Origin of the sequence: Bradyrhizobium sp. CCBAU 53351 (assembly GCF_015291745.1) — a bacterium.
Lineage (GTDB): Bacteria > Pseudomonadota > Alphaproteobacteria > Rhizobiales > Xanthobacteraceae > Bradyrhizobium.
In genome coordinates this window covers 957,501-1,184,467 of sequence record NZ_CP030059.1, presented here as the reverse complement: position 1 = coordinate 1,184,467, position 226,967 = coordinate 957,501, and the positions used below count along the sequence as shown (strand labels likewise).

At 64.8% G+C, this 226,967-nt stretch carries 216 protein-coding genes, 1 tRNA gene and 4 pseudogenes (2 of these 221 cut by a window edge); 92 read left to right on the top strand and 129 right to left on the bottom strand.

Annotated elements, in window-relative coordinates:
• On the top strand, positions 1–1,255 hold the 3' portion of the coding sequence (mutL, locus tag XH83_RS05655) for a DNA mismatch repair endonuclease MutL (protein ID WP_194406062.1). It extends 560 nt beyond the left edge of the window; the window shows 1,255 of its 1,815 coding nt (coding positions 561–1,815); the start codon falls outside the window, past its left edge; its stop codon occupies positions 1,253–1,255.
• Between the two features lie 73 nt (positions 1,256–1,328).
• Here the strand turns inward: mutL and rsmD are convergent, their stop codons facing one another.
• Together rsmD and XH83_RS05645 are read right to left on the bottom strand one after the other, a co-directional pair.
• The gene (rsmD, locus tag XH83_RS05650; RefSeq protein ID WP_194406061.1) at positions 1,329–1,886 is read right to left on the bottom strand and encodes a 16S rRNA (guanine(966)-N(2))-methyltransferase RsmD; all 558 of its coding nucleotides are present in this window, start codon (positions 1,884–1,886) and stop codon (positions 1,329–1,331) included.
• A gap of 1 nt (position 1,887) precedes the next feature.
• On the bottom strand, positions 1,888–4,002 hold the full coding sequence (locus XH83_RS05645) for a pseudouridine synthase (RefSeq protein WP_194406060.1): 2,115 nt from the start codon (positions 4,000–4,002) through the stop codon (positions 1,888–1,890).
• 121 nt (positions 4,003–4,123) lie between these two features.
• On the opposite strand from XH83_RS05645, the gene XH83_RS05640 reads away from it, so the two are divergent.
• Positions 4,124–4,582, top strand: coding sequence for a nucleoside deaminase (locus XH83_RS05640; RefSeq protein WP_194406059.1), 459 nt, complete (start codon positions 4,124–4,126; stop codon positions 4,580–4,582).
• Here the strand turns inward: XH83_RS05640 and XH83_RS05635 are convergent.
• The 3 genes from XH83_RS05635 to XH83_RS05625 all read right to left on the bottom strand — a co-directional run bounded on the left by XH83_RS05635 (position 4,579) and on the right by XH83_RS05625 (position 7,421).
• Entirely contained in the window at positions 4,579–5,484 is a 906-nt protein-coding gene (locus tag XH83_RS05635; protein WP_194406058.1) for an alpha/beta fold hydrolase, read from the bottom strand. The two genes, XH83_RS05640 and XH83_RS05635, sit on opposite strands and share 4 nt — an antisense overlap.
• A gap of 219 nt (positions 5,485–5,703) precedes the next feature.
• Positions 5,704–6,987 carry a phosphoribosylamine--glycine ligase gene (gene purD / locus XH83_RS05630; protein ID WP_194406057.1) on the bottom strand — a complete coding sequence of 428 codons (1,284 nt, stop codon included), beginning with the start codon at positions 6,985–6,987 and terminating at the stop codon, positions 5,704–5,706.
• Between the two features lie 158 nt (positions 6,988–7,145).
• Positions 7,146–7,421 carry a hypothetical protein gene (locus XH83_RS05625; RefSeq protein WP_194406056.1) on the bottom strand — a complete coding sequence of 92 codons (276 nt, stop codon included), beginning with the start codon at positions 7,419–7,421 and terminating at the stop codon, positions 7,146–7,148.
• A 166-nt stretch (positions 7,422–7,587) separates the two neighbouring features.
• Between XH83_RS05625 and XH83_RS05620 the strand changes: the two genes are divergently transcribed.
• Positions 7,588–9,510 (top strand): P-loop NTPase fold protein, encoded by a 1,923-nt coding sequence (locus XH83_RS05620; protein WP_194406055.1) that lies wholly within the window; start codon positions 7,588–7,590, stop codon positions 9,508–9,510.
• A gap of 217 nt (positions 9,511–9,727) precedes the next feature.
• Here the strand turns inward: XH83_RS05620 and XH83_RS05615 are convergent, their stop codons facing one another.
• The 6 genes from XH83_RS05615 to XH83_RS05590 form a co-directional block, all read right to left on the bottom strand.
• A complete protein-coding gene (locus tag XH83_RS05615) occupies positions 9,728–10,798 on the bottom strand; it encodes a PIN domain-containing protein (protein WP_194406054.1) in 1,071 nt (356 codons plus the stop codon).
• Between the two features lie 59 nt (positions 10,799–10,857).
• Positions 10,858–11,421 carry a PIN domain-containing protein gene (locus XH83_RS05610; RefSeq protein WP_194406053.1) on the bottom strand — a complete coding sequence of 188 codons (564 nt, stop codon included), beginning with the start codon at positions 11,419–11,421 and terminating at the stop codon, positions 10,858–10,860.
• On the bottom strand, positions 11,408–12,187 hold the full coding sequence (locus tag XH83_RS05605; protein WP_194406052.1) for a hypothetical protein: 780 nt from the start codon (positions 12,185–12,187) through the stop codon (positions 11,408–11,410). Before XH83_RS05605 ends, XH83_RS05610 begins: the two co-directional genes overlap by 14 nt.
• Positions 12,188–12,414: 227 nt before the next feature.
• Positions 12,415–12,717, bottom strand: a complete 303-nt coding sequence (locus tag XH83_RS05600; protein WP_194406051.1) for a transcriptional regulator — start codon at positions 12,715–12,717, stop codon at positions 12,415–12,417.
• A 4-nt stretch (positions 12,718–12,721) separates the two neighbouring features.
• Complete coding sequence (locus XH83_RS05595; protein ID WP_194406050.1) at positions 12,722–13,276, bottom strand: hypothetical protein; 555 nt, start codon at positions 13,274–13,276, stop codon at positions 12,722–12,724.
• Positions 13,273–14,283, bottom strand: coding sequence for an alpha/beta hydrolase (locus XH83_RS05590; protein WP_194406049.1), 1,011 nt, complete (start codon positions 14,281–14,283; stop codon positions 13,273–13,275). The genes XH83_RS05595 and XH83_RS05590 overlap by 4 nt, the downstream gene beginning before the upstream one ends.
• Before the next feature lie 139 nt (positions 14,284–14,422).
• Between XH83_RS05590 and xseA the strand changes: the two genes are divergently transcribed.
• Positions 14,423–16,045: an exodeoxyribonuclease VII large subunit gene (xseA, locus tag XH83_RS05585; RefSeq protein WP_194406048.1), complete on the top strand. Its 1,623-nt coding sequence runs from the start codon at positions 14,423–14,425 to the stop codon at positions 16,043–16,045.
• A gap of 66 nt (positions 16,046–16,111) precedes the next feature.
• Here xseA and XH83_RS05580 read toward each other — a convergent pair whose 3' ends face one another.
• Positions 16,112–16,258, bottom strand: coding sequence for a hypothetical protein (locus tag XH83_RS05580; protein ID WP_194406047.1), 147 nt, complete (start codon positions 16,256–16,258; stop codon positions 16,112–16,114).
• 261 nt (positions 16,259–16,519) lie between these two features.
• Positions 16,520–17,341: a dienelactone hydrolase family protein gene (locus XH83_RS05575; RefSeq protein ID WP_194406046.1), complete on the bottom strand. Its 822-nt coding sequence runs from the start codon at positions 17,339–17,341 to the stop codon at positions 16,520–16,522.
• Positions 17,342–17,536: 195 nt separating this feature from the next.
• Between XH83_RS05575 and XH83_RS05570 the strand changes: the two genes are divergently transcribed.
• Positions 17,537–17,767, top strand: a complete 231-nt coding sequence (locus tag XH83_RS05570; protein ID WP_194406045.1) for a DUF2093 domain-containing protein — start codon at positions 17,537–17,539, stop codon at positions 17,765–17,767.
• 22 nt (positions 17,768–17,789) lie between these two features.
• Here the strand turns inward: XH83_RS05570 and XH83_RS05565 are convergent, their stop codons facing one another.
• The 8 genes from XH83_RS05565 to XH83_RS05530 form a co-directional block, all read right to left on the bottom strand.
• A complete protein-coding gene (locus XH83_RS05565; RefSeq protein WP_194406044.1) occupies positions 17,790–18,101 on the bottom strand; it encodes a hypothetical protein in 312 nt (103 codons plus the stop codon).
• Between the two features lie 1,038 nt (positions 18,102–19,139).
• Entirely contained in the window at positions 19,140–19,475 is a 336-nt protein-coding gene (locus XH83_RS05560; RefSeq protein WP_194406043.1) for a GYD domain-containing protein, read from the bottom strand.
• A gap of 327 nt (positions 19,476–19,802) precedes the next feature.
• The gene (gene lpxK / locus XH83_RS05555) at positions 19,803–20,819 is read right to left on the bottom strand and encodes a tetraacyldisaccharide 4'-kinase (RefSeq protein ID WP_194406042.1); all 1,017 of its coding nucleotides are present in this window, start codon (positions 20,817–20,819) and stop codon (positions 19,803–19,805) included.
• The gene (locus tag XH83_RS05550) at positions 20,812–22,158 is read right to left on the bottom strand and encodes a 3-deoxy-D-manno-octulosonic acid transferase (RefSeq protein ID WP_194406041.1); all 1,347 of its coding nucleotides are present in this window, start codon (positions 22,156–22,158) and stop codon (positions 20,812–20,814) included. The genes lpxK and XH83_RS05550 overlap by 8 nt, the downstream gene beginning before the upstream one ends.
• Positions 22,121–22,834: a lysophospholipid acyltransferase family protein gene (locus XH83_RS05545; RefSeq protein WP_194406040.1), complete on the bottom strand. Its 714-nt coding sequence runs from the start codon at positions 22,832–22,834 to the stop codon at positions 22,121–22,123. The genes XH83_RS05550 and XH83_RS05545 overlap by 38 nt, the downstream gene beginning before the upstream one ends.
• Positions 22,831–23,073, bottom strand: coding sequence for a DUF4170 domain-containing protein (locus tag XH83_RS05540; protein WP_194406039.1), 243 nt, complete (start codon positions 23,071–23,073; stop codon positions 22,831–22,833). The genes XH83_RS05545 and XH83_RS05540 overlap by 4 nt, the downstream gene beginning before the upstream one ends.
• Positions 23,074–23,135: 62 nt before the next feature.
• A complete protein-coding gene (locus XH83_RS05535; RefSeq protein ID WP_194406038.1) occupies positions 23,136–23,945 on the bottom strand; it encodes a 3'(2'),5'-bisphosphate nucleotidase CysQ in 810 nt (269 codons plus the stop codon).
• Positions 23,932–25,320, bottom strand: a complete 1,389-nt coding sequence (locus XH83_RS05530) for a TldD/PmbA family protein (RefSeq protein ID WP_194406037.1) — start codon at positions 25,318–25,320, stop codon at positions 23,932–23,934. The genes XH83_RS05535 and XH83_RS05530 overlap by 14 nt, the downstream gene beginning before the upstream one ends.
• Positions 25,321–25,585: 265 nt before the next feature.
• Between XH83_RS05530 and XH83_RS05525 the strand changes: the two genes are divergently transcribed.
• Positions 25,586–26,104, top strand: coding sequence for a DUF6101 family protein (locus tag XH83_RS05525; protein ID WP_194406036.1), 519 nt, complete (start codon positions 25,586–25,588; stop codon positions 26,102–26,104).
• Positions 26,105–26,215: 111 nt separating this feature from the next.
• On the opposite strand, the gene ubiA is transcribed toward XH83_RS05525, so the two are convergent.
• On the bottom strand, positions 26,216–27,154 hold the full coding sequence (gene ubiA, locus XH83_RS05520; RefSeq protein ID WP_194406035.1) for a 4-hydroxybenzoate octaprenyltransferase: 939 nt from the start codon (positions 27,152–27,154) through the stop codon (positions 26,216–26,218).
• Positions 27,151–27,813, bottom strand: coding sequence for a hypothetical protein (locus XH83_RS05515; RefSeq protein ID WP_194406034.1), 663 nt, complete (start codon positions 27,811–27,813; stop codon positions 27,151–27,153). Before XH83_RS05515 ends, ubiA begins: the two co-directional genes overlap by 4 nt.
• Positions 27,814–28,024: 211 nt before the next feature.
• Here XH83_RS05515 and XH83_RS05510 point away from each other — a divergent pair, with 211 nt between their 5' ends.
• The 6 genes from XH83_RS05510 to XH83_RS05485 all read left to right on the top strand — a co-directional run bounded on the left by XH83_RS05510 (position 28,025) and on the right by XH83_RS05485 (position 33,991).
• Complete coding sequence (locus tag XH83_RS05510; protein ID WP_194406033.1) at positions 28,025–28,795, top strand: 16S rRNA (uracil(1498)-N(3))-methyltransferase; 771 nt, start codon at positions 28,025–28,027, stop codon at positions 28,793–28,795.
• A 121-nt stretch (positions 28,796–28,916) separates the two neighbouring features.
• On the top strand, positions 28,917–30,068 hold the full coding sequence (locus XH83_RS05505; protein ID WP_194406032.1) for an ATP phosphoribosyltransferase regulatory subunit: 1,152 nt from the start codon (positions 28,917–28,919) through the stop codon (positions 30,066–30,068).
• Between the two features lie 3 nt (positions 30,069–30,071).
• Positions 30,072–31,049, top strand: a complete 978-nt coding sequence (gene hisG / locus XH83_RS05500; protein ID WP_194406031.1) for an ATP phosphoribosyltransferase — start codon at positions 30,072–30,074, stop codon at positions 31,047–31,049.
• Positions 31,050–31,148: 99 nt separating this feature from the next.
• Complete coding sequence (locus tag XH83_RS05495; RefSeq protein WP_194406030.1) at positions 31,149–32,195, top strand: glycosyltransferase family 2 protein; 1,047 nt, start codon at positions 31,149–31,151, stop codon at positions 32,193–32,195.
• The gene (locus XH83_RS05490) at positions 32,192–33,037 is read left to right on the top strand and encodes a ChbG/HpnK family deacetylase (protein WP_194406029.1); all 846 of its coding nucleotides are present in this window, start codon (positions 32,192–32,194) and stop codon (positions 33,035–33,037) included. Before XH83_RS05495 ends, XH83_RS05490 begins: the two co-directional genes overlap by 4 nt.
• A 126-nt stretch (positions 33,038–33,163) precedes the next feature.
• Positions 33,164–33,991: a DUF2076 domain-containing protein gene (locus tag XH83_RS05485; protein WP_194406028.1), complete on the top strand. Its 828-nt coding sequence runs from the start codon at positions 33,164–33,166 to the stop codon at positions 33,989–33,991.
• A gap of 72 nt (positions 33,992–34,063) precedes the next feature.
• Here the strand turns inward: XH83_RS05485 and XH83_RS05480 are convergent, their stop codons facing one another.
• Positions 34,064–34,891, bottom strand: coding sequence for a L,D-transpeptidase (locus XH83_RS05480; protein WP_194406027.1), 828 nt, complete (start codon positions 34,889–34,891; stop codon positions 34,064–34,066).
• A gap of 315 nt (positions 34,892–35,206) precedes the next feature.
• Here XH83_RS05480 and XH83_RS05475 point away from each other — a divergent pair, with 315 nt between their 5' ends.
• Positions 35,207–35,992, top strand: a complete 786-nt coding sequence (locus XH83_RS05475; protein ID WP_194406026.1) for a protein phosphatase CheZ — start codon at positions 35,207–35,209, stop codon at positions 35,990–35,992.
• Between the two features lie 189 nt (positions 35,993–36,181).
• Here XH83_RS05475 and XH83_RS05470 read toward each other — a convergent pair whose 3' ends face one another.
• Entirely contained in the window at positions 36,182–36,703 is a 522-nt protein-coding gene (locus XH83_RS05470; RefSeq protein WP_063197393.1) for a hypothetical protein, read from the bottom strand.
• A gap of 316 nt (positions 36,704–37,019) precedes the next feature.
• Between XH83_RS05470 and groES the strand changes: the two genes are divergently transcribed.
• The 3 genes from groES (at position 37,020) to XH83_RS05455 (ending at position 40,473) form a co-directional block, all read left to right on the top strand.
• Complete coding sequence (gene groES / locus XH83_RS05465) at positions 37,020–37,316, top strand: co-chaperone GroES (protein ID WP_097657489.1); 297 nt, start codon at positions 37,020–37,022, stop codon at positions 37,314–37,316.
• A gap of 117 nt (positions 37,317–37,433) precedes the next feature.
• Positions 37,434–39,065, top strand: coding sequence for a chaperonin GroEL (gene groL / locus XH83_RS05460; RefSeq protein ID WP_194406025.1), 1,632 nt, complete (start codon positions 37,434–37,436; stop codon positions 39,063–39,065).
• A gap of 196 nt (positions 39,066–39,261) precedes the next feature.
• Positions 39,262–40,473, top strand: coding sequence for a hypothetical protein (locus XH83_RS05455; RefSeq protein WP_194406024.1), 1,212 nt, complete (start codon positions 39,262–39,264; stop codon positions 40,471–40,473).
• 129 nt (positions 40,474–40,602) lie between these two features.
• Here XH83_RS05455 and XH83_RS05450 read toward each other — a convergent pair whose 3' ends face one another.
• On the bottom strand, positions 40,603–41,001 hold the full coding sequence (locus tag XH83_RS05450) for an META domain-containing protein (protein WP_194406023.1): 399 nt from the start codon (positions 40,999–41,001) through the stop codon (positions 40,603–40,605).
• A 131-nt stretch (positions 41,002–41,132) separates the two neighbouring features.
• The gene (locus XH83_RS05445) at positions 41,133–42,797 is read right to left on the bottom strand and encodes an L-lactate permease (RefSeq protein ID WP_194406022.1); all 1,665 of its coding nucleotides are present in this window, start codon (positions 42,795–42,797) and stop codon (positions 41,133–41,135) included.
• Positions 42,798–43,111: 314 nt separating this feature from the next.
• On the opposite strand from XH83_RS05445, the gene XH83_RS05440 reads away from it, so the two are divergent.
• Positions 43,112–44,869, top strand: coding sequence for an ABC transporter ATP-binding protein/permease (locus tag XH83_RS05440; protein WP_194406021.1), 1,758 nt, complete (start codon positions 43,112–43,114; stop codon positions 44,867–44,869).
• Between the two features lie 70 nt (positions 44,870–44,939).
• On the opposite strand, the gene XH83_RS05435 is transcribed toward XH83_RS05440, so the two are convergent.
• From XH83_RS05435 to XH83_RS05415, 5 genes are all read right to left on the bottom strand, one after another.
• A complete protein-coding gene (locus XH83_RS05435) occupies positions 44,940–45,956 on the bottom strand; it encodes a TorF family putative porin (RefSeq protein ID WP_194406020.1) in 1,017 nt (338 codons plus the stop codon).
• Between the two features lie 342 nt (positions 45,957–46,298).
• Positions 46,299–46,847: a hypothetical protein gene (locus tag XH83_RS05430; RefSeq protein WP_194406019.1), complete on the bottom strand. Its 549-nt coding sequence runs from the start codon at positions 46,845–46,847 to the stop codon at positions 46,299–46,301.
• The gene (gene glcF / locus XH83_RS05425) at positions 46,844–48,166 is read right to left on the bottom strand and encodes a glycolate oxidase subunit GlcF (protein WP_194406018.1); all 1,323 of its coding nucleotides are present in this window, start codon (positions 48,164–48,166) and stop codon (positions 46,844–46,846) included. The genes XH83_RS05430 and glcF overlap by 4 nt, the downstream gene beginning before the upstream one ends.
• Positions 48,163–49,401, bottom strand: a complete 1,239-nt coding sequence (locus XH83_RS05420; RefSeq protein WP_194406017.1) for an FAD-binding protein — start codon at positions 49,399–49,401, stop codon at positions 48,163–48,165. The genes glcF and XH83_RS05420 overlap by 4 nt, the downstream gene beginning before the upstream one ends.
• Positions 49,402–49,459: 58 nt before the next feature.
• A complete protein-coding gene (locus XH83_RS05415; protein WP_194406016.1) occupies positions 49,460–50,953 on the bottom strand; it encodes an FAD-linked oxidase C-terminal domain-containing protein in 1,494 nt (497 codons plus the stop codon).
• Positions 50,954–51,220: 267 nt separating this feature from the next.
• On the opposite strand from XH83_RS05415, the gene cycA reads away from it, so the two are divergent.
• Positions 51,221–51,616, top strand: coding sequence for a cytochrome c-550 CycA (gene cycA, locus XH83_RS05410; RefSeq protein ID WP_194406015.1), 396 nt, complete (start codon positions 51,221–51,223; stop codon positions 51,614–51,616).
• A 201-nt stretch (positions 51,617–51,817) separates the two neighbouring features.
• Here cycA and XH83_RS05405 read toward each other — a convergent pair whose 3' ends face one another.
• Entirely contained in the window at positions 51,818–52,774 is a 957-nt protein-coding gene (locus XH83_RS05405) for an alpha/beta fold hydrolase (protein ID WP_194406014.1), read from the bottom strand.
• 332 nt (positions 52,775–53,106) lie between these two features.
• On the opposite strand from XH83_RS05405, the gene XH83_RS05400 reads away from it, so the two are divergent.
• Entirely contained in the window at positions 53,107–53,289 is a 183-nt protein-coding gene (locus XH83_RS05400; protein ID WP_194406013.1) for a hypothetical protein, read from the top strand.
• 37 nt (positions 53,290–53,326) lie between these two features.
• Here the strand turns inward: XH83_RS05400 and XH83_RS05395 are convergent, their stop codons facing one another.
• The 3 genes from XH83_RS05395 to ykgO form a co-directional block, all read right to left on the bottom strand.
• On the bottom strand, positions 53,327–53,587 hold the full coding sequence (locus XH83_RS05395; protein WP_194406012.1) for a hypothetical protein: 261 nt from the start codon (positions 53,585–53,587) through the stop codon (positions 53,327–53,329).
• A gap of 125 nt (positions 53,588–53,712) precedes the next feature.
• Entirely contained in the window at positions 53,713–54,345 is a 633-nt protein-coding gene (locus XH83_RS05390; protein WP_194406011.1) for a tetratricopeptide repeat protein, read from the bottom strand.
• A 119-nt stretch (positions 54,346–54,464) separates the two neighbouring features.
• Positions 54,465–54,590 (bottom strand): type B 50S ribosomal protein L36, encoded by a 126-nt coding sequence (ykgO, locus tag XH83_RS05385; protein WP_006611362.1) that lies wholly within the window; start codon positions 54,588–54,590, stop codon positions 54,465–54,467.
• Between the two features lie 340 nt (positions 54,591–54,930).
• Here ykgO and XH83_RS05380 point away from each other — a divergent pair, with 340 nt between their 5' ends.
• Positions 54,931–55,815, top strand: coding sequence for an amidohydrolase family protein (locus tag XH83_RS05380; RefSeq protein ID WP_063197425.1), 885 nt, complete (start codon positions 54,931–54,933; stop codon positions 55,813–55,815).
• A gap of 198 nt (positions 55,816–56,013) precedes the next feature.
• On the opposite strand, the gene XH83_RS05375 is transcribed toward XH83_RS05380, so the two are convergent.
• Positions 56,014–56,748: an SDR family NAD(P)-dependent oxidoreductase gene (locus XH83_RS05375; protein ID WP_194406010.1), complete on the bottom strand. Its 735-nt coding sequence runs from the start codon at positions 56,746–56,748 to the stop codon at positions 56,014–56,016.
• 87 nt (positions 56,749–56,835) lie between these two features.
• Here XH83_RS05375 and XH83_RS05370 point away from each other — a divergent pair, with 87 nt between their 5' ends.
• A complete protein-coding gene (locus XH83_RS05370) occupies positions 56,836–57,261 on the top strand; it encodes a helix-turn-helix domain-containing protein (RefSeq protein ID WP_194406009.1) in 426 nt (141 codons plus the stop codon).
• A 10-nt stretch (positions 57,262–57,271) separates the two neighbouring features.
• Here XH83_RS05370 and XH83_RS05365 read toward each other — a convergent pair whose 3' ends face one another.
• Positions 57,272–57,619: a MerR family transcriptional regulator gene (locus XH83_RS05365; RefSeq protein ID WP_194406008.1), complete on the bottom strand. Its 348-nt coding sequence runs from the start codon at positions 57,617–57,619 to the stop codon at positions 57,272–57,274.
• Between the two features lie 84 nt (positions 57,620–57,703).
• Between XH83_RS05365 and XH83_RS05360 the strand changes: the two genes are divergently transcribed.
• From XH83_RS05360 to XH83_RS05345, 4 genes are all read left to right on the top strand, one after another.
• Positions 57,704–58,714 (top strand): NAD(P)-dependent alcohol dehydrogenase, encoded by a 1,011-nt coding sequence (locus XH83_RS05360; protein ID WP_194406007.1) that lies wholly within the window; start codon positions 57,704–57,706, stop codon positions 58,712–58,714.
• Between the two features lie 67 nt (positions 58,715–58,781).
• Positions 58,782–59,513 (top strand): haloacid dehalogenase type II, encoded by a 732-nt coding sequence (locus tag XH83_RS05355; RefSeq protein WP_194406006.1) that lies wholly within the window; start codon positions 58,782–58,784, stop codon positions 59,511–59,513.
• 27 nt (positions 59,514–59,540) lie between these two features.
• Positions 59,541–60,008: a YbaK/EbsC family protein gene (locus XH83_RS05350; protein ID WP_194406005.1), complete on the top strand. Its 468-nt coding sequence runs from the start codon at positions 59,541–59,543 to the stop codon at positions 60,006–60,008.
• Positions 60,009–60,064: 56 nt separating this feature from the next.
• Positions 60,065–60,895 carry an adenylate/guanylate cyclase domain-containing protein gene (locus tag XH83_RS05345; protein ID WP_194408176.1) on the top strand — a complete coding sequence of 277 codons (831 nt, stop codon included), beginning with the start codon at positions 60,065–60,067 and terminating at the stop codon, positions 60,893–60,895.
• 77 nt (positions 60,896–60,972) lie between these two features.
• Here XH83_RS05345 and XH83_RS05340 read toward each other — a convergent pair whose 3' ends face one another.
• Positions 60,973–61,329 carry a hypothetical protein gene (locus tag XH83_RS05340; RefSeq protein WP_194406004.1) on the bottom strand — a complete coding sequence of 119 codons (357 nt, stop codon included), beginning with the start codon at positions 61,327–61,329 and terminating at the stop codon, positions 60,973–60,975.
• A gap of 341 nt (positions 61,330–61,670) precedes the next feature.
• Positions 61,671–62,656, bottom strand: a pseudogene (locus XH83_RS05335) (tripartite tricarboxylate transporter substrate binding protein).
• Between the two features lie 144 nt (positions 62,657–62,800).
• Between XH83_RS05335 and XH83_RS05330 the strand changes: the two are divergent.
• Positions 62,801–63,058, top strand: a complete 258-nt coding sequence (locus tag XH83_RS05330; protein ID WP_194406003.1) for a hypothetical protein — start codon at positions 62,801–62,803, stop codon at positions 63,056–63,058.
• Here XH83_RS05330 and XH83_RS05325 read toward each other — a convergent pair.
• Entirely contained in the window at positions 63,036–63,983 is a 948-nt protein-coding gene (locus XH83_RS05325) for a LysR family transcriptional regulator (RefSeq protein WP_194406002.1), read from the bottom strand. The genes XH83_RS05330 and XH83_RS05325 overlap by 23 nt on opposite strands.
• Before the next feature lie 120 nt (positions 63,984–64,103).
• Here XH83_RS05325 and XH83_RS05320 point away from each other — a divergent pair, with 120 nt between their 5' ends.
• The 3 genes from XH83_RS05320 (at position 64,104) to wrbA (ending at position 66,325) form a co-directional block, all read left to right on the top strand.
• Entirely contained in the window at positions 64,104–64,856 is a 753-nt protein-coding gene (locus XH83_RS05320; protein WP_194406001.1) for an SDR family NAD(P)-dependent oxidoreductase, read from the top strand.
• Between the two features lie 37 nt (positions 64,857–64,893).
• Complete coding sequence (locus XH83_RS05315) at positions 64,894–65,592, top strand: pirin family protein (protein WP_194406000.1); 699 nt, start codon at positions 64,894–64,896, stop codon at positions 65,590–65,592.
• A 133-nt stretch (positions 65,593–65,725) separates the two neighbouring features.
• Positions 65,726–66,325 carry an NAD(P)H:quinone oxidoreductase gene (wrbA, locus tag XH83_RS05310; RefSeq protein ID WP_194405999.1) on the top strand — a complete coding sequence of 200 codons (600 nt, stop codon included), beginning with the start codon at positions 65,726–65,728 and terminating at the stop codon, positions 66,323–66,325.
• Between the two features lie 83 nt (positions 66,326–66,408).
• Here the strand turns inward: wrbA and XH83_RS05305 are convergent, their stop codons facing one another.
• From XH83_RS05305 to XH83_RS05295, 3 genes are all read right to left on the bottom strand, one after another.
• A complete protein-coding gene (locus XH83_RS05305; RefSeq protein ID WP_194405998.1) occupies positions 66,409–67,554 on the bottom strand; it encodes a GNAT family N-acetyltransferase in 1,146 nt (381 codons plus the stop codon).
• Positions 67,555–67,655: 101 nt separating this feature from the next.
• Positions 67,656–69,008 carry an O-antigen ligase gene (locus tag XH83_RS05300; protein ID WP_194405997.1) on the bottom strand — a complete coding sequence of 451 codons (1,353 nt, stop codon included), beginning with the start codon at positions 69,006–69,008 and terminating at the stop codon, positions 67,656–67,658.
• A gap of 3 nt (positions 69,009–69,011) precedes the next feature.
• Positions 69,012–70,112, bottom strand: coding sequence for a glycosyltransferase (locus XH83_RS05295; RefSeq protein WP_194405996.1), 1,101 nt, complete (start codon positions 70,110–70,112; stop codon positions 69,012–69,014).
• 244 nt (positions 70,113–70,356) lie between these two features.
• On the opposite strand from XH83_RS05295, the gene XH83_RS05290 reads away from it, so the two are divergent.
• Entirely contained in the window at positions 70,357–71,349 is a 993-nt protein-coding gene (locus tag XH83_RS05290) for a glycosyltransferase (protein ID WP_194405995.1), read from the top strand.
• A 3-nt stretch (positions 71,350–71,352) separates the two neighbouring features.
• On the opposite strand, the gene XH83_RS05285 is transcribed toward XH83_RS05290, so the two are convergent.
• Together XH83_RS05285 and XH83_RS05280 are read right to left on the bottom strand one after the other, a co-directional pair.
• Positions 71,353–72,381 (bottom strand): glycosyltransferase family 2 protein, encoded by a 1,029-nt coding sequence (locus tag XH83_RS05285; protein ID WP_194405994.1) that lies wholly within the window; start codon positions 72,379–72,381, stop codon positions 71,353–71,355.
• A 6-nt stretch (positions 72,382–72,387) separates the two neighbouring features.
• Entirely contained in the window at positions 72,388–72,612 is a 225-nt protein-coding gene (locus tag XH83_RS05280; RefSeq protein ID WP_194405993.1) for a hypothetical protein, read from the bottom strand.
• Between the two features lie 163 nt (positions 72,613–72,775).
• Here XH83_RS05280 and XH83_RS05275 point away from each other — a divergent pair, with 163 nt between their 5' ends.
• The 4 genes from XH83_RS05275 (at position 72,776) to galE (ending at position 78,050) form a co-directional block, all read left to right on the top strand.
• Positions 72,776–73,576, top strand: a complete 801-nt coding sequence (locus tag XH83_RS05275) for a methyltransferase (protein ID WP_194405992.1) — start codon at positions 72,776–72,778, stop codon at positions 73,574–73,576.
• Between the two features lie 291 nt (positions 73,577–73,867).
• On the top strand, positions 73,868–76,240 hold the full coding sequence (locus XH83_RS05270; RefSeq protein ID WP_194405991.1) for an exopolysaccharide transport family protein: 2,373 nt from the start codon (positions 73,868–73,870) through the stop codon (positions 76,238–76,240).
• Positions 76,233–77,036, top strand: a complete 804-nt coding sequence (locus XH83_RS05265) for a WecB/TagA/CpsF family glycosyltransferase (protein ID WP_194405990.1) — start codon at positions 76,233–76,235, stop codon at positions 77,034–77,036. Before XH83_RS05270 ends, XH83_RS05265 begins: the two co-directional genes overlap by 8 nt.
• 21 nt (positions 77,037–77,057) lie before the next feature.
• Positions 77,058–78,050 (top strand): UDP-glucose 4-epimerase GalE, encoded by a 993-nt coding sequence (gene galE, locus XH83_RS05260; protein ID WP_194405989.1) that lies wholly within the window; start codon positions 77,058–77,060, stop codon positions 78,048–78,050.
• 22 nt (positions 78,051–78,072) lie between these two features.
• On the opposite strand, the gene XH83_RS05255 is transcribed toward galE, so the two are convergent.
• Positions 78,073–82,185 carry a GAF domain-containing protein gene (locus tag XH83_RS05255; RefSeq protein ID WP_194405988.1) on the bottom strand — a complete coding sequence of 1,371 codons (4,113 nt, stop codon included), beginning with the start codon at positions 82,183–82,185 and terminating at the stop codon, positions 78,073–78,075.
• A 297-nt stretch (positions 82,186–82,482) separates the two neighbouring features.
• Here XH83_RS05255 and XH83_RS05250 point away from each other — a divergent pair, with 297 nt between their 5' ends.
• From XH83_RS05250 to XH83_RS05240, 3 genes are read left to right on the top strand one after another with little or no spacing between them, the layout of a single operon-like run.
• Positions 82,483–83,535, top strand: a complete 1,053-nt coding sequence (locus XH83_RS05250; protein ID WP_194405987.1) for an Ldh family oxidoreductase — start codon at positions 82,483–82,485, stop codon at positions 83,533–83,535.
• 19 nt (positions 83,536–83,554) lie between these two features.
• Positions 83,555–84,922, top strand: coding sequence for an LLM class flavin-dependent oxidoreductase (locus XH83_RS05245; RefSeq protein WP_194405986.1), 1,368 nt, complete (start codon positions 83,555–83,557; stop codon positions 84,920–84,922).
• A 15-nt stretch (positions 84,923–84,937) separates the two neighbouring features.
• Positions 84,938–85,723, top strand: coding sequence for a fumarylacetoacetate hydrolase family protein (locus XH83_RS05240; protein ID WP_194405985.1), 786 nt, complete (start codon positions 84,938–84,940; stop codon positions 85,721–85,723).
• Positions 85,724–85,835: 112 nt separating this feature from the next.
• Here XH83_RS05240 and XH83_RS05235 read toward each other — a convergent pair whose 3' ends face one another.
• Positions 85,836–86,291: an Lrp/AsnC family transcriptional regulator gene (locus XH83_RS05235; RefSeq protein ID WP_194405984.1), complete on the bottom strand. Its 456-nt coding sequence runs from the start codon at positions 86,289–86,291 to the stop codon at positions 85,836–85,838.
• Between the two features lie 153 nt (positions 86,292–86,444).
• Here XH83_RS05235 and XH83_RS05230 point away from each other — a divergent pair, with 153 nt between their 5' ends.
• Positions 86,445–89,894, top strand: coding sequence for an indolepyruvate ferredoxin oxidoreductase family protein (locus XH83_RS05230; protein WP_194405983.1), 3,450 nt, complete (start codon positions 86,445–86,447; stop codon positions 89,892–89,894).
• 45 nt (positions 89,895–89,939) lie between these two features.
• Here XH83_RS05230 and XH83_RS05225 read toward each other — a convergent pair whose 3' ends face one another.
• On the bottom strand, positions 89,940–90,953 hold the full coding sequence (locus XH83_RS05225) for a DUF3616 domain-containing protein (RefSeq protein WP_194405982.1): 1,014 nt from the start codon (positions 90,951–90,953) through the stop codon (positions 89,940–89,942).
• Between the two features lie 363 nt (positions 90,954–91,316).
• Positions 91,317–92,228, bottom strand: coding sequence for a LysR family transcriptional regulator (locus tag XH83_RS05220; RefSeq protein ID WP_194405981.1), 912 nt, complete (start codon positions 92,226–92,228; stop codon positions 91,317–91,319).
• Positions 92,229–92,360: 132 nt separating this feature from the next.
• On the opposite strand from XH83_RS05220, the gene XH83_RS05215 reads away from it, so the two are divergent.
• Genes XH83_RS05215 through XH83_RS05205 form a run of 3 tightly spaced genes read left to right on the top strand, consistent with a single transcriptional unit; the run spans position 92,361 to position 95,627 of the window.
• A complete protein-coding gene (locus XH83_RS05215; RefSeq protein WP_194405980.1) occupies positions 92,361–93,512 on the top strand; it encodes an HlyD family secretion protein in 1,152 nt (383 codons plus the stop codon).
• A 4-nt stretch (positions 93,513–93,516) separates the two neighbouring features.
• The gene (locus XH83_RS05210; protein ID WP_194405979.1) at positions 93,517–95,136 is read left to right on the top strand and encodes an MDR family MFS transporter; all 1,620 of its coding nucleotides are present in this window, start codon (positions 93,517–93,519) and stop codon (positions 95,134–95,136) included.
• A gap of 29 nt (positions 95,137–95,165) precedes the next feature.
• A complete protein-coding gene (locus tag XH83_RS05205; RefSeq protein WP_194405978.1) occupies positions 95,166–95,627 on the top strand; it encodes a carboxymuconolactone decarboxylase family protein in 462 nt (153 codons plus the stop codon).
• A 125-nt stretch (positions 95,628–95,752) separates the two neighbouring features.
• Here XH83_RS05205 and XH83_RS05200 read toward each other — a convergent pair whose 3' ends face one another.
• The 6 genes from XH83_RS05200 to XH83_RS05175 form a co-directional block, all read right to left on the bottom strand.
• Positions 95,753–96,613 carry a D-amino-acid transaminase gene (locus tag XH83_RS05200; protein WP_194405977.1) on the bottom strand — a complete coding sequence of 287 codons (861 nt, stop codon included), beginning with the start codon at positions 96,611–96,613 and terminating at the stop codon, positions 95,753–95,755.
• Between the two features lie 204 nt (positions 96,614–96,817).
• Complete coding sequence (locus XH83_RS05195) at positions 96,818–97,549, bottom strand: amino acid ABC transporter ATP-binding protein (RefSeq protein ID WP_135166113.1); 732 nt, start codon at positions 97,547–97,549, stop codon at positions 96,818–96,820.
• 12 nt (positions 97,550–97,561) lie between these two features.
• Positions 97,562–98,254 (bottom strand): amino acid ABC transporter permease, encoded by a 693-nt coding sequence (locus XH83_RS05190; protein WP_194405976.1) that lies wholly within the window; start codon positions 98,252–98,254, stop codon positions 97,562–97,564.
• 3 nt (positions 98,255–98,257) lie between these two features.
• Positions 98,258–98,989, bottom strand: coding sequence for an amino acid ABC transporter permease (locus XH83_RS05185; protein ID WP_194405975.1), 732 nt, complete (start codon positions 98,987–98,989; stop codon positions 98,258–98,260).
• Positions 98,990–99,103: 114 nt separating this feature from the next.
• Entirely contained in the window at positions 99,104–99,955 is an 852-nt protein-coding gene (locus XH83_RS05180) for an amino acid ABC transporter substrate-binding protein (protein WP_194408175.1), read from the bottom strand.
• A 97-nt stretch (positions 99,956–100,052) separates the two neighbouring features.
• Positions 100,053–101,027, bottom strand: a complete 975-nt coding sequence (locus XH83_RS05175; RefSeq protein ID WP_194408174.1) for a LysR family transcriptional regulator — start codon at positions 101,025–101,027, stop codon at positions 100,053–100,055.
• 424 nt (positions 101,028–101,451) lie between these two features.
• Here XH83_RS05175 and XH83_RS05170 point away from each other — a divergent pair, with 424 nt between their 5' ends.
• Positions 101,452–102,717: a D-amino acid dehydrogenase gene (locus XH83_RS05170; protein ID WP_194405974.1), complete on the top strand. Its 1,266-nt coding sequence runs from the start codon at positions 101,452–101,454 to the stop codon at positions 102,715–102,717.
• Between the two features lie 191 nt (positions 102,718–102,908).
• Positions 102,909–104,492, top strand: coding sequence for an amidohydrolase family protein (locus tag XH83_RS05165; RefSeq protein WP_194405973.1), 1,584 nt, complete (start codon positions 102,909–102,911; stop codon positions 104,490–104,492).
• A 304-nt stretch (positions 104,493–104,796) separates the two neighbouring features.
• On the opposite strand, the pseudogene XH83_RS05155 reads toward XH83_RS05165, so the two are convergent.
• From XH83_RS05155 to XH83_RS05145, 3 genes and pseudogenes are all read right to left on the bottom strand, one after another.
• Positions 104,797–104,907: pseudogene (locus XH83_RS05155) on the bottom strand (amino acid ABC transporter permease); the annotation flags it as partial.
• Positions 104,908–105,017: 110 nt separating this feature from the next.
• Positions 105,018–105,929: an amino acid ABC transporter substrate-binding protein gene (locus tag XH83_RS05150; protein WP_194405972.1), complete on the bottom strand. Its 912-nt coding sequence runs from the start codon at positions 105,927–105,929 to the stop codon at positions 105,018–105,020.
• Positions 105,930–106,033: 104 nt separating this feature from the next.
• A complete protein-coding gene (locus XH83_RS05145; RefSeq protein WP_194405971.1) occupies positions 106,034–107,428 on the bottom strand; it encodes a M20 family metallopeptidase in 1,395 nt (464 codons plus the stop codon).
• 322 nt (positions 107,429–107,750) lie between these two features.
• Between XH83_RS05145 and XH83_RS05140 the strand changes: the two genes are divergently transcribed.
• Positions 107,751–109,127: an LLM class flavin-dependent oxidoreductase gene (locus XH83_RS05140; RefSeq protein ID WP_194405970.1), complete on the top strand. Its 1,377-nt coding sequence runs from the start codon at positions 107,751–107,753 to the stop codon at positions 109,125–109,127.
• An 85-nt stretch (positions 109,128–109,212) separates the two neighbouring features.
• Here XH83_RS05140 and XH83_RS05135 read toward each other — a convergent pair whose 3' ends face one another.
• The 4 genes from XH83_RS05135 to XH83_RS05120 all read right to left on the bottom strand — a co-directional run bounded on the left by XH83_RS05135 (position 109,213) and on the right by XH83_RS05120 (position 114,553).
• Complete coding sequence (locus tag XH83_RS05135) at positions 109,213–110,874, bottom strand: thiamine pyrophosphate-binding protein (protein ID WP_194405969.1); 1,662 nt, start codon at positions 110,872–110,874, stop codon at positions 109,213–109,215.
• Between the two features lie 297 nt (positions 110,875–111,171).
• Positions 111,172–111,672 carry a GFA family protein gene (locus tag XH83_RS05130; protein WP_194405968.1) on the bottom strand — a complete coding sequence of 167 codons (501 nt, stop codon included), beginning with the start codon at positions 111,670–111,672 and terminating at the stop codon, positions 111,172–111,174.
• A gap of 145 nt (positions 111,673–111,817) precedes the next feature.
• Positions 111,818–112,945 carry an alkene reductase gene (locus XH83_RS05125; protein WP_194405967.1) on the bottom strand — a complete coding sequence of 376 codons (1,128 nt, stop codon included), beginning with the start codon at positions 112,943–112,945 and terminating at the stop codon, positions 111,818–111,820.
• A gap of 111 nt (positions 112,946–113,056) precedes the next feature.
• A complete protein-coding gene (locus XH83_RS05120; RefSeq protein ID WP_194405966.1) occupies positions 113,057–114,553 on the bottom strand; it encodes an aldehyde dehydrogenase family protein in 1,497 nt (498 codons plus the stop codon).
• Between the two features lie 182 nt (positions 114,554–114,735).
• On the opposite strand from XH83_RS05120, the gene XH83_RS05115 reads away from it, so the two are divergent.
• Positions 114,736–115,581: an SDR family NAD(P)-dependent oxidoreductase gene (locus XH83_RS05115; RefSeq protein WP_194405965.1), complete on the top strand. Its 846-nt coding sequence runs from the start codon at positions 114,736–114,738 to the stop codon at positions 115,579–115,581.
• Between the two features lie 36 nt (positions 115,582–115,617).
• Here XH83_RS05115 and XH83_RS05110 read toward each other — a convergent pair whose 3' ends face one another.
• The 3 genes from XH83_RS05110 to XH83_RS05100 form a co-directional block, all read right to left on the bottom strand.
• Positions 115,618–115,824, bottom strand: coding sequence for a hypothetical protein (locus XH83_RS05110; protein ID WP_028134265.1), 207 nt, complete (start codon positions 115,822–115,824; stop codon positions 115,618–115,620).
• A gap of 143 nt (positions 115,825–115,967) precedes the next feature.
• Positions 115,968–116,243 (bottom strand): YiaA/YiaB family inner membrane protein, encoded by a 276-nt coding sequence (locus tag XH83_RS05105; protein WP_063197515.1) that lies wholly within the window; start codon positions 116,241–116,243, stop codon positions 115,968–115,970.
• A 40-nt stretch (positions 116,244–116,283) separates the two neighbouring features.
• On the bottom strand, positions 116,284–116,979 hold the full coding sequence (locus XH83_RS05100) for a PspA/IM30 family protein (RefSeq protein ID WP_194405964.1): 696 nt from the start codon (positions 116,977–116,979) through the stop codon (positions 116,284–116,286).
• 102 nt (positions 116,980–117,081) lie between these two features.
• Here XH83_RS05100 and XH83_RS05095 point away from each other — a divergent pair, with 102 nt between their 5' ends.
• Positions 117,082–117,690, top strand: a complete 609-nt coding sequence (locus tag XH83_RS05095) for a TetR/AcrR family transcriptional regulator (protein WP_194405963.1) — start codon at positions 117,082–117,084, stop codon at positions 117,688–117,690.
• 64 nt (positions 117,691–117,754) lie between these two features.
• Here XH83_RS05095 and XH83_RS05090 read toward each other — a convergent pair whose 3' ends face one another.
• On the bottom strand, positions 117,755–118,432 hold the full coding sequence (locus tag XH83_RS05090) for a peroxiredoxin-like family protein (RefSeq protein WP_194405962.1): 678 nt from the start codon (positions 118,430–118,432) through the stop codon (positions 117,755–117,757).
• 98 nt (positions 118,433–118,530) lie between these two features.
• On the opposite strand from XH83_RS05090, the gene XH83_RS05085 reads away from it, so the two are divergent.
• Positions 118,531–119,412 (top strand): LysR family transcriptional regulator, encoded by an 882-nt coding sequence (locus XH83_RS05085; RefSeq protein ID WP_194405961.1) that lies wholly within the window; start codon positions 118,531–118,533, stop codon positions 119,410–119,412.
• A 39-nt stretch (positions 119,413–119,451) separates the two neighbouring features.
• Here the strand turns inward: XH83_RS05085 and XH83_RS05080 are convergent, their stop codons facing one another.
• Positions 119,452–120,795 carry a glycoside hydrolase family 3 protein gene (locus XH83_RS05080; protein WP_194405960.1) on the bottom strand — a complete coding sequence of 448 codons (1,344 nt, stop codon included), beginning with the start codon at positions 120,793–120,795 and terminating at the stop codon, positions 119,452–119,454.
• Positions 120,796–120,984: 189 nt separating this feature from the next.
• On the opposite strand from XH83_RS05080, the gene XH83_RS05075 reads away from it, so the two are divergent.
• Genes XH83_RS05075 through XH83_RS05065 form a run of 3 tightly spaced genes read left to right on the top strand, consistent with a single transcriptional unit; the run spans position 120,985 to position 124,787 of the window.
• Positions 120,985–122,487: a DUF4173 domain-containing protein gene (locus XH83_RS05075; RefSeq protein ID WP_194405959.1), complete on the top strand. Its 1,503-nt coding sequence runs from the start codon at positions 120,985–120,987 to the stop codon at positions 122,485–122,487.
• 12 nt (positions 122,488–122,499) lie between these two features.
• Entirely contained in the window at positions 122,500–123,204 is a 705-nt protein-coding gene (locus XH83_RS05070; RefSeq protein ID WP_194405958.1) for a response regulator, read from the top strand.
• Entirely contained in the window at positions 123,201–124,787 is a 1,587-nt protein-coding gene (locus XH83_RS05065; protein ID WP_194405957.1) for an ATP-binding protein, read from the top strand. Before XH83_RS05070 ends, XH83_RS05065 begins: the two co-directional genes overlap by 4 nt.
• On the opposite strand, the gene XH83_RS05060 is transcribed toward XH83_RS05065, so the two are convergent.
• On the bottom strand, positions 124,784–124,924 hold the full coding sequence (locus XH83_RS05060; protein ID WP_164718835.1) for a hypothetical protein: 141 nt from the start codon (positions 124,922–124,924) through the stop codon (positions 124,784–124,786). The genes XH83_RS05065 and XH83_RS05060 overlap by 4 nt on opposite strands.
• Before the next feature lie 81 nt (positions 124,925–125,005).
• Here XH83_RS05060 and XH83_RS05055 point away from each other — a divergent pair, with 81 nt between their 5' ends.
• Positions 125,006–125,575: an alpha-ketoglutarate-dependent dioxygenase AlkB gene (locus XH83_RS05055; protein WP_194405956.1), complete on the top strand. Its 570-nt coding sequence runs from the start codon at positions 125,006–125,008 to the stop codon at positions 125,573–125,575.
• A 60-nt stretch (positions 125,576–125,635) separates the two neighbouring features.
• Here the strand turns inward: XH83_RS05055 and XH83_RS05050 are convergent, their stop codons facing one another.
• Positions 125,636–127,786: a methyl-accepting chemotaxis protein gene (locus tag XH83_RS05050; RefSeq protein ID WP_194405955.1), complete on the bottom strand. Its 2,151-nt coding sequence runs from the start codon at positions 127,784–127,786 to the stop codon at positions 125,636–125,638.
• Positions 127,787–127,788: 2 nt separating this feature from the next.
• Positions 127,789–128,115 (bottom strand): hypothetical protein, encoded by a 327-nt coding sequence (locus XH83_RS05045; protein WP_194405954.1) that lies wholly within the window; start codon positions 128,113–128,115, stop codon positions 127,789–127,791.
• A gap of 412 nt (positions 128,116–128,527) precedes the next feature.
• Here XH83_RS05045 and XH83_RS05040 point away from each other — a divergent pair, with 412 nt between their 5' ends.
• Together XH83_RS05040 and XH83_RS05035 are read left to right on the top strand one after the other, a co-directional pair.
• Positions 128,528–129,457: an alpha/beta hydrolase gene (locus XH83_RS05040; protein WP_194405953.1), complete on the top strand. Its 930-nt coding sequence runs from the start codon at positions 128,528–128,530 to the stop codon at positions 129,455–129,457.
• A gap of 202 nt (positions 129,458–129,659) precedes the next feature.
• Positions 129,660–130,883, top strand: coding sequence for an ABC transporter substrate-binding protein (locus XH83_RS05035; protein WP_194408173.1), 1,224 nt, complete (start codon positions 129,660–129,662; stop codon positions 130,881–130,883).
• Positions 130,884–130,922: 39 nt separating this feature from the next.
• Here the strand turns inward: XH83_RS05035 and XH83_RS05030 are convergent, their stop codons facing one another.
• Positions 130,923–132,482 (bottom strand): adenylate/guanylate cyclase domain-containing protein, encoded by a 1,560-nt coding sequence (locus XH83_RS05030; RefSeq protein WP_194405952.1) that lies wholly within the window; start codon positions 132,480–132,482, stop codon positions 130,923–130,925.
• A 188-nt stretch (positions 132,483–132,670) separates the two neighbouring features.
• Between XH83_RS05030 and XH83_RS05025 the strand changes: the two genes are divergently transcribed.
• Complete coding sequence (locus XH83_RS05025) at positions 132,671–133,762, top strand: enolase C-terminal domain-like protein (RefSeq protein WP_194405951.1); 1,092 nt, start codon at positions 132,671–132,673, stop codon at positions 133,760–133,762.
• Between the two features lie 9 nt (positions 133,763–133,771).
• Here the strand turns inward: XH83_RS05025 and XH83_RS05020 are convergent, their stop codons facing one another.
• Positions 133,772–134,194: a RidA family protein gene (locus tag XH83_RS05020; protein WP_194405950.1), complete on the bottom strand. Its 423-nt coding sequence runs from the start codon at positions 134,192–134,194 to the stop codon at positions 133,772–133,774.
• A gap of 38 nt (positions 134,195–134,232) precedes the next feature.
• Between XH83_RS05020 and XH83_RS05015 the strand changes: the two genes are divergently transcribed.
• Both XH83_RS05015 and XH83_RS05010 read left to right on the top strand, forming a co-directional pair.
• Complete coding sequence (locus tag XH83_RS05015; RefSeq protein WP_194405949.1) at positions 134,233–134,397, top strand: hypothetical protein; 165 nt, start codon at positions 134,233–134,235, stop codon at positions 134,395–134,397.
• Positions 134,394–134,858 carry an NUDIX hydrolase gene (locus tag XH83_RS05010; RefSeq protein ID WP_194405948.1) on the top strand — a complete coding sequence of 155 codons (465 nt, stop codon included), beginning with the start codon at positions 134,394–134,396 and terminating at the stop codon, positions 134,856–134,858. The genes XH83_RS05015 and XH83_RS05010 overlap by 4 nt, the downstream gene beginning before the upstream one ends.
• 12 nt (positions 134,859–134,870) lie before the next feature.
• Here the strand turns inward: XH83_RS05010 and XH83_RS05005 are convergent, their stop codons facing one another.
• From XH83_RS05005 to cpdR, 4 genes are all read right to left on the bottom strand, one after another.
• A complete protein-coding gene (locus tag XH83_RS05005) occupies positions 134,871–135,116 on the bottom strand; it encodes a hypothetical protein (protein WP_194408172.1) in 246 nt (81 codons plus the stop codon).
• Between the two features lie 5 nt (positions 135,117–135,121).
• Positions 135,122–135,595, bottom strand: a complete 474-nt coding sequence (locus XH83_RS05000) for an L-2-amino-thiazoline-4-carboxylic acid hydrolase (protein WP_194405947.1) — start codon at positions 135,593–135,595, stop codon at positions 135,122–135,124.
• A 184-nt stretch (positions 135,596–135,779) separates the two neighbouring features.
• Positions 135,780–135,854 (bottom strand) — tRNA-Val (locus tag XH83_RS04995).
• A 75-nt stretch (positions 135,855–135,929) separates the two neighbouring features.
• The gene (gene cpdR / locus XH83_RS04990) at positions 135,930–136,289 is read right to left on the bottom strand and encodes a cell cycle two-component system response regulator CpdR (protein WP_007597092.1); all 360 of its coding nucleotides are present in this window, start codon (positions 136,287–136,289) and stop codon (positions 135,930–135,932) included.
• Between the two features lie 333 nt (positions 136,290–136,622).
• On the opposite strand from cpdR, the gene XH83_RS04985 reads away from it, so the two are divergent.
• Positions 136,623–137,513, top strand: coding sequence for an N-formylglutamate amidohydrolase (locus XH83_RS04985; protein WP_194405946.1), 891 nt, complete (start codon positions 136,623–136,625; stop codon positions 137,511–137,513).
• Between the two features lie 285 nt (positions 137,514–137,798).
• Here XH83_RS04985 and XH83_RS04980 read toward each other — a convergent pair whose 3' ends face one another.
• Positions 137,799–138,011 (bottom strand): hypothetical protein, encoded by a 213-nt coding sequence (locus tag XH83_RS04980; RefSeq protein WP_194405945.1) that lies wholly within the window; start codon positions 138,009–138,011, stop codon positions 137,799–137,801.
• A 26-nt stretch (positions 138,012–138,037) separates the two neighbouring features.
• Here XH83_RS04980 and hisN point away from each other — a divergent pair, with 26 nt between their 5' ends.
• Both hisN and XH83_RS04970 read left to right on the top strand, forming a co-directional pair.
• On the top strand, positions 138,038–138,820 hold the full coding sequence (hisN, locus tag XH83_RS04975) for a histidinol-phosphatase (RefSeq protein ID WP_194405944.1): 783 nt from the start codon (positions 138,038–138,040) through the stop codon (positions 138,818–138,820).
• A gap of 22 nt (positions 138,821–138,842) precedes the next feature.
• Positions 138,843–139,808 (top strand): tripartite tricarboxylate transporter substrate binding protein, encoded by a 966-nt coding sequence (locus tag XH83_RS04970; RefSeq protein ID WP_194405943.1) that lies wholly within the window; start codon positions 138,843–138,845, stop codon positions 139,806–139,808.
• Positions 139,809–139,824: 16 nt separating this feature from the next.
• Here the strand turns inward: XH83_RS04970 and XH83_RS04965 are convergent, their stop codons facing one another.
• Entirely contained in the window at positions 139,825–140,715 is an 891-nt protein-coding gene (locus tag XH83_RS04965; protein WP_194405942.1) for a LysR substrate-binding domain-containing protein, read from the bottom strand.
• Positions 140,716–140,804: 89 nt separating this feature from the next.
• On the opposite strand from XH83_RS04965, the gene XH83_RS04960 reads away from it, so the two are divergent.
• Entirely contained in the window at positions 140,805–141,557 is a 753-nt protein-coding gene (locus XH83_RS04960) for a sulfite exporter TauE/SafE family protein (RefSeq protein ID WP_194405941.1), read from the top strand.
• 2 nt (positions 141,558–141,559) lie between these two features.
• Here the strand turns inward: XH83_RS04960 and XH83_RS04955 are convergent, their stop codons facing one another.
• Positions 141,560–141,970 (bottom strand): GFA family protein, encoded by a 411-nt coding sequence (locus XH83_RS04955; protein WP_194405940.1) that lies wholly within the window; start codon positions 141,968–141,970, stop codon positions 141,560–141,562.
• Positions 141,971–142,027: 57 nt separating this feature from the next.
• The gene (locus tag XH83_RS04950; RefSeq protein ID WP_194405939.1) at positions 142,028–142,660 is read right to left on the bottom strand and encodes a LysE family translocator; all 633 of its coding nucleotides are present in this window, start codon (positions 142,658–142,660) and stop codon (positions 142,028–142,030) included.
• Between the two features lie 213 nt (positions 142,661–142,873).
• Between XH83_RS04950 and XH83_RS04945 the strand changes: the two genes are divergently transcribed.
• Positions 142,874–144,670, top strand: a complete 1,797-nt coding sequence (locus XH83_RS04945) for an adenylate/guanylate cyclase domain-containing protein (protein ID WP_194405938.1) — start codon at positions 142,874–142,876, stop codon at positions 144,668–144,670.
• A 194-nt stretch (positions 144,671–144,864) separates the two neighbouring features.
• On the top strand, positions 144,865–147,639 hold the full coding sequence (locus XH83_RS04940; protein ID WP_194405937.1) for a di-heme-cytochrome C peroxidase: 2,775 nt from the start codon (positions 144,865–144,867) through the stop codon (positions 147,637–147,639).
• 135 nt (positions 147,640–147,774) lie between these two features.
• Here XH83_RS04940 and XH83_RS04935 read toward each other — a convergent pair whose 3' ends face one another.
• Positions 147,775–148,722 (bottom strand): alpha/beta hydrolase, encoded by a 948-nt coding sequence (locus XH83_RS04935; protein WP_194408171.1) that lies wholly within the window; start codon positions 148,720–148,722, stop codon positions 147,775–147,777.
• A gap of 205 nt (positions 148,723–148,927) precedes the next feature.
• Between XH83_RS04935 and XH83_RS04930 the strand changes: the two genes are divergently transcribed.
• Together XH83_RS04930 and XH83_RS04925 are read left to right on the top strand one after the other, a co-directional pair.
• Positions 148,928–149,395, top strand: coding sequence for an Hsp20 family protein (locus XH83_RS04930; RefSeq protein ID WP_194405936.1), 468 nt, complete (start codon positions 148,928–148,930; stop codon positions 149,393–149,395).
• 152 nt (positions 149,396–149,547) lie between these two features.
• Positions 149,548–150,318 (top strand): alpha/beta fold hydrolase, encoded by a 771-nt coding sequence (locus tag XH83_RS04925; RefSeq protein ID WP_194405935.1) that lies wholly within the window; start codon positions 149,548–149,550, stop codon positions 150,316–150,318.
• Positions 150,319–150,566: 248 nt separating this feature from the next.
• Here XH83_RS04925 and XH83_RS04920 read toward each other — a convergent pair whose 3' ends face one another.
• Positions 150,567–151,340, bottom strand: coding sequence for a hypothetical protein (locus XH83_RS04920; protein WP_194405934.1), 774 nt, complete (start codon positions 151,338–151,340; stop codon positions 150,567–150,569).
• 492 nt (positions 151,341–151,832) lie between these two features.
• On the opposite strand from XH83_RS04920, the gene gltB reads away from it, so the two are divergent.
• Both gltB and XH83_RS04910 read left to right on the top strand, forming a co-directional pair.
• Entirely contained in the window at positions 151,833–156,566 is a 4,734-nt protein-coding gene (gene gltB / locus XH83_RS04915; RefSeq protein ID WP_194405933.1) for a glutamate synthase large subunit, read from the top strand.
• A 142-nt stretch (positions 156,567–156,708) separates the two neighbouring features.
• Complete coding sequence (locus XH83_RS04910) at positions 156,709–158,160, top strand: glutamate synthase subunit beta (protein ID WP_194405932.1); 1,452 nt, start codon at positions 156,709–156,711, stop codon at positions 158,158–158,160.
• Between the two features lie 168 nt (positions 158,161–158,328).
• Here XH83_RS04910 and XH83_RS04905 read toward each other — a convergent pair whose 3' ends face one another.
• A complete protein-coding gene (locus XH83_RS04905; protein WP_194405931.1) occupies positions 158,329–160,086 on the bottom strand; it encodes an outer membrane beta-barrel protein in 1,758 nt (585 codons plus the stop codon).
• A gap of 193 nt (positions 160,087–160,279) precedes the next feature.
• On the opposite strand from XH83_RS04905, the gene XH83_RS04900 reads away from it, so the two are divergent.
• A complete protein-coding gene (locus XH83_RS04900; RefSeq protein WP_194405930.1) occupies positions 160,280–161,287 on the top strand; it encodes an SIS domain-containing protein in 1,008 nt (335 codons plus the stop codon).
• 167 nt (positions 161,288–161,454) lie between these two features.
• Here XH83_RS04900 and XH83_RS04895 read toward each other — a convergent pair whose 3' ends face one another.
• On the bottom strand, positions 161,455–162,006 hold the full coding sequence (locus tag XH83_RS04895) for a carboxymuconolactone decarboxylase family protein (RefSeq protein ID WP_194405929.1): 552 nt from the start codon (positions 162,004–162,006) through the stop codon (positions 161,455–161,457).
• 73 nt (positions 162,007–162,079) lie between these two features.
• Between XH83_RS04895 and XH83_RS04890 the strand changes: the two genes are divergently transcribed.
• The gene (locus tag XH83_RS04890) at positions 162,080–162,406 is read left to right on the top strand and encodes a helix-turn-helix domain-containing protein (RefSeq protein WP_194405928.1); all 327 of its coding nucleotides are present in this window, start codon (positions 162,080–162,082) and stop codon (positions 162,404–162,406) included.
• Between the two features lie 35 nt (positions 162,407–162,441).
• On the opposite strand, the gene XH83_RS04885 is transcribed toward XH83_RS04890, so the two are convergent.
• The 4 genes from XH83_RS04885 to hemH form a co-directional block, all read right to left on the bottom strand.
• On the bottom strand, positions 162,442–162,885 hold the full coding sequence (locus XH83_RS04885) for an NfeD family protein (protein WP_194405927.1): 444 nt from the start codon (positions 162,883–162,885) through the stop codon (positions 162,442–162,444).
• A 52-nt stretch (positions 162,886–162,937) separates the two neighbouring features.
• Positions 162,938–163,942, bottom strand: coding sequence for an SPFH domain-containing protein (locus XH83_RS04880; RefSeq protein ID WP_194405926.1), 1,005 nt, complete (start codon positions 163,940–163,942; stop codon positions 162,938–162,940).
• Between the two features lie 239 nt (positions 163,943–164,181).
• Positions 164,182–165,156 carry an ABC transporter substrate-binding protein gene (locus XH83_RS04875; RefSeq protein ID WP_194405925.1) on the bottom strand — a complete coding sequence of 325 codons (975 nt, stop codon included), beginning with the start codon at positions 165,154–165,156 and terminating at the stop codon, positions 164,182–164,184.
• 4 nt (positions 165,157–165,160) lie between these two features.
• Positions 165,161–166,198, bottom strand: a complete 1,038-nt coding sequence (gene hemH, locus XH83_RS04870) for a ferrochelatase (protein ID WP_194405924.1) — start codon at positions 166,196–166,198, stop codon at positions 165,161–165,163.
• A gap of 82 nt (positions 166,199–166,280) precedes the next feature.
• Between hemH and XH83_RS04865 the strand changes: the two genes are divergently transcribed.
• On the top strand, positions 166,281–166,679 hold the full coding sequence (locus tag XH83_RS04865) for an MAPEG family protein (protein ID WP_194405923.1): 399 nt from the start codon (positions 166,281–166,283) through the stop codon (positions 166,677–166,679).
• A gap of 162 nt (positions 166,680–166,841) precedes the next feature.
• Here XH83_RS04865 and XH83_RS04860 read toward each other — a convergent pair whose 3' ends face one another.
• From XH83_RS04860 to XH83_RS04850, 3 genes are read right to left on the bottom strand one after another with little or no spacing between them, the layout of a single operon-like run.
• Positions 166,842–167,951 (bottom strand): nickel/cobalt transporter, encoded by a 1,110-nt coding sequence (locus XH83_RS04860; RefSeq protein WP_194405922.1) that lies wholly within the window; start codon positions 167,949–167,951, stop codon positions 166,842–166,844.
• Positions 167,948–168,586, bottom strand: coding sequence for a DUF1007 family protein (locus XH83_RS04855; RefSeq protein WP_194405921.1), 639 nt, complete (start codon positions 168,584–168,586; stop codon positions 167,948–167,950). Before XH83_RS04855 ends, XH83_RS04860 begins: the two co-directional genes overlap by 4 nt.
• On the bottom strand, positions 168,586–170,667 hold the full coding sequence (locus XH83_RS04850) for a M3 family metallopeptidase (RefSeq protein ID WP_194405920.1): 2,082 nt from the start codon (positions 170,665–170,667) through the stop codon (positions 168,586–168,588). Before XH83_RS04850 ends, XH83_RS04855 begins: the two co-directional genes overlap by 1 nt.
• 139 nt (positions 170,668–170,806) lie before the next feature.
• Here XH83_RS04850 and XH83_RS04845 point away from each other — a divergent pair, with 139 nt between their 5' ends.
• From XH83_RS04845 to XH83_RS04825, 5 genes are all read left to right on the top strand, one after another.
• Complete coding sequence (locus XH83_RS04845) at positions 170,807–171,061, top strand: hypothetical protein (protein WP_106949259.1); 255 nt, start codon at positions 170,807–170,809, stop codon at positions 171,059–171,061.
• A 672-nt stretch (positions 171,062–171,733) separates the two neighbouring features.
• Positions 171,734–172,876 carry a type III PLP-dependent enzyme gene (locus XH83_RS04840; RefSeq protein ID WP_194405919.1) on the top strand — a complete coding sequence of 381 codons (1,143 nt, stop codon included), beginning with the start codon at positions 171,734–171,736 and terminating at the stop codon, positions 172,874–172,876.
• Positions 172,877–173,008: 132 nt separating this feature from the next.
• Positions 173,009–173,596 (top strand): GNAT family N-acetyltransferase, encoded by a 588-nt coding sequence (locus XH83_RS04835; protein WP_194405918.1) that lies wholly within the window; start codon positions 173,009–173,011, stop codon positions 173,594–173,596.
• Between the two features lie 144 nt (positions 173,597–173,740).
• Complete coding sequence (locus tag XH83_RS04830) at positions 173,741–174,130, top strand: RidA family protein (RefSeq protein ID WP_194405917.1); 390 nt, start codon at positions 173,741–173,743, stop codon at positions 174,128–174,130.
• Between the two features lie 86 nt (positions 174,131–174,216).
• The gene (locus XH83_RS04825) at positions 174,217–175,659 is read left to right on the top strand and encodes a homospermidine synthase (RefSeq protein ID WP_194405916.1); all 1,443 of its coding nucleotides are present in this window, start codon (positions 174,217–174,219) and stop codon (positions 175,657–175,659) included.
• Between the two features lie 234 nt (positions 175,660–175,893).
• Here the strand turns inward: XH83_RS04825 and XH83_RS04820 are convergent, their stop codons facing one another.
• From XH83_RS04820 to XH83_RS04765, 12 genes are all read right to left on the bottom strand, one after another.
• Positions 175,894–177,078: a cytochrome P450 gene (locus XH83_RS04820; RefSeq protein ID WP_194405915.1), complete on the bottom strand. Its 1,185-nt coding sequence runs from the start codon at positions 177,076–177,078 to the stop codon at positions 175,894–175,896.
• Between the two features lie 128 nt (positions 177,079–177,206).
• On the bottom strand, positions 177,207–177,539 hold the full coding sequence (locus XH83_RS04815; RefSeq protein ID WP_194408170.1) for a hypothetical protein: 333 nt from the start codon (positions 177,537–177,539) through the stop codon (positions 177,207–177,209).
• A gap of 101 nt (positions 177,540–177,640) precedes the next feature.
• A complete protein-coding gene (locus XH83_RS04810; protein ID WP_194405914.1) occupies positions 177,641–178,357 on the bottom strand; it encodes an MgtC/SapB family protein in 717 nt (238 codons plus the stop codon).
• Between the two features lie 30 nt (positions 178,358–178,387).
• Entirely contained in the window at positions 178,388–179,407 is a 1,020-nt protein-coding gene (locus XH83_RS04805; RefSeq protein WP_194405913.1) for a WD40 repeat domain-containing protein, read from the bottom strand.
• The gene (locus XH83_RS04800; RefSeq protein WP_194405912.1) at positions 179,407–180,459 is read right to left on the bottom strand and encodes a GTP-binding protein; all 1,053 of its coding nucleotides are present in this window, start codon (positions 180,457–180,459) and stop codon (positions 179,407–179,409) included. Before XH83_RS04800 ends, XH83_RS04805 begins: the two co-directional genes overlap by 1 nt.
• Before the next feature lie 53 nt (positions 180,460–180,512).
• Positions 180,513–181,376 carry a metal ABC transporter solute-binding protein, Zn/Mn family gene (locus XH83_RS04795; protein ID WP_194408169.1) on the bottom strand — a complete coding sequence of 288 codons (864 nt, stop codon included), beginning with the start codon at positions 181,374–181,376 and terminating at the stop codon, positions 180,513–180,515.
• Positions 181,377–181,378: 2 nt separating this feature from the next.
• Positions 181,379–182,248: a metal ABC transporter permease gene (locus tag XH83_RS04790; RefSeq protein WP_194405911.1), complete on the bottom strand. Its 870-nt coding sequence runs from the start codon at positions 182,246–182,248 to the stop codon at positions 181,379–181,381.
• A 6-nt stretch (positions 182,249–182,254) separates the two neighbouring features.
• Positions 182,255–183,010 (bottom strand): metal ABC transporter ATP-binding protein, encoded by a 756-nt coding sequence (locus tag XH83_RS04785; protein WP_194405910.1) that lies wholly within the window; start codon positions 183,008–183,010, stop codon positions 182,255–182,257.
• Positions 183,011–183,012: 2 nt separating this feature from the next.
• On the bottom strand, positions 183,013–183,261 hold the full coding sequence (locus XH83_RS04780; RefSeq protein ID WP_194405909.1) for a hypothetical protein: 249 nt from the start codon (positions 183,259–183,261) through the stop codon (positions 183,013–183,015).
• Positions 183,262–183,303: 42 nt separating this feature from the next.
• Positions 183,304–183,804: a hypothetical protein gene (locus tag XH83_RS04775; RefSeq protein WP_194405908.1), complete on the bottom strand. Its 501-nt coding sequence runs from the start codon at positions 183,802–183,804 to the stop codon at positions 183,304–183,306.
• The gene (locus XH83_RS04770; protein ID WP_194405907.1) at positions 183,801–184,412 is read right to left on the bottom strand and encodes a permease; all 612 of its coding nucleotides are present in this window, start codon (positions 184,410–184,412) and stop codon (positions 183,801–183,803) included. Before XH83_RS04770 ends, XH83_RS04775 begins: the two co-directional genes overlap by 4 nt.
• Before the next feature lie 187 nt (positions 184,413–184,599).
• Positions 184,600–185,196, bottom strand: a complete 597-nt coding sequence (locus XH83_RS04765) for a superoxide dismutase (protein ID WP_014491764.1) — start codon at positions 185,194–185,196, stop codon at positions 184,600–184,602.
• A 244-nt stretch (positions 185,197–185,440) separates the two neighbouring features.
• On the opposite strand from XH83_RS04765, the gene XH83_RS04760 reads away from it, so the two are divergent.
• From XH83_RS04760 to XH83_RS04750, 3 genes are all read left to right on the top strand, one after another.
• Positions 185,441–185,968, top strand: coding sequence for a GNAT family N-acetyltransferase (locus XH83_RS04760; protein ID WP_194405906.1), 528 nt, complete (start codon positions 185,441–185,443; stop codon positions 185,966–185,968).
• Positions 185,969–186,048: 80 nt separating this feature from the next.
• Positions 186,049–187,434 (top strand): MATE family efflux transporter, encoded by a 1,386-nt coding sequence (locus XH83_RS04755; RefSeq protein ID WP_194405905.1) that lies wholly within the window; start codon positions 186,049–186,051, stop codon positions 187,432–187,434.
• A gap of 108 nt (positions 187,435–187,542) precedes the next feature.
• Positions 187,543–187,977, top strand: a complete 435-nt coding sequence (locus XH83_RS04750; protein WP_194405904.1) for a DUF2147 domain-containing protein — start codon at positions 187,543–187,545, stop codon at positions 187,975–187,977.
• A gap of 137 nt (positions 187,978–188,114) precedes the next feature.
• Here XH83_RS04750 and XH83_RS04745 read toward each other — a convergent pair whose 3' ends face one another.
• Positions 188,115–189,260 (bottom strand): DUF3095 domain-containing protein, encoded by a 1,146-nt coding sequence (locus XH83_RS04745; RefSeq protein ID WP_194405903.1) that lies wholly within the window; start codon positions 189,258–189,260, stop codon positions 188,115–188,117.
• Positions 189,261–189,470: 210 nt separating this feature from the next.
• Between XH83_RS04745 and XH83_RS04740 the strand changes: the two genes are divergently transcribed.
• Positions 189,471–189,869, top strand: a complete 399-nt coding sequence (locus tag XH83_RS04740) for a hypothetical protein (RefSeq protein ID WP_194408168.1) — start codon at positions 189,471–189,473, stop codon at positions 189,867–189,869.
• Between the two features lie 3 nt (positions 189,870–189,872).
• Here XH83_RS04740 and XH83_RS04735 read toward each other — a convergent pair whose 3' ends face one another.
• From XH83_RS04735 to XH83_RS04715, 5 genes are all read right to left on the bottom strand, one after another.
• The gene (locus XH83_RS04735) at positions 189,873–190,088 is read right to left on the bottom strand and encodes a hypothetical protein (protein ID WP_194405902.1); all 216 of its coding nucleotides are present in this window, start codon (positions 190,086–190,088) and stop codon (positions 189,873–189,875) included.
• Between the two features lie 126 nt (positions 190,089–190,214).
• Positions 190,215–190,937: an SDR family NAD(P)-dependent oxidoreductase gene (locus XH83_RS04730; RefSeq protein ID WP_194405901.1), complete on the bottom strand. Its 723-nt coding sequence runs from the start codon at positions 190,935–190,937 to the stop codon at positions 190,215–190,217.
• On the bottom strand, positions 190,930–192,312 hold the full coding sequence (locus XH83_RS04725; protein WP_194405900.1) for a class I adenylate-forming enzyme family protein: 1,383 nt from the start codon (positions 192,310–192,312) through the stop codon (positions 190,930–190,932). Before XH83_RS04725 ends, XH83_RS04730 begins: the two co-directional genes overlap by 8 nt.
• Positions 192,299–192,544, bottom strand: a complete 246-nt coding sequence (locus XH83_RS04720; RefSeq protein ID WP_194405899.1) for an acyl carrier protein — start codon at positions 192,542–192,544, stop codon at positions 192,299–192,301. Before XH83_RS04720 ends, XH83_RS04725 begins: the two co-directional genes overlap by 14 nt.
• A gap of 141 nt (positions 192,545–192,685) precedes the next feature.
• Positions 192,686–194,500 (bottom strand): long-chain-acyl-CoA synthetase, encoded by a 1,815-nt coding sequence (locus XH83_RS04715; protein ID WP_194405898.1) that lies wholly within the window; start codon positions 194,498–194,500, stop codon positions 192,686–192,688.
• 228 nt (positions 194,501–194,728) lie between these two features.
• Between XH83_RS04715 and XH83_RS04710 the strand changes: the two are divergent.
• Positions 194,729–195,739: pseudogene (locus tag XH83_RS04710) on the top strand (Bug family tripartite tricarboxylate transporter substrate binding protein).
• A 17-nt stretch (positions 195,740–195,756) separates the two neighbouring features.
• Here the strand turns inward: XH83_RS04710 and XH83_RS04705 are convergent.
• From XH83_RS04705 to XH83_RS04675, 7 genes are all read right to left on the bottom strand, one after another.
• A complete protein-coding gene (locus XH83_RS04705) occupies positions 195,757–196,245 on the bottom strand; it encodes a hypothetical protein (RefSeq protein WP_194405897.1) in 489 nt (162 codons plus the stop codon).
• A gap of 144 nt (positions 196,246–196,389) precedes the next feature.
• Positions 196,390–196,662: a DUF3551 domain-containing protein gene (locus tag XH83_RS04700; protein ID WP_194405896.1), complete on the bottom strand. Its 273-nt coding sequence runs from the start codon at positions 196,660–196,662 to the stop codon at positions 196,390–196,392.
• A 32-nt stretch (positions 196,663–196,694) separates the two neighbouring features.
• Complete coding sequence (locus tag XH83_RS04695; RefSeq protein ID WP_194405895.1) at positions 196,695–196,973, bottom strand: DUF3551 domain-containing protein; 279 nt, start codon at positions 196,971–196,973, stop codon at positions 196,695–196,697.
• Between the two features lie 128 nt (positions 196,974–197,101).
• Positions 197,102–198,979 carry a molecular chaperone HtpG gene (gene htpG, locus XH83_RS04690; RefSeq protein ID WP_194405894.1) on the bottom strand — a complete coding sequence of 626 codons (1,878 nt, stop codon included), beginning with the start codon at positions 198,977–198,979 and terminating at the stop codon, positions 197,102–197,104.
• A 122-nt stretch (positions 198,980–199,101) separates the two neighbouring features.
• The gene (locus XH83_RS04685) at positions 199,102–199,554 is read right to left on the bottom strand and encodes a hypothetical protein (RefSeq protein WP_194405893.1); all 453 of its coding nucleotides are present in this window, start codon (positions 199,552–199,554) and stop codon (positions 199,102–199,104) included.
• A 279-nt stretch (positions 199,555–199,833) separates the two neighbouring features.
• The gene (locus XH83_RS04680) at positions 199,834–200,448 is read right to left on the bottom strand and encodes a nuclear transport factor 2 family protein (RefSeq protein ID WP_194405892.1); all 615 of its coding nucleotides are present in this window, start codon (positions 200,446–200,448) and stop codon (positions 199,834–199,836) included.
• 136 nt (positions 200,449–200,584) lie between these two features.
• Entirely contained in the window at positions 200,585–201,391 is an 807-nt protein-coding gene (locus XH83_RS04675; RefSeq protein WP_026201627.1) for a response regulator, read from the bottom strand.
• A gap of 207 nt (positions 201,392–201,598) precedes the next feature.
• Here XH83_RS04675 and XH83_RS04670 point away from each other — a divergent pair, with 207 nt between their 5' ends.
• Together XH83_RS04670 and XH83_RS04665 are read left to right on the top strand one after the other, a co-directional pair.
• The gene (locus tag XH83_RS04670) at positions 201,599–201,832 is read left to right on the top strand and encodes a NepR family anti-sigma factor (RefSeq protein ID WP_164937475.1); all 234 of its coding nucleotides are present in this window, start codon (positions 201,599–201,601) and stop codon (positions 201,830–201,832) included.
• On the top strand, positions 201,832–202,380 hold the full coding sequence (locus tag XH83_RS04665) for a sigma-70 family RNA polymerase sigma factor (RefSeq protein ID WP_011090521.1): 549 nt from the start codon (positions 201,832–201,834) through the stop codon (positions 202,378–202,380). Before XH83_RS04670 ends, XH83_RS04665 begins: the two co-directional genes overlap by 1 nt.
• An 89-nt stretch (positions 202,381–202,469) precedes the next feature.
• Here XH83_RS04665 and XH83_RS04660 read toward each other — a convergent pair whose 3' ends face one another.
• The 8 genes from XH83_RS04660 to XH83_RS04625 form a co-directional block, all read right to left on the bottom strand.
• Complete coding sequence (locus tag XH83_RS04660; RefSeq protein ID WP_194405891.1) at positions 202,470–203,171, bottom strand: nitroreductase; 702 nt, start codon at positions 203,169–203,171, stop codon at positions 202,470–202,472.
• A gap of 68 nt (positions 203,172–203,239) precedes the next feature.
• Positions 203,240–204,484 (bottom strand): acyl-CoA dehydrogenase, encoded by a 1,245-nt coding sequence (locus XH83_RS04655; protein ID WP_194405890.1) that lies wholly within the window; start codon positions 204,482–204,484, stop codon positions 203,240–203,242.
• A 138-nt stretch (positions 204,485–204,622) separates the two neighbouring features.
• Positions 204,623–205,867, bottom strand: a complete 1,245-nt coding sequence (locus XH83_RS04650) for an acyl-CoA dehydrogenase (protein WP_194405889.1) — start codon at positions 205,865–205,867, stop codon at positions 204,623–204,625.
• Between the two features lie 140 nt (positions 205,868–206,007).
• Positions 206,008–207,135 carry an acyl-CoA dehydrogenase family protein gene (locus XH83_RS04645; RefSeq protein WP_194405888.1) on the bottom strand — a complete coding sequence of 376 codons (1,128 nt, stop codon included), beginning with the start codon at positions 207,133–207,135 and terminating at the stop codon, positions 206,008–206,010.
• Positions 207,136–207,236: 101 nt separating this feature from the next.
• Positions 207,237–209,108, bottom strand: a complete 1,872-nt coding sequence (locus XH83_RS04640) for an AMP-binding protein (RefSeq protein ID WP_194405887.1) — start codon at positions 209,106–209,108, stop codon at positions 207,237–207,239.
• A gap of 43 nt (positions 209,109–209,151) precedes the next feature.
• On the bottom strand, positions 209,152–209,958 hold the full coding sequence (locus XH83_RS04635; RefSeq protein WP_194405886.1) for an enoyl-CoA hydratase/isomerase family protein: 807 nt from the start codon (positions 209,956–209,958) through the stop codon (positions 209,152–209,154).
• A 186-nt stretch (positions 209,959–210,144) separates the two neighbouring features.
• Positions 210,145–210,903 (bottom strand): SDR family NAD(P)-dependent oxidoreductase, encoded by a 759-nt coding sequence (locus tag XH83_RS04630; RefSeq protein WP_128954145.1) that lies wholly within the window; start codon positions 210,901–210,903, stop codon positions 210,145–210,147.
• A gap of 54 nt (positions 210,904–210,957) precedes the next feature.
• Positions 210,958–211,560 carry a TetR family transcriptional regulator gene (locus XH83_RS04625; protein ID WP_246776483.1) on the bottom strand — a complete coding sequence of 201 codons (603 nt, stop codon included), beginning with the start codon at positions 211,558–211,560 and terminating at the stop codon, positions 210,958–210,960.
• Between the two features lie 210 nt (positions 211,561–211,770).
• On the opposite strand from XH83_RS04625, the gene XH83_RS04620 reads away from it, so the two are divergent.
• Both XH83_RS04620 and XH83_RS04615 read left to right on the top strand, forming a co-directional pair.
• Positions 211,771–212,943: an acetyl-CoA C-acetyltransferase gene (locus XH83_RS04620; RefSeq protein WP_194405884.1), complete on the top strand. Its 1,173-nt coding sequence runs from the start codon at positions 211,771–211,773 to the stop codon at positions 212,941–212,943.
• Between the two features lie 189 nt (positions 212,944–213,132).
• On the top strand, positions 213,133–214,677 hold the full coding sequence (locus XH83_RS04615) for an acyl-CoA synthetase (protein ID WP_194405883.1): 1,545 nt from the start codon (positions 213,133–213,135) through the stop codon (positions 214,675–214,677).
• Between the two features lie 143 nt (positions 214,678–214,820).
• On the opposite strand, the gene XH83_RS04610 is transcribed toward XH83_RS04615, so the two are convergent.
• Entirely contained in the window at positions 214,821–215,363 is a 543-nt protein-coding gene (locus XH83_RS04610; RefSeq protein ID WP_194405882.1) for a methylated-DNA--[protein]-cysteine S-methyltransferase, read from the bottom strand.
• Between the two features lie 137 nt (positions 215,364–215,500).
• Here XH83_RS04610 and XH83_RS04605 point away from each other — a divergent pair, with 137 nt between their 5' ends.
• Together XH83_RS04605 and XH83_RS04600 are read left to right on the top strand one after the other, a co-directional pair.
• On the top strand, positions 215,501–216,319 hold the full coding sequence (locus tag XH83_RS04605) for an alpha/beta fold hydrolase (protein WP_194405881.1): 819 nt from the start codon (positions 215,501–215,503) through the stop codon (positions 216,317–216,319).
• A 2-nt stretch (positions 216,320–216,321) separates the two neighbouring features.
• Positions 216,322–217,134, top strand: coding sequence for an alpha/beta fold hydrolase (locus XH83_RS04600; RefSeq protein WP_194405880.1), 813 nt, complete (start codon positions 216,322–216,324; stop codon positions 217,132–217,134).
• Between the two features lie 67 nt (positions 217,135–217,201).
• Here XH83_RS04600 and XH83_RS04595 read toward each other — a convergent pair whose 3' ends face one another.
• Complete coding sequence (locus XH83_RS04595) at positions 217,202–217,657, bottom strand: carboxymuconolactone decarboxylase family protein (protein WP_194405879.1); 456 nt, start codon at positions 217,655–217,657, stop codon at positions 217,202–217,204.
• A 99-nt stretch (positions 217,658–217,756) separates the two neighbouring features.
• Between XH83_RS04595 and XH83_RS04590 the strand changes: the two genes are divergently transcribed.
• The 4 genes from XH83_RS04590 to XH83_RS04575 all read left to right on the top strand — a co-directional run bounded on the left by XH83_RS04590 (position 217,757) and on the right by XH83_RS04575 (position 221,832).
• Positions 217,757–218,614: a sigma-70 family RNA polymerase sigma factor gene (locus XH83_RS04590; protein WP_194405878.1), complete on the top strand. Its 858-nt coding sequence runs from the start codon at positions 217,757–217,759 to the stop codon at positions 218,612–218,614.
• Between the two features lie 183 nt (positions 218,615–218,797).
• Entirely contained in the window at positions 218,798–219,472 is a 675-nt protein-coding gene (locus XH83_RS04585; protein ID WP_194405877.1) for a GntR family transcriptional regulator, read from the top strand.
• 83 nt (positions 219,473–219,555) lie between these two features.
• Positions 219,556–220,356 carry a phytanoyl-CoA dioxygenase family protein gene (locus tag XH83_RS04580; protein ID WP_063197681.1) on the top strand — a complete coding sequence of 267 codons (801 nt, stop codon included), beginning with the start codon at positions 219,556–219,558 and terminating at the stop codon, positions 220,354–220,356.
• A gap of 162 nt (positions 220,357–220,518) precedes the next feature.
• Positions 220,519–221,832 (top strand): NAD(P)H-dependent oxidoreductase, encoded by a 1,314-nt coding sequence (locus tag XH83_RS04575; protein WP_194405876.1) that lies wholly within the window; start codon positions 220,519–220,521, stop codon positions 221,830–221,832.
• Between the two features lie 127 nt (positions 221,833–221,959).
• Here the strand turns inward: XH83_RS04575 and XH83_RS04570 are convergent, their stop codons facing one another.
• Complete coding sequence (locus tag XH83_RS04570; protein WP_194405875.1) at positions 221,960–223,045, bottom strand: SDR family oxidoreductase; 1,086 nt, start codon at positions 223,043–223,045, stop codon at positions 221,960–221,962.
• Positions 223,046–223,328: 283 nt separating this feature from the next.
• Between XH83_RS04570 and XH83_RS04565 the strand changes: the two genes are divergently transcribed.
• Positions 223,329–224,420 carry a TRAP transporter substrate-binding protein gene (locus XH83_RS04565; protein ID WP_194405874.1) on the top strand — a complete coding sequence of 364 codons (1,092 nt, stop codon included), beginning with the start codon at positions 223,329–223,331 and terminating at the stop codon, positions 224,418–224,420.
• A gap of 315 nt (positions 224,421–224,735) precedes the next feature.
• Positions 224,736–225,827: a TRAP transporter substrate-binding protein gene (locus XH83_RS04560; RefSeq protein WP_194405873.1), complete on the top strand. Its 1,092-nt coding sequence runs from the start codon at positions 224,736–224,738 to the stop codon at positions 225,825–225,827.
• Positions 225,828–226,063: 236 nt separating this feature from the next.
• On the opposite strand, the gene XH83_RS04555 is transcribed toward XH83_RS04560, so the two are convergent.
• Complete coding sequence (locus XH83_RS04555) at positions 226,064–226,660, bottom strand: hypothetical protein (protein WP_194405872.1); 597 nt, start codon at positions 226,658–226,660, stop codon at positions 226,064–226,066.
• Positions 226,661–226,773: 113 nt separating this feature from the next.
• Between XH83_RS04555 and XH83_RS40350 the strand changes: the two are divergent.
• Positions 226,774–226,967, top strand: a pseudogene (locus tag XH83_RS40350) (DUF2199 domain-containing protein); its annotated part runs 237 nt beyond the window's last position; the annotation flags it as partial.

Genomic DNA, 226,967 nt, shown 5'->3' with positions numbered 1-226,967 from the left:
GGCGGGCGAGGAGCGCGCCCCGGTGACCTGGGCCGCGGCGCTGCCCGGCGCCGCCGGACGGCTGACGCGGCTCGGCGACATCCTGGGCGCGGAGTTCCGCAGCCATGCCTTCGAGGTCCATGCCGAGCGCGACGGCGTCGTCGTCGCCGGCTATGCCGCGGCACCGGCGCTGACCAAGGCCAACGCGCTCGGGCAATATCTCTTTGTCAACGGCCGCCCCGTGCGCGACAAGCTGATCTTAGGGGCGGTGCGCGGGGCCTATGCCGACTATCTGCCGCGCGACCGCCATCCGGTGCTGGCGCTGTTCGTCACGCTCGACCCGCGCGAGGTGGATGCCAACGTGCATCCGGCCAAGACCGAGGTGCGCTTCCGCAATGCCGGACTCGTCCGCGCACTGATCGTGCACGGGCTGAAGGAAGGTCTCGCGCGCGAGGGACGTCGCACCGCCGCCAACAGCGGCGAGAGCGCGCTGTCTTCGTTCCGGCCCGCCTTCACGCCACAGCGTCCGGCGAGCTGGGACTGGCGCGCCTCGCCCTCCGCTCCGGTGGCACCGATGCCGTCATTCGAAGGCGCCGCCGCGCCCGCCTTTGCCGAGCGGGCGCAGGCCGCTTTCGACGTCGGGGCGCCCAGCGCGGACGTGCGGATCGAGACGCAGCCGGCGAGCGACCTCGTCGACCGCCCGCTCGGCGCGGCGCGCACGCAGATCCACGAGACCTACATCGTCTCGCAGACCCGCGACGGCCTGATCATCGTCGACCAGCATGCCGCGCATGAGCGCATTGTCTATGAGCGGCTGAAGGCCTCGCTGGCCGCGAACGGCGTGCAACGGCAGATCCTCTTGATCCCCGAGATCGTCGAGATGGACGAGGCGACGGTCGAGCGCCTCCTGGAGCGCAGCGAGGAGCTCGCCTCGTTCGGCCTCGCCATCGAATCCTTTGGCCCCGGCGCTGTCGCGGTGCGCGAGACGCCCTCGCTGCTTGGCAAGACCAACGCGGGCGGATTGCTGCGCGATCTCTCCGAGCACATGGCCGAATGGGACGAGGCGCTTCCTCTCGAACGCCGCCTGATGCACGTCGCTGCGACCATGGCCTGCCACGGCTCGGTGCGCGCCGGCCGAAGGCTGCGTCCGGAGGAGATGAACGCCCTGCTCCGCGAGATGGAGGACACGCCGAACTCCGGCCAGTGCAATCACGGCCGGCCGACTTACGTTGAGCTGAAGCTGAGCGATGTGGAGAAGCTGTTCGGGCGACGGTGAATTCGCAGGGCGGGTTAGCGGAGCGTAACCCGCCTCTTCTGCATTTGCCGAGACGATGGCGGATTACGCTTCGCTAATCCGCCCTGCGCAAAAACACGAATTCCGTGTCGTCATACGCCCGCCGCTCCAATTCCTCAAAGCCGTCCGGTGTCGCGAACTGCGCGGCCTTGGCCTCCTCGACCACCAGCAGCGCCCCCGGCGTCAGCCAGCCGCCATCGCGCAAGGATGCCAGCGCCTTCTCCGCAAAGCCCTTGCCGTAGGGCGGATCGAGAAACACCAGCGAGAACGGCTCGACGGGATGCGCAGGCCCGAGATCGGTCGCGTCGCGGCGATAGACTTTTGTGACGCCACCTAAGCCGAGTGACTCGACGTTGTTGCGCAGCAGCGCACGCGCCTCCGCGCCATTGTCGACGAACAGCGTGAACTTCGCCCCGCGCGACGAAGCCTCGATGCCGAGCGCGCCGGTGCCGGCGAACAGATCGAGCACGCGCGCGTCCTCGATCGGATCGTCATAGGCATGCACGAGGATGTTGAACACGGACTCGCGCAACCGGTCCGCCGTGGGGCGGATGTCGCGCGAGGACGGTGAGGCCAGATTACGCCCCTTCAAACGACCGCCGACGACGCGCAAGCTAGTCCTCCCGCGGCGTCAGGTCGCGCTTGCCGTGATAGCCGCGCTTGGGACGGCGCGGCGGGCCGTAGCCGCTCGCCTCTTCCTCGTTGCGCTCGCGCGCCTCTTCGCTGCCAGTGCGCTGCACCAGCACGCGGCGGCCCTTGCGGTCGTTGATCACGGCGCGCTTGCTGACGGGCTTCTTCTCGCTCGGTGCGTCATCGACGCGTGCGGATTTCGAGGGCACGTCGAACTGCGCACCCGACTTCTCGATCACCTTGTCGCCGAGTTGCTCGCGCAGCACGCGCGAACGGATCTCCTCGACCTGGCCTTCGGGCACCTCGCCGAGCTGGAACGGTCCGTAGGAGACGCGGATCAGCCGGTTCACCTCGAGGCCGAGATGGGCGCAGACGTTGCGCACCTCGCGGTTCTTGCCTTCGCGGATCGCGAACACCAGCCAGACATTGGCGCCCTGATCGCGCTCCAGTGTCGCTTCGATCGGACCGTACTTGACGCCCTCGACCTCGATGCCGTTCTTGAGCTCGTCGAGCTGGGCCTGGGTGACGTCGCCATGGGCGCGAACGCGGTAGCGGCGCAGCCAGCCGGTATCCGGCAATTCGAGCGTGCGCGCGAGCCCGCCGTCATTGGTGAGCAGCAGGAGGCCTTCGGTGTTGAAGTCGAGCCGGCCGACGCTGATCAGCCGCGGCAGGCCTTCCGGCAGATTGTCGAACACGGTCGGACGCCCCTCGGGATCGTCATGCGTGGTCATCAGTCCGCGAGGCTTGTGATACAGAAACAGCCGCGTGCGCTCGCGCTCCGGCAACGGCTTGCCGTCGACCAGGACGACGTCGTTCTTGGTGATGTCGAGCGCAGGCGAGTTGATGACGCGGCCATTGACCGTGACGCGGCCCTGCGTGACCATTTCCTCGGCGTCGCGGCGCGACGCGAGGCCTGCGCGTGCCAGCGCCTTGGCGATGCGTTCGCCGGCTTTCTTCGGCTTCGGCTCTTCGTCCCGGCGCGGCCGCCGGTCGAAATCACGATCGCGTTCGCGATAGGCACCGCGGCCGCCGAAGGCCGGACGTTTCTCGAAGATCCTGCTCTCGTCCTCGTTTTCGCGGCGCGGGCGATCGCCGAAACGGCCTTCGCTGCGCGGATGCTCGTGCCAATCGGAACGGCCTTCCGACCGCTCGCGCGGACGATTGAATTTCGGCCGGTCACCACCGCGCCCGCCGCGGTCGCCGTCGCCATCACGTCGGGGCCGATCGAATTTTGGACGATCCTCGCGCGGCCGGTCGAATTTGGGCCGCTCGCGGAACGGGCGATCGCCCGACGCGCGATCGTCGCGCGAACGCGAGAACCGCGGACGATCATCGCCGCCGCCTTGCCGATCGTCGCGCTTCTGCCAGGGCTTGTCCTGGCCGCGATCACGGTCGCCGAAATCCTTGCGCGGACCCTTGCCAAAATCCTTGCGCGGCGGCCGGTCGCCGCGCGGAGCCGCGTCACGCTTCTGCCAGGGCTTGGAATCGCTGCGCTCGCCGCGATCCCGCGGACCGCCACCGCGATCACCCCCGCGCGAAAATTTCCGCTCACCGTCGAACGGGCGCTCCGGACGGTCGCCACGCGGCGCATAGGGCTTCTTGTCGCCGAACTTCCTGTCGCTCGAGCGGCCGGCCGGACGGGCATCGTCGCGGTCCCGGCGCGGCGGACGGTCGTCACGGCCATAGGACGGACGATCGCCACGCGGCTTGAAGGGCCGCTTCTCGCCATCGCGCGAGGAGCGATCGGAAAACGGACGGTCGCCGCGCGGCTTGAAGCTGCGCTCGCCGCGGGCTTCACTGCCGCGATCGTCGCGCTTGAAGCGCGGACGGTCGGAAAAATCGCGGCGCGGGGCATCGCCCTCCTCGCGGCGGCGGAACGGACGGTTCTCGCGATCCCCGCGCGGTGGACGGCTGTCGCGATCGCCACGGGGCGGGCGGCTGTCGCGGTCGCCCCTGCCCTCGCTCTTTCCCGCGCTCTTGCCCTCGAAACCGCGCTTGGCGAACTTCTTCTCGGGGCCGCGCGCCTTGCCGCTGCGGCCGCCTTTGGGCGGGCCTCGCCGGCCGCGGGAATCGTTGTCTTTGTCGCTGTCGCGAGGCATGGATAATCTCACTCGAGGGGGTGGCCGTTGAGCATTGTGCGCGCTCGTTCCGAGCCGCATGCTCAGGCAATTTCGGTTAAGCACTTCTGCTGAAGGCGCAGCTACTAGCAGGTTTCTGGCGATGATACGAGGCTTGAAAGCCCCCTCTTTCATGGATTTGGCGCTCAAAACGGCCGAAAGTGCCGGAAAGGCGGGCGAAGTTCCTGTTGGATGCGTCGTGGTCCGCAATGACGAGGTCATCGCCACCGCGGCGAACCGGACGCTGACCGATTACGACCCGACGGCTCATGCCGAGATCGTGGCGCTGCGCGAGGCCGCGAAAAAGATCGGCAGCGAGCGCCTCGTCGACTGCGACCTCTACGTGACGCTGGAGCCCTGCACCATGTGTGCGGGCGCGATCTCGTTTGCAAGGGTCAGGCGGCTCTATTACGGCGCCGCCGACCCCAAGGGCGGCGCGGTCGAATCCGGCGTGCGGTTCTTTGCATCCCCGACCTGCCACCACGCGCCGGACGTCTATTCCGGCGTCGGCGAGAGCGAGGCGGCGCGGCTGCTCAAGGAGTTTTTTCGGGAGCGGCGCTAATCCCCCACAAAGAACTCCCGCAGCGCCCTCGCCGTCACGTCCGGATTCTCCTCGGTGAGGAAGTGCCCGGACTCCACCGGCATGCCCTCCACATTCGTCGCCCATTGCCGCCATGTATCCAGCGGCGTCGCGGCGGCCTGGGCCACGCCGGCATTGCCCCACAGCGCCAGCATCGGAATGGTGATCTTCTTGCCGGCCTCGAAATCGGCCTTGTCGAGGTCGTAGTCGAAATAGGCGCCGGCGCGGTAATCCTCGCACATCGCATGGATGCGGGCGGGATCGCGGAACGGGGCCAGGTAATGCTCGAGCGCGCGCGGGTCGATCGCGTCCAGCGTCTTCGACCTGGTCTGGCTCGCCATCTTGAAGCGCAGGAAGAACTCGCCCTGCCCTGAGATCAGCGTCTCCGGCAGCGGATAGGGCTGCGCCAGGAAGGTCCAGTGATAGATCTTCAGCGCATAGGCGCGGTTCATCCGCTCCCAGTAATTATAGGTCGGCAGGATATCGAGCACGGCAAGCTTCGACAGCCGGCCGGGGTGGTCGAGCGCCAGCCGATACGAGACACGGCCGCCGCGGTCGTGGCCGGCGAGCGCGAAGTGGACGTGGCCGAGCCGCTCCATCACTTCCACCATCGCCTTCGCCATCGCGCGCTTGCTGTAGGGGATGTGCAGCGCATCGCTCTCGGGCATGTCGGACCAGCCGTAGCCCGGCAGGTCGGCGATGATCAGCGTGAAGGCCTCGGCAAGCTCGGGCGCCACCTGGTGCCACATCACGTTAGTCTCGGAGAAGCCGTGCAGGAGCAACAGCGGCGGGCCGTTGCCGCCGACGCGGGCGAAGATGCGGCCGAACGAGGTATCGATCCATTCGGAGGCAAAACCCGGATAGAGGTCGGCGAGATCGGACATCTTGTTGCATCCTTGGTTGGTCAGTCCTGGAGGTCGTCCCGACAAACAAAAAGTCGAAAACAACCCCATGCACAGTAGCGGTATTATCTGCGGGGTGCCTAACCCCAACAGCTGATTGCACATTCTGGAATGCCGATGTGGCGGCGCGGTGACAACAACGCGCGATTCCGGCCTTGGCGCGCCGTCCGGGATCGCGAGCTCGGGCCTGTCGGCGGCGTCTCAGCCCTTGGCCTTCTCCGCCTCCACCGCCTGCCAGCCGATGTCGCGGCGGCAGAAGCCTTCCGGCCATTTGATGCGGTCGACGGCCTGGTAGGCGCGGGCCTGCGCTTCGGTCACGGTCGCACCCAACGCGCAGACATTGAGCACGCGGCCGCCATTGGCCAGGATCGCCCCGTCCTTGGCCACCGTCCCCGCGTGGAAGATCTCGACATTGTCGACCTTGGCTGCGTCATCGAGCCCCTCGATGCGCGTGCCCTTCTGGTAGTCGCCGGGATAGCCTTGTGCCGCCATCACCACGGTGATCGCGGCTTCCTTGTGCCAGCGCAGATCGAAATTCTTCAGCTGGCCATCACAGGAGGCCAGCAGCGCCGGCACGATGTCGCTCATCATGCGCAGCATCAGCACCTGGCACTCGGGGTCGCCGAAGCGGACGTTGAACTCGAACAGCTTTGGCCCCTGCGTCGTCAGCATGATGCCGGCATAGAGGATGCCGCGGAACGGCGTGCCGCGCTGCTTCATGCCCGCGACCGTCGGCAGGATGATCTTGGCCATGATGGCGTCGTGGACGGCAGGCGTCACCAGCGGCGTCGGCGAATAGGCGCCCATGCCGCCGGTGTTCGGGCCGACGTCGTGGTCGAACACGCGCTTGTGGTCCTGCGCGGAGGCCAGCGGAATCGCGGTCTCGCCGTCGCACAGCGCGAAGAAGCTGATCTCGCGGCCGGGCAGAAACTCCTCGATCACGACCTCCGCGCCGGCCTCGCCAAAGGCGCCCTCGAACATCATGGCGATGGCGTCCTCCGCCTCGCGCACGGTCTTGGCGACGACCACGCCCTTGCCGGCGGCAAGCCCGTCGGCCTTCACCACGATCGGCGCGCCCTGGCTGGTGACGTAGTCTCGCGCGTCCTTGGCGTTGGTGAACCGCTTGTAGGCGCCTGTGGGAATGCCGAACTCGGTGCACAGCGCCTTGGTGAACCCCTTGGAGCTTTCGAGCTGGGCCGGAATTTTGTTCGGCCCGAACGCCTTGATACCGGCCGCCGTGAGGTCGTCGACGATGCCGGCCGCCAGCGGCGTCTCCGGCCCGACCACCACCAGCTCGACCTTGTTCTGCCTGCAGAAATCGATCACCGCCGCATGGTCGGCCACATCGAGCGCCACGCATTCGGCCTCCTGCGCGATGCCGGCATTGCCGGGCGCGCACCAGAATTTGGTCACCAGGGGGGAGGCTGCGATCTTCCACGCCAGAGCATGTTCGCGGCCGCCGGAACCGAGGAGGAGAATGTGCATCGAGGGCTCGGGATGAGGGGTTTTGCTGGGGCCGGACGTCGCACGAATCGGGGTGGGTGTGAAGGGGTGCGACATCCGATTCCCCCGTCATTCCGGGGCGCGGCGAAGCCGCAAGCCATCCCGCGAGAGGCAGCCGTTCACCGAGCCCCCTTGGGAGCCTAGATATCGGTCTGCTCCTTAATCTCGGGGTGTGGCGCACCGTTATCGCGAAGAACTTTCGCCAGCTTCATGAATAGGTTGGGATGCCCGCGCTTACTAGAGGCATCCGGACTGACCGTCGTATGGAAGCCTGGGACATTCTTCGCAGTTACGTGAATATGGCCCTGATCCGGATCCCACCAAACACCGACCTCCATATAAACCGACTTACCTGGCTTGCTTATTTCCGGCATCGTTCCCTCCTGCATGGCGTCAGGATCATAGCCATTCGCCACGAACGTCTCATCTCGAAACTACTACCGATTGACGATTTGTCGAACCACACCGGCCGCACCTTGATGCGGTCATAGCCACCCTCGCCCAACGCCGCGAACAGGCATCGCCTGAGTCAGAAGAGAGAGGAAGCTAGAAGTGAGTACGCAAGGACCGAACGAGCACGTAGTGAATTATCTTCGCTACTACTGCGAGCCTGCCAACAAATTTGATTTCGCGGTTCTTATTACCGGGCCGTGGGGCGCCGGAAAAACGACACTCGTAAAGCGATTCATTGATGAAGCGAAAGATCAAGCCCAAAAAGAAGACCGGCCGTTTCGACCTTTGCGTGTTTCCCTATATGGGATGACCTCAACCCAAGAAGTAGATGATGAACTTTTTCGACAGCTTCACCCAGTACTCTCTTCCAAAACGATGAAGATCGGCTGGAACATTGTGAAAGGAAGCCTCAAGGCAGGACTAAAGATAGATCTAGACGGCAAAGACGAACTGAAAGTGGATTCATCAATTCCCGACATTGATCTTTCAAAATACCTAAAAACCCCCTCTGACGCTCTTCTAGTTTTCGACGATCTAGAACGATGTTCGATGCCCATTTCGGATGTTCTCGGCTACATAAACAGCTTTGTTGAACACAACTCTTTCAAGACGATTATAATTGCAAATGAGGCTGAGCTGTATGCGCGCGAAAAGCTCCACTCGCAAAACAAGAGCGATCAAGAGACCGAGAGCCAAATTGAAACGAACATTGGCGCAAAGAGCTACACGCTAATCAAAGAGAAATTGATCGGTCAGACACTCGAAGTCAGATCCTCGGCTGAAGAAGCGCTGAAATCTTTCCTCGTAGACATTCGGCACGAGCGCGCCAAATCGCTTCTGCAAACTCAATTGGACGCCGCGTTAGATATTCACATCAGATCGAACACCAACAACTTACGCCTGCTGAAGCATGCATTATGGGACTACGAGAGATTGGCAGGATGCTTGAGCGAAGAACACTGGTCGAACAATCATGCAATGGAAGCGCTATTCAAGGTAGTCCTCATGCTCGCCATCGAAGTCCGAGCAGGTCGCATCAGCAGAGATGAGTTTCCCTCGTTGGCTGTCAGCGAGGTCGTCCGCCTGATGAGGGAGCGCGACTCGAAGGACACTAGCGTCGCTGGGAGAATTGCTACGCAGTACCCCATGACTGGAGTAAGCAAGTCCCCCCTGAACTTGAAACAACTGGAAACTATGCTGTTTGAGGGCTGGCTCGATCAAGCCGACGCACGCAGATCGATCGACAACAGTCGATACTTCACGTCCAAAAGCGAACCACCATGGCTCACGGCATGGAAGGGATGGGAGGTCACAGACGAGCAGTACTTGGAGGCGATCTCAAAGATCGAAAACCAATTCCGGGAAAAAAAATTTGGCAACAACGATGAGATGCTCCACATCTTTGGTCTTCGACTTTTCTTCAGCGAGATACATGCAATCAGTCTTCCAAAAAGCATCATCGTAGAAGAGTGCAAGAACTGTCTGGATGACCTCATGAAGGCCGAATTAATCGAAGAAAGGAACCTACGCGACCTACTCAAATCAGGCAGCGTCTATTGCTTCGATCATCAAGTAACCTTGGCCGACACTCCGGAATTTCGAACGATTTTTGCGCGCTACGAACAGCTCGTTGAACAGGTGAAAGCCAAGCGCCTACCTGTACATGGCGAGGCATTATTGGAGAAGATGAAAGTTGACCCCTCTTCATTCCTCCAGCTCATTACCGCAAATAATGTACAAGCTGCGATCTATTGGGATACTCCAATCTTAGCAGCCATCCCGGCTAAGAAGTTTGTTGATGCATTGCTGAGCCTGTCGCCCGATGCTCAGGGCACGGTCTTCTCGGCACTTAAATTTCGTTATGAAACAGGCTTGCTTAGAAATAAATTGGAGCCGGAGTGCGACTGGCTGAATGCCGTGGCGGCGGAATTAATGTTAGCGGCTGAGAATTCGCCTCCTTTGTCTCGGTTCCGAATAAGGCAACGCGCGTCACAGAACCTTGCACCGTTTCTGCGATCAACAGATGAGGAAGAAGAGGCAGAAGAGAGTTGATCTCGCCTGGCCGGCTCGAGCCGTCAGTTTGCGGCGCCACGATCAGCCATTACAGCTATTACGGTGACAGTGCACTAATTTCCAAGCCGGCGCAGTTGATGCCAGTTAGTGCATTGTCGCCGTAATTACCAGCTTGGAAGTGTCATTGATGGTGCGGGCTCATGCCGCCGATGGTAGCAGAACGCGGCCGAACAGCTATTTAGCGTTCCTCGTCGCTTTAATACCGATGGCGATGGGCGTTTTTAATCACATCAACGTCGCCCGCCTCAACCTCAATATCGGAACTGACATAAACCGACTCGATTTCGGTGTCGTTCGGTTTTGCTGTGTCGAAACGAACAACGACGACTGGGTACAAGTATAAGATTACGGGCTCGGTCTCATAAAGCGTGTAACTGGGGTCGTAGTCCTCGAACCCGGATCGTCTGCTGACTTCGACGGTGAATTCGATATTAAGGCAGATTTCGACTTCAATCTCGCATTCAAAGGCGTTCTGCTCTTTCGAGATTACGTTTAAATGGATGATGCTAAAATCCGTCACGTCCCTGACTATTCCGGATGCGTCATCAATATCGTCCATCCAGTACAACTTTGTAATTTTGACCTTACTACCCATGAGTTCGTCTGACAGGCTCAACGCAAGATGTTCACTTTCAGCAAGAAACTTCAGCAGATCGTCATGGACCTGCTTTGTAACTGTCGCCATTGAGATTACGTCAGCAAGCCGCTCGACGTGGAGCAAGTCACTGCCTTCGCCACAAGCGGCCTTCATGTCTGGATCGCCGGAAATTACGTAGATCTTCTGATGACGGTCCGCTCTCCATTTGCGCAGAGATATTAGAACGACCGCGTCGGGGAATTCTGATTTTTTCCCACCGCTAAATGGTGGCGTCTGTGCAAAGTAATCGTCGAACAGTTTTTCGAGGTCAGCTTGCAGTGGAATCTCGCGCGCTTTGACATCTTCGAGGAACTTCTCGAACAACGCCTCCAATGCGGCTGCGGCGCTTGGCGAGTTGATTGCTTCTGTCGCTACCGAGCCCCCTAATTGGCCGAGTATGACTTCGTGCTTTTTTACAGATTTTGCCGCGTTATCCAGCGCCTCCTGTTGCTTTCTTGCCACCTCCTTTTTTGTAATGCTCGTTGTCAAAACGCGCAGATGCCCTGCCTTGACAAGCTCCTTGAGCCGAGAGAACGCAACGGAATTCCAGTCAAACTTTTCCCGAACAAAGGTTTCCGTGTCGATAAAGATAATATCGGTGTCGAGCTGTGCTTCGCCGCTATCGGTCATGCGTCTCGGTCTCGATTGTCGTGCTGGCTTTGCTTAAACACTTTGTTGAAGCGACCGCGTCAGCCTTCATCGCTAGACGTGGCTTCTACGTCGGCGTCGGGCTCCAGCAAGAAGTCGAGCTGATCTTTTTCAGGCGGCAGTGGCAGGGCCGCCAATCGAATGACCTTGATCTTAGCTTGCTCGCCGAGAGCCACGACGTCGTCATCGTCCGAATAGATTTCAGTCGCGCCGTGGACCTTGGCTATGGCGACGATCTGACGATCAAACTTCACCTTTTGCCATGGTGCCGTTGATTTCCCTTTCTTGTTGCCACCAGCGAGGGCCGCGCGTGACATCGCCGACGCCTCCAGCGCGGCGCGCGTGTCGAAAGGCTCGATGCTGAACACGGCGTGTTTCTGCAGCTCCTCGACGATCTGCAGCGACGCGGCGGCTCCCGCCTTCACGAGAGCCTCGCTGAGCGCTGGCGCCGGGATGATGATTCGCGCCTTCGCCTTGCTCAACCGATGCACCAAGTATTCGATGCGCTCCTTTGCGCGTTCTACAGCCTTGCCGTCGCGACCACCCGGTACGGGGGTCCCTGGCCGGAGAAGCAGCAGCAGATTGGTGGAGTCAATGACCACCATTCTTGTTGCTCCCCGGTCCCTTCCGTCCTGCGACCAGCTCGTTGTAAGCGTCGTCACCCCATTCCGTTGGGATGTCGCGAAGTGTCGCGAGGGCATCGGTCAATGAGCTGTCCTGAAGCGCCTCGAAGCTCTCGATGCGGAAATGTTCGAGCGTCCACTCGCCATCGCCATCGCGCACCCAGCGGCCCTTTCCGAAGAGCCTCACAGGTTCGAAGAGCTTTGCCCCGAGCTGCTTTGCGACGGCGCGCGTGGTCTCGCAGCCGCTGATCTGCCTGCCTTCGGACTGCAACGTGACGTGGATGGTCGCATCCCTGCCGCGAATCCCGGTGACAAAACCGTCAATCGAGCCTTGCTGACGAACGATGAACTTTTCTTCCGTCTGATCGCGGCCGGGAAAGCGGATGACGACCGCGCCACGCGGCGCTGCATCGCGCAGGACTCCGACAGCGTTGTCCGCCCGGAGGAGCGTGTTCAATGCGTTGAAAGCCCGCTGGGCTTCAACGCTCGCGTCTCCAGCTCGCACCGCGACGACCCGGTCGTGAACCTTGGGTGCGGCCTCTCGATCAACGCGCGCATTTAGGACGGTGCTGCCCTTGGTGAGGCCGCGAAAGTGTACGCCATCGCGCTCACCGAGAAGCGCCGCCAACTGCTCCATGTATTGAGCGAGGCGCGCCATCGGAATCGTCGCTGGGGTGTAGGCGTCGATTTTGAACCGATAATGCTCGGTGCCATCGATTCGACTTTTGCGCTTGCGGGGCATCGCCATCGGGAGAACTCAGGATTTCGGCCGGAGGACCTGTAGGACTCCAGTAAAGCAGAGCGACCCTAACAATACTACCAACGCGGGCACCGACTTTGGTCGGCGCCAGGGGTAACCAGGTTTTCTCGTTGGGCGGTGTAACCCCTCTCTACGTCACGCCCGGGGGCAAGAGGGGCTTGCCGGGGATCGCGTGCCACTCGCTATGCCCTCTCCCCTTGCGGGAGAATGGGGTTCTATGTAGCCTGCCTCCCCGCAATAATCTCCTGCAACGTCGCCACATGCCGCGCGAACGCCCCGCGCCCTGCCGCCGTCGCCGTCACCGTCGTCTGCGGCTTCTTGCCCACGAACGCTTTCTCCACCGAAACGTACCCCGCCTTCGCCAGCGTCTCGATATGCGCCCCTAAATTGCCGTCGGTCGCGCCGGTCAGCTTCTTCAGCCGCGCGAATTCCAGGCCCGTGCCCACCGGCAGCGCATTCAGCGCCGCCATGATCTTCAGGCGCAGCGGCTGGTGGATGATGTCGTCGAGCTCGGCCATCGCGCTAGATCCGCCGCATCCAGACGCCGCCGAGGATCAGGCCGCCGCCGTTGACGAAGGCCATCCAGAGCGGGAAGGCTTCACCGATGTAGAAGAAGCCGATCAGGGTCAGCGCGGAAATGCCGAGGCCGATCGCCAGGAAGGCATGGCCGAACCACAGGCCCGCCATCGTATAGAACAGCATGAAATAGAGCGGCCAGAACGTGCCGAGCTGGCGCGGGCCGAAATGGCCGATCACGTCAGTGCAGAGGTAGCCGAAGGCGAAGAACAGCGCGAGCACCAGGAGCATCCTGATGCCGGCCGCGCTGCCGTTGGGATGTTGCGGCGGATTGAGCACACGCAGCACGACGAGACCGCCGACGCCCACGACATCGGTGGCGACCCAGGCGTAGCCCGCATAGGCCGGCCACAGCCAGGTGACGAGATTGGCCGCGAACACCAGCACGCCCCACCACACCGCAGCCAGGCTCGCAAGCTCGTAGAGCTGCGATTGCTTCAGGCGCTGGACGATGTCGTCGATATCGGCCAGCGCCGCGGACGCCTCCTTGCTGTCGATCATGACTGGCCTGCTCCGCGCGTTGCGACGTCCTCGGCGATGACGGAGATCGCCTTGGGATTGGTGACGATGCCCATGTGGTTGATGCCGTCGATGATCTTGACGTCGACCGACGGCTTCACCGCGTGCACGGCTTCCGCGTATTTGTCCGAGATCATCATCTCGTCCTCGGCGCCGCCAAAGATCGTGATCGGGCGCGTCGTCAAGGGAAGATCTATGCGATAGCCGCGCGTTGAGAAATTGCGGGTCAGGCGATCGGAATAGATCGAGGTGAGATATTTCGCCGAGGTCGCCGGCACCGCCAGCGCCAGCACCGGAAGCTGCGCGCAGCAGTCGATGCCGAGCTTGCGCAGCGCGCTCAGGCCGAAGAAGCGCGGGACGTTGAAATTGGCCCAGCCGCCCGCATTGGGCCGGTTGGTCGGTGCGTCATAGCCGAGATAGGGCGCGAGCAGCACGGTGCGCACGAACATGTCCTGCATGATCGGGGTCGCGGCGACGCGCAGCGAGAAGCCGGCGCCGGCGGAATGGCCGACCAAAGTGAGCGGCAGATCCGGCGCGGTCTTGCGAACTTCCGCGACGAAATCGACGAGATCGTCCTCGAGCTGGCCGACATAGCCGATATCGCCGCGAGTGCCGGAGCCGCCATGGCCGCGGATGTCGAGCGCCCAGGTCTCCACCCCATGCGCTGACATCGCGTGGGTCAGCGCGTGGTTGACGGTGCCGCTGGAGCCGGAGGAGCCATGGATGAAGATCGCGCCGCGGCCTGCCGCAGCGCCGATCGGTGCGTAATGGCGATAACCGATCCAGGTGCCGTCGCGTGCCTGGAAGCGCTCGAGTTGCGGCAGCGTGGACCAGTCGATGCCCTTGGTCGATTCCGAGACCGAGCGCATCTCGGGCGGCCGCTGCAGCGGGGTTGCGATCATCGCGGTCAGGATCAGCGCCACGCCGCCGACCGCACACAGGGCCCATTTCACGCCGCTCAAAACGCCGCGCAGCAATCGCATTGCCATGACGCAAACTCCCAATGGATCAAAATCAATAGAGAACTCTATATTACAGAGTACTCTTCCGATCAAGCCCGGGATTGGCGCCGCGCGGTGAAAATCCTTAAACGTGGGTCTGACCCCAAAATGCCGAATCGTTTGCCCGATGCCGCCCGCGGAACAACTGAACAACGCCTTCGAATTCACGGTGTCCGAGCTCTCGCAGTCCCTGAAGCGGACGGTGGAGGACACCTATGGCCATGTCCGGGTCCGCGGCGAGATCTCGGGGTTTCGCGGGGCGCACTCCTCCGGCCATTGCTATTTCGCGCTCAAGGACGAGAGCGCCAAGATCGAGGCGGTGATCTGGAAGGGCGTGCACGGCCGCATGCGCTTCAAGCCCCAGGAGGGGCTGGAGGTGATCGCCACCGGCAAGCTCACGACCTATCCGGGCTCCTCGAAATACCAGATCGTGATCGAGGCGCTGGAGCCGGCCGGCATCGGCGCGCTGATGGCGCTGATGGAGGAGCGCAAGAAGAAGCTCGCCGCCGAAGGCCTGTTCGACGAGGCGCGCAAGCAGCTGCTGCCGTGGCTGCCAGAGGTGATCGGCGTGGTGACCTCGCCGACCGGCGCCGTCATCCGCGACATCCTGCATCGGCTGGAGGACCGCTTCCCCCGCCGCGTGCTGGTGTGGCCGGTGAAGGTGCAGGGCGAAGGCTCGGCCGAGCAGATCGCGGCCGCGATCCGCGGCTTCAACGCGCTGCCGGAAGGCGGCAGGATTCCGCGGCCCGATGTGTTGATCGTCGCGCGCGGCGGCGGCTCGCTGGAAGATCTCTGGTCGTTCAACGAGGAGATCGTGGTCCGCGCGGCGGCCGAGAGCATGATCCCGCTGATCTCGGCGGTGGGACACGAGACCGACATCACGCTGATCGACTTCGTCGCCGACAAGCGCGCGCCGACGCCGACGGCGGCGGCCGAGATGGCGGTGCCGGTGCGCAGCGATCTCTTCGTCGAGGTCGCCGATCTCGGGCGCCGCACCCGCGCCTATTGGATGCGCGCGCAGGAAAGCCGCCGCAGCGAGTTGCGCGCCGCCGCGCGCGCGCTGCCGGCGGCCGGCGATCTGCTCGCCATTCCCCGGCAACGGCTGGATTCGGCGGGCGCCTCCCTGCCCCGCTGCCTCAAGGCCAACACGCACGCGCATTTCCGCAGGTTTACCGCCGCCAGCTCGAAGCTGACGCTGCGCGTGCTGCACGGCCAGATCTCGCAGGCCGACCATCGCCTGACCGTGTGCGGCGAGCGGCTCGGCCTCTCCGCGCGCTCGCTGCTACGGCGGCGGCGCGACCGCTTTGCGGGGCTCGAGGTTCGCCTGCGCGCGTCAAAGCTCTCCAATGCGCAGGCGCAGCGCAACGCGATTGCGCGCCAGCGCGAGCGCACGCATCGCCTCAGCGAGCGCGCCGGGCGCGCGCTTCTCACGCTGCTGCAGCGGCTGGAGGCCCGCATCGAGAACAGCGGCAAGCTGCTGTCGGCCTTGTCCTACCGCAGCGTGCTTGCGCGCGGCTTCGCACTGGTGCGGGACGAGGCGGGTCATCCGCTGCATGCGGCCGATAGCGTCGGGCCGAACGCGCGGCTGGAGATCGAGTTCGCGGATGGACGAGTCGCGGCGACCGCGGATGCGGATCGACCGGTGCCGACGGCAAAGCGCGCGCCGGCGCCAGCGAAGCCGGCCGCGGCGGACGCAAAGCCTGCGCCGAAGCGCGTGGCCAAGCCGGTGGATCAGGGCAGCCTGTTCTGAGGCGATGACCGTTTTACGCTCAGTGTCATTCGCCACCAATAGCGGCGCGCGTGGACACGGCGAGCCCTAGCGGCAGGACAATCCCGCGTCGATCGTGGTCCAGAAGCCGCAATGCTCCGGTGCGCGCTGGGGGGCGCCGGCGTGGGCCTCGTACAGGAAGATCGCGACGGTGAAGGCGACGAGTGCGGAGAAGAGCGTGATGCGGTTGCGCATGGGACTTTCGTTTAATCGACATCGTGGTCGAACTAAGGCGCCGTCACACGCTGAAACCGCTGGCACGCGCGATCCGTAGATTCCCGGTCGGCCATTTTCCGTGCAGGGCGGTGGTCGATGCGGGGCTGTCCGCTCGACGTTGTTCCTCGGGCGGCCCCGCTTCACGTGGGCCGTAGCCCGGATGGAGCGCAGCGCAATCCGGGGATCGTGCCCCACGTTGCACTGTCCCGGATTTCGCTGCGCTCCATCCGGGCTACGAGATTACCGCGCCAGCCACTCCGCGACCTCTTTCTGCGATTCCGCGCGCGCCTGCGCGTTGGTGCCGAGATGGCCGCGCTCGGGCGCGCCTGCATCGTTGCTGCCAGCTGCGTGCAGCGGCGTGTTGGCGCGGTCGAAATCGTGATAGGCGCCGGGATAGACCACGATGCGCGCGAGCGCGCTACGGCCATGCGCGCCCTCCACCATCTGGCGGCAGGCGGGCGGCGACGAGACGTCGTCATCGGCGCCGATCAGCACCAGGGTGGGCACGCGCGTGCTCCAGCCGAGGCCGGCCGATATCCGGCAATCCGGATAGAACGCGACGGCAGCACGGAAATCCGGACCGAGATCCCGCGCGGCACTCTGCGGACGCACGGCCCAGAGCAGCGCGCTCGCGCCATTGGCCCAGCCCATCAGGCTGACGCGGTCGCGCGCCACCCAGCTCTGCTGCATCAGCCAGGCCCGGCTCGCCGCGATGTCGGCGACGCGCTCGCGCCGCGCCTTAACGTGCATCTCCTTGACGCGGCATTGCGGCCCGAGCTCGCGCGAGCCGTAGCTGTCGGGCCACAGCACGGCGTTGCCGGCCCTGAGCAGGCGCTCGGCCCAGTCGCGATAGCGCGGCAGGATGGAATCGGAATGGCCGCCGAGCCCGCCGCAGCCGTGCAGCGCGATCACGGTCGGAAACGGGCCTGCTCCCTCGGGCTTGTAGAGCTGCGCATGGAGGACGCCCGACGCCAGCGGAATCTCGACTGCTAGCGGTGCCGGCGCGGCATGCACGGCCGACATCACGAGCATCACGAACAGGGCGGTCAGTGGAAGGCGCATCGGACTCTGCCGTGGAAAGCTGCCGGAACCAGCGATCCTTTGCGCCAGAACTATCATGCGGAATCGGCGGCAAAACATCACAAACCGGTGGGTTTACCGGGCGGACAAGCCGCCCTATCTATGCTACATCCCGGCCAACACATCGTGCCCTCCAGGGGTTTCCTCGAGGGCGGCCTTCCACGGAGACTTTCGACCGTGCTGAACAAGTTCGGCCCCTCGGGCCATGGCGAAGCGCAGGTGCAATATCTCGACGGCGATTTCCGCGTGATCTCGCCGGGGACCTTCGTGCGCTGCGCCATCACCGACGCGCGGATTCCGCTCGACGAGCTGAAGTACTGGAGCGTCGACCTGCAGGAGGCCTACGCCACGCCTGCCGCCGTGCTGCAGCGACATTTTCCCGGCGCGCCGAGACCGCAGGAATCGTGATCCCGTCGTCAATCTCGTTCGCCTATTGCGGCTGGGGTGCATCGCCGCCCATGCAAGTCTTGATCGCGCTCTTCCTGGATTCACCGACGATCTTCTGATCGATCGCCTGCTTCAGGCAGTCGACGCGCGCCTGCGCCAGGCAGAGCTGCAGCTGGTCGCGCTTGTCCTGCCCTTTCAGGCTCGCCGTCGTGGCAAGGCACGTCACGCGCTTGGTCGCGGGAACCGGCACGGTGGCGGTCGGAGCGGCGGCAGGTGGTGCGGATGTCTGAGCAAGGGCGGGCAACACCGGCAGACACATGAGGCTGGCGGTAAGAAGCGCGGACCGCAATTTCATCTGACCTCTCCTTGGACGCAGCTCTATCGATAAGAGCCTGGCCATGAATGCCGGCTGAATGGCGGCGTGCGGCAACCAGGTCGACACGAGCATCGATAAGGGTGTGTCAATTGCGACGATATGCGCGCGCGTGATTTGCCAGCCTCACCGCCGATGATCTCCGCCACGCCGCTCCGCGTTGCATCGAACAGTGCGCGCACTCAGTGGTTAGTCATTTCGCGCTGTGGTTGGATTCTTCGTTGCGATTCGGCGCCCTTAAGTTGTTCGACGAAGTCTTGGTGAAACAGAGGGCTGCTATAGTTGCATGTTAGGTAACTGGCCCTGCTCCTTTTATCACGCAGACAATCAAGCCAACCAACCGACCATTGAGCTTTGGAATTGGCGCAGTCTGTGAACGGGCTCATATCGAAGCGTCATCTGGACGGCTACGTTCACCAAGAAAATTCGCGGCGGAATATCAAGCCAAACGATGGGGATGATCATGCCCGCCATATTAGAGTTGCTCTATCGTGAATATTGTCGCGCCCGTCTTGCTGAAATGCGGAAACAGCTTCTGATCGCGACTGAACGCGCTCAGGCTCCGGACGCGGATCATCATCCTGCAGATCGGGGGGACGATGACAAGATGGACATACATCGCAAACCCGATTACCGCGCGCCGCACTGAAGCGGCCCGACGACGTGCAACCTCTCCCGCGTAGCAATGACCAAGCAATTGGCAACAGTTTGGGAGCCTGCAATGAATACACCCGAATACTATACTGTCATGGTGGCCTGCCTCTCGTGCCTGACCATTATCGGAATGATGGCCGCTGGGGCGTGGTGAGCATAACTGACTGCTGAAGCACGATCGCCGCGGAGAACCGCGGCCGCTGGCAAGCACGTTCAATCCGACCCATGGCACCGGACGCAGCACGCATCGTATTACATCGTCCGTCGATGGACGCCAGACCTTCGGCTTGCAGACGTGATTGATCCCTTGATGTGAGCGTTGCCGCCGCCTGCGACGCCTGCGGCGGCTTCGCTCGAGATCCGGAGTCAGCCTCCGGGCGGAGTATATGAAGCACGCAGCTTCGCCGCGTTCTGGCGGACCTGCTTGATCTCGTCCTGCGTGAACAACCGGGTCAGCTTCACGTTCTGCAGGGTGCCTGCCGTAACGGTCAGTCCGGAAATGGCCGGAGCCACGCCCGGATCAGGCACATCGAAAATCACCAGAACGCCTGGGCCGTCGGCCGCAACGCTGTACATCGAAATCAGCTTTCCGCCGGCGGCTTCAATGAGCTTCCTGGCGGCCTCCTGGCGATTGGTCGTGGGATTTTCCAAGATAGCGTTGAGCGCGCGTGGTGTGTATTGTCCGGTGAGGCAAAAATGCATGGCATGTTCTCCTCTGAACTCTTAGCAATACCTCTTCATGCCGTTCCGAGCTGGTCGTTACGGCCGTCGCACCTGAAATGATGAAGATACATGCCCGCCGTGGGCATAAACGCCGCCGATAATTTCCGGGAGTTCGGCACGTCCCGGTGACGGCTCTCATGAAAGGCTACATCAACTCCCGGACGTGCGGAAGAGACTTTGTCGCCCGCGACATGACAGCTCGGTTCACACATCGCATCGCGCCAATTCATTCGCCATCACACGTTGCGTTCGCGCAGGAAAGCGCGAGGCGCAATCTTCGCGGAATAGCCTTGCCTCCCTACGAGATCATCGCCTGCCGAATCTTCGCTCGCGCGCCTTGTAGAGCTGGTCGCCGATCAACTGGCGCAGCGCGTCGGGATCGTCGAACTCGAGATGGACGGCGAACGGCACGATGTCGTCAGGCACGCCCTCTCTGCCGCGCAGGCGTGCGAGATCTTTTTCCGTCGTCACCAGCGTGAGCTGCTCGCGCAGGGCCTCCGCCGCGAGGGCTGCGATCTCCTCGCGCGAGAACATGTGGTGATCGGCGAAGGCGCGCGTGCGCGCGACGTCGATGCCGCCAGCGCGAAGGGTACGGAAGAAGCGTTCGGGATCACCGATGCCGGCGAAGGCGAACACCTTCCGGCCGAGCAGTTGCGCGAGCGAGCCCGCATCCGGCTTCAACCGTGCGCGCAGCTCGGGCTTGTTGCGCTTGGCGAGCTCAGCGGCGACATCGTTGGCGGCGCGGCCGTCGCCGATCAGCACCAGCGCGTCGGTGCGCGCAAGCTGGGCCTGCAGCGGCGCGCGCAACGGGCCTGCCGGGAACACCTGGCCGTTGCCGAGGCCGCGCTCGCTGTCGATCACGATCAGCGAAGCATCCTTGAGCAGGCGCGGGTTCTGGAAGCCGTCGTCCATCAGGATGACGGTGGCGCCTTGCGACTTCGCCAGCGCAACACCGTCGACGCGGTCGCGCGCGACCACGACCGGGACGTCGCGCGCCATCATCAAGGGCTCGTCGCCGACATCGGCGGCGGTGTGACGGTCGCGGCCGACCATGACGGGGCCTTTCAGGCGCCCGCCATAGCCGCGGCTGAGCACCACAGGCGTTTCGCCGAGCCCGCGCAACAGCTTCGTCAGCGCCAGCACGGTCGGCGTCTTGCCGGCGCCGCCGACATGGTAATTGCCGACGCAGATCACGGGGATGCCGGCATCCTTGCCCTCGCGCAGCATGCGCCGTTCGGTGATCGCGCCGTAGAGCGCGCCGAGCGGCCATAACGCATAGGACGGAAGAGAACGTGGCCGGTACCAGAAGGCCGGCTCACGCATTGGCGGCCCCCATCTCGATGCGCAATTGCAGCAGATAGGGCTCGAGCGCCGTCATGGTGCGATCCAGTGCGCCGCCGAGCCGCTCGACCACGCCGGTGCCGGCGCGCTGCATTGTCTCGCGCAAAGCGGGATCGGCCAGCAGCTGGCCGAGCTGCTTGACCAGCGCTTCCTGATTATCGGCCTGCCGCGCCGCGCCGCTCGCATCGAGCGCCTCGAACACATCGGTGAAATTGAAGACGTGCGGACCATGGACGATGGCGGCGCCGAGCTTGATCGCCTCGATCGGATTCTGTCCGCCGTGGCGGATCAGCGACCCGCCCATGAACACGATCGGCGAGAGGCGGTAGAACAGGCCGAGCTCGCCCATGGTGTCGGCGACATAGATGTCGGTGGTCGCGCCCGGCAGTTCTTCGCGCGAGCGCAGCGCCGGCGTCAGGCCGGAGGCCGTGATCAGGCCAGCGATCGAGGAGCCGCGATCGGGATGCCGCGGCACGATCACCGTGAGGAGCTGCGGGAAGAAGCCGACGAGGCTGCGATGCGCGGCGACCAGCATCTCGTCCTCGCCCGGATGGGTCGAGGCCGCGATGATAATCGGCCGCCCGCGCGTCATCGCCATCAGCCGCTCGAGCTTGGCGAGATCGGCCGGCGGCGCCGGCACGTCGAGCTTGAGATTCCCTGTCGTGGCGACGTCGCGGCCGCCGAGCGCGGCGAAGCGCTCGGCATCGATCTTCGACTGCGCCAGGCAGATGTCGAACCGCGACAGCAGCGCCGAGATGGTGCCGTGCATGCGCCGCCAGCGCGGGAAGGAGCGCGGCGACATCCGTCCGTTGATCAGCACCATCGGCACGCGGCGCGCGGCGCCCGCCAGGATCAGGTTCGGCCACAGATCGGATTCGATGAACAGCGCCAGCGACGGCTTCCAGTGATCGAGGAAGCGCGCGACATAACGCGGAGAATCATACGGCACGTATTGATGGATGACGTCGGGCGGAAAGCGCTTGGCGACCACCGCGGCCGAGGTGACGGTGCCCGAGGTGAGCAGGATGCGCAGATTGAGATCGCGCAAACGCTCGATCAGCGCCGCCGCGGCCAGCACCTCGCCGACGCTGGCACCGTGGATCCAGACCAGCGGGCCGTGCGGCCGCACGTCCCGCGACAGACCGCGCCGCTCGCCGACGCGCGCGGGATCTTCCTTGCCCTGCTTCAGCCGCCGCTTGATCAGCGCGGGCGCAAGCGGCACCAGGCCGGAGGCCAGGCGCCGGTACATCCGCAGCGTGATCGGCAACGCAATGGGCAGCGATTTAGGCATCTTGAGGCCCCGGACGGCCGAGTTGCGCATAGGCGCGCCGGGTCGCCTCGTTCAAGGTCTCTTCCAGCTCCAGCCGCAGCGCTTCCATCGTGGCGGCATCCGCATCCGGTGGCACGTGGATTTCCTTGATGCCGACCAGGACGCCCCGCCCGAACGGCAGATTGATGGTGGTGCGGTCCCAGTTCTTCAGCCGGATGAAGCGGCTGGTCGCCATCGCGAAAGGCATGATCGGCCGCCCGGATTCCCGTGCCAGCATGATGATGCCGAGTCCCGCCACGCGCGCGCGCTTGGGGACATCGGCGGTCAGCGCGACATTACAACCGTCCTGCAGCGTCCGCACCATTTCCTTGAAGGCGCCGACGCCGCCTTTGCGGTGGAAGGCGCTGCCATGATCGCCGGAACCGCGGATCAGGCCGATGCCGAGCCGCTCCACCGCGATGGCGTTGAACTCGCCGTCGCGATGCCGGGAGATCAGGACCTTGGCCCGGTAGGAGTGCTTGTTCTTGATGAAGGGCGTGAGGAAATGCTGGCCGTGCCAGAACGCGAAGATCGCCGGGATCTGCGGCTCGACGATGTCATAGACATCGGGCGGATCGAACGTGAACTTGTTGGTGCGCCAGACCAGACGCAGATATTCGGCCGCCAGAAATCCGACGGCACGCTGAAACCAGCTGCTTCGCAGCGTATTGCGAAGCAGTTTTTTCAACGTGCCGGTTCTTGATTGGGGTCGAGCAGCCGATGGAGATGGACGATGAAATAGCGCATCTGCGCATTGTCGACCGTGCTCTGCGCCTTGGCCCGCCAGGCGGCGTGGGCGGTCGCATAATTCGGGTAGAGGCCGACGATCTCGACGTCGTCGAGATTCTTGAAGACGTTCTGCTCGAGATCGACGAGCTCGCCGCCGATGACGAGGTGGAGCAGTTGTTGCTGGGCACTATCTGGCATGAGTTCTGTTCCTAGCGGGCGGCCCGGCAAAGCAGTGTTCGACGAGCACGACGACGGGCGCTTCAGGCCAAGGGGCGATCTCGAAAATGCGCGACAATGCCCGCATGACGATCGCGCCCCGCTGCCACCAGCACCCCGTGCGCCACTTCCCGGCGGTTATAGAGGATGGGTTCTCCGGAGAGGTCGCTCATCCTACCATCGGCTTCCTGCACGATCAAATCGGCCGCCGCAAGGTCCCAATCATGGCTGTTGCCGCCCGCAAAAGCCGCATCCAGCGCGCCATGGGCGACCCGGCACAGGCGCAGCGCCAGCGAGCCGATTCGCGGATGCAGCTGGATGTCGCCGAGCGAGGGCTTCAGGCGCTCGACCAGGGGTTTCGGCCCGGCGACGCGGGCGAAGTCCAGCTCGGCTCCGCCCGTCGCCCGCACCGGGACGTCGTTGAGCGTCGTGCCGCGTCCGCGCGCGGCGAAGAAGAACTCGCCGCTCACAGGCGCGAACACTGCACCGAGCACGGGCGTTGCATCCTCGACCAGCGCGACGCTGACGCACCAATCGTCATGGCCGTTGAGGTAGTTGCGCGTGCCGTCGATGGGATCGACGATCCAGGTCAGCCGCCGCGACAGCCGGGCTGCGTCGTCGGCGCTCTCCTCCGAGAGCCAGCCATAATCCGGCGTCGCACTGCGCAAGCGCGTTTCGAGGAGATCGTTGACGGCGATGTCGGCTTCCGACACCGGCGAGGATGCGCCCTTGATCCACTTCTTCAGCTCGGTGCGGAACATCGACTGCGCCAGTGCGCCCGCTTCCCGCACCGTGTCCTGCAGCAGCGCGGCATCGCGGGTCAGGATCGTGTCGTTCGCGTCAGCGTCCGCCAAGCGTCAAGCCCTCGATGCGCACCGTCGGCGCATTGATGCCGTAGCGGAATTCGAGATTGTTCGCCGGCTGCATCGACTTGAAGATCTCGAACAGATGGCCGGCGATCGTCACCTCGCTGACGGGATAGGTGATCTCGCCATTCTCGATCCAGAAGCCGGAGGCGCCGCGGCTGTAATCGCCGGTGACGCCGTTGACGCCCGAGCCGATCAGATCGGTGACGTAGAAGCCCTGCTTGATGTCTGAGATCAATTCGGCCGGCGTCGGCGTGCCGGGTTCGAGATGCAGATTGTAGGGGCCCGGCGAGGGCGAGGAGGAGACGCCGCGATGGGCATGACCGGTGGTGGAAAGGCCGAGCTCGCGCGCGGTGGCGCAGTCGAGCAGCCAGGTCGTCAGCACGCCCTCGTCGATCAGCGCGATCTTCTTCACGGCGACGCCTTCGGCGTCGAAGGTCTGCGAGCGCAGGCCGCGCTTGCGCAGGGGATCGTCGATGATGCGGATGTTCTTGGCAAACAGCTGCTGGCCGAGCTTGTCCTTCAGGAAGCTGGTCTTGCGCGCGATCGAGGCGCCGTTGATGGCACCGACGACATGGCCGACCAGCGAGCCGGCAACGCGCGGATCGAACACCACGGGCACCTTGCAGGTCTCGACCTTGCGCGGGTTGGAGCGCGCCACCGTACGCTCGCCGGCGGAACGGCCGACGACCTCCGGTGACAAGAGGTCGGCGGCATGCGGCGCCGAGGTGAAGTCGTAGTCGCGCTCCATGCCGGTGCCATCGCCCGAGATGGCGGTGGCGGAGATGCCCTGGCTGGAGCGCAAGTAGGAGCCGTGGAAACCGGTCGAGGTGACCAGCACCATGCCGCCCATCCCGGCGGAGGCCGAAGCGCCGCCGGATTTCGTGACGCCCTTCACGGCGAGCGCGGCGGCTTCGGCCGTAAGCGCGCGGCGCTCGAGCTCGCTGGTCGCGGGAATGTCGGGATCGAGCAGGTCGAGATCGGGGAAGTCGCGCGCGAGCAGCGCGGGATCGGCGAGGCCGACATATTTGTCGTCGGGCGCCACGCGCGCCATCGCGACCGCGCGTTCGGCAAGCTTGGTGACGGCATCGCCGCTGACGTCGTTGGTCGAGACCACCGCCTGGCGCTGGCCGACCAGCACACGCAGGCCGACATCGTCGCCCTCGGAGCGCTCGGATTCCTCGACGCGTCCGTCGCGCACCTCGACGCCCTGCGAGACGCCGCGCACGGCGACCGCATCGGCCGCGTCTGCGCCCGCGCGCCTGGCCGCCTCGACCAGCCGCTGCGCGAGATCGGAGAGCGCGGACTGGTCGAACAGGTCGCGATTGGCTGTGGTCGAGCTTGCGGATGGTGAAGAGTTCACGAACGAAATCCTGTTGGGGCGGGGGTTCGGGACCGGAACCCACAGATGTGCCCTGATCGCGCGGACTTCAAGCATTTTCAGCCCGCCAAAAGCTCAGATTCGCACCATCGGCGCAACGTCTCGTCAATCATGCGTGCCAAGGTCTTGTCAATCATGAGGAGCAGTGACGGTGGGTTAACCAGCCTTTTTAAGCGGTTTCGGAGGGGCGCACGCTAAGGTCCTCGCATCGACCGGGAACATAATCCCGGCGGGGAGAACGAAAGCCGTGAGGCGTCAAACAGCAACATGCGGGGTCGCTCCCGCCGGGTCGAGCCGCTCTCTGCGGCTCGACCCTCTTTCCCTCCCGGTCCGCTTCGATGCGCACGATCCGCGCGCCGACGGATACACGAGGCAGATCGAGCTTCATCGCGAACGTGTCGTGCTGCGCCGTGCCGTCCGCGGCATGCAGATGGCGATCAACGTCCGCGTCAGCGACTTCACCGGCGTCGCGCTGCGCGGCAATGACGAGGCGCAGGCCCTCGTCCTCGTGCATCGCGATCCCTCGTTGTCCGTGCCGCTGCTGGTCGGGGCCGATGGCGACGAGCTCAATGAAGCCTGGGCGATCTGGAGCGAGATCTTCGCGCTGCCGCAGCTCGACGAAGGCGCGCGCAAGCCCGCCGCCCGCCGCCGCCGCGCCAATGCGATCCGCGCCCGCCGTCCGAAATTCCTGATGCGCCGCCGCGTCGCGATGGCGCGCGAGCTCACCGTTCATCGCGAAGAACGCGAGATCATCGCGCGGAATTGAGCGGCAGTCACAATTGCCGCAGGGCGGGTTAGCCGTAGCGTAACCCGCCTCTTTGCGTTCTACTCGGACAGAATTTGGCGGATTGCGCTTCGCTGATCCGCCCTGCGCATCCTACGAGAGCTGTGCCCGCATCGCCGCGTCCGCGAGCAATCCCGCGAACAGCAGCAGGCCCGCATATTTGTTCGACTTGAACAGCCGCAGGCACAATTCGGGATCGTCGATCCGCAAGCGCATGATCTGCCACGCCAGATGCGCAGCGAAGGCGGTGAGCCCGAGCCAGGCCGGCCAGCGCGCATCGCCCGAGGCCAGCGCGATGCCGATCAGCATCACCGCGACGCCATAGAACAGGATCAGCGCCTGATGCGTATGGGCGCCGAACAGGCGCGCGGTGGATTTGACACCGATCAGCGCGTCGTCCTCGGCGTCCTGATGCGCATAGATCGTGTCGTAGCCGATCACCCAGGCGATCGAACCGGCATAGAGCACCAGCGCAGTGACGTCGATGCGTCCGAAGGTGACGGCGAAGCCCATCAGCGCGCCCCAGGAGAAGGCGAGCCCGAGAAAGACCTGCGGCCACCACGTGACGCGCTTCATGAAGGGATAGATGGCGACGACCAGGAGCGAGGCGATGCCGGTCATGACGGCAAAGTGGTTGAACTGCAGCAGCACGACCAACCCGACCAGCGCCAGAGCGACCAGGAAGGCCAGCGCCTGCGTCACGGTGATCTGCCCCGCAGGCAGCGGCCGCGAGCGGGTGCGCTCGACCTTGTCGTCGAGATCGCGGTCGGTGATGTCGTTCCAGGCGCAGCCCGCCCCGCGCATCGCGAAGGCACCGATGAAGAACAGGACGATGGTCAGCGGCAGGCCGCGGACGTCATGCGCCATGCCGCTCGCGAGCGCTGCCGACCACCAGCACGGCATCAGCAGCAGCCAAGAGCCGATCGGACGATCGAAGCGGGACAAGCGGAGGTAAGGCCGCGCCCATTGCGGCGCGCGTGTATCGACCCAGTTGCCGGTGGAATCGGCAACGCGGGCGGATGTGTCGCTCATCGGGTGAGGACGTTGCCGTTGAGTGTGTCGAAGGTGCTACCGCCCTTCTTGCCGGCATTGGCCTCAGGCGCCGAGCCAGAGCCCAGCACCTCGCTCAGCGACGGGCCTGCGGGGCGCGCCTGCTGCTGCTGCATCTGCGTCGCGACGTTGCAGACCTTGGTCGCCATGGCCTCGGTGTTCTTGTGGCCGTCCTTCATCTGCGCGCCGACCTGCGGCGGGATTCCGCATTTGGCGGCGTGCGTGTCGATGTACTTGATCATCTTCGACTCGGCCTGGCTGAAATTGCGGATCAGCTTGCAGGCCTCGTCAGGCGGCGCGTGACGGTCGCTCGCGGCCTTGATCAGCTTGCCGCGCTTCTCGGCCTCTTCGCGCAGGGGCATGAACGCCTTCATGCAGTCCTCGCCGGGACCGGCCTGCGTCGGCGGCGCCGCGCTGAAAGCACCAGCGCCACCGATCGGGGCGGCGCCGTTCACGGGAAATGACGATTGCGGAGCCGCACCGACCGACGCGGTCGGCGCCGCACCGTTCACCGGCGGAAACGCCGAACTGGCGGGAGCCTGATTGGGCAGCGGCGCCGGGAACGCGCTTTGCGCGTAAGCACCTGAGGCAACCATGGTGACCATGGCCGCAGCGATCGGAACCATCAAACGACGGATCATCAAGAAATTCTCTCCGGCAGGAGCTGACGGGGTCCGGCGTCTTCCCAATAGAAGCGCAACCAGCGTGCTCGCGATTTTACGATTCCCGCCGGCGCTTAACAACCCGCCGAATAGGGCAAGAGCGCGGCGCGCCGACGCAGCGGTTCGGCAATATTTACCCCCGGAAGGGCTGCTTTCGGTTAATAACGGCGCCAAATCGGACTTTTGAACGATGCCCGCCCACGATTTTCGTGCTCCCCGCCTGTTCGTCGACGCCTCCCTTGCCCAGGACGCCAGGGTCGCGCTCGACCGCGACCAGAGCAATTATCTCGGTAACGTGCTGCGGCTCGCCGCCGGGGCCGAGGTTTTGGCCTTCAACGGCCGCGACGGCGAGTGGCAGGCCGCCATTGAAGGCCGCAAGCGGCCGGACGGCCTCGTCATCCTCCAGCAGACCCGGCCGCAGGACCGGCTTGCCGACCTCGCCTACGTCTTCGCCCCGCTGAAGCATGCCCGGCTCGACTACATGGTCCAAAAGGCCATCGAGATGGGCGCCGCCGCCCTGCAGCCGGTGCTGACCCGGTTCACCCAGGCCTCGCGGGTCAATACCGAGAGGATGCGGGCCAATGTCGTCGAGGCGGCCGAGCAGTGCGGTATCTTGAGCATCGCCACCGTCGCCGAACCGGTCGCTTTGGAGCGCTTTTTGAGCCAGCGCCCGGCCGACCGGCTGCTGATCTTCTGCGATGAGGCCGCGGAAGTCGAAAACCCGGTCCAGAGCCTGCAGGCCGCCCGCGAGGCCGGCCAGGGGATCGACGTCCTGATCGGCCCCGAAGGGGGCTTCGCCGAGGAAGAGCGGGCCCTCCTGCTGCGGCAGCCCAAGATCCTCCGGCTGGCCCTGGGTCCCCGGATCATGCGGGCCGACACGGCCGCCGTGGCGGCGCTGGCGCTGGTCCAGGCGGTGCTGGGCGATTGGGGCGGCCGGACCACCGAAGCCAAGTCCAGCTGATTCCCCGTTAAGCGATTGATCCTTTGGAGGTCGAAACCGCGCATCGGCCATGCTAAGGGCTGCGCAATTCTTGTCCTTCCCCTTGCCCTGCCCGGTTCCACCGGGATGATGGACCCCTGTTATGACCGCGACTGCCACCTCAAATGCTGCCGGCTCCGCCGCCTGGGCGGATACGCTGCTCTTGTCGTTCGCGCAGGCCGGCTATGTCAGGGCCGAGCCGGCGATCCTGCAGCCGGCCGAGCCGTTCCTCGACCTCTCCGGCGAGGACATCCGCAAGAGCCTGTACCTGACCACGGACCTCACGGGCGAGGAGCTGTGCCTGCGCCCGGACCTGACCATTCCGGTCGCCCGCGACTACCTCGCCTCCAGCCGCGCCGGCCAGCCGGCCGGTTTCAGCTATCTCGGCCCGGTGTTTCGTTACCGCAGCGGCCAGGCCAGCGAATTCCTGCAGGCCGGCATCGAATCGTTCGGCCGCCAGGACCGCGCCGCGGCCGATGCCGAGACGCTGGCCCTGGCGCTGGAGGCGACCGCGGCCTTCGGCGTCCGCGACGTCGAGATCCGCACCGGCGACGTGGCGCTGTTCAACGCACTGCTCGACGCGCTCGACCTCTACCCGGTCTGGCGCCGCCGCCTGGTCAAGGATTTCAACCGCAAGATCAGCCTGGAGCAGGATCTGGAGCGGCTGGCGGCCGCGACCACCGCGACCCGCAGCGAATATGAGGGCGTGCTCGCAGCCCTCGCCGGCTCCGACCGCAAGGCCGCGCTCGCCTTCGTGACCGACCTGATGTCGATCGCGGGCACCACCAATGTCGGCGGCCGCACCACCGCCGAGATCGCCGATCGCTTCCTCGAGCAATCGACGCTGAAGGGCGGCGCGCTGTCGCGCGAAGCGATCACCGTGCTCAAGCGCTTCCTGTCGATATCGGGCAGCCCCGACGATTCCATCGCCGCGCTGCGCGCGCTCACCAATGATGCCAAGCTCGACCTTGCCGCGGCCATCGACCAGTTCGAAAGCCGGGTCGGCTTCATGGCCGCGCGCGGCATCGACGTGAAGCAGGCGCGCTTCTCGACCGCGTTCGGACGCGGCCTCGACTATTACACCGGCTTCGAATTCGAGCTGCATCACCGCGGCAACGGCGCCGAGCCGCTGGTCGCCGGCGGCCGCTATGACGGGCTGATGACCCAGCTCGGATCGTCTGAACCCATTCCCGCGGTCGGCTTCTCGGTCTGGGTGGATGCGCTGACCAGGATCGGCCGCAAGGTGGGAGCTTAAGTCATGAGCGCGCCATTCGTTCTGGCCGTTCCCTCCAAGGGCCGCCTGCAGGAGAACACCGAAGCCTTCTTTGCCCGCGCGGGCCTGAAGCTGTCGAAGGCCGGCGGCGCGCGCGACTACCGCGGCACCATCGCCGGCCTCGACAATGTCGAGGTCGCCTATCTCTCGGCGAGCGAGATCGCATCGCAAGTGTCGCGGGGCGTCGCGCATCTCGGCGTCACCGGCGAAGACCTGGTGCGCGAGAACATCGCCGATGCCGACAACCGCGTGTCGCTGATCGACGGGCTCGGCTTCGGCTATGCCGACGTCGTCGTCGCGGTGCCGCAGGCCTGGATCGACGTCCGCACCATGGCCGATCTCGACGACGTCACCACCGGCTTCCGCGAGCAGCATCACATGCGGATGCGGGTCGCGACCAAGTTCGTCAATCTCACCCGGGCGTTCTTCCAGACCCACGGCATCACCGATTACCGCATCGTCGAAAGCGCAGGCGCGACCGAAGGCGCACCTGCGGCCGGCAGCGCCGAGCTGATCGTCGACATCACGACGACCGGCGCGACGCTTGCCGCCAACGGCCTGCGGGTGCTCGACGACGGTATGATCCTGCGCAGCCAGGCCAATCTCGTGGCGTCGAAGGACGCGGACTGGTCGCCGCAGGCCCGCGAGACGGCGCGCGTGATCCTCGATCACATCGCGGCACGGGCGCGGGCCAACAAATACCGCGAGGTCCGCACCCGCTTCCGGCAATGCGACGCCGCCCTGCTCGGCGAGGCCCACAGCCGGTTCGGCGTCGAGGCCCCGTTCGGCGGACCGACCTCGTCAGGCATGCTGACGTTGCACTGCCCACCGGGGCAGCTCTATGCACTGGCGAGCTTCCTGCGCGAGCATGGCGCCGAGACCGTCTCGGTGGTCTCGCTCGATTACGTGTTCGACCGCGAGAACCCGCTGTTCGCAAAGCTCGAAGCGTTCCTGCGGCGGTGAGCCCAGGTCCGCTCGGCTTTTTCGTTCAGCTTTGCGACAGCAAACGGCAGCTACCATATGCTGTTGAGATGACTTAGACCGCCTCTGGAACCTCGACCGATGACGCTGGGCTCTGACGTATCAGGCATGACGACCAATGCGGCCAGCGCCGCCGCGAAGGGACTGTCGATCGTCGTCCCCGTCTTCAACGAGGCGGCCGGCCTCGGCGCCCTGCATCAGCGCGTCTGCGATCTCGCAAGAGTTTTGCGGGAGCGCTACCGGCTGTCTTGCGAGATCGTCTATGTCGACGACGGCAGCAAGGATGCGACGCTGGCCATCGCACGCAGCCTGCCGGCAGATGCGATCGACGTCCAGGTGGTGTCGCTCTCGCGCAATTTCGGCAAGGAGGCGGCGTTGATGGCCGGCCTCGACCACGCCCGGCTCGGCGCCGTCATGTTCATGGACGGTGACGGCCAGCATCCGCCGGCCCTGATCGAACAGCTGGTGCGGCACTGGATCGAAGACGGCTATGACGTCGTCTACACCGCCAAGGCGCATCGCGACAACGAGACCTTCCTGCGCCGCGTCGCCGTGCACGGCTTCTATGCGCTGATCAATTGGGGCGCACGCCAGAAGATTCCCGAGGACGCCGGCGATTTCCGCCTGCTCTCCCCGCGCGCGGTCGCAGCCCTCAGGCAATTGCCCGAGCGCAACCGCTTCTTCAAAGGCCTCGCCAGCTGGATCGGATTCCGCCAGATCCGCGTCGATTACGAGCCCGCGGCGCGCTCCCATGGCGTCACCACCTTCAACGCCGCAAGCCTGCTCGGCCTGTCGATCGAGGGCCTGACCTCGTTTTCGGTGGCGCCCCTGCGCTTCGCCAGCCTGCTCGGCGTCATCCTCGCCGGAGGCGCCTTCCTGTTCGGCCTGTCGATCCTCTGGGAGGTGCTCACGACCGGCAAGCAGGTGCCCGGCTATCCCTCGCTCGTGATCGGCCTGATGACGATCGGCGGCGTGCAGCTCATCATGATCGGCATCGTCGGCGAATATATCGGCAAGATCCTCTCCGAGCTGAAGGCGCGCCCGATCTACTTCGTCGCCGAGCACAGCGAGAAGCGCTTCGAAACCGACAAGGCTGACGACGCCGCGAAGAGGACGGCGGCCGAATGAGCGAGGCCGCGGACCTGCGGCGGATCTGGCTCTGCGCCGACGATTACGGCATCAGCCCGGGCGTCAACCGCGCCATCCGCGACCTGATCGAACGCGGCCGCCTCAACGCCACCTCGGTGATGATGGTGGGCCCGGCGATCGAACGCAGCGAGATCGAAGCGCTCCAGGCGTCCGCGGCAGCGAGCCCGCGCTGCGCGATCGGATTGCACGTGACGCTGTCGGCGCCGTTCCGCCCCCTCACCATACATTTCCGTCCGCTCGACGGCGACATGTTCATGCCGTTTCCGAAGCTGCTGCGCGCGGGCGTCTTGCGGCGGCTCGATCGCGAATTCTTCCGCAACGAGGTGAAGGCGCAGCTCGCCGCCTTCACGGAGGCGTTCGGCCGCGCGCCCGATTTCGTCGACGGCCACCAGCATGTGCAGCTTTATCCGCAGGTGCGCGACGGCTTCGTCGATGCTGTCGTAGATGGCGCGCCGAACGCCTGGGTGCGCCAGGGCGGCCGCGACCTGCCGCTCAAGCAGCGGCTGGCCTCTCCCAAGGCCCTGGTGCTCGATGTGCTCAGCACGCAATTCCGCCGCCGCGCCGGCAGCGCCGGTCTGAGCTTCAATCCCGGCTTCGCCGGCGCCTATGACTTCGCGCGGGCGACCGATTTCGGCGAGCTGATGCGGCAGTTCCTGGAAGGTCTGCCGGATGGCGGCCTCGTGATGTGCCATCCCGGCTTCGTCGACGACGTCCTCGCCGGACTCGATCCGATGACGGATGTCCGCGAACGCGAGCAGGCCTATCTCGCGAGCGACGCCTTCCCGCGTCTGCTGGCGGACAGTGGCGCCACGCTGAGGTGACAAAGGCGGACAGCAAGCCGCAGAGGCAGCTTGTCGCATACCGAAATTTAATCCGGCCGGCACTGTTGGGGCCACAATGGAACCCTACATCTGCCTCGCGCTTGTTTTGCGCGAGGGAGATTGATCATGACGCCGCAGGAACGCCAGCTCGTCGACGACCTGTTCGACCGGCTTTCGAAACTGGAAAATGCACCGCGCGATCCCGACGCGATCGCCGCGATCTCCGACGGGCTGCGCAAGGCGCCCGGCGCGGTCTATGCGCTGGTCCAGACCACGTTGTTGCAGGACGAGGCGTTGAAGCGCGCCCATAACCGCATCCAGGAGCTGGAGGCGGCCCATGCACCCGAGCAGGCACAGTCCGGCGGCTTCCTCGACACCATGCGTGACACGCTGTTCGGCGGAGGCCCCTCGCGCGGCTCGGTTCCGAACGTGCCGCCGCGTGAGCAGCGGCCTGTCTGGAACACCGGCGGAGCAATGCAGCAGGGCCAGCCGGGTTACGGCGCACCGCCGCCTTATGGACAGGCCTACGGCCAAGGTCCGGGCCAGGGTTATGGCGCTCCGCCCGTCGGCGGTGGCGGCGGCTCGTTCCTCGGCACGGCGGCGGCGGCCGCGGCCGGCGTCGTCGGCGGCTCGCTGTTGCTCTCCAGCATCCGCGGCATGATGGGCGGATCGCACCAGCAAGGTTTCGGCGATAGCGCTGCGCTCGGTGACCGCGGCGCTGGTGGAAGCCCCTGGGGCGGCAGCGACCAGTCCGGCGGCTCGCTCGCGCGCGATGCCGGTCTCGACGACATCGGCTCGAACCGCGAGTCCCGCCAGGGCTTCTTCGACCAGGCGTCGAACGATCGGAGCAATGACAACAACGATCAGAACTACGACAACGGCGACGGCAATATGGACATGGCCGACGACAGCGATTTCGGCGGCGACGACGATGGCGGCAGCGATTACGCGTAAGTCGCGGTTCTTTTAAAAAACAACGGCCGCTGATGAGGCGGCCGTTTTCATTTCGAGCGTCTTACTCAGGGTTCACATCACCACGACCTTGGTGCCGACATTGACACGGCCATAGAGGTCGATGACGTCCTCGTTGCGCATGCGGATGCAGCCGGAGGAAACGTTGGTGCCGATGGTCCAGGGCTCGTTGGAGCCGTGGATGCGATAGAGCGTCGAGCCCAGATACATCGCGCGGGCGCCGAGCGGGTTCTCGGGGCCGCCTTCCATGTGCCGGGGCAAATCGGGGCGACGGGCGATCATCTCCGCCGGCGGCGTCCAGTCCGGCCATTCGCGCTTGGCCGTGATCGACTTCACGCCTGACCAGGTGAAACCGGGGCGCCCGACACCGATGCCGTAGCGCATCGCCCGGCCGTTACCCTCGACGAGATAGAGGAACTTGTTCGGGGTATCGACCACGATCGTGCCGGGAGTTTCCTTGCCGCTATAGTCAACGAGTTGTTTCTCGAATTTCGGATCGAACTGACGCTGCCGCGGATCGACCGCATCCTGCTGCAGTCCGCCTTGCTGATATCCGCCTTGCTGATATCCGCCCTGCATCTGCAGCTCGCCCATCGGCGGCAGACGGCGCTGATCGTAATAACCCGGCTGCTGCTGATACACCGGCCGCTCGGGCGCGTAGGCCGGACCGCGGCCGGGACCATCACCGAACAGGAACTCGATGAAGCCGCCGCCCATGTTGGCATTGGAGGCGACGCGCACCGGTGCCGGCGGCACCTGCGGCGCATAGAGCACCGCGGGCGGATCGTTCGGCACGGTGTTGTCGAAGGCGCTGGCGTCGTTCGCGCCGGCAATGAAGGTGCAAGCGCTGGCGAGCAGCGCGACAGGCATTTTCTTGAACATCGACGTACTCTGTACTGTTTCGTCTAGATCACATGCGTCGTGGAAGGCGCCTGGCTGATCCGCCGCCGCGACGTGGTCAATAAAAAGCAAAAGCCGTTTTGTTTGGTAAACGGAACGCGGGTTTGGATTCACCACGTCGTCAGGCGCACGGCAATTTGGCGATCAGCGTTTATTTTCGATGAACGCGGCGCGGCCATGGTTAATCGCTTCTTTGCACGGCGTCGCGCGAGCCCGCACAACAGTTCCTGCTGTGAACTTCGTGTTAAATCGCTTCTGCCTACAAAGACGCGTGAGTGAGGTGGGGGGAGTATCCTGATGGCTGTTCACCGCAAACGTTTTCGCGTTGAGGATATCGCTGGTGGCGAGATGCCGATTTTGGACGTAACTGAAGAGGCAATCCCGATGCATAGCGAGATCATGGCCGAGCTACGTGCGATCCGCGCCCAGATGGCGAAGGGCGTCGTAGCGGCACCGCTGTCCGGCAGCGCGGCCATGGCGGCGATCGATGCCTCCACCGCCCACGAGCTTTCCGAAGCCCGCACCATGCTCGAAACCTATCGGGCGCAGATCGAACAGTGCGAGAAGCTGAAGGTCGAGCTCGACCTCATTCACGACGCCATCGATCGCACCAAACGCGAGATCGCGACGCTGCACGGCAAGAGCTTCGACGGCGGCGAGATGGCCAAGGTCAATGGCGAGCTCGGCGCGGTGGTCGGCGGTACCGAGCAGGCGACCCAGCAGATCCTCGAAGCCGCGGAATCGATCGACCAGGCCGCCAGCGCGATGTCCAAAGTGGATTCGATCGACCAGCAGAAGCGGCTCGCCGACGACATCCAGGAACGCGTCATCTCGATCTTCGAAGCCTGCAACTTCCAGGACCTGACCGGCCAGCGCATCAGCAAGGTCATGACCACGATGAAGTTCATCGAGCAGCATATCAATGCGATGATGGACATCTGGGGCGGCGTCGACGCCATCAAGTCGCATGTGCCGGCCCCAGTCGACAATCGCACCGAGGACGAAAAGCTCCTCAACGGTCCGAAGCTCTCCGGCGACGTCGGCCACGCCTCGCAGGACGACATCGACGCGCTGTTCGACTGAGCGGACGGGATACGGAAAAGCGAAACGCCGGCCCTGGGGGCTGGCGTTTTTGCTTTTGGATCCACCATCTCCGCTGTCATCGTCCGCGAAGGCGGACGATCCAGTATTCCAGAGACAGCAATGATTGAGCCGAGAGGCCGCGGCGCACTGGATGCCCCGCCTGCGCGGGGCATGACGGCGGAGCGAGTGCTACGCCCTCGGCGCGCAGCGGACGTAGACCATGTTGCCGTAGCGGGTGGCGGCGTCCTTGTCGATGAAGCGGGTGATCAGGACGCGGCCGTCGAAGGAGACGATTTCGCGGTCCTGCTCGCCGGGGGTCGGGCCCGCCGGTCCGATGTAGTTCTTGCCGCTCGGCGAGCCCTTCAGCCGCAGCTCCTGCGGCGTCGCCTGGTCGGCCAGATGCATAATCACGCCGCCGGAGGAACCGGCGGTGATCACGTAAGGGTTCTTGCACTGGGCCCGGGCGGCCGCCTCGGTGCGGGCGCGGTCGGCCGGGTTCTGGAACGAGGCCAGGCCCCAGCGGCCCACGATCTCGTCGGCGCGAATGGTCGCAGGCATTTCGGGAGCAACGCCCGGCTCGGCGTCGGGCGGCGGCGAGGACGACGAGAAGGACGGCAGGCTCATGCCGCCGCCGCAGGCGCCCAGCAGCAGCGCCAGACAAGAGGCGGCCGCCAGATTGGCAACCGTGCGCGCGTGAGCTGAACTGATCATGGCATTCCCCCGGACAAAACCATGGCCGCACCCCTCCCGCAGCCAAGCGCAAAAAAGCTGCCGGAGCAATGACGTCCTTTGATACGTCTGTGCCCCGAACAAGTTTCCAATGCCAACATCCTATATCCGCCTCAACAACCGCTTAACCACCTTTGCTTGACAGGATCGCGGCCAAGCCATATTTCCGGGCCCACTATTAGCACTCGGAAAGCCCGATTGCTAAGCGCGCCGTTCGATCCTCGGGATAGGGGCCGGACGGAAGTGCCGCCCCACCCACTTCCACACCTTCCGAAGCGAGCCTCCAAAGGGAAACGTCATGGCTAAATCCAAATTTCGTCCGCTGCATGACCGTGTCGTGGTCAAACGTATCGACGCCGAGGAAAAGACCAAGGGCGGCATCATCATTCCCGACACCGCCAAGGAAAAGCCGTCCCAGGGCGAAATCGTCGCCGTCGGCCCCGGCGGCCGTGACGAGGCCGGCAAGCTGGTCCCCATCGACCTCAAGGTCGGCGACCGCGTGCTGTTCGGCAAGTGGTCGGGCACCGAGGTCAAGATCGACAACGAAGACCTCCTGATCATGAAGGAGTCGGACATCATGGGCGTTCTGGCCTAAGGCCATCCGCCTGAACAGCCGCTGAATGTGATGCCCGGATCCAGGCGGTCCGGGCATCCATCATTCCGCCCGACAGCACAAAACAAGACACATCACGAAACACGAGGGACTGCAGACATGGCTGCCAAAGACGTCAAGTTTTCCGGAGACGCACGCGATCGCATGCTGCGCGGCGTCGACATTCTCGCCAACGCCGTCAAGGTGACGCTCGGCCCGAAGGGCCGCAACGTCGTCATCGAGAAATCGTTCGGCGCTCCCCGCATCACCAAGGACGGCGTCACCGTCGCCAAGGAGATCGAGCTCGAGGACAAGTTCGAGAACATGGGCGCCCAGATGGTGCGTGAGGTCGCCTCCAAGACCAACGACCTCGCCGGCGACGGCACCACCACCGCGACCGTGCTGGCCCAGGCCATCGTGCGCGAGGGCGCCAAGGCGGTTGCTGCCGGCATGAATCCGATGGACCTCAAGCGCGGCATCGACAGCGCCGTGGCAGCCGTCATCAAGGACATCGAGAAGCGCGCCAAGCCGGTCGCCGCCTCCTCCGAGGTCGCCCAGGTCGGCACCATCTCGGCCAATGGCGATGCCGCCATCGGCAAGATGATCGCCCAGGCGATGCAGAAGGTCGGCAACGAGGGCGTCATCACCGTCGAAGAGAACAAGTCGCTCGACACCGAAGTCGACATCGTCGAGGGCATGAAGTTCGACCGCGGCTATCTCAGCCCCTACTTCGTCACCAACCCCGAGAAGATGACCGCCGAGCTCGAGGACGCCTACATCCTCCTGCACGAGAAGAAGCTCTCGGGCCTGCAGGCCATGCTGCCGGTGCTGGAAGCCGTGGTGCAGTCGGGCAAGCCGCTCGTCATCATCGCCGAGGACGTCGAGGGCGAGGCGCTGGCCACCCTGGTCGTCAACCGGCTCCGTGGCGGCCTGAAGGTGGCCGCGGTGAAGGCGCCGGGCTTCGGCGATCGCCGCAAGGCCATGCTCGAGGATCTCGCGATCCTCACCGGCGGCCAGCTCATCTCCGAAGACCTCGGCATGAAGCTCGAGAACGTCACGGTCAAGATGCTGGGCCGCGCCGGCAAGGTCGTGATCGACAAGGAGAACACCACGATCGTCAAGGGTGCCGGCAAGAAGCCGGAGATCGAGGCCCGCGTCGGCCAGATCAAGGCCCAGATCGAGGAGACCACCTCGGACTACGACCGCGAGAAGCTCCAGGAGCGCCTCGCCAAGCTCGCGGGCGGCGTCGCGGTGATCCGCGTCGGCGGCGCGACCGAGATCGAGGTCAAGGAGAAGAAGGACCGCGTCGAGGACGCGCTCAACGCCACCCGGGCCGCGGTGCAGGAAGGCATCGTCCCCGGCGGCGGCGTCGCGCTGCTCCGCGCCAAGAAGGCGGTCGGCCGTCTTAGCAACGCCAATGCCGACGTCCAGGCCGGCATCAACATCGTGCTGAAAGCGCTGGAAGCTCCGATCCGCCAGATCTCCGAGAACGCCGGCGTGGAAGGCTCGATCGTGGTCGGCAAGATCCTGGAGAACAAGTCGGAGACCTTCGGCTTCGACGCCCAGAACGAGGACTATGTCGACATGGTCGAGAAGGGCATCATCGACCCCGCCAAGGTGGTGCGCACCGCGCTGCAGGACGCCGCCTCGATCGCCGGCCTGCTGGTGACCACCGAGGCCATGGTCGCCGAGTCGCCGAAGAAGGAAGCCGCGCCCGCCATGCCCGCTGGCGGCGGTATGGGCGGCTTCTGAGGCCGACTTCACCTGACACGATTGCGAAGGCCGCCTCCGGGCGGCCTTCTTTTTGGGAACGATGGGTACCGCTTTCCAATTCAATCCACGGCCAAAAACCACTACGGTGGCGCCGATTCTATTGTTTGAGCATGATCTTTTCGGAAAAACGCTTCTCACTTTTCCGGATCATGCTCGTTGCTCGAGGATGTCGTCGATGCGCGCGCTTCTGGTTTGTTCGACAGCCCTGTTGGCAGTTCTGCTGGCAGTTTCACCGGAGGTCGCCTCCGCCCAGATGAAGCTGTCGCCCAAGGCCACGGCGCCCGGTGGCGTGGAGACGCGCTATTTCACCTCGATCGACGGGTTGATGGACGGCAATGCCGACGTGATCCTGAAGGAGACGCGCCAGGGCAAGACGGTCACGGCGGCGGTACTCGACGTCTGTTACCCCATCGCGAAGAATTCCGACCGCAAGGACCGCTTCGTCGTCAATCTTCAGGTCGCGGGCCAGAACCTGACCGGCACCACGCAGAGTGTCGGTGAGAAGGCCCCCGTCAGCGTCAAGCTGCTGCGCAAGCAGAGCGGCGACACCTTCGAGTTTCGCGGCCAGATCAGCATCGGCCAAGTGGTGACCGAGGTCACCTCGCCCGATAATTCCGATCTCAGCGAGAAGGAATTTCAGGACAATCAGACCTCCGACGACGGCATCACGCCGCAGCCGAAGGATTTCACCGACGTCTCGCCGGAGGCGATTGCGGTCAAGGTCAAGCTCGACGCTGCAACCGACTTCCTGAAGAGCCTGAAGGGCCAGGACGTCGAGGTGACGCTGGCGAGCCTCAATGTCGGCTGCGATGCGCTGCGCGCAGGCGAGCAGACCATCAACATGTCGGTCGATCCCGAGCGCGCCGGCGCGCTGCTGGCGAAGTTCAAGGCGACGCCAGGCGTCACCGCCGCTGGCTGGACCGCCGGGATGACCGAGATGGACCGCACGATCCGCTTTCCCGCGGCCGAGTGGCGCGAGGGGGACAAGATCAACCGCAACAAGCTCGCGAGCACTGTTGCGAACGTCCTGAGCCGGACGCTCGCGGCAAAGCCGGTCTCGCAAAGCTTCAACCCCGCCACCGGCAAGCTCAAGCTGGTGTTCAAGCGGCCGAACCAGGATTTTCCCGCGCTCGAGCTGACCGACACGATCGAGGTCGCAGGCCTTGTCTCGCCGGACAAGCCGGGCACCACCGACAAGCTCATGCTCTGGATCGGCAGCCCCGCGACGACGACCGCCGACGAGAGCAGCGGGTCTAAGCTCAATCTCTCCGACGACGCCTCGGTGGACGAGGAAGGCGAGCAGCCCGACGACAACGGTTCGATCGAGGCGCTCGCCAAGGAGCTCAGGGGCCAGCGCTGGGACGCCGACAAGTCGGTGTGGAAGTGATACAACACGCACACCACCCTTGGTCATCGCCCGCGAAGGCGGGCGATCCAGTACTCCGAGATGGTTGTGATTGGATCGATGGGGCTGCGGCGTACTGGATTCCCCGCCTGCGCGGGGAATGACAGATCCCTAATTCCCCGTCGTCCTGAAGCGCAGCGACTTCGGGCCGATCAGCGTCAGCACGTCGCCCTGGCGCTTCCAGGTCTCGACGCTGGAGAGCGCCGCGACGAGCTCGTCGTCTGCCTGGGCTCTCGCCGGCGGGCAGGAGCGATCCTGGATCTGCCCGGGCACGAAGATCACGGTGTTGCCGGCGACCGAGAACTGGCCCTTGCCGCCCTTGCACCAGAGCTCCAGCAAGACCTCGCCATGGTCGCCGATCTCGATGTTCGGAATCCGCTTGGAGCCTGCTTGCGGCAACGCTTCCAGCGTCATCTCGGTGCCGAACGGAAAACCGTCCTCGGCACGCGCGAGCGTGGACATCGCGAGCATTGCAACCGCCGCACACACCATCTGCTTGAGCGAAACCATGAGACCTCTCGTCCGACCCGATTTGCGGCACCTTCTATAAGACGGCGGCCCCATTGAGAAGGTTCGCCCGCACGCAAAAATCCCCGCGGGGGCGAACCTCGCGGGGATTTGTCGAAGCCGGACGTGGCCCGTTACTTCAGGACCAGCGCCGTGAACGGATAGACATAGGCCTGCAACGTCACGAGCACACCGACGAGGCAGGCCAGCACGATCGAGTGCCAGAACACGAAACGCAGGATCGTGCCCTCGTGGCCGTACCAGTTGGTGGCGGTGGAGGCGACCACGATCGACTGCGCGTCGATCATCTTGCCCATGACGCCGCCGGACGAGTTCGCCGCCGCCATCAGCACCGGCGACAGGCCGAGCTGCTCGGAGGTGATCTTCTGCAGGTTTCCGAACAGCACGTTGGACGCCGTGTCCGATCCCGTCAGCGCGACGCCGAGCCAGCCGAGCAGCGTGCCGAAGAAGGGATAGAGCACGCCGGTTGCGGCGAACGCCAGACCCAGCGTCGCATCGACGCCGGAGAGCCGCGTCAAGGTGCCGATCGCGAGCATCGCGGAGATCGTGATCAGCGAGATCGCGCACAGGCGGATGGTGCGGCCGTATTCCGTCAAGAGCCGGCCGGGACCGACGCCCATCAGGACACCGGAGATGATCGCCGCGATCAGCATGCCGGTGCCGGTGAACGACAGATAGGTGAAGCCGAACACCGCGCTCTCTTTGGTCGGCCCCGGCGCCACCGGCGGCATCTTGTTGATCATCTGATGCAGCTCGGGCACGGGGTAGTTCCAGACGAAGATCGAGTTCGCCCAGGTCTTGAAGGCGCCGTTGCCCCAGATCAGCATCACGATGCAGACGATGATCCACGGCAGCAGCGCGCTGAACAGCTCGCTCTGCGTCAGGGGCGTCTTGTCGAGCGGCTTCGCCGCCGCCATGGTGGCCGCCGATTCATCGCGGCCGCGGAGCGCCGGCGACAGCCAGAGCTGCCTGGGCTGCCAGACCTTCAGGAACAGGATCAACGCGCCCATCGAGATCAGCGACGCGCCGATGTCGACGATCCAGGGATTGATGTAGTTGGAGATCACGAATTGCGGGACCGCGAACGAGATGCCCGTGACCAGGATCGCCGGCCACACGTCCTTCATGCCCTTCCAGCCCGCGAAGGCCCACACCACCCAGAACGGCACGATCAGCGAGAAGAAAGGCAATTGCCGGCCGACCATCGCGCCGAGAATGTAGGGATCGAGCCCGGTGACCGAGGCGAGACCCTGGATCGGCGTGCCCAGCGCGCCATAGGCGACCGGCGCGGTGTTCGCGATCAGGGACAGACCCGAGGCCGCCAGCGGCGAGAAGCCGAGGCCGATCAGAACGGCGCCGGTGATCGCGACCGGCGTGCCGAAGCCCGAGGCGCCCTCGAAGAACGCGCCGAAGGAGAATGCGATCAGCAGCAATTGCAGCCGCCGGTCCTCGGTGACGCCGCCGATGGCGCGCTTGAGCAATTCGAAGCGTCCCGTGCTCACCGTCACCTGGTAAAGGAAGATGACGTTGAGCACGATCCAGCCGATGGGGAAGAAGCCGGTGACGATGCCCAGCACCGAGGCCCGGATCGACATGTTGGCCGGCATGGTGAAGACGAAGATCGTGATCAGATTGGCCACGATCACGGCGATGATCGCCGCGATATGCGCCTGGACGCGGCCGCTCGCGATCAGGACCAGCAGCGTGACGACCGGCACCGCTGCCGCAATCGTCGACAGCACCGGGCTGTGCAAGGGATCATAGATTTGATTCCACATGGTCTTCCTCCCCCACGCATGTTTGCGGCAGGCGGCCCGCGTGGAGAGCCGAACCTGCTTGACGCTGAAGCGATAACCCCCGAGCTGGACGCGAATTCCTCGCGACTGTGGCGGTTCCCATCCGCTCACAAGGTCGCGAAATCCCGGAGCACCCCTACTCCGCGCCGTCGAGCACCATGCTAGGGTTGCCGGGTGCGACAAGACAACGCAAATTGCAGACCTTGCGACTTTAGTCTAAGCGCGCCGCTTTTCGCCATGGCTTCAAGTCCTTGGCTCCGGGCACTTGTCCACATTCCCCCGAGGAGACCCGCTCTGTGAAGAACATCAGCGCCACGCTCGCGATCGTCTGGCGAATCGCCGTCCCTTACTTCCGGTCGGAGGACAAATGGGCCGGCCGCGGCCTGCTCGCCGTCGTCGTCGCCATGGAGCTGGTCCTGGTCGCGATCAACGTGCTGCTCAATCAATGGCAGAACCGGTTCTACAGCGCGCTGCAAGCCTACGACCTGCCCGAGTTCATCAAGGAGGTCTGGATCTTCCTCGGCCTTGCCTTCACCTTCGTCGCGCTCGCCGTCTACAAGCTCTATTTGAACCAGTGGCTGCAGATCCGCTGGCGGCAATGGCTGACGCAACATTATCTCGGCGAATGGCTGGACGGCGCCACCCATTACCGCATGCAGCTCAAGGGCGACGCCGCCGACAATCCGGACCAGCGCATCACCGAGGACGTCAAGACCTTCGTCGAGCAGACGCTGACCATCGGCCTTGGCCTTCTGTCCTCGGTCGTGACGCTGGCCTCCTTCGTCGTCATCCTCTGGGGCCTGTCCTACAAAGCCCCCTTGTACATTTACGGCACCGATATCGTCGTCCCCGGTTTTCTGGTCTGGGCCGCAGTGGCTTATGCGATCGCCGGTACCGCGCTGACGCACTGGATCGGCGCCCCGCTCATCAATCTGAACTTCGAGCAGCAGCGCTTCGAGGCCGATTTCCGCTTCAACCTGATCCGCGTCCGTGAGAACTCCGAACAGATCGCCCTTCTGAAAGGCGAGAACGCCGAGCGCGGGCGTCTGCTGCAGCGCTTCGGCTTCGTCATCGGCAATTGGTACGACATCATGAGCCGGACCAAGCGCCTGACCGCCTTCACGGCCAGCTACAGCCAGGCTGCCACGTTATTTCCCTATGTCATGGTGGCGCCCGCCTATTTCGCCAAGCGCATCCAGCTCGGCGACATGATACAGACCGGCTCGGCGTTCGGCAGCGTGCTGGACGCGCTGTCCTTCTTCGTCACCGCCTATCGCTCGCTCGCCGAGTGGCGTTCCGTGATTGCCCGCCTCGACGGCTTCGAGATGTCGGTCAGTTCGGCAGCCCACGGCGCGGCGCTTGAGCCGACCATCGACGTCGCGCCATCGCAGGGCAAGGCGATCGCGCTTGAGCAATTGCTGGTCAAGCTGCCGAACGGCACGCCTCTGGTCGCAGCCGACGGCTTCACGATCCAGCCTTCGGAGCGGGTGCTGGTGACCGGCCCCTCCGGTTCCGGCAAGTCGACACTGTTCCGGGCCATGGCCGGCATCTGGCCGTTCGGCACCGGAGCGATCGCCATTCCTGAGAAGGCAAAGCTGATGATGCTGCCGCAGCGGCCGTATTTCCCGATTGGCCCGCTCGGCGACGCCGTCATCTACCCGGCCGGGCACGGCTCCATCCCGCCCGAGAATATCCGCGACGCCCTGGTTGCGGTCGGCATGCCCCGACTGGCGGAGCGGCTCGACGAGGACGGTCACTGGAACAGGACATTGTCGCTCGGCGAGCAGCAACGCCTTGGGCTCGCCCGCGCGCTGCTGCATGGGCCGGACTATCTCTTCCTCGACGAGGCGACCGCCTCGCTGGACGAGCCGTCCGAGGACCGGCTCTATCGGCTGCTGACGGAGAAACTGCCACAGGCCACCATCGTCTCGATCGGCCACCGCTCGACGCTGGACGCCTTCCATACCCGCAAGGTGGCGTTGGTGCAGGACGACGAGATCCACGTCCTCGGCAAGGCCGGCGAGCCGGCCCGGGAGCCGAGCGCGGCGCGGTAAGCACCCGCTCTCAAAAACAGAAGGGCGGCAGATTGCTCTGCCGCCCTGGTAGATGGTCTCGGGACGAAACTTACTTCAGGTTCGTCATCGCCGTCAGGTCGAAAGACAGCTTGGCAATGCCGGTCGCACCGCACCACTTGGAGCCGACGCCCGACGGATTGATGCTGCTGAAGCTGCCGCTGAAGGTGGCGGTGTTGTCGCTGGTGAAGGCGTTGCAGTTCGCCTTCGAAAGATCGGTGTCGGAGTAGCGAAGATCCAGCGTCGCGACCTTGTAGGTGAAGCCGACGCCGATGTTCCAGGTGTTGTAGTCGGCGTATTTGATGCCGTTCGGGAACGGACCGCCACCCAGCGGGCTGGCGATGCCGGTGCCGTAGAAGGAATCGGAGGTACCGAACCACTGACGGCCGAATTCACCCGACACGTACATGCCGACGCCGCTCGCGCCGAAGGTCGTGCTCGGCGCGGTCCACTTGGCGGTGACCGAGGTGTAGTTGCCCCAAGCGCCGGTGTTGAGGAAGTTCGGCGAATAGTACTCGTTGAGGCCGACACTCCAGTTGTCGTTGATGGTGTAATTCACCTTGCCGTAGACTTCGAAGAAGCTGACGTCCTTCTTCATGACGTTGCCGTTCACCAGGGCGTTGGTGGCGCACTCTGCGCTGAGCGCGTTGCCAGCGGTGTCGACGGGCGCGCCGTAATAGCAGGTCCCACCCGGATACAGGTAACCCCAGACGCCGATATCGAAGGCGAAGGCGCCGAAGGTCGGGCGGATACCGCCGTAGATGTCGATCTCGGCCGCGGCGCGGTTCGGGAAGGAGATGCTCTCACCGGCCACGCCGATATAGAGCTGGAAGTCCTTGGTGACGTTGTAGCGCGGCTCGAAATAGGCAGCGACCGACGGCTTGTGGTTCGACTGGGTGATACCGCGGAAGACGTAGTCGTTCATGATCGCGGCGCCGAAGGCGACATCCCACGGATCGAAAGCAACCACCGGCGGGGCCTTCTTGGCCTTCACCGCCATGTCTGCCGCGAAAGCCGAACCCGTCGTCACCATTGCCAGCGCCGTTGCCAACAAAGCTACTTTCTTCATTTCGATCCCCATCACCAGTTCTTACCCAGTCGGATCCCGGAAGCCCCCCGGGGCGAACGACCCGCGCAAAATCGCGTTACCGCGACAATTTGGATTGAGGGATGTGGGCCGTGAAGCAAAAATCACGGGCATCTGCCGACTTTTTGGGCGTTTTGGCGATTCCACGAAAGGTTGTCGGGCTGTGTGTCTTCTCGATCACATTATATGCCTTCCAAAATGCACGGAGGGACCGTGCAAGTACGGGGAAGGCAGCCAGCCGTGGCAGCCGGGCTACGAATCAGCCACGCAACGGAAAGGGCGACTTCCGGGGGTAACCCGTGGCGATGCAAAAAGGCCGCAGCGTCACCGCAGCGGCCCTCCCGTTGGCGATCGGCGTCGCTGACTGGGACCTAGCTCTGCCCCTCTGCCGGCGCCGCTTCCGCAGAAGACGAAGGCATCGCCCAACTTGTCTCGGCTGCCGGCTCGGGAGCGGGAGCCGGAGCAGGCGGCGGTGCTGACGGCTTCGGCGCGGGAGCTGCCTTCGCCTTCTTCGGTGCCGCCTTCGTCGGTGCAGCCGGCCTGGCGGCTTTCTTCACGGCCTTCTTGGCGGCCTTCTTGGCCGACTTCTTCGGAGCCTTCTTGGCGGCCTTCTTCCCAGCCTTCTTGGAGGCAGCCTTCTTCGATTTCTTGGCAGATTTCTTGGTAGATTTTTTGGCAGACTTCTTCGCGGACTTCTTGGCTGCCTTCTTTGCGGTCTTCTTCGCCGCTACAATCTTCTTGGCCTTTTTGGCCTTCTTGCTTTTCTTCTTCTTCGCTTTCGCCATCGTGGTCCTCCTGTTGCCGCCGAACAATGGTCGATCGGGCGTCTTCAGTCGTCACCCCGGGAGGAAAGTTCAGGCCCTGAAAGCTCAACCTTGCGCGTTCAGTGCCGGCCGCGACCCGCCCGTAGCCCAATCGAGAAGCTCAATCGTGTGTACGACCGGAACTGACGTGCCACTGGCTATCTGCACCATGCAGCCGATATTGCCCGCGGCAATCATGTCCGGCTCGACGCTCGCGATGTTGGCGACCTTGCGATCGCGCAACCGGCCCGCAAGCTCGGGTTGGAGAATGTTGTAAGTCCCCGCCGAACCGCAACACAAATGGCTCTCCGGCACATCTTTCACCACGAATCCATTCTTGGAAAGCAATTCTTTCGGAAGGCTCGTGATTTTCTGCCCGTGCTGCAACGAACATGCGGAGTGATAGGCGACGACGATGTTGTCCTGTCGCGCAGGCGATTCCAATCCGAGGCCGGCGACGTATTCGGTGATGTCCTTGGCGAGCGCGGACACCTTCGCCGCGTCGGCCGCAAACGCCTTGTCCTCGCGCAGCAGGTAGCCGTAGTCCTTGATCACGGTGCCGCAGCCGGACGTGGTGACGAGGATGGCGTCGAGCCCCTCGCCTGCCGCTTCCTTTTGCCAGGCGGTGACATTGGCGCGGGCGCGGGCCAGGGCGTCGTGGTCGTTGCCGAGATGATGGGTCAGCGCGCCGCAGCACTGCTCGTCCCTGACCAGGACGACCTCGATGCCGTGGCGGGTGAGGAGGCTGATGGCGGCCTGGTTGATGCGCGGCGCCAGCACCTGCTGGGCGCAGCCCTGGAGCAGCGCGACCCGGCCGCGCTTCTTGCCGCGCGCCGCGAACACGCTGCCCGGCAGGGCGCCCCGCGCGGGCAGGCGCTGAGGGGCCAGCGCCAGCATTGCCTTGATGCGCTGGATCAGGCCGGGCGTAGCCGAGGGTCGCGGCGTCGGCAGGAACACGGCAAGCGGACGGGCCAGCCGCGCCAGCACCATGCTGATGCGAAAACGCTGCGGGTCCGGCAGCACGAAGGCCAGCACCTGACGCAGCAGCCGCTCGGTCAGCGGCCGCTGATAGCGCTGCTCGATCCTGACCCGGGCCTGGTCGACGAGGTGCATGTAGTTCACCCCCGAGGGGCAGGTCGTCATGCAGGCCAGGCACGACAGGCAGCGGTCGACATGCTTGACCACTTCCGCCGTCGGCGCCTGGTCCTTCTCGAGCATCTCCTTGATCAGATAGATGCGGCCGCGCGGGCTATCGAGCTCGTCGCCGAGCAGCACATAGGTCGGACAGGTCGCGGTGCAGAAGCCGCAATGGACGCAGGCGCGCAGGATCTTGTCGGCCTCGGCAATGTCGGGATCGGCGAGCTGCGTCAGGGAGAATTCGGTCTTCATGCCGTGGCGCCCCGCGTCAGCCGCCCCCGGTTGAGGATGGTCTTCGGATCGAAACTGGCGCGGACCCGCTCGCTCAGGGCGGCAACACCCGACGCCTGCGGATGGAACGCATCGACATTGTGCCTGACGTCATCGGCCGCCCGGATCAGCGTAGCGTGCCCGCCGAGCGCATTGGCACGCGCGCGCACCACCGGGCCGTGCGCGTCATCCCTCGGCGGCAACGCGGCCCAGATCAGGCCGCCGCCCCAATCGTAGATCACCTCGCCCCCGGTCTCGCGCGCCAATTGCGTGCCGAGCACCGCACCGGAGGCCGGCGGACACACGATCCGCCAGACCGGCCAGGCGCCGAGCGCGCCGCTGACCGCGAACGGCAGCACGTCGCGGATCGTGGCCCACAGCGCCGCGGAAGCCGCGTCCTCGATCAGCGTCGCGGTGCCAAACGGCGCCAGCAATTCGCGCAGCGAGCCGGCGCGATGGGCGGCGGAGGCCGTGATGCCTTCGAGCCGCAGCATGGTCAGCGCCTCGCCCTGGCCTGCGATGTCGCCGAGCCCCTCGGTCTCGGCCCGGAGCGCCGATTTCGGCAGATGCGCGGCGGCCGAGACGTCGAAGGGCGAGCCGAGCGCCGCGGTCATGGCCTTGTTGGCGATGGCATCGTCGAGGCCGCGCAGCAGCAGCGTCCGCTCCGCCTCGGGCTTCGGCATCACCTTCAGCGTGACCTCGGTCATGACCGACAAAGTGCCCCAGGATCCCGCCAAGAGCTTGCAGAGGTCGTAGCCGGTGACGTTCTTCACCACCTTGCCGCCGGTCTTGAAGCTGTCGCCGAAGCCGGAGACGGCGTGCGCCCCCAAGAGGTGGTCGCGCGCCCCGCCTGCCCTGATCCGGCGCGGACCGGCGAGCCCGGCTGCGATCATGCCGCCGATTGTGCCTGATGGCGGCATGCCGAGCAGCGGCGCCGTGTCCATCGGCTCGAAGGCGAATTGCTGGTTCTTGGCATCGATCAGCGACAGCACGTCGGCCAGCGGCGCGCCGGCCTGGAGGGTGATGATGAGCTCGTTCGGCTCATAGGAGGTGATGGCATTCAGCGCGGAGAGGTCGAGCACCGCGTTGGTTGCCATCGCATGGCCGATGCTGCGCTTGCTGCCATGACCGATGATCTCGAGCGGCTGCTCGTTGGCAATCGCCGCGCGCACCACCTCTTCGACGTCTTTGGCGTCTCTGACTTTAAGCGTATCCACGGTAGAGGCGGTACCCAAGTTCAGAATGAAAAGCAATTCGACGCTTGCAGCGATCGCGTTAGAACCGCGGCAGATCCGGAAACGCGAGCTTGCCGGCATGGACATGCATGCGGCCGAGTTCGGCGCAGCGATGCAGGGTCGGAAATACCTTTCCGGGATTGAGCAGACCCTGCGAATCGAAAGCGCATTTCAGCCGCTGCTGCTGGTTGAGGTCGATCTCGCTGAACATATCGGGCATCAGGTCGCGCTTCTCGATGCCGACGCCGTGCTCGCCGGTGAGCACGCCGCCGAACTCGACGCAGGCGCGCAGGATGTCGGCGCCGAACGCCTCGGCGCGCTCGATCTCGCCGGGCTTGTTGGCATCGTAGAGGATCAACGGGTGCAGATTGCCGTCGCCGGCGTGGAACACGTTGGCACAGCCGAGCTGGTATTTTTCGCCGAGCTCGCGAATGCGCGCCAGCGCCTTCGGCAGCGCGCCGCGGGGAATGGTGCCGTCCATGCAGAGATAATCGGGCGAGATGCGGCCGACCGCCGGAAACGCGGCCTTGCGGCCGGCCCAGAACAGATTGCGCTCGGCCTCGGAATTGGAGATCTGCAGCGTCACCGAGCCGCAGCCTCGCGCGATGGTCTCGACCCGCGTGATCAACTCGTCGACCTCGATCTTGGGGCCGTCGAGCTCGATGATGAGCAGCGCCTCGACGTCGAGCGGGTAGCCGGCATGCACGAAGGCTTCGGCCGCGTGGATCGCGGGCTTGTCCATCATCTCCATGCCGCCGGGGATGATGCCGGCGCCGATGATGCGCGCCACGCATTCGCCGGCCGCCTCGACCTCGGCAAAGCCGACCATCAGCGCGCGCGCCGTCTCCGGCTTCTGCAGGATGCGCACCGTGATCTCGGTGATGACACCGAGCAGGCCTTCGGAGCCGGTGATGACACCCATCAGGTCGTAGCCGGCGTTCTCGCACCCCTTGCCGCCGATGCGCAGGATCTCGCCGCTCATCAGCACGATCTCGCAGCCGAGCACGTTGTTGGTGGTCATGCCGTATTTGAGGCAGTGCACGCCGCCGGAATTTTCCGCGACATTGCCGCCGATCGAGCAGGCGATCTGCGAGGACGGATCGGGCGCGTAGTAGAAGCCGGCATGAGCGACCGCCTGGCTGATGGCGAGGTTGGTGACGCCGGGCTCGGTGACGACGACGCGGTTGTCGAAATCGATCTCGCGGATGCGCTTGAACTTGCCGAGTCCGAGCAGCACGCCGTCTTCCAGCGGCAGGGCCCCGCCTGACAGCGATGTGCCGGAGCCGCGCGGCACCACCTTGATATTCTGCTCTGCACAATATTTCAGGATGAGCGCGACCTGCTCGGTCGTCTCGGGCAGCACCACGACCATCGGCGGCTGCCGATAGGCCGTGAGCCCGTCGGATTCATAGGCCCGCATTTCGGCCGGCGTATCGATCACGCCCTCGCCGGGGACGATTGCGCGCAGCGCGGCAACGATCTCAGCGCGCCGCGCGAGCACGGCCTGGTCGCTCGCGGGCATCATAATGGCCATGACTTATCCTTCCGGCTCACGCCGCATGATCGATTTTGTCTCGGCAAATCAATCACGTCCGCGCCCGTTTGGGTAGGCTATCCGAAAGTCGGATCGACGATCCTTCACCAGTTCGCTCTGGGACAAGTCGGAAATGATGAAACCTGTCATGGTTTGGTGGCTTGTCCAAGCTGAGCAGGCCTGCCAAAACCGGCAGGTCGGGCGATTGCCGATCCGGCAAGAGACCGACCAGGCCAGACCCACCAGGGAAGAGACGAAGAGCATCCGATGACAAAATTGACCTTTGGCGCACTGACGATCCTCACCATGATTGCCACCGCACCCGCCGCGATGGCGCAGGATGTCGCGGCCGGCAAGACATCGTTCAACAAATGCCTGGCCTGCCACGCGATCGGCGAAGGCGCCAAGAACAAGGTCGGCCCCGAGCTCAACGGCCTCAACGGCCGCAAGTCGGGCACCGTCGAAGGCTACAGCTATTCGGACGCGAACAAGAATTCCGGCATCACCTGGAACGAGGCCGTGTTCAAGGAATACATCAAGGACCCCAAGGCCAAGATCCCCGGCACCAAGATGGCGTTCGCCGGCATCAAGAACGAGACCGAGATCAACAATCTCTGGGCCTACGTCTCCCAGTTCGACAAGGACGGGAAGACCAAGCAGTAAGCCCGCAAAAGACAGTCGCTGCAGCTTCGGGCTCTGACCCAATCAGGACCGAAGCTGCAGCTTTTTGTTTTGGCGCCCGCTCTCCATGGCGTCATCGCGATAATCCGGTGCACGTCCCGGCTGCAGTGCCGTAGCGTGAGCAAAGGCGCAAAGCGCCGTGCCCACGATCGCAGCCCGGAGCAGCGTTCACTCGAAAGCGCTCTAATCGGCCGCCGCTTGCGCCGGGACGATTCTTCCGATCAACGCCTCGATCTCCGTCTTCACCAGATCCGGCACCGCGTTCTGCACCATGTGGCCTAGATCGGGCAGCACGATCAGCTTCGCATTCGGCACCATGGCCGCGAACGGGCGGGCGTGGATGGCGGTCCTCACCGTCTTGTCGGGCTCGCCGGCGATGATGGTGACCGGGGCTTTGATCTCGCCATAGCGCGGAGCCTGCGCGGCGACGGCTTGCTTCAGCGTCACCAGATCATAGGCGTTGGCGATGAATTCGCGCGGGCGCAGCAGCAGGGGCGTTGCGGACTCCCGCACGAAACCATCAGGCATCACCTGCGGCAGGAACACGCTGCGCGCACCGGCGTCAGTGAGGAAATACCCGAGCGGCAGAGTGATGGTGTAGGCGAGCAGCGGCCCGATCACCGGCGTCGCGATGATCTCGTTGTAACGGCCGACACCGCCGCGCCAGGGATGGGTGACGGGCGCGAGCATGACGAGGCCCGCGACGCGGGTCGGATGATCGAGCGCCAGCCGCGCGCCGAGCGCGCCGCTCCAGGAATGCACGACGAAGACCGCGCGCGCGATCCCGAGCTTGCCAAGCGCCTCGTCGATCATCCGCGCCTGGACCTGCGGCGTGGAATCCTCGCGCCGCGCGCGCGTGCTCCAGCCATGGCCGGGACGATCCACCAGGATGACGCGATGGGTCCTGGCAAGGAGGTCGCCCAGCGGGCGCCGCATCGCTTCGAGATTGGCACTCGCGCCATGCAGCATCACGATCGGCACCCCCCTATCGCGCGGGCCGATGTCAACGACGTGAAGCACAGCGCCCTCGACCTCGACCATCTCGCCCTGCGGCGGAAAGGCGCGCTGCACGGCGACGATTCCGGCCTGCGTGACCAGCGCCAGGACAACCAGCGCCGTCACGACTGACATCACGATCATGGAGAGAATCCGGGAGATCCAGGGCACAGGGCAGCTACGGGTCCGATGGGTGGCAGTTTCGCAGCCTCGGCTTTCGTTGCGTCCACCGAAAAGGCCGGGGCTGTGGATATGTGCATAATTGCGGAACGTAAAAACTCAATGGAATCAACAATATTCCAAGAGGACACGCAAGCCTCGGAACAGCTTCATGCGGCCGTCATCGCGGCTTCCTTATAATCGCCATGGTCGGTTCCGCCATCTAGGCGCGGGTGGGCGCCGATCCTCCTCGCAGGCCTTAGGGGATGTGGGAAAGATCGGCAGAAATTGTCCTGGTTTGAACCGGAGGAATTTCGATGAGCTTCAGATCAAACGACACTGCGATCGACGAAATCGTCGCGAGCTGCAACGGCGACCTGCGCGGTGCCGTGCGGGCGCTGCTGCTGATCAACGAGCATCTCGAGACGGAGCTGGCAAAGGCTTACGCCGCAGCCGCCGATCGCGGCCTCGTCGAGCGCGGCGGCAGCGTCTTGCATTAGCTCGTCCTGCATCAGCTCGTCTTGCATTAGCTGCAGGCTAGTTCGTACCGTCCTCGTCCTTTTCCTCGTCCGGCGTGAGCGCGGGACAGACGCGAATTGTCGAACGGGCAAGCTTGGCATCGGCTCTGGATTTGTAGGGACCGTCGCCGAACCAGATATCGCCGATGATGACCGGATTGCTGGTCACGATGTTGCACTTTCCGGTGGCGCGGTTGCCGACCACCCAGAACAGTCCGTCGGCGAAGCTCACCGTCCCCGACGCCAGCAGCAAGCACCCCGCAAAGATCAAACGCTTCATGGCTTTCGCTCCTGCCATGCAGGTAGGCCTGCGGCGGCGCCGGCAATAGTGCTCACGATGCCGCGCTTCCGATCGTGGTTAATCCATGCGGGCTGCAATCGCTCGAAAGCTGATCGAGTTGTCGGCTAGATATCGCGTCCCTCGACCTTCTCGGTCAGCGCCTTGACCTGGTCGGGGATCTTCTCGAGATGCGGATTGACGGCGAGCGCCTTGCGGTAGGCGTCGAGCGCGCGCTTCTCGTCACCGACCTCCTGCATGATCATGCCGAGACCTGCGAGCGCGCCGAAATGGCGCGGCTCCCGGACCAGCACCTGCTGGATATCCGCGAGCGAGCGGCCATAATCGTTCTGCATGTAGTAGAGCGTGGCGCGCCGGTTCCAGGCCTCGATGTAGTCGGGCCTGAGCTTGATGACCGAGTCCAGGAGCTTGATCGCGACCTCGATCTTCTTGGCGTCGACGGCGGTCTTGGCGCGCGCCATCAGCAAGGACGCGGTGTCGCTCGGCGTCTGCAGCCAGATCGCCCAGATCCGCGCCTCGACATGCTTGGCGCTGGCCTCGTCGGGCGCCGCCTTCAGCGCGCCGAACAGGAAATCGAGATTCTTGGTGCGATCGACCTTCGGCAGCTTGGCCGGCGCTTCGGGAAGCTTCTTCTGCTTGCCGGGGGCGTCAGCCGGCTGTGCTAAGGCCGGCGCGAGCCCAGCGGTTCCCAGCACGAGGGCCAGACACAGGGTGCGCGCAAAAAGGAATCTCACTGCCATGGTGAAAGTCTAAACGCGCAAAGCCGCCCTTGCAAAGCAAAGGCGGCGTCAAACTCGTGTGAGCCGTGGTCTTGCGGAGCGCGTCAGGCGTCCGGCAGGGCAATATCAGCCTTTGCTGATCAGCCCTGGCGAGCCTTGAAGCGGCGCTGCACCTTGTTGATCACATAGACCCGGCCCTTGCGGCGGACCAGGCGGTTGGCGCGATGGCGACCGCGCAGCGATTTCAGCGAGTTACGGACCTTCATGGCGGAATCCTGAACGTTCGAAAGGCCGTGTTCGGCACTACCGTTGCGGCACGCGCGAATGTGGCAAAATGAGATTTTTCCCGCTGGCGGACGACCGCCCGGGACGGGGCGGTTCTTAAGGCATGGCGGGAGGTCATGTCAATGTTAACTGCCGCGTTCCCAGCCGGCAAATTCTGGAAAACAACCCCATGCACAGTAGATGCGGCCGGATCGGCCCGATCTGGCCCGTCCGGGGTCGACCGAGCCAAGGGTTTTTGCGGACAGCGATTTCGCCGCCACCGATGCTTGCCAATTTCGTTATATCATATAATCAATTTGGCAACCCGTCGGGAGGACACCCATGCCGAAGCTGAAGCTGCCTGATATCGACAAAGTCGTCGCCATCGACATCCACACCCATGCCGAGGAGCCCTGCGGCTGCCACCCCGACGACGGCTATGACGATTTCCAGGCGCAGATGGCGGAATACTTCAAGTCGCCGAACAAGCATCCGCCGACCGTGCCGGAGACCGCGGCCTATTACCGCTCCAAGAACATCGCCGCGGTGATCTTCCCGGTCGATGCCGAGCGCGAGACCGGCTTCCGCCGCTACAACAATTACGAGATGATCGAGGCCGCCTCCGACCATCTCGACGTCCTGATCCCCTTCGTCTCGATCGACCCGCACAAGGGCAAGCTCGGCGCCCGCGAGGCGCGCAAGCTGATCGAGGAATACGGTGTGCGCGGCTTCAAATTCCATCCGACCATGCAGGGCTTCTACGCCAACGACCGCATGGCCTATCCGCTCTACGAAGAGATCAACAATGGCGGCGCGATCGCGCTGTTTCACACCGGCCAGACGGGGGTCGGATCGGGCATGCCCGGCGGCATGGGGATGCGGCTGAAATATTCCAACCCGATGTACATGGATGACGTCGCGGCCGATTTCCCCGACCTCAAGATCATCCTCGCCCACCCCTCCTTCCCCTGGCAGGAAGAGGCGCTGTCGGTCGCGACCCACAAGCCGAACGTCTACATCGATCTCTCGGGCTGGTCGCCAAAGTATTTCCCGCCGATCCTGGTGCGCTACATCAACTCGATCCTGCAGGACAAGATGCTGTTCGGCTCGGACTGGCCTGTCATCACGCCGGACCGCTGGCTGTCGGACTTTGCCAAGATCGAGATCCGCGACGAGATCCGGCCAAAGGTGCTGAAGGCGAACGCAAGGAAGATCTTGGGGATCTGAAGGGCGAAGCAGGCTTGAGTTGAATCGAGCAGGCGGGCTCGGTGCACCTCTCCCGCCTGCGGGAGAGGTCGCGCCGAAGGCGCGGGTGAGGGTTCTTTCCTCTAGGGGATTATCCCGCTGTGGAGACACCCTCTCCCAGCCCTCCCCCGCAAGCGGGGGAGGGAGCACACCTTCATTGGGGCGGCATTCGACCGAATCTCAGACTTGCGCGAGGCCTCCGTCGACGAAGACCTCGCCGCCGGTCATGTAGCTGCTGTCCGAGGACGCCAGGAACGCGGCCACGGCGCCGGTCTCGCTCGGGGCGCCGACGCGTCCGATCGGCGTGGCGCTGCCGAGTGCATCGAACGCTTCCTCGCCGACGATCTCGAGTGCCAGCTCGGTCTTGGTCGGCCCCGGCGACAGCACATTGACACGGATGCCGGTGCCGCGCAGGTCCTGCGCCCAGCTGCGCGCGAGATTGCGGATCGCGGCCTTGGTCGCGCTGTAGATGCTGAACTGCGGCGTGCCCATGACGCCCGTGCTCGAACCCGTCAGGATGATCGACGCGCCCTGCTTCATCAGCGGCAGGGCCTTCTGCACGGTGAAGACCAGCCCTTTCACGTTGACGTCGAAGATATGATCGTAATGCTCGACCGTGATCTCGCCGAGCGGCGCGAACAGCCCGGTTCCTGCATTGGCGAAGAGAACGTCGAGCGTGCCTCGTTCCTTCCGGACCGTCTCGTAAAGCCGATCGAGATCGGACAGATCCGTCACGGAACCCCTGACGGCGCGCGCCGAGGATCCGAGCTTCGCCGCGGCGGCATCGAGCTGCTCCTGCCGCCGCCCGAAAATGTAGACGAACGCACCTTCATCGACGAACCGTTTCGCCGCGCCAAATCCGATGCCGGTGCCGCCGCCGGTCACCACTGCCGTCTTGCCTTGTAGTCTGCTCATGATGTGCTCCTTCACTGAGGTTGCACTGAGCTGGCGGCGTACCCACCTATCGACAAGTATGCACCTTTTGGTAAGTACCCAAAAAAAATGTCAGACTCGATTTCTCCTGCGTCGACGTCACCACCGGTCCAGAGCTGCACGCCAACCCTGCCCGGCTTCACCTGCGGCCTGGACGCGACCCTGCGGGTTGTCTCCGGCAAGTGGAAGCCGCTGATCCTGTACTTCGTCGCCCAGGACGGCCCGACCCGCTATGGCGAGCTCCGCCGCGCCATACGCGACGTCAGCGACAAGGTGCTGATCCAGCAATTGAAGGAGCTGGAGGCCGATGGTCTCGTGAAGCGCACCGACTACAAGGAGGTGCCGCCACGGGTGGACTACAGCCTCACCCCTTTGGGCCATAGCCTTGCCCAGGCGCTCGTGCCGCTCTGCACGTGGGGCACGGAGCACATGGCGGAGGTCAGCCGGGTGTTCGCCGAGCGCGAGGGCTGGACGGCAAAGCGAGCAGCAGGCTGACGCGTTCCGATCAGTTCACGCTTGCGAGATAACCGGCCAGAATCGTCCGACTCTGGCTGAGTGTCTCGATGCGCTCATTGATCAGATCGACTTGCTCGGCAAGTATTTTGCGTAGCTCGTTGCACGGCGTGAACGCCGGATCGTTATTCCGCACGCATGGCAGCAGGCGCTGGATGGTTTCGAGCGTCATGCCGGCCGCGCCAAGCATCTTGATGCGCCGAACGGTTTGCTCTTCCGCCGGGCCATAGTCACGATAGCCGGAGGTGGTTCGCTGCGGCGCCAGCAGCCCTTCCCCTTCGTAGTAGCGCAGCATCCGGACGCTGACTCCCGTCCTTCGGGACAGCTCGCCAATCTTCATCTGAAAACCTCTTGACCCTTACAGCGCTGTCAGACCTTACAGGGTCCGCTCATCCAAGTGAATGCCGCTTGAGAGGGCGCAACGATGAAAGCCTATCATTTGAATAGCCATGCTGGTGCCGGCCGCCTCGCGCGCGCCGACGTCAACAAGCCCGAACCCGCGAGTGGCGAGGTTCGCATCCGGGTCGAAGCCGCGAGTCTGAATTATCGCGATCTCATCACCCTCGACCGCGCGGGCCAGAACGAGCTCAACGGCCGCGTGCCGCTCTCCGACGGCGCGGGCGTTGTCGACGCCATCGGCTCCGACGTCGTGAAATGGCGGCCCGGGGACCGCGTCGCCGCATCGTTCTTTCGCGACTGGATCTCCGGGCCGTTCAAGTCGAGCTATGTCCCGTCATCCCTCGGCGGCAACGCGACGGACGGAATGCTGGCGGAGTATGTCGTGCTGCCGGCAAACGCGCTCGTCGCCGTGCCGCAGCATCTGTCATCGGTCGAAGCCGCGACCTTGCCCTGTGCGGGCGTCACGGCATTCCACGGCCTCGTCGTACGCGGCGGCATGGGCAAAGGCGACATGTTGCTGGTGCAGGGAACAGGCGGCGTCGCCTTGTTCGGGCTTCAATTCGCAGCGGCGCTCGGCGCCCGCGCCATTGTGATCTCGTCCTCGGACGAGAAGCTCGCACGTGCCAAGGCGCTCGGCGGCTCGATCCTCATCAACTACCGAGATACGCCTGACTGGGACGTCGACCTGATGAAGGCGACACACGGCGAAGGCGCCAGTCATATTCTCGAACTCGGCGGTCCCGGCACCTACGACAGGTCGCTGCGATCGGTCGCTTCGGGCGGCAAGATCGTCCAGGTCGGCGTCTTGACCGGCTTCGGTCCCAAGCCCGACCTGTCGCGCCTGCAATGGGAGAACGCGGACATCATCGGAGTGACGGTCGGATCGTTGGACCATTTCACGGCGATGAACCGGTTCTTGACCGAACACGCGATTCATCCCGTCATCGATCGAGTCTTTGGGTTCGACGAGGTCCCCGAAGCCTATGCGCATCTGCGCAGCGGCGCCCATTTCGGCAAGGTCGTCGTGAGGCTTTAGCTTGGTGGATCGATCTCGCGTTGCCGGATATAGTCCCTGTGCCCGCAATGATCCGGAAGGACACCCCATGAGCGTCAACGCCGTCGTCTTCGACGCCTATGGAACGCTCTATGACATCCAGTCGGTGGCTGAGATCACCGAGGACACGTTTCCGGGCTATGGCGAGATCATCACGCAGGTCTGGCGCATCAAGCAGCTCGAATATACCTGGTTGCGTTCGCTGATGGGACGCTACCAGGATTTCGCGGCCGTGACGCGCGACTCCCTCGCCTATACGCTGCGCGTGCTCGGGCTCGCCTATGAGCGCGAAGCCTTCGAGCGCGTGATCGAGAAATATCTGCACCTCGATCTTTATCCGGATGCGACCGCAGCGCTCACTGCGCTGAAGCCGCGCAAGCTTGCGATCCTCTCCAATGGCAGTCCTGACATGCTGAATGCGCTGGTGCGCAATTCCGGGCTCGACCGCCTGCTCGATGCCACCATCAGCGTCGATGCAAAGAAGATCTTCAAGCCGAGCCCGCAGGCTTATGAGCTGATCGGCGAGGAGCTCGGGACCGCGCCGAATGAGGTCCTGTTCGTGTCCTCCAATCCCTGGGATGTCGCGGGGGCAAAATCGTTTGGACTCAAGGTCGCCTGGATCGAACGGGTGACGCCCGAGGCGATGGCGCTGGCTTGCGTCGAGAACGAAGTCGTGGCACCGCTCACCATGTTCAAGGCGATCCGCACCCAGATGGACGAGCTCGGCTTTGCACCGGACCACCGTGTCCGCGCGCTGTCCGAGCTGCCGGGGATTGCCTAGAGATCGTCGCCCGCCCGTGAGAAGTGAATGAGCCTGGAATCCGTTCGCGCCTTCTTCGCCGAAAAAGCCCCTGATATCACCGTGATGGAATCGCCGATCAGCTCGGCCACCGTGTCGCTGGCTGCCGAAGCCTATGGCGTCGAGCCCGGAATGATCGCCAAGACGCTGTCCTTGCGCGTCGGCGAGCGCGTGATCCTGATCGTGGCCGCCGGCACCTCGCGGATGGACAACAAGAAGGTCAAGGCGCAGTTCGGCGGCAAGCCGAAGATGCTGGGGCTGGAAGAGGTCGCCGACATCACCGGCCACGAGGTCGGCGGCGTCTGCCCGTTCGGGCTGAAGGCGCCGCTGCCGGTCTATTGCGACGTCTCCCTGAAGGCGTTCGACGTGGTGGTGCCGGCCGCGGGCTCGACCCATAGCGCGGTGCGCATCACGCCGGAGCGGATGGCCGAGCTGACCGCCGCCGAATGGGTCGATGTCTGCGAGGTCAGGCCGTAAGGCGGCCTGCACGATGTCTGATGCATTTGCCGGTCAGGGAGGCTAGCATGGCGGCCATGACCGACGACAAAGTGAAGCGACGACTGACCACCGTGCTGTGCGCTGACGTGTACGGCTATTCGCGTCTCATGGAAGCGGACGAGGCCGGAACGCTGGAGACGCTCCGCCGCTACCGCACGGCCATTGCGCGCCTGGTCGAGCGCCATGACGGCCGCATCGTCAATACCTGGGGCGATGCCGTGATCGCCGAGTTCGCCAGCGTCGTCGAGGCCGTGCAATGCGCGGTCGAGATCCAGCAGGAAATCTCGAGTCAGGCTTCGCAGACGCCTCAGGCGAGCCCGATGCAGTTTCGCATCGGCATCAACCTTGGCGACGTCATGGTGGACGGCTCCGACATCTATGGCGACGGGGTCAATATCGCATCGCGCTTGCAGGAGCTCGCCGAGCCCGGAGGCGTCGTGATCTCGAGCTCCGTCTACGATCAGGTCTACAACAAACTGTCCGTCGGCTTCGACTGCCTCGGCCAGCGCCCGATGAAGAACATCGCCCCCTTGACCAGCTATCGGTTGACCCTGGGTGGCCAGACAGCCGAGCCGGGAAGCGTCCCGATCGCGGCAAGCGCGCCGTCCTCGGAGCGCGCGCGTGCTCCGCGGATGGACGAGCGGCGCGTGTCATCCTCGGCGACGAATGTCGTCTCGGAATGGCTTACAAGGGTGCCCCGCCCGGTTGCAGCTGCCCTCACGGTGTCCGCCTTCCTGATTGTGATCAATCTTTTCACCAGCCATAAGATCTGGTTCCATTGGCCGGTCGCCGCCATTCTGTTCGGAGTTGTGATGCGGATGGTGCTCGGAAACCGACCGGAATCGGACAGCAGAACAGAACGCTGAACGAAGCGGCACGGCCGCAGTTGCGGCCGGGCAGCCCTCCGGACCACGCGCTCAACAGAGCCTACGCTCAATAGCGCCTAATCGTCGTTGTCGTCATAAGGACGCGGTTGCATCTGTGAAGGTGGCGGCGGCGCGTTGTTATAGCGCGGCGGCGGTGCGACGCGGTTGCGCGGGACCTGCTGCTGCGGCGGCATCTGGTTGTTGGACTGGAAGACGGCACGACAGCCGCTCGATAGCTGCGGAGTGTTCTGCTGCAGACAGGCCGTGATGCGGCTCACGTCCGGAATCTGATCGCTGCACAAGCGCCACACATCCGGTGTGCAGGCCATCTGTTGTTCCATGGTCCCGCGATATTCTTCGGCGAATGCTGCGCCCGGCGCAACGATGCCGCCGATCGCGAGCACGACACCCAGCGCAATCCGCTCTGTTCGCATGTCCGATCCTTCCCAATCCTCTCGAATTCTCATCAATCAATGAGGCGGCAGCCGGTTCTGACCCAACAACAAAATGTGAAAATGCCGGCCGGAACCGCGGGATCGCCTGGCGCCGCAGTCCGTGGCGCCGCCGCAACAGGGCTGGCGCAAACCAGCGTCTTGCGCCTTTCGCCATAAGCCATTTCGCATCACGCCAAGAAGCGCGGCGAGCTTCCCGCTAGCAATGGGGCTGGAATGAGGACATCGTCGATGCCACTGCAAGACCGGCTTGTGCGCCAAACGTCACATATGACCGGCATACGCTGCGGGGCGTGGTCCGCAGCGAGTCCTGAACGGGCGCCCTACTCCACCTTGCCGATCTTCTTCACCGCCGCGATCAGCCGCGTGCTGTCGGTCGCGACGAATTCGGAGAAGGCCGGCGCGTCCTGGTAGGCGACCAGACTGCCGAGGTCTCGAAGGCCTTGAGCACGTCGGGGCTCGTCATCACCTGCGCCATCGCCTCGCGCAGTCGGCTCGCGATCGGCGCGGGAAGAGCGCTCTGCGCGAACAGTCCGGCCCAGATGTACATCTCGACGTCCTTGTAGCCGAGCTCCTGGAAGGTCGGCACGTCGGGGAAGCTTGCGATGCGCTGCGCGCCGCAATTGCCGAGCACGCGCAGCTTGCCGTCGTCGACCTGCGGCTTCAGTGTGCCGGGTGCAGCAGCGATGGCCTGCACGGTGCCGCTGAGCAGCGCGGTGAGCGCGGGACCTGCGCCGCGGAACGGCACGTGCAGCAGCTTGATGCCGGCGCTATTTGCGAACATCTCCATCGCCACATGCAGCGTGCCGTAAGGCCCTGACGAGCCATAGGTGATCTGGCCCGGACGCTTCCTGGCATCCTCCACGAAATCCTGTGCCGTCTTCCACGGCGCGGACGCCGGCACCGCCAGCAGCGTGGGATCGGCGAGCACGCGCGCGATCGGCATGAATTGCGACACCTCGTAGGCGGCGGGACGGTCGAACAGCCGATCGGCCTCGGGCAGCACCGCGAGCGAGGACAGCGTCATCAAGAGCGTGTAGCCGTCGGGCTCGGCGCGTGCCGCCGCGGCATTGCCGACCGAACCGCCGCCGCCGCCGGCACGGTTGTCGACGATGACGGGCTTGCCCAGGATCCGCTCCAGCGCCATCGCCACCGGGCGCGCCGCAAGATCGGCCTGGCCTCCGGCCGGAAACGGCACGATCAGGGTGATGTTGCGCACCGGATAGGTTTGGGCGAAGGCCGGATCCGGCAGGGCCGCCCGCAACAGCGGCAATGCCGCAGCGGCGCGCAAGAGATCGCGTCGATCCATGATGGGCCCCCTGATTTTCTTATGTCGCTGCCAGCCTAACGCGCCAGGCGGCAAGAACAAGGCGTTTACGAAGCGTTCACCATGTCCGCCTCCGCCTGGAACGCATGTCTGGACCCGCTGTTGGCCTCTCAAGGAGAGTGAGCGATGCGGAATCTGGCGACCATCGACGTCGCGCTCGACGAGATGCTGGTGAATCTCGCGGCGATCGTTTTGCGGCTTTCAAAGCCCGAATTGACGCGGACACCGGAAGCGCGGCGCGCCTTGACACAATCCATCCATCAATACGGCGTGTGCGCCGCACGATCGCGCGACCCGCGCGTTCACGAATTGAAGACGCAGCTCGACGAGACGCTGAAGCCGAGCCTGCGCATCGTGGCGATCAACGGCGTGAAGGTGTCGTAGGTCGAACACCGCGCGGCCGCCGCTTGCACGTGCCCGGCAGCTGGGCCGCGAGGAAATCGCCGAGTGCTTCGACGCGGGCGGGACGCGGGCCGCCGGGCGGGGTCACCAGGTGCACGGCGCCTTCGGGCTGCTTCCAGTCTTTCAGGATGACTTCGACGGCGCCTGAGGAGATCGCTTCGCCGACGATGAACTCGGGCAGCTCGGCAATACCGAGGCCGGCGATCAATGACGGCATCACGGCTTCGCCGTTGTTGACGCGGAGCTGGCCACCCGGCCGCACGCTGGCCTGCTCGCCGGCTGAATTGGTGTAGTGCCAGATATTGGGCGTCGACATGTAGGCGTAGCTGAAGCATTTATGCTCGGCCAGATGCATCGGATGCGTCGGGCGACCATGCTTCTTCAGATAGGACGGTGCGGCCACCGTGAAGCGCGGCATGGTGAAGAGGCGGCGTGCGATCAGCGAGGAGTCCGGCAGGCGCGCAATCCGCACCGCCATGTCGAAGCCCTCGCCAATCAGGTCGATCGTCGCATCGCTCAGGTGCAGATCGACCGAGACTTCCGGATAGGCCGCGAAGAATTCCGGCAGCAGCGGCGCCACCGCCTTGATGCCGAACGTCATGGGCACGGCGAGCCGCACCAGGCCGCGCGGCGCCACCGATTGCGCCAGCGCCTCGTTCTCCGCCGCCTCGCCGTCGGCCAGAAGACGCGTCGCGCGCTCCGCGAGCTTGTGGCCGGCATCGGTCAGCGCGAGCCGGCGCGAGGTGCGGTTGAACAGCCGCGCGCCGAGCCGCTCCTCCAGGCGCGTGACCGCCTTGGACACGGTCGCCTTGGACATCGAAAGCTCGCTCGCGGCCCCCGCAAACGACCGCAACTCCACGACTTTTGCGAAAATCGCGAGGGCCTCGAAATCCGGGAGTTTTGCCATGGGACCGATCCGCCTGGGTTATTTATGGAAACAATGCGTTTCAACAGTTTCTATTTCTATACCACAGGCGGAGGCTTATCCAAGAGGTCAATCGCAGACCCAAGCAATGGAGAAATCCAAATGACCAAGAAGCTCTCAGGCAAGGTCGCCCTCGTCACCGGCGGTTCGCGCGGCATCGGCGCGGCAAGCGCCCGCGCCCTCGCCGACCAAGGCGCGGAGGTCGCCATCAGCTATGTCGCCTCGCCGGACAAGGCGGAAGCGGTCGTCGCTGAATTGAAGGCCAAGGGCGTCAAGGCGCGCGCCTTCAGGGCCGACCAGGCCTCGGCCAAGGACGTCACGCAGCTCGTGAACGACGTCGCCAGGGAATTCGGCCATCTCGACATCCTCGTCAACAATGCCGGCGTCGCCGCCGGCGCGGCCATCGACGACGCCAAGGCCGACACGGATGCGCTGGCGCGCCAGGATCAGATCAACGTGCATGGCGTGATCGCGGCGATCCGCGCCGCCTCGCAATTGATGGGTGAAGGCGGCCGCATCGTCACCGTCGGATCGATGCTGGCCGACCGCGCCTCGTTTCCCGGCCTTGCCGACTACGTCGCCACCAAGGCGGCTGTGGTCGGCTACACCAAGGGCGCGGCCCGCGACCTCGGCCCGCGCGGCATCACGGTCAACGTGGTGCAGCCCGGCTCGATCGATACCGACATGAACCCGAAGGACGGCGGCGAGTTCGCCGAGACCCAGCGCAAGCAGCACGCGCTGCAACGCTTCGGCCGTCCTGAGGAAGTTGCAGCCGGCATCGTCTTCCTCGCAAGCCCCGAGGCCTCCTTCGTCACCGGCACCGTGCTCAACGTCGACGGCGGGTTCGGCGCCTGATCAAGGCGCCGACCGTTCAACTCAAGGAATCACGCAGATGATCGAACTCAGACCTTTCGACAAGCTCGGCGGCGCCGACCATGGCTGGCTGAAAGCAAAACATCATTTCTCCTTCGCCAGCCATTATGACCCCAACAATATGGGCCACGGCGCCTTGCGCGTCTGGAACGACGACGAGATCGCGCCGAACACCGGCTTTCCCGCCCATCCCCACGCCAACATGGAAATCATCACCTATGTGCGCGAGGGCGCGATCACCCATCAGGACAGCCTCGGCAACGAGGGCCGCACTGAGGCGGGCGACGTGCAGGTGATGAGCGCCGGCAGCGGCATCCGCCACTCCGAGTACAATCTGGAGCCGACCAGGACGCGCATCTTCCAGATCTGGATCGAGCCGACGCAGCGCGGCGGCCAGCCGACCTGGGGCTCGAAGCCGTTTCCGAAGTCGGACCGCTCCGGCAAGCTCGTGACCATCGCAAGCGGCGTTGCGGGTGATGCCGACGCGCTGCCGATCCGCGCCGATGCACGGGTGCTCGCCACCACGCTGAAGGCCGGCGAGAGCGCGGAGTATGCGCCCGAGAGGTCGCGGCACCTCTATCTGGTGCCCGCGGCGGGCGCGGTCGAGGTCAACGGCGTGCGCGTCAACGCCCGCGACGGCGCCGCGATCCGCGACGAGGAGAACCTGAAGATCACCGCGCTGGAAGACAGCGAGCTCGTGCTCGTCGACGCGGCGTAACCACACTCACCGTCATGGCCGGGCTTGTCCCGGCCATCCACGCCTCTCCACACCGAAAGCAAGAACGTGGATGCCCGGGACGAGCCCGGGCATGACGGCCCCAACCACTGCAATCCCCCCAACGGAGACCACCATGACCAAAGTTCTCGTCCTGTATTATTCCGCCTATGGCCATATCGAAGCGATGGCCAACGCCGTCGCCGAAGGCGCGCGCGAGGCCGGCGCGAGCGTCGACATCAAGCGCGTGCCCGAGCTGGTGCCGGCCGAGGTCGCGAAAGCCTCCTATTACAAGCTCGACCAGGCCGCGCCGGTTGCCGAGATCGCGGACCTCGCCAATTACGACGCGATCATCGTCGGCACGGGCACCCGCTTCGGCCGCATGGCCTCGCAGATGGCAAACTTCCTCGATCAGGCCGGCGGCCTCTGGGCCAAGGGCGCGCTGCACGGTAAGGTCGGCGGCGCCTTCACGTCCACTGCGACCCAGCATGGCGGCCAGGAGACAACGCTGTTCTCGATCATCACCAATTTGCTGCATTTCGGCATGGTCGTGGTCGGCATGAATTACGGCTTCGCCGGCCAGATGAAGCTCGACGAGGTGACCGGCGGCGCGCCCTATGGCGCCACCACGATCACCGGCGGCGACGGCAGCCGCCAGCCCAGCGCCAACGAGCTCGCCGGCGCGCGCTACCAGGGCCGCCAGATCGCGGAGACCGCCAAGAAGCTGCACGGCTGAACTCCATGGCTGCTCCGTGGCTGAACTTCATGACTGAGCTGTAGGCTGATGCGATCGCGGCATTCCCCTTCGGGAATGCCGCTTCAGCGTATGCCTTTGCCCATGGCCCGTGCGGCAAGGGCGGCGGCCGCGGGATAGCGGCGCAGGCCCTGCGCGGCGTGGTCGCGCCAGGCGTAGGGCAAGGCCCGCCAGGACAGCGCGACGCTGACGTCGGTCAGCGGCACCCTCTCGGCGCCGAAGCGCCGCTTGTAGTCCTGATTGCCGATGCTGAGGTCGAAGCGGCGCACGCCCTCTGCATGCAGCGCCGCCATCGTGCGCTCGGTGACGAGCAGTCCCGGCGAGCAGCTCGACCATGAATCGCCGGCGTGACTGATGCGCAGCAGGTAATAGGTCGCGCCTTGCCTGATGCCGAACGACGTTCCGACGGTACCCTCGTCGCAGACCAATGCCGACACGACCGCATGGCCTTCCGCAACGCCCTGGCGCGCGACCTCGCGATAAAATCGCGCATGAGTCTCGTCGTTGAGGACAAACCGCGAGCCGAGGCGGCGCATGCGCGCCTGCTGCTGGACATCCATCACGTCCATCAGTTCATGTGCCCGCGCGACATCCGCGGCGATCTCGAAGCGAGCGCCCGGGTGCCGGCTGAAGACGCGCCAGCAGCGCGGCATCTGCATGCGCTTGATCGAAGCTTGATAGTCCCTGTAGTCGTGCCCCATCAGCACGAGATTGCCGTTGAGCGAGGAGGACCCGATCCGCCCGAGCGACACCAGCGGATTCGGCTTGCCGCCGATTTGAGCCGGCATCTTCCTCAGCCGAAGCAGATCGAAGCGGTCCGGCAAGGCGCGCAACGCCTCGACCAGTGCCCTGCTGATCGCATGCGCCGCCGCAGCGTCCAACGCGACATCGGACGCCAGGATCGGCGCGTTGTTGTCGGAGACGCCGAGATCGGCGAATTCGACGATGCGGATGCCGCGCCTGACATGGCTGATCATCGGCACCATCGCGATCGCCTTGCCGGTGGCAGCATCGGAGATCAGGGCGATCAACGGTGCGACGTCATCGAACGCCTGGTACCAGGGACCGAGCCAGTCGCCATGCTGGAAGGCAGTACGATGTCCGACAGTCAGGCGCGACGCAGCCTGGCGCCAGTCGCGCACGAAATCGATCGCGATGTCCGAGGTGCCGGACACAAGACCATCCAATTGCTCGACGCCGACAACCGACATCGGCGGGGCATACGATTCCTGAGTGTTTCCGGATAGATCATGTTTTGTCGCAGACCGGCTTATCGTTAAGCTATCGCCGCTGCCGACAGACGCGAAAGCTCTCATGGCGCCGGTTCCGTCTGCGCGACGCATTGGAACCGCGCCAGAAAGTGCAGGCCGGCCACGGCCAGAGCGAACATGAACCAGATCGGATTCTGCCGTTCGAGCAGGAAGGTCTCGGTCGCCCCGTAATACAGGCCGAACAGCCACACGGTCAGGAACAGCTTGGCCAGCGCGCCACTGCGGCTGTGAGCCTGGGCTGACTGGAAATTGCCGAGCGGTGCGAGCACGAAGACGAGGATCACCAGCAGCAGGCCCGGCAGGCCGATGGTGACCGCGAGGTCGAGATAGCTGTTGTGGCTGTGCGCTGCGGACGTCGCCCATTCGGCGCCTTGCGCGGTCTGCCGGGCCGTGACGTCGTCCCAGAAAGCCGCATAGCCGTGCCCGATGATCGGCTTCTCGGCGACGGCCGCGAGCGCGAACTCCCAGATCGCGGAGCGGCCGGTGAAGGTGGGATCAAGCGGCAGCAGCCGCGTCAACGCTCCGAGCGCGGGGCTCATCACGCTGCCGACCGTCAGCAGGTTCATCACGAGCAGCGGCACGAAGCAGATGATCCGCTTCAGCCACAGGCCGGGCGTGACATAGGCCAGCGACGCGAGCGCGTAGATCGCAAGGCAGAGCACCGAGGAGGTCTTGCCGCCGGTGAAGATCAGGAAGATGCCGGCGAGCGCCGCAATCGCCGGGCCCATCACGAACGAGCCCACGGCACACAGATAGATGCCGACATAGACCAGGATGGTCATCACGGGCGAAGCGACGTTCTTGTGGCCGAAGCTGCCGCGCCAGTCGCCGGCGAGCTGCGGCTCGGCGATGTCGAGCGCGGAGTGGATCGAATATTGCGGTGCGAGGAGGACGCCGAGATAGCAAAGCGCGAGCAGCACCAGCGCGGCCGCACCCAGGCACAGATTGAAGCTGCGCTGCGTCGGCGGTAGCAGCGGCAGCAGGATGGCGAGCGACGTCACGCTAGCGAGAAGCGCGAAGCGCTGGATCGACACACCGCGGCTCTCGGACAGGACGATGTTGATCAGCAGCCAACCGACGAGACAGAGATGAAGCGGCGTCACCAGGCTCTTCAACGCCGGCCCATCCGTGGTCGCGACGAACAGCACCGCAACCGCAGCCAGCAGGCCCCAGGACAGATAGGCCAGCGCCATTCGTCCACCGCCGACGGTGGTGACATCGGCATTGCGCAGGTCAGGGAAGGGATCGAGCGTCACCAGCACCAGCAGCAGCGACGCGACGGCGACGAGACAGCGCGCGGCCTGCACGGCATTCAGCTGCGCAAGACCCTCGCGCAGCATCCGGCCCAACGATCGGGCCTCGAGGTCGCTCATGTCGGCGGCGCTGCGGTCCATGGTTCAAGACATCTGGTGACGCCGGTGAAGCTCTGGCTCAGGGCGCGGCTCCGCTGAGAGACCGTCAACGGGCGCGCCGGAACTCTGCGCCGCCGGCTGTCGCACGATGCTCCGCGCGATTTCGTAATATTGCAGCGCGCGTTGCTCGAGCGTGAGGTTGTCCAGGATAAAGCCGCGCGGATCGAACGAGCCGGCGGCGCACCCGGCCCAGAAATTGTCCCAGCCCGCCTCGAACCCCGCGATGTCCGCAAATTTGGCCCCGCAGCGGTCGTCCCAATAGGGCACCGACGACACCGGCGAAAACTGCACGCGGTGCGGATAGTAATCGGGGTCTCGCCACGGTCCGCCCGGATCCCAGGCGAACACAGGCACGCCGCAGGACAGGGCCTGCTGATAGGCGATGCCCTGGCTTTCGTTCTGGCACAGGAAGATCATCGCGCGCGAGGCCGCCAGTGCGGTCTGAAAATCCTCTTCCTTGTAGCTGCCGTAACGCAGCTCCGTGAAGGAGCGTCCCTCTTTTCGCAGGCGAGCGCGGACGGGCTCGATCAGCTCCGGTGCGTAGCGCTCGCGGTCCCAGTGCACCTTGTCGTAGATCAGCACATCGAAGGTCTTCTGGGAGGCGTGCGCCGGCGCCCACATATTCGTGTCGATGCCGATCGGCCAGGCCTCGGTCTCGGGCCAATGCGGCCGGTACATGTCGACGTACCAGGGGCCGGGTACCACGACCTTCTTCACGGGCAGACGCTTGAACAGGTCAGGATCGTCGAGCGGATGATTGTGGGCGGCGACGCCGAGCAGGATCGGATTCTTCCACGCGAACTTGTCGAGCAGGAAGGTGCGGCCGATGATGCAGGCCAGCTCCTCCGGATGCTGTGCGATGTAGCCGTAATCATTGACACGGTAGCGGATGCCGAGCCGGTCGAGCCCCGCACAGAGATTGAGGAACACGCGCAGCTGGCCGCTCATGCGCGGCTCGCCGAGCAGCAAGCGGCGCGCCATGCGCCGCAGATGCCGGTCGCCGGGAAACCAGCGATCGTCCTTGTCCTCATAGAAGAGGTTGAGGATCATCGCATCGGGGTCGTGTTCGAACGTCTTTGCGGGCACTGGATCCATCCGCGGCAGCCAGATGCGCATTCTCGCATGGGACCGGCCGTCGCACTCTTCCGAATTTGCCACAGGCTTAATGCCAGCGGCTTAACGCTAATTGACGAAACTGCTCCGACGCGCGCCTTCGCGGCGACGATCCGGCCGCAATGCGGAGTATCATTCGCACGCAGCCAATGCTGCGATCGACCGCATCATCCCCTCAGCAGATGCGCCCTGGTTAACAGACTCTTAAAGGCGAGCCGTGGCCCAGATCACCGCCGACGACGTTCTCGATTTGCCGGCCTCCACACGCATCGTTCCGGCGGTGCGCCAGCCGCTGCCGTCGCGTTCGACCCATTCGGTCTCCGTCGTCATTCCCGCCAAGAACGTTGCGGCCTATATCGGTGAAACCCTTGCCAGTGCTTTGGCTCAGGGTGAGGTGAGCGAAGTGTTCGTGGTGGACGACGGTTCCACCGACGACACCACTGCGATCGTCCGCGCCATTCGGGACCCGCGGCTGCGCCTGATGACGAATGATTCCGCCGGCGTGTCGGCTGCGCGAAATCTCGGCGCGCGCCATGCAAGCGGCGAGTGGCTGCTGTTCCTCGATGCCGACGACCGCCTGCGCTCCGGCGCGGTGGCCTCGCTGCTGGCCGCGGCACGCGGCGCGCCGCGCGCGGTTCTCGTCTATGGCGACTACAATACGATCGACCATGAGGGACGCCAGATCGGCCGGCGCGACCTCTTGAGGGGACGCCGCAAGCCGTCCGGTGACGTGCTGACGCGGCTCGCGGCCGGCAATTTCATCGTCAACGGCGGCATCGCGCTCGCCCGCGCGGAAGCTTTCCGCGCCATCGGCGGCTTCGACACGTCGCTGCGATATTGCGAGGACTGGCATTGCTGGTGCCGCCTCGCCGCGATCGGCGAATTCGAATTCGCACCAAAGCTCCTGCTCGATTATCGGCTGCACACCGCCAACACCATGAACGCCGCGGTCCGGACGCCAAAGGACTTCTTCCCGGCGGTCGAGCGGGTGTTCGACGACGGATTGATCCTGGCCAGATTGCCCGAGGGCATGGCTCCCAGGCTGCGCCTCGCCGCCGAGCTTCATCTCATCACCTATGCGGCGATGCAGGCGGTTCGTTCCGGCCGCTATCGCCAGGCCCTGGGCTATCTCGGAATGATCGGCCGGCGTTCGCTCAAGGCGCTGCCGCGTGCCACGGCGAGGACCGCCCTCGCCCGCTTCGGCATCTGACCGTCACGACACGATCTTGGAGGCCTCATAAGGCTTCGGCGCGAAGCCGAACGCCGCGAGCATGGAGCCGAGCGCGACCAGCGCCGGATGCATGGCGATGACGGCCTTCGACGTCGCCAGCAGGCGTGCGGAGCGGACCAGCGCGAGCGGCAGCCGTCCGAGCATCTGCGCGAACACCAACGCGCGGCCGCCGACGCTTTGAGCCGCCTTGGACTGCACGCGGTAATTGATCGCGCCGATGCGCAGGCCGCGCTTTGCGATCCAGCCGAGGCTGGTGCGGCTTTGCGGCACGGTCTCGGTGATGACGGCCTCCGCCGTCCAATGGAAGATCATGCCGGCGTCGCGGCACCGCACGAAGAAGTCGCAATCGCCGCCGCCGAGGAAGTTGAAGCGCAGGTCGAAGGCAGGACGATCGAACCGCTCGAAGGCGGATCGTGTGATCAGGCAATTGCCGCAGCCATAGATCAGCGGCACCGCGCCGGAATAATCGTAGGCGGGCGCAAAGGCGGGATGATTCGACAGCCAGGGCTTGCTGTCGTCCTCGAAGTCAGGCAGCACCGGCCCGCCGACCACGTCGGCACCCGTTGCTTCCGCGGTGCGCACCATCAGCTCGAGCCAGTCGGGTGATGCAATCTCGTCGTCGTCGATCATCAGGAAACGCGTCGCGGCGGGAAACAGCGCCTGCGCCGTCTCGAATGCAGCGTTGATCGCCTGGCAATTGCCCTGCCGCTTCTCGACGAGGCAGACGCCCTGCAGCCTGCCGGCGGCCAGAAACTCCGCAGCGACCGGCGCGCTTTCGCGCCGCGCAGCATCGTTCTCGACCATGACGACGGCAAAGGACCGCGGGGTCCGCTGGTTCGCGAGCGAGTCCAGCGTCAGCCGCAAATGTTGCGGACGGCGGAAACAGGGAATGCAGACGACGATGCCGACCGACAGGTCGATCACGCGGGAGCTCGCCGCGATCTCCCGGTTGGGATCGCGCACGGCATCCGAGATGCGCGTGGCGGACAGGTCTGTCGGGATCAATGTCATGACGTCCTAGATGTCCGAGATATGTTGAAAAAGCCCTGCTTCGATCACGTATCCCGCGACGGCACATCGCCGCGGGACAGATGCGCCCCAAAATGAGCAGCCGACCGAAGGCGCGTGCCGAGGCCTCGCGCCGATCTGCCGGCCGTCCCCAGACATCATCATGCGCTTGACCGCTTTCGCCTGTTTCTCCCGCGAAATCATGCGCACGTGATACTGCAATTCGCGGTCCATGCGACTGCAGCCATCCAACATGAACAATACCGTAGTTAATGCGCATGCGCATTAACCGGACCCTAAGCACTGCGATCGGTGACAGCGCCCGGCATCAGATTTGCTCTTCGGGCATGCGAGATTTTTCCTGTAAATTTGAATAGAACAAGCGCGGTCAAGAAACATGAACAAGCCAGCCACGATCGATTTCGCGACAGCCACGGCGATCCAGATCCCCGCGGCCACCGCACCCGTCCAGGCGTTGCACGATCTCGTCCCCGGCGAAGCCCGCGACAGCCTGCTCACCGTTCACGACCTGCTGCGCCGCGAGTTGCCGAAAGGCCAACTCGCCATCTACGAAGCCGGTGGCGGCTCGTGCAGCGTCCTGCCGCCGGAATTGCTCGGCCGCAGCAAGGTAACCGTCGTCGATATCGACGAGGACCAGGTCCGCAACAACGGCTATGCGGACGAGGCGATCCTCGGCGACGTCCAGACCTACCGTTTCGCGCAACAGACCTTCGATCTCGTGATCTGCTACAACGTGATCGAGCATCTGCCCCATGTCGACGCCGCGCTCTTGAACTTCCGCGATGCGCTCAAGCGCGGCGGCATGATCCTGATCGGCGCGCCCAATCCGCGTTCGCTATCCGGCGTCGTCACCAAATATTCGCCGCACTGGTTTCACGTCTGGTTCTACCGGCGCATTCGCGGCATCAAGGATGCCGGTCTGCCGGGCGAGCCGCCGTTCCCGACCTTCTTCCATCCGCTGGTGACGCTGCCCCGGCTCGAGGCGTTCGCGGCCGCCAACGGCCTCGAGATGATCTACCGCCGCGAGGTCGAGAGTCCGCGCTATCCCGAGATGCGCCGGCGCAAGCCGCTGTTCGCGGCCCTCGTGGACGCCGGCGCCGCCTTGCTGAACACCATGCTGTCGCGCGGCACCGACGTCCGCCGCGGCGACTATCACGTCATCCTGCGCAAGAGCTGACGATCATGGTGCGCAAGCGGCTCATCATAGGACATGCGGAGACCCGCAGCCGAGCCGAGCGCGGTAACGAACCGTTAATGTCCAGGGAGCCCTCGCGACCCCGGCGTCACGAGGACGCATCGCGGAGCGGCAGGCGCTTAAACGCTTTGTTTGCCATTTCAGTGAATAGTCCCTCAATGAGTATGGTTAATTTTCCCTGTTGCGTTGATTGGGCACCTATATCCCGGGTGCATGGCGTAGAGCGAAGAGTAACCCCTCAGCCTGCGGCAGTTGGAATGGAAGCTGGGGATCATGCTTGACTATAACCAGCCGATAGATCGGGCGAGACCCGAGTCCCCGCAACAGAAGTCCCAGGCCGGCTTCAACGTGCTGGAGCTCGCCAATCTGCTCTGGCGGCGCAAGGTCGCGATTGCCGCGGCTGCCCTGCTCGGCGCAACGCTTGCCGTCACCATCGGCAAGAGCCTGACGCCCCGCTACACCGCCACCGCCCAGCTCTATGTCGATCCGCGCGAGCTTCAGCTCGTCGACCGTGAGCTCACGCCGCGCGCGCAGGACGTCTCCGGCATGTCCATGGTGGTGGAGAGCCAGGCGCGCCTGATCACCGCCAATAGCGTCCTGCTCAAGGTGATCCAGCAGGCTGGTCTCGACAAGGATCCGGAATTCGGCGGCGGCGACGGCAAGAGCCTGATGTCGTCGCTGCTCGGCCTGATCGGCCTTCAGTCTCCCCCGCCCTCCGCCGCGGCCAACAGCGAAGTGCAGCTCGCGGCGCTCGAGGCGCTGAACCGGCACATCACCATCCGCAAGACCGAGAAGAGCTTCATCGTCGACATCGAGGTGTGGTCGACGGATCCGGCGAAGGCGGCGATGCTCGCCAACACGCTGACCAACGCCTACCTCACGGAATCCCGCAACTCGCAGGCGTCAGCCGCCCGGCGCGCCACCAACGATCTCTCCGGCCGCCTCAAGGAGCTGCGCGAGCGGCTGCGCAACGCCGAGACCGCGCTCGCCACCTACAAGGCCCAGAACAATTTCGTCGGCACCCAGGATGCGCTGATCAGCGACCAGCAGCTCTCCGCCAGCAACCAGCGGCTTTCCGCGGCCCGCGCGGCGACGATGGATGCCCAGGCACGGCTCGACCAGATCGAGGCGAGCCGCCGCACCGCTGCCGACGCCGGGGCGATTCCGGAAGCGCTGCAATCGCCGACGATCGCGAATTTGCGCGCGCAATATGCCGATGCGCGCAAGAAGTACGCGGAGCAGGCCGGCGAGCTCGGGCCACGCCATCCGGCGCTGCGCCAGACCGAGAAGCAGGTCGAGGACCTCAAGCGTACCATCAGCGAAGAGATCGACCGCTTCGCCCAATCCGCCAAGAACGATCTGACGCGCGCCCGCGACTTCGAAGCCTCGCTCAACCGGGCGCTGGAGGCGCAGAAGCGGCAGAGCGTCCAGCTCAGTCAGGCCGCCGTGCGCCTGCGCGAGCTCGAGCGCGAAGCCGATGCCAGCCGCGACGTCTACCAGTCCTTCCTCAAGCGCTCCCGCGAGACCGAGGAGCAGGAGAGCCTGAACACCTCGGCGGCCCGAATCATCGGCGAAGCGACAGTGCCGCAGCGGCGCTCGTTCCCGCCCGCGATGAGCCTGTTCGCCATGATCGGCTTCATCTTCGGCGCGCTTGCGGCGTCGAGCTGGTTCGTCGCGGCCGAGTTGCTGTTCGCCGGCGCAACCGCGCCAGCGCCCGCGCCGGCCCGCCGCGACCGCAAGCCGGTGCCGGAGAAGACCCGCGTTCCCGAGGTTGCACGAGAGCTGGAAGCATCGCGGCCCGAGCCGGCGTTGCGAGCTCCCGAAGTCGCGCAGCTCCCGCCCGAACTTGCCGCACCACCGCTGCAACCCGCGATGGTCGAAAGCCCCTTGATCGAAAAGCCGCTGATCGCGCGCCTGCAGGAGGCCGACGTCATTCACACGCTCGGCGCCATTCTCACCACCGGCGGCGGCGTCGATCTCACCCGGCTCGGCTGGCCGACCTTGCGGCCCGGCTTTCCCCTGACGAAGCTGCTCAACGCCTGGCGCGACATGCGCGCGGCCGTGGCCCGCCGCGCCGGCGGCAAGGCGATGCCCGTCATTGCGCTCGTCGGCACCGGCGAGACCACCGGGCGCAGCGTGAGCGCGCTGAACTTCGCGCTCGCGGCTGCGCGCGATGGCGCCCGCGTGCTGATGATCGACGCCGACCATCAGGCCCACGCGCTCTCGAACAAGGTCAGCCGCCCCGGCAAGAACGAACCGAGCAGGCTCGGCTGGCTCTCGATCGGCAGCAAGGCCGCACGCGAGATCAAGACAGTCAACGGCATTTCGGTGCTGCCGGCCGGCGAGGGCGATTCCGGCAAGGCCGCCGAGGCGATCCGCAAGGCGATCGCGCAGGCGCGCGCCGCAGGCGGCTACGACCTCGTGATCCTCGACGGCCCCGCGATGCCGCTTGTTGCCGGCGACCGCAAGCTGCTCGACGACACCGACGCGCTGGTGGCGGTGCTGCCGACCAGCCACGACATCAACGACAGCCTCGAAGAGGTCCTGACCGCGCTGGGCCGCGCCGAGCGCAAGCTCGTCGGCGTCGTGCTCGACGAGCTCACCCCTTCAGTCGAAGCGCGCCAGCGAGGCAGACAATATGCTTGAGCGCCGCGTCAACCTCGATGGACGGGCAGCGACTGCCGACGTGCCGCGGATCACCGTCGGCGGGCTTCGCATGGCCGCGCTCGACCTGGAAGCCACCGCCGATTTCATGATCGAGGCGACCGATCCCAATCACCGTATCGGCCGTCCGCTGTTCCTGACCTCGGCCAATGGCGAGGTGCTGGCGCGCTGCTCGACCGAGCCGCAGACCGAGCATCTGTTCCGCGCCGCCGATCTGATCAATGCGGACGGTCAGCCGCTGGTCGCCGCCTCGAAGCTGCAATCCTGGTTTCCGCTGCCCGAGCGCGTGGCCACCACGGACCTGTTCCACGTCGTCGCGCGCAAGGCGGAAGCGGCCGGCCGCACCTTCTACATGTTGGGCGCCAGCGAGGCGGAGAACGCCGCGGCCGTCGAGAACGTCCAGAAGATGTATCCCAATCTCAGGATCGTCGGGTACAGCCACGGCTATCTGCGAGGCGAGGCGCTGCGCGCAAAGGTCGATGAGATCAACGCACTTGCGCCTGATTATCTGTGGGTCGCGTTGGGGGTGCCCAACGAGCAGGCATTCGTGAAGGAATTCACGCCGCACCTCACCAATGTTGGCGTTATCAAGACATCGGGCGGGCTGTTCAACTTCCTGTCAGGAAGCCGTTCCCGCGCGCCGCAATGGATGCAGAAGATCGGACTCGAATGGGTCTGGCGCACCTTGCTCGAGCCGCGGCGCCTGTTCTGGCGCTATTTGACCACCAACCCCCGCGCGCTCTATCTTCTCTTCAGCCGCAAACGACCCCTCCGCTAAGAGAAGAGCAGAAGACACGACATGACAGACCGACCGACCGTCCTCGTCACCGGGGGCGCGGGCTACATTGGCTCGCATGCCTGCCGCGCATTGACCGCCGCCGGCTATCAGCCCATCGTTTATGACAATCTCTCGACAGGCCATCGCAGCTTCGTTGCCGGCCCCCTGGTCACGGGCGATCTGCTCGACGGCGCGGCGCTGGCACGCGCCTTCGCCGACCACGAGATCACGGCGGTGATGCATTTCGCGGCGGCGAGCCTGGTCGGCGAATCCATGACCGATCCGCAGAAATACTATGTCAACAATGTGCAGGGAACGCTGTCGCTGTTGCAGGCGATGCGCAACGCAGGCTGCCAGCGCATCGTGTTCTCCTCGACCGGCGCCGTCTACGGCAATGCCGATTCGAAGGAACTGCCGGAAGACTTTCCCTGCGCACCGATCAACCCCTACGGCGCATCGAAATGGATGATCGAGCGGATGCTCGCCGACTACCGCTCAGCCTATGGCTTCGGCGCGTTCTGCCTGCGTTATTTCAACGCCAGCGGTGCCGATCCCGCCGGCGGCATCGGCGAGCTGCGCGACAATGAAACCCATCTCATCCCCCGCGCCATGATGGCGCTGCAGGGCCATGTCGACTTCGCAGTGTTCGGCGACGACTACGAGACGCCTGACGGAACCGCGATCCGCGACTACATTCACGTCACCGACCTTGCGGCGGCGCATGTCGCGGCCCTGAAGCTTCTGGAAGGCGGACATGCCGGCGGCAGCTTCAATCTCGGCACCGGAGCCGGCTTCTCCGTGCGCGAGATCCTCAACGCCATCAGGCAGGAGACCGGACGCGAGGTGCCGCACACCGTCAAGCCGCGCCGCGCCGGCGATCCCACCTATCTGGTCGCAGATCCGTCTGCCGCGCGAAAGGTGCTGAACTTCGTGCCGCGCCATTCCGACCTGGCTACGGTGATCCGAACCGCCTGGGCCTGGCACCAGACGGCACATCCGTTCAGGCCGCGTTAGGCAATCAACGCAGCCGCAGCCGTCAGACGGCGCGTTTCAGCCGTGACGCCGCGGCTTCCGTGGCGACGGCGTCCGGCTCCGGCTGGAGCGGCGGGGCGATCGGCAGCACCATCGGCCGCAGCAGCTCGGCCATCTCGCGCGCAGGTACCGGTTTCGAGATCAGGAAGCCCTGCATCTCGTCGCAGCCATGGGTGCGCAGGAAGGCCTCCTGCTCGGCATTCTCGACGCCTTCGGCGACGACGGTCATGCCGAGCGCCTTGCCCATGCTGATGATCGCCTGTGCGATCGCCTGGTCTTCCGAATCCTGCGGCAAATCCCGCACGAAGGAACGGTCGATCTTGATGGTGTCGATCGGGAAGTGCTTCATCAGCGACATCGACGAATAGCCGGTGCCGAAATCGTCGATGGCGAGGCGAATGCCGCGGCTCTGGATGGCGTCGAGCACCTTGAGCGCGCGGCCGACATTGCGCATCATCATGCTCTCGGTGACTTCGAGCTGCAGCAGCACCGGCGACATGCCGCTGGCCGCCAGCGCCTCGTCGACGTCCTGCAGCAGATGCTCGTCAGCGAACTGCCGCGGCGACAAATTGACCGCCATCGACAACGGCAGCAGGCCGCGGCGCTGCCAGGCCATAGCCTGCGCGCAGGCCTCGTTGAGCACCCAGCGGCCGATCGGCACGATCAGCCCGGTTTCCTCCGCAAGCGGAATGAACTGCGCCGGCGAGACATTGCCGAGCTCGGGATGGTTCCAGCGCAGCAGCGCCTCCACGCCGGTGATCTGGCCGGTCGCCATCTCCACCTTGGGCTGGTAGTTCAGCGAGAACTGCCCGCGCTCCAGCGCCCGGCGCAGCGCGCTCTCCAGCGACAGCCGCTCGATCGACTGCGTCCTCACTTCCTTGGAGAAGAAGCGATAGCCGTTCTTGCCGTCTTCCTTGGCGAGATACATCGCCATGTCGGCGTTCTTGGTCAGCGTCTGCGCGTCGGAGCCGTTGGCCGGATACATCGCGATGCCGATCGAAGCCGTGGTGTGGCACTCGTGCCCGGCCAGTTCCATGGGCTGGGCGAGCGCGGCCAGGATCTCGGTCGCGATGTGCTGAACGTCGTCGATCTCGCCGCACTGGTCGAGGATCACCACGAATTCGTCGCCGCCGAGCCGCGCCACCACGTCGCTTGCCCGCAGCGCGCCGCGCAGGCGGTTGGCCACTTCGAGCAGGAGCAGGTCGCCAGCCTCGTGCCCCAGCGAATCGTTGATGACCTTGAAGCGGTCGAGATCGATGAACAGCACGGCAAAGCGGTGATCGTGCCGCTCCGCCGTGGCGATCGCCTCGCGCAGCAGCGCGTTGAAAGTCTCGCGATTCGGAAGGTCGGTCAGGCTGTCATGCGAGGCGAGATACTCGATCCGCTCGTCCGCCTGGTTCTTGGCGTCGGCGCGATCGAAATTCTCCACCGCGAAGGCGACGTTGTCGGCGAGTCGCTGCAACAGCTCGACGAACTCGGTCGTGAAAGTCGCCGGCTCGGTCGACATGTAGATCATGACGCCGACGGCCTGGTCGTGCACGATGAGCGGAAATGCCGCGCCGGAGCGCGCGCCGTCGCCGCGCACCACGGCGTGGAAGGCGCTCACGCGCTGGTCGTTGAGATAGTCGTTGCTGATGCAGGGCTGGCGCGTGCGGAACGCCGTGCCGCTCATCCCGCGTCCTTCGGGCCGCTCGGGGTCGATGGAGAGGCGGACGTTGCGCGTGGTGTCGGCGGAGGGGCCGGCGCTCGCCACGATTTCCAGCTGATCGCTGTCGGCCCGTGCCAGCGCGATGGTGGTCGAGGTGAACTTGGCACCGTTCGACGCCGCAAGACACACGAGATCGAACAGCTCGGCGCGCGACTTCGCCCGCATGATCGCCTCGTTGGTCGCGCTCAGCGCCGCGAACATGCGCCTCAGGCGCTCCTTCTGCGCCTCGGTGCGGGCCTTCTCCTCCGCACGCTCGAAATTGTCGAGTGCGAACGAGACGTTTTCCGCAAGGCGGGCCAGCAGCTCGACCAGGTCGGGCGTGAATGTGTCCTCCTCCGGAGCGAGGAACAGCAGGATGCCGATCGGCTTGCGGCCGTCGCGCAGCAGCGGGAAGCTTGCAGCGGCACGAGTGCCGTCCTCGACGGCCTTGGAGCGCCAGTGCGCCGAGCGCGGGTCGTGCATATAGTCGTTGATGACGCTCGGCCGGCACGTCCGCAGCGAGATTCCGATGATTCCCTGGCCCTCGGGGTGATCTGCGGAAATCGCGCAGGTGCGCCCGACCATCCGCTCCTGGAGCCGCCCCTTCACGGCGACGACCCGGACCAGCTCGGATGCCTCGTCGATGATTCCAATCGTCGCCGAGGCGAACATGTCGCCCAGCACGGCTGCCTGACATGCAACGTCGAACAGCTCCTCGCGGGTCTCGGCACGCATGATGGCTTCGTTGGTGGCGCTCAACGCCGCGAACATGCCGCTCAGCCGGTTTCGCTGCTTGTCAGCCTTGGCCTTCTCCTCGGCGCGGTCGAGATTTGCGATCGCGAATGACACGTTGCGCGCAAGACGTTCCAGCAGCTCGACCAGCTCGGGCGTGAACGTGCCGATCTCCAGGGAATTGAACAGGAACACGCCCTCGGTGCGATCGCCGTTGAGCAGCGGCAACGCCGCGGAGGATTTGACGCCGGTGCGGCGCGCGCTGTCGTACCACGGCTTGAGACGGTCGTCGGCCAGCAGGTCGTTGGTCAGGCACGGCTTTCGCGTGCGGAAACACGTTCCGGTGAGGCCTCGTCCTTCCGGCACCTCGTCCGTCGTTGCAAATTTGAGGCTGCGCACTTCGTCGGAGTTCGGCCCTGCGGAGGCGACGACGCGCAGCAGCTCGGAGGCGGGCTCAGCGAGCGCGATCGTGGCCGAGCCGAATTTGCCGCCTTGCACCGAGGCTTCGCAGACGAGATCGAACAGCTCGGCGCGCGACGTCGCACGGATGATCGCTTCATTGGTGGCGCTGAGCGCGGCGTACATGCGCGCCAGGCGTTCCTCCTCCGCCGAGATGCGGGCCTTTTCGGACTCCCGGCCGAAATTCTCGATGGCGAACGAGACGTTCTCCGCCATGCGCAGCAGCAGCGCGACGATCTCCTCGTCCTTGGCCCAGGAGCGGCTGATGAAGAACAACAGCACGCCGACACTTTCGCCGCGCTTGACCAGGGGCGCGACCACGCAGGCGGCGACGCCGGTATTGACGTTAGCCTGCTCCCAGGGCGAGCCCCTGGTGCGGCTGGCGAGGTCGTCCTCGACGATGGCCTTCTGCGTCCGGAACACCTCGCCTGAGATGCCTCTGCCAAAAGGATTATCCGGGTCGACCGAATAGCGTGCCTGGGTGACGAGCTCCAGGTTCTGTCCGGTGGCGGCGACCGGCTTCATCCAGTGGGAATCCGGCTCGCGGAGCAGCACGATGGTCGCCAGCGACTTGCCGCCGTGGACGGAAGCGTCGCATACGAGCTGGTACAGCTCCTGCTCGGTCTTGGCGCGCAGGATGGCCTCGTTGGTGGCGCTGAGCGCGCCGAACATGCGATTGAGCCGCCGCGCAGCCCGCTCGGTGGTCTGCTGCGCGGTCGCGCGCGCGAAATTGTCCAGCGCATAGGAAATGTTCGCCGACATGCGCTCGAACAGCGACACCATCTGCTCGTTCAGCGAGCCGGCTTCGCGGCGGGTCACGTAGAGCACGCCGACGCTCTTGCCGTTGCAGAGCAGCGGCAGCGCGGCAGCCGCGCCGATGCCGGCCGAGGCCGCGCCCTCGCGCCACGCCAGCGAGCGCGGATCGTTCAGATAATCATTGCTGACGCACAGCTTCTGGTCGCGAAACGCCTCGCCGCCGACGCCCGACCCTTCCGGGGTGCCGGCTTCCGTCGTGATCACGATCGAGCGCAGTCGCGGAATGTCGTCGCCGCAGCCGGCGGCGAATTGCAACAGACGGCCGTCCGGTTCGGCCAGGAACACGGCCACGGCCAAAAAGTCCCCGCTCGAAAACCCGGCGTCGCAGACCTTCTGGTACAGCTCGTCCGGCGATTTCGCATAGAGAATCGCTTCGTTGATGGCGCTCAACGCCGCAAAGGTGCGCGCGAGTGTCGTCGGCACGATCTCAGCTCCCGAGGCATTCTGCCAGTTTCTCCCGGGTGACTTTATGAATGGCCATCGCCTAAGTGGTCGTTATTGCGCGCCGCAAACCGTCAATCAAAGTGAACGAGCTGCGAACGGGATGCGCCAAACTGCCGAAAATACCGCCGCGCGGGACGGGTCTTCGACCAAAGGCGCGTTCTCTTTACGAATCTGCAGCCCTGTATTGGTTTACGGGAGATTGATATCGCCGCCGCGCTTTGAGACGATGGCCTTAACAACCAGCGCCCGCCAAGGGCACGAACCTCGGGGAACGCCATGCCGATCGTCAAGGCCGATCGCCTCACGCGCGTCAGCGCCGCCCTGCTCCGCGCCGCCGGAGCCTCCGAGGAAGAGGCCGACGCCGTCGCAAGCGGTTGCGTCAACGCCAATCTCGCCGGCCACGATTCCCACGGCGTCATCGCTATTCCCACCTATATCGACCGCATCAAGGCCGGCCACATCGTTCCCGGCGCCGAATGGACCATCGTCCAGGAATCGCCGACCACGACCGTGATCGACGGCCATTGGGGCTTTGGCTTCCACGTCAACGCCAAGGCGATGGCGCTGACGATCGAGAAGGCCAAGACGGCGAACGTCGCGGCGTGCACCGTGTTCCGGCAGAGCCATGTCGGCCGCCTCGCCGCCTATCCCCTGATGGCGATGCGCGCAGGCATGATCGGGATCGCGACGGCGGATTCCGGCCGCTCGCCGAAGCACGTGGCGCCTTTCGGGGGCAAGGAGGCGCGGCTCGGCACCAACCCGATCTCGATCGCGGTGCCGTCCGATCTCGATGCGCCGTTCTATCTGGACATGGCGACCTCGGCGGTCGCGGCCGGGAAGATCCAGCTTGCGGTCACGCGCGGCGAGGACATTCCAACGGGATGGATCATCGACGCCGCTGGACGGCACACCACCGATCCCACGCAATACCGCAAGGGCGGCGCACTGCTGCCGCTCGGCGGCACCGAAGGCTACAAGGGCAGCGGCCTCGCCGCGATGGTCGAGGTGCTGTGCGGCTTGCTGACCGGTCTCGGCTTCGGCGTCGAGCCGACGGGGCGGCACAATGACGGATGCTTCATGGCGGTGTTTAACGTCGCCGCGTTCCGGCAGCTAGCGGAGTTCAAGCGCGAGGTCGCCGAGTTCGCGCACTATCTGAAATCGACGCCGCCGTCCGAGGGCAGCACGGGCGTCTACTATCCCGGCGAGATCGAGGGCCTGCGCGAGCAGCAGCGCCTGCGCGACGGCATCGAGATCGAGGATGCCACCTGGGAGAAGCTGCGCGCGCTGGCGCGGGACTACCGGCTCGACACCGTGCTCGATCTGGCCTGACGGAATGGAGAACAGCAGCATGAATCGACAGATGGTCCTGGTCGGCTTCCTCCAGGCGCAGAACTGCACCAATTTGCCGAGCTCCTGGCGGCATCCCGACTCGCGCGACGATTCCATGTCGGCGGACTATTATCAGGCGATCGCCGGAATTCTCGAAGCCGGCAAGTTCCACATGGCCTTCTTCGACGATCGCCTGGCGATGCCGGACCGCTATGGCAACGACCACGCCCACACCGTCGAATACGGCATCCGCTGCGTGAAGATGGATCCGCTGATCGTGCTGACCACGATGGGCATGGTCACCGAGAAGCTCGGCTTGGGCGCGACATGCTCGACCACCTATTACGAACCATTCGACGTCGCGCGCCGGTTCGCGACGCTCGACCTGATGTCCGGCGGGCGCGCGGGCTGGAACGTCGTGACCTCGCTCAACGACGGCGAAGCCCTCAACATGGGGCGCGACTCCCATCCCGAACATGATTCCCGCTACGACAAGGCCGACGAGTTCATGGAGGTCGTGCTCGGTCATTGGGACACCTGGGAGGACGGCGCGCTCATCATGGACAAGAAGACCGGCCGCTTTGCCGATCCGACCAAGGTGAAGCGGCTCGATCACAAGGGCGCGTCCTTCAAGTCGCGCGGGCCTTTCACCGTGCCGCGCTCGAGCCAAGGCCACCCCGTCATCATCCAGGCCGGCGCCTCCGGCCGTGGCCAGCGCTTTGCGGGGCGATGGGGCGAGGTGATCTTCACTGCTGCGCGCAATCTTCAGGCCGCCAAGGACGGCTATGCAGCCGTGCGCAACGAGGCCGCCAAGGCGGGCCGCGACCCCGACCAGATGTTCCTTTGCAATCTGACGACGCCGGTCTGCGCCGCGACCAAGGCGGAGGCCGAGGACAAGATGGCGCTGATCAACAAGCTGCCTCTGCAGATCGATGCGCTGTCGTTGCTCGCCGAAGCCCTCAACTATGACTTCGCCTCCAAGGATCTCGACGAGCCGCTGACCACGGACGAGCTGAAGAGCATGCAGGGCATTCTGGGCATCCGCGACGGCGTGCTGAAGGCTTCGGGCAAGAGCAATCCGAGCGCGCGCGACTTCGTCACCTTCTCCGGCCGCGGCCAGGTCCAGGACGCGATGGTCGGCGGCCCCAAGGAGATCGCCGACAAGCTCGAGGAAATGTTCGTCGAGCGCGGCTGCGACGGCTTTGTCATCGCGGCAACCTACGTCCCCGGCTCCTACGCCGATTTCGTCCAGCATATCGTGCCAGAGCTGCAGCGCCGAGGCCTGTTCCAGAAGGATTATCGCGGCAAGACGCTGCGAGAGAATCTCGGACTGAAGCGGCCGGCGGCCGGCGCCTGGAAGGTGCAGCCGCGCGATGCCGCGGAATAACGACGAGGACACAGCATGCGCTGGTTGAAATTCACCGCTGCGGGCAAGACCTCGTGGGGGATCATCGAGGGCGACAAGGTCGTCGCGGTCGAGGGCGAGCCCTTTGGTGAATGGCAGCGCTCGTCGCGCACGCATGCGCTGTCGGATGTGAAGATCGAGCTGCCCCTGATCCCCCGCACCTTCTATTGCGTCGGCTTGAACTACCTCAAGCACCTGAAGGAGGCCGCCGACAAGGCCGGCACTGTACCGGCTGTGCCAGACCGCCCCGAGATCGGCTATCGCGCCCAGAATGCGCTGATCGCGCATGACGAGGACGTGGTGATCCCGTCCTTTGCGACGGAGAAGATCCACTATGAAGGCGAGCTCGTCGTCGTCATCGGCAAGAAGGTGAAGCATCTCACCAACGAAAACGCGATGGATTGCGTGTTCGGCTACACCATCGGCAACGACGTCAGCGAGCGGAGCTGGCAAAAGGCCGACCGGAGCCTGTGGCGCTCGAAGAACGCCGACACGTTCAAGCCGATGGGCCCGTGGATCGAGACCGAGGTGGATCTCGCGAAGATGGAAACGGTGGTTCGGGTCAACGGCAAGGAGACCAACCGCTTCGTGACCGGCGACATGATCTTCGGCGTGGTGCCGTTCCTGGTCGAGCTGACCAAGTATTTTACCTTGTGGCCTGGCGATGTGATCTGGATGGGCACCGACGGCGCCTCGCCGGACATCAAGCACGGCGATGTCGTGGAGATCGACATCACGGGCGTCGGGACGTTGCGGAATCGATTTGTGCGGGAGGAACCGTAAGCAACGATGCCGTAGGGTAGGCAAAGCGAAGCGTGCCCACGTCTTTCTTCGACGCGTCAAGAGATCGTGGTCGCGGCGCAAGGGCGGCTTTGCCCACCCTGCGAGACCTCCTTCAAAACGGCAGCGCCACGCTCGACTTGATCTCCTTCAGCACCACATTGCTGCGGACATAGCGGATGCCGGGGATGCGAAACATGAACTCGTCGAGGAAGCGGTTATAGGCCGCCATGTCCTGCACGACGACGCGCAGATGATAGTCGGCGTCGCCCGTGGTCGCGAAGCACTCCAGCACCTCGCGCCGCTTCGTCACCCGCGCGACGAATTCGTCGACGAACTTCGCGTCATGCCGCTCCAGCGAGACGTGGAGGATGGCCGACATCGCAAAGCCGGCCTGCTCGCGCGCGACCAGCGCCGCATAGCCCTGGATGACGCCGGCCTCCTCCAGCGCGCGGACCCGGCGCCAGCAGGCCGAGGTCGACATGCCGACCTCATCCGCCAGTTGCTGGTTGGTGGCACGACCGTCCTTCTGGAGATGGCCGAGAATCCGGGTGTCCTGGTCTTCAATCATGGAGTTCTCCCAATTCAGTCAAATCTACCAGATTTCACCACGTTGCGCGAAATTCTACCAGAGATCGGCTTTCGTGCGAGAAAATAGGTAAGAACTACCAGTGCCCCGGGCATACCCTTCCACCATTCGGCAGGGTGCCGCGCGAGGTCTGCCATGGACGCCATTCCGTCACTCGACACCTATGAGCTTTCCGACCGCTACGACCGCGAAGAGGGCCGCGTCTTCCTCACGGGCACGCAGGGCATCGTCCGCATCGCGCTCGACCAGATCAGGCGCGACCGTGCCGCGGGGCTCAACACCGCCGGCTTCATCTCCGGCTATCGCGGCTCGCCGCTCGGCGGCGTCGATCTCGAGCTGTGGCGGATCCAGGAGCGTCTCAAGAGGAACCGCATCGAATTCCTCCCCGCCGTGAACGAGGACCTGGCCGCGACCGCGGTGCTCGGCTCGCAGCAGGTCGAGACGCAGGGCGACCGCGAGGTCGATGGCGTGTTCGGACTCTGGTACGGCAAGGGCCCCGGCGTCGATCGTTCCGGCGATGCACTGAAACACGGCAATGCCTACGGCTCCTCGCCGCATGGCGGCGTGCTGGTGGTCGCCGGCGACGACCACGGCTGCGTCTCCTCCTCGATGCCGCACCAATCCGACGTCGCCTTCATGAGCTGGTTCATGCCGACGCTGCATCCGGCCAGCGTCAGCGAGTATCTCGCGTTCGGCGAGTATGGTTACGCGCTGAGCCGTTTCTCCGGCATGTGGGTCGGCTTCAAGGCGATCTCGGAGATCGTGGAATCAGGCGCATCCGTCGCGCTGCGCCCGCCGCGCGCCTTCCGCACGCCTGACTTCACGCCGCCGCCTGATGGACTGCACTACCGCTGGCCCGATTTGCCGGGCCCGCAGATCGAGGAGCGGCTGGAGGCGAAGAAGCACGCGGTCTACGCCTTCGCAAAGGCCAATCCGATCGACCGCCACATCTACGACATTCCGGATGCGACCTACGGCATCGTCACCACGGGCAAGGCGCATCTCGACCTGATGGAAGCGCTGCGGCTGATGGGCCTCGATGAAGCCGCCTGCCGCAGCATCGGCATCGACATCTACAAGGTCGGCATGGTGTGGCCGCTGGCGCTGCATGACGCCATGGCCTTCGTGAAGGGCAAGCGCGAGATTTTGGTGGTCGAGGAGAAGCGCGGCATCATCGAGAGCCAGTTCAAGGAATATTTCTACGATTATCCCGGCAGCAAGCCCGAGCGCATGGTCGGCAAGCACGACGAAACCGGGGCCAGGCTGATCTCCTGGATCGGGGAATTGTCGCCGCGCGCACTGGCGGGCGTCCTGGCGCGCCGGCTCGACCCGATGTTTCCGGGCCTCAATCTTGCCGCACGCGCCGCCGCCCTGATGCCGGAGGCGGCGCGCACCATCAACGTCCCCGGCACGACGCGCACGCCGTATTTCTGCTCGGGTTGCCCGCACAACACATCGACGAAGGTGCCCGAGGGATCGAAGGCGCTGGCCGGCATCGGCTGCCATTTCATGGCGAGCTGGATGGACCGCGAGACCTCGTCGCTGATCCAGATGGGCGGTGAAGGCGTGAACTGGGCGGCGTCGTCGCGATTCACCGGCCGCAAGCACATCTTCCAGAACCTCGGCGAAGGCACCTACTACCATTCCGGCTCGATGGCGATCCGGCAGGCAATCGCGGCCAAGGCCAACATCACCTACAAGATCCTGTTCAACGATGCCGTCGCGATGACCGGCGGCCAGCCGGTCGACGGTCCCGTCAGCGTGCATGCGATCGCGCACAGCGTTCGCGCCGAAGGCGTGACGCGCATCGCGCTGGTGTCGGACGATCCCGCACAGTTCGCGCCCGCCGACCTGCCATCCGGCGTCACCATCCATCCGCGCGAGGAGATGGACGCCGTGCAGCGCGAGCTGCGCGGTATTCCCGGCGTCTCGGTGCTGATCTATCAACAGACCTGCGCCACCGAGAAGCGGCGCCGGCGCAAGCGTGGCGAGATGGCCGACCCCAAGCGCTTCGCCTTTATCAATGATCTCGTCTGCGAGGGCTGCGGCGACTGCTCGGTGGAATCCAACTGCCTGAGCGTCGAGCCGAAGGAGACGCTGTTCGGCCGAAAGCGGCAGATCAACCTGTCGTCCTGCAACAAGGATTTTTCCTGCCTCAACGGCTTCTGCCCGAGTTTTGTGACTGCCGAAGGCGCGACGCGCCGGAAGAAGGTTGCGAGCCAGATCGACGCGGTCGGCCACGCCGCCACGCTTCCCCTGCCCGCGACCGCAACGCTCGACCGTCCCTACGACCTGCTCGTGACCGGGGTCGGCGGTACCGGCGTGATCACCGTCGGCGCACTGATCGGCATGGCCGCACATCTCGAACGCCGTGGCGTCTCGGTGCTGGACTTCACCGGCTTTGCGCAGAAGTTCGGGCCCGTGCTGAGCTATATCCGCCTCGCACCAAGTCCCGAGGCCCTGCACCAGGTGCGCATCGACCAGGGCGCGGCCGATGCGCTGATCGGCTGCGATCTCGTCGTCAGCTCTTCGCCAAAGGCATCGGGCACCTACCGCCGCGGCACACGCGCCGCGATCAACACCGCGGAGATGCCGACCGGCGACGTGGTCCGCTTCCGCGACGCAGATCCCGCCTCCGCCGCCCGCCTGCGCGCGATTGGCCGGGTCATCGGCGAGCACAATCTCGGCACGATCAATGCCAACGCGCTGGCCGAACGGCTGCTCGGCGATGCCGTCTATGCCAATATCATCATGCTCGGCTTTGCCTGGCAGCGCGGCCTGGTCCCGATTTCATTGCAGGCGCTGCTGCGCGCGATCGAGCTCAACGGCGTCGCGGTCGAGCGCAACAAGCAGGCCTTTGCCTGGGGCCGGATTGCCGCTTCCGATCCCGACTTCCTGCCGAAGGCGAGCGAACAGCCTGAGGTCGAGACGCTCGACCAGATCATCGAACGCCGCGTCGACTTTCTCACCGCCTATCAGGACAGCGCCTACGCAGAACGCTACCGAACGACCATCGCCGGCGTTCGCAGCGCCGAGGCTGCCCTGAACAGCAAAGCCCTGACCGAGGCCGTCGCCCGCGCGCTGTTCAAGCTGATGGCCTACAAGGACGAATACGAGGTGGCACGGCTGCACATGCAAAGCGGCTTCCTCGATGAGCTCAAGCGTGAATTCGAGGACGGCTTCAGCGTGCAATATCACCTCGCCCCGCCATTCCTCCCCTCGAAGCGCGACGCACGTGGACGTCCGCGCAAACGAGCGTTCGGCCAGTGGATCCAGATGCCGCTCGCCATGCTCGCGCGCTTGAAGGGGCTGCGCGGAACGCCCTTCGATCCGTTCGGCTATACGGCGGAGCGGCGTACCGAGCGCGAGCTAATCGCGTGGTATGAAAATCTGATCAAACGGATGCTCGCCGAGCTCGATGCGGCATGTCTTCCGGATCTCGTCGCCATTGCAAAGGCGCCGATGGAGATCCGCGGTTATGGCCCGGTCAAGGACAGCGCGATCGGGACGACGAAGACGGAGGTCGAGCGGCTGTTTGGCAAACTCCACACGCCGTCACCGGCGAGGATGCGTGCCACTGCTTGACGCGACCGGCGAGGCCTCAGCCTCTAAGTCCGAAGGGGCGCGGCTTCAGCTGGCTGGACAGGATGAAGATCGCGGGCCCGATCCCGATATTTCGATCGGGGTGGGCGCGCCTTCCTTGTCACCGTCGAACATGATCAGGACACGCAATCCGGATGACGTGTTGTCCAGCGGCAGAAGCGCCTCCGGCTTTCGCTCCGGATCGAACGGCAAGTCCTTGAGCAGCTCGACGGACTCCGACGTGCCGTCCCACGCATAAACGGAATAGGCTCCGGGTCCGTCGGCAACGGGACCCGCCAAGACAAGAATGCGGTCCCCGAATGATGCGAGATCGCGCACGCCACGACCGTCGCCGAGCGGCAGCCGGTACAGGCGATGGTCCGTGCTATTTCCTTTGCCAAACAACGAAGTCAGTTCGACCGACAGAACGACGGCGCATTTGCCATTCAGCACGGGGCCCCGAAACCCGGCCAGCAGCGTCCGGTCGTCCTTGATCGCCACGCCTTCGATCGTCAGCCCGTTCGTCTCCAGCCGCATGTCCATGAACGGGCGGAGAGCCGGATCGCTTGCGATCACGTCTCGTAGCCGCGGCGTACGCTCGAGGCTCGACACATTGCCGTCTGCTCCCGTCGTGCGAAACCGGACGATCTGGCTGTTTGCGGCGATCTTCGCCTGAATCTTGGCGGCATCTGCCTTGGGATCGAGCTTGTGCTTCTTGTCCCGCGGATGCCCATGCGAGCCGATGACGTAAAAGTACTCATATTCCCCTTTGGAGAAGGCGACGCCCTCGCCGTCGAGTTCGAGTGCTTTGCCATCGAACGTGTTGTCGATCAATTTGACCGGGCTGCGGGCCACAAGCTCGCCGTCGGTCAATTCGATGAACTGGGCGTCCTGGAGATTGTCGTCGATGACGAGGCATGACCGGGGAAACCCTTCCGTGGTCGTGCAGGCGATGCCGCTGACATCCTTGGACTTGCCGCCGTCCTCGCCGAGCAGTCTCTTCGTGACCGGCCACGCATCGTCGGCCGCAGCAAGAGCAGGCTGCATGCCGCCCGCCGCCACGAGTCCGAGCAGCAAAGTCGCAATCCATCCCGTCCTGGCGAGGGTCATTGAAGCCTCCGATCAACGTTTGCCGGTTCAGATGTGGCCAGGTCCGGCTTCACCGCAATCTGATGCCGCCAACCCCTGCGAAGCTCACGCAATCGAACGCCGATCGGCTTGCCGCCTGTCGATGCGCCGAACAAAGCAGAGCTTGAGAAGCAGAGCCGGAAAGCCGGCGTGTGCAAAACATCACATCGAAGAAACAGGATCGGGCCGAGCCAACTCGGTCCAAAATAGATCACTCATATCTTAAGTTGTATTTTTCCAGAAGCCTTGGCGATGTCAACTCACTTCCCAGCGACAAGGCGTCGCCGGTGAGCGGCCTCAGGAATACGGATTGATCAGCTTCTGTTGCTCGGCACTGTGCTGCACGAGCATGTCGATGAAGGTCCTGACCTTCGCCGACAGATGATGGCGGTGCGGATAGACCGCGTTCATCGACATCTCGACCGGCCGATATTCGGGCAAGAGCCGAACGAGGTGACCGGCTTCGAGATCGTCCCGAACGAGAAAGCCGGCCATCAGGCAGACCGCAGCGCCTTCCAGCGCCACCTTCCGCAACGCTTCGCCGCTGTTGGTGATGAAACTGCCGGAAACGCGCACCGATGCCGGCGTGCCCTTGCGATCAAGGAAGCGCCAGTCGTCGCCAAACGGGTAGTTCAGATGACGGCCGCAATTGTGCGCGCTGAGCTCATCGAGCTTCTGCACGCGACCATGCCGTTCGAGATAATCGTGCGAGCAGCACAGCACGTGGCGCCAGGTGGCGAGGCTGCGGACGATCAGGCTCGAATCCGGCGGCGAGGTCATGCGCAGGGCAACGTCATAGCCTTCCTCGATGAGGTCGATTTCGGCTTCGCCCATGCGCAGATCGATCTTGAGCTCCGGATAGGCCGACAGGAGCTTCGCCACGACAGGCGCGACGAACGGCACCATGTGTGTGGCGACGTGGACGCGCAACGTGCCGCGGGGCACCGACTGCAATTCGCTCGCGATATCGTCGGCTTGCTCGAGATCGGCCAGGATCTGGGTCGAGCGGTCGTAATAGGCCTTGCCGATCTCGGTGAGGCTCACCTTCCGCGTGGTGCGGTTGAGCAGGCGCACGCCGAGCCGGTCCTCCAGCGCCTGCACGTGGTTGCTCACCATGGTCGTCGACATGTTGAGCCGGCGGGCGGCGGCGGAAAAGCCGCCGTTTTCAACCACTTGGACGAACGCAGTAAGGCCGGTGAAGCGATCCATGGCTCCGATTATCCGTTCCTGCTGGATAATGCTTCCATAAATTCAGAGATTATCACAACGAACGGGACAGCGCATCTTGCAGATACCAGCGGCGCACCGTTCAGACGGGCGTCCGGGAAATCCGAGGATGCCATGTCGAACGCTTCTTATGCCCCTGAAACCAATGAAAAAATCAGCCTGCGCCCGTCCCGTCAGGCACTCAGGCGAGCGGCGATCGGCCTGGCGCTGGCGATCGGCATCGCGGTCGCCGGCGACTATGGCTACGACTACCTGAATACCGGCCGCTACCTGGAATCCACCGACGACGCCTATGTGAAGGCGGATTCGACGATCATCGCGCCGAAGGTCTCCGGCTACATCACCAAGGTGCTCGTCGCCGACAACGAGAGGGTCAGGGCGGGCCAGACGCTGGCCAGGATCGACGACCGCGACTTCAGGACCGCGCTTGACCAGGCCAAGGCCGACGTCGCTGCCGCCGAAGCCACGGTGCGCAACATCGATGCCCAGCTCGAACTGCAGCAACCGGTCATCGAGCAGAGCACGGCCGATGTCACTGCTGCCGACGCCAATCTGAAATTCGCGCAGGAGGAGCGCGCCCGCTACGACGACCTGATGAAGTCCGGCTCCGGCACGATCCAGCGTGCGCAGCAGACCGACGCGGCGCTGCGCGCCAGCAGCGCGCAAGCGCAGCACGCGAAATTCGGCCTTCTGGCCGCACAGCGCAAGATCGACGTGCTCACCACCCAGCGCGCGCAGGCCACCGCTCAGCTCGCGCGGGCCCGCGCGGTCGCGCAGCAGGCGGCGCTGAACCTGTCCTACACCGAGATCAACGCGCCGGTTGACGGCACGGTCGGCGCCCGGAGCTTGCGAGTTGGGCAATACGTCCAGGCCGGCACGCAATTGATGGCGGTGGTGCCGCTCGACGCGGTCTATGTCATCGCGAACTTCAAGGAGACCCAGCTCACGCATGTGCGGCCGGGACAGCCGGTCGAACTGCACATCGACAGCTTCCGCGACAAGACCCTGCGTGGTCATGTCGACAGCCTGTCGCCGGCAAGCGGGCTCGAATTCGCGCTGCTGCCGCCTGACAACGCCACCGGCAATTTCACCAAGATCGTGCAGCGCGTCCCCGTGAAGATCGTGCTCGACGACCACAGTCTCGCCGGCCTGCTGCGCCCGGGCATGTCGGCGGTGCCGACCGTGGACACCAAGCAGGCCGTGCTGGCCGCACGCGAGACGGCCAAACGCCTCGCCGACAACACCTCCCGCGCGCACGGGGGCTGAAGCCATGAGCACGCTGCAACCGACCGTCGACGCCGCTGCGGGCCTCTCCGCCCCCGCTGCGCCCGCTGCGCCCGCCGCGCCGGCGGTGTCCGCAAGAACCTGGATCGCGGTGATCGGCGCCACGCTCGGCGCCTTCATGGCGGTGCTGAACATCCAGATCGTCAATGCCTCGCTCGCGGACATCCAGGGCGCGATCGGCGCCGGCATCGACGACGGCGGCTGGATCTCGACCTCCTATCTGATCGCCGAGATCGTGGTGATCCCGCTGTCCGGCTGGCTGGCGCAGGTGTTCTCGATCCGGATCTATCTTCTCACCAACGCGATCCTGTTCCTCCTCCTGTCGGCGGCCTGCGCGCTGGCACAGGATCTGTCGCAGATGATCGTGCTGCGTGCCGTGCAGGGATTCACCGGCGGCGTTCTGATCCCGATGGCATTCACGCTGATCATCACGCTGCTGCCGCGCGCCAAACAGCCGGTGGGCTTGGCGCTGTTCGCGCTGTCCGCGACGTTCGCCCCCGCGATCGGCCCGACCATCGGCGGCTATCTCACCGAGAATTTCGGCTGGGAGTACATCTTCTACGTCAACCTCGTCCCCGGTGCGGTCATGGTCGGCATGCTCTGGTACGCGCTCGAGGCCAAACCGATGAAGCTGTCGCTGCTCGCGGAGGGCGACTGGGCCGGCATCATCACCATGGCGATCGGGCTGTCGGCATTGCAGACCGTGCTGGAGGAAGGCAACAAGGACGACTGGTTCGGCTCACCTTTCATCGTCAAGCTCTCAGTGATCGCGGCCGCCGCACTGACCGCCTTCCTGGTCATCGAGCTGACGGTGAAGAAGCCGCTGCTCAACCTGCGCCTGCTGGTCCGCCGCAATTTCGGCTTCGGCATGCTCGCGAACTTCCTGCTGGGCATTGCGCTGTACGGCTCGGTGTTCATCCTGCCGCAATATCTGGCGCGCATCCAGGGCTACAACGCCGAGCAGATCGGTATGGTGCTGGCATGGACCGGACTGCCGCAACTGGTGCTGATCCCGCTGGTGCCGCGCCTGATGCAGAAATTCGATGCGCGGCTCGTGATCGGAATCGGCTTCGTGCTGTTCGCAGGCTCGAACTTCATGAACATCACTATGACCAGCGACTATGCCGCCGACCAGCTGCTGTGGCCCAATGTCGTCCGCGCGATCGGCCAGGCGCTGGTGATGGCACCGCTGTCGGCGGTCGCAACCGCGGGCATCGAGCCGGAGAACGCAGGCTCGGCCTCCGGACTGTTCAACATGATGCGCAATCTCGGCGGCGCCGTCGGCATCGCGCTGCTGCAAACGGTGCTGACCAAGCGCGAGCAATATCACTCCAACGTGTTGACGCAATCGGTGTCGGTGTTCGAGCAGGCGACGCGGACGCGACTGGAACAATTGACGCAATATTTCGTCAATCACGGCATCCTCGACCGTGCGGACGCCGCGCATCGCGCCTATGTCGCGATCGGACATACCGTGCAGAAGCAGGCTTACATCCTCGCCTTCAGCGACACTTTCTATCTACTCGGCATGGCGCTGATCGTGGCCTTGGTTGCCGTCCTTTTCCTGAAGAAGCCCGGCCAGACCTCGGCCGGCGGCGCCCACTGACGTCAACCCAACCAGCAAGGAGAACGACCATGAAGCCCCGCATGAGTTTCTATCAGGCCGCCCCTGACACGATGAAGGCGCTGATGGCACTGGAAGAGCAGATCCAGTCGACCGGTCTCGAGAAATCACTGATCGAGCTGGTCAAGATCCGGGCGTCGCAGATCAACGGCTGCGCCTTCTGCATCAACATGCACACCGAGGATGCCCGCAAGCGCGGCGAGACCGAGCAGCGCATCTACCTGCTCGATGCCTGGCGCGAATCTCCGCTCTATTCCGACCGCGAGCGCGCGGCGCTGGCCTGGACTGACGCGGTGACGTTGATCTCGCAGACCCACGCGCCCGATGATGTCTACGAGCAGGTCCGCGCGCAGTTCTCCGAGGAGGAGACGGTGAACCTGACCATGCTGATCGGCGCCATCAACGCCTGGAACAGGATCGCGATCGCGTTCCGCGCGGTTCATCCGGTGAAGGTGAAGGCGTCGGTAGCGTAGGCCCCAGCGAAGGTGCCGTAAGGTGGGCAAAGGCGCACTTGCGCCATGCCCACCATCTTTTCATGGTCGCAAGAATGCGTGGGCACGCTTCGCTTTGCTCACCCTACGATAGCTGCCTATGCGGCCTAAACCGCCGTCGCCTTGGCGAACTCCACGTAGATCTCGCGCAGGCGCGTGGCCATCGGGCCCGGCTTGCCGTCGCCGATTGTCTTGCCGTCGATCGCAACCACCGGCTGGACGAACAGTGACGCCGAGGTGGCAAAGGCCTCCTTGGCGGCGAGTGCCTCGGCGACGGTGAAGGAACGTTCCTCGACGCGGAGCTGGCGCTCTTCGGCGAGCGCCACCACGGCCTTGCGGGTGCAGCCCGGCAGGATCGCGTTGGAGTTTTTGCGGGTCACGATGACGTCGTCCTTGGTGAGGATGAACGCCGAGGACGAACCGCCCTCGGTGACGTATCCATCCTCCAGCATCCAGGCCTCGCCGGCGCCGGCCTCGGCGGCGGCCTGCTTTGCCAGCACTTGCGCGAGCAGCGCCACGCTCTTGATGTCGCGGCGCTCCCAGCGGATGTCCGGCACCGTGATGACGTTGATACCCGTCGTCGCCGCGGCGGCGTTGATGATGTCCTTCTCCGAGGTGAACATCACGAGGCTCGACTTGACGTCGGCCTTGGGAAACGGAAAGTCGCGGCCCTTGTCGGCGCCGCGCGTCACCTGGAGATAGACGAGACCGTTCACGAGCTTGTTGCGCGCGATCAGCTCCTTCTGCAGCTCGGTGATGCGCTCGACCGTCTCCGGCAGCTTAAGCTTGATCTCGCCGACCGAGCGCTCCAGGCGGGCCAGATGCGAGGCGTTGTCGACCAGCTTGCCGTCGAGCACGGCCGAGACCTCATAGATGCCGTCGGCGAACAGGAAGCCGCGATCGAGGACCGAGATCTTGGCATCCGAGAGCGGGACGAATGAGCCGTTGACGTAGGCGAGCGGGTCCAAGGCAGGTCTCCTGGGGACTGAAATGGGGAATTGGCGCGCTTATACGCCAGTTAGAAGGACGGATCACCCTCTATTCGTCTTTCCGGGCGTTGCGAAGCAACGAGCTATGGTGCGCAATTGCGCAACTGAGAATCCATTTCGCTCGGCGTACGCGGCCTGATGGATCCCGGGTTCGCGCTTCGCGCGCCCCGGGACGACGACCGGTCAGTGCGACAGGATCTTCGACAAGAACTTCTGCGCGCGGTCGCTGCGCGGCTTGCCGAAAAAGTCTTCCTTTGCCGCGTCCTCGACAATCTCGCCGCGGTCCATGAAGATCACGCGATTGGCCACCTTGCGGGCAAAGCCCATCTCGTGGGTGACGACCATCATGGTCATGCCCTCATGAGCGAGGTCCACCATGACGTCAAGCACCTCGCTGACCATTTCCGGGTCGAGCGCCGAGGTCGGCTCGTCGAACAGCATGACGATCGGATCCATGGCGAGCGCACGGGCGATCGCAACACGCTGCTGCTGGCCGCCTGACAGGTTCGCGGGAAACTTTTGCGCCTGCTCCTTGAGGCCAACGCGCTCCAGCAGCTGCATGCCTTTCGCCATCGCCTTGTCGCGCGACCGGTTCAACACCTTCTCCTGCGCGAGGCAGAGATTGTCGATGATCTTGAGGTGCGGGAACAACTCGAAATGCTGGAACACCATGCCGACGCGCGAGCGCAGCTTCGGCAGATTGGTCTTGGGATCATTGACCTTGGTGCCGTCGACGCTGATGTCGCCGCTCTGGAACGGCTCGAGCGCATTGACGCATTTGATCAAGGTCGACTTGCCCGAGCCCGAGGGGCCGCAGACCACGACGACCTCGCCCTTGGTGACGCTGGTCGTGCAGTCGGTCAGCACCTGGAAGCTCGGCGTGTACCATTTGTTGACGTGGCTGATTTCGATCATGAGCGGGGAGCCCTAGCGAATGATGGCGATGCGCGCCTGCAGGCGGCGGACGCCGAAGGACGCGATACAGGAAATGGTGAAGTAGACCACGGCTGCGAACAGGTACATTTCGACGAGGCGCCCGTCGCGCTGGGCCACCTTGCTCGCCGCACCCAGGAAGTCCGTGATCGACAGGACGTAAACCAGCGAAGTGTCCTGGAACAGCACGATGGTCTGCGTGATCAGCACCGGCAGCATGTTGCGAAACGCCTGCGGCAGCACGACGTAGCGCATGGTCTGGGCGTAGGTCAGTCCGAGCGCACTGGCCGCGGACGGCTGGCCGCGCGAGATCGACTGGATGCCGGCGCGCATGATTTCGGAGAAGTACGCCGCCTCGAACATGATGAAGGTGATGAGCGAGGACGCGAACGCGCCGACGCTGATCGGACGCGAGGCGCCGGTCACCCACTGCCCGATATAGGGCACCAGGAAGTAGAACCAGAAGATCACCAGCACCAGCGGCAGCGAGCGCATGAAGTCGACATAGACCCCGGCGATGCGGCCAAGGATCTTGAAGCCGGAGAGCCGCATCAGGGCGAGCGCCGTGCCGAAGATAAGGCCGCCGAGGGCCGCGAGGCCCGTCAGCGTCAGCGTGAACGTCATGCCCTCGTAGAACAGGTAAGGCAGCGCGCGGCGGATGACGTCGAAATCGAGATTGGCGAACATCGCTTATTTCCCCGTGATGTAGCCGGGGATCGCGACCCAGCGCTCGAGGAAGCGCATCGCGGTCACGACAACGGCATTGACGAGGAGATAGAGGATCGTCGCGGCGGTGAAGGCCTCGAACACCTGGAACGAGAATTCCTGCATCGAGCGCGCCTGTCCGGTCAGCTCGAGCAGACCGATGGTGATGGCGACCGCCGTGTTCTTGATGGTGTTGAGAAACTCGGAGGTCAGCGGCGGCAGGATGATGCGGAACGCCATCGGCAGCAGCACGTAGCGATAGCCCTGCGCGGTGGTCAGGCCCAGCGCCGTTGCCGCCATCTTCTGCCCGCGCGGCAGTGAACCGATGCCGGCCTGCAGCTGCACGGCGACGCGCGCCGACATGAAGAAGCCGATGCCGATCGCCGCCGTCCAGAACGGCGCGTTCGGCAGCTGCTTCAGCCAGGTGCCGGCGCCTTTTGGCAACAATTCCGGCAGCACGAAGAACCACAGGAAAAGCTGCACCAGCAGCGGCATGTTGCGGAAGAATTCGACGTAGGCGAAGCCGAACCAGTTCGCCCCCTTCGACGGCAGCGTGCGCATCACGCCGACGAGCGAGCCGGTGATCAGCGCGATGATCCAGGCCAGCGCCGCGGTCTTGAGGGTCAGCACCAGGCCCGACAAGAGCATGTCGAGATAGGTGCCGGTGCCCATCGGGTTCGGCTGGAAAAAGATTCCCCAGTTCCAGTTATAGTTCACGTGTCCCCCGCGCGAACGCGCCAGTTATGGATGTCCCGGCGCCTATGCAAATGTCCGGCCACCCCTGTGTCAAGAGTGGCCGGACATGATTCCTATCGAAAGATCGAAGTTATCTTACTTATAGTCGTCCGGGTTCGGCGAGTCCAAGGGCTTGGCGAACTCGTTCTTCAGCTCGGCCGAGATCGGGGTGTTGAGATTCAGCCCCTTCGGCGGGATCTTCTGCGTGAACCACTTGTCGTAGATCTTCTGCGCCTCGCCGGAGGTGTAGAGCGCCGCAGTCGCGGCATCGACCACCTTCTTGAAGGCTGCGTCGTCCTTGCGCAGCATGATGCCGTAGGGCTCCGGCTTGGAGAACGCATCCTTGGAGATCTCGTAGTCGCCCGGCGACTTCGAGCCGGCGACGAGGCTCGCGAGCAAAATGTCGTCCATGACGAAGGCGACCGCGCGGTCGGTCTCGACCATCAGGAAGGCTTCGGCGTGATCCTTGGCCGGGATGATATTGGCGCCGAGGCCCTTGGCAACGTTGGCTTCGGTGAGCTGCTTGATATTGGTGGTGCCGGCGGTCGAGACCACCGTCTTGCCCTTGAGGTCGTCGATCGACTTCAGGCCGCTCGACTTCTTGAAGACGTAGCGGCTGGCGGTCAGGAAGTGGGTGTTGGTGAAGGCAACCTGCTTCTGGCGCTCGGCATTGTTGGTGGTCGAGCCGCATTCGAGATCGATGGTGCCGTTGGCCATCAGCGGGATGCGGGTCGCGGAGGTCACCGGGTTGAGCTTGACCTCGAGCTTGTCGAGCTTGAGCTCCTTCGTCACGGCGTCGACGATCTTGTAGCAGATGTCCATCGCGAACCCGACGGGCTTCTGGTTGTCATCCAGATAGGAGAACGGGATCGAGGAGTCGCGGAAGCCCAGCGTGATGGCGCCCGTGTCCTTGATGTTCTTCAGCGTTCCCGTGAGTTCCTGGGCCATCGCCGGCCCGGCGGACAACGCGCCAGCAAGCAGACAGAAGCTGATCCGACGGTATTTCACGAAATTCTCCCTCTTTTGGTTATTGACTGACGATACTTCAGCGACTCGATCTCGAAGGCCTGGCAGGCGATTTGACCGGTCCTTTCGCAACCTTCCCCGTACGCCCGTCTGCGGCATGGGCCGCATTATTCCTGCGCAGTTCGGACCAAAAGAGATTTAGCGATCGCTGGCTATTCGTCCGGTCCTTGAATGCGACTAAAGATAGCGGCAACGCCCACTTGTTGCCCCCGATGGCCGCCAATCCCTTGTGGCCATGCGCCGCGGCGGTACCTTCCGTAAGCCAGGCGACGCCGCGTCCGGCCAGCGCCATCTCGCATAGCACATCGGACATGTCGCTTTCGATCACCCGCTGGCCGGTGATCGGGGCATTCTCCAGGATGAGATCGACCAGGCGCGCGAAATAGACACCGGGCGAATACATCAGCAGCGGCACCGGATGCGACGCCTTGCCCGGCAGCGATATGCCTCCCTTGGCGGCCAGCGCCTCGCTGACATAGGGCCGCAAATACTCGGTGCCGAGGCTCACGCGCTCGTAGCGATCCGGATCGAGATGGATTGGCTGCTGAGCGTGGTGATAGCAGATCATCAGGTCCGCGTTGCCCGACACCAGCGAGGTGACGAGATCATGGATGTTGCCGACCACGACCGAACAGCTCATGCGCCGCTCGGCGGACCAGGCTTGCCACCACTGCGGCAGCTGCGCCGTCGCCATGGCGAACGGCAGTGCGATCCTGATGTGCTCATGCGAGCGCAGCGGCTTGCCGCCAAGCTCGTCGCGGCTGTCTAGCATCTGCCGCAGCAATTCCCCGGCATGCTCGCGAAAGCGCTCGCCTTGCGGCGTCAATTGCGTCGGATAGACGCTGCGATCGATCAGATCGAAGCCGAGCCAGGCCTCCAGCGACTTGATGCGGCGGCTGAACGCCGCCTGCGACGTGTTGCGCCGCTCGGCCGCACGGGTGAAGTTGCCGGTCTCGGCCACCATCAGAAAATCCTGCAGCCAGCGCAGTTCCATCACGCGACCTGTCTTGATGCCGGACGCTGCGGCAGGTTCCCCGCGATACCCAGCTCCCGACGGCGCAGAACGGCGCGCGTCGACCGGCCATGCTTGCTGCCACGGTATTGGTTGCCCCATGGCGCGCAACCTAGCGAAGCGGCATATGGCCCGACCAATGCAAGCTTTGCATCAGGCCCTTCCGACGCCGATTCCCGCCCAATCCCCTTCAAATCCCAGCCTTTCATGCGCCGATCAGCATTCGCCCGATGCCGCCCGACTGCTCCAGCGTGCTACGGCGGGGCCCATCATGCAAGTTTTGCATGATGCAGACATGGCATCGCCGGGGGCGATCAGGCCGCCCTAGGTTGGCGGCCGCAACGCCACTCCTCGTCCCGATCGGCTCTGTTGCCGCATCGGGCGACAGTCCAGAATGAGTCCTTACATGAAAATCTGTGTCCTCGGCGCCGGCGTCATCGGACTGACGACGGCATGGTGCCTCAGCGAGGCCGGACATGACGTGATCATCGTCGACCGCCATGCCGAGACCGGCGCCGACGCCAGCGCCGCCAACGGCGGCCAGCTGTCCTATGCCTTCGTGACCCCGCTGGCATCGCCTGCGACACTGTTGAAGCTGCCCTCGCTGCTGGTCGCCAGAGACTCGCCGATGCGTATTCGCCCCGGCCTCGATCCGCATCTGATATCCTGGGGCGTTCGCTTCCTGCTCGCCTGCCGCTCGGCCGCCGTGCGCGACACCGTTGCCGCGCAGCTCGCGCTTGCCGCCATCAGCCGGGACGAATTGACACGCCTGTCGCAGACGCTCGATCTCGCGTTTGGATTGCGAACCGCCGGCAAGCTGGTGCTGTTCCGTTCGCCCAGCGAATTCGACGCCGCACGAAGCGCCGTCACCGGCAAGGCCGGCGCTGACAATGCGCAGCAGGTGCTCACACCGGCCGAGTGCCTCGCACTGGAGCCCGCGCTCAAGCTCGGAGCACGCGAACTCGCCGGCGGCATTTTCACCGCCTCCGAACAGGTCGGCGATTGCGCCGCGTTCTGCGCCGCGCTTGCCGACCGCCTGACACAGCGAAACAATGTCGAGTGGCTGCTCGACACGCCTGTGACCGGACCGGTCCGGTCCGGCGGCCGTCTTGTTGGTGTGGACACCGCTAAGGGACGCGTGCAAGCCGACCGCTTCGTTCTCTGCATGGGAGCATCCTCGAGCGCCTTTGCAAGAGCTTGCGGATTTTACCTGCCGATCTACCCGGTCAAGGGCTACAGCATCACGCTGCAGCCCGCGGGCGAAGTCAGCGCGCTTCGCCACAGCGTCACCGACTTCGAACGCAAGCTGGTGTTCGCGCCGCTCGCGCGCGACGAAGGCACGGCGATCCGGATTGCCGGGATTGCCGATCTCGACGGCAACGATGCAAGCCTTGATCCGGGCCGTCTCGACATCCTGCGCCGCGCGGCGGCGAAAATGCTGGGGATGGCGACTGACGGCGACGTCGAGCCATGGTGCGGGCTACGCCCAATGACGCCCGATAGCCGGCCGATCATCGGGTGGTCGCCGCTCTCCGGGCTGTTCATCAATTCGGGCCACGGCATGCTCGGCTGGACGCTGGCCTGCGGCAGCGCCCGCCTCACCGCTGACCTGATCGACGGCAGGCCGGCGGCGATTGAAGCCGGCGCGTTTGCGGTGCGGCGCGCGGCGTGACGGTTCTATCAGGTACGTTTCCCTTTCTCGCCGAGATCCCAGAACAGGTCCGCCATGAGCGCAAGGGTCGGCTTTGTTGGCGAGGAAGAGCTTTTTGGGTGCCCGGGAGATGCGCCTCCAATGCAAAGCTTGCATTGGATGGCCGGGAGAACGCGAACTAGCCTGCTGCTCGCATGACGGAGACTTTTCAGATGAAATGCCTGCCTGCCCTTCTTGCCGCCATTTGCTTTGGTCTCGTCCCAACTGCCCCTGCCATCGCCGCCGGCACGGCCGATCTCATCATCAGCGGAGGGACGATCTACACCGGCGCCGACGAGGCTCCGTTCGTCGGCGACGTCGCGGTGAGCGGCGACAGGATCGTCTATGTCGGCCCGCATGCCGGCGCGCCGGCGGCAAAGGCCAGCATCGACGCACAGGGCATGATCGTCGCGCCCGGGTTCATCGACGTCCACACCCATCCCGAAAGCTATATCCGATCGGGCGATGCGGCCAAGCGGCTGAATGCGCCATGGCTCATGCAGGGCGTTTCGACCATCTTCATCGGCGTCGACGGCAGGGGTACGCCCAACGTCGCGGCCGATCAGGCCGAGCTCGAGGCGCAAAAGGTCGGCACCAACATCGTCAGCTATGTCGGTTTCGGTGCGGTCCGCGAGGCGGTGCTGGGCCATGATGCCCGCGCGCCTTCGCCTGATGAACTGGAACGCATGAAGGCGCTGGTTGCCCAAGCGATGTGCGAAGGCGCCATCGGCCTTTCCGCCGGGCTGTTCTACGCTCCGCAGAGTTTTGCCAGGACCGAGGAAGTGGTGGCGGTGGCGAAGGAAGCCGCGCGCCGCGGCGGCATCTACGACACCCACCAGCGCGACGAGAGCTCATATTCCATTGGTCTGATGAATTCCGCGAAGGAGGTGCTCCAGATTGGCCGTGAGGCGGAGATGCCGGTGCATTTTGCGCATCTGAAGGCGCTCGGCGTCGACCTGCAGGGCCAAGTGCCGGAAGTGATCCGCCTGATCGAGGCGGCGCGCGCGGCGGGCCAGAAGGTGACGGCGGATCAATATCCGTGGCTGGCGTCGAGCACGAGCCTCGATGCGGCGCTGGTGCCGCGCTGGGCGGTCGATGGCGGCTATGCGGCGATGATCAAACGTTTCGACGATGCGGCACAGATGGCGAAAATCCGCGACGAGATGATGGAGAATTTGCGACGCCGCGGCGGCGCGGACTCGATCCTGCTGACCAGCGTCGATCGGGAATGGACGGGAAAGCGGCTGTCGGAAATGGCCGAGGCGTGGAAGGTCGAGCCCGTCGACGCCGCGGTGCGCATCCTGCGCGCCAACCCGCGCGACTCGATCGCTTCCTTCAACATGATCGACAGCGATGTCGACCTCGTGATGAAGCAGCCATGGGTCGTCACCGGCTCCGACGGCACCGACGGCCATCCCCGGCAATTCGCCACCTTTCCGCGCAAATACGCCGTCTACGTCAGGGAGCGCCAGGTCATCGATTTGAAGACGTTCATCCGTCAGTCCACCGGGCTGTCGGCCGACATCTTCAAGCTCGACCGCCGCGGCTATCTGCGGCCGGACTATTTCGCCGATGTCGTGGTGTTCGACCCGGCCCGCTACGCGCCGAAGGCGGACTATGTGCGCCCGCGCGAGCTGACCGTCGGCGTGCACACGCTATTGGTCAACGGCGCGCCGACGATCCAGGACGGCCAACTGACGACGGCGGCCAGCGGCCGCGCGCTCAAGCGCACGCCGGCGCCGGGGACTTGTCCGTAGAGATCGCCCGAGGGCCTTTCAAATGACGACCTGATTATGAACGTTGTATCAAAGGAGCGCGCCCAACAGAGGTACCGGTCGCTGCGCGCCGCCCCCTGATCATCACCAAGGAACAGATCGCCGATATCTTTGCTGCCATCGGCCGTGCATTGAACAGCATCAGCTGACGGCCGACCTCTCAAAGCGCCGCCACCGTTGCAAGGCCGTGCTCCGCGGCCTCGAGCGCAGCGGCGATGTCGGTTTCGGTATCAACGGCGCAGAGGGACATGTTGTGCTTGGGATGGAAGTAGGCTCCCCTTGCAAGCACCAGCAGCGGCATGTTGCGGAAGAATTCGACGTAACAGAAGCCGAACCAGTTGGCGCCTTTCGACAGCAGCGTGCGCATCACCCCGACGATCAAGCCCGTGATGAGTGCCCCGCGCGAACGCGCCAGTTATGGATGTCCCGGCGCCTATGCAAATGTCCGGCCACCCCTGTGTCAAGAGTGGCCGGACATGATCCCGATCGAAAGATCGAGGTTTTATCTTACTTGTAGTCGTCCGGATTGGGCGAATCCGTCGGCTTGGCGAACTCGTTCTTCAGCTCGGCCGAGATCGGGGTGTTGAGATTCAGCCCCTTCGGCGGGATCTTCTGCGTGAACCACTTGTCGTAGATCTTCTGCGCCTCGCCGGAGGTGTAGAGCGCCGCGGTCGCGGCATCGACGACCTTCTTGAAGGCCGCGTCGTCCTTGCGCAGCATGATGCCGTAGGGCTCCGGCTTGGAGAACGCATCCTTGGAGATCTCGTAGTCGCCCGGCGACTTCGAGCCGGCGACGAGGCTCGCGAGCAAAATGTCGTCCATGACGAAGGCGACCGCGCGGTCGGTCTCGACCATCAGGAAGGCCTCGGCGTGATCCTTGGCCGGGATGATGTTGGCGCTGAGCTTCTTCTCGACGTTGGCCTCGGTGAGCTGCTTGATGTTGGTGGTGCCCGCGGTCGAGACCACCGTCTTGCCCTTGAGGTCGTCGATCGACTTCAGGCCGCTCGACTTCTTGAAGACGTAGCGGCTGGCGGTCAGATAGTGGGTGTTGGTGAAGGCGACCTGCTTCTGGCGCTCGGCGTTGTTGGTGGTCGAACCGCATTCGAGATCGATGGTGCCGTTGGCCATCAGCGGGATGCGGGTCGCGGAGGTCACCGGGTTGAGCTTGACCTCGAGCTTGTCGAGCTTGAGCTCCTTCTTCACGGCGTCGACGATCTTGTAGCAGATGTCCATCGCGAACCCGACGGGCTTCTGGTTGTCATCCAGATAGGAGAACGGGATCGAGGAGTCGCGGAAGCCGAGCGTGATGGCGCCCGTGTCCTTGATGTTCTTCAGCGTGCCGGTCAGCTCCTGGGCCCCAGCCTGGCTGACAGCGAAAGTCGCGGCGAGCGCGAGCCCAATGCTACGGAAATGTTTCACTTTTTTGTCCCCTTTCAGGATGATGCGTGCGGGATGCAAGCACAAATCGGCTTGGATTAGAATGTGACTTTCGGCGAGATCGAGGCTCAAGTTAACGGCTCAGTTTAGCGGGGTTTTGCCAGGGGTCCTGGCAACTGGCCGAGATCCCAGAACAGCCCGGCCATCACCGTCAAGGCCTCCTCGGTCAGAGGCAGCAGGATGTGCTCATTGGGCGCATGCTGGGAACAGCCGGGATAGGAGTGCGGGACCCAGATCGTCGGCAGGCCCAGGATCTCGGAAAATACGTCGTTGGGCAGCGAGCCGCCGAAATTCGGCAGCACCGCGGGCGTCTTGCCGGTGGTCTCTTTCACCGAATCCGCCGCCCATTTGATCCAGGGACTGTCGAAATCGGTGCGCGATGCAGCAAAGCTCTGCGCCGCCCGCACCTCGACCATCGGAAAGCCGCGTTCGACCAGATAGGCGCGGATCGCGTCGATCAGGCCATCGATCTTGGTGCCGACCACGAAACGCAGTTGCAGCACGGCGTTGGCGTGGCCTGGAATGGCGTTGGCCGGCTTCTCGATATTGCCCGACGACATCGCCAGCACTTCCAGCGTATTCCAGGCATAGAGCCGTTCTGCGGCCGAAAGACCTTCCTCGCCCCAATTCTCGGCCAGCGCGGGCTCGTCCGCACTCGGCAACACCTGCACGTCGGCGAGATAGGAGCGGATCTGGTTGGTGAGGCGCGGCGGCTTCAGGGCGTCGAGCTGGAGGCGGCCGTGACCGTCGACCAGCGTGGAGATCGCATTGACCAGAATGGTCGCGGGATTGGCCAGCACGCCGCCCCAATTGCCGGAATGGTGACCGCCGTCGCGCAAATTCACATCCAGATGGATACGGATGCCGCCGCGGCAGCCCAAGAACAATGTCGGACGTTCCGCGGACAGGCGCGGCCCGTCGGAGGCCATGAACAGATCGGCCTTGAGCGCGTCGCGGTTGAGATCGCAGACCTTGCCGAGATCGGGCGAGCCGATCTCCTCGCCCATCTCCACGATGAATTTGGCATTGAAGCCGAGCTTGCCGCCGCGGGCATCGCGCACCGCGCGGAGTGCCGCCATGTTGATGCTGTGCTGACCCTTGTTGTCGGCGGTCCCGCGGCCATAAAGGCGCGTACCCGAAACCGTGGTGCGCCAGGGATCGCGGCCGTCGCGCCACTCGCCTTCCATCCCATCGACGACGTCGCCATGGCCATAGACCAGCACGGTGGGCACTGAGGCGCTCTCGTGATGCTCGGCGAACAGGAACGGCGCCTTGCCGCTCGGGGATTCGACGATGCGGCTGATGAAGTCGAGCGCGGCGAAAGCCGGCTGCATCTCCTGTTCCAGATAGGCACGCAACTCGGGGCCGCGTGACGGATTCTGGCTCTCGGTCTTGAAGGCGACGCGGCGGTCGAGCTCGGCGAGGAAGGCGCCGGATGTAAAATCCTCACGGGCGCGGGCGATGGCGTCGGCTCTGGTCATGACTTGCTTTTCGAGACGTTGAGAGAAAGGACCTTACCCGACACGGGTTGGCCTTCGAAAGTGGCGGGGGCTTGGACAGTTCTTGCGGTTGGCTTGTACTTCTCTTGTCGTTCTCTTGCACTTCCCTTGCACTTCTCTTGGGATTTCGTCCTTGCACCCCCGGGATTGGCTTGCCAAGCGCAGCAGCGCCGCTGATTTTGGCCTTGCCAAGCGCAAGCGATATGCAAGAACTTCGCCAAGTAGGACATCAAGTTGGGCGTCAAGTTCGAGGCGCACATCTACCATTCGAAGAGCGCTCAGTACAGGGCGCCGGGGAGCCAGCATGGCCAAAGAGATCAGACTCAACGCATTTGCGATGAATTGTGTCGCGCACCAGTCACCCGGCCTCTGGACCCATCCGCGCGACCGCACCGCCGAATATAATCGCCTGCCCTACTGGATCGATCTCGCCAAGACGCTGGAGCGCGGCCGTTTCGACGGCCTGTTCCTCGCCGACGTGCTCGGGGTCTACGACGTCTATGGCAACAGCCCTGACGCGGCCTTGCGCAACGCGGCACAGACGCCGTCAAACGAGCCGCTGCTGCTGCTCTCGGCAATGGCGGCCGTCACGCAAAATCTCGGCTTCGGCGTCACCAGCAATCTGTCGTTCGAGCCGCCCTATCCGTTCGCGCGGCGAATGTCGACGCTCGATCACCTCACTGAAGGGCGGATCGGCTGGAACGTCGTCACCGGCTATCTCGACAGTGCCGCGCGCGGCGCCGGCAAGGACAAGCAGACCGGACACGACGACCGCTACGACATCGCCGACGAATATATGGAGGTCGTCTACAAGCTCTGGGAAGGCAGCTGGGAGGACGACGCCGTGCTGCGCGACCGCAAGCGCGGCATCTTCACCGATCCGAGCAAGGTTCACCGCATCAATCATGAGAGTGCGAACTACCGCATCAACAACACCATCCATCTCAGCGAGCCCTCGCCGCAGCGCACGCCGGTGCTGTACCAGGCCGGCACCTCGCCGCGCGGCCGGCAGTTCGCGGCCAAGCACGCCGAATGCGTCTTCATGTCGGGACCGTCGACCAAGATCATCGCGCCGCGCGTCGCCGCGATCCGCCAGGAAGCCGCCGCACTCGGCCGCAACCCGGCGGAGATTTTGATGTTCAACATGATGACGATCATCCTCGGCAATACCGAGGCTGAAGCTGAGGCGAAATATGCCGACTACCGCTCGCACATCAATCCGGAAGGCGCGCTCGCCCTGATGTCGGGATGGACCGGCATCGATTTCTCCGGCTACGAGCTCGACCAGCAGGTGCGTCACGTGCAGAACGATGCCGGCCGCAGCGCCCTCGACAACGTCACGCGGGGCGATCCGGACCGCGTCTGGACCGTGCGCGACGTCATCGAGCATGTCGGCATCGGCGGCGCCGGTCCGGTCGTGGTCGGCACGCCCGAAAGCGTCGCCGACAAGATCGAGGACTGGTTCGAGAAGACCGACGTCGACGGCCTCAACGTTGCGTTTGCGATCTCGCCCGGCGATTTCGAGGACATCGCCGACATGCTGGTGCCGGAGCTGACGCGGCGCAGAAGGTACAAGTCCGAGTATGCAAAGGGCACGTTGCGGGAAAAACTGTTCGGCGGCCGCGCGAGGCTCGATGCACCGCATCCGGCGGCGGGATATCGGGTGGGGAAGAAGGGGTAGGTCCCCGGCGTCGCACACCCTCGACATCGTCCCGGCCTCGTACGCAATTGCGCACGGGCGCCGGGACGACAGCGGAGCAGAGTGGCTACACCTTCCCGTCCACCATCACCTCGATCAGCTTCGTCCCCGGCCGGCCAAACGCCGAGGCCAAAGTCGCCTTCAGCTCACGGGGGTCGCTGATCCTGATCGCCTCGCAGCCGAGCGCCTTCGCCACACCGGCGAAATCCACGGGCGGATCGACGAAATCCATGCCGACATAATTGTCGTCGCCGTGAAAGGCCAGCAGGCGCTGCTTGATGATGCGGTAGCCGCCATTGTTGGCGATGACGACGTTGAGCGGCAGCTTGTGATGCGCCGCCGTCCACAGCGACTGGATCGAATACATCGCGCTGCCGTCGCCGGAGAAGCACACCACGGGGCGATCCGGGTTGGCGATGCTGGCGCCGACGGAGGCCGGCAGGCCCCAGCCGATGCCGCCGGAGGCAAGGCCGTGATAGCCGAAGCGGTCGCGATGCGGCCGCAGCGCCGTGACCTGGCGGCTCGAGGTGAGGCCTTCGTCGACCAGGATGGCATTCTCCGGCATGGCCTCGACCATCTGCAGCACGAGATAGTCGGGATCAATCGGCGCGCGGCCCGCGCTCTTGCCGATCTGCTCGACCAGCCCTGCGCGGCGGGCGCTCCAGTTCTTCGGCGCGAGCTCGGCGAGACGCTGCTTGGCGCGGCCCGTGAGCGTCGCGCCGCCCATCTCCTTCAGCACCGGGATCAGCGCGCGCAGCGTCTCCTTCAGGTCCGCCTTCAGCGCGATCTCGGCGCCGTAATTCTTGGCGATCTCCCAATCGACGAGGCCGACCTGCACGATGCCGAGCCCGTCCGGCAGCGCATCGACCTCGCTGTAGACCGACATCCGCAGCGGATCGCCGCCGAGCGCGATCAGCAGGTCGTAAGGCGCCAGCGTATCGCGCGCGACCTTCTGCACGCGCGCGAGCGTGCCAACGAAGCTCGGGCTCTCCGAGAGGAAGTGCGAGCCGTAGGGCGTCGAGGACTGGTAGGCGGCAGCGCCGAGCAGCTCGGCGAGTTCGGCCGCCTCCTTGAGCGCGTCGCTCTTCACCACCTCGTCCATGGTGACGATGACGGGGCGCTCGGCCTTCAGCAGCCGCGCGGCAAAGGCTTTCAGCGCTTCGTCCGACGGCTTGACGCGCGCATCGATGCGGGTGGAGCGGCCGAGGTCGATGCCGGCCTCGCTGTTGAGAATGTCGCCGGGCAGCGAGATGAACACCGGGCCGGTCGGCGGCGTCATCGCCACCTTGGCGGCGCGGCGCACGATGCGCGGCAGATCCTCCAGCCGCGTCACCTCGACCGCCCATTTCACCAGCGGCTCGGCCATGCGCACCAGCGGGCCATACAGCACCGGCTCCATCAGGCCGTGGCCCTGCTCCTGTTGTCCCGCGGTGAGGATCATCGGCGTGCCCGTGAATTGGGCGTTGTAGAGTGAGCCCATGGCATTGCCGAGCCCGGGCGCGACATGGACGTTGCAGGCGACGAGTTTGCCGGAGGCCCGGCTGTAGCCATCGGCAATTGCGACCACCAGGCTCTCCTGCATCGCCATCACATAGGTGAGGTCGGGATGGTCCTTCAGCGCATGCATGATCGGCAGCTCGGTGGTGCCGGGATTGCCGAACAGATGCGTGATGCCTTCGTCCTTGAGCAGCGCGAGAAAGGCGGAGCGGCCGGTGATCTTGTTCTTCATGTTTCCTCCAGGAGCGGACGTTGCCGCAAGGACGGAAGGCATGATGGCCGAATTTTCGCGGGGCGCGCAAGGAAGAGCGGTCATGGCTGCGTTGCGTGGGAGCGGCAAACTGCGCTCTCGTGTCCCGGACGCGACGCAGCGCGCAGCGGTGCGGCGCAGAGCCGGGACCCAGATTCGCACCGAATTCGCCGACGCATGGGCCCCGGCTCAGCAGCGCATCACCGCGCCGGACGATGCTGTGCATCGCCGGGAGGCGCTGCGCTGCGTCCGGGGCACGAGAACTGAACGCGGCTCGCGCTACATCTCCTCGCGCCCCAGCTCGAACGGATCCTCGCCGCCCGCGCGCTTCTTCTTTTTCGAGCGCTGCCAGACCACGCCCGGAAAGCCCTTCAGCGGCACCAGCGGCTCGCCGGTATAGGCCCATTCCTGCAGCTCTTCGATCCCTATGTGATAGAGCGGCTGCCGGCCGGTACGTTCTCTGAACAGAGCACGGGGGATGTTGACCATATGCGGCCCGCGCGGACGCTCATAGGCGATCGGCGTGCCGCAATGCGAGCAGAAGCTGCGGGTAGTCTTGGTCGCCTTGTCCTCGTAGCGCGTCAGCGCCGTTTTCCCTGACGTGATGCGAAAGCGCTTCTTCCAGCTACCGACATAGGTCGCATACGCCGCGCCATGGGCACGGCGGCTCGCGGCGGAATGATCGTGCCAAGCCCAGCGCGCGGGGATGTCGATCTCGAAGCTGACCTTGCCGCAGAGACATCGGCCGGTGGCGATCCCTGCGGCGGCGGCTTTGGCCATGGACGTCTCTCCGTCGTCATGTACGCGATATACGCTTGTCATTCCGGGGCACGACGACGTCGCGAGCCCGGAATCCATCGAACAGCAAGCCAGGACGTGAGATGGATTCCGGGCTCGACGCTTCGCATTACCCAGGAATGATTGGTCAGGCCGGCGTCAGCTCGTCATAAACAGGGTAGTCCGTATACCCCTTCTCCTCGCCGCCATAGAACGTCGCGCGGTTGTACGGCGTGATCGGGTAGCCGTGCGCGAGGCGCCGCGGCAGATCGGGATTGGAGATGAAGATGCGGCCGAACGCGATGATGTCCGCATGGCCTTCGGCAATCGCGGCATTCGCGGTCTCGCCGGTAAAGCCGCCGGCGGTCATCAGCACGCCGCTGTAGAGCGGTCGGAATAGCACCATGGCCGACGGCACGTTCTCCCAATGGACGTCGGCTCGGCCGGCGCCGCTCGAGCGCGGCTCGATGAAATGCAGATAAGCGAGGCCAAGCTTGTCGAGCGCCTTCACCACATGGGTATAGAGCGGCATCGGATCGGGCTCGCCGGAATCATTGGCGATGCCGTGGGGCGACAGCCGCACCGCGACGCGGTTCGCGCCGCAGACGTCGATCGCGGCCTGCGTGACTTCGAGCAAGAGCCGCGCGCGATTCTCGATCGAACCGCCATATTGATCGGTGCGCTGGTTGCTGCGCGACTGCAGGAACTGCTCGAGCAAATAGCCGTTGGCGCCGTGGATCTCGACACCGTCGAAACCGGCGGCGAGCGCGTTCTTCGCGCCTTGCCTGAAGGCCTCGACAATCCCCTTGACCTCCTCGGTTTCCAGCGCGCGCGGCGTCTCGTAGTCCGAGATCTTGCCGTCGGCGGTCATCGCCTTCATCCCGGCCGCCTTGATCGGGATCGCCGAAGCCGAAACCGGCAGCTCGCCGCCATGGAACGAGGAATGCGAGACGCGGCCGACATGCCAGAGCTGGAGGAAGATGATGCCGCCCTTAGCGTGCACCGCCTCGACCACCTTGCGCCAGCCGTCGATCTGCCCCTGCGAATAGATGCCTGGAGTCGCCGGGTTGCCGCGGCCGTGCGACAGCACCGGCGAGGCTTCGGCAATGAGCAGGCCGCCGGGCGTTGCGCGCTGGGCATAATATTCGGCGTTGAGCGGCCGCGGCGAAAAGCTCTCGCGCTCAGCCCGCATGCGGGTCAACGGCGCCATCGCGACGCGATGCGCAAGCTTGTAAGGACCGACCTGCAACGGCTTAAACAACGCTTCGAATTTCATGCTGGCCCCGGATGTGTATGAAAGAATGCAGATCATAGTGCGAGGGGCGGCACCGGAAAAGGTACCGCCCCCAAGCAGATATTCTCCCTCGCGGAACGCGAGAGCGCGCCCTTACGCCGTCTTGATCCAGACCGCCTTCACGTTGAGATATTCCTCGACATGCTGCTTGCCGGACTCGCGGCCGTAGCCGCTCATCTTGTAGCCGCCGAACGGCACGGCCGGGTCCATCGCCTGGTAGCAGTTCACCCACACTGAACCTGCGCGCAGCGACTTTGCAACCGCATGCGCCTTGCTGACGTCGCGCGTCCACAGGCCGGAACCGAGCCCAAAGGTGGTGTTGTTGGCGCGCTTGACCAGCTCGTCCATGTCCTTGAACGCGATCGCGGAGATGACGGGACCAAAGATCTCCTCCTGCGCGATGCGCATGTTGTCCTGGACGCCCGCGAACACCGTCGGCGAGACGAAGAAGCCTTTCGAAAGCGCGCCTTCAGTCACCCGGCCGCCGCCGGCGAGAGCGCGTGCGCCTTCCTTCTGGCCGATGTCGAGATAACCGGTGACGCGCTCGAGCTGCTGCTCGGAGACCAGCGGGCCGATCTGCACGTTGGGATCGAGACCGTTGCCGACCTGCAGCTTCTTGCCAAACTCGGCGACGCGACCGACGAACTCCTCGTAGATCGCCTGCTCGACGAACAGACGCGTGCCAGCGCTGCAGATCTGCCCGGAATTGGCGAACACCGCCATCGCCGCGCCGGGCACGGCGGCATCGAGATCGGCGTCGGCAAACACGATGTCCGGTGATTTGCCACCCAACTCCAGCGAGACGCGCTTGAGATTGCCGGCGGAGGCGCGGATGATCGACTGGCCCGTGACGTGCGAGCCCGTGAAGGCGACCTTGTCGACGTCATGATGCGAGGCGAGCGCGGCACCCGCGGTCTCGCCATAGCCGGGGACAACGTTGACGACGCCCGGCGGAATGCCGGCTTCCATCGCCAGCTCGGCGATGCGCAGCGAGGTCAGTGGCGCTTCTTCCGCAGGCTTGAGCACCACGGTGCAGCCGGTCGCGATCGCGGGACCGATCTTCCAGATCGTCGCGGTCAGCGGGCCGTTCCAGGGAATGATGGCGCCGACGACGCCGATCGGCTCCTTCAGCGTATAGGAGAAGATTTCGCCCGGCAGCGAATTCTCGATGGTCTCGCCGTGGATCGCGGTGGTTTGGCCGGCATAATAACGCAGCATGCCGACGGCGCGCAGACGATAGGCACGGGTGCGGCTGAGCGGCGCGCCCATGTCGAGCGTGTCGAGCTGCGACAATTCGTCAAAATTCTTCTCGACGAGGTCGGCAAGCTTGAGGAGCAGGTTCTGCCGCTCGAACGGCTTGACCTTGCTCCAGGGGCCTTCGAAGGCACGGCGGGCGGCAGCGACCGCACGATCGATGTCTTCCTTGTCACCCTCGGCGACGGTTGCGAGCAGCTCGCCCGTTGCGGGATTGCGCGTCTCGAAGCGCTTGCCCGAGGCCGCATCGACCCATTTCCCGTCGATCAGCATCTGCTTGTAGGACCCGTTGGCGAACGGATGGCGCGTGATCGGAATAGCCTGCGACACAGCCATGGCTGCACTCCCTGTCAAATGATTGATTGGTTCGATCTGGGCGGGATCGTTGCGTCGAAGGATACCGCGGTGCCGGATAGGCGTAAAGGCAGCGCGGAACGAAGACCTCCCATGCCGGCTTGTGCAGGGTCGCGCAGCCGCCATGTTATAGCTCGCGCAAATCCCTCTTGCGGAGACGCACCATGCCCCATCCCGCCATCGTCAAAGACAATGTTGCTGTGATCACCGGCGGCGCGTCCGGCATCGGATTTGCCGCTGCCGTCGCTTTTGCGCGCGCGGGAATGAAGCTGTGTATCGTCGATGTCGACGAGCCCCGGTTGGCAGAAGCTGCAGCAAGACTGTCATCCGTCACCACTGCCGCAGATGTGATGACCTTCGCCGTCGATGTCAGCAGCGCCGAGAGCGTGACGGAACTGGAGGGCGCGGTGCGCGAGCGGTTCGGCGGCACCGATATCCTGATGAACAATGCCGGCATCCAGCCAGGCAGCACATTGTTCGGCGAGCCCGACCATTGGCAGCGCATCATCGGCGTCAACATGTGGGGCATCATCAACGGCTCGCGCATCTTCGCGCCGGGCATGATCGCGCGCGGCAGGCGCGGCCTCATCATCAACACCGGCTCGAAGCAGGGCATCACCACGCCGCCCGGCGATCCCGCCTACAATGTCTCCAAGGCCGGCGTGAAAGCGTTCACCGAGGCGCTCCAGCATGAGCTGCGCAACACGAAGGACTGTCGCATCACGGCGCACCTGCTGATCCCCGGCTTCGTGTTCACCGGCCTCACCGCGAAGGGCCGCACCGAAAAGCCGGCCGGCGCCTGGACGCCGGAACAGACGGTCGATTTCATGCTGGCGCGGCTGGAGGCCGGCGATTTCTACATCCTGTGCCCGGACAACGACGTGCCACGCGCGCTCGACGAGAAGCGCATGCTGTGGGCCGCCGGCGACATCGTCGAGAACCGCCCGCCGCTGTCACGCTGGCATCCGGATTACGCGGATGCGTTCAAGAGGTTTGTGGAGGGGGAGTGACCGCCCTCCCTCTCCCTTGTGGGAGAGGGAACAAGCCTACAGCGTCTCCTGCTGGTGCCCGCAATTCTTGCAGGCGAACTTGACCCGGCTCTGGCCCTTCTCCGCCTGCACCCGGTTCGGCGCGCCGCACTTGCCGCAGACGGCCTCGATGCGGGTCGTGCCCTGCTTGACGACGATGGACTTCTTTTCCATGGATTCGCGGATCAGGCGCTCGGCCTCCTCACGCAGCGATTGTTTCGACAAAGCTCGTCTCCGCCTCTGGAAAGCGCGCGAGCCATATCGCACCTGCAGCCGGAGCACAATGCGGGATGCGGATCGATGACGCCGAAAGCCGCGGGGCGCTGCTCCGCGGCTCTCTTGCGCGTCGTCAGGATCAGGCGCTCCGCTTACGCGGCCTTGGAAACCTCCATCAACAGCCGCTCGGCCTTCGCGTCCTCGATGCGGTTCACCAGCCGGCTGCTCTCGTGATTGTCTCGCACGGTCTTGGTCAGGGTGATGCAGGTCTGGATCAGCATGACGATACCCATGGTGAGATAGCCTTTCATCCAGAAATCGATCGGCAGGAAGAAGACGCCGATGGCGACGAGGAAGGCGGAGGCTGCGAAGGACGCATAGGTGAAGGTCACCCAGGCGCTGCTGTGGGGCTGGCCGTTCTGGTTCATGATGGTCTCCTGTGTTGCTGCGATGATGATGGGGGTTGGATCAGGCTGCCGGCGCGCGCCTGGATTTCAGCCGCGCGAGCACATCGTCCGCCGTGGTTTTCAGCCGCGGGCCAAAGCCCTGCTCGGCGAGCCTCTCGGCGGTCGCGATGGGACCTGTGGCCGCATCGAGCTCGACCAGCGCATCGTCGGCGGCCTGGGCTTCCATCTGCCGATCGCGCAGACGCCGCAACGTGCTCTCGGCCTCCGGCAGCGTGGATTCGTAGGGACGCGCCGCCTCGATGCCGCTGCGGCGAAGCGAGCGCACGGCTTCCGAAGCGCGGGCCAGACGGCGGCCGCGATCGAGCTCGGTGATGCGGGCCTGCGCGTTGGCAACATGCCGCTTCAGGCGGGCGATCTCGGTCGCGAACAGCGCACGGGCCGTCATCGCGGCATCGCGGTCGGCCTCCAGGCCGGCGATGGCTTCGGCGGCCTCCTTGGCGAGATCCTCACGACCGCCGTCGAGCGCCGCAACCGCGCGGGTTTCGAGATCGGTAATGCGGGCAATTGTCGCGTCCAGCTTGCGGCCCTCCTGCTGGTCCTGCGCAATCGCCAGCGCCAGCGTTCGCTTGCTGCGCTCGACGGCGGCGGCCGCATCGCGCATCTGCTGGTCGAGAATGAGGAGGGCCGTCCGGTCCTCCAGCTCCTCGCCGGCGGCGGCGACGCTACCGCGGAAAAGTGTCACGACGGTCTTGAACATCTGCTGCTCCCTGTTATGAGCGTTGCTCACAAACCGTTTGTAGCAGCAAACTTGAACATCGTTCAAGAATATTTTGAGCGACGCTCAAAGAATTTTGCATTGATGTCTAAGGTACTGGAACGACGAGAGAAATTTCGATCATCTCTGATCCTGGCGGCGGAGCGGATGATCGCCGACCGTGGCTTGCCCGGCCTGAAAACCCGCGATCTCGCCCGCGAGATCGGCTGCGCCAATGGCGCGGTCTACAATCTCGTGGCTGACATGGACGAGCTGATCCTGCGTGTGGGCTCGCGCACGCTGCTCCGGCTCGATGGGGCACTCAGTGCCGCGGTCAGCGCCGGCGAGCCATCCCCGCAGGAGACGCTGGTCCGCATCGCCATCGCCTATTGCGATTTCGCGGCCGAGAATCTCCAGCTCTGGCGCGCGCTGTTCGAGCACCGCATGGACGCCGACAAGACCGTCCCCGACTGGTCGGTCCAGGACCAGTTGCAACTGTTCCGCCACATCTACCAGCCGCTGGCCATGCTGTTTCCAAAGCGCAACCGCGAAGAGCTCGGCATCACGGCTCGCAGCCTGTTCTCGGCAGTGCATGGCATGGTCGCGCTGGGACTGGAGCAGAAGCTGGTCGCCGTGCCGCTGCCGGCGCTGCGCGAGGAGATCGCGGGCCTCGTGCGCGCGATGGTCGACGGATTGATCGCACGCCAGCGGTAGCGCTTCACGCAGGAATCCGACCACCCCGCGCGCCTCGGCGCGCGGGGCGGTCACGTCGCAAGTCTCAAGCCGCCTTGCCGGCCCGCAGGCGATCCAGCACCGGCAACAGTTCCGACGGATCAGGACGGCGCGTGTAGTCGGGATTCACCTCCGCATAGGCGATGATTCCGTCGCGGCCGATGACGTAACGCGCCGGCATCGGCAGCACCCAGGCCGGATCGTCGTTGAACGTCGGCAGGTCATTCTTGAACGCTTTGTAGAGCGCGACGAGCTCAGCCGGCAGCGCGAAGCGAACGCCGAAGGCCTCCGCGACCGCACTCCTGACGTCGCTCAGAATCGGGAACGACAGCTTGTTGTCGCGCTCCGATTTCCGGCTGTTCGGCGCAGTCTGCGGCGAGATCGCAACCAGGCTGGCACCGCGGGCGACGATCTCCGGCAGCGCCTCCTGCAGCGCCTGGAGCTCGAGATTGCAATAAGGACACCAGGCGCCGCGATAGAACGACACGACCAGCGGTCCCTTGGCGAGCAGCTCGCGCAAGGCGACCTGCTTGCCCTCGTGGTCTTTCAGGGTGAAATCCGGCGCGGCATCACCGGCCTTTTTTGCGCGCTGCACCTGACCGCTCGCGATCAGCTCGGCGGTCGCGCGGTGCATGATGTCGAGCACCTCGCGGCTGGGCTTGAGCGGCAGGCGGCCGCCTTCGAAATCGGCTTTGAAGGCATCGAGCTTGTCTTGCAGGGCCATGGCGAAACTCCATCGATTGCTGTTGGCCGGCCCTATCTGGATTATTCGGCAGCGCGAGGGTATACCGCTCGGACGCAGAAGATTTATTTGGAATACAAATGAGTGATCGGCTTCAGGAAATGGCGGTGTTCGTCCGGGCCGCCGAATGCGGCAGTTTTTCCAAGGCTGCCCGCGAACTTGGCCTGTCTCAGCCTTCGGTGTCCCGCATCATCAGCGAATTGGAGGCGCGGCTCGACGTCAAGCTGCTGCTCCGGACCACGCGCCGCATCACCGTGACCGACGCCGGGGCGCTCTTCCTCACGCGCGCGCGTGAGGTCCTCGCCGACATCGAGGACGCCGAGGACGCGGCGCGCGGAATCGACTCGCTGCGCGGGACCATCCGCATCGCAATGCCCATCATGTACGGCATGCGGCAGATCATTCCGCATCTGCGGAAATTCCTGGCGATGCATCCGTTACTCCACGTCGAGCTGTCGGTGGTCGACGAACGCCAGAATCTCGTTGCCGAAGGCGCCGACCTCGCCATCCGCCTCGGCGAACTCGACGATTCCGCGTTCGGCGCACGCAAGCTCGAAACCTTGCAGCGTCTCCTGGTGGCGTCCCCGTCCTATCTCGCCGCGCGCGGCACGCCGAAAACGCCGGCCGATCTCGCTTCACATGATTGCATCTTCGGACCCGGTCATTCCGGCCGGGCGAGTTGGGTGTTCACGCGCAACGGCGCGGAAACGTCGGTGGACGTGCGCGGCCGCATCCACACCGACTCGGGTCCGGGCGTGTTCGCCTGCGCCCTGGCGGGGCTCGGCATTTCGATGGCAACGTCGGTGATGGCCGCCCCCGAGATCAAGTCGGGCGCGCTGGTCCCGTTGTTGAAAGGCTACAAGGCCTCGCCGCTCGCCGTGCATGCCGTCTTCCCGGGTGGCCCACGTCCTTCCAGCAAGATACGGGCCCTGGTCGACTACCTGGCGGAGGAGTTGAGATAGGCGGCAAAGGCCTAGACCTCGCTCGACATGCAGGAGAAGCTAATGCGTACCGACGATGCGGATCACGCCTGAGGCCGCGCGCGCCTGCTCGGTCGAAAAGCCCCGTGCCAGCCGCGCCGCGCTCGCATGCAGCATCATGGCATCGAGCTTGCCCTGCCGCGCCCCGTCCAGGGCGCAGGCGAAGACGCGGTAGAACTGCGCGCCGTCATAGGCGACCAGCAGCAAATCGACGCCGGCATTGACCGCTTCGACCACGGCCTTGCAGACGTCGTTCTGGTAGATCGCGCCCATCACGAGGTCGTCGGTCATCACCACCCCCTGATAGCCCCATGCCTGCCGGAGGACGCCTTCGACGACGCGTTTCGAATGTGATGCGGCGCGATCGGGATCGACCGCGGTGAGCGTGACATGGCCAACCATGAGCGCGCTGCGCGAATGCGACAGCACCTCGCGGAACGGAAGCCAGTCGGATGCCTCGAGCTCCTTCACCGGCGTGTCGAGATTGGCGCTGAAATGATGCGTGTCGGTGCGCACGCGGCCGATGCCGGGAAAATGCTTGAGCGTGGCACCGACGCCGGATTCTTCCAGCCCGCGCACATAGGCGCCCGCAATCGTCGAGACGACGGCCGGGTCGGTCGCGATCGCGCGCTGGCCGATCAGCGTGTGGAAATCGAGCCGGTTGCGCCGCGCCGGCGGCTTGAGATCGAGCACCGGGGCGAGGTTGAGGTTGACGCCGAGGCCGGCGAGCTCGCGGCCGTGGATCCGGCCGAACTCTTGCGCCTTGGCCTGCTGGTCGTCGGGAGCAAGCCCGGCGAGCGTCGCCAGGGCCGGCACTTTCGTCAGCGGCGGCGCGAGATGGCCGACGATACCGCCCTCCTGGTCCGCAGCGACGATCAACGGCGGCCGGCCCGCTGAGCGCCTGATGTCCTGGAGCGCCGCGATCTCGGCCTGCAGCGCCTCGACGGTCCTGCCGCGGATGTTGTGGCGGGTCACGTAGACGCCGCTGATCAATCCCTGCTTGGCAAGGCGCGCAACCTCCGGGAAGGAGGAATAGCCGACCATGAAATGAGGCCCGAGCTGGCGCGCCTCGGCGGCACTGGCACCGAGAACCTCGTGCTTGCGCCACTCGAACTTCAGATGCGCCGCGGTCATCAGGACCGGCGGCAGGCACCAGAGCATGACGAGCAGCTTGCCCGCAATGGTGCGCCAACGTCCTTTGCGCAGCAGAAGGATGACGATCGCGATGCTTGCGACGACAAGCACGACGTTTCCAGCGCCACGCATCACGAGCAGATAAGGATCGTTCTTGTTCGCGGCAGCGAATGCAAGGGGAGGCGCAGCCAGCCAGAGCAGGATGAGACCGATACGACCGAGGAATTGCATGATGCATCACATGTGAGGAGCGGCGAATGCTTCGCACTTATCAAAGCGATTTGCCCCGCGCGAGGGGCAAACGCATGCCTGCACGAAAACTGCAAAAGACTCCTGAAACCATGCAGACGGTGATCCCGCCTTCTGCACAAACGACGTTCAGACTTCGTGATGCCAACCATCACGAAAGGTCTTACCGATATGACAAGTCTGGCTTCGACGATCGTGGAAGAGATCAAGCCGATCGGTCATTCCTCGATCCCGGCCAAGGTCGGCCTCGCGCTTCTGCTGGCCGCACTCGCCGACTGGCTGTTCTACGGGCAGCGGATCGGGCTGTCGCTGACGCTCTTTGCGATCGCGCTCGCCGGCGTATCGGTGCTCTTCAATCGTGCGGCGCTGGATCTGCGCCGCGCCATGATCGGCTCGGCCGTTCTCGCCGTCGGGCTGGTGCCTGTTGTCGAGGAGCTCAACAGTTTGTCGTTCCTGATCCTTGTCGCCTCGATGGCCATTGCGTTGCAGCTCGTGACCAACGCGGAAGCGACCGGCCTCGCCGACCGCGTTCGCGCATTGCGCAATTTCGTCCTGCTCGGTCCCTTCAGGTTCTTTCTCGATGCGCCCCAAGCGTTGAACGCGTCGGCATTCACCCGCGGCATCGCGCTCTGGCTGATGCCGGCGGCGCTCAGCGCCGTCTTCGTGGCGCTCTTCGCCGCGGCCAATCCGGTGATCGAGCAGTGGCTGTCCCTGCTCAATCCGAAACTCATCCTCGGATATATCAGCATCCCGCGCGTGCTGTTCTGGGCCTTGATGCTGGCGCTGGTCTGGCCGTTCATCCATGTGCGCTGGCGGCGCAAGAAAATCACCACCGCCGCCGAAGCCGTAGAGCCGCCTCCGCTTCCATCGCTCGTCTCGGTGGAATTTCTTGGTCCCTCCACCATCCTGCGCTCTCTGATCCTGTTCAATCTGTTGTTCGCGGCGCAGTCCGTTCTCGACGGCATCTATCTCTGGGGCCATCTGGCGCTGCCCGACAATCTGACCTATGCGAGCTACGCGCATCGCGGTGCCTACCCGCTGATCGTAACCGCCCTGCTCGCCGCGGCCTTCGTGCTGGTGACGATGCGGCCGGGCGGGCCGGCCGAGAAATCGAAGGTCATCCGGCCGCTGGTGTATCTCTGGGTGGGACAGAACGTCCTTCTCGTCGCCTCCTCAATCCTGCGTCTCGACCTCTACGTCGATGTTTACATGCTGACATACTGGCGAATCGCGGCGTTCATCTGGATGGGACTGGTCGCGCTCGGACTGATCCTGGTCGTCGCCCGCATCGTCCTCGACCGATCCAACCAATGGCTCGTGGGCGCCAATTTGATCGCGCTCGCGATCTCGCTTTATGGCTGCTCGCTGGTGAACTTCGACGCCTTCATTGCCGACTACAATGTGGTCCACAGCCGGGAAGCTTCGGGCAACGGCCTGCAGATCGACATGAACTATCTCCTGACGCTCGGACCGCAAGCGCTGCCCGCCATTGACAAGGCGATCATGCTTCGACCCGGCACTCCCGAGAGCTGCCTTGTGTCGCGACGCGACCGCCTTGTAGAACAGCAGCGCCAGGATCTGGCCTGGCGGAGCTGGGGCTTTCGGAGCTGGCGGCTGCAGCGCCGGCTGGACGCGCTGGCGAAAGACCCGTCCGGCAGCCGGCCGGTCGGGTGAGCGGAGAGTTTCTTGGCGCATCGCATCCTCATCGTCGACGACGAAGGCCACATCCGCGAGGTCATCCGCGTCGCCTTGAAGAAGGCCGGCATGGACGTGATCGAGGCCCGCGACGGCAAGGAGGCGCTTCTCCGCGTCGCCGCCGACAAGCCCGACCTGATCGTGCTCGACATCGGCATGCCCGAGTTCGACGGCCTCGACGTCTGCCGCGAGGTGCGCAAGACCTCCGACGTTCCGATCCTGTTCCTGTCGGCGCGCGACGAGGAGATCGACCGCATCCTCGGTCTCGAAATCGGCGGCGACGACTATGTGACAAAGCCGTTCAGCCCGCGCGAGCTGGTGGCGCGGGTCAATGTCATCCTGCGCCGCCTCAGCCCGCGCAACGGCGAGGTCAAGGCTGACGCCAGCACGCTCTCCCAGGGCGGTCTGCTGATCGATCCCGAGCAGCACGTCGCGTCCTTTGCCGGCACGCCGCTGAAGCTGACCGCGATCGAGTTCGGCATCCTGCGTGCGTTCCTGACGCGGCCGACCTCGGTGTTCAACCGCGAGCAGCTGATGCGGGCGGCCTATCAACTCAACATCCAGGTCTCCGACCGCACCATCGACAGCCACATCCGCAACATCCGCGCCAAGCTCGCGGCGCAGGATTGCGAGAGCGTGATCGAGACCATCCACGGCGTCGGCTTCAAGCTCGGCCGCTGCGAGAAAGAGGCATGAGCGCGGCGCCCGACAAATGGCGGCCGTCGCTCGCCCTCGTGATCTTCACGGTGCTAGCCACCGTCGCCGTGCTGCCGCTGGTCGGCCTGTTCTTCTTCCGCCTCTACGACAACCAGCTGATCCGCCAGACCCAGGCCGAGCTGATCGCGCAGAGCCGCGTGCTCGCGACGATCTATGCGCAGGAGGTCACGGCAAGGCTCGACAACGGCCTGACGCTCGGGCCCGAGGTGCCGCCGAACGTGCTGCCCGACCCCGGCGACCAGGTCACGCCGATCCGGCCCGCGCTCGATCTCACCGCCAACGACCTGCTGCGGCGGCGACCGGATGCGCTGCCCGCGTCCCAGCCCGCGCAGCCCGGCTATGTCGAGATCGGCGCAAGACTGACGCCGATCATCCGCGAGACCCAGAAGGTGACGCTGGCGGGCTTCCGGATCCTCGATCCCCAGGGCGTCGTCGTTGCCGGGCGGCAGGAGGTCGGGCAGTCGCTCGCCCATATCGAGGAGGTCGCGGACGCGCTGCACGGGCAATACCGCGCGACCTTGCGCAACCGCGTGCCGGACAAGCCGCCGCCGCCGATCTACTCCTTCAGCCGCGGCCTTGGCGTGCACGTGTTCTCGGCGATGCCCGTGATCGTCAACAACCGCGTCGCGGGCGTCATCTACACCACGCGGACGCCGAGCAACATTTTCGATCATCTCTACCAGGAGCGGGCCAAGTTCGTGCTGGCGGGACTTGCCGTGATCCTCGGCACGATCGCGATCGGCCTGGTGTTTTCGCGCACCATCACCCTGCCGATGCGCGAGCTGATCGACCGCGCCGCCCGGATCGGCCGTGGCGACCGCGAGGCGTTTCGGCCACTGCGGCATTACGGCACGCGCGAGTTCGCCCAGCTCTCGCACAGCTTCCTCGGCATGGCCGAGCAGCTGGCGCGGCGCTCGGACTATATCGCGACATTCTCGGCCCACCTCACCCATGAGCTGAAATCGCCGCTGACCTCGATCAAGGGCGCGGCCGAGCTGTTGCAGGATTCGGTTCAGGGCAAAGCGGGCAGCCTGACGCCGGCGGAGCAGAACACGTTCATCGCCAACATCCTGTCCGACACGCAGCGGCTGGAGGCGATGGCGCAGCGCTTGCGCGAGCTCGCCCGCGCCGAGAGCCTGCCGCAGAACGAGCGCACCGAGCTCGCGCCGGTGATCGCCGACCTCAAGAGCCGGTTTCCCGCGAGCTCAATCGAGGCGAGCGGCGTCCTCGACCGCGCCATCGGCATGTCCGGCGAAAAGGCGCTGATCGTGCTGTCGCATCTTGCCGACAACGCTGTGCGGCACAAGGCGCGGTCAATCCGGCTGGAGGTGAGCTTCGAGCGGACGACCCTGCGTCTGACGGTGAGCAATGACGGCGAACCGATCTCGGCGCCGAACCGCGACAGGATTTTTGACGCGTTCTTCACCACCCGCCGCGACCAGGGCGGCACCGGGATGGGGCTGGCAATCGCACGCGCGGTGATGGCGAGCCATGGCGGCTCGATCAGCCTCAGGCCGACCGACGAGGGGGCCGCCTTCGAGCTTCGGTTTCCAACGGCCTAGATCGCGAATACCCAGGCCGCGACGATGGTGCCGATGGTGACCAGACCGGCGATGGTCCAGCCGGCGGCATATTCCAGTTCGGGGTGACCGGTCGCCCGCATGATCTCTGCCGGATCGGCGGTATGCTTCTGTGCCATGACAGCCTCTCGCACGTTCCTTCCCGCGTCATATGTAAGTCGCTTGGGCCGGCAAAAGGTTCCGTCACGGAAATGCGAGGAATGACGCAGCTCGGATTATTCGCTGAGCCGGAAGCTGGGCCTTCCGGACTTCGCTATGTCGACAATTTTATCGAAGCCGCCGTCGAGCAGGATCTGATCGGCCGCATCGCAGCATTGCCGCTCGAGCGTTTCCAGTTCGGGGCGTTCGAGGGCAACCGCCGGGTGGCGTCGTTCGGCTACCGCTATGACTATTCCCTGCAACGGCTGGCCGAGGCGGAGCCGATCCCGGCCTGGCTCCTGCCGATCGCGCGGCGGGCCGAGGCGTGGGCGGGGCTGGCGGAGGCCAGCGTCCAGCAGGTGCTCTGCACCGAATACGAGGTCGGCGTCGGCATCGGCTGGCACCGCGACAAGCCGCATTTCGACAAGGTCCTCGGACTGTCGCTCGGCTCGGCCTGCAAGTTCCGCTTCCGCCGCCGCAGCGGCGACAAATGGCAGCGCCACACGCTCGAGGCGCAGCCGCGCTCGCTCTACATGATGGACGGTGAGGCGCGCTCGCAATGGGAGCATAGCATCCCGCCGGTCGAGGCGCGCCGTTACTCCGTCACGTTCCGGACCATGAAGCGGACCTGACAGGCCGCCCAAAACAAAACTTCGAAAACAACCCCATGCACAGTAGACCGCCCAGCCGCTTTAAGCCGCGCGGATGCTCGCCAGGAACCTGTCGACTTCGGTCTTGAGCCGATTGCTCTCGATCGACAGCGACTGCGCCGAGGACAGCACCTGAGACGAGGCTGATCCCGTCTCCGACGCGCCGCGCTGCACGTTGGTGATGTTCGACGAGACGTCCTGCGTGCCCTGAGCCGCCTGCTGCACGTTGCGGGAGATCTCCTGGGTCGCGGCGCCCTGCTCCTCGACCGCCGCAGCGACCGCCGCCGAGATCTCGGACAGACGGCCGATCGATTCTCCGATCGTCCCGATCGCGACGACCGATTCCTGTGTCGCTACCTGAATACCAGTGATCTGTTGGCTGATCTCTCCAGTCGCCTTGGCCGTCTGCTCCGCCAGCGCCTTCACCTCGGACGCCACGACGGCGAAGCCCCGACCAGCATCCCCGGCGCGCGCGGCCTCGATCGTCGCGTTGAGCGCCAGCAAATTGGTCTGGCCCGCGATGCTATGAATCAGCTCAACGACGTCGCCAATCCGGGCGGCAGCTCGCGACAATTCGCTGACACGGTCGTTGGTCTGCCGGGCCTGAGTGACCGCCTCAGCCGCCATTCTGGCGGAGTCCTGTACGCGATGGCTGATTTCCGTCACTGAGGACGACATCTCCTCGGTCGCCGAGGCGACGGATTGCACGTTGGTAGATGCCTCCTCCGAAGCCGCCGCGACGGCGATCGACAGTTGCTGGGTCGATTCAGCGGTGCTCGTCAACGTTCCAGCGGATGCTTCGAGCTCCGTTGCCGCGCTCGCCACGGTTTCGATGATGTTCCCCACGGCGGCTTCGAACTCGCCCGCCAGCCGGCGCATATCGGCCTGACGCTGGGCTGCTGCGCGCCTCTCCATATCGCGTTGCGCCTCCCGATCGAATCCAAGCTTGGCCTGGAGCGCCTGAAGATTGCGCAGTGCAACCCCAACTTCGTCGTCTCGCTCGACATTGACGCGGCTGTTGAAGACCCCTTGCGCGATCTTCGACATGATGTCGTTCAGATGGCCGAGCGGCCTTGCGATGGCCCGGACGGTCGCCACGGAGAACCAGGCCGCCAAGAGCAGACCAAGGCACAGCGCGGCAATCGCGGCGACTTCCGCAACGAGGAACGTGCTCTCCGCTGCGTCATACTCGAACTTTGCTTCCTTGACCTGAATCGAGACCAGACGATCCATGTCCACCTTCGCAGCCTGGAAAAGGTCCGCCGCCCTGCCGGTCATGTGAACGTTCAGTTCGTCATATTTTCCGTCGGCCAGCATTGCGAGCGCCGGCTTGAGGCCATGATCGACATACGCGATGCGCTTCGGGGTGAACGACTCCGCGACCGACTTCTCTTCCGGGGTCAAGTAGGTGGACATGTAGTCCGACCAGAGCCTGGTGATCCGTCCGATGTTGGCCGTGATAATACCCTGGACCTCCGAGAGATCGCGGCGGTTACGTCCCTCGATAGCGGATCGCAACATGACGAGCGAATTTTCCTTCATGCGGTCGTTGATCTCGAAGAGCTGGGCCAGAGGAACCGAGCGATCCTCGTAGATCGACTTGGCGCGCTGATTGACTTCCTTCAACCCCAGCAAACCGACGGCACCGATGACCAGCATCGCGAGAGACAGCACGCCGACCATCGTGGTCAGACGCGCCTTGAAGGACCTCGTGAATGGAGCAAGGACGTCGAAAATCGAGCGCTTGCGGATCATGCCCGCCTCGATCTTGAAGGCGCCCGCCTTCTTCTCCCGGATCGCTGCGTAGACCTGTTCGGCTTGTTCGCGCTGGTCTCGGGGCAGTTTGGTGCGGATGGACATGTAGCCGACGACACCTTCCCCTTCCCAGATCGGCGTCGCGCTGGCCATCACCCAATAATAGTCGCCGTTCTTGCGCCGGTTCTTGACGGCACCGGCCCAGGGCTTGCCGCTCTTCAGCGTCTCCCAGAGATTGGCAAAGGCTTCAGGGGGCATGTCCGGATGCCGAACGATGTTGTGCGGCTGTCCGGCGAGTTCCTGTTCAGTGAACCCCGAGGCCTGGACGAATTGATCGTTGAAATAGGTCAGCTTACCCTTGAGATCGGTCTTCGAGACAATCAGCGTCTCATCCGTGAGCGGATACTCGGTTACGGTAATAGGCAGATTGGTTCGCATCGTTATTTTCCCGGAAAAGCAGGGCGTCGGCTATCGTCAGGTGGCGCCCCGAACTGGAGGAGCAATATCTTGAGATGCGCGACTTCGAGCAAACGCTGGGTGAGTTCGATCCGATCGCTGAATAGCCGACGCATTTCGGGATCGTGAATACGCGGTTCGATGATGCGCGCATGCTGGATGGCAAGTTCGAGTTGGCTGGTCAGTAGGCCGAGCGCATCTCCTGCGCTCGCGCACAATGCGGCTGCCCCAACGTACTTTTTTGAGCCGCAAGGCCCCTTCGGCGCTTCGGCGTCACAACGCTTCGAGCGGAATTGAATGACATTCGCCATGCTGTGTTCCCGCGGCGGAAAATCCGCCGACGAGATCGCTAGTATCCTATTCGAGTTATCAGTGTATTTGACCGATCTACGACACTCTGGCCGGATTCTGTCACACGCGTTAAGCCGGCAGTGGCGTTTGACGGTAACGGGGGCGGCCATTCTAAGCCTGAGCTAAAATAGCTATCGATAATCGGCAGCGCTTGAGCGCCACGCAGGTCCGCCGGGGACCAAGGCGCACGCTCCGGCAGCCTTGGGCGGGATGACTTTGCAACTTGCATTTGGGTGAGCTTCGGACCCTGGCATATCCCGACGAGCGTGGCACGCCGCGAAATTGCCTCAAGCCGACACAAAACTATAAAGGCGAATTGAAAAGACAGGCCAAACGCGAGAGCCGATATGAGAGCGCAACGCTAGCATCAAAATGAAGAATCATCTCGCATTTCTCCTGGTTCTCGCCGCGACGGCAGCTTCCGCCCACGGTCCCTTGCCGGCCCGGCTGCCTCCGCCCTCCGATCTCGTGCAGGCGGGCCTCACCGATTCCGACACCACCGCCGGTGGCACCGCACGGCTCTGCGAGCAAGTCACCTTCTCGCGCGGCCTGCGCTACGGCGAGAGCGAAGCCAATGTGCTCGATGTCGCCACCAGCGCCACCAAGGCGGACACGCCGCGGCCGGTGCTGCTGTTCGTGACCGGCGACACCTTCACCGGCGACCGCGCCGCGCCGGAATTGTCGCGCCAGATCCAGGACCAAGCGATGTGCTTCGCCGCGCGCAACGACCTGATCGGCGTGCGGGTCAACTATCGCCTGGCGCCCGCGGCGACGTGGCCCGCCGGGGCGACCGACGTGGCGGCGGCGCTGTCCTGGGTTCACGGCAATATCGACCTGTTCAACGGCGACGCCCGCGAGATCGTTGCGGTCGGCTACGGCGCGGGCGCTTTCCATGTCGCCACCCTGCTGGCGCATCCCGAGTTGCAGACCGATCGCGCCGATGTCGCCGCCGTCGTGCTGGTGTCCGGCATCTACCGCGTCGGCAAGGAGGCGAGCGACAGCGAGAAGGCCTATCTCGGCAGCGACGTCAGCCAGTACAACAAGCGCTCGGTTTTCCCGGGCATCCTCAACGTCGATGTGCCGATCGTGCTGGCCTGGGCCGCGGACGATTCCACGGGCACCGTCGCGCAGGGCGAGACCTTGAAGAAGACGCTCTGCGGCGCCGGCCATTGCCCGCGCAGCGCGCTGCTGCGCAGCCGCGACGGCATCGCGAGCGCCTTCGGCCTCGACGGCTCCGGCGACAGCCTCGCCGAGCCGACCTTGCTGCTGGTGCATCAGCTGGAGGCGCGGGGGCTGCCGTAGCGGTTGCGCCGGCAGCGAGGCGTCTCACACACAGGCGCATAACCCGCTGCGACAGCCGGTCAACATGCCTGCCGTTTATTCGCCGCGTGCACTCGCCTGAACCCCTGCCAGGCCACACGATTGCCAAACGCTTGACCTAGATCAACCGCCCTGGGTGCGGATTGAGCCGACCTCGTTGGGGGCCAACGACAAGGTGTCGAGCATGCGCGTCACCGGAAAAGTGCTGTTCGTTCTGATCGCCGCTCTCGCCTCACTGGGGGCGATGTCGCAGCAACGCGCCGAACAGGCGGCGGACGACAAGGAAATCCGCATCGGCAATGTCATGCCGTATTCCGGACCGCTGTCTGAATTCGGCGCGATCGGCCAGGCGGAAGCCGCTTACTTCGACATGATCAACGCGCGCGGCGGCATCAACGGCCGCAAGATCCGCTTCATCACGCGCGACGACAATTCCGATCCGTCGGCCGCGCTGGAGCTGACGCGCAACCTGGTCGAGAAGGACGACGTGCACCTGATGTTCGGCTCGTTCGGCACGCCCGGCAATCTCGCCGCGCGCTGGTATCTGAACGAGAAGAAGATTCCTCAACTGTTCGTCGCCTCCGGCGACGAGGAGCTGAGCCAGGCCAGGGCGTTCCCCTGGACCATGGGCTGGCAGCCGTCGATCCGGTCGGAAGGGCGCATCTACGCCAACTACATCCAGGCCTATTACCCCAGGAAGAAAATCGTCGTGCTCTGGCAGAACGACCAGTTCGGACGCATGCTCTACAAGGGGATCCAGGACGGCCTCGGCGACCTCAACCGCCATGTCCTCGTCGACATCGCCTTCGACATCGGCGACGAGCATCTCGACGGGCACGTCTCGATCCTCAAGCGCGCCGGCGCCGACATCTTCGTCTTCCTCGGCGTGCCGTCGACGGCCTCCAAGGTGATCAAGCTCGCGGCTTCACTCAACTGGCGCCCGGTCTTCATCGTCAACGACACCTCCGCCTCGATCGCCAATGCGATGGCGCCCGCGGGCCTGGAGAATTCGGCCGGCGTGATCTCGGCGGCCTTCCTGAAGGACCCGAGCGATCCCGCCTGGAAAGACGATCCCGCCATGAAGCAATGGTTCGCCTTCATGGAAAAGTACCATCAGGTCGAAAGCACCAACAACAACGCCGCGGTCTACGGCTATGCCGCGGCCGAGGCGTTGACGCAGGTGCTGAAGCAATGCGGCGACGACCTGTCACGCGAGAACATCATGCGCCAGGCGGCTTCGCTGAAGGGTTACAACCCCTCCGTCGCGCTGCCCGACATCAGGATGAATACCTCGCCGAGCAACTATCTGCCGATCAGGCAGATGCGGCTGGTGCAGTTCGACGGACGGTCGTGGCAGCCATTTGGGGAGGTGATCGAGACGGCATTCACGGAGGGGGCGGCAAGGTGAGATGATGGGTGCGCGCGGTGACGGGGAGGGTCGGAAGATTCACGCCGGCTTCAGCGAGGCCAGCGCGCTCTCCAGCAGCGCGCGCACCCGCGCGGCATCGCCTGACTTCACCACCGCCGGGTCGAGGTACAGCTCGAGCCCCGGCGCGCGCTCGGTGATGATGCCGCTGTTCTCCCCCGCATCGTTCAGTGCGTCGACCGAATAGGGAATGACCTCGCGGCTGATGCCCTTCATCGTGATCGCCGGCAAAGCGTGGGCGCGAACGATGTCGCTGACCAGGGCAAAAGTCTCGTAGCTCAGCACGATGCCGCCGGGCTCGGCGATCGACTGCAGCCGCGCGGCGAGGTTCGCCTCGGCGCCGATGATGGTATAGTCCATGCGGTCGGAGCTGCCGAAATTGCCGACATTGCAATAGCCCGAGTTGATGCCCATGCGCGAGCGGAACGGCTGCTCGATGCCGGACGCCCGCCATTTCGCATTGAGCTCGGCAAGGCGCTGCTGCATGTGCCAGGCCATCTGCAGACAGGCCTGCGCATCGGCGCGGTCGCCCCTGGTCTCGGGATCGCCGAAGAAGATCAGCATGGCGTCGCCGATGAACTTGTCGATGGTGCCGCCATGATCATGGGCGATCGCCGACATCTCCGTGAAATATTCGTTGAGGAGCTGGGTCAGCTGCTCCGGCTGCAGCCGTTCGGCGGTAGCCGTGAAATTCTGGATGTCGGAGAAGAAGATGGTGAGCTTCTTGCGCTCGGTGTGGATGGTGACGTCCTTCTGGCCGGAGAAGATGCTCTTGTAGACCTGCGGCGGGATGTAGCGCGAGATCTTCATCGACAGCGAGGCCAGGAAGTCGTTGGCGGATTCGAGCTCCCGGTTCATGGTCTTGATGCGGCCGGCCTGCCTTCGCTGCAGCGAGAGAAACGAAAGGCCGCTGCCGGCGGCGATCAGGAAATAGGCCAGCAGGAACTTGAACGAGAAGATGTTGGCGGCGATCGGCTGCGCGATGATCACCTCCTGGATGCCTCTGACGTCGCCGACCTTCCAGTCCTTCTTCGGACTCTCGGGATGGCTGTTGTGACAGCTCACGCAGGCCGGGCCCATCGTGACGGGCGCGACCAGGCGAACCTTGTCCGAGAACAGCGAAGTCTCGGTGTCCAGGATCTTCTGCTCGGGATCCTTGCGGAGCGCGTCGAGCGCGTCCTTCTCGAACTTGTCGAGCTGGTGCGACGCGCGGTTCTGGAACGGGAAGTCCGAGACGAAGCGATAAGTGATGTTCTCCTGCTGTGCGCCGATGACCCGTCCGAGCTCCAGCGACAGCGTCGCCGGAATCGGGATCGCGCCCGGCACGGACTCGTAATTGTGCACCACCTTGGTGGTGCCGTCAGGGTTCGCCAGCACGCGCCCGACCACGTTGGAGGCGTAATAGCTGCGCACGCTCGTGATCACCGAGTTGAGATCGACCGCCTGCCGACGCAGCGCGGTCTTGGAGAGCTCGGTCAGGTCCAGCCACACCGCGAGCGGCAAGGCGAGCAGCAGGAAGGCGATCACGGCCCCGATGAGGATCCCGTTCTTGCGCTGTTCTTCGGATATCTCTTGTTTCACGCCATGGCTCCGTTGTGTACCTTTTTGTCGCAAACTCCTGGAATTTGCGGCAAGGAATGCGGCGGCACAGAGCCCAGAAAACGCTGACACGCGCAACCCCCTTTCATGGTGGTCGGACCGGGCGCCTTTTCGTTTCATGACGAATGTTTAAGATCGGCATCAATCTGCATTGATCGGAGCCAGCGCCCATGACCGAGACCATCCGCATCAAGCGCTTTCACGTGCGTCCCGTGATCGTGCCGATGAACCTGCCGCTCAAAACCTCGACCGGGGACGTGGCGAAGGCGCCGCTCGTGTTGATCGACTGCGAGACCGACCATGGCGCGCGCGGGCACGCTTATTTGTTCTCGATCACGCCGTCGGCCTTGAAGCCGCTGACCTCGATGGTCGCGGAAATGTCAGAGCTGCTCGCCGGCGACGAGCTGCTGCCGTTCGAGATCGAGCGCAAGCTAACCCAGCGCTTCACGCTGCTGGGCCTCGCCGGCCTGCAGCGACTGGCGCAATCCGGCATCGACATGGCGGCCTGGGATGCGCTCGCCCGAGCCAAGGGGCTGCCGCTGGCGCGCCTGCTCGGCGGCGCCCCGAAACCGGTCAAGGCCTACAATTCGAAGGGGCTCGGCATCATGCCGGCGGGCGCCGCCGTGGACGAGGCGCACAAGCTGCTGGCTGAAGGGTTTCGGGCCGCCAAGATCCGCGTCGGCCGTACCGACGCGCGGGAGGATCTAGCCGTCGTCCGCGCGGTGCGGAAAGCAGTCGGCGACGAGGTCACCCTGATGTGCGACTACAACCAGGCGCTCACGGTGACGGACGCCATCTGTCGCGGCGAGATGCTCGACGACGAGGGCCTCAGCTGGATCGAGGAGCCGATCCGCCACGACGATTATGCCGGCTGCGCCCGCATCGCCGATGCGCTGCATACGCCCGTCCAGATCGGCGAGAATTTCGACAGTGCGTTCTCGATGCAATCGGCGCTCGCGGCGGAAGCCTGCGACTACGTGATGCCCGATGTGCAGCGGATCGGCGGCGTCACCGGCTGGCTGCGCGCCGCCGCGCTCGCGCAGGCTGCCGGCATCGAGATGTCCTCGCATCTGTTCTCTGAAGTCAGCGCGCATTTACTCTGCGTCACGCCGACGGCGCATTGGCTGGAATATGTCGACTGGGCCGATGCCGTGCTGTCGACGCGCCTCGAGATCAAGGACGGCTTTGCGCTGCCGAGCGAGGAGCCTGGGAACGGGATTGCGTGGGACGAGGCGGCGGTCGCCAGATATCTCGTCACATAGCGACGCCTGCTACGATCGAACGGCGGCAATCATGTTCAATTCGACCGGAGCCCCTCGCGGCAACTCGGCGACGCCGACGGACGTCCGCGTGTGGCGGCCGCGATCGCCGAGGCGTTCGATCAGCCGGTCGGAAGCCCCGTTCATGACTTGCGACTGCTGGGTAAATCCAGGCGCTGACGCGACGTATCCCACGACCTGCAGGATTTGGACGATCCTGTCCTCTCCGCCTGTGGCGTGGTTGATGGCGGCGATGCAGAGATCGGCGCAGAGTGCCGCAGCCTCCTGCGCGGCCGCGATATCGACGTCGGCGCCGACCTTGCCTGCACACAGCAGGTCCTCGCCGCGACGGGGTAGCTGGCCGCTGACATAGGCAATTCCACTGTGAATGATGACCGGCAAATAGTTGCCGCCAGGCTTGTTCACGCCGCTCATCTCGGTTGCTCGCCTCTTTTCGCATCGGCAAACGACGCATGGGCATCGTCGCCGTGGTGGACGCGTGGACAATGGCAGGCGGCCCGTCGCGGATCAAGGTCGCGACGCTCTTGCATGCCGGGGGTGTGGCGGATCCGGCCCGACAAGACTTCGCCTTCCGCGCATTGCGCAGCTTTGGCGAGCGCGATAACGATTCTCCATGACCATTTGGCGCCCTCACTCCCATATCCGCGCCGTCGCGCTCGGCCTGCACTGGCGCGGCGGGCGGCTGCTGGCGGCCGAGGTGCGCGATGATGCGGGGCGGATCAAGGGCGTGCGCCCGCTCGGCGGTGAGATCGAGTTTGGCGAGAGCTGGCAGGCCGCGCTGGTGCGCGAGTTCAGCGAAGAACTCGGCATCGACGTCGCCATCACGAGCGAGCCGCGGATGATGGAGAACATCTTTGTGCATGAGGGATCGACCGGCCACGAGGTGATGTTCATCGCGGAGATCGCGTTTCCGGACGGCGCATTCGCCGGCCAGGACCGCATCGACTTCCGCGAGGACAACGGCGAAGAGATCGTCGCGCGCTGGTTCGACCTTGCCGATCTCGATGTCGCGGGCGGACCGCACCTCTATCCAACCGGGCTGAAGGACGTGCTGCTCGGGCGGAAGAACCGGTCCTGATGGACGCTCTGGCTACCACATCTCCGCGCCGGGGATTTTCCTGCGCACCGCCATGCGCTGGATCCAGAGGCAACGGCGAACGGATCTGCTGGAGCGGCCGACGGCGGAGATCCCCTCGCCGGCCTGAAGCAACGGCGCCACGTTCTGGCGCAGTTCGCGGCAGCGCTGGAGCTCGGCTTGCCAATCGACGATCCCAGCCTCAGCGCGCAGGGCGATCGACGCCAGCAACACCATGGCAGGGCAGATCGCCCTGATCATTGCCTTCATGGCGCTCCACCCTTATCGCGCCGGTAGCGGAAGTCGCAACGATCGGCGCCTTGCATGATCGTCTGCGTGCGCGTGAGCCGGACGTCAGCGCCAAACCCTTCCGCGGTCGCGAAGTCGGCGGTGCAGACCAGCAGGAAGCCGAGCTCCGGCTCGCCCAGCGCCTTGTAGAACTCGGCATAGGCGCAGCGCGTCACATCGAACGCGAAGGCGTCGTGTGACTGCTCGATCACGTCATAGGCGAGCGCGTCGTCGCGGGCGTAGGTTCTGAAGGCCGAGGACACGGCCTTGCCAAGGTCGCTCTCTTTCTTGGCCTTCCAGAATTCCTCGCCGAAGCCGCGATAGAGATCGCCGAGCGCCTTGCGCACCAGCGCGTTGGCCCGCGCCGCGCCGAGCTCGGCCTGCAGCGCCTTGACCAGCGGCACCAGCACCTGCGCCTGGATCTTGGCTTGCTCGATGACGGATATGCTCATGGGCGGTCTCACGTCAGAGACGGCATCGTAGCCCGGATGGGACGCAAGCGTCATCCGGGACGGCGCGATTCGTTCGGAGATACCGAGCAAGGCACCTAGGTCCGTCTTCGCTCTGCGAGCTACGCCGGACACGCTTCGCCTTTATTGGGCGTGGTTGCGCCACGCGACGCCTTTTGGCGAAGCGTGGTGGGCACGACAGGGATCGAACCTGTGACCCCTACCATGTCAAGGTAGTGCTCTCCCGCTGAGCTACGTGCCCTAAAAGTCCACTTGGGTCGGGTGGGGTCCCTATAACGGCTCAGGGGACCCGGCGCAAGGACGGAAGGAGGCCTATTCAGGCCGCCAGCATCTTGTTCACTTCGCTGACCAATTCGCGCAGGTGCACGGGCTTGGACAGCACCTTGGCATTCTTGGGGGCGTCCGAATCCGAGTTCAGGGCGACCGCGGCGAAGCCGGTGATGAACATGATCTTGATGTCGGGGTCGAGTTCCGAGGCCCGGCGGGCGAGCTCGATGCCGTCCATCTCCGGCATCACGATGTCGGTGAGCAGCATCTCGAACGGCTCTTCGCGCAGCCGCTGATAGGCGGCCATGCCGTTGTCATGGGACGAGACCTGAAAACCGGCGTTTTCCAGCGCCTTGACCAGGAAACGGCGCATGTCGTTGTCATCTTCGGCGAGCAGGATCTTTGGCATGGCAGGAATCGTCGCATCCCCAGAGGATATCAGCAGAGATCACTAAGCCCGACAGAGGGTAAATTTGGGGTGAAAATCTTTACCCTGGGCCGGCTCGCGCTGCCGCACCCTTGTGAACCGGAAAACGGCTCGAAGCAATCGAACCGCGCCGGCGCATCCCCGCCTCCCTGCCCGCACGGTTAAGACGTGTTCCAAGGGACCGCTACATCTTTTCGCTTGGCAGAATGGTTGCGATTCCGGACAATGACGACACATAAGAGCCGCATCCATCGGCCGAATCACTGCGGTCTGGCCCCTGCCAGATGCCGGCGCGAAGGGACGAAGCCTGAGAAGATGACCCGGTTTGACGGCGAGACGTCGCCAGCCTTCGAGATCGTAGAGCCCGCGCAATGGCGCGCGCCGGTCATCTTCAACTCGCCCCATTCCGGCTCGACCTATCCGGACGAATTCCTTGCCGCGTCCAGGATCGACCTCACGACGCTGCGCCGGTCCGAAGACTCCTTCATGGACGAGCTGATCGGCCATTTGAGCGAGCGCGGCTTTCCAACCGTCAGGGTCAACTTTCCCCGCTCCTATGTCGACGTCAATCGCGAGCCCTATGAGCTCGACCCGCGCATGTTCACCGGCCGCCTGCCGAGCTTCGCCAACACCCGTTCGATGCGGGTCGCCGGCGGTCTCGGCACCATTCCGCGCGTGGTCGGCGACGGCCAGGAGATCTATCGCGACCGCATCCTGGTCGACGATGCGCTGGGGCGGATCGAGACGCTGTACAAACCCTACCATCGCGCGCTGCGCCGGCTGATCAACAAGGTGCACCAGATGTTCGGCACCGTGGTGCTGGTCGACTGCCACTCGATGCCGTCGGTCGGTGTCAGCAGGGACGAGCCGCGCCGGCCCGACGTCGTGATCGGCGACCGCTACGGTACCAGCTGCACGCCGCTGCTGCCCGACCGGGTCGAGGAGACCATGACCGGGCTCGGCTATTCGATCGGCCGCAACAAGCCCTATGCCGGCGGCTTCATCACCGAGCATTACGGCAATCCCGCGAGCGGCCTGCACGCGGTGCAGCTCGAGCTCAACCGCGCCATCTACATGGACGAGCGGCGACGCGAGCGCAGCCCGCGCTTTGCACAAGTGGCGGCCGACTTCGGCGTTCTCGCCGACGTGCTGGCGACCACGATTCCGTTCGCCGACCTCGGCCCGTTCCAGGCCGCGGCGGAATAGGCGCCGGCTTCTCTCCCGAACGACGATGCCCCAGGCGCGAGCGCGCTTTCGCTTCGCAAGCTTGCGCGCCCCGAAATGAAAACGACTGCGGCAAGAAAAAAGGGCCGCTCGCGAATGACGCAAGCGGCCCAAGTCTAGGGAGGAAACGCCCAAGGAGGGCAGCGGTAACGCCAAGCGCTACCGCACCGCAACAATATGCGACCGCGCCGCACAAAGCGCAAGGGCTTTTGAGCCATTTCCCATGCAATATGCACATGGCTCAGTTGCTTCCATGGAAACCCAGATTCAGTTTCTTTGATAAGGAAATTCAATGGCTTGATAGACGTTTGCATACGAACGAGGCACGGTCGGAACTAAGTTTTCAATGCCGTGATCGATATTTGTCCAGCGGATGACTTGAATGGGGCAATCCGCTTCGGCATCCAAAATACCAGGGTGCAAATCAAGACAGCGCTGCACGCGGGAGGCGAATTGAGCTAGGCAGGAGCCGAGCTTCACCCAACTTTCGCTTTGAGGATTGGCCTGTGACGGTGATCGATTTCTCCGCCTTCATCGGACGGCTCGCCACCGCCTCCGGCGAAACCATCCTGCCGTTCTTCCGCACCTCTCTGTCGATCGACGACAAGAGCAAGACCAAGGATTTCGATCCGGTCACCGAAGCCGACCGCGCCGCCGAGGCGGTGATGCGCCGGCTGATCAAGGCCAACTTCCCCCAGCACGGCATCGTCGGCGAGGAATTCGGCAACGAGGGCGAGGACGCCGACTATGTCTGGGTGCTCGATCCCATCGACGGTACCAAATCCTTCATCGGGGGCTTTCCGATCTGGGGGACGCTGATCGCGCTGCTGCACAAGGGCGCGCCGGTGTTCGGCATGATGCACCAGCCCTTCATCGGCGAGCGCTTCTCCGGCGACAACGGCTCGGCCAATTACAAGGGCCCCTCCGGCGAGCGTCGGCTGCAGGTTCGCCGCTGCGCCTCGCTTTCGGAAGCCACGACCTACACCACCAGCCCCTTGCTGATGAACGAGCGCGACCGCGCCATCTTCGGCCGCATCGAGCAAGGCGCCCGGCTGTCGCGCTATGGCGGCGACTGCTACTCCTATTGCATGCTCGCCGCGGGCCACGTCGACCTCGTGGTCGAGACCGAGTTGAAGCCGTACGATATCGCCGCGCTGATCCCGATCGTGACCGGCGCCGGCGGCGTCGTCACCACCTGGGAGGGCAAGCCGGCCCAGGGCGGCGGCCGCATCGTCGCGGCCGGGGACGCCAGGGTTCACGAAGAAGCACTGAAGCTCTTGAACCAATAACAAACGCGAGCGGGAGGCTTGCATGACCATCTCACGCCGGCTTCTTCTTGGCTTGTTCCTGCTGCTGCCGTCAGCGGTGGCGGCGCAGAATTTCCCCGCCAAACCGATCAAGCTGATCGTGCCGTTCCCGGCCGGCGGGCCGAACGACATCATCGCGCGTGTGATCGGCCAGCGCATGTCGGAGCTGTCGGGCCAACCGGTGCTGATCGACAATCGCGGCGGCCAGGGCGGCGTGCTCGGCACCGACGCCGTCTCCAAGGCTCCGCCCGACGGCTACACCATCGCGATCTCCTCGGCCGGCGCGCTCGCGATCAGCCCGAGCATGGAGAAAGTCGCCTACGACACGCAGACCGATCTCACGCCGGTGACGCTGGTTGCGACCGTGCCGGAAATGCTCGTGGTCGCCACCAATGTGGAGGCGAAAAATATCGGCGAGCTGATTGCGCTGGCCAAGGCGCAGCCCGGCAAGCTCAATTTCGCCTCCTCCGGCCCCGGCAGCCTGCCGCACCTCGCCGGCGAATTGTTCAAGCTGACGGCCGGGATCGACATCGTGCACGTGCCTTATCGCGGGGCCGCGCCGGCGGTGAACGACCTGTTGGGCCAGCAGGTGCAGATGACGTTCCTCGATCTCCCCGTGCTGCTGCCGCAGGTCAAGGCGGGGGCGTTGAAGCCGATCGCGATCGGTTCGGCCGAGCGCGCGCCGACCGCGCCCGACGTGCCGACCCTTTCGGAAGCCGGCTTTCCCAATCTGCGCGTCGAGAATTGGTACGGCATGGTCGCGCCGAAGGGCACGCCGAAAGACATCGTCACCGCACTCCATGCACTCGCGACCAAAGCCATGGCGGATCCCGCGGTGAAGGAGAAGCTCGCAGCCCAGGGCGCGACGCTGGTCGGCGACGCGCCGGAGCATTTTCGCAGCTTCATCGCGGATGAGACGACGAAGTGGGCCAAGGTGATCAAGGACGCCGGGGTGGAGACGACGAAGTAACTCTCGGAAGCCCCGCTCACACCGCCGCCGCCCGCAAATGCTCCACCAGCATCTTGGCCGGCCGCGGCAGTGCCTTGAAGCTGCGCGCGCAGATCACGAGGCGGCGGTTCGCCCAGGCATCGCGCAGGCGGACCATGGCCAGCGGCATCAGCTTTGCGCAGCGGCGGGCGGCGGATTCCGGCACCAGGGCAACGCCGACGTCGGCGGCGACCATCTGGCAGATCGCGTCGAAATCGCGCAGGCGCGCGCGGAAATGCGGGCGCATGCCGAGCCGGGCCGCATGTTTCGAGATGTGCATCTGCAGCGCGGTGGCGCTGGTCAGGCCGACGAAGTCGCAGGCCCCCGCCTCCTGGAAGTCGATCTGGCGCCGGCCGGCGAACGGACCACGGCGCGCGGTCACCAGCGTGAGGCGGTCCTCGCTGAACACGAAGCGCTCGATATGCTCGGCCAGCGCGTGCTCGGCGGCGAAGCCGAGATCGGCGGCGCCCGCGGTGATCGCGGCGGCGATGTCGGTGCTCTCGCGCTCCTCGATGTCGACGGCGACGTCGCGATGCTCGCGCAGGAAGCTCGCCAGCGCCTTGGGCAGATGCTCCGACAGGCCCGAAGTGTTGGCGAGGAAATGCACGCTGGCGCGCACGCCAGAGGCAAAGCCCGCGAGATCGCCGCGCATGGCGTCGACCTGGTGGATGACGAGCCGCGCATGGTCGAGCAGGCTCTCGCCGGCCGCGGTCAATTCGACGCCGCGGCGGCCGCGCTTGAGCAGCGCGACGCCGAGCGCGTCTTCGAGCCCCTTGATGCGCGCGCTGGCCGAGGCCAGGGCCAGATGCGACCGCTCCGCGCCGCGGGTGATGCTGCGCTGGTCGGCGACCGCGATGAAGAGCTGGAGGTCGACAAGGTCGAAGCGCATGGACAGGTCTCCCAGCCTTCGTTCCAAGCGAAGGCTTACTCCGTAACCTCCAGATTGTGCGCCCGCGCAGCTTCGGTCAATGTGCAGGCATGATCGACCCGCTCCTGATCCTCATCGCCGCCGTCTTCCTGCTCGCCGGATTCGTCAAGGGCGTGGTCGGGCTCGGCCTGCCGACGGTCTCCATGGGCCTGCTCGCGGTGAGCATGGCGCCGAGCCGCGCCATCGCGATCGTGATCGTGCCCGCCATCGTCACCAACATCTGGCAGACCTTCGTCGGCCCGTATTTGCGCGACATCCTGCGGCGGCTGTGGCCGCTGATGATCGGCACCGTGATCGGCTGCTGGCTCAATGCCGGCGCGCTGACCGGCCCGCATGCGCGCTACGGCACGATCGTGCTCGGCGTCCTGCTCGTCATCTATGCCGTGATCGGGCTGAACAAGTTCCAGTTCCACGTCTCGCCCAGGAACGAGAAATGGGTCGGCGGCGTGGTCGGAATCATCACCGGCATGATCTCGGCCTCGACCGGGGTGCAGGTGATCCCCTCGATGCCGTTCATGCAGGCGATCGGCATGGAGAAGGACGAGCTGGTGCAGGCGCTCGGCGTGTTCTTCACGACGGCGACGCTGGCACTCGCCTTCAACCTGACCGCCGTCGGCCTGTTGACTCCAGCCAATGCCGTGCCGGGCGCCGTCGGCATGGCCATGGCCTTTGCCGGCATGTTCATCGGCCAGTCGGTACGGGCGCGGATGCCGGCGGAAGCCTTCCGCCGCTGGTTCCTGATCGCGATGATTTTACTGGGCCTCTATCTCGCCGGCAGCGCGCTGGTGAAGGAATTCGCCTGATCCTACGATTTCGGCTCGTAACCAGGCACCCATTTTTCGTGCTGAGGCAGATCGTCCGCAATCGTCCACCATGGCGCGCGCGAGGATGTGAAGACGTGCAGGCGGGGCCGGGTTTGCGGATCGTCGTCGAGCAGGCCGGCGGGAACGCTGACGGTCGGAAGATAGCTTGCATTGCCCGGCGTCAAGCAGCCGCAGGTCTTGCAGCGATAGCGGAAGCTCCCCGGCGCAGATTCATAAGCCACGGTCGCGTCCTCGCCGGCCACGAAGCGAAACTTGTCGGCATCGACATGGGCATAGGTGGCGAATGCGGCTCCGGTCAGCTTGCGGCAATTGGCGCAATGGCAATGCGTCAGCGCGCGCACCTTGCCGATCTCGAAACGCACGGCGCCGCACAGACAGCTTCCACGAATCATCGAAACCTCCCGAGCGCCGCCCCGATCGGGGCAGCTTCCCTCATTCGTTCGAACGAGCTACCGGCTCTCCAGCATGGCGACGCGGATGCCGAGATAGATGAAGAGGCCGCCGAGCGCGCGGTTGACCCAGGCGATGGCGCCCTCGGATGCGCGCAGCCGGTGCGCGGCTTTCGCCGCGAACGCTGCCAGCACCAGGCACCACAGCGTTCCCGTGAAGATGAAGATCAGGCCGAGCGTCAGGAAGGCCAGCGGCTTGTGGGCCGAGTCGGCTGCGACGAATTGCGGCAGGAAAGCCAGGAAGAACAGCGCGACCTTGGGATTGAGCGCGTTGGTGAAGACGCCCTGGAGGAAGACCCGCCGCAGCGAGCTGCGCTCGGCGTCGTCCCTGACCGCCGCCAGCACCGGCCGTGACCACAGCATCTGAAGTCCGGTAACGACCAGATAGGCCGCGCCGACCAGCTTCAGGATCGAAAAGGCAGTGGACGAGGCCATCAGCAGGGCCGAAAGGCCGATCGCCGCGGCCGCGACATGGACGAAACAGCCGCAACTGATGCCGAATGCGGCCGCGGCTCCGCCCCGCCAGCCCATCTGCATGCTGCGGCCGATGACGTAGACGGAATCAGGCCCCGGCGTGATGTTGAGCAGCACCCCCGACAGGATGAACAGCCAGATTTCGTGAATGCCCAGCATATGCGACGTGCCCTCGCCTCGGGAGCACGGGCATAGTCCGTTCGTCCCGTCCCGTCCACCGCCGGAATTGCGTAGGATTTACCTCGAATTTGCAATGCGGATACTACTATCGCCCGGCCGCTTCTGCTCTATAAAGGCAGGGTTCTTGAAATGCGGGATTCGAGGCGACTGCCATTTCGTGGCCGGTCTGTCCTCCCTTGGAGCTGCGAGAATATGGAAAGACGTCTGGCCGCCATTGTCTGCGCCGATGTCGCCGGCTATTCGCGCATGATGGGCAGCGACGAGGCCGGCACCCATGCCGCCTTCAAGGCCCATCGCAGCGCGATCCACCCCATCATCCTCAATCACGGCGGCCGCGTCGTGAAGAACACCGGCGACGGCTTCCTGCTCGAGTTCCCCTCGATCGTCGGCGCCACCGAGGCCGCGATCGCGATGCAGACGCTGATGGCGGAGCGCAACCACCATCTGCCCGCCGACCGCGCCATGCAGTTCCGCCTCGGCATCCACATGGGCGACGTCATCGCCGACGAGGACGAGGTCTTCGGTGACGATGTCAACATCGCCGTCCGCCTCGAATCGGTGGCGAGCCCGGGCGGCTTCGCGATTTCGGCCAAGGCCTATCGCGAGGCCAGCAAGCATCTGTCCGTGCCGCTGACTGATGCCGGCAACCACCGCTTCAAGAACATCAAGGATCCGATCGGGGTCTTTACCTGGATGCCCGACGGGGCACCGGCGCTGGCCCCCGAATTGCGGGAAGCATCGGCGCTGTCGCAACAGTACCGCACGGCGATCGTCGGCGTGCTGCCCTTCGCCAATCTCAGCGACGCCCAGGACGAATATTTCTCGGACGGCCTCACCGAAGATCTGATCCACGCGCTGTCGCTGCAATCCTTCTATCGCGTGCTGAGCCGCAACTCGACCTTCGCTTTCAAGGGCAAGAACACCAGCACCCGCCTGATCGCGCGCGAGATCGACGCCACCTATCTGATCCAGGGCTCGGTGCGGCGCGCCGGCGCCAAGATCCGCGTCACCGCGGAGCTGATCGCACCGGAGACCGGCGAGCAGCTCTGGACCGGCCGTTACGACCGCGACATCGGCGATTTCTTCGCGATGCAGGACGAGATCACGACCAACCTGTCCGCCGCCATCGCCACCGAGATCGTCCGGGCCGAGGCCTCGGCGCCGGCGCGGCTGTCAACCGACGTGACGGCCTGGGACCGCTTTCTCAAGGGACTGTCGCATTACTATCGGCAGACCAAGGAAGACCTCGCCGCCGCCGTCGATCTGTTCCGCCAGGCCATCGAGGTCGATCCCAAACTGTCGATCGCGCACGCCTATCTCGCCACGATCCAGATCCAGAGCATCCAGTTCGGCTGGGTCAAGGGCACGCGCGAGATGTGGGCCGAGGCGATGAACCTCGCCGAAACCAGCGTCCGCCTCGATCCGCGCTCGTCCTTTGCGTTCTCCATCCTGTCCTGGGCTCATGCCATGGAAGGGCATTACGAGGCGGCGATGGACGCCGCCAAGCGCGCGGTCGCGCTCAACCCCTACGACAACGGCGCGCGCGGCGTGCTCGGCATCTGCCATTTCGTGATCGGCGAGCACCGCGAGGCGATCGAGCTGTTCTCGATGGCCTCGCAGCGCGACAACAGCGACCCGCGCTACCAATGGGCGGCACTGAACGCCTTCAGCCACTATCTGTTGCGCCAATATGACGCGACCTTGTCGTGGGCGCGGGAGCAGCTCTACATCAACCCCAACCACATGCAGGCGCTGGCGATCCGTGCCGCCGCCCTGGCACAATTGGGACGAAGCGACGAGGCGAGCGAAGCCGTCCACGTGCTGATGAGCAACTACCCGACCCTCAATGTCGATCGTCACTTGCGCAACTTCCACTGGAAGAAGCCCGAGAATCTCGCCCATTATCGCGAGGGCCTGCTGAAGGCCGGCGTGCCGCTCGGCAAGCTGACCCTGGTCCAGAGCGACGTCAAACGCGTCGCCGAGTCCTGACCGGCGGGCGCGCGCTCCCCTCGGGGCGTTCTGCTACGTCTTGGCCGGGACGCGCCTGCCTTTATTGACAGAACAGTGAATTCGGCCACACTTCGCCACACGCTCAAGTAGTATAGCTTGCTGCCGGTTTGTTAGGACTTTCCGCGCTTGATCGGCGCGCCATTTCGCGATTCGCTGTTTTCAGGATTTGGGCCATGCATCACCCCGCCTCGAAGCCCCCCTTCGATCCCTCGATCCCGGTCTCGCCGAACAATCCATGCCCGTTCCTGCGCGGCCTCGTCGGCGAAGGCTTCGTCGAGGGCGGTACCGTGCCACTCAACACGCTGTCGCAGACCATCGCGAATGCGACCGGCGAGACGGGGCTGAAGAAGGTCTCGGCCCGCATCCAGGTCCGCGGCGTTGCGCTCATCGCCAACGGCTTCAAGCACATCCTGAAGAGCATCTGGTCGGGCGCGCAGCTCGACGCACTGCGCGGCGGTCCGCTCGACAAGCGCGGAGCCGGCTCGCGCATCCTCGGCGTCGACGGCAAGGTCAACGAGGACGAGATCGCGCGGCTCGCGAGCTACGGCCGGACCTACACCGACCCGAACACCGGCGGCAGCGAGCCCGGCCTCAACGCCGCGGAAATCAACACCTTCATGCGCGACAACCTCAAGCGCGCCGGCAGCGACGCCCGCTGGTACTACCCGCTGCTGATGAAGTTCGAATGGCCCATCCTTTTGAAGATCATCGGCAAGGGCAAGACGGACGCGGAGCGTTATCTCAGCGTCGCCGACGTGCGCACCCTTTTCAACGAGCGCAGATTCCCCGACCGCATCAATCAGCGGATCGTGTCGCAGCCGCTGCTGTCCACCTGCCAGCTCCGTTTCCGCTGGGCGGTGGCACTGACGGCGTTCGTCCTCGGCCTAGGCCTCGTCGCCTTGGTGGCCATCGCCGAATTCCCCAACCAGGTTCGCGCCATGCTGCCCCAAAAGGGCATCCTCGTGAATCTGCTTCCGCCGCCTTTGCCTGCGGTGCCGGAGACGAAGGCCGCCTTTTGGCTCGAGCAGAACTGGTCGCTGAAGGACCGGCACTGGTTCCATCATGCCAGCCAGGGCACCGCGACCTTCCCGGTGCCCTATGAGTGGTTCATGGCGCTGGAGCAGCCGCGCCTCCATCTGTTCTCGAAGCCGGGCATGATGAAGGACAGCGCCTATCTCGAAAGCTTCGGTTTCATCCCGAGCCCGCAGTCGATCCAGACCGACACGACGACATTGCGCCGCTTCGGCTACGCCAATGTCTACGAGACGACGCAGGTGCCTGACTGGTCGACCAGGTGGACGCCGGCGGAGAACGTCGACGGCCTGCCGGTCGGCTTCGCCCGGATGACGGGCGTCGTCGATCCCGCGACTGGCCGTCGCGAGGAGGACAAGATCGGACTGACCTGCGCGGCCTGCCACACCGGCCAGATCCACTACCAGGGCGTGGACGTCCGCTTCGACGGTGGCCCGGCCATGACCGACCTGAAGAAGCTGGAGCTCTCCACCGGTCTGTCGATCGCCTACACGCTGTACGTCCCGTTCCGCTTTCAGCGCTTTGCCGATCGCGTGCTCGGCCCCGATGCCAGCAAGACGGACCGCGCCGCGCTCAAGCAGAAGCTCAGCGCAACCGCTACGTTCCTGATCGACTGGGCGCAAACCCAGGAAAAAACGGTTGAAGGCAAGAAGACCTGGGACGGCAAGCAGCAGAAGGACACAGAAGAAGGGTTCGGCCGCCTCGACGCGCTCAACCGCATCGGCAACCAGGTCTTCTCGCAGGATCTCGCGCTGAGCGGGGTCAAGGGATTCGAGAAGAATCTGCACGCCCAGGACGCCCCGGTCAGCTATCCCGCGATCTGGACCGTGCCGTGGTTCAAGTTCGCCCAATACGACGCTTCGATCGAGCAGCCGTTGATCCGCAATGCCGGCGAAGCGCTCGGCGTGACCGCGCTGCTCAACCTGTCCGACGCCTACCCGGAGGACAGGACTTGGCGCTCCTCGGTGAACATCAGGACGCTCGGCTGGATCGAGGACATGCTGAGAGGCCCCGATCCGTTCAAGTCGCCCGATCCTTCCACCGGTCCGAAGTTCGGCGGCCTGCTCGCGCCGAAATGGCCGTCGCAGATCCTCGGCGATGCATGGCGGCTGAAGCCCGATCGCGTCGAGCGCGGCCGCGCCATCTATGCCGAGATGTGCTCCGGATGCCACCTGCCGGCCACCGACACCCCGGCCTTCTGGTCATCGAAGCATTGGGAGCCGAGCGGCGACAGCCAGGTCCTGAACGCGGTGACGATCCCCCTCGACGAGATCAAGACGGACCCCGAACAATCGCTCGTTCTCAGCAACAGGGTCGTCGACGTGCCCGGCTTCCTGAAGGTGAATACGGCCGACCTGCAGAAATGGTGGCAATGCGAGATCCCGACCGCGAGCAAATCGCCGAACGAGATGGTGTATGCGCTCGGCCTCATGACCGTGGTCGACCTCGTCGCCCGCAAATGGATGGACGACGAGAAGGTCCCGGAGGCCGAGCGGGCGAAAATCTGGAATCTCGCGCGCAAGAACTGCCTCAATCCCGCGCCCGATCCGCGCTATCGCGCGCGGCCGCTGAACGGCATCTGGGCCACGGCGCCTTACCTGCACAACGGTTCGGTGCCCTCGCTGTATTGGCTGCTGAAGCCGGCGGGCGAGCGACCGCAAAGATTCTGCATGGGCCGCCGCGACTATGATCCCGAGACCGTCGGTTTCGCGGTCAGCGCAGACGAAAAGTGCAAGACGGGTGAGACGGAGTTCTCTGCGACGGGATCGGACGGCAAGCCGGTCCAGGGCAACAGCGTGCAGGGCCATTCCTTCGAGCGCAAGGACGGCGAGCCGAAACGCCCCGGTGTGATCGGCCGCATCTTCAAGGACGACGCCGAGCGCTACGATCTGATCGAGTATCTGAAGACGCTGTAGCGGGCCAGGTCTCGTCGTCGTCATGGCCGGGCTTGTCCCGGCCATCCACGCCTTGCTTCGGCGGCGCAAAGATCGTGGATGCCCGGGACGAGCCCGGGCATGACAGAGTCTGTCGCGCGATAACGCGCTCTCTCCTCACTTGAACAGCGGCGTGCCCGGCACGAAGGCGTCGAAGGCGGCCCAGAACTGGGAGCGGTAGCGATCCTGCTCCTGCAGGATCTCGTGCTTGGCGCCGGCGATCACGAGATGGGACCCGGCGCGCAAATGATAGGCGAACTCCTCGATCGCCGCGGTCGAGACCACGGTGTCGTTGGAAGCCGCCAGCATCAGGATCGGCTGGCGGATCTGGGAGGGGTAGTTCTTGCCCTTGAACGTGTGCATCGCGCGGAAGGCGGTATCGGCCCAGGCGACGGTCGGCGACGCCAGTCCGAGCGTGGGATCTTCCTCCAGGATCGCGGCATTGCGCGCATAGCGGACCGGATCGCTGGTCACGGGATTGTTGATGAAGGGATCGAGCCCGGTGAGGCGGTCGCTGCCGCCGGGAACGTAGCGGCCGCCCTGCCCGAGCAGGCGCATCGTCTTCAATAGCGCCCGTACCGGAAACGACGTGGTGCGGCCGGGCAGGTCGATCATCGGTGCCGACAGCACCATGCGGTCGAACCAGCGCTTGCCCGCATGCGCCACCCGCAGCAGCACCGTGCCGCCCATGGAATGAGCCAGCGCGAAGAACGGCGGCGGGCAATCCGGCAGCACCACCTGCTGCACGAAGGCCTCGACGTCGATCTCGAAATCGGAGAAATCGCGGACATAACCTTTGCGGGGATCGCGCAGGCGGCGCGAGGAATGGCCCTGCCCGCGCCAGTCGATCATCGCCACCGCAAAGCCGCGGTCGCGCAGGTCGCGCACCGTTTCGAAATATTTCTCGATCTGCTCGCTGCGCCCGGTGAAGACGCAGACGGTGCCCTTGCGGCCAGCCGGCGGTGCCCAGCGCGCAAAGCGCAACTCGACGCCATCGGGAGTCTTGATGGTACCGCTGACGACGTTTTCGGGAACGGGATTGGACGGGATCGAGACCAGCGTCATAGGCGGCAAGTACTGCAAATCAAGGGGCTAAAGCGCCGAAAAGGCGCCAATGCCGCCCTCTTGAACGCCGTCTCGTTCCACCCATATCACCTTCGTGCAGGCCGCTACCAGTGTTTCGGAACCGGAACATCAGGCTGCACACAGACTAAAGCCCGGCCCGATTGGCGGGCGGGTTACCAACAGTCGCTCAATGGAGGACTTGACCATGCGTAGCTACGATCTCACCCCGTTCTATCGTTCCACCGTCGGCTTCGACCGCCTCTTCAGCCTGCTCGACCAGGCCAGTTCGGACGGCAGCCCCGGTTATCCCCCCTATAATATCGAGCGCACCGGCGAGAACGCCTACCGCATCACCGTCGCGGTTTCGGGTTTCGCCAAGGATGAGCTCTCCATCGTCGCGAAGGAAAATACGCTGACGATCAAGGGCGAAAAGGTCGCCAACGAGAACAGCAAGAACGAAGTGCTCTACCGCGGCATCGCCGCGCGTGCCTTCGAGCGCGCCTTCCAGCTCGCCGACTTCGTGCAGGTGAAGGACGCCTCGCTCGAGAACGGGCTGCTCCATGTCGACCTCGTCCGCGAGATTCCCGAGGCGAAGAAACCGCGCCAGATCGCGATCAACACCAGCGCGAAGGCGCAGGTGATCGAGAACTCGGCCGCGCAAGTCGCCGCGTAATCAGCGCGCGTCATCTCCAGGTTACGAAAACGCCCCGGTGCCCCGGGGCGTTTTTATTTGCGCTGCATCACAGAGCGGTGAGGCCGCGTAACAGGGTGGCCGCGCTCTCCGTCCTTTGGGCATCGACCCCAAGAACAAGACGGAGAACGATCATGACTTTTTGGCGCAGCCTTTTCGTCGCCGCGAGCCTGCTGGCGGCTCCTATCAGCCTCGCTCACGCACAGACACCGCAGACCGTGAAGGCGACCAACGTCGTGCTGGTGCACGGCGCCTGGGCCGACGGCTCCAGTTGGTCGGAGGTGATCCCGATCCTGCAGGCCGTGGGCCTGCATGTGACGGCCGTGCAGAATCCGCTGTCATCGCTCGCCGACTCCGTCGAAGCGACCAAGCGCGCGCTGGCCGAGCAGGATGGTCCGACCGTGCTGGTCGCGCATTCCTGGGGCGGCACCGTGATCAGCCAGGTCGGCACCGACCCGAAAGTGACCGGCCTCGTCTATGTCGCAGCCCGCGCCCCCGATGCGAACGAGGATTTCGTCGCGCTGTCGAAGCAGTTTCCCGCGGGCCCTGCCCGTGCCGGCATCGTCGAGCGCGGTGGCACCACAAAACTCTCGGAAGATGCCTTCCTGAAGTATTTTGCCAACGGCGTGAAGCCGGAGCAGGCGAAGGAGCTCTACGCCGTGCAATGGCCGACCGCGTCTTCGATCTTCGCCGGCCGCACCACGGAAGCGGCGTGGCATGCGAAGCCGAGCTGGTACGCGGTCTCGAAGAACGACTACACCATCAACCCCGATCTCGAGCGCTTCCTCGCCAAGCGCATGAACGCCACCACGGTCGAGCTCGATGCCGGCCATCTCTCGCTGGTCTCGCACCCGAAGGAAGTGGCGAACCTGATCCTGGAGGCGGCGGGGTATCCGCGGAGCTGAGGTGATTGCTGAAATGCGGGAGGCGCCTGAATTGCTCAGGCGCTTTTTGCTTGGCCCGACTTCTCCGCAATTACCGCTGTCGTCCCTGCGAACGCAGGGACCCATAACCACAGGGAGCAGTTTGGCGAAGACCAGCAGACCGGTACTCGCACCTCATCCCCACCGATAGATCACGCGGTACGGATCCCTGCGTTCGCAGGGATGACAGCGTTGGGTGCGGCTGACGCCGTCGCGCCAAACGGACAGCGCTAATCCAGCCCCTGCGCGGCAGGCATGTCCTGTGTCGGCAGGATCGCAGGCGCCGGCTTGGCTTGACCGACAGTCGGCGCGGCGGCCGGCGGTGCGGCCTCGACAGGCTTTGCCTGCACGGCAGCGGTCTGCTGTGCGGGAGCTTGCGGGACCGGTGCCTGCTGCTGCGTCACTGGCTCGGCCGGCTTCGCCGCGGCGACCGGCGTCTCGCTGCGCCGTGGGGCTGCCTTGGGCAGCGGCACGGCGCGAGATGCGACATGCGGGATCGCAGCCGGCGGGCGCGGCGGGCCGCTGCGGACCATGGTCGGCGGCGGCAGCGCGGTTTGCGGGCCGAAAGGGGCGACCGCGCGGTCCTCATAGGCGGGCGCCATGCCGTAGGCATCGGCGGCCGGCAGGAAGCGGATGATCCGCCCGTCGCGGGCATCGATCACGAGCCGCCCGTCGTCGCCGCGGCGGTCAATCACCGCGATGGTGTAGACGCCACCGCGCAAGCGCGGAATGCCGAGTGGCGAGAAGCCGTTGTCGCGCAGAACCGCATAGACCTCGGTGGCCGGCAACAGCGCGGGCGCCGGGCCGCGCTCCTCATAGCCATAACCGTAGCCGTAGCGCGGCGGCGGTGGCGCGGCGGCTTCAGGCGGCGCGTAGGGGCCGTCGAAATCCGACACCGCGATCATGCCCCCTCCTGCGATACCGTTCGCGGGAACTTGGGCTTGAGCCGCGCTTGCGGCCAGCGCCAGCGTGGCAGCGGCCACACATCCTGTGAAAAACTTCATGGTCGATACGCTCCTGTCGGCCCTCGAATGCCTCGCGCTCTTTCGCTTCTTGCAGCGTGGCGCTCGGTTCGAAGGGCTGAGGCGAAGCTTCATTTGGGATTTCGGCGCCCACAGGGCCGGATCGGGGCGCGTTTGCTCCGAAATCGAGGCTGCGCAACTTTCGGAAAGCGATTGATTGACATATCGGGAATCGGGACTTCCGCACGCTTGTGTGCTAGACAAAAATTTGGCAAGGTGATGGTTAGGACAGGAAGACTGTCTCAATTTTGCTTGCGGTTCCGGCATAGGGATTGCAGCGAAAGTCGGTGCTCTCGAGCACCAAGAAGGCAACAGGCAAAGCCGTTCTCGGGGACGAAGAACGCCTAGGCCTGAATTTAAGAAAATGCGGCTCGCTAGCGGACGAGCGGTGACCCAGAGGCGGGTGCCGCGGAACGCCCAAGGTGCGCCGAAGATGGCGGTGAGGCAGCTTGCCGCATGGAGAGGATTGGAACAATGAACGGGTCGCAATTCGAGCGCGCAAGCATCGTGGCAGAAGAGCTGTCGGCGACGGTCGCCTCGAAAACGACCGATCCGATCCAGGAGCATAATTCGCGCCCTCCGGCCGAAGGCCTGTACGATCCGAGCCTGGAGAAGGATAGCTGCGGCGTCGGCTTCATCGCCAACATCAAGGGCCAGAAGTCGCACGCGATCGTCGCGGACGCGCTGAGCATCCTCTGCAACCTCGAGCACCGCGGCGCCGTCGGCGCCGACCCGCGCGCCGGTGACGGCGCCGGCATCCTGGTGCAGATCCCGCACGCCTTCTTCAGCCGCAAGGCGAAGGAGATCGGCTTCGCGCTGCCGGAGCCCGGCGAATACGCCATCGGCGCGCTGTTCATGCCGCGCGACACCGCCTGGCGCAACGTCATCAAGAGCATCATTGCCGACCAGATCAAGGAAGAGGGCCTGACCCTGCTCGGCTGGCGCGACGTGCCGACCGACAATTCCTCGCTCGGCGTCACCGTGAAGCCGACCGAGCCTGCCTGCATGCAGGTGTTCATCGGCCGCAACGGCACCGCCAAGACCGAGGACGATTTCGAGCGCCGGCTCTACATCCTGCGTAAGTCGATCTCGCAGGCGATCTACCAGCGCCGCGACCGCGGGCTTGCGGGCTATTACCCCTGCTCGATGTCCTGCCGCACGGTGATCTACAAGGGCATGTTCCTCGCCGACCAGCTCGGCAAGTACTATCCCGACCTGCACGAGAAGGATTTCGAGAGCGCGCTCGCGCTGGTTCACCAGCGCTTCTCGACCAACACCTTCCCGGCCTGGTCGCTGGCGCATCCCTATCGCATGATCGCGCATAACGGCGAGATCAACACGCTGCGCGGCAACACCAATTGGATGGCGGCGCGGCAGGCCTCTGTAAGCTCCGAGCTGTACGGCAAGGACATCAACCGGCTCTGGCCGATCTCCTACGAAGGCCAGTCGGACACCGCCTGCTTCGACAACGCGCTCGAATTCCTGGTGCAGGGCGGCTACTCGCTGCCGCACGCCGTCATGATGATGATCCCGGAGGCGTGGGCCGGCAATCCCTTGATGGATGAGAAGCGCCGCGCCTTCTACGAATATCATGCCGCGCTGATGGAGCCATGGGACGGCCCCGCCGCGATCGCCTTCACCGACGGCCGCCAGATCGGCGCCACGCTCGACCGCAACGGCCTGCGGCCCGCGCGCTATCTCGTCACCAAGGACGACCGCATCGTGATGGCGTCCGAGATGGGCGTGCTGACGATCCCCGAGGACCAGATCATCACCAAGTGGCGCTTGCAGCCCGGCAAGATGCTGCTGGTCGACCTCGAGCAAGGTCGTCTCATTCCCGACGACGAGATCAAGGCCGAGCTCGCCAAGAGCCATCCCTACAAGGAGTGGCTGGAGCGGACCCAGATCGTCCTCGAAGAGCTGCCGAAGGTCCCGACGACGGGCGTGCGCTCGAACCTTTCGCTGCTCGATCGCCAGCAGGCGTTCGGCTACAGCCAGGAAGACATCGCCATCCTGATGACGCCGATGGCCGCCACCGGCGAGGAAGCCGCGGGCTCGATGGGCAACGACACGCCGATCTCGGCGCTGTCGGACAAGGCCAAGCCGCTATTCACCTACTTCAAGCAGAACTTCGCGCAGGTCACCAATCCGCCGATCGACCCGATCCGCGAGGAGCTGGTGATGAGCCTCGTCTCGATCATCGGGCCGCGGCCGAACCTGTTCGACCTGCAGGGCATGGCCACCACCAAGCGCCTCGAAGTGCGCCAGCCGATCCTGACCGACGCGGACCTCGAAAAGATCCGCTCGATCTCGGACGTGGCCGACACTCACTTCAAGTCGCGCACGCTGGACACCACCTTCCACGCCGGGCTCGGCGCGGCCGGCATGGACCAGGTGCTGGACGAGCTCTGCGCGCGCGCCGAGAGCGCGGTGCGCGAGGGCGTCAACATCATCATCCTGTCCGACCGCATGGTCGGCACCGACCGGGTGCCGATCCCCTCGCTGCTGGCTTGTGCTTCGGTGCATCATCACCTGATCCGCACGGGCCTGCGCACCTCCGTCGGCCTCGTCGTCGAATCCGGTGAGCCGCGCGAAGTGCATCACTTCGCCTGCCTTGCCGGCTACGGCGCGGAAGCGATCAATCCATACCTCGCGTTCGAGACCATCATCGCGATGAAGGACCGCCTGCCCGGCTCGCTCGACGACTACGAGATCGTCAAGCGCTACATCAAGTCGATCGGCAAGGGCCTCCTGAAGGTGATGTCCAAAATGGGCATCTCGACCTACCAGTCCTATTGCGGCGCGCAGATCTTCGACGCGGTCGGCCTCAAGGCCGACTTCGTCGCAAAGTTCTTCGCCGGCACGCATACCCGCGTCGAGGGCGTCGGTCTCGGCGAGATCGCCGAAGAAGCCGTGCGCCGTCATGCCGATGCGTTCGGGGACGCGCAGGTCTACAAGACGGCGCTCGATGTCGGCGGCGAATATGCCTATCGCAGCCGCGGCGAGGACCATGCCTGGACCGCGGAATCGGTGTCGCTGCTCCAGCACGCCGCGCGCGGCAATTCGCAGGAGCGCTATCGCGCCTTCGCAAAGATCCTCAACGAGCAGTCGGAGCGTTTGCTGACACTGCGCGGCCTGTTCCGGATCAAGAACGCCGAGGAAGAGAAGCGCAAGCCGATCCCGCTCGACCAGGTCGAGCCGGCCAAGGACATCGTCAAGCGCTTCGCCACGGGTGCGATGAGCTTCGGCTCGATCTCGCGCGAGGCACACACCACGCTCGCGATCGCCATGAACCGGATTGGCGGCAAGTCGAATACCGGCGAAGGCGGCGAGGAAGCCGACCGCTTCAAGCCGATGCCGAACGGCGATTCCATGCGCTCGGCGATCAAGCAGGTCGCCTCGGGCCGCTTCGGCGTCACCACGGAGTATCTCGTCAACTCCGACATGATGCAGATCAAGATGGCGCAGGGTGCCAAGCCCGGCGAAGGCGGCCAGCTGCCCGGCCACAAGGTCGACGCGACCATCGCCAAGGTCCGGCACTCGACGCCGGGCGTCGGCCTGATCTCGCCGCCGCCGCACCACGACATCTACTCGATCGAGGATCTGGCGCAGCTCATCTACGACCTCAAGAACGTCAACCCGGCGGGCGACGTCTCGGTCAAGCTGGTCTCGGAGATCGGCGTCGGCACGGTCGCCGCGGGCGTTGCGAAAGCGCGCGCCGACCATGTCACCATCGCGGGCTTCGAGGGCGGCACCGGTGCTTCGCCCCTGACCTCGATCAAGCATGCCGGCTCGCCGTGGGAGATCGGCCTTGCCGAAACCCACCAGACGCTGGTGCGCGAGCGGCTGCGCAGCCGCATCGTGGTCCAGGTCGACGGCGGCTTCCGCACGGGCCGTGACGTCGTGATCGGCGCGCTGCTCGGCGCGGACGAGTTCGGCTTCGCCACCGCGCCCCTGATTGCGGCCGGCTGCATCATGATGCGCAAGTGCCATCTCAACACCTGCCCGGTCGGCGTCGCGACCCAGGACCCCGTCCTGCGCAAGCGCTTCACCGGCCAGCCCGAGCACGTGATCAACTACTTCTTCTTCGTCGCGGAGGAAGTCCGCGAGATCATGGCCTCGCTCGGCTTCCGCACCTTCAACGAGATGGTCGGCCAGGTGCAACTGCTCGACCAGACCAAGCTGGTCGCGCATTGGAAGGCCAAGGGGCTCGACTTCTCGAAGCTGTTCGTCAAGCAGAAGGAAGAGAAGGGTCAGAAGATCTATCACTCCGAGCGCCAGAACCATCATCTGGAGGCGGTGCTCGACCGCTCGCTGATCGAGAAGGCGCAGCCTGCGCTCGACCGCGGCGCGCCAGTGAAGATCGAGGCCACGATCAACAGCACCAACCGCTCGGCCGGCGCGATGCTGTCCGGCACGGTCGCCAAGATCTACGGCCATGCCGGCCTGCCGCATGACACCATCCATGTCAGCCTCAAGGGCACCGCGGGACAAGCCTTCGGCGCCTGGCTCGCCCACGGCGTCACCTTCGAGCTCGAAGGCGAAGGCAACGACTATGTCGGCAAGGGCCTCTCGGGCGGCAAGATCATCGTCAAGCCGCCGAGAAATTCGGCCATCGTGCCTGAAGAGAGCATCATCGTCGGCAACACCGTGATGTACGGCGCGATCGAGGGCGAGTGCTACTTCCGCGGCATCGCCGGCGAACGCTTCGCCGTGCGCAACTCGGGCGCGGTCGCCGTGGTCGAGGGCGCGGGCGATCATTGCTGCGAATACATGACCGGCGGCATCGTGGTCGTGCTCGGCAAGACCGGGCGCAACTTCGCGGCCGGCATGTCCGGCGGCATCGCCTATGTGCTCGACGAGACCGGCGACTTCGACAGGCTGTGCAACATGGCGATGGTCGAGCTCGAGCCGGTGCTGTCGGAAGAGCTGATCAACGCCGGCACCTATCACCACTCCGGTGACCTCGAAGCGCATGGCCGGGTCGACGTGTTCAAGAACCTGCTCGCCTCCGACGTCGAGCGGCTGCACGTCCTGATCTCGCGCCACGCGAAAGCCACCGGCTCCAAGCGCGCCGCCGACATCCTCGCCAATTGGAAGGACTGGCTGCCCAAATTCCGCAAGGTGATGCCGGTCGAGTACCGGCGCGCGCTGCGCGAAATGGCCGCCAACGCGGACGCCGAGCCGAAAATCGCGATCGGGGCGTAATTCTCACCTCGCGTCATTCCGGGGCGCGCGAAGCGCGAACCCGGAATCTCGCAAAGATAACCTCCAGGTTCCGGGTCAGCGCGCGGCGCGCGCATCCCGGAACGACGGAAAAGAAACCTAAGCGGCAGGGACTTCGGGTTTAATGGGCAAGATCACGGGTTTTCTCGAAATCGAACGGCGCGACCGCAAGTACACCCCGGTCGCCGAGCGCGTGAAGCATTACAAGGAATTCGTCGTTCCCCTCTCCGAGAAAGAGGTGCGCGACCAGGCCGCGCGTTGCATGAATTGCGGCATTCCCTATTGCCACGGCACCGGCTCGGTGGCGCCCGGCACGCCCGGCTGCCCGGTCAACAACCAGATCCCCGACTGGAACGACCTCGTCTATCAGGGCAATTGGGAAGAGGCCTCGCGCAACCTGCACTCGACCAACAATTTCCCGGAGTTCACGGGGCGCATCTGTCCTGCGCCGTGCGAAGCGTCCTGCACGCTCAACATCGACGACAACCCGGTCACCATCAAGACCATCGAATGCGCGATCGTCGACCGCGCCTGGGACAATGGCTGGCTGAAGCCTGAGGTCGCAGCCGTCAAGACCGGCAAGAAGGTCGCCGTGATCGGCTCGGGCCCGGCCGGCATGGCCTGCGCGCAGCAGCTCGCGCGCGCCGGCCACGACGTGCACTTGTTCGAGAAGTACGCCAAGGCCGGCGGCCTGCTGCGTTATGGCATCCCCGACTTCAAGATGGAGAAGGGCGTCATCGACCGCCGCGTCAAGCAGATGGAAGGCGAAGGCGTCACCTTCCACTACAACAGCCATGTCGGCGCCGACGGCAATGTCGATCCGCGCGAGATGCTCAACGAGTACGACGCCGTGGCGCTGACCGGCGGCGCGGAAGCCCCGCGCGACCTGCCGATCCCCGGCCGCGAGCTGTCCGGCATTCACTACGCCATGGACTTCCTGCCGCAGCAGAACCGCCGCGTCTCCGAGGAGCCGCTCGGCGGCGTCCAGGAGATTTTGGCCGGCGGCAAGCACGTCGTCGTCATCGGCGGCGGCGACACCGGAAGCGACTGTATCGGCACCTCGCTGCGCCAGGGCGCGCTGTCGGTAACCCAACTCGAGATCATGCCCGCTCCCCCTGAGCGCGAGAACAAGGGCCTGACCTGGCCGAACTGGCCGCTGAAGATGCGGACCTCGTCCAGCCAGGCCGAAGGCGCGGTGCGCGAATACGCGGTGCTGACCCAGAAGTTCTCCGGCGAGAACGGCAAGGTCAAGAAGCTGCACTGCGTGCACGTCGACGACAAGTTCAAGCCGATTGCCGGCACCGAGTTCGAACTCGACGCCGAACTCGTCCTGCTCGCGATGGGTTTTGTGCACCCCGTGCACGAGGGCCTGCTCAAGCTGCTCTCGGTCGAGCTCGACCCGCGCGGCAACGTCAAGGCCAACACGCTAGACTACCAGACCTCGCGCCCGAACGTGTTCACCGCCGGCGACATGCGGCGGGGGCAGTCGCTCGTGGTGTGGGCGATCCGCGAGGGCCGGCTGTGTGCACGGTCGATCGATACGTTCCTGATGGGGAAGACGGATCTGCCGCGGTAGAGTAGGCATTCCGGCGCGCGCCACTTGGCGCGAGCCCGGAATCCATCGAGCCTCAGGGTCGGTGTTTAAATGGATTCCGGGCTCGCGCTTCGCGCGCCCCGGAATGACAGCGGAAAGAGCGGTGCCTTGCATCGTGATCGCGCTGAATGCGCTGCGCAGCAGGCGACTCTAATTCTGCAACCGCACCCCGAGCATCACCACCGTCCCCTGCGAGCTAGACCCCGCGACATTCGAATCCAGGATGTCATGCCGCAGCGTGCCCTTGACCCAGATGTTGCGGTTGAGCTTGTAGATCAGGTTGTTCTCGAACGAGTAGGTCTTGTCGTTGCGGTTCTGGCCCTGGTAGTCGAGCGTGCCGTAGGTGAACTTGCCGACGGCGGTGAGCCAGCGGCGGAAGTCGTGGTCGACTTCGGCGGAGTAGGTGCGCACGAGAACGCCGGAGGAGCCGGGCACGGTGGTCTCGGCGATCTGCGTGTCGGTGAAGAATTTCACCGTGGTGAGGCCGCTCGCATTCCAGATCAGCGAGCCCGTGGTCAGGAAGCCTGCGAGCTGGCTCAGGCGCGGATCAGTGTAGTTGCGCGCGGAATAGCCGACGGAGATTTCGCCGGTGAGGATGCGCGAGAATTCGAAGGACGAGCCGACCTTGGCATAGCCGCCGTTGGAATCGCGGAAGTAGCCGTTGCGATCGGCGGCCTGGTCGTGGACGCGGGTGTCGCCCTGGATCTCGACGAACGGCTTCAGGCCCGGCTTGAGATCGTAGGAGAAGCGCCCCACGCCGCCATACTGATTGAAGTTGCGGTCGTCGTTGCTGAAGGTCGAGCCGTCGGTGAGCCTCGAATCCGTGTAGGCGGTGCGATCGATTGTGGCTCCGGCGGCGACCTGGAAACGATTGAAGGTCTGGTCGAAGCCGACCGTCGTGCCGTAGGCGGCGTAGACAGGATATTTCTGCAGGCCGGCTTGCACGTTGGGGCTGCCGGGATTGTCGGTGGCGAGGCGCAGGCGCAGCTGCGAGGTCAGCTTGAGATCGCGGTCGACGTCGAGCCGGCCGTCGACATGGCCGGTGAAGTCGGGGCGATCGGCCTCGACCGGCGAAGGCGAGGCAAAGCCGTTGATCGTCGCCGGCATGTTGGTGGTGTAGCCTGAGAACGAGCCGCGCAGGTCAGCGACCAGCGCGTGGCGCTCCCAATCGGACACCACAAGGAGATCCGGTGCGACGACGTAGACCGGGGAGCCGACCGGCTTGTTCAGACGCGTCGGGTTGGTGTCGTAGCCGGCGGAGAGCTCGAGCCCGCCCTTGATCAGGAAGCTGCCGGCATAATCGCCGACGGCTCCGAACGGATCGTCATCGGCCTTGAGGCGGCGGCGCAGCGGTTGGCCGGGCACGGTGCCCGCCATCGCCGCAGGCACGGGTGACTTGTTTGCGGACGCCGATGGCGGCGGTGCAATCTTCGGCAGGCCGAGCGTGGACGGCGGCGGCGCTGTGGTCGGCGCCGGCGAGCCGGGACCGGCCGCGCGCTTCGGCTTCGGCTGGCCGGGATAGAGCTTGGGTTGCTGCCGCTTGCGGTTGAGGGCGTCGTAGCCGGAGCTGCTCGCGCCGCTCGCGGCGGGCAATCCATATGTCGGGACCTGGCCGATGCGCGAGGTCGCCGGCGTTTGCTGCCGCTTGCGCGGATCGGCGTTGGGGTCTGGCAGCGCCGGCAGCGCATCCGACGGCGCCTGCGGCACGCCCGCCGTGCGGCGCGTCGGCAGCGTCTCGGGCGAAGCGAAGCCGCCACGGTTGGGATTGAACAGGTCGGGCGTGAGGCTCTGGGCGGCCGCGGGGGCACTTCCGAGGGTCGTCAGCGCAAGACAGGGGACAAGACACGGCAAAGCCGCGCGCAGAATGAGCGCGCGCTTGCTCCGGCCGGTGCCTGGAGACGACCCCACGATGGAATAACTCCAACGAAATCAAACACTTTCACGATCGTCCCCACCGGCTGGCGGGAACCATCGTTAATGGAGTTAAAACAATTATGGTTAATGACCCGTTGAGGGCCGCGGCCGGCGCGTCGCCTCCCTGCCCGGGCCGTGCTAAGCAGGCGCCAACGGGCGAACGCCCTACCCTTCCCTGGACGAAAACATGCCGAGCTCGAAACCGCTGATGACCGCATCATCCGGCCCCATCCCCGACAGCGTCGAATCCGCGCTCCGCACCCTGGAGACGGAGAGCGGCGGCATCAACGCGCTCGCAGCCGCCCTGCGCGGCCCGCTGGGCGAGACCTTCGCCAGGGCGGTCGACCTGATCCGCAACGCCAAGGGCCGCGTCATCGTCACCGGGCTCGGCAAGTCAGGCCATATGGGGCGCAAGATCGCGGCGACATTGGCCTCGACCGGCACGCCCGCCTTCTTCGTGCATGCGGCCGAAGCCGGCCATGGCGACCTCGGCATGATCACCACCGACGACGTCATCATGGCGCTGTCCTGGTCCGGCGAGCAGCCGGAGATGAAGAACCTCGTGAACTATTCGGCGCGCTTTGCGATTCCCATGATCGCGGTGACGTCGAACGCTGGATCCTCGCTGGGACAAGCGGCCGACATCGTGATCGAGCTGCCGAGGGCGCGCGAGGCCTGCCCGCACAATCTGGCGCCGACGACGTCGACGCTGATGCAGGCTGCGATCGGCGATGCGCTCGCGATCGCGTTGCTCGAAGGCCGCGGCTTCACCGCGCTCGAATTCGCGCATTTCCATCCCGGCGGCAAGCTGGGCGCGATGCTGAAATTCGTCCGCGACTACATGCGCACGGGCGCGGAAATCCCGGTCAAGCCCGAGGGCACCGCGATGTCGGAGGCCGTGGTCGAGATGTCGGCCAAGGGTTTGGGGTGCGTCTGCATTGTCAACGAGGCGAACGAGGCCGTCGGCATCATCACCGACGGCGATCTGCGCCGCCACATGCGTCCCGACCTGCTGACGGCATCGGTCGACGACATCATGACCCGGCAGCCGAAAACGGTGCCGCCCTCGATGCTCGCGACCGAGATGATCGAGGTGCTGAACACCCGCAAGATCACGACGCTGGTCGTGACCGAGGCCGGCAAGGTGGTGGGCATCGTGCACCTGCACGATCTGCTGCGGGCGGGAGTGGCTTAAGGCAGGCCCGTTTCTCTCCGCCGTCATTCCGGGGCGCGCCTGCTTGGGCGCGAGCCCGGAATCCATTTATCTCGGTGGACGCTGCACGATGGATTTCCGGGTTCACGCTTCGCGTGCCCGGGAATGACGAGGGGGGAAAGGCGCTCCTCGCAATGACGGGGAGAGACTTATCCTGGAAATCTTGCCGCGTTCTCCTCCAGCGGCAGCCGCAGCCCATTCGCCAGGTACGACACCGTGCGATAGAATCCGCACAGCAGCATGATCTCCAGGATCTGCGCCTCGTCATAATGCGCCGACAGCGCGGCGAACTCGGCGTCATCGAGCGTCGCGCGGGTGTGCAGCGCGTCGACGGCTGCGATCAGTGCCTGCTCGGCCGGGGACCAGCAGGCCGAGCTCGCATCGCCTTGTACGGTCGCACGTACCTCGTCCTCGGTCATCTTCGCCGGCCCGGCGAAGATCGCGACATGCACGCCCCATTCATATTCGCACCTGTTCAGCGCGCAGGTGCGGTCGATGACGATCTCGCGCTGGCGCAGCGACAGCGGACCGGGATCAAGCAGGCCGGCGGCACGAAACTTGTCCCAGGCGCGGCCGTGGCGCGCCATCACCTGGAACAGCGTCAAAGGCGGCGCACCGCGCATGATGCGGTCGAACTGCGCCTTTATCTCCGGGGGATAAGGCGGGGTGAGCGGCGCAATGCGCGGCGAGGATTGGGACATGCGCTGTCTTTCGTTGCTACAATTACCGTAGCAACACGCTACATTATTTGTAGCAATTCGCAAGAGGGTGACGATGGCCAGGCAAGCAGGCACGACGACGCGTCCGGTGCGGGGATCGCGCACGGGCCGGCCGATCATGGCGCTGCTCGACCTGCTCGGCCGGCGCTGGAGCTTGCGGATCCTGTGGGAGTTACGCGAAGGCCCTCTCACCTCCCGCGCGCTGCGCACCGCCTGCGACGAAGCCTCACCGACGGTGCTGCAGACGCGGCTAATGGAGCTGCGTGAGGCGGGCTTCGTCGAGCTTGGCGATGCCGGAGGTTACGGGCTGACGCCGCTCGGGCGGGAATTGTGCGAGATGGTCATGCCGCTGCACCGGTTCGCGGAGAAGTGGAAGAGATAGCGCTTCTCTTACCCTCCCCTGGAGGGTGAGAGCGATCACGCCGCGGCGACGGTCAGGTTCGCACCATCCACCTGTACCACCTTCACCCGCGTGCCCGCCGGCGTGTCGGGACCGGCGACACGCCACACGGTATCGCCGATGCGCACGGTGCCTGAGCCGTCGATGATCGGCTTCTCCAAAGTGAACTCGCGCCCGAGCAAGGCCTCGGTGCGCTTGTTGAGGAAGGGGCTGGCGCTCGCGTCCGGCTTCGGCCGGGCGAGGCGCCTCCACACCGGCACGGCGGCGGCCGCGAACACCGCGAACATCACGAGCTGGATCTGCCACGATATGACGACCGTAAACGAGATCAATCCCACCAGCAGCGCGGCGAGCCCGAGCCAGAACAGGAAGATGCCCGGCGCCAGCACTTCCAGCGCCATCAGGATGAAGCCGAAGATCAACCAGTTCCAGGTGCCGAGCGATACGAACATGTCGGTCATGACACGACCTTCTATCATGGTGCGCGCCCCTGTCGGAGAGGCACGCCGGTGACTATCCCTGCCGCGGCGGCACCGCCGGCGGCGTGCTGCCGGTCGGCGGCACGGAGCCGGGGCGGCGAGCGGCGGCAGCCGCAGAAGCCGCGCTCTCGCCGAACGTCGCCTTGGCGATCTCGCCGATGCCGGCGAGCGAACCGAGCATGCTCGTGGCTTCGATCGGCAGCATGATGATCTTCTGGTTCGGCGCTTCCGCGAACTGGCCGAACGCCTTGATATACTTGTCGGCGATGAAATAGTTCAACGCGGCGACGTCGCCCTTGGAAATGGCTTCGCTCACCATCTGGGTGGCCTTCGCTTCCGCCTCCGCAGAACGCTCGCGGGCCTCGGCGTCGCGGAACGCGGCTTCCTTGCGGCCCTCCGCCTGCAGGATCTGGCCCTGCTTGGCGCCCTCGGCGCGCAGGATCTCCGACTGGCGCTGGCCTTCGGCGGCGAGGATGTCGGCGCGCTTGACGCGCTCGGCCTTCATCTGACGGCCCATGGCTTCGACGAGATCGGCTGGCGGCACGATATCCTTGATCTCGATGCGGTTGACCTTCAACCCCCAGGGCGAGACCGCGGCATCCACGACGCGGAGCAGGCGCTCGTTGATCTCGTCGCGATGCGACAGCACCTGGTCGAGATCCATCGCGCCCATCACCGAGCGGATATTGGTCATGGTCAGCACGGTGATGGCCTGCGTCAGGTTGGAGACCTCGTAGCTCGCCTTGGCCGCGTCGAACACCTGGTAGAAGGCGACGCCGTCCACCGTCACGGTCGCGTTGTCCTTGGTGATGACCTCCTGCTCGGGAATGTCGATCACCTGCTCCATCATGTTGATCTTGCGCCCGACGCGATCGAAATAGGGCACGATCAGATTGAGGCCGGGGCTGAGCGTCTGGGTGTATTTGCCGAAGCGCTCGATGGTCCAGTCATAGCCCTGCGGCACCGTCTTCACGCCGGCCAGCAGCGTGACGATGACGAGCAAGACCAGAACAATCGCGAAAATGTCGAAACCGCTCATATTTCCTCCAAGGCGGGAAAGAAGCCGGGAAAAGGCCTTTCCCGCGCTGTCATTGGTCGGGAGCGTAACCCTACCGGTTCAGCGGTCGCAATTCACGTCGGTATCGGCGCAATTCCGCACAAGGCGTCCAAGGCAGGGAATGGTCTCGATATGTATTTGCGGGCTGGCTCTTGAAAGCGGGCAGGCGCAGACCTAGCGGGAAAATTAACGAATTCCGGCCAGCCCCGCCGCAGACGACGTTACTCGATGACGTCGTCGGCGAGTGCGAGCAGATCCGGCGACAGCGTGACACCCAGAGACTTCGCCGTCTTGAGGTTGATCGCGAGCTCGAACTTGGTGGGATTCTGGACCGGCAAGTCGGCCGCCAGCGCTCCCTTCAGGATACGGTCGACGTAGGAGGCGGCGCGGCGGAGCTGCTCGGTGCTGTCGGTGCTGTAGGACATCAGCCCGCCTTCCTCGACGAAAGCACGGCTCCAGAACACCGCGGGCACGCGCGCCTGCGCAATGGCCGCCAGAAGGTGCGCGCGGTTGGCCATGGTGAAGAAGTCAGGCAGGACGAGCAGCCCGTCGGCCTTCCGCGAGGCCAGCGCCACGATCGAGGCTGTGTCATGCACCGGCGCGGGCTCGACCGTCACGTGAAGGGTCCGGGCCGCATCCTCGATGGTGCGCAGCATCAGCGGTGCGAACGGCGCGGTGGCGGGATTGTAGACGACGGCAACGCGGGACACTTTCGGCGTGACCTGCGTCAGCATCTCCAGCCATTTGCCGGCCAGGGGGCCGTCGTAATCGGTGAAGCCGGTGACGTTGCCGCCGGGATGCGCGAGGTTTTCGACAAAGCCCTGGCTGACGGGATCGGTGACGACGGCGAACACGATCGGGATCGTCGTGGTGCGCCGGCGCAGCTCCTCGACCGAGGGCGTACCGACCGCGAGCAGGATGTCGGGCTTGAGCGCAATCAGCTCATCGGCCAGCTGCGCGATGCGGGCGCGGTCACCGCCGCCGCTGCGCCAGTGGACCTTGAGGTTGTCGCGCTCCTTCCAGCCAAGGCCGGCGAGCGCCTCGACCAGGACCATGCTGCGCGTGCGGCCGATCGCATCATCGGCAGCCGTGACCGAGAGCACGCCGAGCCGGCGCAGCGCGTTCGGCTGCTGCGCCAGCACCGGCGCCGGCAGCGCCGCGATCATCCCAAGCGTCAGGAGCTCGCGGCGATTCACGGAACTAGATCCAGCCCTGGAGCTCGCGCAGCACCAGGGTGCGGATTACATCCATCCCGGGCTCGCTGTCGTTGAGGCAGGGGATCGCGGAAAATGCTTCGCCGCCATTGTGCTTGAATATCTCGGCGTTCTCCTGCGCGATCTCTTCCAGCGTCTCCAGGCAGTCGGCGGAAAAGCCGGGCGTCACCACCGCGATGCGGCGCACGCCTTCCTTCGCGAGCCGCTCCATCGTCTTGTCGGTGTAGGGCTGAAGCCACTCGGCATTGCCGAAGCGCGACTGGAAGGTCAGCAGCAGCTTCGTCTCGTCCATGCCGAGCCGGCGGCGCAGCGCTTGCGTGGTGGCAATGCAGTGCTGCTGATAGGGATCGCCGTTGTCGACATAGGATTTCGGCATGCCGTGGAAGGACGCCACGATCAGCTCCGGCGTGAACGGCAGGCTCGCCAGATGGGTCTCGATCGAGCTCGCGAGCGCCTCGATATAGGCGGCGTCCTCGTAATAAGGCGGCGTCACCCGCAGCGTCGGCTGGTTGCGCAGGCGGGCGAGCACGCGGAACACTTCGTCGCAGACCGTCGCCGAGGTCGAGGCGGAATATTGCGGATAGAGCGGGACCGCCAGGATGCGCTCGCAGCCTTTGGCGATCAGCGCATCGATACCCGACTTGATCGAAGGATTGCCGTAGCGCATCGCCCAGTCCACCACGACGTGGGCGCGGTCCGACAGTGCGGCGGCGAGCTTGTCGGCTTGCGACCGCGTGATGGTCTTCAGCGGCGACTCGTTCTTCTCGGTGTTCCATATCTTCTGATAGTCCAGCGCCTTGGTGCGGGGGCGGCTGCGCAGGATGATGCCGTTCAGCACGGCTTTCCAGATCAGGCCCTGGTCCTCTATGACGCGGGCGTCACTGAGGAACTCCTTGAGATAGACCCGCACGCCCGGCGCATCGGCGGTGTCGGGCGTTCCGAGATTGATCAGGAGCACGCCAACGCGCGGCAAGGCGGATAGGGCTGCTGGTCTTGCGGTCTCGATGGGGACGACGCTGGTCATGGCTGTGTGGGTCGCGCGTTGGTCCGAACTTGTCAAGATGAGGCCGATTTCGATAGGGTCGCACCCAGGCGGGGGAAAGAAGATGACACTCGCGGAATGGTGCGTCTTTGGGGCGCTGCTGCTCTATCTGTCTACGATCGCCGCGGTCAAATGGATCAGGTTTCGCCGCTTCGACAATTCCCGGCCGCGCGATCCTGCCTTCTATGAGGACGCACTGTCGCAGCGCGCGCTCGGCGCGCACCAGAACGGCATCGAGACCTTCCCGTTCTTCGCCTTCGCGGTCCTGCTCGCCGAATACAGAGATTCGCCGCAGCGGCTGATCGACGAGCTCGCGGCCCTCTTCCTCATCGTCCGCCTCGCCTATGTGCTGACCTATCTCGGCAACCGCCCGACGCTGCGCTCGATCCTCTGGAGCGTCGGCTTTGCGATCAATCTCGGGATCTTTTTCATGCCGGCCTTGAAGCGGTTCCTGCCGGTGTGACGTTCCCTTGCGGGAGAACGGGAGAAGGTGGCGCGAAGCGCCGGATGAGGGGTTCTATCGGCAAGCTCGCCTGCGAGACGCTCATCCGTGGAGGGAGACCCCTCACCGGTCTCGCCGCTATGCGGCGAGCCACCCTCTCCCACAAGGGGAGAGGAGAAGAGCTCAGAAACACGTCGTCCGTTCAGCCGCGATGTAGCCGAGCAAGAGGCCCGCGCCGAACAGCAGCACGACGCCTGCGGCCGCGAATTCGATGCCGCGCATGAACAGCGCGCCGCCGCCGTCGCGCCCGGCGCTGAGGCGGGCGGCGATGTCCTTGGCGGAAACGGCGATAACGGCGATGGCCGCGACCGTGATCGCGGTGCCGAGCCCCATCAGGAGGGTCGCGGCAATGCCGGCCCAGAACAGGCCCTGGGCGAGCGCGAACACCAGCACCAGGATGGCGCCGGAGCAGGGACGGATGCCGACGGTGAGGATCGCGGCAAAGCCACGCCGCCACCCGCCGGGGCCGGCGAGCTCGCTCGGCGTCGGACCGTGGGAATGGCCGCAATGCTCGTCATGGACGTGGTCATGGCCGTGATGGGCATGGGCGTGCGCATGACCGTGATCGTGGTGATGGTGATCATGACCATGATGATCGTGGGCATCATGATGATGATCATGGTGGTGCGGCACGCCGGCGATCGCCGGCACCGGCTGGGCCGTCTGCAGCGCCCGGATGAAGGTGCGGCCCTTGACCCAGACGAGGCGCAGCCCGAACAGCGCGATCAGGGCGTAGCTCGCGATCTCGATCACCCCTTCCGCCTTGCACATGGTCTTGGCGGTCGCATTCAGGACCCAGGCCGAGATGCCAACGATGAGGATCGCGACCAGCGACTGCATCAGCGCCGAGGCAAACGACAGCGCGATGCCGCGCCGGGCGGTCTCGCGGTTGGCGACGAGATAGGAGGCGATCACCGCCTTGCCATGGCCGGGGCCGGCGGCATGGAAGATGCCGTAGGCAAACGAGATGAACAGCAGCGTCCACACCGCAGAGCCGTCGGACTTCGCGGCGCGGATCGTGGACGACATCTGCCGATAGAATTCCGACTGCTTTGCCACGAGCCAGCCGATGATGCCGCTGGATTCGGGCGCGGCGGCCTGCGCCGGGCGGGGCGCACCAAACGGGTTTTGCGCGAGGAGATCGTGCAGCGCGGCGTCGGCCAGGCCGACCGTCAGCAGGACGGCGGCGCAGGCGAGCAGCCCGCGCGCGAGCGGAGGGAGTTGCGGCTTCAAGGGCAATCCACCGTGATCTTGTTGGCGAACATCATGCCGAAATTGGTGTTCTCGCCGCTCATGAAGGTCTGCTCGTTGAGCTTCTGCGCGGTCGCGGTGCCGTCGCTGGGACGATCAAGCTTCATCTGGCAGCCCGCGGGCGCGCCGACCAGCTTGACCGGATTGTCCTTGGCCATCTGGAAATCGATGAAGAAGGAACGGTCGAACACTTCGAGCACCAATTGCTTCGGCTTGACCGGGTTCTTCAGCGGCAGCGTGAAGTGCAGGGTCAGCACGCTGTCCTTGTAGTCGAGGAAATAGTCGACCGGCTCCTGGAATCGTTCCTTCTTGCCGTCGGCTCGCGCAAAGGTGAAGTAGGCATATTCCTTCAGCGACTCGACATTGGTCTGTGCCAGCGGGCCGAGCTCCTCGCGCGTATAGGCGCCCTTGGTCTTGCTCTCGAGCCCCTGCACCGCATAACTCGAAAACATGTCGTCGAATGTCCAGGCATGGCGGACGCCGGTGATGCTGCCGTCAGCAGCATAGAGCAGCTCGCTGGTCGCTGTGATCCAGACATGCGGATGCGCGCTCGCCGTGCCCGCCACGAGTGACAGGCCGGCGGCGAGCAGCCATCCGATCAGTGCCCGCATGCCCATCAGGCCGCCTTGGCGTCGTCGAGCAGGCCGCGGCGGCGCAGCAGCGCGTCCGGCTCCGGCGGGCGGCCGCGGAAGGCCTCATAGGCCGCTTCCGGATCGAGCGATCCACCGCTCGAATAGATGTCGTCGTGCAGGCGCTTGGCGACGGCGGCATCGAAGATGTCCCCGGCCTCCTCGAACGCGCCGAAGGCGTCGGCGTCCATCACCTCCGACCACATGTAGCTGTAATAGCCCGCGGCATAATGGTCGCCGGTGAAGATGTGACCGAACTGCGTGGGACGGTGACGCAGCGCGATCTCCTCGGGCATGCCGATCTTCTCCAACTCCTTCTTCTCGAAGGCGCGGACGTCCTGCGCGGCAGCGGCCGGCTGGGTGTGGAACTCGAGGTCGATCAGGGCCGAGGAGACGAACTCGACCGTGGCAAAGCCCTGGTTGAACTTTCGCGCGGCAAGGAAACGCTGCAGCAGGTCGTCGGGCAGCGGCTCGCCGGTCTGGTAGTGACGGGCGAACTTCTGCAGCACCTCGGGCCGCTCCTGCCAGTGCTCGTAGAGCTGCGATGGCAGCTCGACGAAGTCGGTGAAGACGGAGGTGCCAGACAGCGACGGGTAGGTCACGTTGGAGAGCATACCGTGCAGGCCGTGGCCGAACTCGTGGAACAGGGTGCGGGCATCGTCGGGCGACAGCAGGCAGGGCTCGCCATCGGCGCCCTTGGCGAAGTTGCAGATGTTGAGGACTAGCGGAGCGACCTCGCCGTCGAGCTTCTGCTGGTCGCGCAGCGAGGTCATCCAGGCGCCGGAGCGCTTCGACGGCCGGGCGAAATAGTCGCCGTAGAACAGCGCCTTGTGCTGGCCGTCCCTTCCCTTCATCTCCCAGACCCGGACGTCGGGATGCCAGACCGGAACGTCCTTGCGCTCCTCGAAGGTGACGCCGAACAGCCGCGTGGCGCAGTCGAAGGCGGCTTCGATCATGTGGTCGAGCGACAGATAGGGCTTGATCGCGGAATCGTCGAAATTGGCGCGCTGCAGGCGCAGCTTCTCGGCGTAGAAGCGCCAATCCCAGGGAGCGAGCTTGAAATTGCCGCCCTCCGTCGTGATCAGCGCCTGCATCTCGTCACGGTCGGCGAGCGCCCGGGCGCGCGCCGGCTTCCAGACCCGCTCCAGCAGGCCCCGCACCGCGTCCGGCGTCTTGGCCATGGAATCCTCGAGCCGGTAGGCGGCGTAGGTCGGATAGCCCAAGAGGTTCGCGCTCTCCTCGCGCAGCTTCAGGATCTCGACGATGGCTCCGTTGTTGTCGTTGGCATTGCCGTTGTCGCCGCGGGCGATGAAGGCCTTGTAGACCTTCTCGCGCAGGTCGCGGCGGGCCGAGCTCTTCAGGAAGGTCTCGACCGAGGACCGCGACAGCGTGACGATGGCCTTGCCTGCCATGCCGCGCTCTTCGGCCGCAGCCTTGGCGGCGGCGACGAAGCTCTCCGGCAGGCCCTGGCGGTCGGCCTCCCCGAGCTCCATGACCCAATCCTGCTCGTCGCCGAGCAGATGATGGCTGAAGCTGGTGCCGAGTTGGGCGAGCCTCTCGTTGATCTCGGCCATCCGCGTCTTGGCCTCCTCGGTGAGGCCGGCACCGGCGCGGTGGAAGCGGGTATAGGTGCGTTCCAAGAGGCGGAGCTGCTCGGGTGACAGACCGAGATTGGCGCGGTTCTCGTGCAGCTGGGCGATGCGACCAAACAGCACGGCATTCATCACGATCGGATTCCAGTGCCGCGCCATCCGCAAGGAGACTTCCTTGTCGATCTCCAGGATGGCCGGATTGGAATGCGCCGAGACGAGGTCGTAGAACACGGCCGCGACCTTGCTCAGCAGCTTGCCGGAGCGCTCCAGCGCCGTGATGGTGTTGGCGAAGTCGGGCGCGGCCGGATCATTGGTGATCGCCGCGATCTCGGCGGAGTGGTCGGCAAAGGCCTGCTCGAAGGCCGGCAGGAAGTGCTCCGGCTTGATCTCGTCGAAGGGCGGGGTCGCAAACGGCGTCACCCAGGCCTTCAGCAGCGGATTGATCTCGGAGTCCGTATTTTGGCGGGGTTCTGACATCGCAAGTCCCGGTTTTCATGGCTCGATTGTGGCGGCCAGCTATAGCATGCGATGGGGCTTTTTTGGGCCATTTGGCCTTGCTCCCGGCCGCCTTTTCGGGGAGATTGCGGCCCTCGAAGCCTAGGGACCCCTTGAGCTCATGAACGCGCCTTCCTCGTCTTCCCGTCAGATCGTCTGGCCCAGCGTCATCACCGTCATCAGCGCCGCCATCCTGATCGGTGCCGAAGTGTTCGGCGCGGCGTTCGCCGGCGGCTGGGCGCTCGCGATCCTGTTCGGGCTCGGCGATCAGGGCACGCACATCCTGCAGGCCGTGCTGTTCGCGCTCGGCGTGCTCGTGATGACCGCCTTCATCCGCGCGGCTCAGCGCGTCGAGCCCTTCACCAAGCGCGGCTGACGCGCCTCGCGCGCGACAGACGCGCGCGCTGCCACGGAAAACTTAACGCCCGTTCATCTTCCGCGTCGCTCGCGCAACACCGCGCAAGCAGATGTTAGGCAATTCTGTTCGCAGCCTAAAAAAATTCTTGCGAAGCCGAGTCAAAACACTTATGTGCGGACTTGCCCAATTTCGCACGTGCCTGTGGTCGTGTGTCAGTCGGTAGGTATCCGGACAAGAGGCCGGACAGCCGCCAAGGGGTGAGGAAGCCGAGGGGCTCTTCGGAAGTGTGGACGTCGGAAGGCTCTTAGCCGGAAGACCAAAGCAAACCCGGAGCGTCCAGCATCTCTCTCAAGAGATGCCTTGTCGAAGGTGACTTCACTTTTTGCAACCGTGACTGGCAGCCGGAGGCGAACCGGCGCACCCCGCTCTCAACGGGGGACGCGACTTAAAGCAACGACGGATCGGGCTTTTTTGGTCTCTACCGGCAGTCCAACGCCGGCGCGGGCTACTGAAAAGGCTTGTCCTTCATTGCCAGGTGTGCGGGCGGGAACACTCCCGACCAATCCACGGCAGCACAGTCTGATTTGAGTCTTTGGCTCGTCGCGCCTCCATCGCGCGATCTGGCCGGGGCGCTTATCCGACGACATTTTTTGAACGGATCCCCGTCGCTGGGCCGTTTGGGAGAGTGCTATGACCGACCGTATCCAGGAATTCCTGCGCAACCGCCGCAAGGATGGCCTCGACACCGAGCCGTGCCTCGTCGTCGACCTCGAGGTCGTGCGCGACAATTACCAGACCTTCGCCAAGGCGCTGCCCGACAGCCGCGTGTTCTACGCCGTCAAGGCGAACCCGGCGCCGGAAGTGCTGGCGCTGCTGGCGTCCATGGGCTCCTGCTTCGACACCGCGACGGTCGCCGAGATCGAGATGGCGTTGGCTGCGGGTGCGACGCCCGACCGCATCTCCTTCGGCAACACGATCAAGAAGGAGCGCGACATCGCGCGCGCCTTCGCGCTCGGCATCCGGCTGTTCGCGGTCGATTGCGGCGCCGAGGTCGAGAAGGTCGCCCGTGCCGCTCCCGGCGCGAAGGTGTTCTGCCGCATCCTCTATGATTGCGCCGGCGCCGAATGGCCGCTGTCGCGCAAGTTCGGCTGCGACCCGGAGATGGCGGTCGAGGTGCTCGACCTCGCCAAGCGCCTCCGGCTGGAGCCGTGCGGCATCTCCTTCCATGTCGGCTCGCAGCAGCGCAAGGTGAAGGCGTGGGACCGTGCGCTGGCGATGGCCTCGCAGGTGTTCCGCGACTGCGCCGAGCGCGGCATCAACCTGTCCATGGTCAACATGGGCGGCGGCTTCCCGACCAAGTACCTGAAGGACGTTCCGCCGGTCGTGACCTACGGCCGCTCGATCTTCCGCGCGCTGCGCAAGCACTTCGGCAACCAGATTCCGGAGACCATCATCGAGCCGGGTCGCGGCATGGTGGGCAACGCCGGCATCATCGAATCCGAGGTCGTGCTCATCTCGAAGAAGAGCGACGAGGACGAGGTGCGCTGGGTGTACTTGGACATCGGCAAGTTCGGCGGTCTCGCCGAGACCATGGACGAGTCGATCCGCTACGCCATCCGCACCCGTCACGACGGCGCGGACATGACGCCGTGCGTGCTCGCAGGCCCCACCTGCGACAGCGCCGACGTGTTGTACGAGAAGAGCCCGTATCCGCTTCCCGTCACGCTCGAGATCGGCGACAAGGTGCTGATCGAAGGCACCGGGGCCTATACGTCGACCTACTCGTCGGTGGCGTTCAACGGCATCCCGCCGCTGAAGACGTATCACATCTGATCCGCCTCTCTCTTCTAGAGGCCTGACGAACCCGGGAGCCGGCTTGCCGGCTCCTCCCTGACATTTCGATCTGACGACGTCTTGCACAGGCGCGCCTTCGGGCACGTCCGTTCAAGCGGGGACTGACGCGCCATGACTGCTCCTCGGAAGCCACAAGCCGCCCTCACCTCGAAAGCCGCTCCGTTCGCGATCCGCAGCGAGCGTGCTGCCGACGTTGCGATGCGTGAAGCGCTGCTCGATGCCTGCTTTGGCGAGAACCGCCACGGCCGCACCTGCCAGCGCCTGCGCGAGGGACGTGCACCTGCCGCAGGCCTTGCCCTGTCGGCGATGCGCGAGGGCAAGCTCGTGGGAACCGTGCGGCTGTGGCATGTCAGCGCCGGAGGCAGGCCCGCTCTGGTCCTCGGACCGCTGGCGGTGGACCCTGCCTGCCGCGAGCTCGGGATCGGCGCCGCGCTGATGCATCAAGCGCTGGCCGCCGCCCGGGCGCGCGGGCATGCCGCCGTGATCCTGCTCGGCGATGCCCCCTATTACGCCCGCTTCGGCTTCTCGGCCGAGAACACCGGTGCGCTGTCGCTGCCCGGCCCGTTCGAGCGCGACCGCCTGCTGGCGATCGAGTTCGCGGAAGGCGCGCTCGACGGCGCCGAAGGGATGATCGTCCCGACCGGCGCGGCCCTCGCCAAACGGAGGGTAGTTCGCGCCGTCCAGGCGCGCGCGGCCTAAAGCATCGCTTTCATCCCGACGCCTCGAACCGCGCTGAGCGGCAACGCCCAAGCGCGCCTGCGCCACGCCCGTTCCTTAGGGGTTGCGCGGGCGCCAGAAACGCCCTTTAACCCCGCGAAACGCCCTTCAGTCGAGGTCCAAACCATGCCCCGTCGCCTGATCTCCACCGGCTCCCCGTTCGAGAAGACCGCCGGCTACAGCCGTGCCGTGATCGACGGCGAGTTCGCCTTTGTCGCGGGAACCACCGGCTATGACTACAGCACGATGACGATGCCATCAGACGTCACGAGCCAGTCACGTAACTGCTTCAAGACCATCGAAGGCGCCCTGAAGGAGGGCGGATTCGAGATGGCCGATATCGTCCGTGCGACCTATTACGTCACCGACGCCAGCTACATCGACGCCCACTTCGCCGTCTGCGGCGAAGTTCTCGGGGACATCAGGCCGGCTGCGACCTTGCTGGTCGTCAGCGCTCTCGCCAAGCCCGAGATGAAGGTCGAGATCGAAGTCACCGCCAAGCGCCGCAGCGTCTAAAAAAAGCGCCGCAGCGTTTGAAAAGGCGCCGCAGCGCCTAATCCACCCACCCTTTGCCAGCCAGCACGTTCCGGAGAAACCGTTCCATGAGCCTTCCCTCGCAGATCTACGCGAAGATCACCGGTCCCATCGTCATGGTCGGCTTCGGCTCCATCGGCAAAGGCACGCTGCCGCTGATCGAGCGGCATCTCGATTACGACAAGTCGCGCGTCACCGTGATCGACCCCAAGGACGAGGGCCGCAAGGCGCATTGCGAGAAGCACAATGTCCGCTTCATCCAGAAGGCCGTCACCAGGGACAATTATCGCGAGTTGCTGTCTCCGCTGCTTACCGAAGGCGGCGGCCAGGGTTTTTGCGTCAATCTCTCGGTCGACACCGGCTCCACCGACATCATGGAGCTCTGCAACGAGCTCGGCGCGCTCTACATCGACACCGTCAACGAGCCCTGGCTCGGCTTCTATTTCGATTCGTCGAAGGGCCCGGAAGCGCGCTCCAACTACGCGCTTCGCGAAGCGACGCTGGCCGCCAAGAGGGCGCGCCCCGCCGGCTCGACCACGGCCGTCTCCTGCTGTGGCGCCAATCCCGGCATGGTCTCGTTTTTCGTCAAGCAGGCACTGCTCAATGTCGCCGCCGACCTGAAGCTCAACGCCCCCAAGCCGAAGACCAAAGCCGAATGGGCGGATCTGATGCGGCAGGCCGGCATCAAGGGCATCCACATCGCCGAACGCGACACCCAGCGCTCCAAAAAGCCGAAAGAGCCTGACGTCTTCGTCAACACCTGGTCGGTGGAAGGCTTCCTTTCGGAGGGCGTGCAGCCGTCCGAGCTCGGCTGGGGCACCCACGAAAAATGGATGCCCGAGAATGCACGGACCCACGAAGCCGGCTGCGGCGCCGCCATCTATCTGATGCAACCCGGCGCCAACACGCGCGTGCGAACCTGGTGCCCGACCCGCGGCGCGCAATATGGCTTCCTCGTCACCCACAACGAGTCGATCTCGATCGCCGATTACTTCACGGTGCGTGACGCATCCGGCACGGCGGTCTACCGGCCGACCTGCCACTATGCCTATCACCCGGCCGACGATGCCGTGCTGTCTCTGCACGAGATGTTCGGCCGCGCCGCCAAGATGCAGGAGAAGCACCACATCCTCGACGAGAACGAGATCGTCGACGGCATCGACGAGCTCGGCGTGCTGCTGTTCGGCCATGACAAGAATGCCTATTGGTACGGCTCGCAGCTTTCCATCGAAGAGACCCGCGCACTCGCGCCCTATCAGAACGCCACCGGCCTGCAGGTGACCTCGGCCGTGCTCGGCGGCATGGTGTGGGCGCTGGAAAACCCGACCGAGGGCATCGTCGAAGCCGACGAGATGGATTTCGATCGCCTGCTGGAAATCCAGCTGCCGTATCTCGGCCCGGTCAAGGGTTTCTACACCGACTGGACGCCGCTGACGGATCGCCCGGGCCTGTTCCCGGAGGATATCGACACGTCTGATCCGTGGCAGTTCAAGAACGTTTTGGTGCGGTGAGGTAGGCTCTCTCCTCCGTCATTCCGGGGCGACGCGCAGCGTCGAGCCCGGAATCCATCGGGCGGCAGAGTCCGTAGAGAAATGGATTCTCAGGTACGCAATTGCTCACCGTAGCTCGCGCTTCGCGCGCCCCGGAATGACAGCAAGCCTACTTCCTCTCAATCGACGGTGCGATTTTTCGCCGCCACGGACCGCGCTTACGGGCTCGACGTCGAAGGCCTGCGTCCCGCCAGCCTACTGGAGGAGAACCGGCAGATTGAGCGGGCCGCGGAAACCGAAGCCGTGCCAGCGGACGCTCGCGGGATCAGGCAGGGTCATACGGGGGAAGCGCTCGAACAACATCGGCAGAAGGATGGCGCCAACCGTCCGCCGCGAAAGGTGCGCGCCTGCGCAGTGATGCGGGCCGTTGCCGAAGGCTTGATGAGGATTGGGTTCGCGCAACGCGTCGTAGCGCTCGCCATCCTCGAAGACCTCCTCGTCCCGGTTGGCTGAGGCCTGTATCGTCATCACCGTGTCGCCCTTCGGGATGAAGCAGCCGCGAATCTCGGTGTCTTCTATGACGAGACGCGAACTCGCCTGGATCGGCGCCACCCATCGTACGCCTTCCTCGAAAGCGGATCGCCATTTGCCGCCTTCTCGGACGGCTTCAAGCTGGTCCGGGTTAGTCAGCAAGCCGTAGATGATCGTCAGCAGAGCCTCACGCGGCTCGTTGATGCCACCCCCGATCGCGATCTTGACGTTGGCAATCATCTGACTCTCGGCAATCGGGCTTGCTGCGTTCACCATGAAGGACAGCGCGGAGGAATCCTGTTCGGTGCGAACGCGTTCGAAATTGCCACGGATACATCGATCCATCTCCGCATTGGCAAGGTCGGTTGCTTCGAAGGGTCCTGGCGTCCAGCCAAAATTGCCGGCGCCGTCGATCAGGGTCTGGGACCATCGTTGCATGTCCTCGTCGCTCGCGTCCGGAACGCCAATGGCATGGGCCAGAATCCGCGCTGCGATAGGGCCGGCGAGCGTGGGGAAGAGGTCAACGACCTCGTCGCGGGGCAACCGGTCGAGATACACAGCGGCCAGTTTCGCATAGAGGGGTGCCCAAACGGCCTCGATCGTCTTCGGCATCAGAGCCGGCATCATCGCCATCCGCTCGCTGCGGTGCTCGTCGTGGTCCTTGCGCATCAAGGTATGGGCCAGGAAGGCCCGCTTCATCGGCGTGTTCGGATCGTCGGAGCTGAACAGCGCCGCGTTGTCCTTCACATATTTGGTGTCGGCAGCCTTGGTGAGGAAGGTGCGGCCCACGGATTTCACTCGTAGCACGGGCGCCTCGCGTCGCAGCCGCCGGTAGATCGGATAAGGATCGCGCGTAAGCTCCGCGATCGAAATCGTCTCATCGAGGGGCGCCAGGCTTGCGGTCGGCATGGAGTGATCCTGTGGGATGCAGGTCAGTTTCCGCTCCGGATCATACCGGCGCAAGTGAAGCAGAACAACGGCTCACCACCACGCCGGCGCAGGGTTGCTATCGCAGCGGAAGAGCTTGCGGTTGCGCCCTACTTCTTCTCGATCGGCGGCGCGATCTTCTCGGCCGGTGCCGGCGGCAGAGCTGGCTTGGCCGCGCCCGCCGCGCCCTGCGTCTGCGGGTCGGGGCGTGCCGGTTCAGGGGCCGGCGTGGTCGGGCGATCGCCGCCGGGCTTGGCTTCCGCCGGTTTGTTCTGATCCTCGGACGGCGTGCCCTGAAGCGGTGGCGTCGCCTGCGCCAGCTGCGTCCGGCCCTCGGCGCGAATTTGCGCGATCGATACGCCTGACACCACGACACCCGCTGCGAACAGCGAACAGGCGATCATCAGGTCGAGCTTCAGTCTGCGCTTGTCATTGCCGGTCATGTCGATCACCGCGTTTGTCCGCGGAATCAACGAAATGGCACGACCGGGGTTCCATCCCCGGCAAGACGGGAACTGCCCGTCCGCGCGCCAAAACGACGCGCTTATTCCGTCGTGCTGGCTTCCCAGGTGGCATGGCGCACACCGGGCAGATGCTGCAGGTCGGTCGCCAGCGCATTCAGCTCCTTCGGATCGACCGCGCTCGCGACCAGCTTCGCGACGATCTCCAGCATGTCCTCGCCGATCTCGACCACCTCGATCCCCGCCACGGGATATTTCGCGGCCTCGAGCTTCTCGACGAGGCGGTCGCGCATGTCGGGCAAGGCATCGGCCGCGACCGCGAGCTTGAAGTAGTAGGTCGCCTCCAAGGCCTTCTCGTTCAGCGGGATGCGATTGATGGCATTGACCAGCGGACGCAGCATGGTGTTGCCGGCGATGACGAATACGGTCAGCGCGGCTGCCTGCGCGACCATGTCGGCACCGGCGCAGGAGCCGACTGCGGCCGAGGCCCATAGCGTCGCCGCGGTGTTGAGCCCGCGCACGTCCATGCCTTGCTTCATGATGACGCCGGCACCGAGGAAGCCGATGCCCGAGACGACATAGGCGATCACCCGCACTGCGCCGTCGGCATTGTCCAGCTGCATGGCGAGATCGACGAAGGCGGCCGCTCCCACGGCGACCAGCACGTTGGTGCGCAGGCCCGCGGTGCGCTGGCGGTATTGCCGCTCGGCGCCGATCAACGTGCCCAGCACGAAGGCTGTGGTCAGGCTGATCAGCGTGTCGGCGAAATCGCCCAGCTGGAAGGTCGTGAGAAACCGCATGGTCCCCTATACGGCCGGAACCATGACAGATTAAAGCTCCAGCAGGCCGCCATCCCCATTTTCGTCCGCGAACGCGAGCAGCGTGCCCTTGGCGTTCCAGGCGATTGCAGCCACCGGCGGCGTGCCGTTGCGGCGAACCAGGATCTCCGCACCGTCTTCCAGACGCACCATCAGCACGGTGCCGTCGCTATAGCCGCAGGCCAGAATGTCGTTCTTCGGATGGCAGGCCACCACCGCAACGCGCGCCTGCAGCGGCGCGAGCATCGCGGGCTCCTTGCCCATCGGGCCGTCCTTGCTACCGAACGGCCAGATGATGACGGTGTCGGCGCCCGAGGTGGCGAGGCCCTTGCCGCCGGCGCTCCAGGACATCGAGCGGACGCGGCCGGGATAGCCGGTCATGCGCATGTGCCTGTTATCGGCGAGCCGCCAGCCGTGCAGCGCCGGCTCGTGCATCGCCGTGACCAGGAACTTGTTGTCCGGGCTGAACGTGACCGCGTGATGCGAACCGGCCCAGGGCAGGAATTCGGCCGAGCCCTCCATGTTCGGAAACCACAGCGTCGCGCCGTTGTAATGCGCGATCGCGAGCCGCAGGCCCTTCGGCGCGAAGGCAAGGCCGCCAACGGTCGAGGGCACCTCGAGCGACTTCTCCTCGTTCTTGCCGCTCTTGACGGTCGCGACCTTGCCGGCCGACCAGGCGAAGGCGCCGTCAGCATGGAGCGCCACCGCGTCGATCCAGCGCCGCTTCGGGTCGGTCGCGAGCAGCGTCACCTCGCCCTTGGCGCCGAGCGAGACGACCTTGCCGTCGTCGCCGCCCATGATGATGCGCTTGCCGTCGCTCGCGGTCGAGAGAATGCCGCCGCCATGCACGGCGACCTTGCTGATCTCGCCATTGGCATCGACGAAGGCGACGTTCTCCTCGCCGCCGACGAAGGCGGCGCGATCCTTGAGGAAATGCACGGAGGTCACGCCCATGCCGAGGGTCACAGGCTTGACGCGATCGGTGACGGAGACGATCGAGGCGGAATCCGGGGCCGGCGTAAACTCTTTCATCACGAGACGATGCAGCTCTCGAAGCCTTCGCGAATGGCCTTCTCCGGCAGTTCGCGGCCGATGAAGACGAGGCGGCTCTCGCGGGGCTCGCCGTCCTTCCATTTCCGCTGGTGGTTACCCTCCAGCATCATGTGGACGCCCTGGAAGACGTAGCGGTCGTCGTCGTCGTGGAAGGCGAGGATGCCCTTGGAGCGCAGGATCTTGCCGCCCTCGACCTGCACCAGGTTCTGCAGCCAAGGCATGAACACGTTGGGATCGAGCGGCTTGTCGGTCTTGAGCGACAGCGATTGCATGTCCTCGTCGTGATAGTGCTTCAGGCCGTGGCCGTGATCATGGTGGTGATGATCGTGGCCGTGATGATGGTGATCATGGTCGTGATCGTGATCGTGATCGTCGGCCTCCAAAAAGTCCGGCTCGATGTCGAGGATGCGGTCGAGATCGAACGCGCCGCGGTCGAGCACGTCGGCCAAGGCCACCGAGCAGCGCTCGGTGCGATGCAGCTTCGCATAGGGGTTGATGGCGCGGATCCGGGCCTCGACCTCGGCGAGCTCGCCCTTGCTCACGAGGTCTGTCTTGTTCAGAACGATGACGTCGGCAAAGGCGATCTGGTTCTTGGCCTCGGGCGCATCCTTCAGACGGTCCGACAGCCATTTGGCGTCGGCGACCGTGACGACGGCATCGAGACGGGCGTTCTTCTGCACGTCCTCGTCGACGAAGAAGGTCTGGGCGACAGGGGCGGGATCGGCAAGGCCGGTGGTCTCGACGATGATGGCGTCGAACTTGCCCTTGCGCTTCATCAGGCCGTCCATGATGCGGACGAGGTCGCCGCGCACGGTGCAGCAGATGCAGCCGTTGTTCATCTCGAACACTTCCTCATCGGCACCGATGATGAGGTCGTTGTCGATGCCGATCTCGCCGAATTCGTTGACGATGACGGCGTATTTCTTGCCGTGGTTCTCCGACAGGATGCGGTTCAAAAGCGTGGTCTTGCCGGCGCCGAGATAGCCGGTCAGGACGGTCACGGGAATTTTGGAGGAGGTCGCTTCAGACATAAGAACTCCGACTTCGGGCTTTTCGCGCGACGCGAGGCGGGGTGGCCCCTGCCCTAGTGGTCAAGCGCGCTGGTCAGGGCCTTTATATTGTGCCTGACCATATCAATGTAAGTGGGTGCGGACCCCTTTTCGCCGGTCAATCCGTCCGAAATCAGGGTCCCGCCGACCTTTGCCCCGGTCTCCGCGGCGATCCGCCGGATCAGGCGGTCGTCGCTGATATTTTCCAGGAAGACGGCGGGGATTTTCTGGGCCCTGATCTGGCCGATGATGGCCGCGATGTCCCGGGCGCTGGGCTCGGTTTCCGTGGAGACGCCCAAGGGGGCGACGAACTGGATACCGTATTCGGCGGAAAAATAGCCGAAGGCGTCATGGGTGGAGATCACCTTGCGGCGCTCGGTTGGGATTTTGGCCACGGCCTCGCGGACCTCGCGGTCGAGCGTTTTGAGCTTTTCCAGATAGGCCTTGGCCTGAGCGCGGAAGACATCAGCGTCGTCCGGGGCGGCCGCGGCCAGCGCGTCGGCGATGTCGGTCACGTAGACCCTGGCGTTGGGGACGGACTGCCAGGCGTGAGGATCGGCGGCCGAGCCGAGCTTCAGCGGCACGATGCCGGAGCTGGCGGTGACGACCTGCGCCTTACTGCCGGAAGACTGCACGAGACGCGGCAGCCAGCCCTCCAGCCCAAGTCCGTTGACGATGACGAGCCTCGCCTCCGCGACCCGCTTCGCATCGGCGGGCGCCGGCGTGTAGACGTGAACATCGCTGTCGGCGCCGACCAGCGTGGTCAGATTGATCCTGTTGCCGCCGACATTGCGGACGAAATCGGCAAGGATCGAGAAGCTCGCGACGACGTTCAGCCGCTCCGCCGCCTGAAGCGGCGAGGCGATCAACAGGAGCATGCAAAGCAGGAAAGGCCGCATCATCACGCTTCCAGATGCCGGCCGGGAAACAATTGCCGGACGATACCGCCGACGCGGCCGAACAGCACGGAGACGATGTAGAGCACCGTCGCGACGAGAATGACCGCAGGCCCCGACGGCACGCGGGTCTGGAACGACAGCACAAGCCCGGCATAGCCGGAGACCGCGGCGGCGATCACGGCGATGCAGATCATCGCGGTGAGATCGCGCGACCAGAACCGCGCGATACCTGCCGGCAGGATCATCAGGCCGACCGCCAGCAGCGTGCCAAGCGCCTGGAAACCGTTGACGAGGTTGATCACGACCAGCGCAAGGAAGGCGAGATGTGCAGGCCCGCCGGCACGGCTCACGGTGCGCAGGAACAAGGGATCGACGCTCTCGATCACCAGGGGACGATAGATCACGGCAAGTACGAGCAGCGTCACGGTGGCGTTGAAGGCGACCACCAGCAGCGTCTGGTCGTCCATCGCGAGGATGTTGCCGAACAGCACGTGCAAGAGGTCGATATTGGTGCCCCTGATCGAGACGATGGTCACGCCGAGCGCCAGCGAGGCCAGATAAAAGGTCGCGAGCGACGCGTCCTCCTTCAGCCCGGTCGAGCGCGCGACCACGCCGGCGAGGATCGCGACGGCAAAGCCTGCGACCAGGCCGCCGGCCGTCATCGCAAACAGATTGAGGCCTGAGAGCAGGAAGCCAATGGCGGCACCCGGCAGGATCGCATGCGCCATGGCGTCGCCGACGAGGCTCATCCGCCGCAGCATCAGGAACACGCCGATCGGCGCGCCGGCCAGCGCCAGCGCGATCACGGCGGCGAGCGCGCGCCGCATGAACTCGAATTCGGTGAACGGACCGATCAGCGCGTCATAGAGCATCGGATCTCAAGCCGCCCGCGAACGGGTATCGTCAGCGGCACAGGCCGCCGCGCTGTCGTCAAAAGCTTCGCACATCCGCATCGCGACCAGCAGGTTTTCCGGCGTCAGCACGGCCGCCGTCGGTCCCCACGCTACCGGGCCACGCGCCAGCACCAGCGTCTCGCTGAAATGATTGCGCACCATTTCCATGTCGTGGAGCGCCGCGAGCACGGTGCGGCCCTCGCCGTGCCATTGCTTGACCAGCGCAAGCAGGTCGGCGGTGGTCTTGCTGTCGATGGCGTTGAATGGCTCGTCCAGCACGATCAGGCTCGCGTCCTGGAGCAGCACCCGCGCGAACAGCACGCGCTGCATCTGGCCGCCCGAGAGCGTGCCGATCGGACGGTTCTCGAAGCCATTGAGGCCGACGGAGGCGATCGCGCGCAGAACCTTTTCGCGCGCGGCCTTGCCGATGCCGCCGAACAGGCCGGTGGCCCGCCACAGGCCGGTCGCCACGAAGTCGAACACCGAGATCGGGAAGCTGCGGTCGATCTCCGCGCTCTGCGGTAGATAAGCGATGTCCCTGCTGTCGAGCCCGCCGAGATGGATGCTGCCGTCGAGCGGCTTGAGGATGCCGACGATGCCGCGCAGCAAGGTCGACTTGCCCGCGCCATTCGGACCGATCACGGCGACCAGCGCACCTCGCGCGACTTCGCCGTTGAGGTGGTGCACGGCCGGATGCCGGTCATAGCCGAGCGTCACGTTGTGAAAGTGCAGTGCCGCCATGGTCACCTCATCGCCAGGAAAACCACGCCCCAGAGCACGGCACAGACGGCAAGCGCCGCCGCGAGGCGCGCGGCCATGGTCATGCGCAGGATCGACCAGGGCGCCTCCTGGGCGGGATGCGGCGAGGCGGCATCGTGGACATGGGCGTGGGTGTGGTCGTGCCCATGTGAATGCCCGTGGGCGTGCGAATGACCATGGGAATGGCCATGAGCATGGTCGTGATGATGGGCGTGGGACGCGGCGGGAACCATGGCAAGACGTTATATTATAACATTACGTCTGTCCACGCCGCCTCAAGGCTTCCCGATCACCATCGCGATGGCGGCCGCCACGAACGGGAACGGCACCGAGACGGCACAGCGGAACCAGACGAACCGGGCCGGCATGAACGGGATTTCCCACAGGATCACCCGCTGGAAGGCGAACAGGGCCCAGGCGACGACATAGGCCACCACCTGCGGCACCCCGCCGCCCGACTTCAGCGCCACGGTGCCGATGGAGAAACCGACCACGGGGCCGCCGGGTGTCGCCGCGCCGGCGACCACGGCGGTCGCAACGCCGAGCCAGCCGCTGTCCGGCCCGAGCCAGCCTGTGATCACCTCCTGCGGGATGATGGCCGCGATGTAGCCGGAGCCGATCACCCCGAGCGCGATCCGCGGCACGATGTTGATGAAGTCCATCGTGCCTTCGCGCAACGAGGCCCTGAATACCGGCGGTCCGCGGCGGAAGGCGATCAGCCCGACGCCAAGCACCGAGCCCCACAGCAGGATGTCGATCAGAAGCGCGGCGCTCATGCCGCGTCCTCGTCGCCGGTCCGCTTCGGATACAGCCTGACATAGACGAAGCGCCCGAGCGCACCGGCGAGCACCGGCAGCGGCAGCGAGATCAGGACGCGCCACAGCGTGAAATCGGTGCCCATGATCGGAATTTCCCAGGCCACCGCGCGGCCATAGCCGATCAGGGTCCAGCTCACGACCATGGCGATGGTGGCGCCGAAATCAGCGCCGACCGCGAGCAGCGCGCTCGCCACGGGATAGGCGGTGAAGGGCCCGCCCGGCAGGATCGCGCCGAAGGCGGTACCGATCAGAAGCCCCATCAAGCCGGATTTCGGCCCAAGCGAGCGCGAGACTTTTTCGTGCGGCAGGATTTCCGAGATGAAGGCGCCGAGCAGGCAGCCGGCGAGCACGCGCGGCAGGATGCCCGAGAACAGCGAGAGATCGTGGGTCAGGATGTCGAGAACGCCGTCGGTGCCGTCACGCCGCCAGACCAGCGCCGCGCTCACCGCGACCAGTGCCGCGATGATGATGGTCGACCAGCCGATCGGCCTGCGCACACGGCCCGGCCGCGGCTCGGACTCCGCGTCCTCGGCCGGCGCAGGGGTTTTCGGGGAAGGTTCTGACAACGGGCTCGGTGGCTCGAGGGTGATGCCCGTCCTGATTAAGCGCGCCACCGAAGCGATGCAAATGGTGTGATGACAGACCCGTGCGCGCACCGCGCAGGGCAATTCCGCACAGCAAAAAGGCGGCCGCGCGAGCGACCGCCTCTTTCTGTTATTCCGGGTTCGCGCTTCGCGCGCCCCGGACTGACGCTTACGCCTTGTCGAACAGGGACTCGACGTATTCCCAGTTCACGAGGTTCTCGACGAACGCCTTGAGATAATCCGGGCGGCGGTTGCGGTAATCGATGTAGTAGGAGTGCTCCCAGACGTCGCAGCCGAGGATGGGCGTGGCGCCGTGCACCAGCGGATTCTCGCCGTTCGGGGTCTTGGAGATTTCGAGCTTGCCGTTCTTGACCTGGAGCCAGCACCAGCCGGAGCCGAACTGGCCGACGCCGGCCGCCTGGAAGTCGGTCTTGAACTTCTCGAAGCCGCCGAGGTCCTCGTTGATCTTCTTCTCGAGCTTGCCGGGCAGCTTGGTGCCGCCGCCATTGGGCTTCATCCAGCTCCAGAAGTGGATGTGATTGTAGTGCTGGCCGGCATTGTTGAACACCGCGGGGTTCTTGCCGAACGAGCCCTTGACGATCTCCTCAAGGGACTTGCCTTCCCATTCGGTCCCCTTGAGCGCGTTGTTGCCGTTGGTGACGTAGGCCTGATGATGCTTGTCATGGTGGAATTCCAGCGTCTCCTTCGACATGAACTGGCCAAGGGCGTCATAGGCGTAAGGGAGTGGGGGCAGCGTAAAGGTCATGGGTTCTTGTCCGCGACTGATGGGGAACTGGCTTAACGGGGAGTCTTATAGAAGGTTCCGCGGCCGTTAAATACCGCCAATTTGCGAAAACACGTGATGGGGCCATCCGGCCGGATTGCACCAAATCGACGCAAGCGCAGACGTTCTGCCGCAGGCGAGACGGACGGCGTAAAAATATCATTGCCTTTGAACCGCTTATGACAGAACGAATGCGCCACGAAGCGGAGCTCCGAAGAACCAGGCCATGAGCATCGAGATCGATATTTTGAACGGCGACGCGTCTTGGCCGATTGCGGAGCCGCTGCATCAGGCGGTCTGGGGACCAGAGCTCGTCGCTGAGAAGCCCTGGGCCCACGTCAAATGGGCCAATGCCGATCTGCGCGTGCTGATCGAGACGCCCGAGGACGGCCTCGTCTGCCATGTCGGCATCTACTTCCGCACCGTCACCTGGAATGGGCAGAAGGTCCATATCGGCGGCATCGGCGGAGTCTGCACGCGCCAGGACCAGCGCGGCCGCGGCTATGCGACCGTGGCGATCGACGCGGCGGTTCACACCATCAGAGCCAACGAGGCCGCGCGCTTCGCACTGCTGTTCTGCGAACCCCACAATTTCTCGTTCTACGAGACCCGGAGCTGGCTGCCCTTCAAGGGCGAGGTCTATTGCGAACAGCCGGAGGGGCGGATCCGCTTCGACCATATGGCGCCCTACGTGTTCCACATCGTCCGCGCGCCGACGCTGGGCACCATCGACCTATGCGGCCTGCCCTGGTGAGCCCTGCGTGAGCGAGGGCTGGCCGGGCGCCTTGCGCCCTATAATATGTCGATCATCATTTGATATTCCGCGCGGTGAACATGACGATCGACGCCCCCGTAGACGCCGTCCCGCCGCTCGCGCCGGTCGCCTACCCCATCGCCAGCCTCCTGACCGCGCCCATCCTGCCGACGCTGCTGCGGCTCGCGATTCCCAACATGATCGCGATGGTCGGCAGCACGCTGGTCGCAATCGCCGAGACCTCCTATATCGGCCGGCTCGGCACCATCCCGCTCGCCGCGATCGCGCTGGTGTTTCCGTTCGCGATGCTGACCCAGATGATGAGCGCGGGTGCGATGGGCGGCGGCGTATCGTCCGCGATCAGCCGCGCGCTCGGCGCCGGCGATCGGGACCGCGCCGCGACGCTGGCGCTGCATGCCGCCATCATCGGCCTCTGCGGCGGGCTGTTCTTCACGGTGATGATGCTGGTCTTCGGCCGCTCGTTCTTCACCCTGCTCGGCGGACGCGACCGGGTGCTGGAGGAAGCCTGCGGCTATTCGCAAATGCTGTTCTCCGGCGCGGTCGCGATCTGGCTCGTCAATACGCTTGCCTCGGTGATCCGCGGCACCGGCGACATGCGCCTGCCCTCGATGACGCTGATCGGAGCGAGCGTGCTGCAGATCGCGCTCGGCGGCACGCTGGGGCTCGGCCTGTTCGGCGTGCCGCAATTCGGTATGCCGGGCGTCGCAAGCGGCCAGTTGATCGCGTTCAGCTGCGCCGCGATCTTCTTCCTCTGGTATCTCTTGTCCGGCCGCAGCCGGCTGCAGATCGACGTCCGCGCCTTCCATTTCGAACGCGCGATGTTCCTGGACATCCTCAAGGTCGGCGCGGTGGCCTGCCTGTCACCGCTCCAGACCGTGCTCACGATCTTGATCTTCACCAAGATCCTGGCGACCTTCGGCACCGAGATGCTGGCCGGCTACGGCATCGGCTCGCGGCTGGAATTCCTGCTGATCCCGATCACCTTCGCCTTCGGCATCGCCTCTGTGCCAATGGTCGGCATGGCGATGGGCGCCGGACATGTGAAGCGGGCGCGGCGTGTCGCCTGGACCGCAGCTGCGGCCTCGGGACTCACGGTCGGCCTGATCGGGCTCGTCATCGCGCTCGATCCCGCGCTGTGGGTTGCGCTCTTCACCCGGGATCCCGGCGTCACCGCCGCGGCGCACAGCTATTTCCATTGGGCCGGCCCGGCCTTCGTGTTCTTCGGCATCGGCGTGTCGCTCTATTTCTCATCCCAAGGCGCGGCGCGCGTCGGCGGACCTGTGCTGGCGTCCACCGCGCGACTTCTGATCGTCGCGATCGGCGGCATCGGCCTCATGATGGCGCAGGCGCCGGCCTGGACCTTGTTCGCGCTGGTCGGCGGCGCCATGGTCGTGTTCGGTCTTGCGACTGCGGGCTCGGTCGCATTTGTGCGCTGGGACAAATGAGCGCAGGCATATAAACGCACATCGATAAACGCAGGAATGTGATTCCGGCCAGCGTTGCACTATCTCGCCGGCCTGCTATGGAGGCGCTCCATTTTCGGGGCCTCTTCCATGACTTCCAGATTCGCCGCTCTCATCGTCCTCCTCGCTGCGCTGCTTGGCGCGTCCGCCGCTCATGCGCAGAACGTCGACGGGACATGGCTGACCCAGGCGGGCGATGCGCGCGTCAAGATCACCAAATGCGGCGGCGGCATCTGCGGCGTCGTCGCCTGGCTGCGCGAGCCCTACGACACCGCGACCGGCCAGCCCGCCACCGACAGCAAGAATCCCAATCCCGCGCTCGCCAAGCGCTCGATGATCGGTCTGCCGCTGTTCAGCAGCATGCCGCCCTCCGGTCCGAACAAATGGTCGGGCCAGATCTACAATGCCGACGACGGCAGCACCTATGCCAGCAGCGTCACCGTGACGGGAGCGGATTCGCTGCGGGTCGAAGGCTGCGTCGGCGCGCTCTGCGGCGGCGAGACCTGGACGCGCGCGGGGCGGTAGCGGGCCTACGAGGTCTCGTGCCCCGGACGCAGCGCTGCACGTAGTGATGCGCTGCGGAGCCGGGGCCTATCTCACTCTGGGTACCGGCTCTGCGCAGCGTCACTGCGTGCCGCAGCGCGTCCGGGACACGAGATCCCTCACGCCGGCATCGCCTTCAGCGCCGTCGCGGCCGAGGCATAGCCACCCCGCGCGCCGTCGATGAAGTGCACATGGTCGCTGCGCAGCGCCGACGGTGTGAAGCAGGTCATCATGGCGGCGTCCTGCTGATGGAGGCCGTAGCGCACGACGCCTTCGCGCGCGGCGGCCGCGAGGCGATCGCTCAGCGCGCGCTCGAGCTGCGGGGTGCAGTCGAGAATCATGCGCAGGCCGTCGTCATACTTCCTGAAGTCCGAGTTCTCGACGACCTGACGCCGGTAGAGGTTGGGCACGAAGCCGCCGACCTTGAGGTCGAAGCGCATGATCAGATAGACGAACAGCGTATAGGCCAGCACGCTCGCCCTGCGCGCAAGCAGCGGGCCGCCCCGCCTGGTGCGGGCTTCGTATTCCAGGCCCTGCGGCGGCCATTTCAGCGGCGGTCCCTGCGGCGGTACCGGACGGGCGCCGTCCGGGCTGCGCTCGACGAGATGGATGATGTCCTCGATCACCTTGCGGAAGGCATGCGGCTCGGCGCCGCGCGCCGGCATCACCAGGACCGACAGGATCAGCCCGCGCGAGGCCGGCATCATCTCGAAGCGGCAGGACAGGCCGGACAGGTCGGGCTGCGTGCCCGCCGGCGCCTCGGCGACCGCGAACTCGCCGCGCTTCATCGCGGCGTCGGCAAAGGCGAGCCCGCCGCCGGAGAACATCGCATAGGACAGGTTCGCCGACGGACCGAAGCGCGCGACGCGCACGTCGAGGCCGTGCGCGCGAATGGCGCTCACCGGCACCAGCGCGACGCGCATCCTCAGGTCGAGATCCTCTCGCACCCAGGTGGCGGTCGCGGCGAGCGCGTCGCGTGCCGCATCGAGATCGCCGGGCGCGACCGCAAAGCTCGCGCCGTCGCCGCCGAACACGAAGGGGAATTCGCGCCCCGCCAAGGCGTTCGTCACGGCCGCGATCACGGCCGCACCGGCCATGTTGACCGCCTTGTAGCGCTGCGCCGCGATCGCCTTGGTGGAATCGACGATATCGGCAACGCCGATGCTCCAATCGTCCGGCAGGGGCGCATAGAGCGCAGGATCCATCAGGCTGGTGAAGCCGCGGAAAACGGGAATGCCGCCGTAGAAGGATTCGCCTGAGGTCATCGGGGACGCCGGATGGTTGGAATGCAAAACAAATACGGGGCAGGATCGATCCGGGTTCGCCGGCCGGCGGCCCCTTCAATCATTGGCCGAAACGGCCTCGGACAACAAGACGCCGCCGCGTTGCATTGCCGCAGCGGGTCAATTGATCGGCATCAAACGGCAGTCCGGGAGTTGCGGCTATCGTCCCTCAGCTCCACGGCCTTACATGGGATGATCGAGGTGTCCGACTTCGGCAACAAGGACTCCACCTCTCCGGTCCGCCGGCGCACGGGTGTCGACCCGATCAGCGCGGTGAAAATGCCCGAACGATTGACGGAGGCTGTCGATGCCTGGGCTGAAGCCTATCGCCTGACCCGTGCGGAGGCGATCTGTAAGCTGATCGAGCTGGGCCTGAAGATCGCGCCGCCGGTGCCCGGTTCGGCGCATCCGATCGCCTCGGAGGCCACCAGGATCGAAGAGATCGCAGTCCACGAGATCGAGACGCTGCTCGATCCCGCATTGCCGGCGGACGAGCGCGAACGCCGCATCCGCCGCCTCACCGAAGGGCCGCCGGAATTTTCCCACGAACGGATTGACTTATCGAAGGACTCGCCGAAGCACCGGTCGTGACGGCTAGTGCAGCTTCTCGTCCTGACGCTTGCGCAAGGTATCGAGCGACGCGTCATGGCAGCCGACCAGGCGCACGAATTGCTGCGGGTACATTTCGTAGCCGTGACTGCCGGAATTCTGATGCGTCATCGGCGGGCAGTGGACTTCATCCAAATCCGGCTTCGCGCGCGATGGCTCCGTCCGGCCCTGATTTGAAGCGGTCATGTTGGGCATGGCCATGGACTGCTCCCTGTCGATTAGGGCAGATCGATTGACGTAACCCAATCGATTGCGGGGCATCTTACGACCAAATCCGGCTGAATGTCATTGTGCCGGATCAACACAATGATGCCGGCCGGGTTCCGCCTATGCCGTATTCCCCGCGTCGATGGTAAACACGGTGCCGGTGACGTTGCGGCCGCCCTCCCCGAGCAGATATTCCACCATCCGCGCGACGTCGTCCGTCTCCGGCAGGCGGCGCAGCGCGCTGCGGCCGGCAATGCGCTTGCGCGCCTCATCGGACAGATTATGCGTCAGCTCGGTATCGATGAAGCCCGGCGCGATCGCATTGACGGTGATGCCGACCTTGCCGACCTCGCGGGCCAGCGAGCGGGTGAAGCCGGTCGCAGCCGCCTTGGTCGCACCATAGACGGACAGGCCGTTATAGCCGGTCGTCGCAATGATCGAGGAGATGTTGATGATGCGCCCGGTGCCGTCCGCCATCATCTGCCGCGCCACATATTTGGTGAGGATGATCGGCGACAGCACGTTGAGCTGCACCAGCGCCTCGATCGCGGAATTATGCATGGTGGCGAGCAGGCCTTCGGTGCCTAGGCCGGCATTGTTGACGAGGCCGTAGACCGGGCCGAACTCGTCGCGCACGAGCTTTGCGAAAGCCGGGATCGCGTCGATCACCGCGAGGTCGCAGGCGCGGAAATGCAGCCGTCCGCCGGATTCGGCGATCGCCGCCTTCAGCTCGTCGCTTTCGCGCCGCGCCGCCGCGATCACGTTATAGCCGGCGCCCACGAGGCGCTTGCCGATCGCAAGACCGATGCCGCGGCTGCCGCCGGTGACGAGGACATTATGCATCGGTTCGCGCCAGTTTTCCGGCCGGAGTGACGTCGAGCGCCTCGACGAAGCGCATCACCGCCGGCACTTTGTGCGACGCGAGCTGTGTGCGGCACCGCGCCAGGATCTGGTCGCGGATCTCTTTCGCGCGCGCCGGATCAGTGCCCTCAGTGAGGATCACGTCGGCAACCACGATGCCGCCGGTGATCGGGCTCTTCCGCGACTTGGCGCGCGACATCCGCACGTCGGGATGGCGGTTGATCACCGCCTCGATCTCTTCGGGGTGGACTTTCAATCCGCCGATATTGATGATGCCGCCGCGGCGGCCGACGAAATAGTAGCGGTCACCGTGCAGCTCGACGATGTCGCCGCTGTCGACGAAGCCGTCGTCATCGGTGAGCGCCGCGGCGCTGCGGCCGACATAGGCATGCGCGGTACGCGTCGAACGGATCCGGAGCGAGCCGTCGACCACCTTCATCTCGACGCCGTTGCGATTGCCGAGATAGTCGGCCGGAAAGCCCTCCAGCCCGTCATTGACGGCGAAACCGACGCCGGCTTCGGTCGAGGCATAGGCGTGACCGACGGAGGAATTGGGGAATGCCGCCTTCAATCCGTCGAGCACCGCCTGGTCGGCGATTTCACCGGAGAGGCGGACGTAAGCCGGGGTAAATTGCGCGGCCGAACCGCTCATCAGCAGCTTGCGCCAGTGCGACGGCGTGCCGGAGATGTGCGAGACACCCCGCGCCTTCAGCCGCGCGACGTGATCGCCGAGCACCTCATGCGGGTCCGACAACACCATCGAGCCGCCGGAGAGGATTGCGCGAAGGAATATCTGCAGGCCGCCATAGCGGCGGATGTCGTAGAACGTCGCCCAGACCGGCACAGGTCCGCGCGCGGGGCCGTCGGCGACGATGGCACCGGTCAGCGCTTCCAGCGTATGACCGACGATTTTCGGCACGCCCGAGGTGCCCGAGGTCAGCATCAGCCATTCCGTGGCGCGTTCGGTCTTGGCCGGCGCGGTGGTTTCGAGCGGCAATTGCGCGGTCACGACGAGCGCAACGCCCCAATTGGCCCAGCGATCGGGCTCGTCGGTGACGACGGCATCGATCCCGGCATCCGCGATCAGCGCGTCGAGATGATCAGGGTTGAGATCGGGCGGGCACAGCAGCATGCGGCGCGCGATGCCGTCAAGCTCGATCATGGCGAGGCCCGACCGGAGCTGGTCGGACAATTTGAGCAGCACGGAGCGGCCCGACAATTCATGCAGGCGGCCACCGAGGACCGTCTGCGACAGGATGTCGGTCAGCGACACGACGTGATGCGCGTCGGAGATCGAGCGGCCTTTCAGCTCCGCGCCGAGATGGTCGCGGAGTGCAAAGATCTCACGCGGGGACATTTTCGTAGGCCCGCACGAAATCGCCCACGGTGGCGGGGAATGCTGCGTCCTCGGAGATGGTGAAGGGGTCGACGCCGGTGTCGTCCTCGAGACGGGCGACCAGAATGGCGAAGGCGAGCGAGTCGAAGCCCGTCTCGTGCAGCGACAGATCGTCCGAAAGTGCGGGAAGCGTGACGTTCTGCTCCTTGGCGATCTGCTGGATCGCCTCGATGACCTTAGACCTTACCGACATGGCTGGCTCGCTTTGTTATTCGTTGGTGTTGCGGCGGCTCTTGCTGGCCGCCTCCCCATGGCGGCTTGTTTACCCGAGAGAAGTAAATGGCTTCTTGGACAATTCAGATAAAATTGGACCTATCTGCGGATTTTGCCGGGTTTACAGCCTGATGGAGCCGTCCAGGATTCGTGCATAAGCCTCGCCGTCCAACGGGACGTAGGCTCCGGATCTCGGGTCGACCATGAACAGCGGATCGGAGATCGCAGCGGGATCGAAGCCTTCCCGCGACAGGTCGCCCTTCTTCTGCTTGAACGTCTCGGTCGCATCGAGCTCGCGCGAAATGCGGATGAAGACGGGATGTGCATAGGCCGGCAGGCGCTGCGCGAGATGCGCGGGCAATGCCGCAATGTCAAAACCCTCGTTGACGACGATCGCGCTCATGCCGGCACGGCCGTCGGCACCTGGGATGCCGACACCATAGGTGGTGGCGTCGACCACTCCGGTGAAATCGCGCATCGCGTCGTTCACCTCGGAGGTCGCGACGTTCTCGCCCTTCCAGCGGAACGTGTCGCCGATACGATCGACGAAATGGAAGAACCCCTTGTCGTCGATCCGCATCAGATCGCCGGTGCGAAACCAGGCATCGCCTTTGGCAAAGACATTTCGAAGGATCTTCTTCTCGGTTTCGCCAGCATCGGTATAGCCCTCGAAGCGGCCGCCGCCTTCATCGGCAGTGCCGATGCGGCCGATGGCTTCGCCGGCCTCGCCACGGGCGCAGGCGAGGCAAAATCCCTCGTCGTTGCGCAGCGGCAAGCCGCTATCAGGATCGAGCTTGACGAGATTGGCCGGGAAGCGATGTGCGAGCAGCGGCGGGATGCGCCCAATCGCGCCCGGCTGTCCCTCGACGTTGAACAGCGAGAAATTGCCTTCCGTCGCCGCATAGAATTCGAGGATGCGGGGGATGGCGAAACGATCCTGGAAGTCTTCCCAGATGTCGCCGCGCAGGCCGTTGCCGCAGACGAGGCGGAGACGATGGCGGTTCTCGTATTCCGACGGCGCAGCCTTCAGCAGGTAGCGGCAGAGTTCGCCGATATATTGAAACAGCGTGCAGTCGTGCCGGACGATGTCGGACCAGAAATGAGAGGCCGAGAATTTCTCGGCGATCGCCACCGAGCCGCCGGCCGCGAGCATGCTGCAGGGCGCGACGATGCCGCCGACCGAATGGAACAAGGGCAGGCAATCATAGAGCCGGTCCTGCGGTCCCGCGCCGGTGAGACCGGCGAACCAAAAGCCCCAATTGAGGATACGGCGGTGGCTGATGCTGGCGGCCTTCGGCAGGCCCGTGGTGCCGGAAGTGTAGATCAGCAGCGCACGGTCGTTGATGGTGACCTCGCCATGCTCCTCCGGCGAAAGGGGAGCATCGTCCAGCGCCGCCAGCGCGACATCGATGGCTCGCTCGCTGCGGGCATCGCCATGCGTCCAGACCTTGGCCTGCGTTTTCAGATGCGGCGCTGCGCCCTCCAGCATCTCCGTCAGCCGATGCGCCACGATGATATGCGAAGGCTTGGCGACGTCGATGCAATGCGCGAGCGAGAGCCCGACCAGCCTGGTGTTGAGGAGCGCGACCACACCGCCGACCCGACTGATGCCGAGCCATGCGGCGACGTAGTCGATGCCGTTCGGCATGATCAGCGCGACGGTCTCACCCTTGGTCACGCCGGCCGAGCGCGCCCATCGCGCGTAGCGGTTGATGCGCTTCGACAGGCCTGCATAGTCGAGACTTGCGTCATCCATCAGCAGCGCGACGCGGTCGGGCTGGCGCTGCGCCCAATCGTCGACGACGTCGGCGAACAAACGGCCTGGCAGAGTCTCGATCCGCGCGGTGAGCTCGATGGCCTTCAACCAGATCTTTGAAGCCGACGGCGCGCGCGCGACTTTCGGCTGCTCGATGACACCGGTGGTCATATTGTTCACTCTTCGGGCCGTCCGCTGATGTCCGGCAATCTAACCCGCGCGCTTTGCCCAGGTGTTAAGGGACAAGGTAAAACTCCGTTAGTGCGCGATTAACTCTAGTGATCCTTTACCAAGCCCATGGGATCGGCGTGCGCCGCAGCGCAATTCTTGCGATAGCAATTCCAATTGTCAGGCGCGCTGCGCGTGCCCCCCGCCCCGCAGGCGGGACGAGGTGAAGCGGAGACCGCCATGATCACCAGACGACATTTCATTCAGACCGCGGCCTGCGCCGCGGCTGCGCTCGCCGCGCCGCGCGCTTTTGCACTCGGCAATCCCTCCTATCCCTCGCACAGCGTGAAATGGGTGGTGCCTTATGCCCCGGGTGGCGCAACCGACCTGCTGTCGCGACTGCTCTGCCAGCGGCTGTCCGATCGGTTCGGCCAGACCTTCGTCGTCGAGAACAAGCCGGGCGCCGGCAGCAATATCGGGACGCAGGCGGTCATCACCTCCGCCCCCGACGGCTACACGCTGCTGCTGACCTCGACCGCCAATGCGATCAATGCCTCGTTCGATCCGGCGCTGCCCTATGATTTCGCCAAGGGCATCGCGCCGGTCGCCGGCGTCGCACGAATTCCGCTGGTTCTGGTCGTTAACAACGACCTGCCGGTGAAAACCGTCGCCGACTTCATCGCCTACGCCAAGGCCAATCCCGGCAAGATATCGGTTGCCTCCTCGGGCATCGGCACCTCGCTGCACCTCTCGGGCGAATTGTTCAAGTCGATGGCCGGCGTTGAGTTCACCCACGTCCCCTATCGTGGATCGGCACCGGGCTTGACCGACGTGATGAGCGGGCAGATCCAGGGCATGTTCGACAACGTCACCTCGTCCTTCGAGCTGGTGCGCGCCGGCAAGCTGCGCGCGCTCGGCGTCACCACGCGCTAGCGCTCGGAGATCCTGCCCGACATTCCCGCGATCGCCGACACGCTGCCCGGCTTTGAGACGAGCTCGTTCTACGGCGTCGGCGCCCCGCGCGACACGCCGCGCGAGATCGTCGACCTGCTCAATCGCGAGATCGACGCTGCGTTGTCCGATCCCGGTATCAAGGCCCGCATCGCCGAACTCAGCGCCATCCCGCTCCACGGCAACGCCAGTGAATTCGGCGGCATGCTGACGGCCGAAACCGACCGCTGGCGCAAGGTGGTGGAGTTGTCGGGGATCAGGAGGAGTAGCCGTTCCCCGAGCACCGACCAACTGCGATAGCCGAGTTTCGCGCCGCCTCAATCCGCCGTGAATTCGAGATCGAACCGGATCGGATTGATGGGCTTCGTGACGAACTGGACCGTCTTACCGTTCAGCCCGGCAAATGGACCGGATGCGAACTTGACGAGTCCCTTGCCCGAGGATGCGACCCCGACGGGCTTGCCGTCCTTCATCACGGCCTGGGCGGAACCTTCGGTGAGCTGCGTGATGAGGCGTCCGCCGGGAATGCGGTGGACCCCGCTACCGATCAGCATCGTTGCCTTGGGACCGTCCCACTCGACGACATTCGACGCGGAATAAACTGCGCCTTTGAAGATTCCCTCGACGCCGACGCAGACATAGTCCTGCGCCACCAGATTGTGATCGGCCCGGTCGCCAATCGGCTCCTGGGTGAAGAAGCCGGCTATGCTGCATTCGTAGCGCGCGAGCACGTCCGCGCGGGCCGGCTGGAAGGCGATCATGACAAGGGTCGAGCCGATGAGCGCCTTGAGGGTGCACCAGTTCATGGAAATCTCCTCGCTTCATGCGCCCGATCCGACAGGGCCGGCATGATGCCGGACTCCTGACGTCGGGCTACGCGATGAGGATGCCCAGAAACGCATTGCGCGCGTTGACTTGGCGCAACGTTGCAGGCGACGAGAGCGGGGAGGCTAGCGGCCGCGCGGCTTGCGGGAAAGATGTGATGCCGGCGCCTCGACCGGATAATACGGATTGAGATCGCAGATCGCGGAGCGGCCGAAAGCGGTGGCGCGGCACTGTGGAATTGAGGTGAAGGAGCAATCGTACCATTCCCCACCTCCTCCGTTCGCACCTGAATAGACGTGCATGCAAACGGGGTAACGCGGATCAAAGGTCTGCGCGTGAGACGGCGCGGCCGTGAGCAGCGCGCCGGCGGTCATGATCAAGCCGAACGAGAGACGCATGAACGATATTCCTGGACGCTGCATCGGGATTGTTACTGGACCTTCTTGTGGCGCTTGCGCGGCGGCGGCTGGTCAAAGGCATAATAGGGGTTGAGGTCGCAGCTGGCCGAGCGGCCCGAGGCGGTCGCACGGCACTGCGGAAGCGAGGTGAAGGAGCAGTCGAAATAGTCGCCGCCGCCACCGCCGAAGCCGCCGCCGGGCGTGTAGACGTGCATGCACACGGGATAGCGCGGATCATAGGTCTGGGCACTGGCATCGGCCGCGACGAACAGCGCGGCAATCGCAGTGAGCGTCAAGATCGACAGGCGCATGGACTTAATCCTCGAATCGACGGCGTCGGCGGGTCTGATGCCGACGGCCTGCTATGGCATAACACGAGGCCGGCGGCGACTGTTCCTAGGCACAGATGACGGCAAGGTGAGCGCTGGCACCTGCGGTGCTATGCGCCGAGCCCTTGCAACACCAGCCGGTTCAGCCGCGCGGCAAACGCCGCTGGGTCTTCCGGCAATTCTCCGTCGAGGATCTGCGCCTGTTCGAGCAGGAGCAGGCTGAGATCGTCGACCACATTCGAGCCGGCTTGCGCCTTGGTGAGCGCGGTCACCAGCGGATGGCGCAGATTGATCTCGAGGATCGGCTTGGTGCGCATGCCCCGGTTTTGCTGCGACAGGATGCGCTCGAGCTCGCGGCTCGGGCCTTGGCTGTCGGCGACGAGGCAAGAGGCCGAGCTGGTGAGGCGCGTCGAGGCCTTGACGTCGCCGACGCGCTCGCCGAGCGAGGCCTTGATCACGGCGATGGTGGCGGCCTCGTCCGCGGCCGGCTCCTCCTTCTTCGCCTCGTCCGCCTCGTCGACGCGCGGGATCAGGTCGAGATTGAGATCGCCCTGGCTTAGCGACTTCAGCGGCTTGCCTTCGAACTCCGACGGCATCGAGGTCCAGAAGGCGTCGACGGGATCGGACAGCAGCAGCACCTCGATGCCGCGTGCGGTTGCCGCCTCGAGCCGAGGATTGGACTTCAGCCGCTCGATGCTGTCGCCGACGAGATAGTAGATCTCGGTCTGGTTCGGCTTGAAATCGGCGATGACCTGCTTCAGCGACCGCTTCTCGCCCGACGTCGTGGTGAAGCGGGACAGCGCCAGCAGCTTTTCGCGCCGTTCGAAATCCTCGTAAATGCCCTCCTTGAGCACCGCGCCGAACGCGTCCCAGATCTTGGCAAAATTGTCCGGATCCTTCTCGGCGAGGCTTTCGAGCTCGGACACGACGCGGGTCGCTACCGCCTTGCGGATCTGCGCGAGCTGCGGATTGTTCTGGAGCATCTCCCGGGAGATGTTGAGCGGGAGATCCTCGCTGTCGACGACGCCGCGGATGAAGCGCAGATAGCCCGGCAGCAGATCGGCATCATCGGTGATGAAGACCCGGCGGACGTAGAGCTTCACCCGGCCCTTGCGGTTCGGCTCGAACAGGTCGAACGGCTTGGTCGAGGGCGCAAACAGCAGCACGGCGTAGGAGTAGCGGCCCTCGGCACGGTAATGCAGCGTCATCGCGGGATCGTCGAAGGCGGACGCGATCTGCTGATAGGCCTTCTTGTAGTCCTCCGCCGTCAGCTCGGATTTCGAGCGTTGCCACAACGCGCTCGCCGAATTGATCTGGCGCGGATCGCCTTCTTCCGGCACGAGTTCGATGGGAAACAGGATGTTGTCGGAATAGGCGTGGACGATGCGCTCGATCTCGTAGGCCTCGAGATATTTCTTGGCATCATCCTTCAGGTGCAGGACGATCTCGGTACCGCGGGTCACGCGTGCCGCCTCTTCCTCACTGGCACGGGCGATCTCGAAGCCGGAGCCGCCGGAGGACGTCCAGGTCCAGACGTCACTCTCGCCGGCGCGCCGGCTGACCACGACGATCTTCTCGGCGACCATGAAGGCCGAATAGAAGCCGACGCCGAACTGGCCGATCAAGCCGAGCCCGTCCTTGGCCTCCTTCAGCTTCGACACGAACGCCTTGGTGCCGGAGCGGGCGATGGTGCCGAGATGATCGATCAGCTCCTGCCGCTCCATGCCGATGCCATTGTCGGCGATCGTGAGCGTCGCGCCTTGCTTGTTGGGAATGATGCGGATCTTGAGCGCGTCGCCCTCGCCCAGCAGCGCCGGGCTGGCAATTGCGTCGTAGCGCAGCTTGTCGCAGGCGTCGGAGGCGTTGGAGACGAGCTCGCGCAGGAAGATATCGGTCTCGGAATAGACGGAGTGCACCATGAGGTGCAGAAGCTCGGAAACCTCGGCCTGGAAGGGCTGCGTATGCACAGCCGTATCGGACGTCGTCATGCGTTTACCCGGTCAAATGAAAGGGAAGAAACCCGGGATATAACGCGAGGCGACAGGGGATCAAGTGGACACGGAGAATCGCCCTGCCGGCGGAAGGGCGATCTGTCCGATGGCGCGGCGGATCAGGTTACACAGCGACCGGGCTGAAGCAGCTTTGCGACCTCGGTCAGCGAGCTGACCATCGGCTCGCAGGCGATCGTCGGCCTGCTGCGCACCTTCTTCTGGTTCTGCAGCAGCGTCGGCGGCTTGGCGTTGCCGGTCTCGATCACGGCGGGGACCCGCAGCAGCACCGAGGTGTCGGCGAGATCGTTCAGCCGCATCGAGACGGTGCGGGTGGGAACCGCGGCAGGCTTGAGCTCGGCGAGGCGGTCGGCCTTGCCGGCGCGATTGACGTTATGGCTTGGGACGTTTTGACCTGAGACGTTTTGGCTCGGGGCGTATTTCGAGCCCAGGGTGGGCACATCGGCGACCGCCTGCCAGCGGTCGGCCAGATCGTGGCCGGAGGCCAGTTGCGCCGCGCAAAGGGTTGCGGCAACCGCGACGGCGCCCAAAAATACCTTATGAATCTGTGACATGACTGTCTGTCCCTCGCCGCATGGCGATCGCGGGAACAACGCGAGCAAAGGATCGGGGGTTCTCAGTGATTGCGATCACTTAACCGTGTGCGAAAAATGCAGCAAGGTGCGCAAAATATTTCGCGAGGCCTGGAACGACTCCCGCGGACAGGAGTCGTCTCTGCAGCCGGCTATTCCCCCCTGCCCCATAAGCCGGCGACGTAGGGCGCGACTGTGGTGATGCCAGTCGCGCCTTACTTTTGTCTGGGGTTCACTTGGGTCAAGTTATTTGGGCCCGACTCATTTCGCCTTGCCCGCGAGCCAGTCCCGCCCCTCGCCATAGAGCTTCTCGACCTCGGGCCCGGTCAGGCCCGGCATGTCGCGCTTGACCTTGTAGCCGATCAGCTCCTGCATGTAGGCGAGGTTGCGATAGCCTTCGGGCAGCGCGGCGAGCGCCGTCTGGTCGAGACGAAGGGATGCTGCGGGGTCGACCGGGTCGATGCGGTCCTTTTCATAAATCGGCTGGCGGCGCACGATCCCCCATTTCCCAACTCCTGATGGGTCCTGCCGCTTCTCCAGGAAATCGTAGAACCGCCCGGTGCAGACGACGTCGCACAGCACGTCATGCACAAGAGCGCGCTGCGAAATCGTCATCTTGGTCTGGGCGATGGCCCGCTCGCCGGCAAGGTCGATGCTGGTGCCGCCGAGGAAATGCAGGATGCGCACACCCTTGGCGAACCCCTCCTGGCTGACGCGCATGAAATCCCGCGCCGGTCCCTGAAACCAGGTGGCGGACATCCAGCCCTCCTCGTGCCAGACCGTGGCAAACCGCTCCCAGTCCCCGGCATCGCGCCAGACCGCCCAGTTCTCGACGAGATCGCGGATGGCGAGACGATCGAGCAGTTGCTGGTCCATGGCATGTCTCCGACGAGGATCATGCAAGTGGTATGAGCGGCGCAGCCGATGCGCGTCAAGCGCTGCAGACGGCACGAAAAAGTCCGGCGTGCCTTGCGGCACGCCGGACTAAATCATTCCACGAACGGCGCTTGCCTTACGCCGCCGGCGCCTTCGGCGTGCGGTTGCGCGAGTTGCGCTGGAAGAACAGCGCCTGGCTCGCCACCGCCGACACCATCGCGGGCTGGAACGGTTTCGAGATCAGGAACGCCGGCTCGGGGCGCTCGCCGGTGAGGAAGCGCTCCGGGTAGGCAGTGATAAACACCACCGGCACCTCGAACGTGCGCAGCAGCTCGTTGACGGCGTCCAGGCCCGAGGAGCCGTCGGCGAGCTGGATGTCGGCGAGGATCAGGCCGGGCCGCTTGTTCTTGGCCAGTGCGACCGCATCGGCATGGGTTCGCGCGACGCCGACGACGTTGTGGCCGAGATTCTTCACCAGGCTCTCGAGGTCCATGGCGATGAAGGTCTCGTCCTCGATGATCAGCACGTCGGTCGCGATCTCGGCCGCCATCTCACGGCCCGCAGCGTCTGCAAGCCGCCGGGTCTCGGCGACGTCGGTGCCGAGGATGTAGCCGACTTCTTCCTCCGAGAATCCCTCCAGCGAGAGCAGCAGGAAGGCCTGCCGCGGCAGCGGCGTGATGTTCGACAGCCGCCGCTCCGGCGGCATTGGCAGGGTCGTCACCTCCGAATCGTCGTTGACGGAGACCGAATTCCAGATCTGGGTGAATAGGCGGAACAGCCCGGCGCGCGGCCCATGGCTCTCGTCGAGTACCGACGGGTCCCCCAGCATGGCTTCCAACATGGCGGCGACATAGGCGTCACCGGAGGCCTGGCTGCCCGTCAGGGCGCGCGCATACCGGCGCAACAACGGCAAGTGTTCAGCAACGAGCTGTGAACGGGACATCCCCACTCCATTCATCTTCGGGCCATCCTGGCAACGCGGGGGGCCCGGTTCCCCTGCTGGGCTGTTTACGCCTCAGCCCAACAAAAGTTCCGCTGGAGGCGGAACTTTTTCTCGAACCTGGAATTGAGCCTATCCAGGGAACGGCTCCCGGTTGAGAAAACTTCTCGATTTTACAGTCACTTAACTCGGGGAAACGTGGAACAGGTCATGAAAGATCTCAAGTCACAAGCAACCAGAAGCACGACCCCCGGCAAGGGAGGGCTCACTCCGGAGATTCAATCCCGGATCGGGCATCAGCTGCGCGCCATGTATGATGACGTGGTGCGGCAGGGGGTTCCGGATCGGTTCGCGGAACTGATCAAGAAGCTTGATGCCCAGGGAGCGGCACCCCAAGTGGAAAATGACGGGGGATCTAACGACAACAACAATGGGAGGGATTAATGCCTCTCACGGACTCCCTGCGTAACGACATCCTGGCGGCCGTACCCAGTCTGCGTGCGTTCGCCATTTCGCTCAGCGGCAATGCGGACCGCGCCGATGATCTGGTGCAGGAGACGCTGCTCCGCGCGCTTGCCAACATCGACTCGTTCCAGCCCGGCTCCAACCTGCCGGCGTGGCTGTTCACGATCCTGCGCAACCTGTTCCGCTCGGACTATCGCAAGCGGCGGCGCGAGGTCGAGGACGCCGAAGGCAACTACGCCAAGACGCTCAAGACACAGCCGTCGCAGAACGCGCATCTCGAGTTCGAGGAGTTTCGCACGGCGCTCGAGAAGCTTCCGCAGGACCAGCGTGAAGCGTTGATCCTGGTCGGCGCCTCCGGCTTCTCCTACGAGGACGCGGCTTCGATCTGCGGCTGCGCCGTCGGCACGATCAAGAGCCGCGTGAACCGTGCGCGCTCGAAGCTCGCCGCGCTGCTCTATGTGGACGGCGCCGAGGATTTTGGCCCGGACGAGACCGTACGGGCCGTGATCGGCGGCAGCGGCGGCTGACGGCCGGCGTCAATCGGGCTCAAATGAAGATGAAGGCGGCCGTTTCCGCGGCCGCCTTCATGTGTTTGCAAGACGGATGACGCTTCCGATCACTCGTCCACGAAGGTCACGGTCTCGGCCACGCTCGCCCGCGAGGTGCGGTAGCTGTTGACCTTGTGCGCGTGGTCGGCATAGCCGAACGAGATGCCGCAGACGACGCGGCGGTCGTCGAGCAGATCGAAGTGGCGCCGGATCAGGCCGGAATGCCGCGCCAGCGCGGCCTGCGGAATCGTGCCGAGCCCGAGCGCCTGCGCGGCCAGCATGAAATTGGAGACATAGGCGCCGCAATCGATCGCGCCGTAGATGCCGAGCGGCTCGTTGGTGTGGATGATGGCGACATGCGGCGCGCCGAAGAAATTGTAGTTCTCCAGCGCCTGCTTGGCGTAGGCGTTTTTGTCGCCACGGGCGATGCCGAGCGTGTTGTAGAGCTGGAAACCGCTTTCGCGGCGGCGGTCGAGATAGACGCCGACATACTCGCGCGGCGGCGTGAAATCATAGTCGTCGCCGAGGCCGCCTGAGGCTTCCTGGTAGATCGCCTTGCGGAAGCGCTCCTTGGCTTCGCCGCTGGCGATGATGACCTGCCAAGGCTGGCTGTTGCACCAGGACGCAGTGCGCTGTGCCGTCGTCAGCACATGCTCGATGGTCGCGCGATCGACCGGCTTGGGGAGGAAGGCGCGGACGGAATAGCGCTCGTTGAGCAGCTCTTCGAGCACGCCGATGCGGTTTTGGGTCTGGCTCACTTTTGCGTCCATGGATCTGCTCGCTATTGGCCTCGCAGGGTGCGTTAGCCCGAAGGCGTAACCACCCCGCAAAATGGCAATCACCGCCCCTTGGTCGGGATCTTGTTGTACGGCACGTCCTTGTCGACGCGGATGTCGCCGGGCAGGCCCAGCACGCGCTCGGCGATGATGTTGCGCAGGATCTCGTCGGTGCCGCCGGCGATGCGCATCGAGGGCGAGGACAGCAGCATCTGCTGGAACTGGCCCTGCACGGTCTCCTCGTCGTTGCCGGTGAGCACGCCGGCCGCGCCCTGCAGGTCCATGGCGTAGGTCGCGATGTCCTGCAGCATCATGCCCGAGACCAGCTTGCCGATCGAGTTCTCCGGACCCGGCCGCTCGCCCTTCGACAGTGCCGAGATGGTGCGGTAGCTGGTGAATTTCAGTCCGTTCGACTTCGCCGCCCAGCTCGCCAGCCTCGAGCGCACGGCGGGATCGTCGATGGCGAGCCCGTCCTCCAGCATCAGCGTTGAGCAGAACTCGAACATTTCAGGGACGCCGGTGGCGAGCCGCGCGCCGATCGACATGCGCTCGTTCATCAAGGTGGTCAGCGAGACGCTCCAGCCCTCGCCGACGGCCCCCAGCCGCTGGCTGTCGGGAATGACCACGTCAGTAAAATAGACCTCGTTGAACTCCTGCATGCCGTTGGCCTGCTTGATAGGCCGCACCTCGACGCCCGGGCTCTTCATGTCCAGGAAGAACATGGTGAGGCCCTTGTGCTTGGGCACGTTCGGATCCGTGCGCGCGATCAAAAGACCATAGTCGGAATAATGCGCGCCAGAGGTCCAGATCTTCTGGCCGTTGACGACCCAATTGTCGCCCTTCTTCTCGGCACGGGTGCGCAAGCCGGCAACGTCCGAACCGGCGGACGGTTCGGAGAACAGCTGGCACCAGATCTCCTCGCCCGAGGCGAGTTTCGGCAGATACCTGCGCTTCGCATCCTCGCTGCCGAAGGCCATCACGGTCGGACCGCACATGCCCTCGCCGATCTGGAACGGCTGCGTCAGCTTGCCATAGACGCCCTCCTCCTGCTGCCAGATCACCTTCTCGATCGGCGACGCGCCGCGCCCGCCATATTCCTTCGGCCAGTGCAGGCACGCCCAGCCGGCATCAGCCTTCTTCTTCTGCCAGGCCTTGCCGACATCGACGATGTCGTGGCTGGCAAGGCGGATGCGGCCGAGCGAGGATTTTGACAGCTCGGCATGCAGCTCCCTAGGCGCATTGGCGTCGATCCATTTGCGCGCAGTCTCGCGGAATGCGGCTTCCTGCGGGGTGTCGTCGAAATTCATCTTCGAACTCTCCTTTCTCGTGCCCCGGACGCTGCGCAGCGCGAAGCGGTGCGCTGCAGAGCCGGGGCCCATTTTGGCTTTCTGGGTCCCGGCTCTGCAGAGCGGTACTTCGTACCGCTCTGCAGAGCCGGGACACGGCTAGCCTCTTCCCTTCGTCGGGATCTTGTTGAACGGCACGTCCTTGTCGACACGGATATCGCCGGGCAGACCCAGCACCCGCTCGGCGATGATGTTGCGCATGATCTCGTCGGTGCCGCCTTCGACGCGGGTGCCAGGCGCGCGCAGCAGCATCGCCTGGAAACGGCCGGCCAGCTCGCCATCCTCACCGCTGACCACGCCGCCCGCGCCCTGCAGATCCAACGCGTAGGTCGCGACGTCCTGGATCATCGATCCCGCCACCAGCTTGCCGATGGAGTTTTCCGGCCCCGGCCGCTCGCCCTTCGACAGCGCCGAGATCGCGCGCATGCTGGTGTATTTCAGCCCGCTCGCCTTCACTGCCCAGTTCGCCAGCTTGGAGCGCACCGCGCGATCCTCGATCGCCGGGCCGTCGTCGAGCATCAGGCTGGAGCAGTACTCGAACAATTCAGGGAAACCGGTCGAGACGGCCGCGCCGATCGCGCTGCGCTCGTTCATCAGCGTGGTCAGCGAGACGTTCCAGCCGTCACCGACCTCGCCAAGGCGCTGATGGTCGGGAATGCGGACGTTGGTGAAATACACCTCGTTGAAGTCGGACGCCCCGCTCGCCTGCTTGATCGGCCGCACCTCGACGCCGGGGCTCTTCATGTCCAGGAAGAACATGGTGAGGCCCTTGTGCTTGGGCACGGTCGGATCCGTGCGCGTCAAGAGGATGCCGTAATCGGAATAATGCGCGCCCGAGGTCCAGATCTTCTGGCCGTTGATCACCCAGTCATTGCCGTCCTTCTCGGCGCGCGTTCGCAGCCCCGCGACGTCCGAGCCGCCGGCCGGCTCGGAGAACAGCTGGCACCAGACTTTTTCGCCTGAGGCGAGCGGCGGCAGGTAGGTGCGCTTGTGCTCCTCGCGCGCGAACGCCATCATGGTCGGCCCGCACATGCCGTGACCGATGATGAACATGCGGGAGAGCTGGCCGAACGGCCCCTCTTCCTGCGACCAGATCACACGCTCGATCGGCGACGATCCGCGGCCGCCATACTCCTTCGGCCAGTGCAGACAGGCCCAGCCGGCATCGGCCTTCTTCTTCTGCCACGCCTTTGCGACTTCCAGGATATTGGCGTTCTTGAGCACGGTGCGGCCAAGCGAGGATTTGCGCAGCTCCTCCTCGTATTGCTTCGGAGCGTTGGCGCCGATCCAGGCCCGCGCGGTGGCGCGGAATTCGGCTTCCTGCGGAGTGTCGTCGAAGTTCATCTGTTTTCTCTCGGTTCATTCCCCGGACGCTGCGCAGCACGAAGTGATGCGCTGCAGATCCGGGGTCCATTGCGCCCCTGGGTCCCGGCTCTGCGAAGCGGCACTACGCGCCGCATCGCGTCCGGGACACGCACATCGGCTTAAGCCGCGTTCTTCTTGCGCATGCGGTCGATCAACTGGTCTTCCCAATAGCTGAGACTGCCGAGCCCCAGCGCCATCGCGTTGGCGCGGCGGTAGTACATGTGGCAGTCGAACTCCCAGGTGAAGCCCATGCCGCCGTGAACCTGGATATTGTTCTTGGCGCAATGCTGGAACGCCTGCGTCGCGCTGATGCGGGCGGCAGCCGCTGCTTCCGGCAACTCGGCCGCGTTGGTCGAGAGCGCCCAGGCGCCGTAATAGCTGTTGGAGCGCGCCAGCGTCGCCGAGACATACATGTCGGCGAGCATGTGTTTGACGGCCTGGAACGAACCGATCTGGCGGCCGAAGGCGATGCGGTCGAGCGCGTAGTCGCGGCCCATCTCCAGCGCGCGGTCGGAACCGCCCACCTGCTCGAATGCGCAGAGCACCGCGGCGCGATCGAGCACTTGGGTCAAAATACCCCAGCCCTCACCCGCGGCGCCGAGCGGCTCGGCTTTGGCGTCCCTGAACGTGATCTCGGCCTGCCCGCGGGTCGGATCGAGATTGGTGAGGCTCTTGACCTCGACACCCCCGGCCTTGAGGTCGACCAGGAACAGCGAGATGTCATTGTCGCGCCCACTCGATCCCGTGCGCGCGGCAACCACCGCGAAATCGGCGATGGCGCCGTCGGCAACGGGCTTCTTGACGCCGTTGAGCACGCCGTTCGCAGCGGTGAGCTTGACGTTCCTCGGCGACGGATTGCCCTTGCCCTCGAACAGTGCCAGCGTGCCGATGGCTTCGCCCGAGGCAATCGCCGGCAGCCATTTCTTCTTCTGCGCGTCGCTGCCGGCGATCAGCAGCGCTTCGGCGGCAAGGTACACGGTCGAGGAGAACGGCACCGGCGCATTGGCCCGGCCCATCTCCTCCGCGATCACGCAAAGCTCGAGATGGCCGGCGCCCGCGCCGCCGAACTCTTCGGGAATGGCAACGCCGAGAAAGCCCATCTCGGCGAGGCCCTTCCACAGCTCCTTGTCGTAAGGCGCCTTGCCGTCGAGCACGACACGCACCGCCTTGGGTGGGCATTTCTCAGCGAGGAACTTGCGCGCCTGGTCGCGGAGCTGTTTCTGGTCGTCGGAGAAGTCGAAGTTCATGGCGGGCTACCTTTTATTGTTTGTCGCTTGTATTGATGCCGTCATTCCGGGGCGCCGCGTAGCGCGCGCCCCGGAATGACGAGGTGAGAGAATTGCGCAACTCATCTCAGCACGATCACATCCTGATCCGGCTTGTCCGCATAAAGCCGCTCCACCAATTCGGCGCGCCGTTCCAGACCGGCGCGCTGGTTGATGTAGCCCTTGTCGGTGAGCTCGTTGCCGTCGATCGAGGGCGGCTCGGCCATCAGCATCGCGCGCGCGATGATCCGGCTGCTGGCGCCTTCGCACTCACGGTTGTGCGTCTCCAGCCCGCGCCTGAGACAGGCGATCACCTCGGGATGCCTCACCGCGTCCGCGAAGCTGAGATCGGGATTGCCGACGAACTGGCGGCAGGCATGCAGGTTCGGCCACGCCAGGAGGCCGATGAAGGCGCGGTCCTGTCCCGCTACCAGCGCGTCATGCACGACGGGCGTTGCCGCCGCAATCGCATCGGTTCGGAGCGAGCCGACATGCACGAAGGTGCCGGTGGTGAGCTTGAAGTCTTCCACGACACGGCCGGCGAAGATGATGCCCTTCACCGGATCGGAATCGTCGACGAAAATGCCGGCATCACCGATGCAGTAGAACCCTTCCTCGTCGAACATCTTCTTCGTCAGCTCCGGCTGGCCGAAATAGCCGGGCGTGACGTTGACTCCGCGCAGCCGCAGCTCGTATTTCGAGCCGCACGGCACCATCTTCAATTCGACGCCAGGGAACGGCAGGCCGATCAGGCCGACGCGCTCGGTGTCCCAATAAGTGCCGGTCGAGGTCGGCGCGGTCTCTGTCGAGCCCCAGCCGGTATAGAACACGATGCGCTCGCCGGTGGTCTTCACGGCGAGGGCCTGCATGCGGTCATAGAGATCGTCCGGCAGCCGCGCGCCGCCATAGGCCATGATCGAGAGATTTTTGAAGAAGGAGCGACAGAGCGCGTCGTCCTTCTCCATGGCCGCCGCGAGCGCGGCATAGCCGGCCGGCACGTTGGCGTAATAGGTGGGTGAGATCTCGCGCAGATTCCGCAGCGTCTCCTCGAACTGGCCAGGCATCGGCCGGCCGTCGTCGATATAGAGCGTGCCGCCATCGACCAGGATCGGGTGGAACGCCGCATTGCCGCCCATCGTGTGGTTCCACGGCATCCAGTCCAGCATGGTCGTAACAGGACCATTGGGATCCCTTGGGCGAACCTGCATCATCATCGCCGCATTGGCGCACATCATGCCTTGCGTGTTGATGACAGCCTTGGGCATGCCGGTCGAGCCTGACGTAAACAGCAGCTTGCCGACGGTGTCCGGCGTGATCTTCGCGATCGACGCCTCGACATCCTTCGTCACCGGCGTTGCCGCAAGCTCGGCGAAGCTGACGCTTGTGATGCCGTCGCAGGGCCGGGCGACGTGCACCACGGTGACGCCGGCGAGATCGAGCGCCTTCAGCGCCTTCTCGAAGGTCGGGCCGTCCTGCACCATCAATACGGCCGGCTTGATCAGGTCGAACAAATATTTCAGCTTGACGTGATCGTGGCTCATCAGCGAGTAGGCCGGCGACACCGGCGCTGCCGGGGCGCGCGCCTGCATCGCCGCCTGCGTCATCAGTGCGTGCTCGATCGAATTGCCGGAGAGGATCGCAACGGGGCGGCCCTCGAGCCCGAGATTGAGCAGACCTTGCGTCAGCGCATCCACGGTACGCTTGGCTTCGGCATAGGAGACCTTGCGCCATTCGCGATTGGGACCGCCGCGCTGCGCCAGCCAGATGCGCTCGGGGGCTTGCTTCGCCCACTTCGCCAGCGATGCCGGAATGTGTTTCTCGTAAGGCTGCAGCGGAATGCGCGACTTCAGCACCACCGTGCCGTCGTTGCGGCGCTCGACGTCGATGTCGCGCGCAAGCCATTCGATCTTGCGAAAGGCGGGCTTCGTCATCACGGCCGCCGCGCTTCCACTCATTTTGCGTCTCCCGGAATTATCGTCCTTTGCGGATCGTTCTGGTTCAGCGCTTGATATAGACAGGCTTTCGCTTCTCAAGGAAGGCCCTGATGCCTTCCGAAAATTCCTCGGAACGGCTGCACAGCACCTGGTTGCGATCCTCCATCGCGATCACGGCTTCCAGCGACCCGGCATCGACACTCATGTTGAGGCACTCCTTGGAGAGACGCAGGCCCACGGGCGAAGCCGTCATCATCGCCTCGACATAGGGCTCGGCCGCATCATTGAGCTTGTCCTCGTCCACGACTTCGGAAACGAGGCCGACCGCGAGCGCGCGCTCGGCGCCGATGAACCGTCCGGTGAGGATCAGTTCCGAGGCGACGGACACGCCGACCAGCCGCGGCAGGAAATAGCTGGTGCCGATGTCGCAGCCGCCGAGGCCGAGCTTGATGAAGGCGCAGTTCATCCGCGCCGATTTCGAGGCAATGCGGATGTCGGAGGCTAGCGCCAGCGCAAAGCCGCCGCCGGCCGCCGCGCCCTGCACCAGCGCCAGGATCGGCTGCGGGCAGCGCCGCATCAGCATCACGATGTCGGCAATGCGCCGCTGCGAGTCCAGCGACTCCGTGACACCGGGCGGCTCCTGCTGCCCGGCCCGGCGCGCCATCGCGGCCTTGAGATCCAGGCCGGCGCAGAAATTCTTGCCGGCGCCTCTGAGCACCACGACGCGCGTGTCGCGATTGCGCTGCAGGCCCAGGAAATAAACGTTGAGCGCGTCGATCAGCGCCGGATCGAGCGCGTTGAGGTGTTCGGGACGATTGAGCGTTACCCGGTCAACGCCATCGTCATGCTCGATCAGCAGCGGTTGGGACATGCATGCCTCTCATATCCGCGCGGAAGATGGCTGTTACTGCGCCCTCTCCCCTTGTGAAAGAGGGCACGTATCTCGTTGCAACATGCTCGCTTGGGAGAGGGGTCTGTCTCCACAGATGAGACTTCGGAGAGAACCCCTCATCCGGCGCTTCGCGCCACCTTCTCCCACAAGGGGAGAAGGAAAAAGCTACCTTGGCGCCATCCGGATCGCACCGTCGAGACGGATGGTTTCGCCGTTGAGCATCGCGTTCTCGACGATGTGCACGGCGAGCGCGCCGTATTCCTTGGCATCGCCGAGGCGCGAGGGATGCGGCACCTGGGCGCCCAGGCTCTTGCGGGCCTCCTCGTTCAAGCCCATCAGCAGCGGCGTGAAGAACAGGCCGGGCGCGATGGTATTGACGCGGATCTTCTGGCTCGCGAGGTCGCGCGCGGCCGGCAGCGTGAGGCCGACGACGCCGCCCTTCGAGGCCGAATAGGCGATCTGGCCGATCTGGCCTTCGTAAGCCGCGACCGACGCCGTGTTGATGATGACACCGCGCTCTTCGCCGACGGGCTCGATCGTGACGAGGCGCTCGGCGAACAGGCGCAGGCAGTTGAAGGTGCCGATCAGATTGACGTTGATGATGCGCGCGAACTTCTCCAGCGGATAGACGCCGTCGCGGCCGACGATGCGCTGCGAGCCGCCGATGCCGGCGCAGTTCATCAGCACGCGCGCGACACCATGAGCGGCTTCTGCTTTCGCGATTGCCGCCTTGATCTGCTCCTCGCTGGTGACGTCGGCATGCAGCGCGACGCCCTTCACCTCGGCGGCGACCTTCTCGGCGTTCTCCTTGTTCTGATCGATCACGCCGATCTTGGCGCCTTTGGCCGCCATGGCGCGAGCGGTGGCTTCACCGAGGCCCGAACCACCGCCGGTGATGAGAACGGCTACATCTTTCAATTCCATGACAGGCACCTTTCCTTGGGCGTTTCTTCTCTAGACTTGAGAGTGATGGCCGGATTATCCGGCCGCGGCAGCTTCCCCGGCTTGCGTGAGGATGCCGCCGCAGATCAGCGTTTCCATGTGCTTGATATATTGCCGGCAGACGTCGTCGGTAACAGGGCCGACGCCGGTCGCGCGGGACATCGCGTGCCGTCCGAAGAACAAATGATCGCAGGCGCCTATCAGGCTGGTGTAGAACAGCACCGGATCGGTCTGGCGGAATTCGCCGCGGCTCACGCCTTCCGCGAGCAGCCGGCGGTGGAAATCCAAGAGCGGGGCGACGAAGAATTTCGAGACTTCATCGGCTGAGCTCCCGCTGGTCTCGTGCAGGAGATAGTGGATCAGCCGGTTCATATAGGGGAAGCGGTGATAAGCGCGGATGATGCCGGCGATGTGCAGCTTCAGCTTCGCCGTCGAATTGATCGGCTGCGCCAGCAAATATTCGAGATTGGACATTTCGGTCGCCGCATCGCGCGCGAGCAGCGCCAGCAGGAGGCCGTCCTTGTTGCCGAAATGATATTTGACCAATGCGGCGTTGGCGCCCGACTTCTGCGCGATGTCTGACAGCGAGATCTCGATCGAGGAGCGCTCGATCATCAGGTCGCTCGCGGCCACGAGCAATTTCTCCGCCGTGGAATTCTTCCCGCTGGGGAGCCTGTTCGGTACGCTGGTCGCCACGGAAGATCCCTGTTTGCCGCTCGAAGCGGGGCGCAGATAAGCCCAAGCAGCGCCTCATCACAAGAGTTAATTGATCGATTGACTAAACGATCTCCCGTCCCTTAAATCCGTCCCCGACAACCAACCCAAGCAAGAATTCAGGGAGAAACCGACATGGCCGAGGCTTACATCGTCGCCGCCGCGCGTACCGCCGGCGGGCGCAAGGGGGGCCGCCTCGCCGGCTGGCATCCGGCTGACCTCGCCGCGAAGGTGCTGGACGAGTTGGTCGATCGCACCAAGGTCGATCCCGCCCAGGTCGAGGACGTGATCATGGGCTGCGTGATGCAGGTCGGCGAGCAGTCCAACAACGTTGCGCGCAACGCGATCATGGCCTCGAAGCTGCCGGAGAGCGTGCCCGGCACCTCGATCGACCGCCAATGCGGCTCCTCGCAGCAGGCGCTGCACTTCGCAGCCCAAGCGGTGATGTCCGGCACGATGGATGTCGTGATCGCCGCCGGCGTGGAATCGATGACGCGCGTGCCGATGGGCCTGTCCTCGCAGCTTCCGGCCAAGAACGGCTTCGGCAATTACAAGAGCCCGGGCATCGAAGCGAAGTATCCCAACATCGTGTTCAGCCAATTCACCGGCGCCGAGATGATGGCGGAGCGATACGGCCTCTCCAAGGATGAGCTCGACCAATATTCCTTTAACAGCCATCAGCGCGCGATCGCGGCGACGCAGGCCGGCCACTTCAAGAAGGAGATCGTGCCGCTCGAAATCACCCGCGCCGACGGCTCCAAGGACACCCACCACATCGACGAAGGCATCCGCTTCGACGTCACGCTCGACGGCATCAAGGGTGTCAAGCTGATCGCAGAGAACGGCAAGCTCAGCGCCGCCAGTGCCAGTCAGATCTGCGACGGCGCTTCCGGCGTCATGGTGGTGAATGAAAAGGGCCTGAAGCAGCTCGGCGTCAAGCCGCTGGCGCGCATCCATCACATGACCATGATGGGCGGCGATCCCGTGATCATGCTGGACGCGCCGCTGCATGCGACCAAGCGCGCACTGGAGAAGGCCGGCATGAAGATCGTCGACATCGACCTGTTCGAGGTCAACGAGGCCTTCGCCTCGGTGCCGACCGCCTGGCTGAAGACCACGGGCGCCGATCCCGAGCGTCTCAACGTCAACGGCGGCGCCATCGCGCTCGGCCATCCGCTCGGCGGCTCCGGCACCAAGCTGATGACGACGCTGGTCCACGCCCTGCACCAACGCGGCAAGCGCTACGGCCTGCAGACCATGTGCGAAGGCGGCGGCATGGCCAACGTGACGATCGTGGAGCGGCTGTAAGCCGCGGTCGCATCGACGATGTCGTCCCGGACAAGCGCGCCTCGAGCGCGCGCCGATCCGGGACCCATAGCCACAGGAAGCTGTGGTGATGCTGCGCCGGAGCTCCATCTCGTTTCAACAACCACGCCCTGTGGTTATGGGTCCCCGCGTTCGCGGGGACGACACCTTCCTTGTTGCGAGACCTTCGTCATGACTCACCCCTCCGTCCACGCCCGCACCACGCCGAATAAGATCGCCTATCAGATGGCCGGCACCGGCAAGGCGATCACCTATCGCGAGCTCGACGAGCTCTCGAACCAGGGCGCGCACCTGTTCCGTTCGCTGGGCCTCAAGGCCGGCGACCACATCGCGCTGTTGATGGAGAACCGGCTTGCCTTCATGGAGCTGTGCTGGGCCGCGCAGCGCAGCGGGCTCTATTATACCGCGATCAGCCGCTACCTGAAGCAGGACGAGATCGACTACATCATCGCCGATTGCGGCGCCAAGGTCGTGATCACCACACCGAAATGCGCCGACCAGATCAAGGGCCTGATCAAGGGCGCCGCCGGCGAGCCGATCTTCTACATGATGGACGAGCCTCTGCCGGGCTTCCGCTCCTATGACAAGGAAGCAGCAAGCCAGCCGGTCACGCCGATTGCCGATGAGATCGCCGGCTACGACATGCTGTATTCGTCGGGTACCACCGGCCGGCCCAAGGGCGTCAAGAAGGCCTTCGAGGGCAAGACGATCGACGAGCCGAATCCGCTGCTGCGCGTGCTCTGCGCCGACATGTGCGGCATGAACGCGGAGAGCACCTATCTGTCACCGGCGCCGCTCTATCACGCAGCTCCCCTGCGCTTCAACATGATGGCAATCGTGCTCGGCGGCACCTCCATCATCATGGAGCACTTCGACGCCGAAGAGTTCCTGAAGCTGGTCGAGAAGTACAAGGTCACGCAATCACAGCTGGTGCCGACCATGTTCGTGCGGATGCTGAAGCTGCCGAACGACGTTCGCACCAAATACGACGTCTCCACGCTCAAGGGCGCCATTCACGCCGCAGCTCCGTGTCCGGTCGACGTCAAGGCAAAGATGATCGAATGGTGGGGGCCGATCCTGATCGAGTATTACGCGGGCTCGGAGGGCAATGGCGTCACGGTCTGCAGCTCCAAGGAATGGCTGGCGCATCGCGGCAGCGTCGGCCGCGCCGTGGTCGGCAAGATCAAGATCCTCGATGAGAATGACGAGGAGCAACCGACGGGCGAGATCGGCACGGTCTACTTCGCCGACGCACCGGCGTTCACCTATCACAACGACCCCGAGAAGACGAAGAAGGCCTACAACGCAAAGGGCTGGTCGACGCTCGGCGATGTCGGCTACCTCGACAAGGATGGCTTCCTCTATCTCACCGACCGCAAGTCCTACATGATCATCTCCGGCGGAGTGAACATCTACCCGCAGGAGACCGAGGACGTGCTGATCACCCACCCCGACGTCGCCGACGTCGCGGTGTTTGGCGTCCCGAACGAGGAAATGGGCGAAGAGGTCAAGGCGGTGGTGCAGCCGCACGACATGAGCCGCGCCGGCAAGGCGCTGGAGGCCGACCTGATCGCCTATTGCAAGGGCCGCCTCTCCGCCATCAAGTGCCCGCGTTCGATCGATTTCGAGCCCGAGTTGCCGCGCACGCCGACCGGCAAGCTGGTCAAGCGGCATCTGCGCGACAAATATTGGCCGAAGACGACGGCGAAGATCTAGGTGAGGATTCGTGTCCCGGACGCGGTGCAGCGCGGAGCAGTGCACCGCAGAGCCGGGACCCATCTCGCCAAGATGCTGGCCCCCGGCTCAGCAGTGCAGCACTTCGTGCCGTACTGCTGAGCCGGGGCACGACACCTTGAACCTCAATCGAACAGACTCGGCGTGTGGTTCACCAGCGCGCCTTCGATCTCGAGCATCTTCAGCTTCGTCACCACGCCGCCATTCGCCGAGAAGCCGCCGGGCTTGTTGCCGGCCGCGAGCACCCGGTGGCAGGGCACCACGATCGGGCATGGGTTGCGGCCGAGCGCCTGGCCGACATCACGCGACAGCTGCACGCCGCCGAGCTGCTTGGCGATGTCGCCATAGGTGATGGTCTTGCCTGGCGGAATGGCGCGGGCGATCTCGTAGACGCCGCGATTGAACTCGGGCACACCGTCGAGATCGAGCTCGATATCGGTGAGGTCGTCCGGCTCGCCCGCGAGCAGCTTGACGATGCGGTCGATCGCCTCTCGCACCTCCGCGGTCGGCTCGGTCTCGACGGCGTCAGCGTGGCGCTGGCTGATGCGGGTGCGGATCTTCTGCTCGCCACCCATGGGCAATTGCGTGCCGTTGATGCCGCGCGGGCCCCAGGCGACGGCGCAGAGGCCGATCCTGGTGTCGAACAGGGCAAAATGCTGGTCGGTCATGGCTTGGTTCCTGAGCTAGCGTCCTTGTCGCATGCCCCCATTGTGTGCTGAGCCACAATCTAGGCTTGGAAATAGTTGCGATCCACCCGGTTTCCGGGAATCTTGCACAGCAGTTCCGCCTGCCTCGCGAGTCCCGAATGCAAAGCCTCCACGTCAACGGTTACGACATGCCCTATCTCGACGCGGGCGAAGACCGAGGCCGGCCGCCGCTGGTCTGCGTGCACGGCTCGCTCAACGACTTCCGCGTCTGGGGTTGCGTGCTCGGGCCGCTGACGCAGCAGCGTCGCGTGATCGCCGTCAGCCTGCGGCATTTCTTTCCGGAACGCTGGGACGGCATGGGCGACACCTATTCGATCGCCCAGCATGTCCAGGACGTCATCACCTTCATCGAGACGCTCGACCTCGGGCCCGTCGACCTGATGGGCCATTCCCGCGGCGGACACATCTGCTTCCGCGTCGCGCAAGCCCGCCCTGATCTGTTGCGCCGGCTCGTCCTGGCGGAGCCCGGCGGCGAGCTCGATGCGAGCCTCGATCCCGATTACGTCGGCGGCCCCTCGCCGCTGCTGGCGCGCTTCACGGCGTCGGCCGAGAAGATCGCCGCCGGTGATGTCGATGGCGGCCTTGCCGTCTTCGTCGACACGCTGGAAGGCGCCGGCACCTGGCCGCGGCTGCCGGCCATGGTGAAGCAGAATTTGCGCGACAATGCTTACACCCTGATCGGCCAGGTCCGCGACAATCGCCCGCCTTTCTCCAGGGCGGATGCGGAATCGATCAAGATGCCGACGCTGTTCATCCTGGGCGCGCGGACCAAGGGCCTCTTGCCAAAGGTGCTGCATGCGCTCGCAGCGCATGTGCCCTATTCCAAGACCGCGATCATCCCGAACGCGACGCATCCGATGTTCGAACAGGCGCCGCAGAAATACTCTGAAATCGTCCTCGATTTTCTGGCGAGCTGATCATGCAGTCATTCCGAGTCAACGACTACGACATGGCCTATCTCGAGGTTGGAAGCGGCCCGCCGCTGGTCTGCGTGCACGGCACACTCGGCGATTTCCGCACCTGGTATTCGGTGCTCGGGCCATTGTCGAAGGCCCATCGGGTGATCTCGGTCAGCCTGCGGCACTTCTTTCCCGAGCATTGGGGCGCCGTCGGCGACGACTACAAGATGGCGCAGCACGTTGCCGATGTGATCGCGTTCATCGAGCAGGTGAGGCCTACACCCGTGGATCTGATGGGCCATTCGCGCGGCGGCCACATCGCCTTCCGCGTGGCGCAGGCACGGCCTGATCTCTTGCGGAAACTGGTGCTGGCCGAGCCGGGCGGCGATCTCGATGCCAGCCTGCCGCTGCCCGAAGGCACGCCCGCACATCCGCCGCTCGCGGCGCGCACCGCGCGCTCGGTCGAAATGATCCGCGCCGGCGACCTCGAAGGCGCACTGCAGAATTTCTATGAGGGCATCGAGGGTGACGGTTCATGGCGCCGCGTGCCGGCCGCCGCCAAGCAGCAGCTGCGCGACAACGCCCTGACCTTCCTCGGCCAGATCAACGAGCAGCGCCGGCCCTACACGCTGAACGATGCGCAGGCGATCCGGACGCCGACGCTGCTGATCGGCGGCGGGGCCACCACCGGCAGCCTGTCGGTGATGTGGCGCGTGCTTGCCGAGCATATCGCGGGAGCTGAGACGGCGGTTATTCCCAACGCCGGCCACTGGATGTTCGAGCAGGACCCGCTGGGGTTCGGCGAGGTCGTGAACGGGTTCTTGGCGGCGTAGCTTGTAAGGGGGTCGGCGCCAGCGGCCGGCCTCTCCCCGCAAGCGGGGAGAGGCGAAGAAAGAAAACCTATACCTTCCACACGCCGACCGGCATCTTGATCGCTGCGTTCAGCCGGTTCCAGACATTGATGGTGGCGATCGAGAGGATCAGCGTTGCGAGCTCGCGTTCGTCGAAATGCTTGTCGGCCTCGCTCCAGACCGCATCCGGCACCGGATCCTCGCGATCGGCAAGACGCGTGACGGCCTCCGCCAGCGCCAGCGCGGCGCGCTCGGCATCGGTGAAATAGGGCGCATCGCGCCAGGCGGACACAGCGAACAGGCGCTCGTCGGTCTCACCCAGCTTGCGGGCGATCCTGGGATGCATGTCGACACAGACGCTGCAACCGTTGATCTGGCTGGCGCGCAGGTGCACCAGTTCCAGAAGCTTTTCCGGCAGGCCCTGCTTGGTGAGATTGCCGAGGGACTGCAAGACATTCATGGCTTCGGGAAGGACCATCACGGGGTGATTCATGCGGGCGTGCATCTTTTTCGTCTCCATCGCTCGAATTTCGAAGGTTCCGGTCACATTGGCCGGATTGGCTTCGTCATGTGCATGACGGATCGCGACGAGGGAATGTGACCGATGACTGAAGAAAATCTTCTCACTGAGCAATTCGAGGCCAGCAGGGACCATCTGCGCGCGGTGGCCTACCGGATGCTCGGCTCCCGCGCCGAGGTCGACGATGCCGTGCAGGAGGCCTGGCTGCGCGTCAGCCGCTACGACATGTCTGATATCGCGAACCTCCGCGGCTGGCTCACCACCGTGGTCGCGCGCATCTGCCTCGACATGCTGCGCGCGCGGAAATCGCGCAAGGAAGAGCCGATGGGCTCGGATGTGCCGGAGCCGGCCGACGAGGGGCCGCTGCGCGAGGCCGAGATGGCTGACTCCGTCGGTGCGGCGCTGCTCGTCGTGCTGGAGACACTGCAGCCTGCGGAGCGGCTCGCCTTCGTGCTGCACGACATGTTCGCCGTGCCCTTCGAGGAGATCGCGCCGATTGTCGGCCGATCGGTCGACGCATCGCGGCAGCTCGCCAGCCGGGCGCGGCGACGCGTGCAGGGCGCGCCGGTGCCCGAAACGGACCAGTCGCGCCAGCGCGCAATCGTCGATGCCTTCCTCAAGGCGTCGCGCGAGGGCAATTTCGAGGGGCTGCTGGCCGCGCTCGATCCCGACGTCGTCTTCCGCGCCGACCAGGCCGCGGTGCGGCTCGGCACGCTGGCCGAGATCCGCGGCGCGAACGCGGTGGCGCAGCTCTACAAGGGCCGTGCCCAGGCTGCACGAACGGCGTTGGTCGATGGCAAGATCGGAGTGGCCGTCATCCTCGGCGGACGGCTGCGCATCGCGCTGCGCGTGATGTTCAGGGACGACCGTATCGTTGGGATCGAGGCGTTGGCCGACCCGGAGCAGGTCGCCGCACTGGACGTGGAGGTGCTCGAGGGGTGAGGCTGGCGCAATTTTGCGAAAACAACCCCATGCACAGTAGACTGACCTAGGAATATCAATGACTTACACGAACAGGCGAGAAGTCATTCGGTCACCCTCCGATACCGCTTGACCGCCCCACCTCACGAAGCGTAGCTTCGAATACGGAATTCCGTATTCCCATTGGCTGTCGGAGCTACCGGCGTGATCCCCCTCGACCCGCTTCCGAACCTGATCGACCAGGTCTATGCGCGCATCCTGGAGGCGATCTCCGACCGCACGCTGGAGCCCGGCCAGCGCATCCGGCAGAACGAGCTCGCCGACAGGCTCGGCGTGTCGCGCCAGCCGGTGTCGCACGCGCTGCATCTGCTGCATCGGCAAGGCCTCGTCGCCGAAAGCGGCAAGCGCGGCTTCGAAGTCACCCAGCTCGATCCCTCACGGATCCGCCAGCTCTACGAGGTGCGCGGGGCAATCGATGCGCTCGCCGCGCGGCTTGCGACGACGCGCGCGGGATACGACGCAACAGGCCGCGCGCGGTTGGAAGCGGCGCTGGCCGCCGGCGGCCGCATCGACCGCGCGACACCACTCGCCGAGCTCATCACGCTCGACGTCGATTTTCACCGCGCGATCTATCAGCTCGCCGGCAATCCCGTGATCGAGGAGACGATCGCGCCGCAATGGCCGCATATGCGCCGCTCGATGGCGACGGTGCTGTCGGAGCTCGACTATCGCGGCAGCGCCTGGGCGGAGCACGCGGAGATCGCCGGGCACATTCTCGCAGGCGATGCGAGCGCGGCCGAGCGCGCGGCGCTGGCGCATGCGCAGACGGCGGGGCGAATGACTGAGGAGAGATTGAGGACGACGGAGGCGGCGGCGTAGTCGCGCCGTCATTCCGGGCCCGTGCTTCGCACGCCCCGGAATGACAACAATAAGCAGAATGACAAAATCAAGGAGGACGACCCATGAAACTGTCGCAAGAGCAATTGGAGTTCTTCCACCGCGAGGGCTGGCTGTTCCTGCCCGAGCTGTTCGCCCAGGAGGAGGTCGATCTGCTCGCGCGCGAGGCGGTCGGCATCTACGACACCAACCGGCCGGAAGTCTGGCGCGAGAAGAGCGGCGCGCCGCGCACCGCGTTTGCCGCGCATCTCTATAACGAGGCGTTCGGCATCCTCGGCGCCCATCCGCGGATGATCGACCCGGTCGAGCAATTGTTCGGCGAGCCTGTCTACATGCACCAGTTCAAGATCAACGCGAAATCGGCCTTCACCGGCGACGTCTGGCAATGGCACCAGGATTACGGCACCTGGAAGCGCGACGACGGCATGCCGGAGCCGCGGGCGATGAACATCGCGATCTTCCTCGACGAGGTGATGCCGATCAACGGACCCCTGATGCTGGTGCCGCGCAGCCAGAACGCCGGCGATCTCGAGGCCTCGCACGACCTCGCCACCACCTCCTATCCGCTATGGACGCTGGACGAAGCAACGGTGACGCGGCTCGTCGCGCAGGGCGGCATCGTCGCGCCGACCGGCAAGCCCGGCGGCATGCTGATGTTCCACGGCAATCTCGTGCATGGCTCGGCAGGCAACATCACGCCCTATCCGCGCAAGATCGTGTACCTGACGCTGAATGCGGTCTCGAACTACATTCGCACCCCGACGCGACCGGACTACATCGCCCATCGCGATTTTGCGCCGATCAAGACGGTGGATGACGATGCGCTGGTGCGGCTTGCCCGTGCGCCGCGGCAGGCGGCGGAGTAGACAGGTCTCGTGCCCCGACGCAGCGCAGCGCTTCTTCAGCGGTGCGCTGCAGGGCCGGGGCCCATACTGTATCGATGATTTTCTCTCCAGGTCCCGGCTCAGCGGAGCGGCACTTCGCGCCGCACCGCGTCCGGGACACGATAGCTCCGCAGGACATCCCCCATGAATCTCTTCCGCCTCCTCCAGGCCCGCGCGTCCGCCGGCAAGCCTGTCCGTGTCGCATTGATCGGTGCGGGCAAATTCGGCTCGATGTTTCTGGCGCAGGTGCCGCATACGCCGGGGCTGGAGGTGCCGATCATCGTCGATCTCGACCGCGACCGCGCGCGCGAGGCGTGCCGCACCGTCGGCTGGAGTGCCGAGCTCATCGCGAAGACGGTCTTCACCGACGACGGCGCGCGGGCCATTGCCGGCGGCGCGATGGACGTGGTGGTGGAAGCGACCGGAAATCCCGCCGTTGGGATCCGCCACGCGCGCGCCGCGATCGCCGCGGGCAAGCACATCGTGATGGTGAATGTCGAAGCCGACGTGCTGGCAGGTCCGCTGCTCGCCGAGGAAGCACGCAAGGCCGGCGTGGTCTATTCGCTCGCCTATGGCGACCAGCCGGCGCTGACGGCCGAGATGGTCGACTGGGCACGCGCGACCGGTTTTCGCGTGGTCGCCGCCGGCAAGGGCACGAAATATCTGCCGGCCTATCACGACGTGACGCCTGACGGCGTCTGGCATCATTACGGCCTGACCGCAGGCGAAGCGCAGTCGGCCGGCATGAATCCGCAGATGTTCAACTCGTTTCTCGACGGCACCAAATCGGCCATCGAGATGGCTGCCATCGCCAATGCCTGCACGCTCGACGTGCCCGCCGACGGGCTGCTGTTTCCGCCCTGCGGCGTCGACGATCTGCCGCATATCATGCGGCCGCGTTCGCGCGGCGGCGTGCTGGACCGGCCCGGCGTGGTCGAGGTCGTCTCCTCGCTCGAGCGCGACGGCCGGCCGGTATTCCGCGACCTGCGCTGGGGCGTCTATGTGGTGCTGGAGGCGCCGAACGATTATGCCGCCGACTGCTTCCGGCAATATGGCCTGAAGACCGATGCCAGCGGACGCTATGCGGCGATGTACAAGCCCTATCATCTGATCGGGCTCGAGCTGAACATCTCGGTGTTGTCGGCGGCACTGCGCGGCGAGCCGACCGGACAGGCGAGCGGCTTCCGCGGCGACGTCGCTGCGGTAGCCAAGCGCAATTTGCGCGCGGGCGAGATGCTGGACGGCGAAGGCGGCTACACGGTGTGGGGCAAGCTGGTACCGGCAGCCGCGAGCCTGAAGGCGGGCGCCCTGCCGATTGGCCTCGCCCACCGCGTGAAGCTGAAGCATGACGTGGCGCACGGCGCGGTGGTGCGCTGGAGCGATGTCGAGTTCGATCCCGGCAACGAGACGGTGAAGACGCGCAAGGCCATGGAGGCCGCGTTCGCGAAGGAGCAGTGAGACCTCCGCCGCGTCATGGCCCGGCCATCCACGCCTCCTTGCGGCGCAAAATACGGGAATGGCCCTGGACAAGCCCGGGCATGACGGCTTTTGCGGAGAGACAGTTGCGCCGCCATCACAACAAGCGTTACGGCAACAATCTCTCTTGCTTCGCTTGCCGAAACCACTTCCTGAACATGTCTTCCGTGTCCATCATCTCGGTGAAGCCAGCGCGGTTGATCTTCACGGTGGAGACGATCGAGGGCGGGCCGGATTCCGTGTGGCCGTAGCGCATGCTGTAGTCGGCGTACTGGAATGAGAGGCCGACGAAGTCAGCGAGACCGGGCGAGACGAGGTTGTGCCTGGCCCGCAGCTCGTCCCAAACGTCGATCCAGTTCGGATACTCCTTTGCAAGTGAGAGCGGCACCGGCTTGCCGGGCTTCATCTCCAGCGCGTCGGCCACGGCGGGCCAGATGTTTTCCCAGGTAAAGACATCGCCATTGGTGACGTTGAAGGCCTCGTTCCGCGCCGTCCCCGCTTCGCCCGACCAGGCGATCGCGCGGGCGAGGAGATCGACATCGACGGCCTGCCCCACACGCGGGGCGCCGCCGGGAAAATCCAGCGGCCGGCCCTGCTCGCGCAGCATCGCGGCGTAGACGCCGAGAGGCGGGATCAGATCCATCGCGCCGCCCATGGCGAGACCGACGATCAGGACGGGGCGCAAAATGCTCCAGTGCCAGGCCTTTCCCTTCTGGAGCTCGCGCAGGAAGTCTTCCTGGGCCCAATAGAAATTGGGCTGCTCATACATTTCGGAGCGGCCCTCGCGCGCCGGCACGGTCAGGGGGCGGACATGGACGCCGTATGCCTTGGTCCCCTGCAACAGGGCGACATGTTTGAGCCCGGGCGCCGCCGGCTCAAGCTCGCCCATCAGGTTGCGCAGCATCTGGTCGTTGATCTTGATCTGTTGCTCATCGCGCCAGCCATCGACGAGCTGCGGCGCTTCGTAGAGCGCGGCGTAGACCAGATGGGTGGCGCCCGCGAACTCGGCCGCCGCGCGGCGGCAATCCGCGGCACTGGTGAGGTCAATCGGGACGTGGCGGGCGCCATAGAGGTTGCGCGGTCTTCGCCGCGACAGCGCCACGATCTCGCAAGGCTCCGACGCGCCGAAGTGCCGCAAGGCGGCGTTGCCAACGAGACCGGTCGCACCGGCGACCACCACCTTCTTGCCCGTCATTGCGCGCTTCCTCTTTGATAATTGCGTCATGGTCTAGCAGGCTGCTGACGGTTCCGACTTGTGTCTGGCACGCTTCGCAGTCGCGAGATGCAGATCGCTTGATTATCGGGCAACGAACGGTCATCCTTGCTGACGGAACCGCAACGCTCGGATTCCAGCAACAAGAGCCCCTCAGGGCCATTCGGGAACGCCTAGACCATTTCAACAAAAGAACGTCGATCCTCGACGAAACGACATCAAGATCGCTTCTGCTCGACGCATCGACGCAATGGAAGGGATACGCATGAAACGTCGTGATTTTCTCAAGGTGACGGGCGCCAGCCTGGCCGCCAGCACCGCCGTCGCCGCGCCCGCGATCGCGCAAAGCTCCCCCGAGATCAAGTGGCGCTATGCCACGAGCTGGCCGAAGTCGCTCGATACGCTCTACGGCGGCTGTGAATATTTCTGCAAGCAAGTAGCCGCCATCACCGACAACAAGTTTCAGATTCAGCCGTTTGCAGCCGGCGAGATCGTCCCCGGCCTGCAGGTCCTGGATGCCGTATCAAACGGCACCGTCGAGATCGGCAACACCGCGCTTTATTACTATTGGGGCAAGAACCCCGCCTTCACCTTCGCCACCGCGCTGCCGTTCGGCTTGAACACGCGCCAGCAGATCTCCTGGCTGCTCTGGGGCGGCGGGCAAGAACTCGTCAACGACCTCCTCAAGGAATACAACGTCTACGGCATTCCGACCGGCTCGACCGGCGCCCAGATGGGCGGCTGGTTCAGAAAGGAGATCAAATCGATCGACGATCTCAAGGGCCTGAAGATGCGTATCGGCGGCTTTGCCGGCACCATTCTCGCCAAGCTCGGGTGCGTGCCGCAGCAGCTCGCCGGCGGCGACATCTACCCGGCGCTCGAGAAGGGCACGATCGACGCGGCCGAATGGGTCGGTCCCTACGACGATGAAAAGCTCGGTTTCGCGAAAGTGGCTAAGTACTACTATTATCCCGGCTGGTGGGAAGGCACGAGCCAGGGCCACAACATCATGAATATCGAAAAGTGGAATTCGCTGCCCAAGCACTATCAGGCGGCGATCGACGCGGCGTCTCGCGACACCTTCACCTGGATCACCGGAAAGTATGACGCAGTGAACGCTCCGGCCCTGAAGCGGCTCATTGTGGGTGGCGCCATTCTCAAGGCCTTCCCCCAGGAGGTGCTCGAAGCCTGCTACAACGCGTCTAACGAGATCTATGCCGACCTCTCCAAGACCAACCCGCATTTCGGCAAGATGCTCGCCAGCATGAATGCTTTCAAGAACGACTCGCTGCCCTGGACCCAGGTCGCCGAGCTCAGCTTCGACGGCTTCATGGCGCGGATGCGGGCCAAGACGTAAGGTCACCGCCTCCACGACTAAAGTCGGAGAAGCCCCGGGGATAGCTCCGGGGCTTCTTCCGTTGAGCGCAGCTCTCGTAGGCATCGGCGCTGATCGCCGCCTTCGCAACTGCGAGCGATGCCGCAACGCTTGCTTATCGCAAGACGACCCGCCATCCTCCCCGCCGGAGCCGCAACGCACGGAATCCACGAAGAAGCCCTCAAGGGCCGCCGCATACATTCCTATCGTCACAAAACAACGTCGATTATCGGCGAAGCCAAGACGACATCAAGATCGTTCCCTAAGTCGAGCAATCGGCACATTGGAGGGATACGCATGAAACGTCGTGATTTCCTGAAAGCAACGGGCGTCGGTCTCGCTGCGAGCACAGCGGTAGCCGCGCCGGCCGTTGCGCAATCGATGCCCGAAGTGAAATGGCGGTTGGCTGCAAGCTGGCCGAAATCGCTCGATACGCTCTATGGCGGCTGCGAATATTTCTGCAAGCGCGTTGCCGAGATCACCGACAATCGATTCCAGATCCAGCCCTTTGCGGCCGGTGAGCTCGTGCCGGGTCTGCAAGTGCTCGACGCCGTCTCGAACGGCACCGTCGAGATGGGCAATACGGCGCTCTATTATTATTGGGGCAAGAACCCGGCGTTCACCTTCGGCACGTCGCTGCCGTTCGGTCTCAATACGCGCCAACACATTTCCTGGCTTATATGGAACGGCGGCCAGGACATGCTCAACGATCTCCTGAAGGAGTACAATACGATCAGCGTGCCGACGGGCTCGACCGGTGCCCAGATGGGCGGCTGGTTTCGCAAGGAGATCAAGACCATCGACGATCTCAAAGGCCTGAAATTCCGTGTCGGCGGCTTCGCCGGCACCATCATCGCAAAACTCGGCGGCGTGCCGCAGCAGATCGCGGCCGGCGACATCTATCCCGCGCTGGAGAAGGGCACGATCGACGCGGCGGAGTGGGTCGGCCCTTATGATGACGAGAAGCTCGGCTTCGTGAAGGTCGCAAAGTACTATTATTATCCGGGCTGGTGGGAAGGCACCGGCCAGGGCCACAACCTCATGAATCTCGAAAAGTGGAACGCGCTGCCGAAGCACTATCAGGCGGCGATCTCCGCGGCCTCGCTCGACACCTTCACCTGGGTGACCGGCAAATACGACTCGGTCAACCCGCCGGCGCTGAAGCGACTCCTGGCGGCCGGCGCGACGCTCAAGCCGTTCCCGCAGGAGGTGCTCGAGGCCTGCTACGGCGCGGCCAACGAAATCTACGCCGATCTCGCCAAGAGCAATCCGCATTTCGGCAAGATGTATGCGAGCCTGACGGCATACCGCGCCGACTCGCTGGCCTGGATGCAAGTCGCCGAGCTCAGCTTCGACAGCTTCATGATGCGGATGCGGACACGGACATAACTGCAAGGCACAGCGAAGTCCAAAACGACGAAAGCCCCGGAGATGTCTCCGGGGCTTTTGCCATTGAACGGCTCACGCAGGGTCGGCAAAGGCGCGACAGCGCCGTGCCCACGTTCTTTCAACTTAGACAGACGCCCGGGCACGCTTCGCTTTGCTCACCCTACGAGACTGGGGATGACGAGAAACAGTTTCGTACGGGGGGCATGCGCGGCGCGAACAACGCACCACAAGTATCTTCAGTTTTCCTCGTCTCCGAGCGCGGCGACCAGCTTGTCGTAGTACTTGGCGACGAGATCGATATTGCCTTTGTTCTCGACCTGAGGCGCCGGCGTCTTCAGCGCTTCGTTGAGCTCGTCGAGCGCTTCCTTCTTGTCCTTGGCCGGCATCTTCTTGTCGGCCTGGACTTGCGCGATCTGAGCCTTGATCACGGCGTCGGTACCGACATATTTCTTGGTCGCGGGATCGAAGCCGCCGATCACCAGGCTGATATTGTCCACGACGTTGTTGTACTCGTCATAGCCGGCAAAGCCGTGCTTCTTGGCGACGTCGTCGAGTTGCGCGATCACCTTCTGGTCGGGCGCGGTGTTCTCGGGAAGTTTTTCTGTGATCGCGTCCATGTCCTTCTGCGCGGCGAGCACGCCGTCGAGCTGCTTGTCGGTCAACGCGACCTGCTTGAGGACCGGAGCTTGCGGCTGCGCGGGCGCGGTCTGCTGCGCCGGGGCCTGCTGCTGTTTGGCTTGCGCCAGCGCTGAGCCGGAGGAGGCAAGCGATGCTGCGGACATCAGGCACGCGACGCCGAACGCGATGAAAGCAGGACGAAGCAAGGCTGGCATGAAAGTCTCCTCCTGAAAGGGGGAAGGGTTGGCTTTGGTGGAAGGAAGCTAGGGGCCTCGGAATGAACTCCGCATGAACTCCGCCTGCTCCCCTAGCGACCGATCATGGCTGAATGATCACAACTCGGTGGGGAAGCGCGGCGACACCTTGTTCGGTCAAGCGAAGCGCCTCGTCTGATATCCTGCCTTCGATCGCGTCACGAAGCAGTGAGACCATGTTCCGATTCAAATGCGCCTGTTGCGATGAATGTCACGAGGGCATGCCGGGCTATTCAACCGACGCGCCGCTGTATTTCTATTCAATCCC

Coding starts and splice junctions, on each gene's coding strand:
- XH83_RS05645 (WP_194406060.1), bottom strand. CDS start 4,002: ATGCCTCGCGACAGCGACAAAGACAACGATTCCCGCGGCCGGCGAGGC.
- XH83_RS05640 (WP_194406059.1), top strand. CDS start 4,124: ATGATACGAGGCTTGAAAGCCCCCTCTTTCATGGATTTGGCGCTCAAA.
- XH83_RS05635 (WP_194406058.1), bottom strand. CDS start 5,484: ATGTCCGATCTCGCCGACCTCTATCCGGGTTTTGCCTCCGAATGGATC.
- purD (WP_194406057.1), bottom strand. CDS start 6,987: ATGCACATTCTCCTCCTCGGTTCCGGCGGCCGCGAACATGCTCTGGCG.
- XH83_RS05615 (WP_194406054.1), bottom strand. CDS start 10,798: ATGACCGATAGCGGCGAAGCACAGCTCGACACCGATATTATCTTTATC.
- XH83_RS05610 (WP_194406053.1), bottom strand. CDS start 11,421: ATGGTGGTCATTGACTCCACCAATCTGCTGCTGCTTCTCCGGCCAGGG.
- XH83_RS05605 (WP_194406052.1), bottom strand. CDS start 12,187: ATGGCGATGCCCCGCAAGCGCAAAAGTCGAATCGATGGCACCGAGCAT.
- XH83_RS05600 (WP_194406051.1), bottom strand. CDS start 12,717: ATGGCCGAGCTCGACGACATCATCCACCAGCCGCTGCGCCTGAAGATC.
- XH83_RS05595 (WP_194406050.1), bottom strand. CDS start 13,276: ATGATCGACAGCAAGGAGGCGTCCGCGGCGCTGGCCGATATCGACGAC.
- XH83_RS05590 (WP_194406049.1), bottom strand. CDS start 14,283: ATGGCAATGCGATTGCTGCGCGGCGTTTTGAGCGGCGTGAAATGGGCC.
- xseA (WP_194406048.1), top strand. CDS start 14,423: ATGCCGCCCGCGGAACAACTGAACAACGCCTTCGAATTCACGGTGTCC.
- XH83_RS05580 (WP_194406047.1), bottom strand. CDS start 16,258: ATGCGCAACCGCATCACGCTCTTCTCCGCACTCGTCGCCTTCACCGTC.
- XH83_RS05575 (WP_194406046.1), bottom strand. CDS start 17,341: ATGCGCCTTCCACTGACCGCCCTGTTCGTGATGCTCGTGATGTCGGCC.
- XH83_RS05565 (WP_194406044.1), bottom strand. CDS start 18,101: ATGAAATTGCGGTCCGCGCTTCTTACCGCCAGCCTCATGTGTCTGCCG.
- XH83_RS05560 (WP_194406043.1), bottom strand. CDS start 19,475: ATGCATTTTTGCCTCACCGGACAATACACACCACGCGCGCTCAACGCT.
- lpxK (WP_194406042.1), bottom strand. CDS start 20,819: ATGCGTGAGCCGGCCTTCTGGTACCGGCCACGTTCTCTTCCGTCCTAT.
- XH83_RS05550 (WP_194406041.1), bottom strand. CDS start 22,158: ATGCGCAACTCGGCCGTCCGGGGCCTCAAGATGCCTAAATCGCTGCCC.
- XH83_RS05540 (WP_194406039.1), bottom strand. CDS start 23,073: ATGCCAGATAGTGCCCAGCAACAACTGCTCCACCTCGTCATCGGCGGC.
- ubiA (WP_194406035.1), bottom strand. CDS start 27,154: ATGAGCGACACATCCGCCCGCGTTGCCGATTCCACCGGCAACTGGGTC.
- XH83_RS05515 (WP_194406034.1), bottom strand. CDS start 27,813: ATGATCCGTCGTTTGATGGTTCCGATCGCTGCGGCCATGGTCACCATG.
- XH83_RS05510 (WP_194406033.1), top strand. CDS start 28,025: ATGCCCGCCCACGATTTTCGTGCTCCCCGCCTGTTCGTCGACGCCTCC.
- XH83_RS05505 (WP_194406032.1), top strand. CDS start 28,917: ATGACCGCGACTGCCACCTCAAATGCTGCCGGCTCCGCCGCCTGGGCG.
- hisG (WP_194406031.1), top strand. CDS start 30,072: ATGAGCGCGCCATTCGTTCTGGCCGTTCCCTCCAAGGGCCGCCTGCAG.
- XH83_RS05495 (WP_194406030.1), top strand. CDS start 31,149: ATGACGCTGGGCTCTGACGTATCAGGCATGACGACCAATGCGGCCAGC.
- XH83_RS05490 (WP_194406029.1), top strand. CDS start 32,192: ATGAGCGAGGCCGCGGACCTGCGGCGGATCTGGCTCTGCGCCGACGAT.
- XH83_RS05485 (WP_194406028.1), top strand. CDS start 33,164: ATGACGCCGCAGGAACGCCAGCTCGTCGACGACCTGTTCGACCGGCTT.
- XH83_RS05480 (WP_194406027.1), bottom strand. CDS start 34,891: ATGTTCAAGAAAATGCCTGTCGCGCTGCTCGCCAGCGCTTGCACCTTC.
- XH83_RS05475 (WP_194406026.1), top strand. CDS start 35,207: ATGGCTGTTCACCGCAAACGTTTTCGCGTTGAGGATATCGCTGGTGGC.
- XH83_RS05470 (WP_063197393.1), bottom strand. CDS start 36,703: ATGATCAGTTCAGCTCACGCGCGCACGGTTGCCAATCTGGCGGCCGCC.
- groES (WP_097657489.1), top strand. CDS start 37,020: ATGGCTAAATCCAAATTTCGTCCGCTGCATGACCGTGTCGTGGTCAAA.
- groL (WP_194406025.1), top strand. CDS start 37,434: ATGGCTGCCAAAGACGTCAAGTTTTCCGGAGACGCACGCGATCGCATG.
- XH83_RS05455 (WP_194406024.1), top strand. CDS start 39,262: ATGCGCGCGCTTCTGGTTTGTTCGACAGCCCTGTTGGCAGTTCTGCTG.
- XH83_RS05450 (WP_194406023.1), bottom strand. CDS start 41,001: ATGGTTTCGCTCAAGCAGATGGTGTGTGCGGCGGTTGCAATGCTCGCG.
- XH83_RS05445 (WP_194406022.1), bottom strand. CDS start 42,797: ATGTGGAATCAAATCTATGATCCCTTGCACAGCCCGGTGCTGTCGACG.
- XH83_RS05435 (WP_194406020.1), bottom strand. CDS start 45,956: ATGAAGAAAGTAGCTTTGTTGGCAACGGCGCTGGCAATGGTGACGACG.
- glcF (WP_194406018.1), bottom strand. CDS start 48,166: ATGAAGACCGAATTCTCCCTGACGCAGCTCGCCGATCCCGACATTGCC.
- XH83_RS05415 (WP_194406016.1), bottom strand. CDS start 50,953: ATGGCCATTATGATGCCCGCGAGCGACCAGGCCGTGCTCGCGCGGCGC.
- cycA (WP_194406015.1), top strand. CDS start 51,221: ATGACAAAATTGACCTTTGGCGCACTGACGATCCTCACCATGATTGCC.
- XH83_RS05405 (WP_194406014.1), bottom strand. CDS start 52,774: ATGATCGTGATGTCAGTCGTGACGGCGCTGGTTGTCCTGGCGCTGGTC.
- XH83_RS05400 (WP_194406013.1), top strand. CDS start 53,107: ATGAGCTTCAGATCAAACGACACTGCGATCGACGAAATCGTCGCGAGC.
- XH83_RS05395 (WP_194406012.1), bottom strand. CDS start 53,587: ATGAAGCGTTTGATCTTTGCGGGGTGCTTGCTGCTGGCGTCGGGGACG.
- XH83_RS05390 (WP_194406011.1), bottom strand. CDS start 54,345: ATGGCAGTGAGATTCCTTTTTGCGCGCACCCTGTGTCTGGCCCTCGTG.
- ykgO (WP_006611362.1), bottom strand. CDS start 54,590: ATGAAGGTCCGTAACTCGCTGAAATCGCTGCGCGGTCGCCATCGCGCC.
- XH83_RS05380 (WP_063197425.1), top strand. CDS start 54,931: ATGCCGAAGCTGAAGCTGCCTGATATCGACAAAGTCGTCGCCATCGAC.
- XH83_RS05375 (WP_194406010.1), bottom strand. CDS start 56,748: ATGAGCAGACTACAAGGCAAGACGGCAGTGGTGACCGGCGGCGGCACC.
- XH83_RS05370 (WP_194406009.1), top strand. CDS start 56,836: ATGTCAGACTCGATTTCTCCTGCGTCGACGTCACCACCGGTCCAGAGC.
- XH83_RS05365 (WP_194406008.1), bottom strand. CDS start 57,619: ATGAAGATTGGCGAGCTGTCCCGAAGGACGGGAGTCAGCGTCCGGATG.
- XH83_RS05360 (WP_194406007.1), top strand. CDS start 57,704: ATGAAAGCCTATCATTTGAATAGCCATGCTGGTGCCGGCCGCCTCGCG.
- XH83_RS05355 (WP_194406006.1), top strand. CDS start 58,782: ATGAGCGTCAACGCCGTCGTCTTCGACGCCTATGGAACGCTCTATGAC.
- XH83_RS05350 (WP_194406005.1), top strand. CDS start 59,541: ATGAGCCTGGAATCCGTTCGCGCCTTCTTCGCCGAAAAAGCCCCTGAT.
- XH83_RS05345 (WP_194408176.1), top strand. CDS start 60,065: ATGACCGACGACAAAGTGAAGCGACGACTGACCACCGTGCTGTGCGCT.
- XH83_RS05340 (WP_194406004.1), bottom strand. CDS start 61,329: ATGCGAACAGAGCGGATTGCGCTGGGTGTCGTGCTCGCGATCGGCGGC.
- XH83_RS05330 (WP_194406003.1), top strand. CDS start 62,801: ATGCGGAATCTGGCGACCATCGACGTCGCGCTCGACGAGATGCTGGTG.
- XH83_RS05325 (WP_194406002.1), bottom strand. CDS start 63,983: ATGGCAAAACTCCCGGATTTCGAGGCCCTCGCGATTTTCGCAAAAGTC.
- XH83_RS05320 (WP_194406001.1), top strand. CDS start 64,104: ATGACCAAGAAGCTCTCAGGCAAGGTCGCCCTCGTCACCGGCGGTTCG.
- XH83_RS05315 (WP_194406000.1), top strand. CDS start 64,894: ATGATCGAACTCAGACCTTTCGACAAGCTCGGCGGCGCCGACCATGGC.
- wrbA (WP_194405999.1), top strand. CDS start 65,726: ATGACCAAAGTTCTCGTCCTGTATTATTCCGCCTATGGCCATATCGAA.
- XH83_RS05305 (WP_194405998.1), bottom strand. CDS start 67,554: ATGTCGGTTGTCGGCGTCGAGCAATTGGATGGTCTTGTGTCCGGCACC.
- XH83_RS05300 (WP_194405997.1), bottom strand. CDS start 69,008: ATGGACCGCAGCGCCGCCGACATGAGCGACCTCGAGGCCCGATCGTTG.
- XH83_RS05285 (WP_194405994.1), bottom strand. CDS start 72,381: ATGACATTGATCCCGACAGACCTGTCCGCCACGCGCATCTCGGATGCC.
- XH83_RS05280 (WP_194405993.1), bottom strand. CDS start 72,612: ATGGACCGCGAATTGCAGTATCACGTGCGCATGATTTCGCGGGAGAAA.
- XH83_RS05275 (WP_194405992.1), top strand. CDS start 72,776: ATGAACAAGCCAGCCACGATCGATTTCGCGACAGCCACGGCGATCCAG.
- XH83_RS05270 (WP_194405991.1), top strand. CDS start 73,868: ATGCTTGACTATAACCAGCCGATAGATCGGGCGAGACCCGAGTCCCCG.
- XH83_RS05265 (WP_194405990.1), top strand. CDS start 76,233: ATGCTTGAGCGCCGCGTCAACCTCGATGGACGGGCAGCGACTGCCGAC.
- galE (WP_194405989.1), top strand. CDS start 77,058: ATGACAGACCGACCGACCGTCCTCGTCACCGGGGGCGCGGGCTACATT.
- XH83_RS05250 (WP_194405987.1), top strand. CDS start 82,483: ATGCCGATCGTCAAGGCCGATCGCCTCACGCGCGTCAGCGCCGCCCTG.
- XH83_RS05245 (WP_194405986.1), top strand. CDS start 83,555: ATGAATCGACAGATGGTCCTGGTCGGCTTCCTCCAGGCGCAGAACTGC.
- XH83_RS05240 (WP_194405985.1), top strand. CDS start 84,938: ATGCGCTGGTTGAAATTCACCGCTGCGGGCAAGACCTCGTGGGGGATC.
- XH83_RS05235 (WP_194405984.1), bottom strand. CDS start 86,291: ATGATTGAAGACCAGGACACCCGGATTCTCGGCCATCTCCAGAAGGAC.
- XH83_RS05230 (WP_194405983.1), top strand. CDS start 86,445: ATGGACGCCATTCCGTCACTCGACACCTATGAGCTTTCCGACCGCTAC.
- XH83_RS05220 (WP_194405981.1), bottom strand. CDS start 92,228: ATGGATCGCTTCACCGGCCTTACTGCGTTCGTCCAAGTGGTTGAAAAC.
- XH83_RS05215 (WP_194405980.1), top strand. CDS start 92,361: ATGTCGAACGCTTCTTATGCCCCTGAAACCAATGAAAAAATCAGCCTG.
- XH83_RS05210 (WP_194405979.1), top strand. CDS start 93,517: ATGAGCACGCTGCAACCGACCGTCGACGCCGCTGCGGGCCTCTCCGCC.
- XH83_RS05205 (WP_194405978.1), top strand. CDS start 95,166: ATGAAGCCCCGCATGAGTTTCTATCAGGCCGCCCCTGACACGATGAAG.
- XH83_RS05195 (WP_135166113.1), bottom strand. CDS start 97,549: ATGATCGAAATCAGCCACGTCAACAAATGGTACACGCCGAGCTTCCAG.
- XH83_RS05190 (WP_194405976.1), bottom strand. CDS start 98,254: ATGTTCGCCAATCTCGATTTCGACGTCATCCGCCGCGCGCTGCCTTAC.
- XH83_RS05180 (WP_194408175.1), bottom strand. CDS start 99,955: ATGGCCCAGGAACTCACGGGAACGCTGAAGAACATCAAGGACACGGGC.
- XH83_RS05175 (WP_194408174.1), bottom strand. CDS start 101,027: ATGGAACTGCGCTGGCTGCAGGATTTTCTGATGGTGGCCGAGACCGGC.
- XH83_RS05170 (WP_194405974.1), top strand. CDS start 101,452: ATGAAAATCTGTGTCCTCGGCGCCGGCGTCATCGGACTGACGACGGCA.
- XH83_RS05165 (WP_194405973.1), top strand. CDS start 102,909: ATGAAATGCCTGCCTGCCCTTCTTGCCGCCATTTGCTTTGGTCTCGTC.
- XH83_RS05145 (WP_194405971.1), bottom strand. CDS start 107,428: ATGACCAGAGCCGACGCCATCGCCCGCGCCCGTGAGGATTTTACATCC.
- XH83_RS05140 (WP_194405970.1), top strand. CDS start 107,751: ATGGCCAAAGAGATCAGACTCAACGCATTTGCGATGAATTGTGTCGCG.
- XH83_RS05135 (WP_194405969.1), bottom strand. CDS start 110,874: ATGAAGAACAAGATCACCGGCCGCTCCGCCTTTCTCGCGCTGCTCAAG.
- XH83_RS05130 (WP_194405968.1), bottom strand. CDS start 111,672: ATGGCCAAAGCCGCCGCCGCAGGGATCGCCACCGGCCGATGTCTCTGC.
- XH83_RS05125 (WP_194405967.1), bottom strand. CDS start 112,945: ATGAAATTCGAAGCGTTGTTTAAGCCGTTGCAGGTCGGTCCTTACAAG.
- XH83_RS05120 (WP_194405966.1), bottom strand. CDS start 114,553: ATGGCTGTGTCGCAGGCTATTCCGATCACGCGCCATCCGTTCGCCAAC.
- XH83_RS05115 (WP_194405965.1), top strand. CDS start 114,736: ATGCCCCATCCCGCCATCGTCAAAGACAATGTTGCTGTGATCACCGGC.
- XH83_RS05105 (WP_063197515.1), bottom strand. CDS start 116,243: ATGAACCAGAACGGCCAGCCCCACAGCAGCGCCTGGGTGACCTTCACC.
- XH83_RS05100 (WP_194405964.1), bottom strand. CDS start 116,979: ATGTTCAAGACCGTCGTGACACTTTTCCGCGGTAGCGTCGCCGCCGCC.
- XH83_RS05095 (WP_194405963.1), top strand. CDS start 117,082: ATGTCTAAGGTACTGGAACGACGAGAGAAATTTCGATCATCTCTGATC.
- XH83_RS05090 (WP_194405962.1), bottom strand. CDS start 118,432: ATGGCCCTGCAAGACAAGCTCGATGCCTTCAAAGCCGATTTCGAAGGC.
- XH83_RS05085 (WP_194405961.1), top strand. CDS start 118,531: ATGAGTGATCGGCTTCAGGAAATGGCGGTGTTCGTCCGGGCCGCCGAA.
- XH83_RS05080 (WP_194405960.1), bottom strand. CDS start 120,795: ATGCAATTCCTCGGTCGTATCGGTCTCATCCTGCTCTGGCTGGCTGCG.
- XH83_RS05075 (WP_194405959.1), top strand. CDS start 120,985: ATGACAAGTCTGGCTTCGACGATCGTGGAAGAGATCAAGCCGATCGGT.
- XH83_RS05065 (WP_194405957.1), top strand. CDS start 123,201: ATGAGCGCGGCGCCCGACAAATGGCGGCCGTCGCTCGCCCTCGTGATC.
- XH83_RS05060 (WP_164718835.1), bottom strand. CDS start 124,924: ATGGCACAGAAGCATACCGCCGATCCGGCAGAGATCATGCGGGCGACC.
- XH83_RS05055 (WP_194405956.1), top strand. CDS start 125,006: ATGACGCAGCTCGGATTATTCGCTGAGCCGGAAGCTGGGCCTTCCGGA.
- XH83_RS05050 (WP_194405955.1), bottom strand. CDS start 127,786: ATGCGAACCAATCTGCCTATTACCGTAACCGAGTATCCGCTCACGGAT.
- XH83_RS05045 (WP_194405954.1), bottom strand. CDS start 128,115: ATGGCGAATGTCATTCAATTCCGCTCGAAGCGTTGTGACGCCGAAGCG.
- XH83_RS05040 (WP_194405953.1), top strand. CDS start 128,528: ATGAAGAATCATCTCGCATTTCTCCTGGTTCTCGCCGCGACGGCAGCT.
- XH83_RS05035 (WP_194408173.1), top strand. CDS start 129,660: ATGCGCGTCACCGGAAAAGTGCTGTTCGTTCTGATCGCCGCTCTCGCC.
- XH83_RS05025 (WP_194405951.1), top strand. CDS start 132,671: ATGACCGAGACCATCCGCATCAAGCGCTTTCACGTGCGTCCCGTGATC.
- XH83_RS05020 (WP_194405950.1), bottom strand. CDS start 134,194: ATGAGCGGCGTGAACAAGCCTGGCGGCAACTATTTGCCGGTCATCATT.
- XH83_RS05015 (WP_194405949.1), top strand. CDS start 134,233: ATGGGCATCGTCGCCGTGGTGGACGCGTGGACAATGGCAGGCGGCCCG.
- XH83_RS05010 (WP_194405948.1), top strand. CDS start 134,394: ATGACCATTTGGCGCCCTCACTCCCATATCCGCGCCGTCGCGCTCGGC.
- XH83_RS05005 (WP_194408172.1), bottom strand. CDS start 135,116: ATGATCAGGGCGATCTGCCCTGCCATGGTGTTGCTGGCGTCGATCGCC.
- XH83_RS05000 (WP_194405947.1), bottom strand. CDS start 135,595: ATGAGCATATCCGTCATCGAGCAAGCCAAGATCCAGGCGCAGGTGCTG.
- cpdR (WP_007597092.1), bottom strand. CDS start 136,289: ATGCCAAAGATCCTGCTCGCCGAAGATGACAACGACATGCGCCGTTTC.
- XH83_RS04985 (WP_194405946.1), top strand. CDS start 136,623: ATGACCCGGTTTGACGGCGAGACGTCGCCAGCCTTCGAGATCGTAGAG.
- XH83_RS04970 (WP_194405943.1), top strand. CDS start 138,843: ATGACCATCTCACGCCGGCTTCTTCTTGGCTTGTTCCTGCTGCTGCCG.
- XH83_RS04965 (WP_194405942.1), bottom strand. CDS start 140,715: ATGCGCTTCGACCTTGTCGACCTCCAGCTCTTCATCGCGGTCGCCGAC.
- XH83_RS04960 (WP_194405941.1), top strand. CDS start 140,805: ATGATCGACCCGCTCCTGATCCTCATCGCCGCCGTCTTCCTGCTCGCC.
- XH83_RS04955 (WP_194405940.1), bottom strand. CDS start 141,970: ATGATTCGTGGAAGCTGTCTGTGCGGCGCCGTGCGTTTCGAGATCGGC.
- XH83_RS04950 (WP_194405939.1), bottom strand. CDS start 142,660: ATGCTGGGCATTCACGAAATCTGGCTGTTCATCCTGTCGGGGGTGCTG.
- XH83_RS04945 (WP_194405938.1), top strand. CDS start 142,874: ATGGAAAGACGTCTGGCCGCCATTGTCTGCGCCGATGTCGCCGGCTAT.
- XH83_RS04940 (WP_194405937.1), top strand. CDS start 144,865: ATGCATCACCCCGCCTCGAAGCCCCCCTTCGATCCCTCGATCCCGGTC.
- XH83_RS04935 (WP_194408171.1), bottom strand. CDS start 148,722: ATGACGCTGGTCTCGATCCCGTCCAATCCCGTTCCCGAAAACGTCGTC.
- XH83_RS04930 (WP_194405936.1), top strand. CDS start 148,928: ATGCGTAGCTACGATCTCACCCCGTTCTATCGTTCCACCGTCGGCTTC.
- XH83_RS04925 (WP_194405935.1), top strand. CDS start 149,548: ATGACTTTTTGGCGCAGCCTTTTCGTCGCCGCGAGCCTGCTGGCGGCT.
- XH83_RS04920 (WP_194405934.1), bottom strand. CDS start 151,340: ATGAAGTTTTTCACAGGATGTGTGGCCGCTGCCACGCTGGCGCTGGCC.
- gltB (WP_194405933.1), top strand. CDS start 151,833: ATGAACGGGTCGCAATTCGAGCGCGCAAGCATCGTGGCAGAAGAGCTG.
- XH83_RS04910 (WP_194405932.1), top strand. CDS start 156,709: ATGGGCAAGATCACGGGTTTTCTCGAAATCGAACGGCGCGACCGCAAG.
- XH83_RS04900 (WP_194405930.1), top strand. CDS start 160,280: ATGCCGAGCTCGAAACCGCTGATGACCGCATCATCCGGCCCCATCCCC.
- XH83_RS04895 (WP_194405929.1), bottom strand. CDS start 162,006: ATGTCCCAATCCTCGCCGCGCATTGCGCCGCTCACCCCGCCTTATCCC.
- XH83_RS04890 (WP_194405928.1), top strand. CDS start 162,080: ATGGCCAGGCAAGCAGGCACGACGACGCGTCCGGTGCGGGGATCGCGC.
- XH83_RS04885 (WP_194405927.1), bottom strand. CDS start 162,885: ATGACCGACATGTTCGTATCGCTCGGCACCTGGAACTGGTTGATCTTC.
- XH83_RS04880 (WP_194405926.1), bottom strand. CDS start 163,942: ATGAGCGGTTTCGACATTTTCGCGATTGTTCTGGTCTTGCTCGTCATC.
- hemH (WP_194405924.1), bottom strand. CDS start 166,198: ATGACCAGCGTCGTCCCCATCGAGACCGCAAGACCAGCAGCCCTATCC.
- XH83_RS04865 (WP_194405923.1), top strand. CDS start 166,281: ATGACACTCGCGGAATGGTGCGTCTTTGGGGCGCTGCTGCTCTATCTG.
- XH83_RS04855 (WP_194405921.1), bottom strand. CDS start 168,586: ATGGGCATGCGGGCACTGATCGGATGGCTGCTCGCCGCCGGCCTGTCA.
- XH83_RS04850 (WP_194405920.1), bottom strand. CDS start 170,667: ATGTCAGAACCCCGCCAAAATACGGACTCCGAGATCAATCCGCTGCTG.
- XH83_RS04845 (WP_106949259.1), top strand. CDS start 170,807: ATGAACGCGCCTTCCTCGTCTTCCCGTCAGATCGTCTGGCCCAGCGTC.
- XH83_RS04840 (WP_194405919.1), top strand. CDS start 171,734: ATGACCGACCGTATCCAGGAATTCCTGCGCAACCGCCGCAAGGATGGC.
- XH83_RS04835 (WP_194405918.1), top strand. CDS start 173,009: ATGACTGCTCCTCGGAAGCCACAAGCCGCCCTCACCTCGAAAGCCGCT.
- XH83_RS04830 (WP_194405917.1), top strand. CDS start 173,741: ATGCCCCGTCGCCTGATCTCCACCGGCTCCCCGTTCGAGAAGACCGCC.
- XH83_RS04825 (WP_194405916.1), top strand. CDS start 174,217: ATGAGCCTTCCCTCGCAGATCTACGCGAAGATCACCGGTCCCATCGTC.
- XH83_RS04820 (WP_194405915.1), bottom strand. CDS start 177,078: ATGCCGACCGCAAGCCTGGCGCCCCTCGATGAGACGATTTCGATCGCG.
- XH83_RS04815 (WP_194408170.1), bottom strand. CDS start 177,539: ATGACCGGCAATGACAAGCGCAGACTGAAGCTCGACCTGATGATCGCC.
- XH83_RS04810 (WP_194405914.1), bottom strand. CDS start 178,357: ATGCGGTTTCTCACGACCTTCCAGCTGGGCGATTTCGCCGACACGCTG.
- XH83_RS04805 (WP_194405913.1), bottom strand. CDS start 179,407: ATGAAAGAGTTTACGCCGGCCCCGGATTCCGCCTCGATCGTCTCCGTC.
- XH83_RS04800 (WP_194405912.1), bottom strand. CDS start 180,459: ATGTCTGAAGCGACCTCCTCCAAAATTCCCGTGACCGTCCTGACCGGC.
- XH83_RS04795 (WP_194408169.1), bottom strand. CDS start 181,376: ATGCGGCCTTTCCTGCTTTGCATGCTCCTGTTGATCGCCTCGCCGCTT.
- XH83_RS04790 (WP_194405911.1), bottom strand. CDS start 182,248: ATGCTCTATGACGCGCTGATCGGTCCGTTCACCGAATTCGAGTTCATG.
- XH83_RS04785 (WP_194405910.1), bottom strand. CDS start 183,010: ATGGCGGCACTGCACTTTCACAACGTGACGCTCGGCTATGACCGGCAT.
- XH83_RS04780 (WP_194405909.1), bottom strand. CDS start 183,261: ATGGTTCCCGCCGCGTCCCACGCCCATCATCACGACCATGCTCATGGC.
- XH83_RS04775 (WP_194405908.1), bottom strand. CDS start 183,804: ATGAGCGCCGCGCTTCTGATCGACATCCTGCTGTGGGGCTCGGTGCTT.
- XH83_RS04765 (WP_014491764.1), bottom strand. CDS start 185,196: ATGACCTTTACGCTGCCCCCACTCCCTTACGCCTATGACGCCCTTGGC.
- XH83_RS04760 (WP_194405906.1), top strand. CDS start 185,441: ATGAGCATCGAGATCGATATTTTGAACGGCGACGCGTCTTGGCCGATT.
- XH83_RS04755 (WP_194405905.1), top strand. CDS start 186,049: ATGACGATCGACGCCCCCGTAGACGCCGTCCCGCCGCTCGCGCCGGTC.
- XH83_RS04750 (WP_194405904.1), top strand. CDS start 187,543: ATGACTTCCAGATTCGCCGCTCTCATCGTCCTCCTCGCTGCGCTGCTT.
- XH83_RS04745 (WP_194405903.1), bottom strand. CDS start 189,260: ATGACCTCAGGCGAATCCTTCTACGGCGGCATTCCCGTTTTCCGCGGC.
- XH83_RS04740 (WP_194408168.1), top strand. CDS start 189,471: ATGATCGAGGTGTCCGACTTCGGCAACAAGGACTCCACCTCTCCGGTC.
- XH83_RS04735 (WP_194405902.1), bottom strand. CDS start 190,088: ATGGCCATGCCCAACATGACCGCTTCAAATCAGGGCCGGACGGAGCCA.
- XH83_RS04730 (WP_194405901.1), bottom strand. CDS start 190,937: ATGCATAATGTCCTCGTCACCGGCGGCAGCCGCGGCATCGGTCTTGCG.
- XH83_RS04725 (WP_194405900.1), bottom strand. CDS start 192,312: ATGTCCCCGCGTGAGATCTTTGCACTCCGCGACCATCTCGGCGCGGAG.
- XH83_RS04720 (WP_194405899.1), bottom strand. CDS start 192,544: ATGTCGGTAAGGTCTAAGGTCATCGAGGCGATCCAGCAGATCGCCAAG.
- XH83_RS04705 (WP_194405897.1), bottom strand. CDS start 196,245: ATGAACTGGTGCACCCTCAAGGCGCTCATCGGCTCGACCCTTGTCATG.
- XH83_RS04700 (WP_194405896.1), bottom strand. CDS start 196,662: ATGCGTCTCTCGTTCGGCTTGATCATGACCGCCGGCGCGCTGCTCACG.
- XH83_RS04695 (WP_194405895.1), bottom strand. CDS start 196,973: ATGCGCCTGTCGATCTTGACGCTCACTGCGATTGCCGCGCTGTTCGTC.
- htpG (WP_194405894.1), bottom strand. CDS start 198,979: ATGACGACGTCCGATACGGCTGTGCATACGCAGCCCTTCCAGGCCGAG.
- XH83_RS04685 (WP_194405893.1), bottom strand. CDS start 199,554: ATGTCACAGATTCATAAGGTATTTTTGGGCGCCGTCGCGGTTGCCGCA.
- XH83_RS04680 (WP_194405892.1), bottom strand. CDS start 200,448: ATGGACCAGCAACTGCTCGATCGTCTCGCCATCCGCGATCTCGTCGAG.
- XH83_RS04675 (WP_026201627.1), bottom strand. CDS start 201,391: ATGTCCCGTTCACAGCTCGTTGCTGAACACTTGCCGTTGTTGCGCCGG.
- XH83_RS04670 (WP_164937475.1), top strand. CDS start 201,599: ATGAAAGATCTCAAGTCACAAGCAACCAGAAGCACGACCCCCGGCAAG.
- XH83_RS04665 (WP_011090521.1), top strand. CDS start 201,832: ATGCCTCTCACGGACTCCCTGCGTAACGACATCCTGGCGGCCGTACCC.
- XH83_RS04660 (WP_194405891.1), bottom strand. CDS start 203,171: ATGGACGCAAAAGTGAGCCAGACCCAAAACCGCATCGGCGTGCTCGAA.
- XH83_RS04655 (WP_194405890.1), bottom strand. CDS start 204,484: ATGAATTTCGACGACACCCCGCAGGAAGCCGCATTCCGCGAGACTGCG.
- XH83_RS04650 (WP_194405889.1), bottom strand. CDS start 205,867: ATGAACTTCGACGACACTCCGCAGGAAGCCGAATTCCGCGCCACCGCG.
- XH83_RS04645 (WP_194405888.1), bottom strand. CDS start 207,135: ATGAACTTCGACTTCTCCGACGACCAGAAACAGCTCCGCGACCAGGCG.
- XH83_RS04640 (WP_194405887.1), bottom strand. CDS start 209,108: ATGAGTGGAAGCGCGGCGGCCGTGATGACGAAGCCCGCCTTTCGCAAG.
- XH83_RS04635 (WP_194405886.1), bottom strand. CDS start 209,958: ATGTCCCAACCGCTGCTGATCGAGCATGACGATGGCGTTGACCGGGTA.
- XH83_RS04630 (WP_128954145.1), bottom strand. CDS start 210,903: ATGGAATTGAAAGATGTAGCCGTTCTCATCACCGGCGGTGGTTCGGGC.
- XH83_RS04620 (WP_194405884.1), top strand. CDS start 211,771: ATGGCCGAGGCTTACATCGTCGCCGCCGCGCGTACCGCCGGCGGGCGC.
- XH83_RS04615 (WP_194405883.1), top strand. CDS start 213,133: ATGACTCACCCCTCCGTCCACGCCCGCACCACGCCGAATAAGATCGCC.
- XH83_RS04610 (WP_194405882.1), bottom strand. CDS start 215,363: ATGACCGACCAGCATTTTGCCCTGTTCGACACCAGGATCGGCCTCTGC.
- XH83_RS04605 (WP_194405881.1), top strand. CDS start 215,501: ATGCAAAGCCTCCACGTCAACGGTTACGACATGCCCTATCTCGACGCG.
- XH83_RS04600 (WP_194405880.1), top strand. CDS start 216,322: ATGCAGTCATTCCGAGTCAACGACTACGACATGGCCTATCTCGAGGTT.
- XH83_RS04595 (WP_194405879.1), bottom strand. CDS start 217,657: ATGCACGCCCGCATGAATCACCCCGTGATGGTCCTTCCCGAAGCCATG.
- XH83_RS04590 (WP_194405878.1), top strand. CDS start 217,757: ATGACTGAAGAAAATCTTCTCACTGAGCAATTCGAGGCCAGCAGGGAC.
- XH83_RS04580 (WP_063197681.1), top strand. CDS start 219,556: ATGAAACTGTCGCAAGAGCAATTGGAGTTCTTCCACCGCGAGGGCTGG.
- XH83_RS04575 (WP_194405876.1), top strand. CDS start 220,519: ATGAATCTCTTCCGCCTCCTCCAGGCCCGCGCGTCCGCCGGCAAGCCT.
- XH83_RS04570 (WP_194405875.1), bottom strand. CDS start 223,045: ATGACGGGCAAGAAGGTGGTGGTCGCCGGTGCGACCGGTCTCGTTGGC.
- XH83_RS04565 (WP_194405874.1), top strand. CDS start 223,329: ATGAAACGTCGTGATTTTCTCAAGGTGACGGGCGCCAGCCTGGCCGCC.
- XH83_RS04560 (WP_194405873.1), top strand. CDS start 224,736: ATGAAACGTCGTGATTTCCTGAAAGCAACGGGCGTCGGTCTCGCTGCG.
- XH83_RS04555 (WP_194405872.1), bottom strand. CDS start 226,660: ATGCCAGCCTTGCTTCGTCCTGCTTTCATCGCGTTCGGCGTCGCGTGC.